235 protein-coding genes, 3 tRNA genes, 6 pseudogenes, 2 CRISPR repeat arrays and 1 other annotated feature (1 of these 247 only partly in view) are annotated in these 224,774 nt (G+C 58.5%); of the genes and pseudogenes, 110 read left to right on the top strand and 134 right to left on the bottom strand.

The genetic code is table 11. The features are described from left to right. Nucleotides 1-1,111: the 3' portion of a M48 family metalloprotease gene (locus H035_RS0101835; protein WP_040574313.1), read on the top strand. It extends 326 nt beyond the left edge of the window; the window shows 1,111 of its 1,437 coding nt (coding positions 327-1,437); the start codon falls outside the window, past its left edge; its stop codon occupies nt 1,109-1,111. Here H035_RS0101835 and H035_RS0101830 read toward each other — a convergent pair. The 3 genes from H035_RS0101830 to H035_RS0101820 form a co-directional block, all read right to left on the bottom strand. Beyond that, nucleotides 1,108-2,325 carry a UbiH/UbiF/VisC/COQ6 family ubiquinone biosynthesis hydroxylase gene (locus H035_RS0101830; RefSeq protein WP_022947307.1) on the bottom strand — a complete coding sequence of 406 codons (1,218 nt, stop codon included), beginning with the start codon at nt 2,323-2,325 and terminating at the stop codon, nt 1,108-1,110. The genes H035_RS0101835 and H035_RS0101830 overlap by 4 nt on opposite strands. A 151-nt stretch (nt 2,326-2,476) precedes the next feature. After that, nucleotides 2,477-2,752, bottom strand: a complete 276-nt coding sequence (locus H035_RS0101825) for an RNA recognition motif domain-containing protein (protein WP_022947306.1) — start codon at nt 2,750-2,752, stop codon at nt 2,477-2,479. A 389-nt stretch (nt 2,753-3,141) separates the two neighbouring features. Continuing rightward, nucleotides 3,142-3,624, bottom strand: a complete 483-nt coding sequence (locus H035_RS0101820) for a DnaJ domain-containing protein (RefSeq protein WP_022947305.1) — start codon at nt 3,622-3,624, stop codon at nt 3,142-3,144. A gap of 48 nt (nt 3,625-3,672) precedes the next feature. On the opposite strand from H035_RS0101820, the gene H035_RS0101815 reads away from it, so the two are divergent. Genes H035_RS0101815 through H035_RS17715 form a run of 5 tightly spaced genes read left to right on the top strand, consistent with a single transcriptional unit; the run spans nt 3,673 to nt 10,699 of the window. Further along, a complete protein-coding gene (locus H035_RS0101815) occupies nt 3,673-5,853 on the top strand; it encodes an ABC transporter substrate-binding protein (protein WP_022947304.1) in 2,181 nt (726 codons plus the stop codon). Then, nucleotides 5,850-6,827 carry an ABC transporter permease gene (locus tag H035_RS0101810; RefSeq protein WP_022947303.1) on the top strand — a complete coding sequence of 326 codons (978 nt, stop codon included), beginning with the start codon at nt 5,850-5,852 and terminating at the stop codon, nt 6,825-6,827. Before H035_RS0101815 ends, H035_RS0101810 begins: the two co-directional genes overlap by 4 nt. Beyond that, nucleotides 6,824-8,170, top strand: coding sequence for an ABC transporter permease (locus H035_RS0101805; protein WP_022947302.1), 1,347 nt, complete (start codon nt 6,824-6,826; stop codon nt 8,168-8,170). Before H035_RS0101810 ends, H035_RS0101805 begins: the two co-directional genes overlap by 4 nt. A gap of 25 nt (nt 8,171-8,195) precedes the next feature. Then, nucleotides 8,196-9,032 (top strand): phosphoserine phosphatase SerB, encoded by an 837-nt coding sequence (gene serB, locus H035_RS17720; RefSeq protein ID WP_022947301.1) that lies wholly within the window; start codon nt 8,196-8,198, stop codon nt 9,030-9,032. Then, nucleotides 9,029-10,699: an ABC transporter ATP-binding protein gene (locus H035_RS17715; RefSeq protein WP_022947300.1), complete on the top strand. Its 1,671-nt coding sequence runs from the start codon at nt 9,029-9,031 to the stop codon at nt 10,697-10,699. The genes serB and H035_RS17715 overlap by 4 nt, the downstream gene beginning before the upstream one ends. A gap of 79 nt (nt 10,700-10,778) precedes the next feature. On the opposite strand, the gene H035_RS0101790 is transcribed toward H035_RS17715, so the two are convergent. Next, nucleotides 10,779-12,332 (bottom strand): LysM peptidoglycan-binding domain-containing protein, encoded by a 1,554-nt coding sequence (locus H035_RS0101790; RefSeq protein WP_022947299.1) that lies wholly within the window; start codon nt 12,330-12,332, stop codon nt 10,779-10,781. Nucleotides 12,333-12,410: 78 nt separating this feature from the next. On the opposite strand from H035_RS0101790, the gene H035_RS17710 reads away from it, so the two are divergent. From H035_RS17710 to asd, 10 genes are all read left to right on the top strand, one after another. Then, nucleotides 12,411-13,166 carry a class I SAM-dependent methyltransferase gene (locus tag H035_RS17710; RefSeq protein ID WP_022947298.1) on the top strand — a complete coding sequence of 252 codons (756 nt, stop codon included), beginning with the start codon at nt 12,411-12,413 and terminating at the stop codon, nt 13,164-13,166. Further along, the gene (gene rnhA / locus H035_RS0101780; protein WP_022947297.1) at nt 13,141-13,590 is read left to right on the top strand and encodes a ribonuclease HI; all 450 of its coding nucleotides are present in this window, start codon (nt 13,141-13,143) and stop codon (nt 13,588-13,590) included. The genes H035_RS17710 and rnhA overlap by 26 nt, the downstream gene beginning before the upstream one ends. Before the next feature lie 16 nt (nt 13,591-13,606). Then, nucleotides 13,607-14,335, top strand: a complete 729-nt coding sequence (gene dnaQ, locus H035_RS0101775) for a DNA polymerase III subunit epsilon (protein ID WP_022947296.1) — start codon at nt 13,607-13,609, stop codon at nt 14,333-14,335. Between the two features lie 42 nt (nt 14,336-14,377). After that, nucleotides 14,378-14,465 (top strand) — tRNA-Ser (locus tag H035_RS0101770). Between the two features lie 29 nt (nt 14,466-14,494). Continuing rightward, a complete protein-coding gene (locus H035_RS0101765) occupies nt 14,495-15,136 on the top strand; it encodes a response regulator (RefSeq protein WP_022947295.1) in 642 nt (213 codons plus the stop codon). A 14-nt stretch (nt 15,137-15,150) separates the two neighbouring features. Next, a tRNA-Leu gene (locus tag H035_RS0101760) sits at nt 15,151-15,237 on the top strand. 183 nt (nt 15,238-15,420) lie between these two features. After that, nucleotides 15,421-16,608: an aminotransferase class V-fold PLP-dependent enzyme gene (locus H035_RS0101755; protein ID WP_022947294.1), complete on the top strand. Its 1,188-nt coding sequence runs from the start codon at nt 15,421-15,423 to the stop codon at nt 16,606-16,608. Nucleotides 16,609-16,680: 72 nt separating this feature from the next. Then, nucleotides 16,681-17,649 carry a 2-hydroxyacid dehydrogenase gene (locus H035_RS0101750; RefSeq protein ID WP_022947293.1) on the top strand — a complete coding sequence of 323 codons (969 nt, stop codon included), beginning with the start codon at nt 16,681-16,683 and terminating at the stop codon, nt 17,647-17,649. 2 nt (nt 17,650-17,651) lie between these two features. After that, nucleotides 17,652-18,608, top strand: coding sequence for a hypothetical protein (locus H035_RS17705; RefSeq protein ID WP_022947292.1), 957 nt, complete (start codon nt 17,652-17,654; stop codon nt 18,606-18,608). Nucleotides 18,609-18,610: 2 nt separating this feature from the next. Continuing rightward, a complete protein-coding gene (gene asd, locus H035_RS0101740) occupies nt 18,611-19,477 on the top strand; it encodes an archaetidylserine decarboxylase (protein WP_022947291.1) in 867 nt (288 codons plus the stop codon). A 29-nt stretch (nt 19,478-19,506) separates the two neighbouring features. Here the strand turns inward: asd and H035_RS0101735 are convergent, their stop codons facing one another. Both H035_RS0101735 and H035_RS0101730 read right to left on the bottom strand, forming a co-directional pair. Next, a complete protein-coding gene (locus H035_RS0101735; RefSeq protein ID WP_022947290.1) occupies nt 19,507-21,360 on the bottom strand; it encodes an amino acid permease in 1,854 nt (617 codons plus the stop codon). Between the two features lie 97 nt (nt 21,361-21,457). Beyond that, nucleotides 21,458-22,201 carry an FkbM family methyltransferase gene (locus H035_RS0101730; RefSeq protein WP_022947289.1) on the bottom strand — a complete coding sequence of 248 codons (744 nt, stop codon included), beginning with the start codon at nt 22,199-22,201 and terminating at the stop codon, nt 21,458-21,460. Nucleotides 22,202-22,313: 112 nt separating this feature from the next. Here H035_RS0101730 and H035_RS0101725 point away from each other — a divergent pair, with 112 nt between their 5' ends. From H035_RS0101725 to H035_RS0101715, 3 genes are all read left to right on the top strand, one after another. Then, nucleotides 22,314-24,272: an aconitate hydratase gene (locus H035_RS0101725; RefSeq protein ID WP_022947288.1), complete on the top strand. Its 1,959-nt coding sequence runs from the start codon at nt 22,314-22,316 to the stop codon at nt 24,270-24,272. Between the two features lie 66 nt (nt 24,273-24,338). Then, nucleotides 24,339-25,532 (top strand): NAD(P)/FAD-dependent oxidoreductase, encoded by a 1,194-nt coding sequence (locus H035_RS0101720; protein WP_022947287.1) that lies wholly within the window; start codon nt 24,339-24,341, stop codon nt 25,530-25,532. Nucleotides 25,533-25,564: 32 nt separating this feature from the next. Next, entirely contained in the window at nt 25,565-26,050 is a 486-nt protein-coding gene (locus H035_RS0101715) for a hypothetical protein (RefSeq protein ID WP_022947286.1), read from the top strand. A 58-nt stretch (nt 26,051-26,108) separates the two neighbouring features. Here the strand turns inward: H035_RS0101715 and H035_RS0101710 are convergent, their stop codons facing one another. Continuing rightward, nucleotides 26,109-26,777, bottom strand: coding sequence for a hypothetical protein (locus H035_RS0101710; protein WP_022947285.1), 669 nt, complete (start codon nt 26,775-26,777; stop codon nt 26,109-26,111). 314 nt (nt 26,778-27,091) lie between these two features. Between H035_RS0101710 and H035_RS17700 the strand changes: the two genes are divergently transcribed. Next, complete coding sequence (locus H035_RS17700; protein WP_022947284.1) at nt 27,092-28,261, top strand: transposase; 1,170 nt, start codon at nt 27,092-27,094, stop codon at nt 28,259-28,261. A 62-nt stretch (nt 28,262-28,323) separates the two neighbouring features. Here the strand turns inward: H035_RS17700 and H035_RS22350 are convergent. The 9 genes and pseudogenes from H035_RS22350 to pncC form a co-directional block, all read right to left on the bottom strand. Beyond that, nucleotides 28,324-29,313 (bottom strand): annotated as a pseudogene (locus H035_RS22350) (porin); the annotation flags it as partial. A 564-nt stretch (nt 29,314-29,877) separates the two neighbouring features. Further along, a tRNA-Ser gene (locus tag H035_RS0101695) sits at nt 29,878-29,968 on the bottom strand. Between the two features lie 23 nt (nt 29,969-29,991). Beyond that, nucleotides 29,992-30,231 (bottom strand): carbon storage regulator CsrA, encoded by a 240-nt coding sequence (csrA, locus tag H035_RS0101690; RefSeq protein ID WP_022947282.1) that lies wholly within the window; start codon nt 30,229-30,231, stop codon nt 29,992-29,994. A gap of 119 nt (nt 30,232-30,350) precedes the next feature. Further along, nucleotides 30,351-31,577 carry an aspartate kinase gene (locus H035_RS0101685; RefSeq protein ID WP_022947281.1) on the bottom strand — a complete coding sequence of 409 codons (1,227 nt, stop codon included), beginning with the start codon at nt 31,575-31,577 and terminating at the stop codon, nt 30,351-30,353. 41 nt (nt 31,578-31,618) lie between these two features. Next, nucleotides 31,619-34,222, bottom strand: a complete 2,604-nt coding sequence (gene alaS, locus H035_RS0101680) for an alanine--tRNA ligase (RefSeq protein ID WP_022947280.1) — start codon at nt 34,220-34,222, stop codon at nt 31,619-31,621. After that, nucleotides 34,222-34,629: a regulatory protein RecX gene (locus tag H035_RS0101675; RefSeq protein WP_407635332.1), complete on the bottom strand. Its 408-nt coding sequence runs from the start codon at nt 34,627-34,629 to the stop codon at nt 34,222-34,224. The genes alaS and H035_RS0101675 overlap by 1 nt, the downstream gene beginning before the upstream one ends. A gap of 48 nt (nt 34,630-34,677) precedes the next feature. Beyond that, entirely contained in the window at nt 34,678-35,718 is a 1,041-nt protein-coding gene (recA, locus tag H035_RS0101670; protein WP_022947278.1) for a recombinase RecA, read from the bottom strand. A gap of 115 nt (nt 35,719-35,833) precedes the next feature. Continuing rightward, nucleotides 35,834-36,367 (bottom strand): RNA 2',3'-cyclic phosphodiesterase, encoded by a 534-nt coding sequence (gene thpR, locus H035_RS0101665; RefSeq protein WP_022947277.1) that lies wholly within the window; start codon nt 36,365-36,367, stop codon nt 35,834-35,836. Further along, nucleotides 36,348-36,812, bottom strand: a complete 465-nt coding sequence (gene pncC / locus H035_RS0101660) for a nicotinamide-nucleotide amidase (protein WP_268741922.1) — start codon at nt 36,810-36,812, stop codon at nt 36,348-36,350. Before pncC ends, thpR begins: the two co-directional genes overlap by 20 nt. Here pncC and H035_RS17695 point away from each other — a divergent pair. Next, nucleotides 36,811-37,992, top strand: coding sequence for an alpha/beta fold hydrolase (locus H035_RS17695; RefSeq protein WP_022947275.1), 1,182 nt, complete (start codon nt 36,811-36,813; stop codon nt 37,990-37,992). The two genes, pncC and H035_RS17695, sit on opposite strands and share 2 nt — an antisense overlap. A gap of 210 nt (nt 37,993-38,202) precedes the next feature. Next, a complete protein-coding gene (locus H035_RS0101650) occupies nt 38,203-38,610 on the top strand; it encodes a hypothetical protein (RefSeq protein ID WP_022947274.1) in 408 nt (135 codons plus the stop codon). A gap of 41 nt (nt 38,611-38,651) precedes the next feature. Here the strand turns inward: H035_RS0101650 and H035_RS0101645 are convergent, their stop codons facing one another. Genes H035_RS0101645 through H035_RS0101635 form a run of 3 tightly spaced genes read right to left on the bottom strand, consistent with a single transcriptional unit; the run spans nt 38,652 to nt 41,416 of the window. Beyond that, nucleotides 38,652-39,719, bottom strand: a complete 1,068-nt coding sequence (locus H035_RS0101645; RefSeq protein WP_022947273.1) for a Wzz/FepE/Etk N-terminal domain-containing protein — start codon at nt 39,717-39,719, stop codon at nt 38,652-38,654. A 23-nt stretch (nt 39,720-39,742) separates the two neighbouring features. Beyond that, nucleotides 39,743-40,840 carry a glycosyltransferase gene (locus H035_RS0101640; protein ID WP_026596152.1) on the bottom strand — a complete coding sequence of 366 codons (1,098 nt, stop codon included), beginning with the start codon at nt 40,838-40,840 and terminating at the stop codon, nt 39,743-39,745. Between the two features lie 33 nt (nt 40,841-40,873). Continuing rightward, nucleotides 40,874-41,416 carry a hypothetical protein gene (locus H035_RS0101635; RefSeq protein ID WP_022947271.1) on the bottom strand — a complete coding sequence of 181 codons (543 nt, stop codon included), beginning with the start codon at nt 41,414-41,416 and terminating at the stop codon, nt 40,874-40,876. A gap of 293 nt (nt 41,417-41,709) precedes the next feature. Here H035_RS0101635 and H035_RS0101625 point away from each other — a divergent pair, with 293 nt between their 5' ends. From H035_RS0101625 to H035_RS0101610, 4 genes are all read left to right on the top strand, one after another. Then, complete coding sequence (locus H035_RS0101625) at nt 41,710-41,970, top strand: antitoxin (RefSeq protein ID WP_022947269.1); 261 nt, start codon at nt 41,710-41,712, stop codon at nt 41,968-41,970. Further along, nucleotides 41,967-42,368: a type II toxin-antitoxin system VapC family toxin gene (locus tag H035_RS0101620; protein WP_026596151.1), complete on the top strand. Its 402-nt coding sequence runs from the start codon at nt 41,967-41,969 to the stop codon at nt 42,366-42,368. Before H035_RS0101625 ends, H035_RS0101620 begins: the two co-directional genes overlap by 4 nt. Before the next feature lie 165 nt (nt 42,369-42,533). Continuing rightward, the gene (locus H035_RS0101615; RefSeq protein WP_022947268.1) at nt 42,534-42,800 is read left to right on the top strand and encodes a DUF2191 domain-containing protein; all 267 of its coding nucleotides are present in this window, start codon (nt 42,534-42,536) and stop codon (nt 42,798-42,800) included. After that, the gene (locus tag H035_RS0101610) at nt 42,797-43,225 is read left to right on the top strand and encodes a type II toxin-antitoxin system VapC family toxin (protein ID WP_022947267.1); all 429 of its coding nucleotides are present in this window, start codon (nt 42,797-42,799) and stop codon (nt 43,223-43,225) included. The genes H035_RS0101615 and H035_RS0101610 overlap by 4 nt, the downstream gene beginning before the upstream one ends. Before the next feature lie 52 nt (nt 43,226-43,277). On the opposite strand, the gene H035_RS0101605 is transcribed toward H035_RS0101610, so the two are convergent. From H035_RS0101605 to H035_RS0101585, 5 genes are all read right to left on the bottom strand, one after another. Continuing rightward, nucleotides 43,278-43,493, bottom strand: a complete 216-nt coding sequence (locus H035_RS0101605; protein ID WP_022947266.1) for a hypothetical protein — start codon at nt 43,491-43,493, stop codon at nt 43,278-43,280. Between the two features lie 71 nt (nt 43,494-43,564). Then, nucleotides 43,565-43,735: a hypothetical protein gene (locus H035_RS21905; protein WP_161623988.1), complete on the bottom strand. Its 171-nt coding sequence runs from the start codon at nt 43,733-43,735 to the stop codon at nt 43,565-43,567. 404 nt (nt 43,736-44,139) lie between these two features. Beyond that, on the bottom strand, nt 44,140-44,541 hold the full coding sequence (locus H035_RS0101595) for a CCDC90 family protein (RefSeq protein ID WP_026596150.1): 402 nt from the start codon (nt 44,539-44,541) through the stop codon (nt 44,140-44,142). A gap of 122 nt (nt 44,542-44,663) precedes the next feature. Next, nucleotides 44,664-44,978, bottom strand: coding sequence for a HigA family addiction module antitoxin (locus tag H035_RS0101590; protein WP_235044528.1), 315 nt, complete (start codon nt 44,976-44,978; stop codon nt 44,664-44,666). Further along, complete coding sequence (locus tag H035_RS0101585) at nt 44,962-45,240, bottom strand: type II toxin-antitoxin system RelE/ParE family toxin (protein WP_026596148.1); 279 nt, start codon at nt 45,238-45,240, stop codon at nt 44,962-44,964. The genes H035_RS0101590 and H035_RS0101585 overlap by 17 nt, the downstream gene beginning before the upstream one ends. 211 nt (nt 45,241-45,451) lie before the next feature. On the opposite strand from H035_RS0101585, the gene tnpA reads away from it, so the two are divergent. Then, the gene (tnpA, locus tag H035_RS22695) at nt 45,452-45,736 is read left to right on the top strand and encodes an IS66 family insertion sequence element accessory protein TnpA (protein WP_407635331.1); all 285 of its coding nucleotides are present in this window, start codon (nt 45,452-45,454) and stop codon (nt 45,734-45,736) included. Here tnpA and H035_RS22345 read toward each other — a convergent pair. From H035_RS22345 to H035_RS22340, 4 genes and pseudogenes are all read right to left on the bottom strand, one after another. Next, nucleotides 45,695-45,856, bottom strand: a pseudogene (locus H035_RS22345) (transposase domain-containing protein); the annotation flags it as partial. The gene tnpA and the pseudogene H035_RS22345 sit on opposite strands and share 42 nt — an antisense overlap. Before the next feature lie 507 nt (nt 45,857-46,363). Next, on the bottom strand, nt 46,364-46,768 hold the full coding sequence (vapC, locus tag H035_RS0101565) for a type II toxin-antitoxin system tRNA(fMet)-specific endonuclease VapC (RefSeq protein WP_022947261.1): 405 nt from the start codon (nt 46,766-46,768) through the stop codon (nt 46,364-46,366). After that, nucleotides 46,768-47,034 carry a type II toxin-antitoxin system VapB family antitoxin gene (vapB, locus tag H035_RS0101560; RefSeq protein ID WP_022947260.1) on the bottom strand — a complete coding sequence of 89 codons (267 nt, stop codon included), beginning with the start codon at nt 47,032-47,034 and terminating at the stop codon, nt 46,768-46,770. The genes vapC (H035_RS0101565) and vapB overlap by 1 nt, the downstream gene beginning before the upstream one ends. 156 nt (nt 47,035-47,190) lie before the next feature. Further along, nucleotides 47,191-47,322, bottom strand: coding sequence for a DUF4400 domain-containing protein (locus H035_RS22340; protein ID WP_235044527.1), 132 nt, complete (start codon nt 47,320-47,322; stop codon nt 47,191-47,193). Nucleotides 47,323-47,565: 243 nt separating this feature from the next. On the opposite strand from H035_RS22340, the gene H035_RS0101550 reads away from it, so the two are divergent. Both H035_RS0101550 and vapC (H035_RS0101545) read left to right on the top strand, forming a co-directional pair. After that, nucleotides 47,566-47,760 carry a type II toxin-antitoxin system VapB family antitoxin gene (locus tag H035_RS0101550; RefSeq protein ID WP_022947258.1) on the top strand — a complete coding sequence of 65 codons (195 nt, stop codon included), beginning with the start codon at nt 47,566-47,568 and terminating at the stop codon, nt 47,758-47,760. Further along, nucleotides 47,757-48,158: a type II toxin-antitoxin system VapC family toxin gene (gene vapC / locus H035_RS0101545; RefSeq protein ID WP_022947257.1), complete on the top strand. Its 402-nt coding sequence runs from the start codon at nt 47,757-47,759 to the stop codon at nt 48,156-48,158. The genes H035_RS0101550 and vapC (H035_RS0101545) overlap by 4 nt, the downstream gene beginning before the upstream one ends. 206 nt (nt 48,159-48,364) lie before the next feature. On the opposite strand, the gene H035_RS0101540 is transcribed toward vapC (H035_RS0101545), so the two are convergent. Then, the gene (locus tag H035_RS0101540) at nt 48,365-49,585 is read right to left on the bottom strand and encodes an IS110 family RNA-guided transposase (protein WP_022947256.1); all 1,221 of its coding nucleotides are present in this window, start codon (nt 49,583-49,585) and stop codon (nt 48,365-48,367) included. 363 nt (nt 49,586-49,948) lie between these two features. On the opposite strand from H035_RS0101540, the gene H035_RS0101535 reads away from it, so the two are divergent. Further along, on the top strand, nt 49,949-50,188 hold the full coding sequence (locus tag H035_RS0101535; RefSeq protein WP_022947255.1) for a DUF6364 family protein: 240 nt from the start codon (nt 49,949-49,951) through the stop codon (nt 50,186-50,188). Beyond that, nucleotides 50,185-50,589: a type II toxin-antitoxin system VapC family toxin gene (locus H035_RS0101530; RefSeq protein ID WP_022947254.1), complete on the top strand. Its 405-nt coding sequence runs from the start codon at nt 50,185-50,187 to the stop codon at nt 50,587-50,589. Before H035_RS0101535 ends, H035_RS0101530 begins: the two co-directional genes overlap by 4 nt. A 225-nt stretch (nt 50,590-50,814) precedes the next feature. Here H035_RS0101530 and H035_RS22335 read toward each other — a convergent pair. The 42 genes and pseudogenes from H035_RS22335 to H035_RS0101320 form a co-directional block, all read right to left on the bottom strand. Beyond that, nucleotides 50,815-51,458 (bottom strand): annotated as a pseudogene (locus tag H035_RS22335) (IS3 family transposase); the annotation flags it as partial. Beyond that, nucleotides 51,064-51,180 (bottom strand) — a sequence feature (AL1L pseudoknot). (Overlaps the previous pseudogene by 117 nt.) 12 nt (nt 51,459-51,470) lie before the next feature. Further along, on the bottom strand, nt 51,471-51,806 hold the full coding sequence (locus H035_RS0101520; RefSeq protein ID WP_022947252.1) for a CopG family antitoxin: 336 nt from the start codon (nt 51,804-51,806) through the stop codon (nt 51,471-51,473). After that, nucleotides 51,803-52,141: a toxin gene (locus tag H035_RS0101515; protein WP_022947251.1), complete on the bottom strand. Its 339-nt coding sequence runs from the start codon at nt 52,139-52,141 to the stop codon at nt 51,803-51,805. Before H035_RS0101515 ends, H035_RS0101520 begins: the two co-directional genes overlap by 4 nt. 249 nt (nt 52,142-52,390) lie before the next feature. Beyond that, on the bottom strand, nt 52,391-53,098 hold the full coding sequence (locus H035_RS0101510) for a transposase (protein ID WP_026596145.1): 708 nt from the start codon (nt 53,096-53,098) through the stop codon (nt 52,391-52,393). Between the two features lie 113 nt (nt 53,099-53,211). Beyond that, the gene (locus H035_RS0101505; RefSeq protein ID WP_022947249.1) at nt 53,212-53,547 is read right to left on the bottom strand and encodes a helix-turn-helix domain-containing protein; all 336 of its coding nucleotides are present in this window, start codon (nt 53,545-53,547) and stop codon (nt 53,212-53,214) included. Further along, nucleotides 53,522-53,803 carry a BrnT family toxin gene (locus H035_RS0101500; protein ID WP_022947248.1) on the bottom strand — a complete coding sequence of 94 codons (282 nt, stop codon included), beginning with the start codon at nt 53,801-53,803 and terminating at the stop codon, nt 53,522-53,524. The genes H035_RS0101505 and H035_RS0101500 overlap by 26 nt, the downstream gene beginning before the upstream one ends. Before the next feature lie 331 nt (nt 53,804-54,134). Beyond that, nucleotides 54,135-54,497, bottom strand: a complete 363-nt coding sequence (locus tag H035_RS0101495) for an HVO_A0114 family putative DNA-binding protein (RefSeq protein ID WP_022947247.1) — start codon at nt 54,495-54,497, stop codon at nt 54,135-54,137. Beyond that, nucleotides 54,494-54,787 carry a toxin-antitoxin system TumE family protein gene (locus tag H035_RS0101490; protein ID WP_022947246.1) on the bottom strand — a complete coding sequence of 98 codons (294 nt, stop codon included), beginning with the start codon at nt 54,785-54,787 and terminating at the stop codon, nt 54,494-54,496. Before H035_RS0101490 ends, H035_RS0101495 begins: the two co-directional genes overlap by 4 nt. A 175-nt stretch (nt 54,788-54,962) precedes the next feature. Continuing rightward, a complete protein-coding gene (locus tag H035_RS17680) occupies nt 54,963-55,694 on the bottom strand; it encodes a WecB/TagA/CpsF family glycosyltransferase (protein ID WP_022947245.1) in 732 nt (243 codons plus the stop codon). Beyond that, on the bottom strand, nt 55,691-56,908 hold the full coding sequence (locus H035_RS0101480; RefSeq protein WP_022947244.1) for a hypothetical protein: 1,218 nt from the start codon (nt 56,906-56,908) through the stop codon (nt 55,691-55,693). Before H035_RS0101480 ends, H035_RS17680 begins: the two co-directional genes overlap by 4 nt. Continuing rightward, nucleotides 56,901-57,953 (bottom strand): polysialyltransferase family glycosyltransferase, encoded by a 1,053-nt coding sequence (locus tag H035_RS21670; protein WP_152485944.1) that lies wholly within the window; start codon nt 57,951-57,953, stop codon nt 56,901-56,903. Before H035_RS21670 ends, H035_RS0101480 begins: the two co-directional genes overlap by 8 nt. A 22-nt stretch (nt 57,954-57,975) precedes the next feature. After that, a complete protein-coding gene (locus H035_RS0101465; protein ID WP_161623986.1) occupies nt 57,976-59,256 on the bottom strand; it encodes a lipopolysaccharide biosynthesis protein in 1,281 nt (426 codons plus the stop codon). Next, nucleotides 59,234-59,908, bottom strand: a complete 675-nt coding sequence (locus H035_RS22690; RefSeq protein ID WP_022947240.1) for a CatB-related O-acetyltransferase — start codon at nt 59,906-59,908, stop codon at nt 59,234-59,236. Before H035_RS22690 ends, H035_RS0101465 begins: the two co-directional genes overlap by 23 nt. Further along, a complete protein-coding gene (locus H035_RS0101455) occupies nt 59,905-61,053 on the bottom strand; it encodes a polysaccharide pyruvyl transferase family protein (protein WP_022947239.1) in 1,149 nt (382 codons plus the stop codon). Before H035_RS0101455 ends, H035_RS22690 begins: the two co-directional genes overlap by 4 nt. Continuing rightward, the gene (locus H035_RS0101450) at nt 61,050-62,141 is read right to left on the bottom strand and encodes an N-acetylneuraminate synthase family protein (protein WP_022947238.1); all 1,092 of its coding nucleotides are present in this window, start codon (nt 62,139-62,141) and stop codon (nt 61,050-61,052) included. The genes H035_RS0101455 and H035_RS0101450 overlap by 4 nt, the downstream gene beginning before the upstream one ends. Next, nucleotides 62,138-63,775, bottom strand: a complete 1,638-nt coding sequence (locus H035_RS0101445) for a cytidylyltransferase domain-containing protein (protein WP_022947237.1) — start codon at nt 63,773-63,775, stop codon at nt 62,138-62,140. Before H035_RS0101445 ends, H035_RS0101450 begins: the two co-directional genes overlap by 4 nt. A gap of 240 nt (nt 63,776-64,015) precedes the next feature. Then, nucleotides 64,016-64,189, bottom strand: coding sequence for a hypothetical protein (locus H035_RS21900; RefSeq protein WP_022947236.1), 174 nt, complete (start codon nt 64,187-64,189; stop codon nt 64,016-64,018). Beyond that, on the bottom strand, nt 64,186-64,512 hold the full coding sequence (locus H035_RS0101435) for a nucleotidyltransferase domain-containing protein (RefSeq protein ID WP_235044526.1): 327 nt from the start codon (nt 64,510-64,512) through the stop codon (nt 64,186-64,188). The genes H035_RS21900 and H035_RS0101435 overlap by 4 nt, the downstream gene beginning before the upstream one ends. Before the next feature lie 164 nt (nt 64,513-64,676). Then, the gene (locus tag H035_RS0101430; RefSeq protein WP_022947234.1) at nt 64,677-65,651 is read right to left on the bottom strand and encodes an RpnC/YadD family protein; all 975 of its coding nucleotides are present in this window, start codon (nt 65,649-65,651) and stop codon (nt 64,677-64,679) included. A 190-nt stretch (nt 65,652-65,841) separates the two neighbouring features. Further along, a complete protein-coding gene (locus H035_RS0101425) occupies nt 65,842-66,084 on the bottom strand; it encodes an RpnC/YadD family protein (RefSeq protein ID WP_152485943.1) in 243 nt (80 codons plus the stop codon). Between the two features lie 71 nt (nt 66,085-66,155). Next, complete coding sequence (locus H035_RS0101420) at nt 66,156-66,533, bottom strand: type II toxin-antitoxin system VapC family toxin (protein WP_022947232.1); 378 nt, start codon at nt 66,531-66,533, stop codon at nt 66,156-66,158. A gap of 1 nt (nt 66,534) precedes the next feature. After that, nucleotides 66,535-66,768: a type II toxin-antitoxin system Phd/YefM family antitoxin gene (locus H035_RS0101415; protein ID WP_022947231.1), complete on the bottom strand. Its 234-nt coding sequence runs from the start codon at nt 66,766-66,768 to the stop codon at nt 66,535-66,537. Between the two features lie 12 nt (nt 66,769-66,780). Next, on the bottom strand, nt 66,781-67,026 hold the full coding sequence (locus tag H035_RS21665; RefSeq protein WP_040574305.1) for a hypothetical protein: 246 nt from the start codon (nt 67,024-67,026) through the stop codon (nt 66,781-66,783). Between the two features lie 93 nt (nt 67,027-67,119). Further along, nucleotides 67,120-67,503, bottom strand: a complete 384-nt coding sequence (locus H035_RS22685) for a DUF5615 family PIN-like protein (protein ID WP_022947230.1) — start codon at nt 67,501-67,503, stop codon at nt 67,120-67,122. Beyond that, complete coding sequence (locus tag H035_RS0101400; RefSeq protein ID WP_026596141.1) at nt 67,500-67,724, bottom strand: DUF433 domain-containing protein; 225 nt, start codon at nt 67,722-67,724, stop codon at nt 67,500-67,502. The genes H035_RS22685 and H035_RS0101400 overlap by 4 nt, the downstream gene beginning before the upstream one ends. A gap of 59 nt (nt 67,725-67,783) precedes the next feature. Beyond that, complete coding sequence (locus tag H035_RS0101395) at nt 67,784-68,128, bottom strand: RpnC/YadD family protein (RefSeq protein ID WP_022947228.1); 345 nt, start codon at nt 68,126-68,128, stop codon at nt 67,784-67,786. Nucleotides 68,129-68,154: 26 nt separating this feature from the next. Beyond that, nucleotides 68,155-68,709, bottom strand: a complete 555-nt coding sequence (locus H035_RS0101390; protein ID WP_022947227.1) for a hypothetical protein — start codon at nt 68,707-68,709, stop codon at nt 68,155-68,157. Further along, complete coding sequence (locus tag H035_RS0101385) at nt 68,709-69,005, bottom strand: nucleotidyltransferase domain-containing protein (protein WP_022947226.1); 297 nt, start codon at nt 69,003-69,005, stop codon at nt 68,709-68,711. Before H035_RS0101385 ends, H035_RS0101390 begins: the two co-directional genes overlap by 1 nt. Nucleotides 69,006-69,135: 130 nt before the next feature. Next, nucleotides 69,136-70,380, bottom strand: a complete 1,245-nt coding sequence (locus H035_RS0101380; RefSeq protein WP_022947225.1) for an oligosaccharide flippase family protein — start codon at nt 70,378-70,380, stop codon at nt 69,136-69,138. Beyond that, complete coding sequence (locus tag H035_RS20615; protein WP_022947224.1) at nt 70,367-70,975, bottom strand: metal-dependent hydrolase; 609 nt, start codon at nt 70,973-70,975, stop codon at nt 70,367-70,369. The genes H035_RS0101380 and H035_RS20615 overlap by 14 nt, the downstream gene beginning before the upstream one ends. A gap of 2 nt (nt 70,976-70,977) precedes the next feature. Continuing rightward, the gene (locus H035_RS0101370) at nt 70,978-72,234 is read right to left on the bottom strand and encodes an O-antigen ligase family protein (protein ID WP_022947223.1); all 1,257 of its coding nucleotides are present in this window, start codon (nt 72,232-72,234) and stop codon (nt 70,978-70,980) included. Next, on the bottom strand, nt 72,234-73,613 hold the full coding sequence (locus H035_RS0101365) for a sugar transferase (protein ID WP_022947222.1): 1,380 nt from the start codon (nt 73,611-73,613) through the stop codon (nt 72,234-72,236). The genes H035_RS0101370 and H035_RS0101365 overlap by 1 nt, the downstream gene beginning before the upstream one ends. Further along, nucleotides 73,610-73,981, bottom strand: coding sequence for a DUF2304 domain-containing protein (locus tag H035_RS0101360; RefSeq protein WP_022947221.1), 372 nt, complete (start codon nt 73,979-73,981; stop codon nt 73,610-73,612). Before H035_RS0101360 ends, H035_RS0101365 begins: the two co-directional genes overlap by 4 nt. Further along, a complete protein-coding gene (locus H035_RS0101355) occupies nt 73,978-74,715 on the bottom strand; it encodes a glycosyltransferase family 2 protein (RefSeq protein WP_051149717.1) in 738 nt (245 codons plus the stop codon). The genes H035_RS0101360 and H035_RS0101355 overlap by 4 nt, the downstream gene beginning before the upstream one ends. Continuing rightward, nucleotides 74,712-75,194 (bottom strand): hypothetical protein, encoded by a 483-nt coding sequence (locus tag H035_RS0101350; RefSeq protein WP_026596137.1) that lies wholly within the window; start codon nt 75,192-75,194, stop codon nt 74,712-74,714. The genes H035_RS0101355 and H035_RS0101350 overlap by 4 nt, the downstream gene beginning before the upstream one ends. Further along, entirely contained in the window at nt 75,191-75,484 is a 294-nt protein-coding gene (locus H035_RS0101345) for a nucleotidyltransferase domain-containing protein (RefSeq protein WP_235044525.1), read from the bottom strand. The genes H035_RS0101350 and H035_RS0101345 overlap by 4 nt, the downstream gene beginning before the upstream one ends. A 292-nt stretch (nt 75,485-75,776) precedes the next feature. Continuing rightward, complete coding sequence (locus tag H035_RS0101340; RefSeq protein ID WP_022947217.1) at nt 75,777-76,025, bottom strand: hypothetical protein; 249 nt, start codon at nt 76,023-76,025, stop codon at nt 75,777-75,779. 316 nt (nt 76,026-76,341) lie between these two features. Further along, a complete protein-coding gene (locus H035_RS21660; RefSeq protein ID WP_022947216.1) occupies nt 76,342-76,545 on the bottom strand; it encodes a glycosyltransferase family protein in 204 nt (67 codons plus the stop codon). A gap of 6 nt (nt 76,546-76,551) precedes the next feature. Continuing rightward, nucleotides 76,552-76,856 (bottom strand): annotated as a pseudogene (locus H035_RS21650) (glycosyltransferase). A gap of 41 nt (nt 76,857-76,897) precedes the next feature. Further along, nucleotides 76,898-77,098, bottom strand: a complete 201-nt coding sequence (locus H035_RS17655; RefSeq protein ID WP_022947214.1) for a ribonuclease HepT family protein — start codon at nt 77,096-77,098, stop codon at nt 76,898-76,900. Nucleotides 77,099-77,195: 97 nt separating this feature from the next. Next, entirely contained in the window at nt 77,196-77,372 is a 177-nt protein-coding gene (locus tag H035_RS22680) for a type II toxin-antitoxin system VapC family toxin (protein WP_407635328.1), read from the bottom strand. Continuing rightward, complete coding sequence (locus H035_RS0101320; RefSeq protein WP_022947213.1) at nt 77,348-77,638, bottom strand: type II toxin-antitoxin system Phd/YefM family antitoxin; 291 nt, start codon at nt 77,636-77,638, stop codon at nt 77,348-77,350. Before H035_RS0101320 ends, H035_RS22680 begins: the two co-directional genes overlap by 25 nt. A 40-nt stretch (nt 77,639-77,678) precedes the next feature. On the opposite strand from H035_RS0101320, the pseudogene H035_RS22675 reads away from it, so the two are divergent. Further along, nucleotides 77,679-77,804, top strand: a pseudogene (locus tag H035_RS22675) (TA system antitoxin ParD family protein); the annotation flags it as partial. A 49-nt stretch (nt 77,805-77,853) separates the two neighbouring features. Here H035_RS22675 and H035_RS0101315 read toward each other — a convergent pair. Together H035_RS0101315 and H035_RS0101310 are read right to left on the bottom strand one after the other, a co-directional pair. Beyond that, complete coding sequence (locus H035_RS0101315) at nt 77,854-79,002, bottom strand: glycosyltransferase (protein WP_022947212.1); 1,149 nt, start codon at nt 79,000-79,002, stop codon at nt 77,854-77,856. Continuing rightward, nucleotides 78,980-80,791 carry a tetratricopeptide repeat protein gene (locus H035_RS0101310; RefSeq protein ID WP_022947211.1) on the bottom strand — a complete coding sequence of 604 codons (1,812 nt, stop codon included), beginning with the start codon at nt 80,789-80,791 and terminating at the stop codon, nt 78,980-78,982. The genes H035_RS0101315 and H035_RS0101310 overlap by 23 nt, the downstream gene beginning before the upstream one ends. A 103-nt stretch (nt 80,792-80,894) precedes the next feature. On the opposite strand from H035_RS0101310, the gene H035_RS0101305 reads away from it, so the two are divergent. Further along, nucleotides 80,895-81,251 carry a hypothetical protein gene (locus H035_RS0101305; RefSeq protein ID WP_022947210.1) on the top strand — a complete coding sequence of 119 codons (357 nt, stop codon included), beginning with the start codon at nt 80,895-80,897 and terminating at the stop codon, nt 81,249-81,251. Nucleotides 81,252-81,513: 262 nt separating this feature from the next. Here H035_RS0101305 and H035_RS0101300 read toward each other — a convergent pair whose 3' ends face one another. Further along, nucleotides 81,514-82,434, bottom strand: coding sequence for a nucleotidyl transferase AbiEii/AbiGii toxin family protein (locus H035_RS0101300; RefSeq protein ID WP_022947209.1), 921 nt, complete (start codon nt 82,432-82,434; stop codon nt 81,514-81,516). Beyond that, a complete protein-coding gene (locus H035_RS0101295) occupies nt 82,431-83,168 on the bottom strand; it encodes a type IV toxin-antitoxin system AbiEi family antitoxin domain-containing protein (protein ID WP_022947208.1) in 738 nt (245 codons plus the stop codon). Before H035_RS0101295 ends, H035_RS0101300 begins: the two co-directional genes overlap by 4 nt. Nucleotides 83,169-83,748: 580 nt before the next feature. Here H035_RS0101295 and mutS point away from each other — a divergent pair. Further along, on the top strand, nt 83,749-86,313 hold the full coding sequence (gene mutS / locus H035_RS0101285; protein WP_022947206.1) for a DNA mismatch repair protein MutS: 2,565 nt from the start codon (nt 83,749-83,751) through the stop codon (nt 86,311-86,313). A gap of 152 nt (nt 86,314-86,465) precedes the next feature. Here the strand turns inward: mutS and H035_RS20605 are convergent, their stop codons facing one another. The 11 genes from H035_RS20605 to rpsB all read right to left on the bottom strand — a co-directional run bounded on the left by H035_RS20605 (nt 86,466) and on the right by rpsB (nt 96,016). Continuing rightward, nucleotides 86,466-87,110 carry a hypothetical protein gene (locus tag H035_RS20605; protein WP_022947205.1) on the bottom strand — a complete coding sequence of 215 codons (645 nt, stop codon included), beginning with the start codon at nt 87,108-87,110 and terminating at the stop codon, nt 86,466-86,468. A 186-nt stretch (nt 87,111-87,296) separates the two neighbouring features. Then, nucleotides 87,297-87,836, bottom strand: coding sequence for a cob(I)yrinic acid a,c-diamide adenosyltransferase (cobO, locus tag H035_RS0101275; RefSeq protein WP_026596134.1), 540 nt, complete (start codon nt 87,834-87,836; stop codon nt 87,297-87,299). Between the two features lie 58 nt (nt 87,837-87,894). After that, nucleotides 87,895-88,596 carry a DsbC family protein gene (locus H035_RS0101270; RefSeq protein ID WP_022947203.1) on the bottom strand — a complete coding sequence of 234 codons (702 nt, stop codon included), beginning with the start codon at nt 88,594-88,596 and terminating at the stop codon, nt 87,895-87,897. 10 nt (nt 88,597-88,606) lie between these two features. After that, nucleotides 88,607-89,971 (bottom strand): RIP metalloprotease RseP, encoded by a 1,365-nt coding sequence (gene rseP, locus H035_RS0101265; RefSeq protein ID WP_022947202.1) that lies wholly within the window; start codon nt 89,969-89,971, stop codon nt 88,607-88,609. Between the two features lie 9 nt (nt 89,972-89,980). Further along, nucleotides 89,981-91,183, bottom strand: coding sequence for a 1-deoxy-D-xylulose-5-phosphate reductoisomerase (gene ispC / locus H035_RS0101260; protein WP_040574491.1), 1,203 nt, complete (start codon nt 91,181-91,183; stop codon nt 89,981-89,983). After that, a complete protein-coding gene (locus tag H035_RS0101255; RefSeq protein WP_022947200.1) occupies nt 91,180-92,112 on the bottom strand; it encodes a phosphatidate cytidylyltransferase in 933 nt (310 codons plus the stop codon). The genes ispC and H035_RS0101255 overlap by 4 nt, the downstream gene beginning before the upstream one ends. Nucleotides 92,113-92,165: 53 nt before the next feature. Continuing rightward, nucleotides 92,166-92,963: an isoprenyl transferase gene (locus H035_RS0101250; protein WP_022947199.1), complete on the bottom strand. Its 798-nt coding sequence runs from the start codon at nt 92,961-92,963 to the stop codon at nt 92,166-92,168. 16 nt (nt 92,964-92,979) lie between these two features. After that, nucleotides 92,980-93,537 carry a ribosome recycling factor gene (gene frr / locus H035_RS0101245; protein ID WP_022947198.1) on the bottom strand — a complete coding sequence of 186 codons (558 nt, stop codon included), beginning with the start codon at nt 93,535-93,537 and terminating at the stop codon, nt 92,980-92,982. Further along, a complete protein-coding gene (gene pyrH, locus H035_RS17645; RefSeq protein WP_022947197.1) occupies nt 93,530-94,282 on the bottom strand; it encodes a UMP kinase in 753 nt (250 codons plus the stop codon). The genes frr and pyrH overlap by 8 nt, the downstream gene beginning before the upstream one ends. Nucleotides 94,283-94,304: 22 nt before the next feature. Then, the gene (gene tsf, locus H035_RS0101235; protein WP_022947196.1) at nt 94,305-95,192 is read right to left on the bottom strand and encodes a translation elongation factor Ts; all 888 of its coding nucleotides are present in this window, start codon (nt 95,190-95,192) and stop codon (nt 94,305-94,307) included. Nucleotides 95,193-95,245: 53 nt separating this feature from the next. After that, nucleotides 95,246-96,016, bottom strand: a complete 771-nt coding sequence (gene rpsB / locus H035_RS0101230) for a 30S ribosomal protein S2 (protein WP_026596131.1) — start codon at nt 96,014-96,016, stop codon at nt 95,246-95,248. A 181-nt stretch (nt 96,017-96,197) separates the two neighbouring features. Here rpsB and map point away from each other — a divergent pair, with 181 nt between their 5' ends. Together map and glnD are read left to right on the top strand one after the other, a co-directional pair. Beyond that, on the top strand, nt 96,198-97,025 hold the full coding sequence (gene map, locus H035_RS0101225) for a type I methionyl aminopeptidase (RefSeq protein WP_268741925.1): 828 nt from the start codon (nt 96,198-96,200) through the stop codon (nt 97,023-97,025). Nucleotides 97,026-97,029: 4 nt separating this feature from the next. Then, nucleotides 97,030-99,609 (top strand): [protein-PII] uridylyltransferase, encoded by a 2,580-nt coding sequence (gene glnD, locus H035_RS17640; protein WP_022947193.1) that lies wholly within the window; start codon nt 97,030-97,032, stop codon nt 99,607-99,609. 310 nt (nt 99,610-99,919) lie between these two features. Here the strand turns inward: glnD and H035_RS0101215 are convergent, their stop codons facing one another. The 9 genes from H035_RS0101215 to H035_RS17630 form a co-directional block, all read right to left on the bottom strand. Next, nucleotides 99,920-100,279, bottom strand: coding sequence for a PilZ domain-containing protein (locus H035_RS0101215; protein WP_084684786.1), 360 nt, complete (start codon nt 100,277-100,279; stop codon nt 99,920-99,922). A gap of 3 nt (nt 100,280-100,282) precedes the next feature. Next, nucleotides 100,283-101,200, bottom strand: coding sequence for a LysR family transcriptional regulator (locus H035_RS0101210; RefSeq protein ID WP_022947191.1), 918 nt, complete (start codon nt 101,198-101,200; stop codon nt 100,283-100,285). 7 nt (nt 101,201-101,207) lie between these two features. Continuing rightward, complete coding sequence (locus H035_RS17635) at nt 101,208-101,906, bottom strand: uracil-DNA glycosylase (RefSeq protein WP_022947190.1); 699 nt, start codon at nt 101,904-101,906, stop codon at nt 101,208-101,210. Further along, nucleotides 101,899-103,443, bottom strand: a complete 1,545-nt coding sequence (locus H035_RS0101200) for a 2-isopropylmalate synthase (RefSeq protein ID WP_022947189.1) — start codon at nt 103,441-103,443, stop codon at nt 101,899-101,901. Before H035_RS0101200 ends, H035_RS17635 begins: the two co-directional genes overlap by 8 nt. Before the next feature lie 323 nt (nt 103,444-103,766). After that, nucleotides 103,767-104,510: a CDP-diacylglycerol--serine O-phosphatidyltransferase gene (gene pssA / locus H035_RS0101190; protein WP_022947187.1), complete on the bottom strand. Its 744-nt coding sequence runs from the start codon at nt 104,508-104,510 to the stop codon at nt 103,767-103,769. 15 nt (nt 104,511-104,525) lie between these two features. After that, nucleotides 104,526-105,542: a ketol-acid reductoisomerase gene (gene ilvC, locus H035_RS0101185; RefSeq protein WP_022947186.1), complete on the bottom strand. Its 1,017-nt coding sequence runs from the start codon at nt 105,540-105,542 to the stop codon at nt 104,526-104,528. Nucleotides 105,543-105,646: 104 nt separating this feature from the next. Further along, on the bottom strand, nt 105,647-106,138 hold the full coding sequence (ilvN, locus tag H035_RS0101180) for an acetolactate synthase small subunit (protein WP_022947185.1): 492 nt from the start codon (nt 106,136-106,138) through the stop codon (nt 105,647-105,649). Further along, nucleotides 106,138-107,868, bottom strand: a complete 1,731-nt coding sequence (locus tag H035_RS0101175) for an acetolactate synthase 3 large subunit (RefSeq protein WP_022947184.1) — start codon at nt 107,866-107,868, stop codon at nt 106,138-106,140. Before H035_RS0101175 ends, ilvN begins: the two co-directional genes overlap by 1 nt. 149 nt (nt 107,869-108,017) lie before the next feature. Next, complete coding sequence (locus H035_RS17630; RefSeq protein ID WP_161623985.1) at nt 108,018-109,226, bottom strand: YihY family inner membrane protein; 1,209 nt, start codon at nt 109,224-109,226, stop codon at nt 108,018-108,020. Between the two features lie 118 nt (nt 109,227-109,344). Here H035_RS17630 and H035_RS0101165 point away from each other — a divergent pair, with 118 nt between their 5' ends. The 3 genes from H035_RS0101165 (at nt 109,345) to infA (ending at nt 111,322) form a co-directional block, all read left to right on the top strand. After that, a complete protein-coding gene (locus H035_RS0101165; RefSeq protein ID WP_022947182.1) occupies nt 109,345-109,872 on the top strand; it encodes a phosphatase PAP2 family protein in 528 nt (175 codons plus the stop codon). Next, nucleotides 109,836-110,972 carry an MJ1255/VC2487 family glycosyltransferase gene (locus tag H035_RS0101160; RefSeq protein WP_022947181.1) on the top strand — a complete coding sequence of 379 codons (1,137 nt, stop codon included), beginning with the start codon at nt 109,836-109,838 and terminating at the stop codon, nt 110,970-110,972. Before H035_RS0101165 ends, H035_RS0101160 begins: the two co-directional genes overlap by 37 nt. A gap of 131 nt (nt 110,973-111,103) precedes the next feature. Continuing rightward, on the top strand, nt 111,104-111,322 hold the full coding sequence (infA, locus tag H035_RS0101155) for a translation initiation factor IF-1 (protein ID WP_022947180.1): 219 nt from the start codon (nt 111,104-111,106) through the stop codon (nt 111,320-111,322). 13 nt (nt 111,323-111,335) lie between these two features. On the opposite strand, the gene clpA is transcribed toward infA, so the two are convergent. Genes clpA through H035_RS17625 form a run of 3 tightly spaced genes read right to left on the bottom strand, consistent with a single transcriptional unit; the run spans nt 111,336 to nt 114,803 of the window. After that, nucleotides 111,336-113,609: an ATP-dependent Clp protease ATP-binding subunit ClpA gene (gene clpA, locus H035_RS0101150; RefSeq protein WP_022947179.1), complete on the bottom strand. Its 2,274-nt coding sequence runs from the start codon at nt 113,607-113,609 to the stop codon at nt 111,336-111,338. 22 nt (nt 113,610-113,631) lie between these two features. Continuing rightward, on the bottom strand, nt 113,632-113,991 hold the full coding sequence (clpS, locus tag H035_RS0101145) for an ATP-dependent Clp protease adapter ClpS (RefSeq protein ID WP_022947178.1): 360 nt from the start codon (nt 113,989-113,991) through the stop codon (nt 113,632-113,634). A gap of 41 nt (nt 113,992-114,032) precedes the next feature. Then, nucleotides 114,033-114,803, bottom strand: a complete 771-nt coding sequence (locus H035_RS17625) for a hypothetical protein (RefSeq protein ID WP_022947177.1) — start codon at nt 114,801-114,803, stop codon at nt 114,033-114,035. A gap of 129 nt (nt 114,804-114,932) precedes the next feature. Between H035_RS17625 and H035_RS0101135 the strand changes: the two genes are divergently transcribed. The 5 genes from H035_RS0101135 to mtaB all read left to right on the top strand — a co-directional run bounded on the left by H035_RS0101135 (nt 114,933) and on the right by mtaB (nt 120,593). Further along, on the top strand, nt 114,933-115,379 hold the full coding sequence (locus tag H035_RS0101135; RefSeq protein ID WP_022947176.1) for an NUDIX hydrolase: 447 nt from the start codon (nt 114,933-114,935) through the stop codon (nt 115,377-115,379). Further along, the gene (gene mnmA / locus H035_RS17620; RefSeq protein ID WP_022947175.1) at nt 115,376-116,527 is read left to right on the top strand and encodes a tRNA 2-thiouridine(34) synthase MnmA; all 1,152 of its coding nucleotides are present in this window, start codon (nt 115,376-115,378) and stop codon (nt 116,525-116,527) included. The genes H035_RS0101135 and mnmA overlap by 4 nt, the downstream gene beginning before the upstream one ends. Continuing rightward, nucleotides 116,515-117,876 (top strand): adenylosuccinate lyase, encoded by a 1,362-nt coding sequence (purB, locus tag H035_RS0101125; protein WP_022947174.1) that lies wholly within the window; start codon nt 116,515-116,517, stop codon nt 117,874-117,876. Before mnmA ends, purB begins: the two co-directional genes overlap by 13 nt. A 204-nt stretch (nt 117,877-118,080) precedes the next feature. After that, nucleotides 118,081-119,310, top strand: coding sequence for a nucleoside recognition domain-containing protein (locus H035_RS0101120; protein ID WP_022947173.1), 1,230 nt, complete (start codon nt 118,081-118,083; stop codon nt 119,308-119,310). Between the two features lie 2 nt (nt 119,311-119,312). Next, a complete protein-coding gene (gene mtaB, locus H035_RS0101115; protein ID WP_022947172.1) occupies nt 119,313-120,593 on the top strand; it encodes a tRNA (N(6)-L-threonylcarbamoyladenosine(37)-C(2))-methylthiotransferase MtaB in 1,281 nt (426 codons plus the stop codon). A gap of 27 nt (nt 120,594-120,620) precedes the next feature. On the opposite strand, the gene cysZ is transcribed toward mtaB, so the two are convergent. Both cysZ and H035_RS0101105 read right to left on the bottom strand, forming a co-directional pair. Continuing rightward, nucleotides 120,621-121,364, bottom strand: coding sequence for a sulfate transporter CysZ (gene cysZ, locus H035_RS0101110; RefSeq protein ID WP_022947171.1), 744 nt, complete (start codon nt 121,362-121,364; stop codon nt 120,621-120,623). 66 nt (nt 121,365-121,430) lie between these two features. Next, complete coding sequence (locus tag H035_RS0101105) at nt 121,431-122,108, bottom strand: PEP-CTERM/exosortase system-associated acyltransferase (RefSeq protein ID WP_022947170.1); 678 nt, start codon at nt 122,106-122,108, stop codon at nt 121,431-121,433. A 425-nt stretch (nt 122,109-122,533) separates the two neighbouring features. On the opposite strand from H035_RS0101105, the gene H035_RS0101100 reads away from it, so the two are divergent. From H035_RS0101100 to thyA, 6 genes are all read left to right on the top strand, one after another. Further along, nucleotides 122,534-123,619 (top strand): NAD(P)H-quinone oxidoreductase, encoded by a 1,086-nt coding sequence (locus H035_RS0101100; RefSeq protein ID WP_321162841.1) that lies wholly within the window; start codon nt 122,534-122,536, stop codon nt 123,617-123,619. Between the two features lie 93 nt (nt 123,620-123,712). Then, complete coding sequence (locus H035_RS0101095) at nt 123,713-125,143, top strand: hypothetical protein (RefSeq protein WP_022947168.1); 1,431 nt, start codon at nt 123,713-123,715, stop codon at nt 125,141-125,143. Between the two features lie 29 nt (nt 125,144-125,172). Beyond that, entirely contained in the window at nt 125,173-126,231 is a 1,059-nt protein-coding gene (gene recF, locus H035_RS0101090; protein WP_022947167.1) for a DNA replication/repair protein RecF, read from the top strand. A gap of 22 nt (nt 126,232-126,253) precedes the next feature. Continuing rightward, complete coding sequence (gene gyrB, locus H035_RS0101085) at nt 126,254-128,683, top strand: DNA topoisomerase (ATP-hydrolyzing) subunit B (RefSeq protein WP_022947166.1); 2,430 nt, start codon at nt 126,254-126,256, stop codon at nt 128,681-128,683. A gap of 2 nt (nt 128,684-128,685) precedes the next feature. Next, nucleotides 128,686-129,480 (top strand): prolipoprotein diacylglyceryl transferase, encoded by a 795-nt coding sequence (gene lgt, locus H035_RS0101080; protein WP_022947165.1) that lies wholly within the window; start codon nt 128,686-128,688, stop codon nt 129,478-129,480. 3 nt (nt 129,481-129,483) lie between these two features. Further along, nucleotides 129,484-130,278, top strand: coding sequence for a thymidylate synthase (gene thyA / locus H035_RS0101075; RefSeq protein WP_022947164.1), 795 nt, complete (start codon nt 129,484-129,486; stop codon nt 130,276-130,278). Nucleotides 130,279-130,525: 247 nt separating this feature from the next. Here thyA and H035_RS0101070 read toward each other — a convergent pair whose 3' ends face one another. Both H035_RS0101070 and H035_RS0101065 read right to left on the bottom strand, forming a co-directional pair. Beyond that, entirely contained in the window at nt 130,526-131,560 is a 1,035-nt protein-coding gene (locus H035_RS0101070; RefSeq protein WP_022947163.1) for a M48 family metallopeptidase, read from the bottom strand. Continuing rightward, nucleotides 131,560-132,549 carry a YjgN family protein gene (locus H035_RS0101065; protein ID WP_022947162.1) on the bottom strand — a complete coding sequence of 330 codons (990 nt, stop codon included), beginning with the start codon at nt 132,547-132,549 and terminating at the stop codon, nt 131,560-131,562. Before H035_RS0101065 ends, H035_RS0101070 begins: the two co-directional genes overlap by 1 nt. Nucleotides 132,550-132,725: 176 nt before the next feature. Here H035_RS0101065 and H035_RS0101060 point away from each other — a divergent pair, with 176 nt between their 5' ends. Continuing rightward, on the top strand, nt 132,726-133,232 hold the full coding sequence (locus H035_RS0101060; RefSeq protein WP_022947161.1) for a dihydrofolate reductase: 507 nt from the start codon (nt 132,726-132,728) through the stop codon (nt 133,230-133,232). 19 nt (nt 133,233-133,251) lie between these two features. Here the strand turns inward: H035_RS0101060 and H035_RS0101055 are convergent, their stop codons facing one another. After that, a complete protein-coding gene (locus H035_RS0101055) occupies nt 133,252-134,067 on the bottom strand; it encodes a symmetrical bis(5'-nucleosyl)-tetraphosphatase (RefSeq protein WP_022947160.1) in 816 nt (271 codons plus the stop codon). Nucleotides 134,068-134,249: 182 nt separating this feature from the next. Here H035_RS0101055 and H035_RS0101050 point away from each other — a divergent pair, with 182 nt between their 5' ends. The 3 genes from H035_RS0101050 (at nt 134,250) to H035_RS0101040 (ending at nt 137,904) form a co-directional block, all read left to right on the top strand. Beyond that, nucleotides 134,250-134,774, top strand: a complete 525-nt coding sequence (locus H035_RS0101050) for an ankyrin repeat domain-containing protein (RefSeq protein ID WP_051149716.1) — start codon at nt 134,250-134,252, stop codon at nt 134,772-134,774. A 24-nt stretch (nt 134,775-134,798) separates the two neighbouring features. Beyond that, nucleotides 134,799-136,160, top strand: a complete 1,362-nt coding sequence (mpl, locus tag H035_RS0101045) for a UDP-N-acetylmuramate:L-alanyl-gamma-D-glutamyl-meso-diaminopimelate ligase (protein ID WP_022947159.1) — start codon at nt 134,799-134,801, stop codon at nt 136,158-136,160. A gap of 391 nt (nt 136,161-136,551) precedes the next feature. After that, the gene (locus tag H035_RS0101040) at nt 136,552-137,904 is read left to right on the top strand and encodes an IS701 family transposase (protein WP_026596123.1); all 1,353 of its coding nucleotides are present in this window, start codon (nt 136,552-136,554) and stop codon (nt 137,902-137,904) included. 281 nt (nt 137,905-138,185) lie between these two features. Here the strand turns inward: H035_RS0101040 and H035_RS17615 are convergent, their stop codons facing one another. After that, a complete protein-coding gene (locus H035_RS17615; protein ID WP_022947157.1) occupies nt 138,186-138,959 on the bottom strand; it encodes a phosphocholine cytidylyltransferase family protein in 774 nt (257 codons plus the stop codon). A 301-nt stretch (nt 138,960-139,260) separates the two neighbouring features. On the opposite strand from H035_RS17615, the gene H035_RS0101030 reads away from it, so the two are divergent. After that, nucleotides 139,261-140,442 (top strand): CDP-alcohol phosphatidyltransferase family protein, encoded by a 1,182-nt coding sequence (locus H035_RS0101030; RefSeq protein WP_022947156.1) that lies wholly within the window; start codon nt 139,261-139,263, stop codon nt 140,440-140,442. A 33-nt stretch (nt 140,443-140,475) separates the two neighbouring features. Here the strand turns inward: H035_RS0101030 and nqrF are convergent, their stop codons facing one another. Together nqrF and H035_RS0101020 are read right to left on the bottom strand one after the other, a co-directional pair. Continuing rightward, nucleotides 140,476-141,768: an NADH:ubiquinone reductase (Na(+)-transporting) subunit F gene (gene nqrF, locus H035_RS0101025; RefSeq protein ID WP_022947155.1), complete on the bottom strand. Its 1,293-nt coding sequence runs from the start codon at nt 141,766-141,768 to the stop codon at nt 140,476-140,478. A 5-nt stretch (nt 141,769-141,773) separates the two neighbouring features. Continuing rightward, nucleotides 141,774-142,568, bottom strand: coding sequence for a Na(+)-translocating NADH-quinone reductase subunit C (locus H035_RS0101020; RefSeq protein WP_022947154.1), 795 nt, complete (start codon nt 142,566-142,568; stop codon nt 141,774-141,776). 198 nt (nt 142,569-142,766) lie between these two features. On the opposite strand from H035_RS0101020, the gene H035_RS0101015 reads away from it, so the two are divergent. Beyond that, complete coding sequence (locus tag H035_RS0101015; protein ID WP_022947153.1) at nt 142,767-143,081, top strand: four-helix bundle copper-binding protein; 315 nt, start codon at nt 142,767-142,769, stop codon at nt 143,079-143,081. Nucleotides 143,082-143,122: 41 nt separating this feature from the next. Here the strand turns inward: H035_RS0101015 and H035_RS0101010 are convergent, their stop codons facing one another. Further along, nucleotides 143,123-143,596: a DUF1499 domain-containing protein gene (locus H035_RS0101010; RefSeq protein WP_022947152.1), complete on the bottom strand. Its 474-nt coding sequence runs from the start codon at nt 143,594-143,596 to the stop codon at nt 143,123-143,125. Between the two features lie 132 nt (nt 143,597-143,728). Here H035_RS0101010 and cas6 point away from each other — a divergent pair, with 132 nt between their 5' ends. From cas6 to H035_RS0100865, 24 genes are all read left to right on the top strand, one after another. Continuing rightward, nucleotides 143,729-144,721 carry a CRISPR system precrRNA processing endoribonuclease RAMP protein Cas6 gene (gene cas6, locus H035_RS0101005; RefSeq protein ID WP_022947151.1) on the top strand — a complete coding sequence of 331 codons (993 nt, stop codon included), beginning with the start codon at nt 143,729-143,731 and terminating at the stop codon, nt 144,719-144,721. Nucleotides 144,722-144,830: 109 nt separating this feature from the next. Further along, nucleotides 144,831-146,063: a CRISPR direct-repeat array (repeat unit 36 nt; unit sequence CTCGAGAAATTGACCTGATGAAAAAGGGATTAAGAC). Nucleotides 146,064-146,288: 225 nt separating this feature from the next. Next, nucleotides 146,289-146,918, top strand: coding sequence for a CRISPR-associated ring nuclease Csm6 (gene csm6 / locus H035_RS17610; protein WP_022947150.1), 630 nt, complete (start codon nt 146,289-146,291; stop codon nt 146,916-146,918). A gap of 139 nt (nt 146,919-147,057) precedes the next feature. Further along, the gene (locus H035_RS0100990; RefSeq protein WP_022947149.1) at nt 147,058-148,383 is read left to right on the top strand and encodes a tyrosine-type recombinase/integrase; all 1,326 of its coding nucleotides are present in this window, start codon (nt 147,058-147,060) and stop codon (nt 148,381-148,383) included. 839 nt (nt 148,384-149,222) lie between these two features. Further along, complete coding sequence (locus H035_RS21640; RefSeq protein WP_152485940.1) at nt 149,223-149,477, top strand: hypothetical protein; 255 nt, start codon at nt 149,223-149,225, stop codon at nt 149,475-149,477. After that, the gene (locus tag H035_RS0100975) at nt 149,474-149,770 is read left to right on the top strand and encodes a hypothetical protein (RefSeq protein ID WP_022947146.1); all 297 of its coding nucleotides are present in this window, start codon (nt 149,474-149,476) and stop codon (nt 149,768-149,770) included. Before H035_RS21640 ends, H035_RS0100975 begins: the two co-directional genes overlap by 4 nt. A gap of 316 nt (nt 149,771-150,086) precedes the next feature. Next, nucleotides 150,087-150,542 carry a virulence-associated protein E gene (locus H035_RS0100970; protein WP_022947145.1) on the top strand — a complete coding sequence of 152 codons (456 nt, stop codon included), beginning with the start codon at nt 150,087-150,089 and terminating at the stop codon, nt 150,540-150,542. Continuing rightward, nucleotides 150,532-152,379 carry a DUF927 domain-containing protein gene (locus tag H035_RS0100965; protein ID WP_022947144.1) on the top strand — a complete coding sequence of 616 codons (1,848 nt, stop codon included), beginning with the start codon at nt 150,532-150,534 and terminating at the stop codon, nt 152,377-152,379. The genes H035_RS0100970 and H035_RS0100965 overlap by 11 nt, the downstream gene beginning before the upstream one ends. A 715-nt stretch (nt 152,380-153,094) precedes the next feature. Then, nucleotides 153,095-153,535 (top strand): hypothetical protein, encoded by a 441-nt coding sequence (locus H035_RS0100955; protein WP_022947141.1) that lies wholly within the window; start codon nt 153,095-153,097, stop codon nt 153,533-153,535. Continuing rightward, on the top strand, nt 153,532-153,924 hold the full coding sequence (locus H035_RS17605) for a single-stranded DNA-binding protein (RefSeq protein WP_022947140.1): 393 nt from the start codon (nt 153,532-153,534) through the stop codon (nt 153,922-153,924). Before H035_RS0100955 ends, H035_RS17605 begins: the two co-directional genes overlap by 4 nt. A gap of 878 nt (nt 153,925-154,802) precedes the next feature. Beyond that, nucleotides 154,803-155,015: a hypothetical protein gene (locus H035_RS0100935; protein WP_022947137.1), complete on the top strand. Its 213-nt coding sequence runs from the start codon at nt 154,803-154,805 to the stop codon at nt 155,013-155,015. A gap of 3 nt (nt 155,016-155,018) precedes the next feature. Beyond that, a complete protein-coding gene (locus H035_RS0100930; protein ID WP_026596120.1) occupies nt 155,019-155,387 on the top strand; it encodes a hypothetical protein in 369 nt (122 codons plus the stop codon). Further along, nucleotides 155,384-155,944: a hypothetical protein gene (locus H035_RS0100925; protein ID WP_022947135.1), complete on the top strand. Its 561-nt coding sequence runs from the start codon at nt 155,384-155,386 to the stop codon at nt 155,942-155,944. The genes H035_RS0100930 and H035_RS0100925 overlap by 4 nt, the downstream gene beginning before the upstream one ends. A 2-nt stretch (nt 155,945-155,946) precedes the next feature. Further along, nucleotides 155,947-156,429, top strand: coding sequence for a hypothetical protein (locus H035_RS0100920; RefSeq protein ID WP_040574300.1), 483 nt, complete (start codon nt 155,947-155,949; stop codon nt 156,427-156,429). Then, a complete protein-coding gene (locus H035_RS0100915; RefSeq protein ID WP_022947133.1) occupies nt 156,430-156,963 on the top strand; it encodes a hypothetical protein in 534 nt (177 codons plus the stop codon). A gap of 281 nt (nt 156,964-157,244) precedes the next feature. After that, nucleotides 157,245-157,580 carry a hypothetical protein gene (locus H035_RS0100910; RefSeq protein WP_022947132.1) on the top strand — a complete coding sequence of 112 codons (336 nt, stop codon included), beginning with the start codon at nt 157,245-157,247 and terminating at the stop codon, nt 157,578-157,580. A 922-nt stretch (nt 157,581-158,502) separates the two neighbouring features. Continuing rightward, nucleotides 158,503-158,841, top strand: a complete 339-nt coding sequence (locus H035_RS0100905; protein WP_022947131.1) for a hypothetical protein — start codon at nt 158,503-158,505, stop codon at nt 158,839-158,841. 327 nt (nt 158,842-159,168) lie between these two features. Then, a complete protein-coding gene (locus H035_RS17600; protein WP_022947130.1) occupies nt 159,169-159,699 on the top strand; it encodes a CRISPR-associated protein in 531 nt (176 codons plus the stop codon). 73 nt (nt 159,700-159,772) lie between these two features. After that, the gene (locus H035_RS21635; RefSeq protein ID WP_152485938.1) at nt 159,773-160,840 is read left to right on the top strand and encodes an RAMP superfamily CRISPR-associated protein; all 1,068 of its coding nucleotides are present in this window, start codon (nt 159,773-159,775) and stop codon (nt 160,838-160,840) included. Further along, nucleotides 160,837-163,716, top strand: coding sequence for a type III-B CRISPR-associated protein Cas10/Cmr2 (cas10, locus tag H035_RS0100890; RefSeq protein ID WP_022947128.1), 2,880 nt, complete (start codon nt 160,837-160,839; stop codon nt 163,714-163,716). Before H035_RS21635 ends, cas10 begins: the two co-directional genes overlap by 4 nt. Beyond that, nucleotides 163,713-164,828 (top strand): type III-B CRISPR module-associated protein Cmr3, encoded by a 1,116-nt coding sequence (gene cmr3 / locus H035_RS0100885; RefSeq protein WP_022947127.1) that lies wholly within the window; start codon nt 163,713-163,715, stop codon nt 164,826-164,828. The genes cas10 and cmr3 overlap by 4 nt, the downstream gene beginning before the upstream one ends. A 27-nt stretch (nt 164,829-164,855) precedes the next feature. After that, a complete protein-coding gene (gene cmr4 / locus H035_RS0100880) occupies nt 164,856-165,776 on the top strand; it encodes a type III-B CRISPR module RAMP protein Cmr4 (protein WP_022947126.1) in 921 nt (306 codons plus the stop codon). 2 nt (nt 165,777-165,778) lie between these two features. After that, a complete protein-coding gene (gene cmr5 / locus H035_RS0100875) occupies nt 165,779-166,144 on the top strand; it encodes a type III-B CRISPR module-associated protein Cmr5 (protein ID WP_022947125.1) in 366 nt (121 codons plus the stop codon). A 2-nt stretch (nt 166,145-166,146) separates the two neighbouring features. Further along, nucleotides 166,147-167,436 carry a type III-B CRISPR module RAMP protein Cmr6 gene (gene cmr6, locus H035_RS0100870; protein ID WP_022947124.1) on the top strand — a complete coding sequence of 430 codons (1,290 nt, stop codon included), beginning with the start codon at nt 166,147-166,149 and terminating at the stop codon, nt 167,434-167,436. A 30-nt stretch (nt 167,437-167,466) separates the two neighbouring features. Then, entirely contained in the window at nt 167,467-168,756 is a 1,290-nt protein-coding gene (locus H035_RS0100865) for a TIGR02710 family CRISPR-associated CARF protein (protein ID WP_022947123.1), read from the top strand. A gap of 9 nt (nt 168,757-168,765) precedes the next feature. Here the strand turns inward: H035_RS0100865 and H035_RS22625 are convergent, their stop codons facing one another. Both H035_RS22625 and H035_RS17595 read right to left on the bottom strand, forming a co-directional pair. Next, nucleotides 168,766-168,891 carry a hypothetical protein gene (locus tag H035_RS22625; RefSeq protein ID WP_321162840.1) on the bottom strand — a complete coding sequence of 42 codons (126 nt, stop codon included), beginning with the start codon at nt 168,889-168,891 and terminating at the stop codon, nt 168,766-168,768. Between the two features lie 18 nt (nt 168,892-168,909). After that, nucleotides 168,910-169,308, bottom strand: coding sequence for a Uma2 family endonuclease (locus H035_RS17595; protein WP_321162839.1), 399 nt, complete (start codon nt 169,306-169,308; stop codon nt 168,910-168,912). Between the two features lie 208 nt (nt 169,309-169,516). On the opposite strand from H035_RS17595, the gene H035_RS0100855 reads away from it, so the two are divergent. From H035_RS0100855 to cas2 (H035_RS21120), 11 genes are all read left to right on the top strand, one after another. Then, on the top strand, nt 169,517-170,686 hold the full coding sequence (locus H035_RS0100855; protein ID WP_022947122.1) for a Card1-like endonuclease domain-containing protein: 1,170 nt from the start codon (nt 169,517-169,519) through the stop codon (nt 170,684-170,686). 169 nt (nt 170,687-170,855) lie between these two features. Next, complete coding sequence (locus tag H035_RS0100850) at nt 170,856-171,293, top strand: nucleotidyltransferase substrate binding protein (protein WP_200861516.1); 438 nt, start codon at nt 170,856-170,858, stop codon at nt 171,291-171,293. Continuing rightward, nucleotides 171,290-171,643 carry a nucleotidyltransferase family protein gene (locus H035_RS0100845; RefSeq protein ID WP_051149715.1) on the top strand — a complete coding sequence of 118 codons (354 nt, stop codon included), beginning with the start codon at nt 171,290-171,292 and terminating at the stop codon, nt 171,641-171,643. The genes H035_RS0100850 and H035_RS0100845 overlap by 4 nt, the downstream gene beginning before the upstream one ends. A gap of 95 nt (nt 171,644-171,738) precedes the next feature. Continuing rightward, nucleotides 171,739-172,167, top strand: a complete 429-nt coding sequence (locus H035_RS17590; protein WP_022947121.1) for a hypothetical protein — start codon at nt 171,739-171,741, stop codon at nt 172,165-172,167. Nucleotides 172,168-172,274: 107 nt separating this feature from the next. Beyond that, entirely contained in the window at nt 172,275-172,454 is a 180-nt protein-coding gene (locus H035_RS0100835) for a PLDc N-terminal domain-containing protein (protein WP_022947120.1), read from the top strand. A gap of 11 nt (nt 172,455-172,465) precedes the next feature. Next, nucleotides 172,466-172,783, top strand: coding sequence for a CRISPR-associated protein Csx16 (gene csx16, locus H035_RS0100830; protein WP_022947119.1), 318 nt, complete (start codon nt 172,466-172,468; stop codon nt 172,781-172,783). Between the two features lie 90 nt (nt 172,784-172,873). Next, on the top strand, nt 172,874-173,401 hold the full coding sequence (locus tag H035_RS0100825; RefSeq protein WP_022947118.1) for an SAVED domain-containing protein: 528 nt from the start codon (nt 172,874-172,876) through the stop codon (nt 173,399-173,401). 60 nt (nt 173,402-173,461) lie between these two features. After that, nucleotides 173,462-173,749: a CRISPR-associated endonuclease Cas2 gene (gene cas2, locus H035_RS0100820; RefSeq protein ID WP_022947117.1), complete on the top strand. Its 288-nt coding sequence runs from the start codon at nt 173,462-173,464 to the stop codon at nt 173,747-173,749. 6 nt (nt 173,750-173,755) lie between these two features. Then, nucleotides 173,756-174,697 carry a CRISPR-associated endonuclease Cas1 gene (gene cas1, locus H035_RS0100815; protein ID WP_022947116.1) on the top strand — a complete coding sequence of 314 codons (942 nt, stop codon included), beginning with the start codon at nt 173,756-173,758 and terminating at the stop codon, nt 174,695-174,697. After that, nucleotides 174,697-175,461 carry a CRISPR-associated endonuclease Cas1 gene (locus H035_RS0100810; RefSeq protein WP_022947115.1) on the top strand — a complete coding sequence of 255 codons (765 nt, stop codon included), beginning with the start codon at nt 174,697-174,699 and terminating at the stop codon, nt 175,459-175,461. Before cas1 ends, H035_RS0100810 begins: the two co-directional genes overlap by 1 nt. Further along, complete coding sequence (gene cas2 / locus H035_RS21120; protein ID WP_022947114.1) at nt 175,461-175,799, top strand: CRISPR-associated endonuclease Cas2; 339 nt, start codon at nt 175,461-175,463, stop codon at nt 175,797-175,799. Before H035_RS0100810 ends, cas2 (H035_RS21120) begins: the two co-directional genes overlap by 1 nt. 93 nt (nt 175,800-175,892) lie before the next feature. Next, a CRISPR array of direct repeats spans nt 175,893-176,629; the repeat unit is 36 nt; unit sequence CTCGAGAAATTGACCTGATGAAAAAGGGATTAAGAC. A 65-nt stretch (nt 176,630-176,694) separates the two neighbouring features. Here the strand turns inward: cas2 (H035_RS21120) and H035_RS20595 are convergent. After that, a pseudogene (locus H035_RS20595) lies at nt 176,695-177,654 on the bottom strand (IS481 family transposase); the annotation flags it as partial. 147 nt (nt 177,655-177,801) lie between these two features. Between H035_RS20595 and H035_RS0100795 the strand changes: the two are divergent. The 4 genes from H035_RS0100795 (at nt 177,802) to H035_RS20590 (ending at nt 182,242) form a co-directional block, all read left to right on the top strand. After that, nucleotides 177,802-178,539 carry an SIMPL domain-containing protein gene (locus tag H035_RS0100795; protein ID WP_022947113.1) on the top strand — a complete coding sequence of 246 codons (738 nt, stop codon included), beginning with the start codon at nt 177,802-177,804 and terminating at the stop codon, nt 178,537-178,539. Nucleotides 178,540-178,671: 132 nt separating this feature from the next. Beyond that, complete coding sequence (locus H035_RS0100790; RefSeq protein ID WP_022947112.1) at nt 178,672-181,344, top strand: bifunctional acetate--CoA ligase family protein/GNAT family N-acetyltransferase; 2,673 nt, start codon at nt 178,672-178,674, stop codon at nt 181,342-181,344. A gap of 108 nt (nt 181,345-181,452) precedes the next feature. After that, entirely contained in the window at nt 181,453-181,833 is a 381-nt protein-coding gene (locus H035_RS0100785) for a hypothetical protein (protein ID WP_022947111.1), read from the top strand. A 13-nt stretch (nt 181,834-181,846) separates the two neighbouring features. Beyond that, nucleotides 181,847-182,242 (top strand): GYD domain-containing protein, encoded by a 396-nt coding sequence (locus tag H035_RS20590; protein WP_022947110.1) that lies wholly within the window; start codon nt 181,847-181,849, stop codon nt 182,240-182,242. A 19-nt stretch (nt 182,243-182,261) separates the two neighbouring features. Here the strand turns inward: H035_RS20590 and rloA3 are convergent, their stop codons facing one another. Beyond that, a complete protein-coding gene (gene rloA3 / locus H035_RS0100775) occupies nt 182,262-182,822 on the bottom strand; it encodes a retropepsin-like aspartic peptidase RloA3 (RefSeq protein WP_022947109.1) in 561 nt (186 codons plus the stop codon). A gap of 125 nt (nt 182,823-182,947) precedes the next feature. On the opposite strand from rloA3, the gene H035_RS17575 reads away from it, so the two are divergent. The 5 genes from H035_RS17575 to H035_RS0100750 all read left to right on the top strand — a co-directional run bounded on the left by H035_RS17575 (nt 182,948) and on the right by H035_RS0100750 (nt 189,642). Then, nucleotides 182,948-183,535, top strand: a complete 588-nt coding sequence (locus tag H035_RS17575; RefSeq protein ID WP_022947108.1) for an ATP-dependent zinc protease family protein — start codon at nt 182,948-182,950, stop codon at nt 183,533-183,535. Between the two features lie 9 nt (nt 183,536-183,544). After that, the gene (locus H035_RS0100765; RefSeq protein ID WP_022947107.1) at nt 183,545-185,101 is read left to right on the top strand and encodes an inactive transglutaminase family protein; all 1,557 of its coding nucleotides are present in this window, start codon (nt 183,545-183,547) and stop codon (nt 185,099-185,101) included. Beyond that, nucleotides 185,098-186,054: an alpha-L-glutamate ligase-like protein gene (locus H035_RS0100760; RefSeq protein ID WP_022947106.1), complete on the top strand. Its 957-nt coding sequence runs from the start codon at nt 185,098-185,100 to the stop codon at nt 186,052-186,054. The genes H035_RS0100765 and H035_RS0100760 overlap by 4 nt, the downstream gene beginning before the upstream one ends. 98 nt (nt 186,055-186,152) lie before the next feature. Continuing rightward, the gene (locus H035_RS0100755; protein ID WP_022947105.1) at nt 186,153-187,928 is read left to right on the top strand and encodes an assimilatory sulfite reductase (NADPH) flavoprotein subunit; all 1,776 of its coding nucleotides are present in this window, start codon (nt 186,153-186,155) and stop codon (nt 187,926-187,928) included. A gap of 1 nt (nt 187,929) precedes the next feature. After that, nucleotides 187,930-189,642 (top strand): NADPH-dependent assimilatory sulfite reductase hemoprotein subunit, encoded by a 1,713-nt coding sequence (locus tag H035_RS0100750; RefSeq protein ID WP_022947104.1) that lies wholly within the window; start codon nt 187,930-187,932, stop codon nt 189,640-189,642. A gap of 115 nt (nt 189,643-189,757) precedes the next feature. On the opposite strand, the gene H035_RS0100745 is transcribed toward H035_RS0100750, so the two are convergent. Genes H035_RS0100745 through coxB form a run of 3 tightly spaced genes read right to left on the bottom strand, consistent with a single transcriptional unit; the run spans nt 189,758 to nt 193,358 of the window. Continuing rightward, the gene (locus tag H035_RS0100745) at nt 189,758-190,093 is read right to left on the bottom strand and encodes a hypothetical protein (RefSeq protein ID WP_022947103.1); all 336 of its coding nucleotides are present in this window, start codon (nt 190,091-190,093) and stop codon (nt 189,758-189,760) included. Then, nucleotides 190,093-192,594, bottom strand: a complete 2,502-nt coding sequence (ctaD, locus tag H035_RS0100740) for a cytochrome c oxidase subunit I (RefSeq protein WP_022947102.1) — start codon at nt 192,592-192,594, stop codon at nt 190,093-190,095. The genes H035_RS0100745 and ctaD overlap by 1 nt, the downstream gene beginning before the upstream one ends. After that, a complete protein-coding gene (coxB, locus tag H035_RS17570) occupies nt 192,591-193,358 on the bottom strand; it encodes a cytochrome c oxidase subunit II (protein ID WP_022947101.1) in 768 nt (255 codons plus the stop codon). The genes ctaD and coxB overlap by 4 nt, the downstream gene beginning before the upstream one ends. 18 nt (nt 193,359-193,376) lie before the next feature. Between coxB and H035_RS0100730 the strand changes: the two genes are divergently transcribed. Beyond that, nucleotides 193,377-193,844 carry a DUF2231 domain-containing protein gene (locus H035_RS0100730; RefSeq protein WP_022947100.1) on the top strand — a complete coding sequence of 156 codons (468 nt, stop codon included), beginning with the start codon at nt 193,377-193,379 and terminating at the stop codon, nt 193,842-193,844. Nucleotides 193,845-193,883: 39 nt separating this feature from the next. Here the strand turns inward: H035_RS0100730 and H035_RS0100725 are convergent, their stop codons facing one another. Both H035_RS0100725 and H035_RS17565 read right to left on the bottom strand, forming a co-directional pair. Next, nucleotides 193,884-194,300: a CopD family protein gene (locus tag H035_RS0100725; RefSeq protein ID WP_026596109.1), complete on the bottom strand. Its 417-nt coding sequence runs from the start codon at nt 194,298-194,300 to the stop codon at nt 193,884-193,886. A 147-nt stretch (nt 194,301-194,447) separates the two neighbouring features. After that, a complete protein-coding gene (locus H035_RS17565; protein ID WP_022947098.1) occupies nt 194,448-197,183 on the bottom strand; it encodes a cation-transporting P-type ATPase in 2,736 nt (911 codons plus the stop codon). A 145-nt stretch (nt 197,184-197,328) separates the two neighbouring features. Here H035_RS17565 and H035_RS0100715 point away from each other — a divergent pair, with 145 nt between their 5' ends. Then, on the top strand, nt 197,329-197,706 hold the full coding sequence (locus H035_RS0100715) for a hypothetical protein (protein WP_022947097.1): 378 nt from the start codon (nt 197,329-197,331) through the stop codon (nt 197,704-197,706). Between the two features lie 115 nt (nt 197,707-197,821). On the opposite strand, the gene H035_RS0100710 is transcribed toward H035_RS0100715, so the two are convergent. Beyond that, nucleotides 197,822-198,811: a DUF6635 family protein gene (locus tag H035_RS0100710; RefSeq protein WP_022947096.1), complete on the bottom strand. Its 990-nt coding sequence runs from the start codon at nt 198,809-198,811 to the stop codon at nt 197,822-197,824. A 525-nt stretch (nt 198,812-199,336) separates the two neighbouring features. Between H035_RS0100710 and H035_RS0100705 the strand changes: the two genes are divergently transcribed. The 3 genes from H035_RS0100705 (at nt 199,337) to H035_RS21630 (ending at nt 200,472) form a co-directional block, all read left to right on the top strand. Then, nucleotides 199,337-199,960, top strand: a complete 624-nt coding sequence (locus H035_RS0100705; protein WP_022947095.1) for a DUF1264 domain-containing protein — start codon at nt 199,337-199,339, stop codon at nt 199,958-199,960. Nucleotides 199,961-200,021: 61 nt separating this feature from the next. Next, nucleotides 200,022-200,267 (top strand): hypothetical protein, encoded by a 246-nt coding sequence (locus tag H035_RS22325; protein ID WP_022947094.1) that lies wholly within the window; start codon nt 200,022-200,024, stop codon nt 200,265-200,267. Further along, entirely contained in the window at nt 200,260-200,472 is a 213-nt protein-coding gene (locus H035_RS21630; protein ID WP_022947093.1) for a hypothetical protein, read from the top strand. Before H035_RS22325 ends, H035_RS21630 begins: the two co-directional genes overlap by 8 nt. Nucleotides 200,473-200,952: 480 nt before the next feature. Here H035_RS21630 and H035_RS17560 read toward each other — a convergent pair whose 3' ends face one another. The 11 genes from H035_RS17560 to H035_RS21625 all read right to left on the bottom strand — a co-directional run bounded on the left by H035_RS17560 (nt 200,953) and on the right by H035_RS21625 (nt 216,459). Continuing rightward, a complete protein-coding gene (locus tag H035_RS17560) occupies nt 200,953-202,140 on the bottom strand; it encodes a cation diffusion facilitator family transporter (RefSeq protein ID WP_022947091.1) in 1,188 nt (395 codons plus the stop codon). Further along, on the bottom strand, nt 202,137-205,304 hold the full coding sequence (locus tag H035_RS17555) for an efflux RND transporter permease subunit (RefSeq protein WP_022947090.1): 3,168 nt from the start codon (nt 205,302-205,304) through the stop codon (nt 202,137-202,139). Before H035_RS17555 ends, H035_RS17560 begins: the two co-directional genes overlap by 4 nt. Nucleotides 205,305-205,313: 9 nt before the next feature. After that, a complete protein-coding gene (locus H035_RS0100675; RefSeq protein WP_022947089.1) occupies nt 205,314-206,816 on the bottom strand; it encodes an efflux RND transporter periplasmic adaptor subunit in 1,503 nt (500 codons plus the stop codon). After that, the gene (locus H035_RS0100670) at nt 206,813-208,165 is read right to left on the bottom strand and encodes a TolC family protein (protein WP_152485933.1); all 1,353 of its coding nucleotides are present in this window, start codon (nt 208,163-208,165) and stop codon (nt 206,813-206,815) included. The genes H035_RS0100675 and H035_RS0100670 overlap by 4 nt, the downstream gene beginning before the upstream one ends. A gap of 90 nt (nt 208,166-208,255) precedes the next feature. Continuing rightward, nucleotides 208,256-208,615, bottom strand: coding sequence for a hypothetical protein (locus tag H035_RS0100665; RefSeq protein WP_022947087.1), 360 nt, complete (start codon nt 208,613-208,615; stop codon nt 208,256-208,258). Nucleotides 208,616-208,795: 180 nt separating this feature from the next. After that, nucleotides 208,796-209,191 (bottom strand): type II toxin-antitoxin system VapC family toxin, encoded by a 396-nt coding sequence (locus H035_RS0100660; RefSeq protein ID WP_022947086.1) that lies wholly within the window; start codon nt 209,189-209,191, stop codon nt 208,796-208,798. Beyond that, complete coding sequence (locus H035_RS0100655; protein ID WP_022947085.1) at nt 209,179-209,406, bottom strand: type II toxin-antitoxin system Phd/YefM family antitoxin; 228 nt, start codon at nt 209,404-209,406, stop codon at nt 209,179-209,181. The genes H035_RS0100660 and H035_RS0100655 overlap by 13 nt, the downstream gene beginning before the upstream one ends. A 454-nt stretch (nt 209,407-209,860) precedes the next feature. Beyond that, a complete protein-coding gene (locus H035_RS0100650) occupies nt 209,861-213,082 on the bottom strand; it encodes an efflux RND transporter permease subunit (protein ID WP_022947084.1) in 3,222 nt (1,073 codons plus the stop codon). Next, nucleotides 213,076-214,572, bottom strand: coding sequence for an efflux RND transporter periplasmic adaptor subunit (locus H035_RS0100645; protein ID WP_022947083.1), 1,497 nt, complete (start codon nt 214,570-214,572; stop codon nt 213,076-213,078). Before H035_RS0100645 ends, H035_RS0100650 begins: the two co-directional genes overlap by 7 nt. Beyond that, entirely contained in the window at nt 214,569-215,882 is a 1,314-nt protein-coding gene (locus H035_RS17550; protein ID WP_022947082.1) for a TolC family protein, read from the bottom strand. Before H035_RS17550 ends, H035_RS0100645 begins: the two co-directional genes overlap by 4 nt. Before the next feature lie 151 nt (nt 215,883-216,033). Then, nucleotides 216,034-216,459: a hypothetical protein gene (locus H035_RS21625; RefSeq protein WP_152485932.1), complete on the bottom strand. Its 426-nt coding sequence runs from the start codon at nt 216,457-216,459 to the stop codon at nt 216,034-216,036. Nucleotides 216,460-216,662: 203 nt separating this feature from the next. Here H035_RS21625 and H035_RS17545 point away from each other — a divergent pair, with 203 nt between their 5' ends. Further along, entirely contained in the window at nt 216,663-216,935 is a 273-nt protein-coding gene (locus H035_RS17545) for a YnfA family protein (protein ID WP_022947079.1), read from the top strand. Here the strand turns inward: H035_RS17545 and H035_RS17540 are convergent. The 5 genes from H035_RS17540 to H035_RS17525 form a co-directional block, all read right to left on the bottom strand. After that, nucleotides 216,932-217,774 (bottom strand): multicopper oxidase domain-containing protein, encoded by an 843-nt coding sequence (locus H035_RS17540; protein ID WP_200861514.1) that lies wholly within the window; start codon nt 217,772-217,774, stop codon nt 216,932-216,934. The two genes, H035_RS17545 and H035_RS17540, sit on opposite strands and share 4 nt — an antisense overlap. Continuing rightward, nucleotides 217,732-218,058: a cupredoxin domain-containing protein gene (locus tag H035_RS22110; RefSeq protein WP_200861513.1), complete on the bottom strand. Its 327-nt coding sequence runs from the start codon at nt 218,056-218,058 to the stop codon at nt 217,732-217,734. Before H035_RS22110 ends, H035_RS17540 begins: the two co-directional genes overlap by 43 nt. Before the next feature lie 11 nt (nt 218,059-218,069). Further along, nucleotides 218,070-218,630, bottom strand: a complete 561-nt coding sequence (locus H035_RS17535) for a TlpA family protein disulfide reductase (RefSeq protein ID WP_051149712.1) — start codon at nt 218,628-218,630, stop codon at nt 218,070-218,072. Between the two features lie 4 nt (nt 218,631-218,634). Beyond that, on the bottom strand, nt 218,635-219,681 hold the full coding sequence (locus H035_RS17530; protein ID WP_152485931.1) for a sialidase family protein: 1,047 nt from the start codon (nt 219,679-219,681) through the stop codon (nt 218,635-218,637). 98 nt (nt 219,682-219,779) lie between these two features. Further along, nucleotides 219,780-220,799, bottom strand: a complete 1,020-nt coding sequence (locus H035_RS17525) for a transporter (RefSeq protein ID WP_022947077.1) — start codon at nt 220,797-220,799, stop codon at nt 219,780-219,782. A 379-nt stretch (nt 220,800-221,178) separates the two neighbouring features. Here H035_RS17525 and H035_RS17520 point away from each other — a divergent pair, with 379 nt between their 5' ends. From H035_RS17520 to H035_RS0100590, 3 genes are read left to right on the top strand one after another with little or no spacing between them, the layout of a single operon-like run. Beyond that, complete coding sequence (locus H035_RS17520) at nt 221,179-221,457, top strand: ferritin-like domain-containing protein (protein ID WP_235044523.1); 279 nt, start codon at nt 221,179-221,181, stop codon at nt 221,455-221,457. Between the two features lie 11 nt (nt 221,458-221,468). Continuing rightward, complete coding sequence (locus tag H035_RS0100595; RefSeq protein ID WP_022947076.1) at nt 221,469-221,789, top strand: cupredoxin domain-containing protein; 321 nt, start codon at nt 221,469-221,471, stop codon at nt 221,787-221,789. A gap of 21 nt (nt 221,790-221,810) precedes the next feature. Further along, nucleotides 221,811-222,635: an FTR1 family iron permease gene (locus H035_RS0100590; RefSeq protein WP_022947075.1), complete on the top strand. Its 825-nt coding sequence runs from the start codon at nt 221,811-221,813 to the stop codon at nt 222,633-222,635. A 254-nt stretch (nt 222,636-222,889) separates the two neighbouring features. On the opposite strand, the gene H035_RS0100585 is transcribed toward H035_RS0100590, so the two are convergent. Beyond that, nucleotides 222,890-223,912, bottom strand: a complete 1,023-nt coding sequence (locus tag H035_RS0100585) for a multicopper oxidase domain-containing protein (RefSeq protein WP_200861512.1) — start codon at nt 223,910-223,912, stop codon at nt 222,890-222,892. A 504-nt stretch (nt 223,913-224,416) separates the two neighbouring features. Here H035_RS0100585 and H035_RS0100575 point away from each other — a divergent pair. After that, nucleotides 224,417-224,710: a hypothetical protein gene (locus H035_RS0100575; protein ID WP_022947072.1), complete on the top strand. Its 294-nt coding sequence runs from the start codon at nt 224,417-224,419 to the stop codon at nt 224,708-224,710. Nucleotides 224,711-224,774: the final 64 nt, after the last annotated feature.

Genomic DNA, 224,774 nt, shown 5'->3' with positions numbered 1-224,774 from the left:
CAGCGGATTGATTCTGGCGAGCGAATCGGAGGGAGAATTGGCGTCGGTGCTGGCCCACGAAATCGCTCACGTCACCCAACGCCATCTGCAACGGGCGTTCGGGGTCGCCAAGCGAATGACCCTGCCCATGGCCGCGGCTTCCCTGGCCGCCATCCTCCTCGGGACCCAGGTGCCGGAATTGGGCCAGGCCGCCCTCGTCGCCCTGCAAGCCGGGAGCATGCAGCATCAAATCAACTTCACCCGCAAAAACGAGCAAGAAGCCGATCGCATCGGTCTTCGGATTCTGGCCGAGAGCGATTTCGATCCGCGCAGCATGCCCGCTTTTTTCGAACGACTGCAGCAATCGACCCGTTTTTTGGGACGGGACATCCCCGAATTCCTCCGCACCCACCCGGTCACCAGCTCGCGGATCGCCGACACCCGCGCCCGGGCAAACGACTTCCCCTATCACCAATACACCGATTCACTGGGGTATTTACTGACCAAAACCAAACTCAAAGTCCTCACCGCCACCGACCGGGAGGAGCTGGAGAGCGAATTTAAATCTCTGATGGCGCGCGGAACCGATCTGCAGCGCGCCGCGGCTCGCTACGGTCTCGCCTTGACCCGAAAAGCTCAAAATCAGCTCGAATCCAGCCGCCAACTTTTCCTGGAGCTGATGAAGGACTTTCCCGGCCAACCCCAGTTCATCCATGGAATGGCGGAAACCGAACTCGCCCTCAATCAAACCGACAAGGCACTCAGCCGTTACCGAATCGCCCTGGAGCGGTTTCCGGCGTCCTGGGTACTCAAATTGGAATACGCCGGCGCCCTCTTGGATACGGGGCATTTCCAAGACGCCCGGGCACTCCTGCAACCGTTGGTGATCGCACCGGAGAAAGTCCAGCCGATTTTGCTCAAATTATTGTCTCGAACCTACGCCGGGCTTGACAAACAAGCCGAAGCCCAGCGCTACTTGGCCGAATACCACTATGCTTTAGGCGACCTGGACAAGGCGATCGCACACGCCGAACTGGCCGCTAAAATGGCCCGGGAGGATCGCATTCTAAAGGCCGTCGCCGAGGAACGACTGCGTTATTTCCGGGCCGAAGACAAGGCCCGCAAGCGTTAAGCCGCCAGCGACTCCCCCCGCGCCAAGCGCGGCAAATTGCCTTCCAGGCCCATGGCGCGGCGCATCACCGCCAGCCGCGCCGGATACAACCGCTGGGCCAAGTTCAAGCCCAGATTGCGCAGCAGCTTCAAGGGCAGCGAAGCGTTGCCGAACACTCGATAAAACAGATCCATGGCGGTCATCATGGTCAAATTATCCCGCCGCCGCATCGCTTCGTATTCCTTTAATATATCTAGCGAACCGAAATCCTTGCCCTGCCGGTGGGCGGACACCAAAACTTGGGCCAGGGCGGCCGCGTCCAACAGACCGATATTGACCCCTTGACCGGCCAAGGGATGGATCATGTGGGCCGCATCCCCGATCAAGGCCACGCCGCCTTTGACATAGCGCTGAGCGTGTTGGCGCCGCAGGGGAAAACTGCCCCGATCCAGAATTTGCACCACATCTCCCAACTCCCGCGGGAACGCCTCGTACAGCGCATTCAGCAATTCTCCGCTGTCCAGCGCGTGCAGCCGGCGAACTTCCTCCGGACGCTGATACCACACCAAGGAAGCGTGGGGACCGGGGAGCGGCAAGAAGGCCTGGGGACCGTTCTCGGTAAATCGCTGCCAGGTGATATCCTGTTGGCCGTAGGCGGTTTGCACCGTCAAGACCATGGCCGATTGTTCGTAATCCCAGGCGGTCACGCCGATCCCGGCGGCCTGCCTGACTTGGGAGCGCCCCCCGTCGGCGGCGACCAACAGGCGGGCCGCCAGTCGGGTGCCGTCCTCCAATTCGATCTCCGACCCCTCGGCGGAATAATCGATGCGGCGGGGCCTTGCCGGGCACAGCAGATCGATATTGGGGAATTCCTCCAGCCGCTGGAGCAAGCCCAATTGGACCAGACGGTTTTCGATAATGTAGCCCAACTCCGGATATTGAACGTCGCGGCTGCGAAATTCGGTCCCGTCGGTCATTTCCCATACTTTCATGCGCCGAAAAGGACATAGGCGCATGGCGGCGATGGCATTCCACGCCCCCACCACGTCCAGGATTCGGCGGGAGGCGATACTGATGGCGGATACCCGCAAATCGAGCGGTTGTCCGTCCTCGAAAGGCGCCGGGCGACGGTTTTCGATCACCGCCACCTTAAGCGGCGTATCGCCCAGCGAACAGGCCAGAGCGGCCCCCACCATGCCTCCTCCGACGATAATTACATCATAGCGTCCAGTCATGAACTCTTCCTCATAGCGCTATTCGGCCAACGGCGGGCAGCGTACTGATAAGATCCGGGAAAAGCAATCGACATAAAAAACCCGAGAGCGAATGCCGCCCTCGGGTCGCTGCAATCCCCGGCCGCCGAGGCAGACGGTTGCGAAGCTTGATTTAAGCGAACTGCCGGCGCGGCCGGAAGTCGTCCCGAGGACGGGCCTCATTGACACGCAGCGCGCGTCCTTTGAGATCTTGACCGTCGAGATTCTTGATCGCGTCTTCCGCTTCCGAATCCACTGACATTTCGACGAAGCCGAAACCTTTGGAACGGTCGGTATAACGATCCTTGATGATACGTACCGAAGACACATCCCCAAATTGGGAAAACGCATCGCGCAGTTCATCCTCGCTCAACTGATACGGCAAGTTGCCCACATAGATGTTTTTCATTGCTACAACCCTATCGGAAAAGAAACACGCCATTTATCTGCACTGATCGCAAAATCGGCCAATGGCGCGAAAGCCGATGTTACGAGTCCCGGGCTGGCGCCCAAGTTTTTGAATTTGCGCGCACGCCTAGAGCACGACTCAGTCGCCCACGAGGATAGCTCTTGCCATAGACGGAAAAACATCGCGGAGATTGCGCGTAGCGCGTCGAACCTGGATAAGAAGGGAATCAAGGTAAAACGAAATAACGCCGCACCTTGGAAGTGCGGCCGCCCCGGGGAGGGCTTTGGGAACTCCGGTTTAGGTCGGAGTTCGGAGACAAGGAAATCCATAAATCATCAACTCGGTCAGATAAGAGCAAGATTATGAGAGTCGACCGATAAATGCAAGAATTATTTGTGGGAATTGAGCAAAATTTCCTTGGCCCGATTGATTTGGGCGGCGATATAGTCCGAACCGCCCCGATCGGGATGGACTTTTTGCATCAAACGGCGATGGGCGGCGACAATCTCGGCGCGGTTGGCGCCGGGTTTCAACCCCAGGATTTCATAGGCCTCCGCCACCGACCCGGGCATCGAGTCGCGCCCGGCGCGCGCGCTTTCCGACCGCGGCCGTTGCCGCCAGATCCGCTCCAAGGTCGGCCACCACTGAAACAGATGGGGCAGGCCGCGCAGAAGCACCACCCCTGCCGCCCCCAAAACCGGCAGAAGCCAACTGTGGGCCGCCACGGCGAACAACACCAAAAACCCGATCAACGCCATGCCGGCGGGGCCCCGCAATTTGGCGGCCACTTCCCGGGGCGGCGTCCGCATCAACCATCTAAAGCCCCAAATCACCCCGCCCAACACGATTAACAGCAATAATAAGCGAATCATTGTTTTGACCCACGCCATGATCGAAACGAAATGATATAGTACGCGTCCATGACAATCTCCCGTCAACTCACTTTCGGATGGCTGGTCGCACTGACTTTATTGGGCGGCTGCCAAGGTCCGCTGAACAACCCGTACCCGGCTTCGGAACGGAGCCGGGATATTTACTATTCTTCGTTCGCCGAGCGGCCCAAGCATTTGGATCCGGCGGTGTCGTACAGTGCCGACGAATACAGCCTGATCGCTCAGATCTACGAGCCGCCCTTGCAATACCACTACCTCAAGCGTCCCTACACCTTGATTCCCCTCACCGCGAGCAAGATGCCCGAAGTGACCTACTTCGACCCGCAGGGCCGCCCCCTCCCCCCGGACACCCCGGCCGAGGACATCGCCTACAGCGAATATCTGATCACCCTGAAACCGGGCATTCGCTTCCAGCCCCATCCGGCATTCGCCCGCAACGACCAAGGGGGCTTCCGCTACCACCGCCTCAGCGAAGCGGATTTGGAGGGCATCCGCAGCCCGCGGGATTTTCCCCATCAGGGCAGCCGCGAATTGACCGCCCAAGATTACGTCTATCAAATCAAACGCCTGGTTCATCCGCAAATCCATTCTCCCATCGCGGGCCTGATGCAAGAGCACATCGTGGGACTCGAAGCTTTTGCCAAGGAGGTCCAAAGTTACTACCGGGAAAGCCTGACCCAGGCGGAAGAAGCGCCCGGGGAATTCTTCGACGTGCGCCCCTTCCGGATCAGCGGCGTCCGGGTGCTGGGCCGCTATCGCTACGTGATCCGGCTGCACGGCAAATACCCCCAGTTCAAATACTGGCTGGCCATGCCTTTCTTCGCGCCCACACCTTGGGAGGCCGACCAGTTCTACCATCAACCCCCCTTGATCGAACGCAATATCACCATGGACTGGTATCCCGTGGGAACCGGCCCTTATCTGCTGACGGAAAACAACCCCAACCGGCGCATGGTGCTGACCCGAAACCCCAACTTCCACGGCGAAACCTATCCGCAAACGGGGGAAGGCGGCGATGCCGCCCAGGGATTGCTCGCCGACGCCGGCAAAGCGTTGCCCTTCATCGACGAAATCCACTATATTTTGGAACGGGAATCCATTCCCTCCTGGAATAAATTCCTGCAGGGTTATTACGAGGCCTCCGGTATCGGCTCCGACAGTTTCGACCAAGCGATCCGTTTCGGCGGCGGCGGACAGGCGGAACTGACCGACGCCCTCAAGGACAAAGGAATCCATCTGCAAACTTCAGTGGCCCCTTCCATCTATTACCTGGGATTCAACCTGCTCGATCCGGTTGTCGGCGGCTTGAAGGAATCCGGGCGCAAGCTGCGTCAAGCCCTCTCCATCGCCGTGGATTACGAGGAATACATTTCCATTTTCCTGAACGGCCGGGGCGTCCCCGCCCAGGGGGCGTTGCCGCCGGGGATTTTCGGCTATCTGAAAGGACCGGAAGGCATCAATCCTTATCTCTACCGCTGGCAAAACGGCCACCCGCGGCGCAAATCGATCCGGGAAGCCCGCCGACTCTTGGCCGAGGCGGGCTATCCGGGCGGCCGCGACCCCAAAACCGGGCAGCCCTTGCTGCTCTACCTCGATACGCCCGGCGGCGGACCCGACGACAAGGCACGCCTCAACTGGTACCGGAAGCAATTGGCCAAACTGGGCATCGAACTGGTGGTTCGGGCCACCGATTACAATCGATTCCGCCAAAAAATGCGTACCGGCAACGCCCAAATTTTCACCTGGGGATGGAACGCCGACTACCCCGATCCGGAAAACTTCTTTTTCCTGTTCTACGGTCCCAACGGAAAGGTCGAGCACGGCGGGGAGAACGCCGCCAACTATCACAACCCCGAATTCGACCGCCTGTTCGAACGGATGCGCTACATGGACGATACGCCGAAGCGACTCGAGCTGATCCAAAAACTCCAGGCGATCATCCGCCGTGACGCGCCGTGGATGTTCGGCTTCCATCCCAAAAACTTCACTCTGTATCATGGCTGGCTGCACAACGTGAAGCCCAATTTGATGGCCAACAACACCCTCAAATACTTGCGCCTGGAACCGGACCGCCGGGCGAAAGCACGCAGGCGCTGGAACCGGCCGATCTGGTGGCCGCTGGGACTGGTCCTGCTGGGTCTGGTGGCGGCCGGCCTGCCGGCGTGGCTCTGTTACCGCAAACGGATGCAGGCGGGTGCCCGGTCATGACCGCCTATTTGCTGCGCCGGATCTTGCACGCGTTTCCGATCCTGATCGGGATCAACGTGATTACCTTCGTGCTGTTCTTCGTGGTCAACCCCCCCGACGACATGGCGCGCATGCAATTGGGCCACAAACACGTCACCCAAGACGCCATCGACAAGTGGAAGCACGAACACGGTTACGATCTGCCGCTGTTCGTCAACGCTGGCGCGCAAGGCGTGGAGACCGTCACCCGGACGATCTTTTTCCAGAAGTCGGTCAATTTATTTCTGCTGCGTTTCGGGCGCTCCGACAGCGGCCGCGACATCGGCGCCGACATCAAGCAGCGAATGTGGCCTTCCCTGGCCATCGCCGTACCCAGCCTGGTTTTGGGGATGACGGTCAACATCACCTTCGCCTTGCTGCTGGTGTTCTTCCGCCGAACCTATCTGGAGTTTTCGGGACTGACCGCCTGCGTCATCCTGATGTCCATTTCCGCCTTGTTCTACATCATCGCCGGGCAGTATCTGTTCGGCAAAATCATGAAGCTGGTGCCCATCTCCGGCTACGCCGGCGGGCTCAACGCAATTTATTTCATCATCCTGCCGATCCTGGTGGGGGTGGTATCGGGCATCGGATCGGGCGTGCGCTGGTACCGCACGCTATTCCTGGAGGAGATCGAGCAGGATTACGTCCGCACCGCCCGCGCCAAGGGGTTATCGGAACCGGCGGTCTTGTTCCGCCACGTACTCCAGAACGCCTTGATTCCCATTCTCACCGGGGTGGTGGCCCTGCTGCCGCTGCTGTTCATGGGCAGCCTTTTGACCGAGTCCTTTTTCAGTATTCCGGGGCTGGGCAGCTACACCATCGACGCCATCAACCGGCAGGATTTCGCCATCGTCCGCTCCATGGTGTTTTTGGGATCGGCGTTGTATATTCTAGGCCTGGTTTTGACCGACATTTCCTATACACTCGTGGATCCGAGGGTGCGCCTGCAATGACCTGGGTGGTGCTGTGGACCGACGCGCTTTTGTTCGTACTCGCCGCCGCCATCGCCGCGCTGATCGTCTACGCCCGGCGTCAGGAGCACCTTCGCCGGCCGTGGCGCAAAATCGTCCACAACCGGACCGGGATGGCGGCCCTGACCGTATTATTGGCCTTCACCGGCATCGGCCTGCTGGATTCTCTGCATTTCCGCAACGCCGACAACGGCCAGATGCTGAGCCTCTTCGACCGGTGGGTCGAACCCCTTAGGGTCCGGACGGAAAAAACCTATTCCGCCCCATTCGCCACCCATCTTTATTCACGCGAATTCCAAATCGGGTCCGACGGACGCCAAATCTGGACCTATCCACCCCTGAAACACGGCGGCGCCCATCTCGCCAATCCCGAAGATAAATGGGCGGATATCGCTGGCACTGCGCTATTGGGCACCGTCAAGGGATCGGGAATCTGGTTGCTGGGCTGCCTGGCGGTGATATTCCTCCGCCGCCGGACAAGGCCGCCTTCCGACACCGCCCGAAACGGGCTTCCCTGGGTCACTTTGGGGGTCACCACGGCGGCGATCCTGATCGCCGGATTTAGCATCGCCGAATTGAGCCTCAAGTACCACGTCCTGGGAACCGACAAGGTGGGCGAGGACGTGCTCTATCAAAGCCTGAAGAGTATCCGCACCGGCCTGATCATCGGCACCTTGACCACCTTGGTCATGCTCCCCTTCGCCTTGAGTTTGGGGGTATTGGCCGGCTATTTCCGCGGCTGGGTGGACGACGTCATTCAATACCTCTACACCACCTTGAATTCCATCCCCGGCGTGCTCCTGATCGCCGCGGCCATCTTGATGCTCCAGGTCTATATCGCCGCCCATCCGGAACAGTTCGACAACCTTGCGGTACGCGCCGACATGCGCCTGTTCTTCCTCTGCCTGATCCTGGGAATCACCAATTGGACCGGTCTGTGCCGTCTGCTGAGGGCGGAAACCCTGAAACTGCGGGAAATGGATTACGTCCAGGCGGCTCAAGCCCTGGGGGTTTCCCATCCGAGGACGCTGATCCGTCATATTCTCCCCAACGTGTTCCACATCGTCCTGATCTCGGTGGTACTGGATTTCAGCGGCTTGGTACTGGCCGAGGCGGTATTGGCCTATGTCAACATCGGGGTCGATCCCACCACCCAGAGCTGGGGCAATATGATCAACAGCGCGCGCCTGGAGCTGGCCCGCGACCCCATCGTCTGGTGGACCCTGACCGCCGCTTTCATTTTCATGTTCTCCTTCGTGCTGGCGGCCAATCTGTTCGCCGACACGGTCCGCGATGCCTTCGACCCGAGGCGGGCCGAGGAATGAGATCGTCCATTCGCAAATAAACACCATGCCTACTTATCGAACCGTCATCCACCGCGCCCACCTCTCCCCCGACCTGAACGATCGGCTCGCCGCTTTGGGAGCCGTGCAGCGCCGTCCCGATCATCTGCTGCTACGGCATGCCGAGCCGTTGGACTTGGACGGGCTGCGGCGGGAACTGAGCTGCGACGTCAACACCCTGCCCTTGGCGTTCGAGCCGGCGCAAGTCAAACTGGTGGTCACCGACATGGACTCCACCCTGATCGCCATCGAAACCATCGACGAGATCGCCGCGACCCTGAATTTGCGCTATCAAGTGGCGGCGATCACGGAGAAAGCCATGGCGGGGGAATTGGATTTTGCCGCCGCGCTTAAAGAGCGGGTCGCGCTTTTGGAGGGATTGCCGGAAAGCGTTTTGGAAGAAGTTTTCCAGCAGCGCATGAAACCCGCCCTGCAGCCGGGCGCCGCCGCCACCCTGGCCTGGCTCAAGGAACGCGGGATCGCCACGGCGCTGGTATCGGGCGGCTTCACCTTCTTCACCGATCGCCTGCAAAAAATCCTCCCCATCGACCGGGCCCGTGCCTGCGTCCTGGAATCCCGCAGCGGTCGACTCACCGGCCGGCTCGGCGGTACGATCGTGGACGGACAGGGCAAAGCCGAATTCCTCCATGATTTGGTGCGCGAAATGGGCATTGCTCCAAACCAGACGATCGCCGTGGGGGATGGTGCCAACGACGTCTTGATGTTCCAACAGGCGGGAATGGGCGTGGCCTATCACGGCCACCCCATCGCCCGTCGTCACGCCGATGCCCTGATCGATCGGGGGGATTGGCACGATATTCGTTATCTTGTCGCGGCGTCATGAGCGAAACGCTGCTCCACGTCGAAGGTCTGTCCACGCAGTTCCGCCAGGCGGGCCGCACTTTCACCGCGGTGGACGGCGCGGGTTTCACCGTCCGCCGCGGTGAAACCTTCGCTCTGGTGGGGGAGTCCGGTTCCGGTAAATCGATCACCGCCTTGTCGGTGATGCGTCTACTGCCGCCGGACGCTCGCATCACCGCCGGACGGATCATGCTCGACGGCATCGATCTGTTGCAGGTCCCCGAACGGCAGATGAACCGCCTCCGCGGCAAGCGCATCGGAATGATCTTCCAGGACCCCATGACTTCTCTCAATCCGGTAAGAACGGTGGGCGAGCAAATCGCCGAAGTCTTGGTACGGCAATTGGGCGTCCGACGCAAGCGGGTCCGGCAACAGAGCCTGGAACTATTGCGCCAAGTGGGCATCCCCGCCCCGGAACAACGGATCGACACGTATCCCCACCAATTGTCGGGGGGGCAACGCCAACGGGTGATGATCGCCATCGCCCTGGCCGGGGAACCGGATCTGCTCATCGCCGACGAGCCCACCACCGCGCTGGACGTCACCATCCAGGCCCAGATCATGGACCTGCTCGCCAAGATCCAACGCCAACGCGACATGGCCTTGTGGTTGATTACCCACGATCTGGGCTTGGTCGCCGATCTGGCCGACTCGGCGGCGGTGATGCAAAACGGCGCCATCGTCGAAACCTTGGATAAACGGGAAGCCCCGCTCTTTAGCCGCCCCAAACATCCCTACACCCGCCAGCTTCTGGATACCTTGCCTCGCTTGGAAAGCTGCCTCGCCGCGGCGGCGCCTACCGAACAGGCGGCTTCCCCCTTGCTTCAAGTGCGCGATTTCAAGGTGTGGTATCCGGTTCGAAAAGGCCTCTTGAAACGGGTCAAGGACCACGTCCGCGCGGTGGACGGGGTCTCCTTTACCCTCCCCCAAGGGCAGACCCTGGCCCTGGTGGGCGAATCGGGCTGCGGCAAGACCACTTTAGGCAAAGCGCTGTTGCAATTGATACCGCCCACCGGGGGAAGGGTCTATTTCGACGGCCGGGAATTGGAGGGAGTGCCGGTCCGGCAGCGCTGCCGGGCGCTCCAGATCGTGTTTCAGGATCCGTTTTCGGCCATGAATCCGAGAATGCTGGTGGGCGACATCGTGGCCGAAGGGATCCGGTCCTTACGCACCGACCTTCCCGCCAAATCCCATGGGGAACGGATCGAACAACTGCTGAAGGACGTGGGTCTGCCGCCCCAAAGCCGGCTGCGCTATCCGCACGAATTTTCCGGCGGCCAACGTCAGCGCATTTGCATCGCCCGGGCGCTTGCGGTGGAACCCCGGCTGATCGTCTGCGACGAAATCACCAGCGCCTTGGACGTGTCGGTGCAAAAACAAATTATCGAATTGCTGAAGCAATTGCAGCAACGCACCGGGGTCAGCTATCTGTTCATCAGCCACGACCTGGCGGTGGTGGCGGAAATCGCCGATCAGGTGGCGGTCATGCAGGACGGCAAAATCGTGGAGTTGGGGGAAACCCGGCAAGTGCTCTTCTCCCCCCGCCACCCCTATACGGAAAAACTACTGTCGGCCCTGCCGGGCAAATCGCTGTCTCCAACCTCTCCCCACATGAACCAGTACGGTAGGCTGGAAGAGCAACCATCCTAATATCCGCCATCCCGCCCCCCCCAAGGAGGGAAGACACCCTGCTTGCCGGACTACCGCTAGGGTGGTATCAATCTCGGGATTAACTGGTCGAATTAACCAATGCCGCGGTTTGATTCAGATAGACCTTGAGATTTTGGCCCGGATACAGCACCGACTCCAAGCGGTCTCGATTCCAGTCGCGCAAATCCCGCAGGCGCACGCCGAAGCGAAGGGCGATGCGATAAAGGGAGTCGCCTTCGCGCACCGTATAATTCACCCATTGAGGTGCGTTCTCTCCCCCGGCACCGTCCACCCGCAAGCGTTGACCGACTCGCAAAGGGCTGTTCACGCTAAGATCGTTCAAGCGCGCCAATTGGCCGATCTCAACCCCGTAACGGCGGGCAATATCCCACAAGGTATCGCCCCGATGCACCACATGAACCTGGGATCGACGCGACCGGGCTTGAGCCATTTCCACCCGATCCCGGGGACCCATCGGTATCAACAACGCCTGCCCCGGATAAATCAGATCGCCGCGCAGGTGATTGATCTGACGAATCACGCTCACCGTCGCCTGATAATGCCGGGCGATCTCACTCAAGGTTTCTCCCCGGCGAACCTGATAGCGTTCCCAGCGCACCCGCTTGGATTCGGGCAGTTCGGCCAGGTGCTCTTCGAACAGCTCGACCTTCTCCAAGGGCAACACCAGCCGATGGGGCCCTTCGGGGGCGGTGGCCCAGCGCCGGAAACCGGGATTCAAGCGATACAATTCCTCCAAAGGCATCTGTGCCAATTCCGCCGCCAGATTGAGATCGATTTGCGAGCCGACGTTGACGATCCCGTAAAGGGGACGGTTGGGAATCGGATTGAGGGCCATGTCGTATTCTTCAATATGGGCGAACAAACGCGCCACCGCCAGCAATTTGGGCACATAGGCGCGCGTTTCCCGGGGCAAGCGCAGATGCCAGAAATCGGTCGGCTGATGGAGACGGCGATTCCGCCGGATCGCTCGCGCCACCCGCCCTTCGCCGGCATTATAGGCGGCCAGGGCCAAGAGCCAATCGCCGTGGAAGTCGGCATTGAGCTTTTTCAAATAGCGGATCGCCGCACGGGTGGAAGCGTGCACATCGCGGCGCAAATCCAGCCACCAATTTTGCTCCAAGCCGTAGAGCCGGCCGGTGGAGGGAATGAACTGCCACAATCCGGCGGCCCGGCGCCGGGAATAAGCATCCGGCTGGAATGCGCTCTCCACCACCGGAAGCAAGGCCAACTCACCCGGCAAGCCGTTGCGTTCGATCGCTTCCACGATGGTGTAGAGGTACGGCCGCGCCCGCGCTTGAACGCGATCGACATACTCCGGATGCTCGGCGTACCATTGCAATTGCTGGTCGATGCGGGGATGATCCGTCTCCGGCAATCGATAAAGCGAGAACAAGCGGGTCCACAAATTGTCTTTTGATGGAGACGGTTTTTCCGGTTGTTTTTTCGGAGCGCTGCGATCCGCTTCGCGCAGGTTGACCCGCAAAGTAACGGGCGACGCCTCCGCGGCCGGGGCGACCTGACGGCTCGGCTTGACCGGCTGTTGACCGCAACCGGTCAAGCCCCCCGCCGCAACCAATGAAAGCAGGATGACAAAACGCGCAAACCTTAGCATTATTTCCTCCCAAAATGCCCGGCGATCCTAATTGACCGGACTTTCCATTATTATAATTGCAAACTCCGATGCTTGCCGATGCCTAGCTATCGACCGTTCCATTCACCCCGCCGCGCACTTCGCCGTTGGTATCGAACCCCTCTGGGGCGTCGCTTGCGGCAACTGGAGGCGACCTATCTCAACCGCGCCATCAAAGTACCTTATTCATTCACTTTGGTGCAATTGGGTTTGCTGGGATGGGAGAAACGTTACCTGGACCCCGGTTACTTGCCCCAGTTTTGCATTGTCGACGAATCCCCCATCACCCCGAACCTTCCGGTGATCCGGGCGCAAATGGATTCCCTGCCTTTGGCGTCGGAAAGCATCGATGTCTTGATCTTGCCCCATACCCTCGAATATGCTTCCGACCAACACCAACTCTTGCGGGAAGCCGAAAGGATACTGAAGCCCGAAGGACAATTGCTGATTCTGGGATTCCACCCCTGGAGCTTCTACCGGCTATACCGTTGGCTTCCGGGCAATCGTCACGACGCTCCCTGGCGCGGCCGCGCGGTGAGTCGACTCACCCTCATGGACCGGTTGAATCTGCTCAATTTCGCCGCCGAGGTCGGCGCTCAATTCGACTTTAACGCGCTGCATTCGCCGTCTCGCTGGAATTGGCTGCATCTCCCCGGCGCGCCTCTGTGGACAGTGGGTTACGCGGTTCATGCCATCAAGCGCACCTACACCGTCATTCCCATCACCCCCACCGCGGAAAAATGCCCGGGCTGGGTCCCGGGAATCGCTTCCACCGCTCAAAGAAGGACCGATGACTCAAAACATCAATCTGGTTGAAATCTATACCGACGGCGCCTGTCGCGGCAACCCGGGACCGGGAGGCTGGGGCGCGCTGCTGCGCTACAGGAACCGGGAACGCGAACTGTACGGCGCCGAGCCTCATACCACCAATAATCGAATGGAGCTGATGGCGGCCATCTCGGCCTTGGAAAATTTAAAGCGCCCGTGCCAAGTTCTGTTGAGCACCGATTCGCGCTATCTGAAACAAGGCATCACCGAATGGTTGCCCAATTGGATCCGGCGGAATTGGAAAACCGCCGCCGGCAAACCGGTCAAGAATATCGACCTCTGGCAGCGCCTGGTCGAGGCCGCCGAACCGCATCAAATTCAATGGGAATGGGTCCGGGGCCACAGCGGCCATCCGGAAAACGAGCGCGCCGACCAATTGGCCAACCGCGCCATCGACGAAATGCTAAGCTGAAGTCAGGAGAATGCTTATGCGCCAAATTGTTCTGGACACCGAAACCACCGGCCTGGAACCCGAAGAGGGTCATCGCGTCATCGAAATCGGGTGCGTCGAACTGATCGACCGCCGCTTGACCGGCAACCGCTTCCACGAATATTTGGATCCCGAGCGGGAAATCGACCGAGAGGCGATCGAGGTGCACGGCATCGACAACGCCTTTCTCGCCGACAAGCCCCGGTTCACCGATATCGCCGAAAATTTTCTCCGCTTCATTCAAGGGAGCGAAGTGGTTATCCACAACGCCCCTTTCGACGTCGGCTTCATCAACGCGGAACTGAAACGTCTGGGACCGCAGCTGGGCCGCATGGAAGACCACGCTTCGATTCTCGACACCCTGGTCCTGGCCAAGCGCATGCATCCGGGGCAGCGCAACAGTCTCGATGCCTTGTGCAAGCGCTATCAAATCGATAATCGCCATCGCGATCTTCACGGCGCGCTCCTGGACGCGGAGATTCTGGCCTCGGTGTATCTGGCCATGACCGGCGGCCAAACCACCCTCGGCCTGGAAGGGGATTCGGCATCGCAATTCAGCGAAGCGGGAGCAGGTAAACCTCAACTCGCCCCCCGAAAAATCGACCGCCGAAACCATGCGGCATTGAAAGTGGTGAGCTGCCCGCCGGAGGATTTGGCCGCCCACCGAGAACGGCTCGAAGCCATCGACAAAGCCAGCGGCGGCAATTGTTTATGGCATAAGCCCTAGCTAATCCACCCCTTTTTAAGCTATCCTACTTTCGCTCCTTGAGGAGAGGTGGCTGAGCGGTTGAAAGCACCGGTCTTGAAAACCGGCGAGGGGCGACCCTCCGTGGGTTCGAATCCCACCCTCTCCGCCAAGTAACGAACAATAAGACGACGATAGGAAATGATCCGGGTATTGATTGCGGACGATCACGAACTTGTTCGCAGCGGCATTCAATATATTCTCGATGCCGATCCGAGGATCGCCGTGGTTGGCTTGGCCGGCAGCGGTGAAGAAGCTCTGAGCCGGGTCGATGAACTTCGTCCCGAGATCGTCCTGATGGATATCCACATGCCGGGAATCGGCGGATTGCAAGCCAGCCAAAGGCTCAGACAACAGCATCCGGATATCAAGATCATCGGGCTCAGCGTCTGCGACGACGGGCCCCTTCCCCGCAGCCTTTTGAAAGCCGGCATCCACGGTTACATCTCCAAAAACTGTCCTCCCGATGAGATGATCACCGCCATCATGACCGTATACGAAGGGCAAAGCTATCTCAGCTCGGACGTGGCCGAACATCTAAGCGCCAGTGATTGCAAGAAAACCGGCTCCCCGTTCGACCAATTGTCCTGCCGGGAAATGGAAGTGGTGGTCATGACGCTGCAGGGCAAGCCCATCCAATCGATCGCCGCGGCCCTGAAAGTCAGCCCCAAAACCGTATGCACCTATCGTTACCGAGTCTTCGACAAACTGGGAGTCGGCAACGATGTGGAATTGACGCGTCTGGCGACCAAATACAACTTGCTAAACGGCATTCTCAGCTAAATAATAAATACATTGCCTCGGTGGTGGAATTGGTAGACACACGGGACTTAAAATCCCGAGGAGGAAACTCCGTGCCGGTTCGAGTCCGGCCCGAGGCACCATTTCAGCTGAAGACCGCCGCGATCCTTTCCTCTCCTTTAGCATAAACGCCAACTACCCACTAAATATCGTTTCCTTGAACCCCCCATTCCACCTATGGCATGATCAAAAAGTTTTTTCGGGTCCATCCGCCTGAGGACTGGACATTTCGACAATCTTTATAAAAAATCAAAGGTAACCTACGAATGGCAGGTCGCAATCATCTCTATGTCCCCGGCCCCACCAACGCGCCGGACTCCGTACTCAGCGCCATGCATGTGCCGATGGAGGACCATCGGGCACCGGATTTCTCGGAATTGGTCAAGCCGCTGCTGGAAGATCTGAAAAAAGTCTTCCGCACCGAAAAAGGCCAAGTTTTTCTCTTCCCCGCCACCGGCACCGCCGGGTGGGAAGTCGCCATGACCAACACTTTATCGCCGGGCGATAAAGTGTTGTCCTACCGCTTCGGTCAATTCAGTCATCTGTGGATCCAGTCGGCCCAACGCATGGGGCTCGACGTGGAATATCACGAAGTGCCCTGGGGCGAAGGCGTGCCTTTGGAGCATCTGGAACAGCGCCTCCAAGAGGATACCAACCATGAAATCAAGGGGCTGTTGATTTGCCACAACGAAACCGCCACCGGGGTCACCAATGACCTGGCGGCCATTCGTCGTATCCTCGATGCCACCGGTCACCCAGCCCTATTCATGATCGACGGGGTCAGCTCCATCGGCAGCATCGAGTTCCGCATGGACGACTGGGGCGTGGACGTGGCCCTGACCGGTTCCCAGAAAGGCTTCATGCTGCCGGCCGGCAACGCCTACGTCTGCTTCAGCCCCAAGGCCCTGGAAAAACGCCATACCGCCAAGTGCCCGCGCAGCTTCTTGAATATCGAGGACCAGATTCAGGCCAACCAAACCGGCTACTTCCCCTACACCCCTAACACCTCTATGCTCCACGGCCTCCGCCAGGTACTGAATCTGCTGTTGGCCGAAGGCATGGACAACGTCTACGCCCGCCACCACCGGCTGGCCGAGGGCGCGCGGCGCGCGGTGCTGGACGGCTGGGGATTGACCCTCTGCGCCCGGGATCCCAAGTGGTATTCGGATTCGGTTTCCGCCATCGTGGTGCCGGAAGGTTTCGACGCCCGGGACGTGATGCACGTCGCCTACAACCGTTACAACCTGTCCCTGGGGGGCGGTCTTTCGGAAGTGGCCGGCAAGGTGTTCCGGATCGGCCATATGGGCGACCTCAACGAATTGATGCTGGCCGGCGCCATCGTCGGCGCCGAGATGGCGATGCGCGACGCGGGCATCGATCTCAAACCCGGCAGCGGCATTACCGCGGCGATGGAATACTGGCGCGACACCGCGCCGCCGGTGCCGGGCAAATAAACCGTTCCGCCCGACTCGAGCCGCAAGGAGATGGCTCGAGTCGGTTCCAGCCGCCCATTTCGCGAGGCGCCCATGACCCGACCCAGCATATTCCTTACCCGCCGCTGGCCGGCTTCGGTGGAAACCGAATTGCGGCAGCGTTACCACGTGACCTTGAACGAGGACGACCATCCTTTGTCGGCACGGGAACTCAAGGCCGCCTTGCAAGCCTACGATGCGGTCTGCCCCACCGTCAGCGATCGGATCGACGCGGAAGTGCTGGGGGTGGAATCTCCGCGCTGCCGGATTCTCGCCAACTACGGCGTGGGGGTCAACCATATCGATCTGGACGCCGCTAAGCGGCGCGGCATCCCCGTCACCAACACCCCCGACGTGCTCACCGGCTGCACCGCCGATCTGACCCTCACCCTCCTGCTGATGACGGCGCGCCGTGCCGGAGAAGGTGAGCGGGAGGTGCGCGGCGGCGTCTGGACCGGCTGGCGCCCCACCCACCTGCTGGGCAGCCGGGTGTCGGGAAAAACCCTGGGAATCATCGGCATGGGCCGGATCGGCCAAGCCGTGGCCCGGCGCGCTTACCACGGCTTCGGCATGCGGATTTTCTACTACCATACCCATCCTCTGCCTGCCGAGACGGTCGTCGAACTGGCGGCCACCCCCTGCGCCAGCATCGACGAACTCCTGCCCCGCTGCGATTTCGTCTCGCTGCACTGCCCGGGCGGAGAGAAAAATTTTCACTTGATCGACACCGAACGGCTTCAGCGGATGCGACCGGGGGCTTTTTTGATCAATACCGCCCGCGGCGAAGTGGTGGATACGGAGGCGCTGATCGTCGCTGTAAAACAAGGCCCCTTAGGAGGCGCCGGTTTGGACGTCTACGAAAACGAGCCCCAAGTGCATCCTGAGCTGCTGAAATTGGACCAAGTGGTGCTTTTACCCCATTTGGGCAGCGCTACCGTCGAAACCCGGGAAGCCATGGGCCGGCGCGTGATGGCCAACCTGGATGCGTTCTTCGCCGATCAATCCCTGCCCGACCCGGTATAGGCATGACGTCCCTCCATCCGGGGGAAATAGACGCGCTGGCGGAAAAGGTCCGTCCCGCTTTTCGAGCCCGTTGCCGAACCCTGGGCGTGGAAACCGACCTCACCCCGTGGTTGACTCCCGTTTATCTACCGCTTGCCGCTTGGGTCGCCGCGCAGACCGGCAAGGTTAATGCGAAGACTCCTCAACCTTTGATTCTCGGAATCAATGGCGCCCAAGGGTCGGGCAAATCCACCGTGGCGGCATTGCTGGCAACCCTGCTCAAAGAGGGTTTCGGTCTCAAAGCGGCCGGATTGTCCATCGACGACTTGTATCTAACCCGGGCCGAACGGGAAAAGCTGGCCCAAACCGTCCATCCGCTACTGATCACCCGCGGCGTGCCCGGAACGCATGATGTGGCGCTTGGAATCGCTACCCTGAATACCCTCAAAAACGCCCGATCCGGCGATCGAGTTCCCATCCCCGCCTTCGACAAGGCCGTGGACGACCGAAAACCGAAAACCGAATGGCCCGTCTGGCAAGGCCCGGTGGACGTGATTTTATTCGAGGGCTGGTGCGTGGGCACCCGCCCCCAACCCGAAGATGCCCTCCGCAAACCGGTCAACGATTTGGAAAGATGCGAAGATCCGGACGGCCGCTGGCGCCGCCATGTCAACGACCAGCTCAAGGGGCCTTATCGGTGCTTGTTCGCTCTGCTGGATCGACTTCTATTCCTTCAAGTGCCGGATCTGGATTGCGTTTTCCGCTGGCGCCTGCAACAGGAACGCGAACTGGCGCAGCGCACCTGCACCCCCTCCAGCCGCCTTTCGCGGCTCATGGATGAAAATCAGCTCAGACGTTTTCTCCAACATTACGAACGCTTGACCCGCTGGGCGTTGGTGGACCTGCCGAAGCACGCCCACGCGATCATGCCTTTGGACCGAGACCATCAACCCACTCCTCTGCAAATCAACCCGTTTTAAAGATGCCCACATTCAAACAAATCCTATTCGCCCTGATCCAATATCCGCTACCTCACCATCTCTTGTCCCGGCTGATGGGAAAACTCACCCACTGCCGGCGGCACTGGTTGAAAAACCTTTTGATCCGCGGATTCGTCCGCTTGTACAACGTTGATATGACCGAGGCCGCCAGCGCCGACCCGGATGATTACGCTTGTTTCAACGAATTTTTCATCCGCGCCCTCCAAGCCGATGTCCGATCGTTCCCCGAAGATTCCAAGCGGGTGGTCAGCCCCGCCGACGGCACCCTTAGCCAAGTCGGTTCCCTCACCTCCGAGTGGCTGATTCAGGCCAAAGGCAAGGACTACTCGGTGACGGCATTGCTGGGAGGCGATGCCGAGCTGGCCAAACCCTTCGAGAATGGCGAATTCGCCACCATTTATCTTTCCCCGAGCGATTACCACCGATTTCACATGCCGCTGGATGGCACTTTGAAGGAAATGCGCCACATTCCGGGCCGCCTGTTCAGCGTCAACGAGTCCACCGCCGCGGCGGTGGACAACCTGTTCGGGCGCAACGAACGGGTGGTCTGCCTGTTCGATACCGAAGCCGGCCCCATGGCGGTGGTGTTGGTGGGAGCGCTCTTGGTGGCGAGCATCGAGACCGTCTGGCACGGCGTGGTCACCCCGCCGACGGCCCGGGAAATCCGCCGCTGGACATATCAGGAGTCCCCCATCCATTTGGAAAGAGGGGCGGAGTTGGGACGCTTCCACATGGGTTCGACGGTCATCCTCTTGTTCGGACAGAATGCGGTCCGCTGGTTGGACGCCCAACCGGGTCAATCCATCCGGATGGGTGAATCTTTGGCGAAACCCGTATTTGATTCCTAGGCTCGCAGGGGGGGGGGTCCGGTTACAGTCTAGACGGGTTCGAGCCGCTTGCGCGCGGCAAGTAAAATGATGTCTCGCAGGGCCTGCTCGTCGTTTGCCGCCAACCAACGCTCCTCGAATTGCTCTTCCTGGACTACTTGCGCGATCGCGGACAAGGCTTTCAAATGGAAGTTACGTTCGTCGGCTGTACCGGCCAGGATAAAGACAGCATGTATTTCTCGGGCGTCAGAGGAAAAATCAATCCCCTTGCGTGCCCGCGCGATGAGCAGATCGAAATTCTGCTCACCGGGCACAACCATATGGGGCACTGCTAAAAATGCGCTGAGTACGGTGCTGGTTTCTTCTTCTCTTCGCCGCAACACGCTTGCCAACCGGTCCGCGGTCACGTTCAACCGTGGAGCCAAACGCTCCGCAGCCGCCTCGAAGAATTGCTCTTTCGTCAGCGGTTCGGAAACGTCCAGGATCACGGCGTTCTCTACGAGCTTGTCAAAACGGTCGACTACAATCTCGTCGCGTTCCCGAATGATCTGTTTCAGTTCCGCCTCCAACACACCGTGGACCAATTGGCGATCCGTCAGCCTGGCGATCAGATGCAGCAGCGCGGACTCTCGCGCCGACTGTTTTCGACCGTAGAACCAGAATGTCAAAAACGCGGTCAGAATCAGTCCCGCGCTGATGATGAATGCCTCCATTCCCAGTTCAAACAGGACGAAAGCGAGTCCCAGGATACCGCCGATCTGCAGCCAGGGGTATAAGGGCGACTTGAATGCGGGCCGATAGTTTTGGAGACCGCTTTCGCGCAAAACAATCACCGCGAGACAAGACAGGGTGTAAGTCAGTATCAGCACGCAGGAAGCCGCCTCCACCAGGATGTTCAGCTTGAGCAAGAGGCTGAGTAGGATCGCCGTTCCGGTAATCAGTATGGCGATATGCGGCGTATGGAATCTGGCGTTGACTTTTGCCAGAGCCGAGGGGAGAAGCCTGTCGCGGCTCAAGGCGAGAAGGTAGCGTGAGGCCGCCATGATTCCGGCATTTGCGGTGCTGATAAATGCCAGAATCGCGCCAATGCTCATGGCCACGAAACCGGGCTCGCCCATAATCATCCGCCCCCCGTCGGAGAGCGGCGTGAGCGACCCGTCGAGGGCCGAACTTTCCACGACTCCGCTGGTTACCGTCACCGCCAATGCGTAAAGCAAAGTCACCGACACCAGCGCCAAGGTAAGCCCGATGGGCAAAACCCGGCCCGGATTCTGAATTTCTTCGGCGACGCTTGCCATCTTCAGCAGACCTCCGTATGAAACGAAGACAAAACCTGCGGTGGAGAATATGCTTCCGACGCCGTAGGGGGCGAAGGGAATCAATAACTCGGCGCGTGTCTGAGGAAGACCGGCTATCACGTAAAGGATCAACAGAGAGAAGAGCCCGAACACCAGGATTGCCTGCGCGCGGGCCGCTGCGCGTACACCCAGGATGTTCAGCCCAATGAAAAGGACGGTGAGCGCAGCGCCGCTGAGCAGTCCTGGGAGATCCAGAATCAAGTGGACGAAGGTCGACATGCCCACGATCGCGAACGCGCTCTTCAGCGACAACGCAAACCAACTCAACATGCCGGCAATCGACCCCATACCGGCGCCGAAACCGCGCATAACAAAAAAATAATCCCCACCCGCCTTGGGCATGGCCGTTGCCAGTTCGGCCATGCTCAACGCACCTGTTGTGGCGAGCAAACCGGCAAGGACATAGGACCAGATTACGCCGGGCCCGGCCATAGCATGCGCCATGCCGGGCAGGATAAACAATCCGGAACTGATCATCGCACCGGAGGCAATCGTAAATACGTGGACCAGCCCCAGGCCCTTGCGCAGTTTAACTGAACCGCCCATGTGGTCACCTCAACGTCTCGAAACGGCAGCGATGACACGCAATATAACACTAGCCATTTCGACCGCCTGCCAAAAACTTCTTTATTAACCTCAGCGGCTATCCGCCAAGGCGGGCGTATACATCCCCGCTTGCCGAATGGAAGGGAAGACTTTCCAGCACGGCTTTCATTTCTTCCGCCCTCATCCAGCGCGAACTCCGCCAACACATGGACTCGGCCTCCGAATACTGATAAACATAAGCGCCCAAACCGGACAAAAGATCGATGCAAGCCAAAGCGCGGGAAATCGCCACCGGAATATACTCGAAGGAAAGCGCCGGCAGCGGCCGGGAAAGACCCGACAGCACATCGGTTTCCAGCCCTTCCACATCGATTTTGCAAAAGGACGGCTCGCCGTATCGGACGATCAATCGATCCAAGGTAACCATTTCCACGTCGATGGTCCGATCCCAGTTCACCCTGGAAAAACGGGGATCTTTTCGCACCTCGTCGATCCACTCGGGCGACAGGCTGGAAACCGTCGGCGTCCGGGAGCTGATCAGCATCCGGACGCGCTTGTCCCGCCGTCCGACGGCGCGCGGGTCGATCGTGACGGCGGAATCTCCGCCGTAGGCCCAACGTAGAAAACGCACACAATCGGGCTGGGGCTCCACCGCCACCACCCGGGCACCCAAGCGCCGCCAGCAGCCGATCCGATTGCCCACATGACTGCCGATGTCGAAACAAAGCGCTCCCCGCCGGACGAACTGGGCGTAAAACCGGTCCATTTGCCTCCGTTTCCCGAGGCTTCCATAGTAGAGCCTGAAGGAGCGGATCAGGCCCAAAAACCGATTCAATCCCATGCCTACTCCGGAAAAGTATCGATCAATTGAACCGGCGAAGCGGTGCGGCTGTCAAATATAATAGGCATCGGCAAAACCCATCCATACCCCTTCATCTTGGAGGTAGCCAGCCATGGGAAAAAGCGTCGCGCAGAAATTGATCGAAAGCCACCTGGTGGAAGGCCGCATGGAGGCGGGTGAGGAAATCGGGCTGAAGATCGATCAAACCTTGACCCAGGACGCCACCGGCACCCTGGTGATGCTGGAGTTCGAAGCGCTGGGGGTACCGCGCGTCCGGACCGAACTCTCCGCCCAATACGTGGATCACAATCTGCTCCAGGAAGATTTCAAAAACCCGGACGACCATCTGTTTCTCCGCAGTGCCTGCAAGAAATTCGGCCTCTGGTTCAGCCGCCCCGGCAACGGCGTCAGCCACCCTGTCCACATGGAGCGCTTCGGCATACCGGGCAAGACCCTATTGGGCTCCGACAGCCATACCTGCGCCGCGGGCTCCCTGGGCATGCTCGCCATCGGCGCGGGCGGACTGGAGGTGACCATGGCCATGGCGGGCGAGCCGTTCCATCTACGGATGCCGAAAATATGGGGCGTCCGCCTGACGGGACGCCTTCCCGACTGGGTCAGCGCCAAGGACGTGATTTTGGAAATGCTGCGCCGCCACGGCGTGGACGGCGGACTGGGCAAGATCGTCGAGTATTACGGCCCCGGCCTGGACCACCTGACCGCCATGGACCGCCACGTGATCGCCAACATGGGGGCGGAACTGGGCGCTACCACGACGGTTTTCCCCGCCGACGACGCGGTGAGGACTTTTCTGACCACCCAAGGCCGGGGCGATGCCTGGCGGGAAATGCTCGCCGATCCCGACGCCCGCTACGACGAACACGATGAAATCGATCTCTCCCAGCTGGAACCGCTCATCGCCCTCCCCAGCAGCCCGGGCCATGTGGTGCCGGTCAGCGAGGTGGCGGGGAGGGAGATCTATCAGTCCTACATCGGCTCTTCGGCCAATCCCGGTCTGCGCGATTTCGCCGTCGCCGCCGCTATCGTGGACGGCAAGCAGGTACACGACCGGGTTTCTTTCGACGTCAATCCCACCTCCCGCCAGATTCTGGAAAACATGGTGGAATTGGGAATCCTGAAAAAGCTCATCCATGCCGGGGCGCGCCTGCACCAGGCAGGCTGCGGCGGCTGTATCGGCATGGGCCAGGCGCCGGCCAGCGGACGCATCAGCCTGCGCACCGTGCCCCGGAATTTTCCCGGCCGCTCCGGCACCAAGGAAGACCAGGTCTATTTGTGCAGCCCGGAAACCGCCGCCGCCTCGGCCCTCACCGGCGTGATCACCGATCCCCGCACCCTGGACATGCCCTATCCTCGCTTCCGGGAACCGCGCACCCTGCTGATCAATACCGAAATGCTGGTTCCTCCCGCCCCCCAAGACGCTGGCGTGGAACTGGAGATGGGGCCCAACATCCAGCCGCTGCCAGCACTCGACCCCCTGCCGGAAAAGCTGGAAGGACCGGTGTTGCTGAAGGTGGCGGACAACATCTCCACGGATGAAATTCTGCCCGCCGGCGCCAAGGTATTGCCTTTCCGCAGCAACATTCCGGAAATCAGCAAATTCGTGTTCAACCCCGTCGACGAAAGTTATTACGAGCGGGCTATGGCCAGCCGACAACAGGGCTCGTTCATCGTCGGCGGCGTCAATTACGGCCAAGGCTCCAGCCGCGAACACGCCGCCCTGGCGCCCCGCTATTTGGGCCTCAGAGCGGTGATCGCCAAAAGCTTCGCCCGCATCCACCGGCAAAATCTGAGCAATTTCGGCATTCTGCCCCTCACCTTGGTCGATGCGGAGGATTGGGAAAAAATCGCTCAAGGGGATGTGATTTCCATACCCGATGTACGCCAAGTCCTCAGGCAGGGGGACAGGGTCGAAGTGATCAACCGGACTCGCGACGAACGCTACGTCACTGAACACCGCTTATCTCGCCGACAAGTGGAGATGGTGTTGGCGGGCAGTCTGATCAATCTGGTTCGAGAACGGGTAACGGCAACGACCGGGGAGGGTTTTTAACGCAACCAGCATTGAGCCATTCCCGGAGGTTTATCGCAATAAAAACATAACCCGAAGGAGGAAGAAATGCCCACTTATCAATATCTCATCATCGGCGGCGGCATGACGGCGGACGCCGCCATCCAAGGCATACGCGCCATCGATCCCCGGGGCTCCATCGGCTTGATCGGCACGGAACCCCATCCCCCCTATAAACGGCCGCCTCTCTCCAAGGGGTTGTGGCAGGGAAAGCCGCTGGAAAAAATCTGGTACGCCACCGAGGAACGGGATGTCACCCTGCATCTGGGGACCACCGTCCAAACCCTGGACCTGGCGGCCAAACACGTGGTCGACGACCAGGGAACCACCCATCAATTCGACAAGCTTCTGTTGGCCACGGGTGGAAGTCCGGTGCGCCTACCCTTCGGCAGCGCCGATATCATTTATTTCCGAAACCTCGACGATTATTTGAAACTGCGCGCGCTCACCGAGGAAAAACAGCGCTTCGCCGTGATCGGGGGCGGGTTTATCGGCTCGGAAATCGCCGCCGCCTTGGCGCTGCACGATAAAGAAGTGACCATGCTTTTTCCCGAGGAGGGCATTGGCGCGCGGCTGTTTCCTCACGATCTGAATCAATTCCTGAACGAATATTATCATCTCAAGGGGGTCGAGCTCTGGTCCGGCCAGGTGATAACGGGACTCACCCGACAGGGAGACCGGCTGAATTTGACCGCCTGCAGCGCCCAAGGCTCCAGCGAACGTACCCTGGAAGTGGACGCGGTGATCGCCGGAATCGGCATCCGCCCCATTACCCATCTCGCCGAGCAGGCCGGACTTTCGGTGGACAACGGCATCATCGTGGATGAACTGCTGCGTGCCGGCCACCCCGATGTGTTTGCCGCAGGCGACGTGGCCAATTTCTACAATCCCCATTTGGATACCCGCCTGCGGGTGGAACACGAAGACAATGCCCTGACCATGGGAATGCATGCCGGCAGGAACATGGCGGGCGAGGAGACCCCTTATCATCATCTCCCCTACTTTTACTCCGACCTGTTCGAGCTGGGATACGAGGCGGTGGGCTGGACGGACGCCCGACTGGAAACGGTGGAGGACTGGATCGAGCCGTTTAAGAAAGGCGTCGTCTATTATCTGGAAGGCAAGCGGGTGCGGGGCGTACTATTGTGGAACGTCTGGGACCGCGTGGAAGACGCCCGCACTCTCATCGCCGAGCCCGGCCCTTTCAAGCCGGGGGATTTGAAAGGAAGAATCACAGACTGAATCGTCAGATACGGAGAAGGAGAAGAATCGAGATGTGGACCGAATTGGTGGAAATATTCGAAAAGCGTTGCCGAGATACTCGGCAACCTCACCAAGTCCAAGCCAGGGCGGCGGTTCTTCTGTACGGAGGACTGACCAATTGTCAGGAAGCGTTTCTCAACTACAAAGGAAGCCCTTCGCCTTACCATCTGGCCAATGCGACGTTTGCGATGGACGCCTTCATCTCCGTCCTGCAAAACGTAGATTCGATACTTTCCTTGCTGGAACCGGACATGGCGGACAAGCTGAGACATTACGCCTTGGAGGAGAACCGCCTGGCTTACGCCTCCCAGCCGAAGGAATTGCTCAAATTCCAAGTGGAACTGCTGAGAGATACGTTCAATATGGAAGCCCGCACGATGAACCTTCTGAACGACGATCCATCGGCCTTCACCGGCGCCAAAGCCATGTTGGCGGAATTCATTCATCAGAATTTCTCCATCGACGAGCTTCTCGAAAGAGACGTTGTAAGATCTTAAAGTTAAGAGTTTCAGGGAAACGGACAATCAGCAGAGCTTCAATCCGGTTTAATCACAATCAGAGCTTCGTGTAAAAGACCGCAATATGCCAAGGGGATAACCAAAGAACTTTATGAAAATCCTCGGCTATCGGCTCTGCTGGGGCCAATGCGGCTTGTGGGCGAAATACCAAACCGGAAGGAACCTTTTCCACCGGCTCCAGGGGAAGCAGTTCGATGGGGGGGTCATATTGCTCCAGGTCCTGCTTCAACGCCTGCTTGACCTGAAAATTCCCCAAGAGGAAATGTATTTTCTTTCCTTCGACTAACACACCACCCGAAGTAAGTTTTTCCTGCCAAGAAGAGACCGGCTGAACTCGAACAAATGTGACCACATCAAATTTCCCCGCCTCGCGCAAACCTTGCAACAATAAGGGTGCCAGACGTTTACGTTCATAGTCGGTAAATACCGGTGCGAGAGCTTTCTCGGGGTTGGCGCTTCCTGTCCGGATCAGAACACCTGCGAGCATTTTTTCCAAAGTACCCACTTCCAGATCGGCAGGATGGGTATAACCCTGGCCTTGATTGGCCCCTGGAACCCGCTGCAAACGGATGATCCAAGTCGGATCCTCGTGAATCGTAGCCGTTATGTGGCGACCTGTTCCACAACCTGCCAGCATCAAAATCAATCCCAGCCAGATGAGTCCCCGTCGACGTATAACCAGCTTGATGGTGTCCAAATTCTGCAAGGCACTTCCCCGCTCAATGGCTTCCCAAGGAAAAAATCTCGGTAATTGTAAACAACGCGGCTTAAATTTCCTAATTGCTCAAAAGAGAGCGCGCCCGATGATTAATCGGGCGCTTAATTCTTTTAAATCAAAATGACCCTTTTCAGCCGGGATGATTAGAAAGAAACGTCCCACTGAACTCGGACACGATTATCCTGAGTATCCCGATTGTCGCTGTCTTCGAGGGCTGGCTGCCTGACAAAACTCGCGGAGGGCGCGGAAGGATTGTAGGGTAGATCGTCCGAGATGATGATTGATAAAGGACGAAATTGCCCATGAACAACCCTTCCACACGGATGTACGTTACGGTAACCCAGGTTTTGAAACAAGCGCCGTGGCGAGATATGCGACATCTTTCGACGGTCGCTTGGATGATCGCAGGATTGTTGTTGAGTGGGGGCATCGGTTTGAGCCGGTGGGTGGTGTATGTGGACAGCCGCGCCCGCTATGCCCAAAGCATTGAGCGGCGATTCCGGCGTTGGTTGAGTAACGGACGGATCGATGTGAATGAGGTGTATGCGGGGCTGTTGAAAGGGTGGTTACCGACGGGCGAGGAACGCCGCGTATACGTGGCCTTGGATACGACGATGCTATGGAATAGTTTCTGTGTGATTCAAGTGGCGTTGGTGTATCGGGGTCGGGCGATTCCGGTGGCCTGGAAGGTGAAACGGCAACCCAGTGCCAGCGTGGCCTTTCAGGTCTACCGCTCGGTTCTGGCGCAAAGTGTCTCCCGCCTGAAAGGTTTTGAGGTGATTTTGCTGGCCGATCGTGGATTTTGTCATCTGCAGTTGGTGCGCTGGATCAAACGGACACCGGATTGGCACTGCCGGATTCGGATGAAGCGCAATACGCCGGCTTGGCGATGGAGCGGCGCTGGTTACCGCCCGCTGAAGTGGTGCGTGGATGCCGGCCAGGTGCGTTATTACCACACTGTTTATCTCTGGAAGGTGCATGAAGCGGTGAACGTGGCCGTGGGTTGGGAAAAAGGCGCCAAGGAACCCTGGCTGATCCTGAGCGATGAATGGACCGATGAAACGACCCTCGCCGATTACGGCAAGCGTTTTGCCATCGAGGAAGGGTTTCTGGACCATAAATCCAATGGGTTTCAATGGGCGTCTTCCCGGCTTCGGCAAGCCGAGGTCTTGGATCGGCTGTGCTTTGTGATGGCGGTGGCCACCTGGATCGTGACCTGTCAGGGGACGGCAGTGGTAGCCGAGGGGCAGCGTAGAACCGTCGATCCGCATTGGTGTCGGGGCTTGAGCTATGCCCGTATCGGCTGGAACTGGATCCACCATGCCCTGGCTTGCGGGAAGGCGCTTATCGATCGGTTGTGGTTGCCTTCCGCCGACGACCCCGCTCCCGTGCCTACGGCCTCGGATCGTTCGCGCTGGATGGAGGAATTACCTTGGCAATATACCTTTTGTATCCCTGACTCCACTACATGACTGATTTTGCATGGAAAAATGAGTTTTGTCAGGCAGTCAGCTTCGAGGGTTAGATAAGAGTAGTCCACCGTAACCTTGTTGTTATGACCGGCAAAGAAATAATTGACCGCACCGGTATACTCCTGACGCAATTGATCCCTGAATAGGCGATTTCGCTCAGGCTCTTCCACAAAAGCATACCGGAATGCCAATTCCAATCCCTTGGGCACCATCGGAATGAGATCATGGAAGAAATAACCTGCCTGAGCATAACTACCCCACATGCTGGCAGTCTCATTGTTGATTCGATCTTCCACCCGCTTCCAGTGATATTCGTGCTGGAAGGAGAAGCCTCGCCATTTAAAGGCTGTTTCTTCCATCATTTGGGAGACCCTGAACTGGCCGTTCTCAGCATTAGATGGACTGTCGAAACCATCCAGATTGCCACAACCACTGGAAGACCAGCGAGTACAACGCCCCCTAACCGTAGCTGCTGCAAACGCGATGCTACCGGCCGGCTGCTCGTGGTATTCCACATCGGTTTGCCGCCATTTGAGATCGCGTCCCAGGAAGTTCCATTGCAAGCGGCCCATATACATCATATGATCGTCATCGTTGCGGACTCCACGGCCTTCCCCCGTCCAGACACCAACATAATAACGGGAATCCGCCAAGGTTCCAGGCATTAGATGCCCATACAGCATCGCACCCATTTGTCGATCGACGGTAAAGATTCGGTTGACGATGGAGCGCTCCACGAACTGCTGCCTGCCGGAGGAATCCACACGCTCACGGTTGTAGTTGATTTTCCATTGACCCAACTGCAGAGATGCCCATTTATATTTCTCTAACATGATGCGCCAGTCGATCACCCGGCTGCCCGCCGCTTCCGAGTCGTCGTCATGATCCCGGGTCGGCTGCAGATCCACTTCGAAATAATATTTCAACCACGGCCGGTAACCATGGCCGCCGATTTTCATCCGTACCCGACGCAGCTCGAATGTGCTTTGCTCATCATCAGAAAAAGCACTGAAGGATCGAGGATCCGAACGCTCCGGATAGGTATAGCGCATCTGAGCACGCCATTGCAGATTTGTGGCCCAGTTGCCATCCCGGGTTTCAAATTTGAACCCCTTTTTGCCCCAACCCATTTTGACCGGAAACTCGTTTTCCACTTGCCGCGTCACTTCCTCTGCCACCATCTGCTTCACGGCCGGCTCTTTCACGGTTGGTTCCGCCGTACTTTCTGTTGGAATTAAATCCTTTTTGGTCAGCGGCTCCTTTTTCCTCATCAGCCGGTCATACTGTTCCTGAGTAATGACGCCGTTGGTAAGCAGAATCTCCAACAACTCTGGGTCGGCGGCATGCGCCGCACCGGCTTGACTTAGCAGCATCGCCAAGCCGATTCCAGCCCGGATGCCAAAATTGTGCAATTTCATAAAACGATCCCCCTGCAAAATCGCTTTGAATTTAAAGCGACACAGAATATGACAATTGAATGACATCTTTATGACAACGCCAAGGATGAGGGGATCGTTGTAAATTTGTCGAACCCCGGTCGAGGGTTCTCACCCTCCCTCTCGAGGCATTAAAAAAGCACTGAAGCCTTATCAAGCGCCAGTGCTTTTCTTTTAATTTGGCGGAGAGGGAGGGATTCGAACCCTCGATGGGCTTTTGACCCATACTCCCTTAGCAGGGGAGCGCCTTCAGCCACTCGGCCACCTCTCCAAATTTTTACCTAATCGCTGTTATCAACCGTCAGGTTCACCGCCGGATGATTCGTTGTCAGACATGGATTCGGACTCCGGTTGCTGGAACCCCACTTCTTTTTCACGCTTGATCCGCTCGTAGATTTCCTCCCGATGGACCGAAACGTCTTTGGGGGCGTTCACACCGATGCGCACTTGATTGCCCTTGACACCAAGCACGGTGACGGTGACATCGTCACCGATGATCAGTGTTTCCCCCACTCTCCGAGTCAGAATAAGCATAAGATCATCCTTTCCGTTTTAGGAACTGAAAACCGGCCCCGCCGCGATCGAGTCGGGCACCGAAATCAGTTCAAGGTGGATTATATCACTTCACTTTATCAGGGGAAAACCCGGATGCATCAAGCCGCCGGCGCTTGATCCAATTCGAAGGCCTCGTGCAGGGTATGCACCGCCGCTTGCAGGTAATCTTCATCCAGCACCACCGAAATCTTGATCTCGGAAGTGGAAATCATTTGGATATTGATGCCCGCCTCCGCCAGCACCCGGAACATCTTACTGGCGATGCCGGCATGAGAACGCATCCCCACCCCCACCAGGGAGATCTTGACGATTCGATCGTCGCCGGTCACCTTGCGCGCCCCCAAATCGTCCCGCGCCCGATCGAGAATATCCCGAGCCCGGGGATAATCGTTGCGATGCACGGTAAAAGTAAAGTCGGTGCTCTCGTCCTCGGCGACGTTTTGGACGATCATATCCACTTCAATATTGGCATCGGCGATCGGTCCGAGAATGGCCGCGGCGATACCGGGACGGTCGGGAACCCCTTCCACCGTCAGCTTGGCTTCATCTCGATTGAAGGCGATACCGGAAATCAGCGCCTCTTCCATTGTCTCGTCCTCATAGGTAATGAGCGTTCCTTCCCCCTCGGTGAAGGTGGACAGTACCCTAAGGGGGACATTGTACTTGCCGGCGAATTCCACCGCCCGAATCTGCAGCACCTTGGAACCCAGGCTGGCCAATTCCAGCATTTCCTCGAAGGTAATCCGTTCCAGGCGACGGGCCTTGGATTCAATCCTGGGATCGGTGGTATACACCCCGTCCACGTCGGTGTAGATGCGGCATTCGTCCGCCTGCAAGGTCGCCGCCAGGGCGACGGCGGTGGTGTCGGAACCGCCCCGGCCGAGGGTGGTGATGTGACCTTCCTCGTTCACCCCCTGGAAACCGGCCACCACCACCACCTTGTCTTGGCTCAGATCCCGACGGATGCGCGAGGTGTCGATATCCAGAATGCGGGCCTTGGTATGGGCCGCGTCGGTGAGTATTCGGGCCTGGGCGCCGGTATAGGAGCTGGCCGCACATCCCTTCACTTCCAGCGCCATGCACAAAAGCGCGATGGTGACCTGCTCGCCGGTCGCCAGAAGCACATCCAGCTCACGCGGCTCGGGTCGCTCCTGAACTTGATGCGCCAATCCCAACAGCCGGTCGGTCTCGCCGCTCATGGCGGAAACCACCACTACCAAATCGTCGCCGGCGCGCTTGGCCTGGATGATTTTTTCGGCCACGTCCTGAATCCGCTCCACCGTGCCGACCGAAGTGCCGCCGTATTTGTGAACGTAGAGTGCCATATCCTTATCGATGCTTAAACGAACATCATTATGTCACGATCTCACAGACGCGATCGAATCCAATCATCCACACCCGCCAAGGCCTCGGACAAGTTTTCCGGTTGGGAACCGCCGGCCTGGGCGAAATCCGGCCGCCCGCCGCCGCGGCCGCCCACCTGCTGGGCGACGGCGTTGACCAACTCCCCGGCCTTGATCCGATCGGTCAAATCCTTGGAAACCCCGGCCACCAGGGTAACTTTGGCGTTTTTGACCGTCGCCAGCACGATCGCCGCGCTGCCGAGCTTGTTTTTCAGTTGATCGAGGGTGGTGCGAAGCGCCTTGGGGTCGCCATCCTCCAGCTGGACCGCCAGCACCTTCACTCCCTCGACGTCCACCGCCTGGGAAGCCAAGTCACTGCCGGCCTGCGACGCCAGCTTGGCCTTCAGGCGTTCCAGCTCTTTTTCCAACTGACGGTTTTTTTCCAGAGCCTGGCGGGATTTGATTTCCACCTCTTCCGGTTGGCATTTGAACGCCCCCGCCAAAGCGGTCAGTTGCGCATCCGCCCCCTGGGCCCAACGCACCGCCCGCTCGCCGGTCAACGCCTCGATCCGGCGCACCCCGGCGGCGATGCCGGTTTCGGTGATGATTTTGAAAAAGCCGATATCGCCGGATCGTCGTACATGCGTGCCGCCGCACAACTCCACCGAGAAATCGCCGATTTTCAACACCCGCACCCGATCGCCGTATTTTTCCCCGAACAAAGCGACGGCCCCGGCCGCGAGGGCATCGTCCTTGGCCATCACTTCGGCGGTCACCGGCTGGTTCCGGCGGATTTCGCCGTTTACCAGGCGCTCGATCTCCTCGACCTGATCTCGGGTCAAGGGTTCGAAGTGGGCGAAGTCGAAACGCAGGCGTTCGGCATCCACCAGCGAGCCCTTCTGCTGCACGTGTTCGCCCAAGAGATTTCTCAACGCCGCATGCAGGAGATGCGTGGCGGAATGATTGAGCGCGGTGGCATCGCGCAATTCCTCGTCCACCCGGGCGGTGCTGGCGGCGGCGCGCTCCAGCTGTCCCTGCACCACCTTCCCCCAGTGGAGCCAGGTATCCCCTTGTTTTTGGGTATCTTCCACGCGCAAGCGGCCGGCATCGGTTCGGATTTCGCCGCGATCCCCCACCTGACCGCCGCCTTCGGCATAGAAGGGGGTCCGGTCCAGCACCACCACGCCGGACTCGCCGGCGGGCAAAGATTCGACCGGTTCACCATTCTGCAAGACGGCGAGGATTTTGGCCTCGGCCTCCAAGCGATCGTAGCCCAGAAATTCGGTCTTGGCGTGAATCGGAATCACCTTGTGGTAATCGGCGCTGAAACCGCTCGCCGCGCGCGCCCTTTCACGCTGCTCGGCCATGGCGCGCTCGAACCCCTCCAGATCCAGGGACAGCCCGTGCTCGAGGGCGAAATCCCGGGTCAGATCCACCGGAAAGCCGTAAGTGTCGTAGAGGAGGAAAATCAAATCGCCGGGAATGCGTTTGCCCTCCAGCTTCTTCAAGCCGTCCTCGAGCACCCGCATGCCCTGTTCCAGAGTTTCGGCGAAACGCGCCTCCTCTCGCTTCAGCACCTGTTCGATCTGGGCCTGGTGGGAAACGATTTCGGGATAGGCGTCGCCCATCACCTCGGCCAAAGGGGCGACCAAGCGATGGAAGAAAATCTCGCGGATGCCCAGCCGGTAGCCGTGGCGAATCGCCCGCCGGATGATCCGGCGAAGCACATAGCCACGCCCTTCGTTGGAGGGCAATACCCCGTCGGCGATCAAGAAAGCGGCGGCGCGGGTATGATCGGCGATCACCTTGAGGGAGTTGCCGCTCAAGTCGTCGGTGCCGGCCAAATCGGCGGCGGCGCGGATCAGATGGCGGAACAGGTCGATGTCGTAGTTGCTGTGCACCCCCTGCAACACGGCGGCGATCCGCTCCACCCCCATGCCGGTATCCACCGAAGGCTTGGGGAGCGGCGTCAAAGTCCCGTCGGGGGCGCGGTCGTACTGCATGAACACCAGATTCCAGATTTCCACGTAACGATCCCCCTCGGCGTCGGGCGAACCCGGCGGCCCGCCGGCCACTTCCGGGCCGTGGTCGTAGAAAATCTCGGTGCAGGGGCCGCACGGCCCCACCTCGCCCATGGACCAGAAATTATCGTGGGCGCCGATCCGGGCGAAGCGCTCGGGAGAAACTTTCATCTCCTTGAGCCAGATGTCGGCCGCCTCGTCGTCTTCCTCGTAGACCGTCACCCAGAGTTTTTCCTCGGGAATCGCCAGGACGCCGGTGAGAAATTCCCAGGCGTATTGGATCGCCTCGCGCTTGAAATAATCGCCGAAGCTGAAATTGCCCAGCATTTCGAAGAAAGTGTGATGGCGAGCGGTATAACCCACGTTTTCCAAATCGTTGTGCTTGCCGCCGGCGCGCAGGCACTTTTGACTGGAGGCCGCCCGGGTGTAATCGCGATGCTCGCGGCCGAGGAAAATATCCTTGAACGGCACCATTCCGGCGTTGGTGAACAGCAAGGTGGGATCCCGCTGGGGAATAAGGGGAGCGGACGGCACAATGGTGTGGCCGCGCTCGCGGAAATAGTCCAGAAATTGTTCTCGGATGGCCGAAGTCGTCAATCGTTTCATCAATCCCTCAACAGGCTGCGAATCTGCTCCGTCTCGAATCCTCGCTGCGCCAGGAAACGGTAGCGTTTGCCGTATTCATTGCGGCTTTGGACCGGCCGCTCCCCGAACTTGCGCCGGTACACCGTCTCCAAAACCTGCTCCCAATCGATCGCCAATTCCGCCAGGACCTGCTCGATCAATCCATCCTCGATCCCTTTTTGCCTGAGTTCGAAGCGGATTTTGACCGGCCCGTGGCCGCGCTCGCTGCGGGCGCGGATAAAACTTTCCACGAACCGGCGCTCGTCCTGCCAACCGGCGGCCTGAAGCTCCTCGATCACCGCCTGCGCCAGATTTTCGGGAAAACCCCGTCCGCGCAGTTTCCACAGCAATTCCCGCGCGCTGTGCTCGCGCCGGGCCAAGAGCTTCAGGCAAAGTTCCTTTATTTTAACGCGTTCTTCGCCCCCGCTCAGCTTTCCTTACTCCTCCACGGGGGCTTCGGCGTCGGAAGGTTCCTCGGCGGAGACGCTGCCGAAGACTTTCTCGCGGATTTTCCGTTCCAATTCCTGCACGAGTTCAGGATGCGCCTTCAAATGCTGGCGAACGTTGTCCTTGCCCTGACCGATGCGGTCCTTGTCGATACTGTACCAGGCGCCGGACTTTTGCACGAAACCGTGCTCCACCCCCAAATCGATCAGTTCCCCCTCCTTGGAGATGCCTTCATTGTAGAGAATCTCGAAACCCGCGGTCTTGAAAGGCGGCGCCACCTTGTTCTTGACCACCTTCACCTTGGTGTCGTTGCCGAGGACTTCGTCCCCCTTCTTGATCGCGCCGATCCGCCGGATATCGAGACGCACCGAGGAATAGAACTTGAGCGCGTTGCCACCGGTAGTGGTCTCGGGATTGCCGAACATCACCCCGATTTTCATCCGGATCTGGTTGATGAAAATCACCAAGGCGTTGGAGCGCTTGATGTTGGCGGTCAATTTGCGTAGCGCCTGGGACATCAAACGCGCCTGCAGGCCCACGTGGGCGTCGCCCATCTCGCCCTCGATCTCGGCCTTGGGCGTCAAAGCCGCCACCGAGTCCACCACGATGATGTCCACCGCCCCGGAGCGAACCAGCATGTCGACGATTTCCAACGCCTGTTCGCCGGTATCGGGCTGGGAAATCAAAAGATCATCCAGATTGACTCCGAGGCGCTTGGCGTAGGCCGGATCCAACGCGTGCTCGGCGTCCACGAACGCCGCCACGCCGTCTCGCTTCTGAGCCTGAGCGATGGTGGACAAGGCCAGGGTGGTCTTGCCCGAGGATTCGGGGCCGTAGATCTCCACGACCCGCCCCTTGGGTAGACCGCCGATTCCCAGCGCCAAATCCAGGGTCAAGGAGCCGGTGGGAATCGCCTCCACGTCGCGCGCCGGTCCGGCATCGCCGAGCCGCATCACCGATCCTTTTCCGTACTGCTTCTCGATCTGCATCAGCGCGGCGCCCAGCGCCTTGCGCTTGTTCTCGTCTAACATAATCCGCTACTCGTTTGCTCGCTGTAATCACAAAATTATGGCACAACTTGGGACCTGTCCGCTTAGAACAACTCCATTACGTATCATCCTCGACCGCACGACTCAGTATAGCGCTTCACTGCGCCACCGCGGGCCAACGATCGATCACCTGGTAACGGGCCCCCTCCGGGCTCAGCTCCGAGGCCACCAACACAAAATCCCGCACCGGCCAACGAATCGGCTCGATCTCCCGGCTCACCTGCCGTTTTCTGACTTTTCGCGCCAAGGTCAAGTGAGGGCGAAACGGGCGTTTTTCGGGTTTGAACCCCAGTTTGCGCACGCCCCGCTTCAAACTTTCGATCAGTTCGGACAAAGACTGAGGAACGGTTTCGGCGGTCAAACATAAGACGGCCGGACGCACCCAATGTTCCAACCGGCCGAAGCTCAATTCGCAAGGCACGACGGGGACCTTCTCCGCCAGCGCTTTAAGGTCCGCCACCTGGTCGCCGGGCACTTCGCCCAAAAACAGCAAGGTGATGTGAATCTTCTCCGGGTCGACCGGTTTCCCCCGGTCCAAACCCAATTGGTCGCGCACCCGGACCAACTCGGCCCGCAGCGACTCGTCCGGCCAAAGCGCGAAAAACAAGCGTTTAGAATCGGTGGCAGACATCCAAAACCCCTTCCAGCGCCCGAGCAACCGCTTGCCGGCGCACGTTTTCCCGATCCCCCGACAACTGAAGCCGTTCGGTGCGGTACGGGCGGTCTTTGACCTGCCACGCCAACCACACCCGTCCCACCGGCTTGTCCGGGGTTCCCCCGCCGGGACCGGCGATTCCGCTCACCGCCACCGCCACTTGCGCCCGACTGTGGGCGAGCGCGCCCGCGGCCATCTCCGCCACCACCGCCTCGCTCACCGCGCCATACCGATTCAGGGTCTCGGCCTTGACGCCGAGCATTTCCATCTTGGCTTGGTTACTATAAGTGACGAATCCGCGCTCGAACCATTCGGAACTTCCCGCCACATCGGTCAGGCACTTGGCGATCCAACCGCCGGTGCACGATTCGGCGGTGGCCAAGCATAAACTTTTGCCGCGCAGACATTGTCCGACTTCCATGGCTAGAGATTCCAGCATCGCCCGCCTCACTTGGCTTTTCCTCACCACCCTTTCGGTCCTGGGCGGCTGCGCCCATCGACAAACCATTTCCTCCCCCTATCCATTCTGGGGTGAGAAAATCTCCTTGCCCGGAACCGCCGAATCCCCCTCCCTCGAGGGGCAGTTCAAACCGTCCTACTCGGCCGATCCCGCCGCGTGCCTGCTTTTGGTTCACGGCATGAACGAATACATCGGCCGCTACGGGGAAATCGCAGCGCATTTCGCGCCAAACTATCACGTCGCCGGCATCGACCTCTACGCCCACGGCCTGTCCAATCCCATCATCGCCGCCGCGGAGGCGCGCCTGCGCCAAGGCACTGCGGCCGCCGACGTCAGTCGAGCCTACCAAGCCCAGGCGTCTTTGCGCAATCTGGACCTTCTGCGCGACAATTTCGCCCGCGCCCTCCGCTACCTGGCGCGGCGCTGCCCGGAAAAGCCCGTTTTCATTCTCGCCCACAGCCTGGGAGGACTGGTCGCCGCTTCCCATTTTATGCAATCCGGGGCGAATAAAACATCGCCCTGTCCAATCGGCGGCATCGTCCTGTTGGGGCCGGCTTTTTCCGTCCCGGATATTCCCGGCTGGCGCGGCTGGCTGCAAAACCCCTTGATTCAGTTTTCCTTTTTCGCCGAATCGAATTTTTTATACCGGGGAGACGACCCACTGCCGTGGTTTCTGGCCAAGCAAATCGTCGCCGTCCCCGCCACCCTCCTCCTCCGCGGCACGTTCGAAGCGGCCTCCTGGCCAGGCATTCGCGCCCTGACCACACCGGTCACCCCGCCCTGGGTTCCCTTCTATCTCAGCGATTGGGAAGTGGAACAGGCCCGCCATCTCGCCGACGGCTACATCATCCGCCGCACCCTCCCCCGCTTCGCCAAGGGGGTGGAACGGGAAATCGTCCGTTTTCGCCGCCACATGGAGAAGTTCGACCTGCCCTATTTACTGGTCTATTCCGGCCACGACCCGATCACCGCCGCCCGGGGCAACGAGGAATTCATACAAGCCACCCGGACCAATCATCCCGACAACCAAGTCATGGCCTTGGAGGCGCATTCCCATCACGAACACCTGTTCTCGTCGCCTCCCTTGCGCCGGGAAATTCTCCGGCGGATCGATGGGTGGATCGAAAAGCGATTGGAATAAATTGCTGAATAGGCCCGAGAAGCGGGCACAGACCTCGCCCAAGAGCGTCAGCCATTCCTACCGGTCCTGATCGTCACGGAAAACCGCCTCCCGGCGATCCCCGCGTGAAGTGTCGGATTACCAGACCCGACCCTGCAGTCGCCCCGACCCTCGTTGTCGTTCACCCCGGGACATGTTATCTTTCAATAAGATTCTGAATATACACACTTCATGACGCTAACCCAAGAAGACATCGACTTCATCAAAAAACATCTGAGCGAGTGGCTGACCGAGCAGAGTCTCGGCAAACCGCCGGTGGTGTATGAAATCGAACTGCGCGAGCGGATGGTGCGAGTGGAAGAAGAGCTCAGGCACCAGCGCGAACTCATGCAGCAGGGCTTCGTGCACATGGAAAGGCGCTTCGAGCTGATGGAGCAGCGTCAGCAGGAATTGCGCGAGGATATGATAGCCCGCTTCGAGCAAGTGGATAAACGCTTCGAGCAAGTGGATAAACGCTTCGAGCAAGTGGATAAACGCTTCGACGAGATGCTCAAACGCCACGATCGCCATTTTCTGTGGCTGATCGGTTTCATCGCGACGGTGGGCGGGCTGATCATCGCGGCCGGAAAATGGATGTGAGGAAAAGAAGGGCAAAAACCATGTGATTGCCCTTGATTCGTTCAACTCTCCGCTGCTTCCGCCTCACCTGCTTTGGACAAAAATTCGGCGAAGAAAACCGCCATCACCCCGACAAAAAGCCCCAACACCAACCCCAAAGCCACGATCATTTTCCGAGAGATCCCCACCGGTGCGGGAGATCGCATCGGCGGAACGATGGCCCGGGTCATGCGCATGTTTTCCAAGTTGGTCTCGGCTTGGGTCACCTTCAATTTCTGCACCTGAATCGACCGTTCGGTATCGGCGATCTGCTTCTTCAATTCCTCGCGGCGATTCTTCTGGCCGATCAATAGCCGCTCTTGCAGCGCCTGAAGCCGCTGATTATCCTCTTGAATCTGATTGTCCACCAAAAGCATCGTCATGGCGGCGGAAGCATCCTTCACCGTGGCGATTCGGGCATACCGCGCGCGGGACGCCTCCAAGCGCTCCCGAAGCTGCTGGATCTCGTCCTTCAACAAAGCATCCAGATCGTCCAAGCGTTCCAGTTCCGCGGCAAGCACCGTCTTCTGATCCTCGAGCTGCTGCACCCGACTCTTCTCCGCCTGCAGACGCGCTTCGAACTCGGTGCGGGCGATATCGAGCATGCGCTGGTGGTCCTTGAACAACAGATCGAGCGCCTCGTTGATCACTCCCAAGTAAACCGACTGATCCTTCTTGGGCCCCTTCCCCTCTATTACCAGCATTTGACTTCCCTTCGGAAGCCGGGCTTCAACTTCAAGGCCTTCATATTCCGGCTGGCGGGCGATCAGATCCGAACGAGCCTTGACGACATACCCTTCCTTGACCTTGGCCAGCACCGTATTCGGATCCTCGACCAATTGCAGATCGCCGTTGACGGGCACGGTACCGATTTCCACATTGGCCCGATAGAAGTATTTTTTCGGTAACAGTAGCGCCGCCGCCACACTGGCGGTCACCGCCAGCAACAAGACCACCCAAAGCACCCATTGGCGACGCACCAGCACCCGCCAAAGATCCACCAGATTGATTTCATCCTCGGGCGGATAATACATGATCGGCATTTGCCCTTGTCCGGGCGGCACTTCTTGCATCGCTTTTTTGTCATCCATTATTTAGGCCAACCTCAAGCTTATCAAAGGTTATTCGACACATCCCCAACCAAGCGTCGCATTCTATCCAGAAACACCTGGCGATCAAAGCGCCGGGCGCGGATTTCACACGCCTTGCGCATCGCCCTCGCCCGCACCGGGGTCAATTGCTCCACCGCCTCGCAAATCGCCTCCGGAGAGGGATCCGGAGGCAGCAAAATTCCGGTTTTCCCGTCCACGACGGTCTCCAGCACCCCCCCTTCGGCCACCCCGATCACCGGCTTGCCCGCCGCCATGGATTCCACCGGGGACATGCCGAAATCCTCCTCGCGCGGAAGATAAATCGTCGCCACCGCCTGTCCGATCAACCGTCGAAGCCTCTCATCGTCCACCCAACCGACAAACTGGATGTTCGACGCCCCCTCGGCCAGCTCCCTAAGCCACCCACCCTCCTCGCCGCCGGACACCACGATCAGTTTCCGCTCGGGCATTCGCCGGAACGCCGCAACGATCCGGTCCACTCGCTTCAAAGGATCCAAGCGAGCCAGGGAAAGATAGTACCCTTCCTGCCCCAACCAACGGAATCGCCCAGTCTCCACCGGGGGATAGACCACCTCCCCTTCCACCTCCAAATAACGCCGAAGCCGCCCACGCACGTTCTCGGAATTGCATACCACCCGGTCCATCCGCCGAATCGCGTCCTCGTACCCGCGCCGAAAATAGGCACAGAGCGCCAGAAACCCGGGCCGCTGCCAGACAGGCAGGCGCTGCAGGAAGAACGCACGCTGATCGTACAAAAACCGGGGAGGCGAATGACAATAATAAATCGTCCGGACATGATCCATGCCGGCCGCGGCCAAGGGCGCATAGGAGCCGCTGAACAAGGCGACTTCGGTCCTCCCGGGCAATCGACATCGCCGCCATGCCCGGATCAAGGCCAGGGTTCGCGAGAGAGGATGGCTCGCGCCGACACCGAGAGAGCGAATATTCCCCCCGGGCCACCCCTCGTGTTGCAAGGGGTCGGCGACGAAGCCGGTCACCAAAGGCCACTCCAACCCTTGGGCCAAGGTCATGGCCAATCGCTCTCCGCCCCCGCGGATAGCGAAGTAGTCGTGCAAGACCGCACCGGCAGGGAATGTCACTGAAATATCCGTTTCAAAAGCGGCACACAAGCATTATTTTCCCGCGATCGCAAACAACGCCGCGATGATCAGTGCGGTTTGCCCCGTCATCAGGCTCACCAGCCAGCGCAAGGTCGAGGCCCGCACCTGCTCGATCTCCCTGGTCAAACGGCCCTCGGCTTCGACCACTTCCTTGCGGACGGTTTCGATTTCTTTGGCAAGTCGGGCCTCGACCTCGACGACTTCCTTGCGGACGGTTTCGATTTCCTTGGCAAGACGGCCCTCGGCCTCGACGATTTCCTTGCGGACGGTTTCGATTTCCTTGGCAAGACGGCCCTCGGCCTCGACGATTTCCTTGCGGACGACTTCGATCTCCTTGGCAAGACGGCCCTCGGCCTCGGCGATTTCCTTACGGACGATTTCGATTTCTTTTTGAAGACGCAGCTCGGTTTCATTTAAACCGGACTGGGTGGCCAGATCCCTAACCTCGGGATAACGCTCTTCCATCCGCTCGAAGGCCTCGGCGATCAGCCTGGCCCGCGTCTTGTCGTCAGGCGCGGATGAAAGTTGCTCGTAAAATTGGATAACGGATGTCATGGGGATCACGGGGTCAAGTTTTGCAATCAAGCAGTCTTTCGTTCTATCGCTTCGAGCCAGTGCACCGCCCGGCTGACAGTAGCAGTTGAAGCGGACGCAGACCTCGCCCAACAGCGTCAGCCATTCCCGCCGGTCCTGATCGTCGCGGAAAACTGCTTCCTGGCGCTCCCGGCGCGAAGTGACATGATAAAGCCTGCAAGACCCTTTTTGTGCCTTTTGTGTTTAAAAAAATGCATTGATACCCACCTCCTTGAAATATATTATGGTATATACCATTTCAAGAGGAGGCAGCGATGGGCCAAACAGCCAAACTTTTTTCCAACGGTCGCAGCCAGGCGGTGCGTTTGCCGGCCGCGTTTCGATTCGAAGGCACGGAAGTCTACATCCGCCGGGACCCGGAAACGGGCGACGTGATTTTGTCCCGCAAACCGACGGATTGGGATGCCTTTTTCGACGCACTCAAAGGCGCCGAAATACCGGCCGACTTCCTGGATGAAACCGAGCGCAACCAGGAGGCTCAGGAACGCGACCCCTTTGAAGGATGGTGCGAATGAAGCGATATATGCTCAACACCAATACAGTGAGTCATCTGATCAAGGGGCATCCAACGGTCAGCCGGCACGTGGTGACCGTACCGATGTCCTCGCTTTGTATATCGGCCATCACCGAAGGTGAATTGTGTTTTGGGTTAGCAAAACGGCCGAATGCAAAACGCCTTCATACCGTGGTGAAGGAGTTTTTGCTACGCGTTGATGTCCTACCTTGGGATAGCGCCATTGCAAGGCGCTATGGCTCCGTGCGAGCTGCGATGGAGCATCGAGGCAAGATACTGGCTTCACTGGATCTGTTGATTGCCGCACATGCGCTGGACGCAAAAGCGGTTTTAGTGACAAACGACCAAGCTTTCAGTCAAGTAGACGACCTGCGTCTCGAAGACTGGACGAAGGCTTAAGAGTCACCGGGGTCTCAAGTCTTGCAATCACGCATAGAATGTTGGAATGCAAGACCTGTCTCGTGACCCCAGCGCTCGTTCTTCAGCGCTTCTCTTTTTTGCCTTGATCTAGATGCATTTGAAAGAATATATTGATGATTTGATGATAAATGAATAGGAATCAATATGCGAACTACCTTAACGATCGAAGATCAACTCGCCGCAGAGCTCAAGGAACTCGCCCACCACAGCGGTAAGTCGTTCAAGCAAATCGTCAATGAGGCACTGGACGCGGGATTACAGGGATTGAAACACCCCAAAGGGCGACCGTATCATCTGCAGCCCGCGACGATGGGCCCGGCCCGACCCGGAATCGACCTGGACAAAGCCCTCCAATTGGCCACGGAGATGGAAGATGCGGCCATCGCTCACGAGCTCGAGCAGCGCAAATGATCCTCGTGGACGCCAACTTGCTGCTCTATGCAGTCAATCGGGATCTCCCGCCACACCCCACCGCGCGCATCTGGTTCGAAGATATCCTGTCGGGCAATGAAAGGGTGGGATTTCCCTGGGTGGTTCTGCTGGCATTTCTGCGCATTGCGACTTCCAAACGGATTTTCGAGCGCCCCCTTCCAGTGGAAAAGGCCAATGCTTACGTAGACGAGTGGTTGAGTCAGCCGGTGGCAACAACTTTGGTACCCGGCGCCGCCCATTGGGCGATTCTGCGAAACCTCCTGAATCAAACCGGAACCGGCGGCAACTTGACCACCGATGCGCATATCGCTGCTTTGGCTTTGGAGCATGGCTGCACGGTATGCTCCATCGATAACGACTTCAAACGTTTTCCTGGACTAAGGCATATCGATCCCCTGAAATAAGGGGGTCAAATTCGTATCATTGGTATCGACGAACAGCGCGTCGGCGGACTGCTCAGCGGCCGTTATCGCCATACATATCATCGCGCCGCAAGCTCAAATCCTCGGGCCATTGGCCGACCTGGTCGACCGGCGCGCGCGGGCCGGCGGCGGTGCGTTCGGCCGGGCCGCGGCTGCTCAGAAAATCAATGAAATCCTCCACTTTCGCCACCCGCTCGGGCGGCAGTTCCTTGAGCTTGTTGACCAGGGGCTGGATGTCGTGGGCGTGCATGGTTGTGTTACTCCTTCCTTAGCCACTTCAGGCCGCCGACCAGCGTTTGGCCTGATGCTGAATGATCAACTCTAGGCCTCAAAAGTCAACTTCAAGTCCTCGTCCGGTCTGCGTTCGTTCCGGTCGAAGACCAGCATATCCGCGCTGACCGATAGTGCCACGACCAGGCGCCGCAGCACGTCCAAGGCGGGTTGAATCGAACCATTCTCATGGCGCTGAATCTGGATTACGCAAGGTAGCATAAACGCTTTTATAAATACAGTTAGGGTCACTTCTTTACCCAACGCGCCGTAAAACCCCGTCATTCATGGCGAGGCTATAAGGCGCGGCCTCTATGCTATGTAGAGTGGAACGGGGCGAGAACAGGGAGCGGTTCGAGTGGATATTGGCGAATCATGGATTGAACAAGTAATTTCCGTTCGTATGCGAAGGGAGGCAGGGAATACTATAATGTAAAGAACTGCCCCCCTTGAGCCGCCAGCCATTCCCGCCGGTCCTGATCGTCGCGGAAAACCGCCTCCCGGCGATCCCCGCGCGAAGTCACGTGATAAAGCCCGTCCGCTCAATACGAAGGGGGCTTGCCATAAGGGCAGTTTAGTACGAATCCGCTGGATTGCAAGACCTGATCCTTTTACTCTCTTTTGCTTTATTTCCCCGCGATCGCGAACAACGCCGCGATGATCAAAGCCGTTTGCCCCGTCATCAAACCGACCAGCCAACGCAGCGTCGACGACCGGACCTGCTCGATTTCCTTGCGCACAGACTCGATTTCCTTGACCAGCCGGCCTTCGGCCTCGACGATCTCCCTGCGGACAGCCTCGATTTCCTTGGCCAGCCGGCCTTCGGCCTCGACGATTTCCTTGCGGACGGTTTCAATCTCCTTCTGGAGACGCAGTTCGGTTTCATTCAAGCCGGATTGGGTGGCCAACTCCTTGACCTCGGGATAGCGCTCTTCCATCCGCTCGAAAGCCTCGGCGATCAACCGGGCCCGGGTCTTATCGTCGGGCGCGGAGGAAAGTTGCTCGTAGAATTGAATGACGGAAGTCATGAAGAAAAAATAGCATCCCGCGCCTATCGCGGCAACCCTCATGAGTCATGCCGGGGTCAAGTCTTGCAATCACTCATGGAATATTGGAATGTGAGAACTGGCACCGGTGCCCCTGTGTTGCTCTAGGCGGCAACAAGCTTCTTGACCTTGAGCTCTTTACGATGCTGCTCAGCATGCCAAAGTTCATATTGGGACTGCTGGTTCAGCCAGCTCTCTGCCGATGTATCAAACGCGATAGAAAGCCGGATGGCCATTTCGGGACTAATACCAGCCTTTCCGTTCAACACAGCGCTCAGGGTTTTGCGACTTACTCCTAATGCTTCTGCCGCGGCCGTTACAGAGAGACCAAGAGGCTCAAGACAAAGCTCACGCAATACTTCACCTGGATGGGGGGGGTTGTGCATCAACATCGGTACTACCTTAGTGGTAATCTTCATAGTTCACTATCTCGGCGTCTCCGTCCTCGAACCGGAACGTCACTCGCCAGTTACCACTGACCGTCACTGACCAAATTCCGGCACGACTCCCCGAGAGCTCGTGCAGCCGAAGGCCTGGTAAGTCCATATCTTTGGCGTCTGAAGCTGCATTGAGTCTACCGAGAATAAGCCGAAGCCTATTTGCATGAGCGGCCTGAATCCCTGCGGTGTTGCCGGGTTTGAAGAATTTGGCCAAGCCCTTGTGCTTGAAGCTTCGAATCATTGCTTGACTGTACCTTGTAACGTATCAGGTGTCAACGCACATAGCGTTCCGATCAACCGGCGCGGCGGTTAGCCGCGTCTGAGTTGAACCGGTTGTGAATATTCGGGGTCAGAGAGCTAGAGGGGTCTACCCTCGGATTTGCAGGTTAGCGGAACCCCCGCATAGACGGTAAGATGGTCCTTGGGTAAGCGATCAGCAAACCCCATCTAAAATTTACCCTCCGTTTGCGCTACGCTCTCGTTTTTTCCAATCAAGAGGTAGCCATGCCCCCACCGAGAAAGAGCAATTCTGGCAAGAACACTTTGACGCCTGGCGGGTGAGCGGCCTGTCGCAGGCGGAGTATTGCAAGCAGCACGGCCTCAAGTTCAGCCATTTCGCCTACTGGCGCACCCGCAACAACAAGCAGCGGCGCAAGCTCGTGCCCCTGTGGGTGCCGCCGGCATCTGGTAAGCGGTCAGTTAACCACTCCCTGTTCAAGCTCGATGTTCCATGGTAGCAAGGCCCGGATTTGCTCTGGTGCGGTTGCTTCGGGCAGTTTGGTGAACACTGTTTTGAGGTAGGCGTAAGGCTCCAGCCCATTAGCCTTGGCCGTTTCAATCAGGCTATACGGTGCCGCACAGCACAAAAGGGTCAGGTCTTGCAATCCAGCATATTCAGCACAAAAGGGTCAGGTCTGGTGGGCATCGGTGTCAGTTCTCGTATTCATGCATGATTGCAAGACCTAAGCCTTTGACCTTAAGCATTGGCCTTTTCCACTGGAAGGGGGCGTATTCCACGCCCAGCCGGGAAGCCGGGGCGGGGTCGAGCGGCATATCCGCCGGGGCGAACAATTGGGAAATCTCATCGAGTCACGTTACGGCGTAACGCATCCTCGGCAATGGCGGGCCAAGCATCTGCGATGGGCGCTCGAGCATGGCTTGGCGGATTTATCCCCCGGCACCCGTTATCATTATTGGCGCAGTGCCCGGGCCTGCGTGGCGGCCTTGGGGAAATGGCCCGAATGGGAACCGCATCTTAAGGGATCCTGGAACCGGCCGGACGGCAAGAAAAAAAATTCTCGGACTGGCGGTCGTCCGCCAAGAATGGCGTATCGGGCTTCGTCTGGATAATCCATACCGTATCTTTAGTCTTTGACCCAGTTGGCTATGCGAATTCCTGGCGCATTTTCAAATTGCTTTATGTTGTTGGTGATGACCACCAAGCCTTGCGACCTAGCGTGACCTGCAATCATTTCGTCGTAAGGGCCAATCGGACGGCCTATTTTCTTCAATTCCGCCCTGAGCTGCCCCGTATGCGCTGCGGCGTCGTTGTCGTAGGGCAATACCTCCAAACGGGCAGCGAACCCCTCGATTTCCCGAAGATTCCGGTCTACTGCGGCGGAAGCCTCCGCGCCATAAATCAACTCCATGAGCGTTATCGTTGAAATACACATTTGGCCATCGTGAGCCTTGAACGCCTCTCGAACTTCACTGGGTTTGTTCTTGATGGTGTAAATAGCGATATTGGTGTCGAGCATGTACTTCAACATCAAAGATCCTCGCGCTCTTGGTGTGTTGGCTGCTCGCGGCTCGGCATGAAATCATCGGAAACACCCTCCCCGTCAAACCATGTATCCCAAGATTCTCCAGCAGGCGTGATGATCCGGGCTCGCCCCTGAATAACGATGTCTACCTGTTTTACGGTATCCGGGTAGGCTACCGGCTTGGGAAGCCGTAAAGCCTGACTCTTGTTGCTCTTGAAAATACTGGCTCGTTCCATTTTAAATTCACCTTTCAATTCAATATTCTGATACATTCCGCATGTATATCCCAGCTTAGTGATGATGATGGGGTATGTCAACGGTATATCCCAGCCCGGTGCGATCATCGGTACGCGAACCGGGTGGGCCGCGCGGTTGTCGTCGAAGATCTCGATCTGCTGGATTTCCGCTGAAAACAGTTGGTTGCAGTTTTACAAATACTTCTTGAACATCGACGCGGCCACCGCCACGGAAATCCCGAACAGGGCCGCGAACGGCAATACCACGAAGTTCGGATGGACCGACACCGGCAAAGCCAAATAGACAATCCAGGGCAGGATCAACGAGGGGCCGATCAGGCGTTTGGTGTGATGATAGACGAAGCGATTCCCGTCCGCCCCCGTATTTTCTCAGATCCCTCTGGACCAATCCGCAAAAGGGTCACGCAAAAGCGCAAAAGGGTCAGGTCTTGTATTCCAACATTTCATGCGTGATTGCAAGACTTGACCCCGGCATTTCTATTTTAGTATTGAATACAGACCGAAATGTGTATATATTTCGAAATATATACACATAGGAGTTTTTATATGAGAACCAACATTGTCATTGACGAGGAACTGATGACCGATGCGCTCGAACTCACCGGCCTCAAGACCAAAAGAGAAGCCGTCGAGCTTGCACTTAAGACGCTGATCAAATTAAAAAAACAAGAAAATATTAAGGCATACAAAGGAAAGCTCAAGTGGGAAGGCGACCTTGAGGAATCGAGAAAGACGCGATGATTCTTGTGGACTCCAGCGTTTGGATCGACTACTTCAACGGCCTGGATACACCCCATACCGACAAGCTGGACAGCTTGCTGGGCATAGAACCGGTGGGCGTCGGCGATCTTATTTTGACTGAAGTGCTGCAGGGATTCCGTTCCGATAGGGACTATCGAACGGCAAAACAATTGTTCGCCTCGCTGGAACTATTCGAAATGCTCGGCCGGGAGATTGCTATCAAATCCGCTGAAAACTTTAGATCGTTGCGAAAACGGGGCATTACGGTTAGAAAAACGGTCGATACGATCATTGCCACTTTCTGCATTGAGGCCAGGCATGCCCTCCTTTTTTCAGACAAGGACTTCCTTCCATTTGTCGAATATCTCGGTTTACGTGCGGTTCTGAGCGACACCTAGCTTGGGGTCCGGGGTCAGTTCTTTACTTTTATAGCCCGCCCTGTCTCCTTTGGCATCCGAACGGGGATCACTTCTTCAATCCATGATTCGAGCAAAAGGCAAAAGGGTCAGGTCTTGCAATCCAGCATATTGGGGTGGACGCCGGTGTCAGTTCTCATATTCCATGCATGATTGTAAGACCTGAACATCCCGCTGGTATTTTCAAGCTATTTCGAGCTAGTTTTCTCTGGTGAAGCTATCCTGAGCTCATACGCCCTTCCCTGTTTGAGCATTCGAAATAGCACGCGGCACAGATGGCGCCCCAACGCACGGATAGCCTGATTATGGCTCTTACCCTGGGCGCGCTTTTTCTCATAGAAGCGCTGTGATTCAGGAACCTGCTTTCGGTGCCGATCGACACCCACCAGCATCGCCGCTTTTGCGCGCGTATTCACATGCTTTGGGTTCTTCGAGCCGCGCTGATTTCCTGAGCTGTTGTCGAGGTTCGCCATGCCCACGTAGACCGCAAGACTACCTTCTTTGGCGAAGCGCTCGATGGTACCGAGTTCACCGGCCAGCTCCGACGCACATACGGTCGCAAAGCCGGGTATGGTATCGACCAGCTGTGCAATCTCTGACTGGCCCATGAGTTCTTCACAGCGGACTTCAAGCGCCTTTATCTTCTGTCTCAGGTCCAGTATTCGACGGGCATCTTCAACAATCATCGGGCCGACCCACTCAACATCGTGGCTGAAGCTCGCAGCCTTCTGCCAACCGCCTATCACCTCGACGTATGTGCGTCCGATGCCTTTGATCGAAAGCACCGTCTTCCGACGGATACGGGCAAGCTTACGAAGGTCGTCACTATAGGTGATAAAGTTCAAAAACCAGAGGTTTTCCGCATCCTTGGTGATTGCCAGCAATCCGGGGCAAACCGCCTGCAAATCAGCCTGCATGCGGCTCAGAAGGCGACTTTTCTCATTAACCAGCGAACGGCGCCGGCGGGTCAGACGCTTCAGTTTTTCGTTCTCAACCGGCGTTGCTGAGACCTCCTGGAGCACCCCTTTGGCCGATGGGAGATAGTCCCGCAGCTGGAACAGCTCGAGGCCTTTCCGTGCATCGATTCGGTCTGTTTTAGCCGCCGCCGGGAAAATCTCCTTGAAGCGGGCAAGCTTCAGATTATTGATATTGAAAAGGCGATAACCATGGGAGCGCACGAGGGTGTCCAACGGGCGAGCCCAGCCGTTATACCCTTCCATGGCCACCGAGACCTCACCCCCATAGCGATGGTGGTGGTGTTCGATTCGCTCGAAGAAAAGCTCGAAGCCTTCCGGCCGGTGGGGCAGGTCGAATTCGTCCAGCACTTCTCCACAGGGCAGGCCGATCGCTACACTGTGACTGTGACAGCCCACATCAATGCTGACGCGAATGTCGGAGGTTGTTGTCATTGTTGGTGTCTCCGTAAGTCAGAACCAGTAGAAGAAAATCATCCGCCGGTCTCGTCTACTTACAGAGCCACATCAGAGAGCTGATCGGCACCATCCCGTTCGACCCACCGGATGATGCAGGGTGGCGGGGGCGGCATTTCAGGTTCGAGTGAGCCGAAACCGGCCACCGACCCCAGGAGCCACACCCCCGCCGAAGTCAATCTTACCTATTATGCGGGGGCTCCGCTAACCTGCAAATCCGATGGTAGACCCCAGGCTCCCCCGCTTTTGCGCTGACCCCCTTTTGTTGTGATTGGCTCGCTTGATAGCAAACTCTGACAGCCGTATAGTGAAACAGAGTTAGCCGTATTATGTGGGGGATCGATGGAGGATATTAAATTGACTATTCGCCTGCCGAAACAGGACGTGGCGTTTGCCAAAACCTATGCACAGGCTCACGGCATCACGGTCACGGAGTTCATAGACCGATACCTAAGGCGTATGCGATCATTGGAAAAGCATACGCCCACCCCTGAGTTAGACACCATGATAGGCTTGATTCCCGCCGATATCGATGCCGAATCGGAATATCAGCGTCATCTGCTGGACAAGCACCGGCCATGATATTGGTGGACTTGAACGTGGTGCTCGACGTGTTACAACGTCGTGAACCGCACTTTCACGCTTCGGCGAGGGTGATGGAAAAATCGGTTCGCGGCGAGATTCGAGCGTATCTGCCGGCACACGCTTTTACCACCATCCATTATCTCGTGCAGCGCTACCAGAATCGAAGCAAAGCAGACGAAGCCATTGATTGGTTGCTTAAGTACTTCGAGGTGGCGAAAGTGGGGCGTGAAGAGCTGATAAGAGCACGCGGGATCAAGTTAACCGATTTTGAGGACAGCGTGGTAACCGCCGCTGCTCTGGATGCAGACTGCCGATGCGTGATTACACGAAACATCAAAGATTTTAAAGAAGCTCCGATAGACGCTCTCACGCCTGAAGAATTCTTGCTCACGCTTTAGCTGACCCCCTCTGTCATCAGCATCAACACCGACACGATGACACGAATGCGGGGCTCTCTGCCCCATTCGCTGGAACATTTCTCTGTAAGAGCGGCTCTTTAGCCGCGACCGCCGCACCTATCGCGCCCAAAGGCGCTCCTCCAACCGAACCCCTCCAGCGGGCTCTCGGGCTCTGATGCGAAGGAAGGCAGGGAGGGCTATAAAGTAAAGAACTGACCCCGGACCCGTCGTCCAGGTGCGCGCGCCGCGTCTAACGCCTTGAAGGCCCAGCTTTTTCATGAGTCGGGCTACCGTGCAGCGGGCCACCATGGTCTCTTCGCGCAAGAGTTGCCGCCAGACCTTGCGAACACCGTAAACACCGAAGTGCTCGTGCCAGACCCGGAGAATCTCAACTTCCAGTGCCCGATCCCGCTTGGCGCGAGCCGGTAGCCGCTCGGGATCTCGTTCTCGGGCTTTCTACTCATAATACGTGGACGGGGCAATCTGAAGCGCTTTGCAGATTGGCTCGACCCCGTGCGTCGCCCGGTGCTCGTCGATAAAATCCACCCTTATTTCTGTCGGCGGTCGAGCTCCGCCTGGGCAAAATAAGCGGATGCCTTGCGTAATATCTCGTTGGCCCGCTTCAACTCCCTGTTCTCACGTTCCAGCTGCTTGAGGCGTTCTCGCTCCGACGTGGCCATCCCACCACGAATCCCTTGATCCGTTTCCGTTTGCCGTACCCATTTGCGCAGTGTCTCCGGTGTGCAACCAATCTTTGACGCCACCGATTGGATCGCTGCCCACTGAGAACCATGCTCCGCTTGGTGATCCAATACCAGCCGAACCGCCCGTTCCCGGACTTCCGGCGCATATCTTATTCGCTTGTTCATGACTCCATCCTCTCAAGAAATGGAGTCTCCGGCAAAACCGGGGCGGTTCAGGTCCGAGTTGAGCGACTTGTTAGCCGTGGCATCGTATAAGCTGCCCGATACATACTTGTGAAGAATGCTTGATACAAGTGTTTGATAAGGGATACCTTCCTCTAGCGCCCGCCTTTGTAGAGCCTCTAGATCACGTGATGATATGCGAATATTTATGCGTTTATCTTTTTTAAATGTCTCTTCAGCGGCTTTCGCAAGTTGCTTCTTTCGCTGCGGAGTTAAGACAGACTTAAACTCCCCTGCTTCGAAATCACGCAGAATCTCTTTCTCTTCCTCATCAAGTTTCACTTTGCTCATGACTTGCCTCCAAGGTATTGCTTCGTAGCCTTTCTGCTTGGAATGATCGTTTTTAAGAAGATTTCATTATCACTTTCCACATATGGGACCAAACAGGCATATTCATCAACCTCTACAACGAATACCCGTTGATTCGGGTATTTAGCCTTGTTGGGGTGTTCAATATCGTCCAGCAATTGACCCTTTTGTATGTAGAACAAGATATCTTCAAAAGATATCTGGCGGTCTTCTATAAGTTGCTGATTTTTGAGATGATTCCAGCTGAAAGGCTTCATGTGGCCAATTTTAGCACATATATGTGTGCTTATTGGCATCATTCCTTTCGGCGTCGCCATAGGGGGGCAAGCCCATCGGCACTCGCCAAATATTTTTCGGGGCTCTATACCTTCAGGGGCGGCCTCACCCGTTACCTTTGCACCTCGCCTGCTTTCGTGCCTACGCATCAACCAGCCCGTCGCCGGAGCCACTGCAAGGCTCGATACCGGGCACGTGGCTTCCGCTTACCCGGGCGGGACTCTCAGCCGCTAGAATGGGCGGCATTGCCAAGCCGCTGCTGACCCCGAATATTTCCGCGACAAATGGGGTCAGACACGATTTTTATCTTTCCTCGGCCGCCCCACCCCTTTCGAGACAGCCCGTCGCCGGGCCAGTGCCTCGATTTGTTTTTTGAATCGATCGCCACCCAAGGCCCAGCCTTTGTGCGTGCAATCGCGGATCTCCGCCAGATCCTCGTCGGAAAGTTCGGTCTGGAATAATTGTCGGTAAGCCTGTTGCCTGGCCGCTTCATTGCGACCCAATCGCAGATATTCCTCGTGCGCCGTCAGCCAGTCGGCATTCAGTCCCGATGCCCCCTCTGCATTCCGGCGATAACTCGACCAAAGGTAGTCCCCGGGATGCGTCACCATCCCCGCCCTGACCGGATTGAGCTCGATGTAGCGCATCAGGGTCAGCAGATACCGCTCACTGTCCACCACCGTTGCCCGATAGCGTCCTTCCCAAAGCGTCCCGCTGCGCCGGTAGGTGGTATTGAAGTATTGGACATATCGTCGGCCCGCTGATTGAAAGACTTGACTGATGCTCTGGTCAAACTCAGGCGTCGCTAGCAGGTGGATATGGTTGGTCATCCAGACATAGGCATGAATCGACAGACCCTGCTTGGTGGCCGCTTCCACCAAGATATCGCGAAAAAACCGATAATCTTCGTCACCGGCAAAGATGACTTGCCGGTTGTTGCCACGCTGGATGATGTGCTGTGGCTGACCGGGAATGACATAACGGGGAAGACGGGCCATGGCATCCTCTTTCAATCTTTCAATAAAGCATAAAAACACCATAACACAATTATCGTGTCTGACCCCATTATTCCCTGTATTCCCTGCGCAACCCCCCCTTTTTTCCTCGGCTTTCAATTCAGTGCCGCCAGCGCCGCCTCGGGAGCCTTGTCGAGCACCTTGAGCAGGGCCAGGGCGGCGCCCGTTGGGCAACGCTTTCCCTGCTCCCAATTGCGGATGGTGTCGAGCGGCACATTAATTCGCTCAGAAAATTCCGCTTGACTTAAGCCCAGACGCTTACGAACCCGACGGATAAAACGGGCGGAGTCCAGCATGGCTTCGGCGTCATCTGAGGCTTTATGGGCGGCAATATCAGCTTCGGTGGTGGCGTCTACTCGAGCAGCGTCAATGCGTCCGGTTGTCAAAAAATCCGGAGCGGCGGGATCAATCTTCACGCGTACAGTTTTCATAATAACGAACCTCTCGCTGGTTGGCTTTGCGGGCTGAAATGATGCGCAGAGCACCGTGACGCGGGGTGTACACTACCACGAACAGGCGGTGTTCGATTTTGCCCATGAGTTGGTACCGATCCTCGCCGTAGCTATGGCGGGTGTCGGCCTGAACCAACCGATTCGGATCAAAAAATGCCCGTGCAGCATACGCAAAGTCAAAACCGCGCTCACGGAAGCATGCCTCGCTTTTATCTTCGTCCCATTCAAACTCCATCTTCCAAGTCTAGCCCATTGACCTACTACCAGACAAAGCTTTTCGCAGCACAATACGTTGACACTATGACGCCCTATAGCGCCAAGAACCAGCTAATAGGTAACCCTTTTTCCTCCTAAAAAGTGTAATGGAATGGTCCGTTCCACTCCCCAAACGGCCTCAAGTGGGCCAAAATGGGTAAGCTCTTGAATCAGGGCATCCATTAACCAACTGAATGGAGTGAAGAAAGAAAAAGGTGTCGGCGGTTGAAAAGGTGTCTGACCCCGTTTTCCTCATGACCCCGTTTTCCTGCATTATTCCTTTCGCCATTATTCCTTCCTTTTTTGGGCCTTCAAGCGGCCAGATCCAATCGGGCGTCAATCTCGTCCCAGGGTACCAAAATCTGACCCGCCTCGTTCTTCTCGATCATTCCCAGCCGCAGTAGCTTGATGACGTCACGGTGGACGTTCTTATAGTCCCGCCCCAAGGCCTTGGCTAGGGCGCGAATGCTGGTCGGACCCGACCGGCGCAGTTGCCGCAACAATCTGAACCGCTGCAGCGTCAGGGTCTTAAGCAGGGTTTCCAGATCAGTAAACAGGATTTCCGCCCGAGATTCTGGAGCTTTTTTGCCATGCTCGGCCCGATGCCAGGCGTCGATGACTTCGCGGGCAGCCTGGTTCACGGAACCAATAGTGATGGCCAGGGATTTTTTCATAATTTGCCTCCACGCGCTTTGGCCACATCGGCAAGAAAATCGGCGACCAGGGTTTCGATGTCAGCGAAGGCGTACGGATCTTCCCTATCGCCCAGATGGCGGTGGTCACCCTTGCCGCGTTCGTTGTCGTAACGCACCACGCATCGGCCATCAGCCAGGCCGTAATAGAAGCGGTATTTCAGCCCGTGCGGGCGCTCTTGGTCTGGATTGGGTAACCGCCAGACCACCATTTGCAAAATCGCGCCGTCCGGGAACACGACCTTGCGGTCGATGACCAGGGTGGCTTTCATAGAACTTTATCATACCATATAGCGTTTCATGCCATATGGCTATAGACAATCCGAATCCTGGTTCCCAATGACAGCGATGCATCACAAAGTCCGTGAATGCTAGGAGTGGAAAGGTGTCTGACCCCGTTTTCCCTCTGACCCCGTTTTCCCGTGACCCCATACGCGCTTACAAGTCTCAGCCGCCAGTTTTCTGGACTCCGTACTGCGTGATTCCATCGAACAAGAAAAGGATCAATCCAATCGGGTAACTAATGAAGTACCGACTGAGGAGGCGTGGTTCATCAACGATCCTATACAACCATCTTAGAGAAAACCGGTTCACCCAATCAGGGTAATACCTAGTTCCACTGGCGGTCTGGTGTAGGAATCCACCGCACGTAAATCCACTACCCGCCCAGCCTGCATCCACTAATTGCATCAGAAACCGCTCCTGCCGTGGGGTCCCCATTCCGACAACGACAACATCTGGATTTAACACAACGAGACGATTGATAAAACTCGCCTTCTCCGAATTGTCTTTGAAATATCCATCTCGGAATCCAACTATATTCAGCTTTGGGAAAGCACCCTGCAAAATCCTACTTGTCTTCTCAATCTCTTTCTTTTTCGCACCGATCAAGAAAATCGATCGGTCCATTCTAGAACACGCCTCGAATACATCTTTTGCGATGGACGTCATATCGAAACTCGTTCGTTGTACATCCCGCCCACTGAGAATCCTGCCGAAAGGGACAAGCGAAAATCCATCGATTCCAACGTAACGAAAATACCGAGCGACGTCCTTTTCCCTTCTCACTAAGCGATACGAATGGGGGTTCACGAAAGTCGTCAGAGTGCCACGCTCCAGGGCACATTCCGGTGATACCGTCCCCAATCGCTCAAACAAGGTACTCACGGTAGATTTCATAATAACACTGGCCTCAGCCGGCGAGGTTGCCTGTGAACGACTGAGAGCCACCATCCTACTAGAAGTGCGTGTGGTATAAAAAATTGGTAAAAGTAAAACGGATTAGCGAATTGAAGAAAAACCTGATGACTAAATACAGCTACGATCAAAAGCAACAAAATCCAAGCTATTCTCTCTCTTTGTTTGTACGTGGTTAATCGAGCCGCGAATCTTATCAAAACGGCCGCATATACCAGCGCGACCAACACTCCGAACTCGGCTAGGATCCAAAGGCCCTCAAAATGCGGAGCCACCCCAGATATCCCTGTCTTCTTCTCGAACCAAACTGGAAAAACCCCTAACCCAAGCCCGAAGACAAGTTCCGAAATGGAAACGTTCTCTGCATATTCAGAAATAATCTTCACGCGGAACGAAGTCGAACTATCTAGCCCGTATTCATTCGATGTTTCAGTAAGCCTGGACAAAACCGGTTCAAACAGCGGCAGTGACACAAGCAGCAATCCCGCGATTAATGGTACGAAAACCAAGACGCCCAACTTTCTAATGCCTGTCTCGCGGAGGTAAAAAGCAGCGAAGAACAAGAGAAGTGAAGCCGCCATTATAGATCGCGTGACTGTAAAACTGATCAGCAAGGACGCGACCAGCGCTGATATCAAAAAAAAGCCCCGCTTTCTCTTGAGCCAATAGACCAACAGCCCCGATTGTATTACCAAGAGAGCCGACGCGAAACCTATCGGACTGCCCACACTGGCCGGATACCGGTAGGCGCCGTTCATGTAGACGTATCTTTCACCGGCAAAATCTAGAAAAACCTGAAACCCATAGAGCGCTGTCCAAAGTACCATAATCCGAGCGAGCACCTTCTCCCAATACTCTGGCTCTCTCAAATGGAGATTGTAGAAAGCTTGTATGAGAAAAGCGTAGCTTGCGATCCGAAGAAGGGAGGACCCCGCCTCAAGGGCGAGACCCTTCGCTCCGGCTATCAAAAAGCCGTAGACTGCAAACGCCAGTAGCAGTAGGGGTACCTTATGGACCCGCAATCCGGGACGGCTGAGGAATAGAAAAACCAACGATAGTACCAGCACTACACCTACTGTAAGGCCGCGTTCCAGGGCATACTGTTGACCGTTCCCGCCCGTGTGCAAATATCCGACGAAGGACATTAGACAGGCCATTGTGACTATGAAAGCCGTCGCAGTTGCTCTGCTACTCATCGTTGAGTCCAATGAAGTCGACCGCTCCTTCGAAAATCTCCTTCAGCTCTCCGCGCACCTTGAGTTGTTCGCGAGCCGTTTCGGTAAGCCATGCTAGGAATGACCGAGCTTGTAACTTAAACAGTGCATTTGCTGTTATGAGTGCACCGGAACTCAGCCCTGCCACGGAATCTGGCTGAGCCTCGGAAATCAGCATTTCAACCGGGCGTGGATCATCAATCACCTCTATTCCCGCTCCTCTCAGAGTCTCCGAACACGACTCCATCGGATGCAACTTTAAAACCAATCCCTTACCCTTACTTGCATAAAAGGCTTCGACCCGCTTTATGAAATCGATGTACTGCGGCATCGACATCAGGTTCAGATCATAGAGCGGGCTTGAAAAGAAAAGCACAGCCCCCTTCAGGTCTACCCTAGCCGACGCCGGAAATAGTAGTGCGCCTGACTCATATCGAGCCGCCAACAGCGTCGATATAGCAGTTCGGTACTGGTCTCTCTCTAAATCACTACGCGTTTTTAAAAATGTCCTTGACGAATCCAGCCAAAAATCATGCGACAGGCCCTTGCGAAGTAAGTATTTCGTCCGCGCGAATTGGCGGCCTTCCCGTCTTGCCGCATGAACATGATGCTTCATCCCTCCATAAGTACCGATTCCCTCTTCGAATGAAAATGTAGAAATGTCAGTCATCCGAGAAGTCGGAGAATATGCAAGGGAAGCCGGTTTGAAATACGTGTGATGCCCGATAATAACTCGGAAATCCCTGGTCCGTCGAAAGCGCACTGGATAAATTGCTCGTTTCATTCGAACAAAAGAAAACTTCACAAATCGTACAACCCACTCGGAAGCGCGACGGGAAACTTGGTGGCTGACTTTAAATTCCAAGTGGCCAATTCTTCCACGTCCTTCCGGAAGGAGGTAACTACCTTTTATTCCGGGAAGCAAATGAATGTCGAGAAAGCTACAATCATCTAAAACCTGAATATGACTAATCGCGCTTATGAGGTGAAATCCCGAAACGACATCACAAATGACAACTATTCTCATGCCGTAACCTTCTGACAACTCCTCAACCTTTAGAAGGCGCTCTGCCTACTGTACTGCCCCCAAACCTCCATGGCATTGGGCAATAGCGTTGTGAAACCACAATAACCAGTAATGCACTGAACGTGTACGCTACCAAGGTCGCATAAACGGCCCCATTCATTCCGTATACGGATATCCATAAGATGTTTAGTATGATATTTGTACCCGCCGCAAGGGACGTAGTCACCATCAGTACTTGAGTTTTCCCTATGTAGACAAGGTACGGCATGAAAATCTGGTAGAGCCCGAAAGCCACGTAAGACATCGCAATTGGTAACACAAGGCCGATTGAGTCCCGATAAGCGCTATCAATCGCGAAGTCGATAACCCACTCGGCAACCTTTGAGTAAGCTAGAGCACCCAAGATAAGCAGCACGAGGTACAGGTAGGTAGCCCGCACGATCCCCCGGGCGGCTTCTATGCCGGGCTTAGCCATCTCTCGGAAGAACCACGGTTGCCAAGCTTTTATGAATGCATCCGTAATAACCATCACCACCATTCCGAACTGATACCCCACCGTATATATCCCCACGGCGGCGTTTCCGAGATAGTGACTGATGAAAATCCGATCGCTGACGGCAATTACAATTGAAGCAAGAGCATGCGGTATAAGGGGCAGCGAAATGCCAACTACTTCCTTAAGGTAATCCCGGCGCGCGAACCGATCTAAAAACCCACGTCGCCGAAGTGAGAAGACGCTGAAGCCCCCATAGAGTGCCAGCGGAACCGATATTCCCCATAGCCTGCTTTCCCCAGAGGATTCCACACCAACAAAAAGGATAAGAGTTAGTGAAAGGTTAGCGAGCGCGTGTCCCACTTCCCATCTAAGATATTTCCAGCTCTCCCCCTCAGTACGTAGAAGTGTAAGATTTATCAGATTCGCCACACCAAGAGCGCTGAGTATCGGAAGAGCCCCAAACCAATACGCCGGAACACCGAAAGTAGCTCCATCAAAGAGCAGATAAAGAAGTATCCCGCTGGTCAGCACTGAAAAGATAATGGTAAGCGCAAGGAATACGGCCCCCATCACTTCCCGAAATTCTTCGTTTGACCGATTGAAATACGTCCGGGCTACGTTAACGTTAAGTCCTCCATAAAAAGCCTGGAAGGCTGTAAGCGAAACTTGGAAGATTGCGATTAACCCGAACTCAGCGGGGGGAAGATAGCTAGTCAACAGCGGAAGGAGAAGGAAAGGTACGGCCTTGTTGACAAGACTACTAAACAGATAAACAAGAGAGTCTTTAATCACGAATGCTTTTGCCAACCCGCTTAAGCTTATCGACAACACTTCTGGATATAGGCTCTTGGAAGAGCGCAACATGCATCTTCAAAGCGCGCACCGGCCAATCCCACCACCTGATCTCAAGCAATTCATCCACGATTTCGGGTTCAAATCGATCTCGCAATCGCCGAGCCGGGTTCCCGGCGACAATCTGATAAGGGCCCACGTCTCTTGTTACAATGGAGCCGGCCCCTACGACAGCGCCATCCCCTATGGTTATGCCCGGCATGATGATCGCATTAGCGCCCAGCCAAACGTCATTCCCGAGCCTGACCACCCGGTGCTCCTGCTTCCTGCTACTAACGAAACCGCCCATTTCGGGAGCATACGGAAACGCATTTACACTCGCGTGGTCTAGCGGATGAAAGACAGCATTCACAGTGCAATCCCATGAGATCGCGCAGAAGTTGCCTATCTCACAATGGGAAACTTTTGAGCCTCTTCCAACAGATGAAAACCGCCCCACTTTCGCACCGGTGAGGCTAGCGCCGCCCGCTACTCTCACGCCCTCCTCAAACCGGCTGTTATCGATCTTCGCCGAAACCGATATCCCTTCAAAATTCGAAATGAAATTCCCTTTCCCGGCGAGCCTCATGCGGTTAATGACCGATTTAACAATAGTCTTGGCAGTCACGGTAGTCTTTCCATGAAGGTTTTCATCACGGGGAAATGCCGGTCAATACGATCTCTCGGCTCCTGTAACCTGACCCCCAGCTCTTTCTCGTACCGGATTAGCCGACGCAGATCATTGAGAAACCCCCGTGCCGGGCGCATAGTATCTATTGGAATACCGACCCTGTTAGCAATGATTATTACCTTGTTGTGCTGAACCATTTCATACGCATCCAGGGACGTCCCCCCAAGAACTTTGCCCAGCGCCTTCCCTCGCCCATCTTCGTTTAGCAGAATCGATGGCTTGGATATGCTGCTCATAAAAATGTGTGCATGAACCCTGTATCCGATATGAAAATCCATACCGCTGTAGTGCTCGATCAAAGCCTCCGCTGAACCTGACACATCGATATAAGCTATGTTCTCGCTGTCCAGCCAAGCTGCCATGCGCTTGTTAGCTTTGTACAGCTCTTTCGTTACGCCGGGAGAGCTGAGGTAATTGTCGGACAGACCGTGGTGGAAGACGACGCTCAAATCGGCCCCGGAAAACTCCTCCGCGGTACAGAGTATGGCGGACCGCATCTGGCGTTCCATACGTCGGGACGATTTCATCCCCACACCCAAGGAAAAGGCGACTCTATTTACATCACCGAGCTGTACCGGTTTACCCAAGTTCTCCCAGCTATACAATGCCGGGCAGCCGGTCATCGCATAATTAGAATATCCGAGCGAATGCAGCGTGTTTAGGGTGTGGTAATCCCGAACACTCGATAGAAAAGCATCGCCCGCAATTCGATCGAGCAATTCATGAGTCTGCTGATTAAGCGCATAGTCGTGTGTGTCTTTCCATTCACCATTTGGGGAGTACCATCCGATGCCCGCCGTTACAATCGGTACTCGAATTTTAGAAAGGTCGTCCACGAGCCCGTATACTTTCGGTCGCATTTTCTTCTGAAGAGCCGGCCCGCCGAGCAGAATCAAAGCCTTGGCCCGGTTAACGACGTCCAGACTGCTATCGTCAAACGGCATCCATCCATTTAGGTCAACCAACTCTCGGTCAGAGCGAAGCTTCTGAAGTAATTGCTTTGCTCTATGCTTAATCAGGAAATCGCCGGCATTATTCTTAGATCCCGTCAAGAGAACATAATAAGGTTTATCTGTCATCATGCTGACCTGCGCTGACCTAGCATCTCCCACCCTACGAGTACATCCTCGCCTATATCGGTTGTGACCTCTCGGCCGATCACATCGTCCCAATGGATGGGACTTATCCCATGCGCCGGTCGTTTAGCAATAAGGTCCTCTTCTCTAATGACATGGCCCTTTTGCAGGGTTCTTGCTGCGACGATACTTCGGCGCGCATGTTTTCGTGCCGCACTCTCCTTGGCCACGGACTTACCGGAGTTTGCAACGAGAGTCTCGTATTTTTTCGCTTTGCTCACGAACCTCTGCAGATCTTCCTTGTTCATTGCATGGTAGTGGTCATTGCCTGGAAGCTTCTTATCGTGTGTAAAGTGCTTTTCCAAAATAGAAGCACCAAGCAGCATCGCCACTTCCAGAGAACTTATCGTTTCATCAGGAACCACGTGATCGGAATAGCCGATGACCAACTCTGGGAAGCTCCTGAGGAGCGTCCGAATTACGCCGAGTTGTGCATTGTCTTCTGGAGTGGGATAGTTCAAAACACAATGCAGGAGGGCCAGTTCACGGGCCCCTGCCCCCTTTGCAGTCTGAACCGCGAATTCAATTTCCGGCAAAGTTGCTGCTCCGGTGGACATAATGAGAGGCTTGCCCGTTCTTGCGCATGCTCTCAACAACGGAACATTCGTTATATCGGCCGAAGCTATTTTGAAGGCCGGAACGAGAGGTGACAAGAACTCGACCGCATCCAGGTCGAATGGCGTCGACATGAAATGTATCCCAATTTTCCGACAATGCTCTGCCAGCTTTTCATATTCCTCTGGTCCGAAGGAGTCGTACTTCCTGAAAAGCTCATATTGGCTCTTCGTCGGTTCCTCGCTTTGGTCCCAATAGGCTGGACTGTTTTTCGAAGCAATTTTGTCTGCTTTATACGACTGAAACTTCGCAGCGTGCGCACCGGCGTCGGCCGCTTCTTCAATCAACCGCTTTGCCAGGTTAATGTCACCTTCGTGATTAACACCAATCTCCGCAATAATATATGGACTTAGAGGGTCACCAACTATTTTACCACCAATCATAAACCTCGGCTTCATAACCCCACCTTTAGTGTTCATTGATTGTCCATTAGAGACAGGATCTTTCTAACGACTCGGCGTTTTCCCTTGCTAAGGTCAAGAGCCCTTGCTTTCTTTCTCATTCTTTCCCGGAGCGCCGAGTCTTCCACCACTTTTATCACTGCCGCCTTAATTTCTTCATCTGATACGAGATCACGGTACCCTAAGTTAATAACCCCGTTTTCACTTGATGCAAAAGCATGAGTCGTCTCACGCTGGTTTTGACATATAACAATTGTTGGTACTTCTAGAGCTGCTAATTCCAGAACCGTTCTACCGCCCGACGTTACTGCTATGTCAGCCCTCGCCATATAGTCCGAAATCCGCGTCGTACTGTCTACTAAGGTCACGAAATTTGCTCCACCAACAGCACTCTCCAGGGACTCTTTGTGCCTGTATCCGGGCCCTATGACTATATCGATTTCAATTTTCTTTGACTCACAAAAGTCCAACAATATATCTAACACACGCTGCGTTAAATTACCTTCATCGACACCACCGAACGTTATCAACATCCGCTCTACGCCAGCATTCAAAACATTATGGGGCGTAAATAAAAACTCATCCCTAATACAAAAGTATTTTGGCCCAACTAGAATGTTATCCGATGGCATTTGTTTCGGATACAAAGCATTAATCACGAGATCTGCTTTGTTAGCTCCAGATCCCATATCCTCGAAATTAACAACGACGGCTCCGGAACTTTTGAGCTCCTCAACATAACCGACGCTTGTGTCGAGAACATCGTTTATCACCAAATCCGGTTCCAACGTGATAATTATTTCACCAGGCATTCCGTCAGGACAAATCTTCACATTGTAGTTATGGCTTCTTATATGGTTTGCAGCGAGTTCACTTTGTTCTTCGCAAACAAAGATAAGTTCATGCGGAATGAATTCATGCGCCAACGTTACCGCTCTATAGGCGTGCCCAAGCCCGACCTCAGCATACCCAACGACCGCGAAGACGATTCTTTTTCGCTTTAACAACCCATCACACAGATACCAATCTGAAAAGGTATCTATGTCCACGCTTCGCTCGACCGGCATTTCAACCAATCCAACGGAGGTTCCAATTCTCGTACCGGTCTTAATCTGCTTTCGCGTGCAGCCCACGATCGCGCCGGTTTCCTTGAAAAGAGGCGGTAATTGCTGCCGATTTAGCCTTTCACTGTAATTAGGCACAGGAACACCATCCTGCATGCCCCAAGTTAGATGGCGATCATCAACCACGGTGATAGCAGTATCGTAACGTCCCTGAGCTAAACATTCACATACTCGCTCAATGTCATCGGCGGTCACAAGCGGTGATGTTGGTTGAACAGTAAGAATGCGATCATATATCTCATCCCACTTTTCTTCTGCAGCACTTACCGCGTGCTCAATAACGGGATCGAGCGTAGTGCTATCGGCAGAAAGAAAACCCGGGCGTTTTAACACCGTAGCGCCAAATCGCTGCGCAAAAAGCGCGATTTCGTCATCTTCCGTTGATACAACTACCCGGTTGATATTCGCTGCTAAATTAGCGGCTCGTATCGAATAGTAGATGAGGGGCTTCCCTGCAAGCGGTCGAAGATTTTTTCTTGGAATACCTTTCGAGCCGCCACGGGCTGGAATTATTACAATAGTCTTCATCCGTTATTCCCAAACAATCTATGATGGCTTTTCGTCATTGACGATGACTCAGCAAAACCCTTCCGGATTCATACGTTGCCAAGGAGGGTCAGGAGGGGTCACCATTTAGCCAGCCCATGTCAATAGCATGAAAATATCTGTTGGGAAAAACCCCAATCTCTCAAATACACTGCAAGGCTCCAGATCCCAACCCATTGCGAAGGAAAAAAAGAGGAAAAAAAGGGTCAGACACGATTTTCCCTATGGTTTCTCGAGCAGCAGAGATGGCCAATTCGGCATCGAGCGACCAAAGCGCGCCCAGGCGGCATCGATCGTTTCGGAAAACAATCGGTTGGTCGTCCCCACCAAATGACGTCCTTCCTTCTCTACTGTCTCCAAAAGGAACATCAAACGCCCATGATTTCCCGTCTTCATAAGGCTACCCCCTGCCGCCGCGCAATCTCATGCACGGGTTGCGGCTGGGTGCCGGGATCGACGAGCACGACATCGATTGACTGATCACCCAAGACACACTGCAATTCAGCGATCAAACGACTGGCCGCGGCGGCACGATTTGGAAGCAGGTAGCCCACTTCCACGTAGAGATCAATGTCTCCGCCTCGCGCCGCATCGTCCAATCGCGAACCGAATAAAAAGATGCGTGCACCACGGCCAAACGCGGATTTTACTTTTTTTCGTATCGTATCTCTTTGCCCAGGGCTTAAGCGCATCGCTGATGATTGACCTTTATTTTCCATTTAGAAAAAAGGGGGCAGATACTTGCAGCCGGCGAAACCTGACCCGGTTCTGCTCGATAACCGTGTAGGAGGAAAAATGGGTTCAGACACGATTTCTCCCATCTTCAGCTACACGAAAAAAACAAAAGGAAAAAGGTCAGACACTTGCAGCCTCCCGTTCCTTCTCAACGGAATACCTCGTCGAGGGTGTCGGCGCTCAGAATCCGCTCGGACCAGACCAGCAAGGTCTCGGCATCCGCCTGCAATACCCGCTCCCGGCAGGCCGCCGCCGCTTCCGCGCCGTATTTGCGTTCGATCAAACGCAGAAGAATCGCCGCTTCCCCCTGCTGCAGTCCCTGCTGTAGCCCTTGCTGCTTTCCCTGCTGTAGCCCTTGCTGCTTTCCCTTTTCGATTCCAAACCGTTCGGCACTGGTTACATAAGGCATCTTCTTCGCCTCCTCAAGTCGATACACCGATTCCAGAAACTGTCGTTCCAACCCGTCGGGTAACCGGATCATCCAGTCGATCAGCCGGAACAATTCCAGGATGAGCGCCCGTTCGTACCCCCGCTCATACAAAAGCCGCACCAGCCGGAATTTCCAATCGCCGCGCTCGTCGGCATCCCGGCTCGTCTTCGCCCGAAGCTGGGCCATCACCACCACGGCAAATACATTGTCGCTGGTCTCCAGCTCCAACCAGCGTCCCTCCCAGTCCAGCAGTTTCACCACGGGAAACCGAAAGGTGAGCTCGCATCCCCACCGCTGCCACCGGTAGCCGTCGGGACGAAAAGTCATCGTGGTGTCGGCCAAAACACCCAAACTCACCACGTCCACGCGATACCGGTCAAAAAGCCGGTAATGGTAGACATACATCCTTTCGGCAAACGCTTTCTCCGCCTCGCCCTGGACTTCCACGTGAATGAGTACCCAGGCTTCGGTCCCGTCCCGGGCCCACACCTTCACCAGTTTATCCGCGTAACGCCGGCCCAACTGGGCATCTTGAACCACCTGTTGCAGTTCCTTGTCCAAAAAGACTTGACCCCGGCGCCAGTCCACCTCCGCATAAATGGACGGGAACAGGAGAGCGAGAAATTCCGGAAACCGCTTCTCCAGCGCTTCCTTCCATGGACTGTCGTAGTCATTGCGTGATTCTTCCATCATAAGGGATCGGGGGTTCATTAAGGTGAGGGGTCAGGTCTTAAGGTGAGGGGTCAGGTCTTGCAATCCAGCAACTGTCCCTTCGAGCCAATGCACTGCCCGGATAACAGTGGAGTAGTGTACCTGAAAATAATCCGCGATTTCCTGTATGGTGTATACGCCAAAAAAGGAATCAAACACCTTTTGCTAAAACTTAAAATTCCTCCAACCGGCGCAGGAATGTCCCCTCGTCCTCGGCATCCAGAATCCATTCGCCGATCTCGGCCAGACGATCGGGATCGGTGACGGCCTCCAGCAACGGCGCGGCCCGCCGGGCACAAGGCTCTCCAAAGCGTTTTTGCACCAAACGCAACAGCAGGTCACGCTCGGCAGCGATGCCCTGCTGAACTCCTTTCTGAATCCCTTCCTGCGTGAATCGTTCGGCAAAGGTCGCCATGGTTTTGGCCTCCTGTGGATAATCGCGTTGGGTAAAGGGCCTGTTTATTTGCATCCAGGTGAGCCCTTCGCTCACGGTCGAAAGATTTCGATCTCCAGTTGTTCGATAACACGATAGTGCTTATCGTTTGCGGTAAGCAATTTGGCGCCGTACTCAAGCGCGGTGGCGGCAATCAATGCATCTGCCACTCTTATCGCATTGGACAGGTAGAATTCCTCAACCAAAAACGCGGCCCGAGCGGAAATGCCTTCGGTGACGTGCGCGATTTGGACTTGCCATCCCTTCAGCGCAGCGCGCAGGGCTCGCAGTTCACGCTTGTTGCGCATTCCTTGGACCAGTTCCATGTAGGTGACCGATGAGACCGTGAAGTTCTCAAGGGAATCAAGCAAATCCGCCGCCTTTTCGTTGCCCCGAAAGTTCCAAATGATGACATCTGTATCTATCAGCACGCTAAACCTCACGAGGCGCCCGCAAGCGATCCACCTGCGCTTGGACATCCTCCGACCGATCTCGCCAGATGCCGAAAGCGGCGTTTCGTCGACGGGGTCGCGGCAGCGTTTCCTTCAAGCCTATGATTTTTGCGTAAGGCTTGCCATGCCAGGTAACGATGATTTCTTCACCCCGATCGGCAGCCGCCAGAATCTCCTTAGTGTGAAAGCGTAAATATTTCGTTGTGGTTTCCATGGTTTCGAACCCTCATAAATGGGCAAAGCCATGGTAGCGCTTTTTTGAGCAACCTGCACAGCTGATTAGTCGGGCGCTCAGAACCCGCTCGGACCAGACCAGCAAGGTCTCGGCATCCGCCTGCAATACCTGTTCCCGGCAGGCCGCCGCCGCTTCCGCGCGTTCGGTCAAACGCAGAAGAACCGCCGCATCTCCCTGCCGCCCCCCCCTACTGTAACCCTTGCAGCTTTCCCTTTGCGATTCAAAACCATTCGGCACTGGTTACATAAGGCATCTTCTTCGCCTCCTCAAGTCGATACACCGATTCCAGAAACTGTCGCTCCAACCCTTCCGGCAATTGGATCAACCACGTTAAAGTTCTCCGTTTCCAGCGGTGGGCAAAGGGCGAAACCTAACCCGTTTCTGCTCGATAACCGTGTAGCATCCGCTAAACTTGTCGGCGTAACGTTCTAACACCGACAAGACATATGACCGGTATATCTCCACGGGGGCTATCGGAAGACGCAACATGATCACGCCAGGTAGGTCCCGCTTCATGCGGAAGACCAATTCACCAAAGTCCTTATCCTCCGTCAACAGTAATCGACCTTCGCGCCTTGCTTTCTCCAATACCTCATCGTCCGTTATTCCACTGGCGATTTCAGCAACATAGATAACGTCGATGTTGGCCCTGCGAAGCACGTGTACCAACGGTGCCGCGATATTTTCGTCGGCCAGGAGCCGCAACCCCGTCATCCGAAGGCTATTTCTTCATCGGCTAAGTAGTCCGCCGCGAAGGCTTCAGCCGCCCGGATATCGTCAATAGTCAGCCTCGGGTGATCCGCCACGATCTGCTCCGATGTCTTCCCCGCAGCCAGCTTTCTGAGAATCTGCTCCACCGTGATTCGGGTTCCCTTGATGACGGGCTTACCGAACATGATGTTCGGATTTACCTCGATTCGTTGATGTCGTGTCATGAATACTTCCCGCATTTTTTCTCAATGAAAAAGAGGCGCTTACAGCCTCCCGTTCCTTCTCAACGAAATACCTCGTCGAGGGTGTCGGCGCTCAGAACCCGCTCGGACCAGACCAGTAAGGTCTCGGCATCCGCCTGCAATACCTGTTCCCGGCAGGCCGCCGCCTCGGCGCCGTATTTGCGTTCGATCAAACGCAGAAGAATCGCCGCTTCACCTTGCTGCAATCCCTGTTGCTTTCCCTTTTCGATTCCAAACCGTTCGGCACTGGTCACATAAGGCATCTTTTTGGTCTCCTCAAGTCGATACACCGATTCCAGAAACTGTCGCTCCAACCCTTCCGGCAACCGCTTCTCCAGCGCTTCCTTCCACGGGCTATCATAATCGTCGCGGAGCGTCTCTGTCATAGCGGGTTCCGGTCAGCCGATCAGTATTATTCTGCTGTTCTTTCAGCAGCGCGCACGATGTTCAAAAATTCCTCGGAGAAATCGCCTTGACTTGGCGCAACCGCCAGTTCCATTCGGCAATAGTCGACAAAACGCCAAGCATCGCGATACAAGGCGGGTTCAAGCTCATATAGGGCATTAAAGTGTTCGGCGATTGCCGCATAATCGATTTCATAATCGTGGGCGGCAAGATTTCGGGTGGTACGGTATAGCTGCCACGACTCAATGGAGTTGATTACACCCATCTTTTCAAAGAAGGCAAGCACCTTCAGAAAGGTGCTGCCCGACTCCCCGCTCAGAAGATAGGCGTGCCGCATGGCGGCCCCAAGCGTGTCCTGAAGCTTGGCAAATCGTTCATTGATGGCGGCCAGGGATTCAAACAGTGCCGGGTCCTTTTTATGCGCCTGCAGAAATTCGGCGGTCAAAGGCCAGGCGAGTTTGCCGGCAGATGCGTCGAGGAAATAAACACAGCGCTGGATCGCCTCCAAAAGACTTGCCAAATGTTCGCGCTCGGCCTCGAGCGGGGCTTTTCCGGTTTCCATCAATTCTCCAGTCGTGCCGCGCCGGATCGGGCGATGGCCTGGAAAGGCGTGGGCGCCCGGTCGCGCTCTTTCCATACGATGTCCACCGGCAGGCCCAGGCGGGATTCCAATTCCATCTGGACCCGGGCACGGTCGATGAATGCCGGCAGTACATCGGTTTCGATGAGCAGGTCCACGTCCCCCCCTCTAGCCTGGTCATCAAGACGCGAGCCGAATAGGTAAACTTGAGCGCTCTCACCGGCCAAGCGGGAGATCGTTTGGATAATCCTTTGTCTTTGCTCCCGGGTAAGGCGCATTGATTCGCTCACAGTTTCCGTAGATGGGGGATTTATAGATTAGACAGTAATCCGTATCCCAAACCCAACGCAATACCCAAAGCGAAAACCTTTTTCATCTCTCTTTTTAACGCCTCATTCGAGAAATTTGTTATCGAGACGCATGGACGGCCAATACGGCGGTAAGGACCGCCGCCAGGAGGACTTCCCGCACCCAGTAGCCGTAGACCGCTCCCATCGCCCCGAAGCGGGGGATCGCATACCAGGCCACCGCCGCGGTCGCGGCCAGCCCCAGGCCGAGCGCCAGCATATAGCGACCCTGCCAGGCCTTGGCCATCATCCCCTGCCCCAATAGATCGGCCAGGAAAATTACCGCCATCAAAAGCATCATGCCTTCCAGCACGGGAACCGTTTCTTGATAGGCGTCTCCGTAGAGTAATGCCACCAAGGGTTCGGCCCCGACGAAGCCCAAAACGCCGATGACCAGCCCCGCCAGCCCGAGAAACAAGGCCGAGCGCCGGAGGATGGATCCGAAGCCCCCTTGGCCCAGGCCGTTCACCAAGCGGGGAAAAACCGCCGCCATATAGGCGCTGCCGACCACGGTAATGCCTTCGATGAGACGGGAAGCGGCCGAAAAGATCCCCACCGCCCGCTCGTTCATCAGGGTTTCCAGAAAAAATACGTCCGCCCGCCTGGCGAGCAAGGACAACAGCGCCACCCCCCACAAAGGCCACGCCTCGCGAAGAAGCGGCTTGAAAGCGGCCATCGGCACCGCGGTTCCCCAACGCAGACGGCGCAACCGCCAAACGGTCAGCGCCAGAGCCAGCAGGTGGGAGATGAGATAGCATTGACCGACCCAAACAATCTGACGCTGCCAGAGCACCACCCCCAGAATCGTGCCGCCGGCGAAAACCAATTTCTGGCCCAGGCCGATTCGGCCCTCCAGATCGAGGCGGTCCATGCCGCGCAGGACGCTGTTGAGCAAAGCGGTCAGGGAAAGGACCAACACCCCGGGCAGGAAAAGTCCCAATTCCTGCCAGGGAATCCCGGCCCATTTCCCGATGACCGCAAAGAGGGGAAAAAATACCGCCACCGCCGAAGCTTTCACCACCAACAGCGCGGCGGGAATCTCCGCCCGCCCCGAGCCCGCCACCAAGCGAGTTAGGAGGACGTCGAGACCGAAATCGAAAAAAATGCCGCTGACCGAGATGAACGCGAACAGGAAATTGAAATGACCGAAGGTCTCCACCGGCCAAAAGCGCGCCAGCACCAGCCAGAGGACCAGATACAATCCGCCTCCGCCGGCCAAGTGGAGGGTCTGCCAGAATACGCCGCGCCAATGGACCAGATCGCCGGCGTAAGCGCGCAGGATGGATGCGGCCTTAGCCAATGCCATAGCGCTCCCAGGTCCACAAGAATGGTCCCAGATCGAATTCGATCACGATATACAGCCAGCAGGTCAAGCCCAGAACCAACCACCAGCGGTGGGTGGAAAGCGGGAACCAGGACAAACCGGAGGCAAGCACGCTGCCCAAAAACAGCGTCTCCACGAGCAATCGCCGGCTTTCCCACACCGCCGCGGCTACCGGACTCAACTCCCGCCCGAGAAAAAGATCCACGGCGGTCATGGCCACGCCCTCGGCGATATTGCGCGATTCGTGCGGCCACAGATAATCGAACCAGGGCCAAAGCCAGGGATTGAAGACGAAGTCCCCGACCAAATGCCCCAAGTGGCCGATGACCCAGGACAGACCCACCGCCGCACTCCGGCTCGCCCCACCCAAGGCAAGCCCGCACAGCGCCACGGCGGTGAGATTGTGGGTCCAGTTTCTGCCGTAGGGCGCCCAGTGAAGAAAGTCCGCCACCACTTTGTCCACCACGTCCGGGAACAGCGCTGCGATCAATGCGGGCCAGAGGGGCAAGGGACCGAGAAAACGGGTGGCGGCGCGAACGCCCAGGTAGTTGATTGCAAGGTGACCGGGAGGATACATGATTACGATTCACTCAAGCGGGAAATATCGTAAGCGAGCCAGGTCGTCGCCAGCACCCAGGCCATGGAGTAATCGAGAAAATTGTCGAAGCTCAGCGCCCCCATGACCCCGATGACCAGGGGAAAGGCCGGTCGACCGAAGGTTTTGCCACATAAATAAAGCCAGAACCCCACAAAACACAGCATTCCGATCGCACCGGCGTCCACCAATACCTGAAGAAAGGCGTTGTGGGTGTTGTAGCGTTGTCCCAATCCGGATTTCAAATTGAATACCCCCGGGCCGACTCCCAGCCATGGCCCTCCGCGCCACATCTCGACAGCCTTGGACCAAATCCTGACTCGGTTGGACAAAGAATGATTATTGATTCGCGGGACAAAATCCGCTCCGGTGATGGCGGAAGGGGTGTGCAGTTTTTTCAGATACGGCAAGGCGGTGGCGTAGCGACCGGCCACCTTCGGATTCAACCAGACCACCGCATGGAACAACCCCAGACAGAGGATCAGCACCCCGAGACCCGCCAATATTCTTTGCCGGGAAGAAAACAACCAGGCGACCAGCCCCACCAGCAGAACGAAAAGAAAGTTGCGCGAACGGGACAAGGCCCCGCCCGTCAGCGAAACCAGGGCCAGGAGGCCGTAACCCGTGCGGGCCGCGGGGCCGGATCGGGCGTGGAACAGACGAACCATGCCGTACAACGCGATCAATGCCGACAAAGTACCCAAGATGGTGTGCCAGCGATATAGGGAAGTGACTTGATACAGCGCGTCGGCGGCCACGGTGTGGCGGCGCAGCTCGTTCACCCACTCGGGATAGAATGGCTGAACGGCGCCCAGGGCTTCGATGACGAACAAACTCCCCAGTACCGCCACTCGGGTGGCCGCTTGCCGGGTTTCCAGAATGATCCACAGCATGGGAAACAGGGACATGACCGCCAGGGGAGAAAGGGCGCGGAATACAAAAGTGGAAAGATTCGGATAACTGGCCAGATGCACCAAGGCCGAGACGCCATAGGCGGCAAACAAGCCGGCGATGAAAATCAGCGGTATTTTGTACCTGCCCAACCAAAAGCCGGGCCGATGCCCCGCCACCGCCAATTTGGCCAAAAACACCCCGAAAACCACCAGCCAGGCTAGGATACCCAGATAACGATTAATGTTGGGGCCGGTCGCCGGCTTGATCAACACCAGCGCCAGAAAGATTAGAAACCAAATGTTGCCGTCCAGAATCCAACGCCGGATCCCTGCCGAAAGCGCCGCCATCACACGCCCCCGCTCTTATCCGGAAACAGCACCACGCCGACGGTTTTCAGGATCAGCCATAAATCCAGTCCCAAGGACCAATTTTTGATGTATTCGATATCCTTCTGCACAATTTGGTCGAATTCCTTGACCCGGTTGCGCCCGCTCACTTGCCATAAGCCAGTCAAGCCGGGCTTGATGCTGATCCGGCGATAGTGCCAGTCGGCGTACTGGTCCACTTCATCCACGGTCGGGGGACGCGTCCCCACGAGGGACATATCCCCCTTGAGGACATTCCAGAACTGGGGCAGTTCATCGAGGCTGTATTTCCTCAAAAAGCGCCCCAAGCGGGTGATGCGAGGATCGTTCTCCAACTTGAAAATCGGCCCCTCATGGATATTCTCCTGCAAGAGCCGGGCTTTGACCGTTTCGGCGTCTTGCCGCATGCTCCGGAATTTATACAAGCGGAAGCGCCGTCCGCCCTTGCCAACCCGGGTCTGGCTGAAAATCACCGGCCCTCGGGAATCGAGCTTGATCGCCAGGGCGATCCAGGGAAACAGCAAAGCGGTGATCAGCAGCCCCACCAAAGCCCCCGCGATATCCAGCAGACGCTTGAGAATCCTCTGGTCCGGGTCCAGATTGTAAGGTGCCAGCAAAATGCCATCATGACGCGACATTTTGCAGGGGTGCTGGCCGTAATATTCGTAGATTTCGTCGAAATTGAGGGCTATCTTGATGGGCAAGCCGTATTGTTCCAGCTTCCTCAGCAAGGCGTCGATCTGGCGGTGATACAGTTCGTCCCGGGGATAAGCGATGTAGATTTCATCCACCACCGAGTTTTTGATCTGCTCGAACATCCGATCCACACTCAGCCGACGCGGATCAAGTTCGCCCACGATCCGTATCCCCCAATTAGGATGGGAAGTCAGATCGGTTCGGATTTCCTCCAACCGCTCGCCGTATCCCAGGAGAATCACGGCGATCCCCATGCCGCCGCGGCGCAGATAAGCATCGTAGGCCGATTTGACCGCGATTTTCTCGGCCACCACGAACGCCACCCCCAGGGCGAAATAGGCCCCGAAGAAAAGGCGGCTGTACCAACCCGATTTGGTCAGGAACAACACCGCGGCGCAAATGACCCCGGCCCACACGAAGGCGCGGAAAGTATTGAACAAAATATGCGGCAAGGTACGGTAGCGGTAGCCGGTCAAGACACCGTAGCGCAGCATGAACAACAACCCCACCGGCGCGGAAACATACAACAACCAAATATAAGGCTGCATCGCCGCCCAATCCAGTTTGCCGAAACGCCACTGAAAGGCGGTGAGGAACGCCGCAACTAGCAAGGCCAAATCAAGCATGGCGATGGCCAGCTTGATAAAGTCGGAGTATTGTTTCATTTCGGTTCTTGTCGATCGTTTCCTTTGCGAGTCGTTTCCTTGAGTTCCGCCTCCAGGATCGCGATGCGTTGGATAAGTCGCCGCAGCGCACGCTCCTGGCGCGAATGCTCCAGATCCTGGGCGAGCATTTTCACCAGCATCACACCGATGGCGGCGATAATCCCCAGAACGGGTGGATAGGCGACTCCGAGCCGGCGAGCCATCCAGTCCACCAATTGCGGAAACACGCCCAACACCATCACCGCCAGGGCGACACCGCCCCACCAAAACGCATGCCGGGCATGCAAGCGGTCCTGGTAGATCAGCCACAACATGGTGCCGGCAATGGCCAATCCCAACACGGCGGAGGTCAATTGATAGGAAATCATCGTTTGAAGCGGGGATTCGCCAGACAGAGGATGAGTGTTTGAAACAGATAGACACCCACTCGCCACCAACTGCTGAATACTCGGGATTTTCCCTCCAGGCGCGGCTGCATGGAGACCTCCGTTTCGGCGATTTTGAGTCCTTGGGCGCGGAGCAACAGCAATACTCCGACATCCTGGTATTCGAGCAGGCTCGCCCGTGGGGAGGCCAGCAGCGACAGAGCGCGGCGGCGGTATACGCGAAAACCCGAGGTCAAATCGGCGAATTCGAAGCCGGTCAAGGCGCGGAAAAAACGCCAAGCGATTTGGCGGGCAGGACTGCCTCGTTCGGGAAAAGCACCGATAACCACCTCGGCTTGTTCTCGTTCCAAGGCTTCCATCAGCTTGGGGATTTCCTCGGCCAGGTGCTGGCCGTCGGCGTCCATGGTCACCGCGGTCTCGCAGCCCAACCGCAAGGCATAGCGCATGCCGGTCTGGATCGCCCCCCAGGCACCCAGGGACACCGGCAAGCGGAGCACGGTGGCGCCGGCCTCGGCGGCTTCGGCGGCCGTCTCGTCGCCGCTGCCGTCATCGATCACGATCAGATGCGCATGCGAAAAATGCCGGCGTACGGAGGCGACCACCTGGCCCACCAGCAATGCTTCGTCCTTGGCCGGGATGAGAATGGCGAAAGAGGATGGTTTGGCGGTTTGGTCGATTATGTCCGCCGATATCACCCAGGACGCCGCGGCATTCATGCCGTCCAGCCTCGTTGCTTGAGCTCTGCGGTCATTCGGTCAGTCGTTTCGGTCAAAACCGACACATAACGGCGCGCTGCCTCCAAGGCATTGGCTAAAACGACCGGATCTTCCACATATTCGTGAATCATCTGGTTGCGCAAACGGCGGATTTCCAGCCACTCATCGGCCGATGCAATCCATCCCAAGCGTTCGGCTCGGTCCAGATTATCGACGACGGTCCTGGTTTTTTCTCCCAATGCCTTTAACAGTATGGGTAAAAGCTTGTCTCCCAACGTATCCTGCAGCCGCCCGAAGCGACTGACGAATGCATCGATGCGCTCGGCCAGATCGGGATCGTTTTCCAGTTCGGCAATCTGATCGGGCGTGAATTCCACTGGCGTCAATCGATGAAAAGTAACTAAAAGATGGCGCCTCTCTTTGTTCACCACCCGAACGAGGAATTGTAGCCGTTGTCGAATCTCCAGCGGTAAAGTCACAATGGATGCCCTTCTTTCAAGGCCACTTCATGAATAGGAAGGTATTTCAGATTCGGCGCTTTAAGAACGATATCCACCTGACGCCCATCCAAAGCCCGCGAAATCCGGGCCGAAAGACGCGCCGCTAGTACCGCCGGTTGATCGATTGACCCGCGCAACTCGATCAGCAGGTCCACATCGCCTCCTTTTTTTTCATCTATAAGCCTGGACCCAAATAGGTATACCCGCGCTTCCTGACCGGCCAGTTCGTGGACGATTTTTCGAATGGATCGAATTTGTTTTTTGTTCAATCGCATGTCCCGAGCCACGCCCGTTTCCGTTCGATAAGGATTCGCCGATAGTACAGCATGGAATCCGCATCTTCGATAAACGCGATTACGGACTTTAAAATCCGCGCTTGATCCATTTTTAACACCCTCGTCAGATCACCATGGGCCTAATTATACCGATCACACGGGAGATTTTAGGGCTCAATGACCCGATAAATCGCGGCCAATCGCTCCAAATATTCGGGGTCAGAATATTTTGGGGATAAAATATCTATTCTCAGTTTGTCCTTATACGCCGTCCGCTCTCGTTCCCTTACCGGGGTTGGTCTTCCCGGATCAAGGTGTAAAGTCGGTTGAGCTCGGCGTCCAGGGTGTTGTCGGGCATGGTATCGCCGGCCCGGCGATACCAATAGCGGGCGTTGGACAGATCTCCCTCCACCCGGTGAAGGTAGCCGTGTATGAGGCAGGACTGTTTGTCGGAATGGGGTTGTACCATCTTGTGGGCGGTATCCCAATCCCCCGCTTTTGCCAGGTCCAGTGCTTTTCTGTGGTTGCAAGGCATCTTATTTCTCCAAAATTAACCACTTCAGAGTCATTCGAGGTCCAATCTTGCGATCAAGCATCTTTACTACTATGCCTTCGGCCGCTCCGGTTTGGCCAAGTTTCCCGGATCAATGGTGGAAACGTAAGCTTCCCCTTCCAATCGTACGGCCATGCTTCCGTGCCACGGCTGACACGGGTTTGAGGGGCGCATGGCGATCTTGAATCACCAGATCGACCGGACAATCGAACAATTACCCCCACTCGCCACCAACTGCTGAATACCCGGGATTTTCCCTCCAGGCGCGGACGCATGGAGACATCCGTTTCGGCGATTTTCAGGCCTTGAGCGCGAACACCCCCATATCCTGGTATTCGAGCAGACTCGCCCGGGGGGAAGCAAGCAGCCAAAGGGCGGGACGGCGGTAGACGCGAAACCCCGAGGTCAAATCGGCGAATTCGAAGCCGCTCAAGGCGCGAAAAAACCGCCAGGCCAGGCGGCGCGCTCGGCTGCCCCGCTGCGGATAGGCGCCGATCACCACCTCGGCCTATTCCCGCGCCAAGGTTTCCATCAGCTTGCGGATTTCCTCGGCCAGGTGCTGGCCGTCGGCATCCATGGTCACCGCGGTATCGTAGCCCAACTGCAAGGCATAGCGCATGCCGGTCTGTATCGCCCCCCAGACGCCCAGGGGAACCGGCAACCGGAGCACGGTGGCCCCGGGGCCTCGGTGGCCACTTGGGCGATCTCGTCGCCGCTACCGTCGTCGATCACGATCAGCCGGGCCCGGGGAAAATACCGCCGCACGGAGGCACTCACCCGACCGATCAATAAGGCTTCGTTCCTGGCCGGCATGAGAATGGCGAAAGGCAAAATCACAATTGACATCCTTTTTCCTAAGCCTGGATTTTCTCGACGACGGCCCGGGCAAAATCATGGAAATCGCTCAGATGAGGCTGGACAATCGCATGCACGATGAACCAATCGATTTCTTCGTAATTGTGCACGGCGGCCAGGGAACCGAACAGCAAAACCATTCGCAGTTCGGGATGACGGCGCAGCACCGAACGGATCGGTTCCAGAAGATTTGGATTCATGCGGTTCCGGCGGATTGAAATATTTTTCTAAAGGAAAGCGTATTTTTGCACAAGTCCAAGCCGGTGCGCCATGCAGAGTCGCTGCCCGCCGATATAATTACCAAATCGTTTTAACGTGTTTATAATTTCTGATCCGACTATCCGCGGTCACAAGCGGCACTGAATAATAGCGGGCAAGGGCAGTAATCAGCCGATCAGCCGGATCGGCATGAAACTCTCCTGGGAGCCGTACCGAATGAACGGCCAACTCTACATCGATCGGATCGAACCGCACTCCCCAACAGGTTTCAGAGGATCGAGATACTCTTTGACCGAACCTTTCAATATGTCCAAAGGTGGACGTTCTTTGAGGCGATAACGCCTTACTTCAATCGTGGGCTTACCATGGTCGGTCACGATTAAAGATTCACCCCGAGCCTCGACCTGACGAAGCAATTCCAGCGCTTTGGCTTTGAATTCAGACTTTGAAATCCGCGTTTGCTCCATTTTTAGCACCATAGTCAGATTACCATGCGCATAATTATACTGAATTATCACCATATGACCGACTTATCGGCCAACACCGAACTCCGTCCCGAAGCAAATCGAATATTGGACAAAAAACGGGAAGATTGCCGAGGAAAATCCAGATCTGCCGTTTAGCATGATCCGGGATATCCTGGTCAGCGATCAAGAAGAGGGCATCGGCGAGTACGAGTTCAACTGATGCGACTGCTGGTTACGCCTTCATTTGCAAAAGCCGCGAAGAAACTTCATCAACCCCATAAAGCGGCCCGATAAATCGCGGCCAATTGCCGCGCGCACGCTTGGATATGAAACCGCTCGCACAAGCGTTGCCGTCCCGTCAATCCCGCTCGATGCCTCGCAGCCGAATGGGTTCGCGTAAATTCGATCCGGCGCGCCAGGGTCGCCGCATCGCCGGGCGGCACCAGCCAGCCGGTCCGATCGTCCTCCACCACCCAGCCCATCCCCGAACCCGACACGTCGCTGGCGATGACCGGCTTGCCGTAGGCCATCGCCTCCAGCAGCACCAAACCGAACGCTTCGGTGCGCTCCAGGGAAGGCAGCACGAGCACATCACAGGTGGCCAGCAACCCGTTGCGGCGGGCGTCGCTCACCTCGCCCAATAGTTTCGCCCGCCCGGTCAAATCGGATTGGCGAATCTGAGCGGCGAGCTTTGCCGCCAGCTCGCCGCCGCCGGCGCAGAGAAGTCGCACCCCTTCCAGCCGGGTCAGGGCCTCCAATAGCACCCGGTGGCCCTTGTAATAGGTCAAGCGCCCGATGCAGAGCAGCCGCAGCCGGTCCTCCTCGCCCCAGGTCCGCTCGGCCCAGCGGCGGATTTCCGGGTCCGGCGGGGGCAAGCGCTCCGGGTCCAGGCCCAGGGGGACCACTTCCACCTTTTCCCGCCACGGCTTCAAGGCGGGGCTGGCGCTCCGGTACGGCGGCGAGGTGGCGATGATTTTTCGGCTTCGCTTGAGGAGCGCCTGCTCCAAAGGGCGGTAGACCCGGTACACCCACGCCAGGCGAGCGTCGATGCGCGACGGCACCACGTCGGCGTGCCAGTGGACGATCCACGGAAGCTCGCGCGCCGCGGGGACCGCCAACGCCCAGAAGGCGGACAGATTGGGGAGATGCAGATGGAGCAGATGGGGGCGAACATCCCGAATCATCCGGTTCAGCCAGAAGGGAAAGGCGGGACTGAGAGGCGCATAGAGAAACTGTCCATGGGTGGGCACCCGCCACAAGGGGAAAGGGGTCCAGCGTCTTTCCCCTTCGGCGTGGGCGTGCACCAGAGCCGCGGGGGCGATTCCCTCGCTCGGCAGAACCGGCAACAGGTTTTCCAGGAAATGCTCGATCCCGCCCCGCGCCGGGGGATAATACTTACCGAGATGCAGGACGCGCACGGGATTGTCGATTCATGAGATATTCGGCCAGGGCCAATTTCTTGCGCCCCACCGGATGGTCGGGCCAACGCTGGAGAAGCTTTTGATACACCTGACGGGCGTCGGCGTAGCGCTGCTGCACCCCCAGGGTTTCCCCCAACGACAGCCAGGCGCTGGGATTGGCGGGATAAAGATCCACCGCCTTACGGTAATGGGTCTCGGCGCGGGGGTATTCCTTGCGCACGAAGGCGGCATCCCCCAGCACCAATTGGAGATTGGCCCGGGTCTCCCGGGAGCGGACCCGGCGCGCGTAATGACGGGCCACCTTTTCCGCATCGTCGTAACGCTGCACCATGGTATAGGCCAAGGCCAGGTTGGCCACCACCGTATCGGGCAGGTCCTTCTCTCCCGGCCGCCATCCGTGACGATCCAGCAGGGCGACCAATTCCTCCGCCGTCCGCCGGGCGTCGGCGCTGCGGCCGGCGTCGAAATAGCTGTTGGCCAGTTCCAGCCGCGGCCGGTAGGCCTCCGGCGAGAGGGCGACGTTGCTTTGCCAGAAAGCGATGGGGTCGCGCCAAAGTTGATTGCGCTGCCAAGTCGCGACGGCCAGCGCCGCGAGCCCCAGGCAGGCGAGCCCGTAGCCCCAGGCTTGCCCACGGGGCAACCGGGCCGGAAGCCGGAGGGTCAACCCGCCGGCCACGGCCAAGGCCAAGCCGGCGTTGGGAAGATAGGTGCGGTGCTCGAACAGCAAATCGCGGATCGGGAGCACCGACGACTCCACCAAATGGGCGGTGTAGTAGAACAGCACCCCGAAGGCGGCCAAAGGATAGCGGCGCAATCCCCAAAGCGCGGCGACGATCAACGAGGCGTGCGCAACCGCGGCGATCAGCACAGCGGGATCGGCCCACGTGGGCGGCTCGTGGACGGCGTAATCGAAACGCAGCCCCACCGGATAGAAAAACAGGCGGATATACCACCACAGCGCCTTCATCTGCGCCGCCAGATAATCGGGACGGCTGAACCAGCGGGTTTCCCGGCTCATCGCGTCCAGGCGGCGCCACAAAGCGCCGTCCAGATGGCTCATGGCCCAGAGGGTGAACAAACCGCCCACCACCAACAGGCCCCATCCGCCCCAAACCAGCGGATTGCGCCGGGATCGAGGAAAGAAAGCGATCTCCGCAAGCAGACACGCCAGCGGCAAGGTGACCGTATTCTGCTTGGTGAGGAAGGCCGCCGCAGCGGCGAGGACGCATCCCGTCAGCCAAGCGATGCGGATGCCCGAGGCGGTCGCCAGGCGCATTCGGAAATAACAGAGCAGAGCCGCCAAATACCAGAGGGCGGCCAGCGAAGCCAGACGCTGGGTGATATAGGTGACCGCCTGGGTCTGCAGCGGGTGGAGGGCGAAAATCAGCGCCGCCAGCAGCGGCAGCCAATGTGCCGCCCGAGGCAAACCCGCCTGCCCCAGGGCGGGGGTTTGCAGGATCGCCCGCCCCAGCCCCCAAACCAGCCACGCCGTCAAGAGGTGGATGACGATATTGCCCAGATGATAGCCAGGAAGCGCCAGTTGATGGAGGGCATAATTCAAGGCGAAGGTGAAGTAGCCCACCACCCGCTGAGGGCTGTAGCGCCAGAGATTATCGCCGTCCAGGGTACGAATGGCCGGATTTCTCTGGAGGGAAAGGTAATCGTCGAGATAGAAAGGCACGTCCAGGGTATGGCCGTAGACGGCGGCTACCGCCAGGGCGATCAAGCCCAGTTGGAAAAGCGGGTGGCCGAGAAGGCGTTTAAGGGTTAGCCAGTCACGAGTCATGAGGTGCAAGCCTTTCGATCGAGGACAATCCACCGACTGTCTGCCGAAAAGGTTAAAATGATACGCTAATTACTCCGGGATGGAAAAACAGAGGAGGCATCTCATGAACACCACTTCGACAGTTGCGCGCCACCGCTGGTTGGCCCTACTTCTGGCAGGCTGGATATTTTGGCTTCCGGCCGGGGTGCAAGCTCAGGAACGTTACCAAACTTCATCCTCCAGCGCCACCGGCGATTTGATCACCGGGTTCGCCAGTTTCCTGGTCACCCCGGTCTACGGAGCATTCAAGCTCACTTTCGCCGGCCTGGGCGCGATTACCGGCGGCCTGACCTGGCTTTTCACCGGCGGCGACACGGCAACGGCGCAGAAGATCTGGAACCCCAGCATGCGCGGCACCTATATCATCACGCCCGATCACCTGGCCGGGCGGGAACCGATCCGATTCATCGGAGATCCGTGACCCGCGTAAATATGACCCGAAATCCACCTTTGGCACGCCACACCTCAATCCAGGTGGTATTCAAGTATTGTGCTATCTAGCTGATACGCTGTGTGATCTTCGGTATCTGAATAATATTCAGGACGACGCTGGCGCATGAACTCTGAAGGAGATACACGATTTTCTCTCAACGATTTCTCAGCCATTCCTCATCTCTCTTATTTGTCAAAATGAGCGTTTTTACCTCTTTAGCTAACCGATGCCCATTTATTGGAGTTCACGATCAAGTAACGGTGGCCAGCCGGGAGGCCAGCATATCAGCCTGCTCGGCAAACTTTTCCGCATTGGCTTTTTGCAATTTTTCCAGGTTGTGTAACTTCCAACGAATACCCGGCAGGTGTTCAAGGTGAGCGATACCCATCAAATCCCAATCGGGATCACCGACCACCAGAGATAACAAAAATCGCTGCTCGTTGTCGTCCAGCCCTGTCTGAAGTTCATGCATCATCCGATCACGGGCCACCAGTAATGCATCGAGCGGCACCGGCTCGACCGTCATCCCCTCGAAGTTGTATTTGTAATCGTGGCTAATATCCTTCAAATGCGGAAATAGCACCTCATGCACCGGGCGGTTATGACTGGCCAGATATACAACGAAAGCACGGCGAATGCTGGAGGTAATACCTTCACGCTCAAAAAGTTGCATCACGTCGAAAAGGTCGCGAGGATGCTGACGGTCCAGCGCTGCGATCAGCTTACCGCCATACAAGTCTTCCAGTGAAGCGACCGGAATATCCAGATCGGCCATTAGTACATCGCTGGCGACAGGAGTAAGAGAAAGCCGGCGTACCGGCCTCACCGTTCCGCGCAGTACAAAATTGGCTTCGATTTTGACTTCAGTTCTCCCACGGCGCACCAACAGCTTGGATTCACCTGCTTCAGCGGCCGGTATGTGCGTCTGAAACCCATGCCTGTTCAAGCGCTCGGCGGCCTCCCGAATGGCGTCGTTAATCCGCGCCAGCGCCTGATCACGCGGTAGCGTGTAATCCGGGAATACCAGATCGAGATCCACCGACAGTCGAGGCATGTCGCGCACAAAGAGATTAATGGCCGTCCCCCCTTTCAGGGCGAAGGTGTCATCCACGAATATAAGTGGCGCAACCTGTGTCAGTAGCCGTGCCGTTTCGAGATACGCCCGGTTCATGGTTTGAGCACCAACAGACCGTCGGCTGACTTGGATACCCAGGGCCGGTCACTGCCGGTCGGCAATGCGTCTGGGTCCAGTTTGTCAGCCCAGGGCAACCCGCCCTCGCGACCCAATTGCAGACAAAGCCGTACCGTCTTAACGCTGGTACAGTGTTGCAACAGTTCGTTCAGCACATTGGCGCGCAGGCTATAAGTACTCTCAACCAGTTCGCGGGCCTCCTGCAAAGGCTGGCGTACGCCGACTTCACTCAACAACTCCAGCAGCGCCCTTTCCGGCGACGACACCTGAGGCGCCCCTTTCCTCCTCTCAAAAGGCGTGACATGCCGCAAGGCCTCGGGAGGTTCGTCGAACAGGCGCTTGCGGTGGTACTGGGCCGGGAAGCGTTCCGTGAACCACTCCGGCAAGCGACCATTCGCCCAGCCGTAAAGCTCTAGCATCGGCTGTTGCGAGACGTACTGGCGCACGCCATACCAGTCGAGCGCCGACTTACCGCCGACGTGCAGCCCGGTGAACTTGCCCTGCAACAGGAGAAGACTGGGATACAATTTGAGTTCGTCATTTGGGCGACAGAAAACACCTCGCGCCAAACGCATCAGCCAACCAGCTCGCACATAGTGAACGGCGAGATCTGCCGAGATGCCCAGAGTCGCCAGGTCGTCTGAAGTCAGGGGCGAACCTGGCGCCAAGCTGGTGTAAAGAAGGTTTAATTTACCTGGGTTTTTCGTAGCCATACTACGACTTATACATTTTTTTTAAAAACGAGTCAATTTATATTAGTTCAATAAATCGTAACTAAACTACGACGATTTATATTTTTATAAAAATTCCTCCAATATCCCTATTCTTGCCATATCCATGGACATCATGGCCTGACGCGCTCTGCATCAGGCACCACAATCTCTTCAGTATATGAGGTATCAACGCCTTGGCGGATTAACAAAAATCTCTAAAAAACACAATTTATCTTTATAAATCGTATATTAGTCGAGCCACCTGCTCTGTCAGGTTTTCATTCTGAGGTTTTACTGCCTGCAACTCCTGGAAATATATACTGACGGCGCGCAAAAATCCGCCCACGTCCTCCCTACCAGACCCGATACACCTATCCTGACAGCGCAAGGTAACCTCGCTTTCATCGCCAACCAAATGGGGCACAAAGACTATTCCATGCTTGTGCAGGTCTATGGCCGCTGGATAGATACAGAGTCCCAGGGAGTTGGATCGTATCTGGGAGAGCATGCAAAATATGACGAAAAGTGACCCAAATTTGCCCCAAAGAGTCGCGGTATAAATTATAAGTGATTGTTTTATATGAGTAATATTGATAATTCTTCGCACACCCCCATGATACAGCAGTATCTCCGCCTCAAGGCGGAGTATCCCGATATTCTGCTGTTTTACCGGATGGGGGATTTTTACGAATTGTTCTTCGACGATGCGGTCAGGGCGGCCGGCCTGCTCGATCTGACCCTGACCTCGCGGGGCGAATCCGCGGGCCGATCGGTGCCCATGGCGGGTATTCCCTACCACGCGGTGGAAAACTATCTGGTCAAACTGCTGAAGGCGGGCGAGTCGGTGGCCATTTGCGAGCAGATCGGCGATCCGGCCAAGGCCAAGGGGCCGGTGGAACGCCAGGTGGTCCGGGTGGTCACGCCGGGCACCGCCACCGACGAAGCCCTGCTGGAAGAACGGCGTGACACCCTGCTGCTCGCCTTGGCCCCACTCAAGGATCGCATCGGGCTCGCCTGCCTGGAACTCAGCTGCGGCCGCTTCACGGTTCAGGAGGTGGCCGAGGAAACCGCCCTGACGGCCGAACTGGAGCGCCTGGACCCGGCCGAAATCCTGCTTCCCGAGGATTGGCCCCTCCCCGGCTGCCTCCGGCAACGTCCCGGCGTCACCCTGCGGCCGGCCTGGCATTTCGAACCCGCCGCGGCGCGCCGCGCCCTGCAGGAACAGTTCCGGGTCCAGGACTTGTCCGGGTTCGGCTGCGAAGGGCTGGACGCCGCGGTGGCCGCCGCCGGCGGCCTGCTCGACTATGTCCGCGAGACGCAAAAACGCGCCCTGCCCCACCTGACCTCGATTCGAGTGGAGACCGGCGCCGACACCATCGGCCTGGACGCCGCCACTCGCCGCAACCTGGAACTGGACCGCCATCCCTCCGGACGGCTCGAATTCACCCTGCTGGGGGTGCTGGATACCACCGGCACCGCCGCCGGCGGGCGCCTGCTCAAGCGCTGGCTGCAGCGTCCCCTGCGCGAGCGCGAAGCGATCGGACAAAGACTGGACGCGGTGGAGGAACTGCTCCTGGGCCGCCAATTCCATCCCCTGCGCGAGCGCTTGCGGGAGACCGGCGACATCGGCCGGGCCGCCACCCGCATCGCCCTCAAATCGGCGCGGCCGCGCGATCTGACCCTGGTGCGAAAGACCTTGGCCCTTCTGCCCGAGCTTCGGGCGCTACCGGCCGAGTGCGCCAGTCCCCGCTTGCGGGCGCTGGGAGAACAGCTGGCCGATTTGCCCGCCACCCTGGACCTGTTGGAACGGGCCATCATCGATCAGCCTCCCCTGCTGATCCGCGACGGCGGCGTCATCGCGCCCGGCTATCACCCCGATTTGGATGAACTCAGACGGCTGAGCCGGCACGGCGAGGACTATCTGCTGGAATTGGAACAGCGCGAGCGGGAGCGCTCCGGCATCGCCAACCTGAAAGTCCGTTACAACAAAGTCCACGGCTACTACCTGGAAATTCCCCGCAGCCAAAGCGAGACAGTGCCCGCCGATTACATCCGCCGGCAAACCTTGAAAAACGTGGAGCGCTTTCTCACTCCGGAGTTGAAGGCCTTTGAAGAAAAAGTCCTCACCGCCCGGGAAAAAGCCCTGGCGCTGGAAAAATCCCTCTACGAGGATTTATTGGAAACGCTGACCCATGCGGTTCCCGATATCCACGCCCGCGCCGAAGCGCTGGCGGAATTGGACGTTTTGGCCGCTTTCGCCGAACGCGCCCATACCCTGGACTGGCGAAGGCCCAAGCTGAGCACGGCCCCGGGTATTGAAATTCGGGGCGGGCGCCACCCGGTGGTGGAAAGCCGGACGGAGACCTTCATTCCCAACGATCTGAACCTTGCTCCCGAACAGCGCATGTTGATCGTGACCGGCCCCAACATGGGCGGCAAATCCACCTACATGCGCCAGGCGGCTCTGATCGTGCTGCTCGCCCACCTGGGCAGCTTCGTCCCCGCCGATGGCGCCGAAATCGGGCCGGTGGATCGAATCTTCACCCGTATCGGCGCTTCCGACGACCTGGCCTCGGGGCGCTCCACCTTCATGGTGGAAATGACCGAGACCGCCACCATCCTCCACAACGCCACCGAGCACAGCCTGGTTCTGATGGACGAAGTCGGCCGCGGCACCAGCACCTTCGACGGGCTCTCCCTGGCCTGGGCGGTGGCCGAGTTTCTGGCGCGCCAAAAACGTTCGCTCACCCTGTTCGCCACCCATTATTTCGAACTCACCGCGCTGGCCGAGGAAATACCCCAGGTGGCCAACGTCCATCTGGAAGCGGCCGAATACGGCGACCAAATCGTGTTTTTGCACGCAGTGCGGGAGGGTCCCGCCAATCAGAGTTACGGCTTGCAGGTGGCGGGTCTGGCGGGGGTACCGCAGGCGGTGATCGAACGCGCCCGCGGCAAGCTGGAAGCACTCGAAACTCGAAATCGCCCCGCGGACGCGGCGGCGCAATCCCAACTGGATCTTTTCGCACCGCCGGGGGAAGCTTCTCCCCTCATCGATCGAATGAACGCCATCGATCCGGACGACCTCACGCCCCGCCAGGCTTTGGCTGTGCTGTACGAACTGAAAACCTTGCTGGACGAAGAATAAGCCACGTTTTATCTCTGTGGCATGACCCCGTCAGGATGGGTGGATAAGCGCAACGCATCCACCCAAAACGCCCATGTCAGCCGCTGGATGGGCTGCTGATGAAGACAGGGGGCGGACCCAGATGTCCGCCCTTCCTAATATTAGGAATCCATTCACCGCCGCCGGCTACGCTTGGTTTTATGAGCGCGCTGCCGGTTACTGGTCGCCAAGGTTTCCTCGGCTTCGGCGGCCAATTCATCCAAGGCTTCCTCCGCTTCTTCCGATGCTTCGGTTGCCTCCTCCAGTTCCGCCTCCATCGCCGCGGCCTCGGAGGTCGCTTTGATCTCAGCTTCGGGCGCTATGCCTAAGTTTTTTTTTTGGCGGGAAGACCACCAGAACGCCACGCCGATCACCGCGATCGCCACACCCATCACGCCGTAGGGAGGCGTTGCGTCGGAAATCGTTCCGGTGCTTTCAGCGGCGCGGGAAACCCTCGTCGGCGTCATCTTTTCAGACCTTTCGGAGGTGGACTGTAGCATGGCGGCAGTGGACGGTCCGGTCGTCTCGATCAAATCCGGATCTTGGAAAACCACCTCGGGGTGAAAATACGCGGCGGGATAATCGGGATCGCTTGCCGGCGCCTCGTCGGCGATCATCGGATTGTCGGATGCGGCCACTGCCACCATCCCTTCATCCTGATACACCACTTCGGGCTCGAAGTCGGACGCCGGATAGCGGGGATCGTTGGCGGCCCGGGCTTGAATCGAAACCATGGCGAGAAAGATCAACCCAATCTGAAGCAAAGTATGGTAACGCATCTAACCAGTTCTCCCGTTGTTGTCGTCTTTATATTTTTCTCGGAAATGAGAATGTCCGCCCCATCTGGCGAGGCGTCAATGCCATTTTACCTTCCATTCCTGGAATCCGTTAACATTCGCTTGCGTCATTTTCCGCTCCGCCGCACCCGGGAAACCAAAGCGGAAGGGTCCCCATCGAGCCGGTTTTTAAAATTCGATGCCCTGCTCGGCTCGGATGCCCTGCTCGAAACCGTGCTTGATCAGACGCATTTCGGTCACCGTATCGGCCGTTTCGATCAATTCGGCGGGCGCCCCCCGACCGGTCAAAATCAAATGCATCCAGGACGGCCTATGAAGGCGAATGAAATCGGCCACTTCCTCGCCTTTGATCCAGCCGTAGTCGATACAGTAGTTGATCTCGTCCAGCAGCACCAGATCGTAACGCCCGTTCAAAATCTTCTCCCGGCTGAACGCCCAGATCTTGCGGCTGGTCTTTCGATCCTGCTCCGGGTTTTGGGTATCCCAGGTAAACCCGTCCCCCATCGCATGCCATTCGATCTCCTCGAACCGGGCGGCGGCCCGTTGCTCGCCGGTCTGCCATTTTCCCTTGATATATTGAATCACGCAGACCCGCATCCCCCAACCGGCGGCCCGGAACACCATCCCCAGGGCGCTGGAGGACTTCCCTTTTCCCTCACCGGTGAGCGCCAGCACCCGACCGTGGCGTTTGTGTCGGGGAATCGTCACCACGCCTTTTCCCGGCCGTCAATCGCTCGCATAGCAAGAAATAGGGCGCCGCCACGGGTCATTGGGCGCCCAAATGTTGCGCCAACGCGTCGGGAGGCACAAAACCGGGCAGGACTTCGCCGCTGTCGGTGACAATCATCGGGGTCCCCCGAACCCCGAATTCTTCCGCCAAGGCCATGTGCTGATCCACCGGATGGTCGCAGGATTTCATCTCCGGCGTCTCCCCCTGCTTGGCCGCGGTCAAAGAAGCGTTGCGGTCCTTGGAACACCAGACGGCGATCGCCTTGTGATAGGAATTGGAGCCCTTCCCGGCGCGGGGATAAAACAGATAACGCACCTTGATGCCCTTTTCCAGATAGGCGTCGATCTGGGAATGAAACTTGCGGCAATAACCGCAATCGATGTCGGTGAAGACGGACACGGTATGCTTCGGCTCGTCCGGCGCAAAGATAATCATCGACTCTTCGCCGATTTCGTCCAACGAAGCCAGCCGCGCCTTGGACAACTTGGCTTCGGTCAGGTCGGTCCGATTGGATAAGTCGATCAAATGCCCGTTGAGCAGGTAACGGCCGTCTTCGGATACGTAATACAAATGGGGACCGACGGCCACTTCATACAGGCCGGGAATTTCGGATTTTTGAATCGAATCGATCGTCGCTCCGGGCAAATGCTGCTCGAGGGCTTGACGGAGCTGATCCGGCTCTGCCGCCTGCACATTCAAACCCACGCCGAGCAGAAGGGGAAATAGAAATTTGGTCATGCGAAAACCTCTATTGGAACAAGCGCTGAAAATCGAGAAACAAGGCCAGCGCCATCAGCGCCAACAGAAACGCCAATCCGATCTGTTGGGCCCTGGCCATGACTTCGTCCGACACGGGCCGCCCTTGAATCGCTTCGACTAAGTAAAACATCAAGTGGCCGCCGTCGAGCATCGGTATGGGCAACAGATTCAATACCCCCAAACTGATGCTGACGATCGCCAAAAACTTGAGAAAATAATTCATTCCCAGGGCGGCCGATTGACCCGCATACTGGGCGATGCTGATGGGTCCGGACAGGTTTTTCACGCTCGCCTCGCCCACCGCCATCTTACCCAGCATTCTCAAGGTGAGCCAGGAATATTCGCCGGTCTTGACCAGCGCCTCGGGCACCGCTTCCAGCGGCCCCAGGCGGTAAGTGACCTTCAGTTGGTCGTACATGTCGGGGGGAACCTTGACCCCCGCGCCGATTCTGCCTTGAGTCTCCCCCTGCGGGCCCGGCTCCGACTCGGGGATCAAGCTCACCGTCCGTTCGCTTCCCTGGCGTTCGAGAATGATTTCCAACATTTCCCCGGGATGGCTCCGCACGATTTCCACCAAACGGTGCCATTCCCGGATCGGCTCGCCGTCCACCGCCACCACCCGGTCGCCGGGCTGCAAGCCCGCCGTAGCGGCCGGGCTGTCCGGCTCGACCTGATCGATCACCGGCGGAAGCTGCGGTTCGGGCGGCTTCAAGCCCAGTTTCTGTCCCAATAGATTGGGGTTTTCGGATAATTCCGGCGGGATTTCCAGAATTCTGGTCAATTCGTTTCCCGCCGGCGTGCGAACCGTCACCCGAACCTGGCGATTCTGGATCACTTCCGCGAACAAACGGCCGAGCACCTGGGTCCAGGTGGGCGTCTTTTCTCCTTCCACCGAGACGATTTCCTCCCCGCTCTGGAAACCGGCTTGAGCCGCCAAGGTATTCGGCTCCACCGGTCCGATCACCGATTTGAGACCGGTTTCTCCGCTGACCAGAATCACCCAGTACAGCAACACCGCCAATATCAGATTGAAAACGGGGCCGGCGGCGACGATGGCGAACCGCTTGGCCAGCGATTGGCGGTTGAACGCATAAGGCAGATCTTGAGGGGCGACTTCGCCTTCCCGCTCGTCCACCATTTTGACGTAACCGCCGAGCGGCAACGCGCTGATGACGAATTCGGTGTCTTTAGGGGATTTTCGGTAGCGCCACAGCGGCGTACCGAAGCCCACCGAGAAGCGTAACACCTTGACCCCCGCCCGCCTGGCCACCCAGAAATGGCCGAATTCGTGAAAGGTGATCAGAACCCCGATGGCCAGGATGAAAAAAAACAGGTTGTGGGTTAAGGCTCCCATGATCGTCACCTAAAGTGGATGATCTCCAATCAGCGTCGTCGCAATCCGGCGCGCTTCGGCATCGGCCGCCAGGACGCCGTCCAAGTCTTGGACGGTGGAAACCGGAATAGTTTCCAAAGTGCGTTCGATGATGGCGGCAATCCCGGTGAAGGGAATCCGGCGCTCGAGAAACGCGGCCACCGCCACTTCGTTGGCGGCGTTGAGCAGGGCGGGGGCGGTACCGCCGCTGCGGGCGGCCTCGAAGGCAAGCCGCAAACAGGGGAAACGATCCCAATCGGGGGTTCGGAAATCCAACCGCGCCACTTCGTATAGGTCCAGCGGCTCGACACCCGACTCGATCCGCTGCGGCCAGGCGAGACCGTAGGCGATGGGAATGCGCATGTCGGGATTGCCCAATTCGGCCAACACCGAGCCGTCGGCATAGTCCACCATGGAATGGATGACGCTCTGGGGATGGATGACCACCTGGATCCGCTTCGGCGGCAGGGCAAACAAAAGGCTCGCTTCGATGACTTCCAGTCCCTTGTTCATCATGGTCGCCGAATCCACCGAAATTTTCTTCCCCATATCCCACTTGGGATGGGCCACCGCCTGTTCCGGAGTCATTTGCGGCAACGCCTCCAAAGGCGTGTCCAGAAACGGACCGCCGGAGGCGGTGAGCAGGATTTTTCGCACCGCCAGCGGATCGGCGCCGGCCCGGTAACCGGCGGGCATGCATTGGAATATGGCGTTATGCTCGCTGTCGATGGGAAGCAGTTCCGCCCCCGATTCCCGGACGGCGTCCATGAAAATCGGCCCGGAAACCACCAGCGCTTCCTTGTTGGCCAAGAGAATCCGCTTCCCGGCCCGGGCCGCGGCCAGGGTGGGCAAAAGCCCCGCCGCCCCGACGATCGCCGCCATCACGTAATCCACTTCGGGCAGGGTCGCCACCTCCGCCAGGGCCTCGGCGCCCACCAGGACGCGGGTGTCGAGACCGGCCGAGTCGAGTCGCCGACTCAAATCGCCGGCGGCCTCCGGCGCCGCCACCACTGCGTAGCGCGGCCGGTGGCGAAGGCATTGGCGATATAAATCCTCGGTGCGCCGATTGCCGGTCAGGGCAATGATGCGATATCGGTCCGGATAACGCGCCGCCACGTCCAGGGTGCTGACCCCGATGGAGCCGGTCGACCCCAGAATGCACAGGCCCTTGGCTCGGGTTGCTTCCTGCCTCACCAAAACAACCTCCTTCCCAGGAATCCGGCATAAAGCACCACGCTGGAAGCCAGCAGGCTATCGATCCGATCCAACAACCCGCCGTGACCGGGGAGCAATTTACCCGAGTCTTTCACGCCCGCCCAGCGCTTGTAGAGGCTAATCAATAGATCACCGCAGATGGATACCAGGACCGCAATCACCGATAGCATCACGAAGTCCACGACCAGCTTGGCCTTTAATTCAACCATATACCCGATCACGCCGGCGAAAACCGCACAGACCAGCAAGGCACCGTAAACGCCCGCCATGGTCTTGCCCGGACTGATGGCGGGCACCAGCGGCGTGCGCCCCCATTTTTTGCCGATGAAATAGGCGCTGGTATCGGCGATCCAGATCAAAAACAGCAAATAGAGAATGGAAGCATTGCCGAAATTGGCCCGCAATCTCGCCATCATCAACCAGGCGGTAAACAGCACGAACCAGGCGACGAATATCTGCGCGCCCTGCGGCCACGGCCGCCCGACCAGTTTGTCCGGCCAGGTGCGCAGGAAAAATCCCAGCACCAGCCAAGCCGCGACGGTCGGAAAGGCGATGTAGTCCAGCGCCAGCACCAGACTCAACACACCCTGCCAATCGGTCAAATCCGCCACCCAGTTCAACAACTCGGGCCAATACCAGGCCAAAACCTGAGCCGCCAACACCAAGCCTACGAACACACCACGTCCGATCCGGTTGCGAATGCCGGCCAGAGCCCCCCACTCCCAGGCGGCGGCCAGAATAATCGCTCCCCAGACGATGAGGAAGCTCCTGACCGACAGGGCGTAAGCCGCCCATACCACGAGGGGAATCAATACCGCCGCGGTGAGAATCCGTAAACCCAGGGTTCGGTTCCAAAGCGGGCCGTTGGTGGAAAGAGGCTTTCCTTGGACGTTTCTCGAATCAGCCATAATGCATTCCGGTTCTTGTTGTTGTCATGGTTCTACCGCCCGGTCCGGGGAGGTCATGTGGATGAAACCGCTCGGGATCGATGCCTCAATTGCTCGCTGGTGTGACCGAAACGCCGCTCGCGGCGGGCATATTCGACCAAGGCCCGATTCAATTCGGTTTCATCGAAATCGGGCCACAGCACGTCGCTGAAGAAAAGCTCGGTATAGGCCAACTGCCAAACCAAGAAATTGCTGATGCGCAACTCTCCCCCGGTTCGGATAAACAAATCCGGGTCCGGCAAGTCGGCGAAGGAGAGCTGGGCGGCAAGCCGGGATTCATCGATGGCATCGCCGCTCAATTCGCCGCATTCGACTTGACGCGCCAAGCGCTGGGCCGCTTGGACGATATCCCAACGCCCTCCGTAATTGGCGGCGATGATCAAGGTCATCTTCCGGTTGTCCCGGGTCAAGCGCTCCGATTCGTCGATCCGTCGTCGCAGGTCCGGGGAAAAAGCGGCCCGATCGCCGATCACCCGCAAGCGAATCCCGTGCTCGTGCAAGCGCCGGGACTCGCGCTCCAAAGTCAGCTGGAACAGGCGCATCAACACCGACACTTCCTCCGCCGGCCGGCGCCAGTTTTCGCTGCTGAATGCGAACAAGGTCAACACTTCGACGCCGCATTGGGCGCAGTGCTCGACGGTTTTGCGGACGGCGGTGACGCCGGCCTGATGACCGGCGGTGCGGGGCAGATGACGCTGCTTGGCCCAGCGACCGTTACCGTCCATGATGACGGCGACATGGCGGGGAATTCGTCCCTGAAGCTCTTCTGAAACGGCGGAGGTGGAATCTTCTGCGCTGCGTGATTGGCTCATAACTTGGGTCAGGCGTTCAGAGGGACAAGAGATCCCGCTCTTTTTCCTCCAACATTTGATCGATTTTCTTGACGTATTGATCGGTCAATTGTTGGATACGCTCTTCCGCCTTGCGTTCCTCATCCTCGCCAATCAGTTTTTCCTTCAACGCCTCTTTCAGCTCGGTATTGGCCTCGCGGCGAAGGTTGCGAATGGCGATCCGCCCCTGTTCCGCCTCGTGCCTGGCCACCTTGATCAATTCCCGGCGACGTTCTTCGGTCAGGGAAGGCAGCGGCACCCGAATCACGGTGCCGGCGGTCTGCGGATTGATGCCCAGGTCCGACTCCATGATCGCCTTCTCGATCACCGGAATCATGTTTCTCTCCCACGGCGTGATGGCCAGGGTGCGGGCGTCTTCCACGATGATGTTGGCCGCTTGGCTCATGGGCACCTCGCTGCCGTAATAAGACACTTTGAGATGGTCCAGAAGGCTGGGATGGGCGCGACCGGTGCGGATTTTGGCCAACTCCTGCTTGATCGCGGCAATGGTCTTGTCCATTTTGCCCCGGGATTCCTGATAGATGTCTTCAATCACGTTTTTCCTCCGCAGCTTTTCGAGTCTTGCCCGTTTCAATGAGTGAACCGATCGCCTCTCCCTGAACCAGCCGCACGATGGCGCCCGGTTCGAATACGTTCATTACCCGCAAGGGCAAATGATGATCGCGGCACAACACCAAAGCGGTGGTGTCCATGACGCCGATCCGGCGTTTCAAGGCCTCGTCGTAAGTCAGATAGGCGAGGCGCTCGGCGCGAGGATCCTTGAGCGGGTCGGCGGTGTAGACCCCGTCCACCTTGGTGGCCTTGATCAAAAGGTCGGCTTCGATTTCGATCGCCCTCAGGCTGGCCGCCGAATCGGTAGTGAAAAAGGGATTCCCCAAGCCCGCCGCGAAAATCACCACCCGCCCCTTTTCCAGGTGGCGGATCGCCCGCCGGCGGATGTAATCCTCGCAGACCTGATTGATCTTCAACGCCGACATCACCCGCACCGGCGCCCCCAGATGCTCGATCGCGTCCTGCATCGCCAGAGCGTTGATCACCGTGGCGAGCATGCCCATGTGGTCGCTGGTGACCCGGTCCAGGCCTTCGGCGGCCTTCTCCGCCCCGCGGATGATGTTTCCCCCGCCGATCACCAGGCCCACTTCCACGCCGATTCGGCACAAATCCACGATTTCCGCGGCCAACCGCTTGACGGGCTCGGAATCCAGGCCGCATTCGCGCTCGCCCATCAGCGCTTCGCCGCTGAGCTTGAGCAGGATTCTGCGATAGCGGGAAGTGGTCATCCTGATCGCTCTGCCTCGCCCATCAATCGCCGCGCACCTGGGCCATCACCTCCTCGGCGAAGTCGGCCTCGGCTTTTTCGATGCCCTCGCCCACTTCGAAACGGACGAACCGGACCACTTTGGCGCCTTCCTGGCGCAACAACTCGCCGACGCTCTGATCGGGATCCTTGACGAAGGGTTGTCCCAGCAGGGTGATTTCCTGAAGGAATTTGCGCAGGCGGCCTTCGACCATCTTTTCGATGATGTTGGCGGGCTTGCCGCTGTCCTCGGCCTGGGCGGTGAAAATGGCCCTTTCCTTTTCCAGGGCGTCGGCGGAGACGTCTTCCTCGCTCACGCAGTGGGGCTTGCTGGCGGCGACGTGCATGGCCAGATCCTTGCCCAATTCGTCGCTGCCGTCTTCCACTTCCACCACCACGCCGATCCGGTTGCCGTGCAGGTAGTGAGACACCTTGCCGGTTTCGGTTTCGAACCGCATCAAGCGGCGAATATTGATGTTCTCTCCGAGCTTGGCCACCAATTCGCGGCGGGCTTCTTCGATGCTCGGCCCGCCCGCTTCGATCGGCGCGGCCAAAAGCGCCTCCACGGTTTGCGCGCCGCTCGCCAACGCTTGCTTGGCCACTTTGCCGACGAAGCCTTGGAAATCTTCGTTTTTAGCCACGAAGTCGGTTTCGCTGTTGACTTCGACGATCACGGCCCGCTTACCGTCGTCGCTTCTCTCGATGGCGATCTGCCCCTCGGCCGCGGTGCGATCGGATTTCTTGTCGGCCTTGGCGAGGCCGGACTTGCGCATCTGCTCGATCGCGGCTTCGATGTCGCCGCCGGTTTCCACCAGGGCTTTCTTGCATTCCATCATGCCGGAGCCGGTCCGTTCACGCAGCTCTTTGACCAATGCCGCGGTTATCTTCGTCATCTAATGCTTACCTCGTTTACGTCTCGTGCAAATAATTTCCGCTCAATGTGCCTTTATTCCGACTCGGATTCCGCCGCCGGCGCTTCGGCGGTTTCTTCCGGGGCTTCCACGAATTCGTCTTCCGCCGCCACCAACTCCGCCTGGCTGGCTTTGCCTTCCAGAATGGACGTGGCTGCGGCGCGGCAATACAGCTGAATGGCGCGAATGGAGTCGTCGTTACCGGGAATGATGTAATCGACCCCGGCGGGATTATTGTTGGTGTCCACCACGCCGACGATGGGGATGCCCAGTCTCCGCGCCTCCTTGACCGCGATGTGCTCCTGGCCCACGTCGAGCACGAACATTACGTCCGGCAGGCTGTCCATGTCCTTGATCCCGCCCAAGCTGCGTTCCAGCTTTTCCAGTTCGCGCATCAACTGCAGGGCTTCCTTCTTGCTGAAGCGCTGCAGGGTGCCGTCGTCGCGCATCGCCTCCAGGTCCTTGAGACGCTTGACCGAATGCCGGATCGTCTTGAAATTGGTCAGGGTACCGCCCAGCCAGCGATAATTGACGTAGGGCATGCCGCAGCGCGCGGCTTCTTCTCGCACCGCGTTGCGCGCGGTTCGTTTGGTCCCCACGAACAAGACGGTCCCCCGGTTGGCGGCGGTCTGTTCCAGAAAATGCAACCCCTCCCGCAACAGGGGCAGGGTTTCTTCCAGATTCACGATGTGGATTTTGCTGCGCACCCCGAAGATGTAGGGGGCCATTTTGGGATTCCAGTAACGGGTCTGATGCCCGAAGTGTACGCCGGCTTCCAACAGCTCGCGCATGCTAACATTCGCCATGGTGTATTGCTCCTTAAAAGGTAGGGTTGGGCCTCCACCTATCCCATCCGGACACCCGCACCAAGGGAACGGGCACCCTACCGGATGTGTCGATAGGTGTGTGGATTGCTGCTAAAATAGCAATGCTTTATACCATAATTGGCCGTTGTCAGACAATGGCCTGAACCGTCGAGAACAAGTTATCCGAATGAGACAGGAATACCAACGTCGCACGCGTCAGGGCATTCCCCTGAAAACCCCCGCGGAGGTGGAAGCCATGCGCACGGCCGGGCGCTTGGCCGCGGAAGTATTGGACATGATCGAGCCCCACGTCCAGGCCGGCGTCACCACCGAAAAACTGGACCGGCTCTGCCACGACTACATCGTCGAGATTCAACAAGCGATTCCCGCCCCCTTGAACTACAAGGGGTTTCCCAAATCCATTTGCACTTCCGTCAACCATCAGGTCTGTCACGGCATCCCCGCAAACAAGCGGCTCAAAAACGGCGATATCGTCAATATCGACATCACCGTCATCAAGGACGGCTTTCACGGGGACACCAGCAAGATGTTCCTGGTGGGAGAGCCCTCCATCAAGGCCAAACGTTTGGTCAAAACGGCCCAGGAAGCCATGTACCGGGCCATCCGAGAGGTTCGACCGGGGGTGGACCTGGGGCAGATCGGCCACGTCATTCAAAAATACGCCGAAGCTCAAGGCTATTCGGTGGTGCGCGAGTTCTGCGGCCACGGCATCGGCCTCGGCTTCCACGAGGAACCCCAGGTGCTTCATTACGGCAAACCCGAAACCGGGATCATCCTGGAGTCGGGAATGACCTTCACCATCGAGCCCATGATCAACGCGGGCAAACGCCAAGTGAAGATGCTGCCCGACGGTTGGACCGTGGTCACCAAGGACCGCAGCTTGTCGGCTCAGTGGGAGCATACCCTCCTGGTCACGGACGATGGCTTCGAAGTTTTGACCCTGCGGGAGGAAGAGGACTTCCCCCGCACTTCGGCCGAACCGGACTGATCCCTTGCTTTCCCACGTTCGCCCCTACAAGGCCTCCCTGCAAGCCTTTCACGCCGAACTGGAACGCCGCTTCCACGCCGGCGCGCCGGTCGTCGATCTGCTGCGGGCGCGGGCCCATTTCATCGACGCCCTGCTTAGGGAATGCTGGCAGCAGCATCTGGGCAATGCGTCGGAACAAGCGGCGTTGGCGGCGGTGGGCGGCTACGGTCGGCGGGAACTGCATCCTCACTCCGACATCGACCTTTTGGTGCTGGTGCCGAACGCCATGCCGCCGGCCCTGGAAACCGGTCTTTCGGGGTTGTTCACCTTCCTTTGGGACATCGGTCTCAAGCCGGGGCACAGCGTACGCACCGTGACTCAGTGCGAAGAAGAGGCGGCCAAGGACCAAACCGTGGTCACCAATCTCATGGATGCGCGCCGAGTCGCCGGCAATTCGGCCTTGTTCGGCGCCATGGAGGCACGCATCGGCCCGGATCGGATCTGGCCATCCGGCGCCTTTTTTCAAGCCAAACTCGACGAACAGGCGGCGCGCTACGCCAAATACCACGACACCGCCTACAACCTCGAACCCAACCTCAAGGAAGGGCCCGGCGGCATCCGCGACATCCAGACCATCGCCTGGGTGGTCAAGCGCCACTTCAGCGCCACCACCCTGCACGAACTGGTGGACCAAGGCTACCTGACCGAAGACGAATACGCCGAGCTGGAGCACGACCTCAATATGCTCTGGCGGATACGCTTCGCGCTCCACCTGACCGCGGAGCGTTGCGAGGACCGGATTCTGTTCGACTATCAGCGCACCCTGGCCGAATGGTGCGGCTATCGGGGGGAAGGCAACGCCCCGGTGGAAACCTTCATGCAATCCTATTTCCGCACCGCCCAAAGCGTTCAACGGCTGGGGGAAATGCTACTTCAACTGCTCGAGGAAATCCTGTGCCCGGACTTCCGCAGCGAACCCCGCACTTTGGACGAGCATTTTCAAGTGGTCAACGGCCACCTGGAAATCCGCCACCCGCAAGTATTCGCCGAATATCCCCTCGGGCTGCTGGAGATTTTTCTGCGCCTGCAGCAACACGCCGAGCTCAAAGGCGTCCGCGCCCACACCATCCGCGCCATTCGCCAGAACCTTCACCGCATCGACCAAGACTTTCGCGGCGATCCCCGCGCCTGCCGCCTGTTTCTGGAGATTCTACGCCAGCCCAGCGGGATCACCCACCAATTCCGCCGCATGAATCGGTACGGCATCCTCGCCGCCTATTTGCCCGAATTCGCGCGCATCGTGGGGAGAATGCAGTACGACCTGTTCCATGCCTACACCGTGGACGAGCACATCCTGTTCGTGGTCCGCAATCTGCGTCGCCTCGCCCTCCCCCAATATCGCCAGGAACTGCCCCTGGCCACCGATATTTTCCCCTTGGTCGCCAAACCGGAACTGCTGTATCTCGCCGGTCTTTACCACGACATGGGCAAGGGCCAGGGCGGCGATCACTCAATCATCGGGGAACGCCTGGTGCGCGACTTCTGCCGCCGCCACGGCCTTCCCGAGCACGACATCCGCCTGGTGGCCTGGCTGGTGCGTAATCACCTGGTCATGTCGCTCACCGCCCAACGCAAGGATATCAGCGATCCGGGGGTGATCCGCGAATTCGCCCTCAAGGTGGGCGGCGAGGAACGGCTCAATCATCTCTATCTCTTGACCGTCGCCGATATCCGCGGCACCAATCCCAGCCTCTGGAACGCCTGGCGCGACTCCCTGCTGCGAGAACTCTACCTGGCCACCCGCGATCAGCTCCGCTACGGCCTGGAAAGCCCCGATACCGAGGAACGCATCGCCGAAGCCCAACGCGACGCCCGCGACCTGCTGTTGCGTCTGGGGATGAACGATACCGACGTGGAACGGGTATGGCGCCATTTCAGCGGCAGCTATTTCCTTCGCTGCCAACCGGAGGAATGCGCTTGGCAAACTCTGGCCATCGCCGAGACGCCCGACGAAGACCTGCCGCTGGTGCTCCTTCGGCCCAAAACCCAGCATGGCAGTGCCGAAGTGTTCGTGTACATGCACGACCGCGACGGGATTTTCGCCCAAACCGCCGCGTTGTTGGATCAATTGGAATTGACGGTGCTGGCGGCGCGATTGGAAATCACCGGGGACGGCTATGTGATCAACAGCTTTCTGGTACTGGAAGGAGACGGCCAGCCGATCCGGGACCTGGCGCGGGAACAGCAGATATCCTCCCGCATCCGGCACTGCCTGAAAGATCCCCAGCCCCCTCATTTCACCATTGACAGACGCCCCAACCGGCGCCTAAAGCATTTCTCCATTCCGACCCAGGTGCACTTTCTTCGCGACCCCAAGCACCGCCACACGGTGGTCGAACTGATCGCCGCCGACCGCCCCGGCCTTCTGGCCCGGGTGGGGGAAGTTTTCGAACAGCAGCAACTCGGTCTCCACGAAGCGCGAATCGCCACCCTCGGCAATCGCGCCGAAGACATTTTCTTTCTCACCGATCACGCCGGCCGGCCGCTGATCAGCGAGGAGCGTCGGGAGGCATTGGCGCAAGCCTTGAAGGAGGCCATCCGCTAGGTTCTGGTTGACATTTACAGCCGGTTCAAAACTTCGATATACCATACAAGCGACGAGGCATGACATCAGCTTCACCCCCTCTCCGTCCGGGAATGTCTCAAATAGAGTCCCTTCTCCCGCTGGCGGGAGAAGGCTAGGATGAGGGTGGTTCGAAATAAAGGCATTTTCCTAATGAATTCCACCCTCACCCCGACCCCGCCAGCGGGAGAGGGAGATAATGGCATTCGCGCGATTACCTTGCCCCCCACACGCACTTTATACGCTCTTTGGGAACCGGAGAGAACGTTTTGGGACCGTTCGCGGGAAGGGGTTAATAATGACTGCGGATGAATTGCTTCAGTGCCAACAGATCCGCTTGCAGCGGATCGGCATAGCGCAAACCGATCCGGTACTCGTCACGGGCGATCCGACGCACAAAAACCACTCGACATCGTATATTCAAGGAAGTTTGATCGGGACAACAAATCAACTCCAATTCCAAGAGCCTGCCCGAGTCGTTTAGGCAGTTGGCGCCCGGCGCCAGGCATTCGCTTCCCCGGGCCGTACATTGGATCTGGGCGCCGCCCTCGGACAGATCCCGAACCCGAACCGGCACGGCGTCTCCTCCGCCGGCCGGCAACGCCTCACCCGGCAAATCCACAACAACCCGAATGCCACCTCTCCGCTCCATGCCTCATACCCCGCGCCATCCTTCCCAATAGGGGATAGGATGCAGGCGTTCCACGAGAAAATCCAGGAAAGTTCGCACCTTGGCGGAGAGATGACGGCGGTGGGGATAAACCGCGTAAATATCCATGGCGGGCAGCTCATGATCCTGGAGTACCGCTTCCAAGCGGCCCTTGCTTAAATCCTGGCCGACGATGTAAGTCGGCAGCACCACCAAACCGGCGCCATGAATGGCCGCCAGGCGCAGTGGGTCGGCGGTGTTGGCCTGCAGGGTGCCGGAGACGCGGATCGTGCTCACCTCGCCGTCCGGGCCGGTGAACCGCCATTGGTCGTGGGGCTCGAATCCCCAGTTGACCAGACAATTATGGGAACGCAGATCCTGCGGCTCCCGGGGCCGCCCGTGTTTTTCGAAATAGTCGGGAGCGCCGCATACCACCCGCGGCGAACTGGCCAGCTTACGCGCGATGAGACTGGAGTCGGGCAATTCCCCGAGACGAATCGCCAAATCCAGTCCTTCGGCCACCACATCCACCACGCCCCCGCGGATGTCTATATCCACCCGCACTTTGGGGTATTGCTGCATATAGGCGGCGACGGTGGGGGCGAGGTGGAACGTGCCGAAAAACGGGGGCGTGGAGATCCGGAGCAGGCCTTGCGGTTCGGTATGGAGCTGGGCGACCGACAACTCGGTCTCCTCGATATCCTCGAGAATCTGCAAACAACGCTCCAGGTAGGCCACCCCGGCTTCGGTCAGGCTGATCCGGCGAGTGGTCCGATTCAGCAGGCGCACCCCCAGGGAGTTTTCCAAATACATCACGTGTTTGGTCGCCATCGCGCGGGAAACTCCCAATTCCTTGGCCGCGGCGGCAAAACTGCCGCTCTGGGCCACCCGGGCGAAGACCCTCATGCTCGTCAGTTTATCCATGAATTTCCTATTGGCGTTCCGGCTCGGAGCCCTGCGGGGCGGCATACACCTGCAGGGCGAGTTTCAAATCCTCCCATGCCTGGCGCTTGGCTCCCGGGTTGCGGAGCAAGTAGGCGGGATGGTAGATCACCGCCAAGGGGATCGCTTCATAGCGGTGGACTTTACCCCGCAGCCTGGAGAGCGACGCCCCGGTCCGCAGCAGACTCTGGGCCGAGATCCTGCCCACCGCCAGAATGATTTTCGGCTTCACCAGGGCGATCTGGCGTTTCAGAAAGGGCTCGCAAGCCGCCACCTCCTCCGGCTTGGGGTCGCGGTTGCCGGGCGGGCGGCTCTTGAGGATATTGGTGATATACACTTGCTCGCGGCTCAGTTGCATGGCTCTGAGCATTTCATTCAACAGCTGACCGGCACGGCCCACGAAAGGCTCGCCCTTGAGGTCTTCCTGCTCCCCCGGCGCCTCTCCGATCAGCATCCAATCGGCCCGTCGATCGCCTACCCCCAATACCGCTTGGGTACGGGTCCGATAGAGGGGGCAGGCGGTACACGCGGACACTTCCCGTTCCAGCTGTTCCCATTCCTCCTCCGAAGAGGTCTCCACGGCCTTTTCGGCCGGCGCCGCCGAGATCTGCGGACGGCGCAGAGCCCACGGCTGAACCCCCATCGCCAGCAGGTAGTGCAACCGGATCGGATCCACCGCCTCAGACATCCGCCACTTGCGGATGCTTGCGCCCGGCGCTACTGAGCAGTTTATCGACCGCATTGAGATAGGCTTTGGCCGAGGCGATCACGATATCGGTGTCCGCCCCCAGACCGTTGACGATACGCCCGCCGCGCTCCAAGCGCACGGTCACCTCGCCCTGGGCATCGGTGCCGGTGGTGATGCTGTTGACCGAATACAGAAGCAAGGAAGCGCCGGTGGCGAGCAAGGACTCGATCGCCTTCAAGGTGGCGTCCACCACCCCGCTTCCTTCCGACTCGCTGGTCTTTTCCTCGCCATCCACCTTCAACACCACTTGCGCCCGGGGCGTCTCGCCGGTGTCGGAACACACATGCAACGCGATCAATTTGACCCGTTCCGCCTCGGATTCGTAGATCTGCTCGGAAATCAGCGCCTGGAGATCCTCTTCGAAAATCTCGTGCTTCTTGTCCGCCAAGTCCTTGAACCGGGCGAACGCCTCGTTGAGCGCTTCCTCGGCCTCGAATTCGATCCCCAACTCCCGCATCCGCGTCCGAAACGCGTTGCGTCCCGAATGCTTCCCAAGGACCATTCGGTTGGCGCTCCAGCCGACGTCTTCGGCGCGCATGATTTCATAGGTTTCGCGGCTTTTCAGCACGCCGTCCTGATGAATGCCCGACTCGTGGGCGAAGGCATTGGCGCCGACGATGGCCTTGTTGGGCTGCACCGGAAAACCGGTAATACTGGAAACCAATTTCGAACAAGGCACGATTTCCTGCGTGTTGATCCCGGTATCGCAAGGGAAGGCGTCCTGGCGCGTTTTGACCGCCATCACCACTTCCTCCAGCGCGGCGTTGCCGGCCCGCTCGCCCAAGCCGTTGATGGTACACTCCACCTGGCGCGCGCCGCTCATCACCGCGGCCAGGGAATTGGCCACCGCCAACCCCAAATCGTTGTGGCAATGCACCGAAAACACCGCCTTGTCGGCATTGGGGATGCGCTCGCGCAGGCGGCCGATCATTGCGCCGAAAGCCGGGGGAAGGCTGTAACCCACGGTGTCGGGAATATTGATGGTGGTGGCCCCGGCGGCGATCACCGCCTCGATGATCCGACACAGGAAATCCTCTTCGCTGCGACCGGCGTCCTCGGGCGAGAACTCCACGTCGTCGGTATACCGGCGCGCCCGTTGCACCGCCGCCACCGCCCGCTCCACCACCTGGTCGGGCGTCATGCGCAACTTGTGCTCCATATGAATGGGCGAAGTGGCGATGAAGGTATGGATGCGGGAACGCCGGGCCACTGCCAGGGCCTCGCCGGCACGGTCGATATCGGTATCCAGGGCGCGGGCCAAACCGCATACGGCGCTCTCGCCAACCGCCTGGGAGACGGCTTTGACCGCGTCGAAATCTCCGCCGCTGGCGGCGGGGAACCCGGCCTCGATCACATCCACCCGGAGGCGCTCCAGCGCCTTGGCAATACGGATTTTCTCTTCCCGGTTCATGGAAGCGCCGGGACTTTGCTCGCCGTCGCGGAGGGTGGTATCGAAAATGATGAGCTTGTCTTGCATGGTTGATGCTCCTTTCAGGTGTCGCGCATATTTCGGGGAAAATAAAAAAGAGATTTCCGATATTGCCCCTAGCGGGGCAGTCGCACCCGAAGGAAAGCGCGGCTCAGGGCCGGTCCCCAAACCTGATACTCATCGACCGAACGCGCTCCCGCAGCCGCGCTGCCGGAGGATTCCGGCCGCAAAGCATGCATTAAGACGGACATCACCCTAGACCTGGCGAAGCGATTATTCATCCAGTCAAATCAATCTGTTTAAAATTGTTGAATATACACCGACCCGCGCCAATATACCAAGCCGCCAATCCGCATATCATCCCGACGCGGCTACCGGTGACGTTTCTTCATCCGGCGCTGGCGCAGCCAGATCAATGTCAACAGGGGGCCGGAAACGGCATAGCCGGAGAAAATCAAAACCAACATCAGCTGCGGATTGGTGAACACCACGGCAAAACCCAGCATGATCAAAATAATGACCACAAAGGGCACGCGTCCGCGGATGTCGATATCCTTAAAGCTGTAATAGCGGAAATTACTCACCATCAACAAGGCGGCGACGGTAGTCATCACCACCGCCACATAGCGCATGGCCTCTCCTTGCAGACCGTAGTTCTCCCCCAACCAAATCATACCGGCGACCATCGCCGCCGCCGATGGACTGGGCAATCCCTGGAAATAGCGCTTGTCCTCGACCCCGATCTGGGTGTTGAATCGGGCCAGCCGCAAAGCGGCCGCGGCGGCATAGACGAAGGAGGCAAACCAGCCCAGTTTGGCTAGAAAGGAAAGCGACCATAAGTACATGATCAAGGCCGGCGCCAAACCGAACGAGACCATGTCGGACAAGCTGTCGTATTCCCCCCCGAAAGCGGTTTGGGTATGGGTCAAGCGCGCCACCCGGCCGTCCAAGCCGTCCAACACCATGGCGGCGAAAATGGAAAAGGCGGCCCTGTCGAACTGACCGTTCATCGATGCGGTCACCGCATAGAAACCGCAAAACAGGCAGCCGGTGGTGAACAGGTTGGGCAGCAGATAAATGCCGCGCGGACGCTTTCGGGGCGGAGTAGTAACCATGGCCGACGAGGAATCTTAGTTCTTTTCCTGATCCACCAATTTATTGGCCTTGATCCACGGCATCATTTCCCGCAGTCGCCCCCCCACTTCTTCAATGGCATGCTCACGGCTCAGGCGACGCTTGGCCTTGAGCGTCGGGCAATTGGCCTGGTTTTCCAGGATAAATTCGCGCGCGAATTCGCCCGATTGAATTTCCTTGAGAATTTTGCGCATCTCCGTCTTGGAAGACTCGTCGACCACTCGCGGTCCCCGGGTCAAGTCGCCGTATTCGGCGGTGTTGGAAATGGAGTAGCGCATGTTGGCGATCCCGCCTTCGTACATCAGATCCACGATCAGCTTGAGTTCGTGGAGACACTCGAAATACGCCATTTCAGGCGCGTAACCGGCTTCCACCAGGGTTTCGAAACCCGCCTGCACCAAGGCGGTGGCGCCGCCGCACAGCACCGCCTGCTCGCCGAACAAATCGGTTTCGGTCTCTTCCCGGAAGGTGGTTTCGATGATCCCGGCGCGGCCGCCGCCGTTGGCGGAGGCGTAGGACAGGGCGATGGACTTGGCCTGCCCGGATGCGTCCCGGTCGATCGCGATCAGCGACGGCACCCCGCCGTTCTGGGTATAGGTGGAACGCACCAGGTGGCCGGGCCCCTTGGGCGCGATCATGATGACGTCCAGATCGGCGCGGGGCTCGATTTGCTGGAAATGGATATTGAAGCCGTGGGCGAAAGCCAGCGCGGCCCCTTGCTTGATATTCGGCTCGATCTCATTTTGATAGAGCGCCGGTTGATGCTCGTCCGGCGCCAGCACCATCACCACATCCGCGCCTTGAACCGCTTCCGCCACCGGCTTGACGCTCAGGCCGGCTTTTTCCGCCTTGCCCCAGGAACTCGACCCGGGACGCAAGCCGACGGTCACGTCCACGCCGGAATCCTTCAGGTTGTTGGCATGGGCGTGCCCCTGGGAACCGTAACCGATGATGGTCACTTGGCGGGAACGAATGATGGAAAGGTCAGCGTCTTTGTCGTAATAAACCTGCATGGATTCCCTCTTTACAAAAGATGAATAACAGTCACAAGATGATTGTCGGCGTTGTTGGCATCCAACTCGTCCGGCGCGTCGCCAAAATCGAACGCCCCGTCATTTCAAAGGTGTAAACCGCGTTCGCCGCGCAATATGCCGGTCGGCCCCGAGCGGACCACCTCGAGGATCTGGCCCGGGGCCAGGTTGGTCAGGAAGGCGTCCAGCTTGGCGCCGTCGCCGGTCATTTCGATCACATAGGCGGAAGCGGCCACATCGATGATGCGGCCCCGGAAAATATCCACCAAGCGCTTGACCTCCTCCCGGTCCGGGCCTTTCGCGCGAACCTTGATCATCATCAATTCGCGCTCGATGTGGTTGGCCTCGGAAATATCCATCAGCTTGATCACGTCGATCAGCTTGTTGAGCTGCTTGGTGATCTGTTCGATGATCCGCTCGTCGCCGCGGGTGACGATGGTCATGCGCGACACGGACGGCTCCTCGGTGGGGGCCACCGTAAGGGCTTCGATATTGTATCCGCGGGCCGAGAACAAACCGGACACCCGCGACAAGGCGCCGGCTTCGTTTTCCAGCAAAATCGAAATGATATGACGCATCAAGCCAGCTCCCTGTCGGTCGTGATCCAAGGCGGCAAGCGCATTTGATGCTGCGCCTTGCCCGCTTCCACCATCGGATAGACGTTTTCGGTCCGGTCGGTGATGCAATCCAGAAACACCAATCGATCTTTCATTTGGAAGGCCTCTTCCAGGGCCGGGCGCACGTCTTCCGGTTTTTCGATGCGCATTCCCACGTGGCCGTAGGCCTCGGCCAGCTTGACGAAATCCGGCAAGGTGTCCATATAGGAATGGGAGTAGCGGCTTTCGTAGCTGAACTCCTGCCACTGGCGCACCATCCCCATGTAGCGGTTGTTGAGATTGACGATCTTGATCGGCGCCTTGTACTGCAGCGCGGTGGACAGCTCCTGGATGCACATCTGGATACTGGCCTCGCCGGTCACGCAGACCACATCCTCCTCCGGAAATCCCAACTTGACACCGATCGCCGCCGGCATGCCGAAGCCCATGGTTCCCAAGCCACCGGAATTGATCCAATGCCGAGGCCGGTCGAACTTGTAGTATTGGGCCACCCACATCTGATGCTGACCCACGTCCGAAGTGACATAAGCCTTGCCGCGCGTGGCCTCCCACAACTGCTCGATCACGTATTGCGGCTTGATCAAGGGACTGTCCTGCTCGTAGCGCAGGCAATCGATGGCGCGCCAGTTCTCGATCTGCTCCCACCAAGCCGCCAGGGCGTCCGGATTCGGACGCTTTCCTGTGGACTTGAGCCGTTCGATCAACGCGGCCAGGACCGGTTTAACCTGTCCCACGATGGGAATGTCCACCGGTACGGTCTTGGCGATCGAGGCCGGGTCCACGTCGATGTGGATGATCTTGGCATAGGGACAGAATTCGTCCAGCTTGCCGGTCACCCGATCGTCGAAGCGGGCGCCGACGGCGATCAGCACGTCGCATTCGTGCATCGCCATGTTGGCCTCGAAGGTGCCGTGCATCCCCAGCATGCCCAAAAACTGGCGGTCGGCGCCCGGATAAGCGCCCAGCCCCATCAGGGTATTGGTGATGGGAAATCCGAGCCAGCGGGTGAGTTCGGTCAGTTCCGCCGCGGCCTCCCCCAAGATCACGCCGCCGCCGGTGTAGAGCATCGGCCGGCGGGCCTCCAGAATCAATTCGGCGGCTTTGCGGATCTGGCGCGGATTCCCTTGAATCTTGGGCCGATACGAACGCAGCGAGACATTGTCGGGATAATGATAGGGGATTTTGACGTTGGGATCGGTGACGTCCTTGGGAATATCCACCACCACCGGACCCGGACGCCCGGTGGTGGCGATATAAAAGGCTTTCTTGATGGTTTCGGCCAGTTGCCGGCGATCCTTGACCAAAAAATTGTGCTTCACGCACGGCAAAGTAATCCCTACCGTGTCGCACTCCTGGAAGGCATCGCTGCCGATCACCGGGGTTGCCACCTGGCCGGTGAGCACCACCAGCGGTATGGAGTCCATGTGGGCGGTGGCGATGCCGGTGATCAAATTGGTGGCGCCCGGCCCGGAAGTGGCCAGCACCACGCCGGGCTTGCCGGTGGCGCGGGCGTAGCCGTCGGCCATGTGGGCGGCGCCCTGCTCGTGACGTACCAGGACGTGCTTGACGTCTTCCTGACCGAACAGGGCGTCGTAAATATGCAATACCGCCCCGCCGGGATAGCCGAAAATGAATTCGACCCCTTCGTCCTTCAACGCCTGAATGACGATTTCCGCACCGCTCAACTCCACCTTATACCCCTAAAAACAATACCGTTTTTGCAGAGAAATAGTAGATTAAGTTAACGCAAATATCGTTTTACCGTCAAGGTGTTATGCGTCCATGCATCGTTCGCACGGAGGCATACCGCCCCGGCCTCATGAGCGGTCAAAGCCAAGATTCAAGGATCTTGCGCGGCGAATAATTTCGCCAAGGGCACATTCAGGACTTGTCTCAACGCGCCTTCCGCCTCCTCGAAAAGGGATCTCAGGGGCGATTGCATCTTCGCGGCGGACGGGAGAATATAGGCATCGCTGAGATAAAGATCCAACAAGGTGACCAAGTGCGGGTCGCAACGCAGCAACCACCCTCCCGCCTCGGCGCGCGCGACCCATCCGTTGCCCCGCAAAACGGCCAACACCTTGTCCAACTCCACCGGGCTGATCTCGGGCAAACGGTGCGCCAAGGCGGCCTCGTTCAACAGATCGGAATTCCGCTGGCCTTGCCAGAGACTCGCGAGCACCGTATAGGCCAACCCCAGATCACGCTCGGGGGTCACCGCTTCGGTGAGATGCCTGCCTCGACGAAAGGCATGGAGACAATAAACGAACTGGGCGCCGATCAAGGTCACCATCCACGACAAATAGATCCATACCAGAAAAATCGGCACCGCCGCCAGGGCACCGTAAATCGCCTCGTAAGTGGGAAACCGGGCGATATAAAAAGCAAATCCGGCCTTGGCGATTTCGAACATGGCCGCGCTCAGAAGCCCGCCCCACACCGCCAATTTGAGGATGACTTTGGTGTTGGGAACCAATTGATAAAGCAAGGTAAAGGCCACCGCTTCCAACAGAAACGGCAAAAGGTTCAGCAGACCGAATCCTTCGGCTTCCCCTTCTCCGGCGAAGTCGGCGACCCACTGGGAAGTGGCCGCGATGCCGGTGCCGATCAGAAGCGGCCCCAAAGTCAACACCGCCCAGTACACCAATAGACGGCGAGGCAGGGCGCGATAAGGCGGCGCGCGCCAGATTTCGTTGAGGGATTTTTCGATGGTGACCATCAGCATCAAGGCGGTGATGATCAGAAACACGACGCCGGGACCGGTCAGCTTTTTGGCCTTCTCGGCGAAGGTACGCATGTACTCCTCGATGGTCTCCTGGGCCGCCGGCACCAGGTTCTCGAACACCACGTTCAGGAGCTTGTCACTGACCTCGTTGAAAGCCGGAAAAGCGGCGAAAATCGCCAGCGACACCGCCAACAAGGGAACCAGCGCCAGCAGGGTAGTATAGGAAAGCGCCGCCGCGCTGTGGGTGCAGTGACTCTCCTCGAAGCGGCGCCAGAAATATTCCCAGAAAGCGCGCCCCCCTTCCCACCAGTCACGCAGTTTCATGGCATCCATACGATCTCCCCGGATTGGCCTGTCAACAAATCTTAACCGAACGGTCACGACGGCGTCATCTGAGCAAATTAGGGTACTCGTCTCGATCACGAGACAGACGGTGACCCTTATGCGCCTGATTCACTCCATACTGTATTATGATCAGCATCTGTTTGCCTGGTTCTTGCACCGCAAGCATTACGCCCGGCTCGTCGCCCTGAGCCGCTGGCTGTCCAAAACCGGCGACGGAATCTGGTACGTTGTCCTCGGTTTGGCGCTGTTCCGCTTGGAGCCGACCTACGGTCCGCTGTTTCTGGCCACGGGCGCGGCGGCCTTCGCCCTGGAGCGGCCGCTTTACTTCCTTCTCAAAAACAGCCTCAAGCGGGGGCGGCCGCAGACTCGGATCCCGGATTTCCGCAGCCACATCGTTCCTTCCGACGAATTCAGCTTTCCGTCCGGCCATACCTCGGCCGCTTTTCTCACCGCCTTGCTATGCGCTTATTTTTACCCGCCGACCGCGCCCTGGGTATTTCTGTGGGCGCCGGCGGTGGGCGTATCGCGGATTTTCCTCGGCGTCCACTATCCCGCCGACGTGGCGATCGGCGCCTTGATGGGCTGCGCATGCGCGCTTTTCGGAATCTGGGCGGTGGCGCTGTGAGGTTATTGTACGGCGTCCAAGGAACCGGCAACGGCCATTTGACCCGCGCCCGCGTCATGGCGCCGGCGCTGAAGTCCGCCGGGATAGAAGTCCAATATCTTTTCTCCAGCCGGCCGCGAGAACGCTTTTTCGATATGCAGGGCTTCGGGGATTGGTGGTGGCGCAAGGGGCTGACCTTCGTGACCCGCAACGGCCGGGTCAGTCTCCCCCGCACCTTGACCAAAGCGCCCGACTTGGCGCCCTTCATCCGCGATGTCGCCGACCTCGATCTGGAATCGTTCGACTTGGTGCTGACCGACTTCGAGCCGATCACCGCTTGGGCGGCCCGGCTTCGAGGCAAACCCCTCATCGGAATGGGACATCAATACGCTTTCCATTTCCCGATTCCCAAATCCCGCGGCGGCTTAATCGCACGGATGCTGATGCGCGGCTATGCGCCCGCACCCACGACGCTGGGGCTGCACTGGCATTCCTTCGGCCAGCCGATTCTTCCTCCCTTGGTGGAAAAGCCGCTGGCGGCACTCCCTGAACCGCGTACCATCCTGGTTTACCTGCCGTTCGAATCCCTAGCGACCGTCCGCGCCCTATTGCGCCGTTTTCCGGAATACCGGTTCCAGGTCTACTGCAGCGCCGTTAAGATGCCGAATCAATCCGGTCACATTCATTACCACCCTCTGTCGCGCCGGGGTTTCCTCAAGTCCCTGGCCACCTGCAACGGGGTTTTATGCAACGCCGGTTTCGAGTTGATCTCGGAAGCTTTGCAGGCGGGCAAAAAGATTCTGGTAAAGCCCCTCGCCGGCCAATGGGAGCAGCGCAGCAACGCCAAGGCATTAGCCGAGCTGGGTTGGGGAGAGTCGATGACCACCCTGGACGCCGACCGGGTGGCGGCCTGGCTGGACAAACCGGTGGCGATCAAAGTCGACTATCCCGATGTGGCCGGAGAAATCGCCGCTTGGCTCAAAAAGGGAGATTGGGCGGTCCGCCCGGAATGGACTCAATCCACCTGGGACCAAACGCATTGGGCGAAAGCCGAGGTACCGGAAGAAGGGGAAAACCGGTTTTCCGAGAACTGTTCGGGACTCAAGGCTGCCCGACACTAGAAAATCGCTCGCCAGGCGTTTGGCGAATGCGCTGCGCTTATCCACCCTGTCTTGGTTGGCTACCGCAAAAGTCTTTATGGTAGAATCTCAGCGTTTTTCCCTAAATTCCAAGAAGCGAGCAAAACGCCCATATGGCCAAAGAAGACGTCATCGAAATGGAAGGCACGGTGATCGAAACCCTGCCCAATACCATGTTCCGGGTCAAACTGGAAAACGGACATATCATTACCGCACATATTTCCGGCAAGATGCGCAAGCACTATATCCGCATTCTGACCGGAGATCGGGTCAAGGTGGAGATGACCCCCTATGACCTCAGCAAAGGCCGGATCACCTTCCGTCTCAAGTGATCCGGCGGCCCTTTCACGCCGGCGCCAGCGGCTTTCTTTCATCCACCGCGAATTTCAGTTCTCCATTCTGAACGTAGAACTTCACATGACCGCCTTCGGTCAAGCGACCGAATAGGAGATCCTCCGCCAGCGGCTTTTTAACATGCTCTTGAATCACGCGCGCCATGGGCCGCGCACCCATTTGCGGGTCGTAGCCGCGCTCGGCGAGCCATTCCCGCGCCTGCGGGGTCAGCTGCAAAGTGACGCCACGCTCCGCCAGCTGGGATTCCAACTCGAAAATAAACTTGTCCACCACTTGGCCGATGGTTTTGCGATCCAGGGAGCGAAACTGGACAATCGCGTCGAGCCGGTTTCGAAATTCGGGAGAGAACGTCTTTTCGATCGCCTTCATGCTGTCGGTCGTGTGGTCCTGGGGGGTGAAACCGATCGAGGCTCGGCTCGACTCCATAGCCCCGGCGTTGGTGGTCATCACCAGAATGATGTTGCGGAAATCCGCCTTGCGTCCGTTGTTATCGGTCAAAGTACCGTGGTCCATCACCTGCAATAGCAGATTGAACACGTCCGGATGGGCTTTCTCGATCTCGTCCAGCAACAGAACCGCATGGGGATGCTTGTTGACCTCCTCGGTCATCAACCCGCCCTGATCGTAACCCACGTAACCGGGGGGCGCGCCGATCAAGCGCGAGACGGTATGGCGCTCCATGTATTCGGACATATCGAAGCGGATCAATTCCACCCCCAGCAGTTTGGCCAGTTGCCGGGTGACCTCGGTTTTCCCCACCCCGGTGGGACCGGCCAGCAGAAAGGCGCCGATGGGCCTGTGCTCCGTGCGCAATCCCGCCCGGGCCAGCTTGATCGCCGAGGAAAGCGCCCCGATCGCCTCCGACTGTCCGTATACCAGCATCTGCAGATTTTTTTCCAAATCGCGCAGCTTCTCCTTGTCGCTGGCCGAAACCGTCTTGGGCGGGATGCGGGCGATCTTGGCGACGATGTACTCGATCTCCTCGGTATCCACCACGTCCTTGCGCTGATCCTCGGGCAACAGCCGCTGGCGCGCGCCGGCTTCGTCGATCACGTCAATGGCCTTGTCCGGCAAATGGCGGTCGGTGATGTAGCGTGCGGAAAGCTGCGACGCCGTTTGCAACGCCTGTTCACTGTATTTGACCGCGTGATGCTCTTCGAAGCGGGTCTTCAACCCCTTCAGAATTTCGAAAGTCTCGGCCACGCTCGGTTCATGCACGTCGATCTTCTGGAAACGGCGCGCCAAGGCCCGATCCTTCTCGAAAATGCCCCGGTATTCCTGGTAAGTGGTCGAGCCGATGCAGCGCAGTTCTCCGGAAGCCAGCACCGGCTTGATCAAGTTGGAAGCATCCATCACCCCGCCGGAAGCCGAGCCGGCGCCGATAATGGTATGAATTTCATCGATAAACAAGATCGACTCCGGTTGCCGCTTGAGCTGCGCCAAAAGCATTTTGAGGCGCTTCTCGAAGTCGCCGCGGTATTTGGTACCCGCCACCAGCGCTCCGAGATCGAGGGCATAAATCACCGCATCCTTGAGGACTTCGGGCACCTCCTCTTCGACCACCTTCTTGGCCAAGCCTTCGGCGATGGCGGTCTTGCCTACCCCGGCCTCGCCCACCAACAGCGGGTTGTTCTTGCGCCGCCGGCACAAGACTTGAACGGTTCGTTCGATCTCTCCTTCCCGGCCGATCAGCGGATCGATGCGGCCCGCCCGGGCGGCCTCGTTGAGATTGGTGGCGTACTTTTCCAGCGGGTCGACCGCATTGCCGGCGGGGGCCTCGTCACCGGGTTCGCCCATTTCCTGGGACGGGGCCTCCGGTTCGCTGTCTTCTTTGGTCTTGGAGATCCCGTGGGAGATGAAATTCACCACGTCGAGGCGGGTGATGTCTTGCCGATGAAGCAGATAAACCGCGTGCGAATCCTGCTCGCTGAAAATGGCCACCAGAATATTGGCGCCGCTGACTTCTTTTTTGCCCGAAGACTGAACCTGAAACACCGCCCGCTGCAAAACCCGTTGGAAGCCGAGGGTGGGCTGAGTTTCGCGATTCACCCCGGGCGCGAGCAGGGGCGTGGTCTCGTCCAGGAACTGGACCAACTCCCGGCGCAGTTGATCGAGGTTGCCGCCGCACGCCTTGAGCACCTCGACGGCGGAAGGGTTATCCAACATCGCCAACAAGAGGTGTTCCACGGTGATGTATTCGTGGCGCTTTTCGTGGGCGTATTTAAATGCCGCGTTGAGAGAGTGTTCCAGTTCTTTGCTCAGCATGACAAAACTCTTTATTGTTCAGTTAGGCTTCTTCCATCGTACATAACAACGGGTGCTGGTGGCGCCTCGCATATTCGTTAACCTGTTGCACCTTGGTTTCGGCCACGTCCCTGGAAAACAATCCGCATACGCCCACTCCCCGGGTATGCACATGCATCATGATGCGGGTGGCTTGCTCTTCGTTCATCACGAAAAACCGCATCAACACTTCGACGACGAAATCCATCGGCGTGAAATCGTCGTTGAGTAGAATTACTTTGTACAGCGGCGGCTTTTTGAGCTTGGGCCGGGTTTCCTGAACCGCCGTGCCGGACCCGCCTTCGTCGGTTTTTTCGTCATTATATTGCGACAAGACAGGCTCGCGAAATTTATTGAACGCCATGATTCACCTTACTCCATTTGACCGGATTCTTCCTTTCGGGTTCAGCTTTTGTTGGGACGCAAATAATTCAAATAGGATTCGGTCCGAAGGCCGGCACGTTTTTGCTGCATCGGCAAAATCCACATTTCATAAAGGGAAAAGATCCACATGAACACGAACGACATCGCCATCCCCGCCCCGCCGGCGATCACCAGCCAGGCAAAATGGGGCGACAATTTGGTCAGCCACCAGGAGGCGATGTCGGTCAACTGGAAAATGAACGGCATCGCCACCGCCAACCCTTTCAAATATTCGGACACCCCGGCCGCGAAACAAAAAATAATACCTACGAACATGAAAATGAAGGCGATGCCGAACAAGTGAATGTGCGACACGCGCACCAGTGACTGGATGGTGGCGCCGGTATCGGTCGCGGCGCGCTTCTTCACCGCCTCGAAGCGAGTAAAATCCGGCTGGGGAGAATCGGCGTTATGGCACATCACGCAGCGATTTTGAATAATGGGCCGGATGTTTTTTGCATAGGCGGCTTGGGAAGCCCCGTCGCGAACCCATTGGATAATTCGAAAACGCTCCTCGGGCGGGGCATAGGGCTCCATGGAGCCGTTGAGCATGGTTTCCAGCTTGGAGCCGGAACGATTGCCGTAGTAACTGTAAACGATATCCTGAATCGACAATCCGAACTTGCTGTCGGCCAGTCCATGGGTGAACAGAATCTGCAGCATGGCGATAAAGTACCCCATGGCGATGATGATCAGATAGGAGGTAAATAAGACTTTGACCGAAAACGGCAGATTCTTCAAATCGTAGGACATCGTACAATCTCGCTGGCGGTGAATTTACGGACGACTGAAAATCATTATTTTCCCCCGGCATCCGGTTTGGCAAGTACGAACGGAGGAAATCAAGTAAAATTAGCTATTGATTTTAGCGACAGAGATACAATGGTCTGGAAACCCAACGTAACCGTGGCCGCCGTGGTCGAACGGGACGGCCGTTATTTATTGGTCGAAGAGGAAATCGAAGGCCGCCGCGTCTGGAACCAACCCGCCGGTCATTTGGAGGAAGGCGAATCCTTGCTCCAGGCGGCGGCGCGGGAAGTCTTGGAGGAAACCGGCTGGCGGTTCGAACCGCGCACCCTGGTGGCGGTCCAATTGTATCGAGTACCCGACGCCGCATTGACCTTCCTGCGCTTTACCTTCACCGGCAAGCTTTACGCGCACGATCCGGACCGGCCGCTGGACGAGGGCATCATCGCCGCTCGCTGGCTGAGCCGGGCGGAAATCGAACACTGCCGGGATGAATTGCGCAGCCCCTTGGTCATGGAAGCCATCGCCGCCTACGAACAAGGCCAACGATTTCCCTTGGCAGCGCTACAGACATACCTATGAAAAAGCCGATTCACAACATCATCGTCGGAATGTCCGGGGGCGTGGACTCCTCGGTGACCGCCCTCAAGCTTCTGGAAGCCGGTTACCACGTCACCGGGCTGTTCATGAAAAACTGGGACGAGGACGACGGCACCGAATACTGCACCGCCCTGCGCGACCTGGAAGACGCCCAGAAGGTTTGCGACCGGCTCGGCATCGAGCTGTACACGGTGAATTTCGCCGCCGAATACTGGGACGCGGTGTTCAGTCACTTTCTCTCCGAATACCGCGCCGGCCGCACGCCGAATCCGGACATCCTGTGCAACAAGCACATCAAATTCAAGGCTTTCCTGGACTACGCCCTGGACCTGGGCTGTGATGCCATCGCCACCGGCCACTACACCCGGGTCCGGCAGCGTGACGACCGCTTCGAGCTTTTGCGCGGCCTCGACGCCAACAAGGACCAGAGTTATTTCCTCTACGCCATGGGCCAGGAAGCCCTGTCGCGCACCCTGTTCCCCATCGGTCATCTCGAGAAATCCGAGGTCCGCGCCATCGCCACCGCAGCCGGTTTCGCCAACCACGCCAAGAAGGACAGCACCGGCATCTGCTTCATCGGAGAGCGTAAATTCCGCGATTTCCTCCAACGCTACCTGCCGGCGCAACCCGGCCCCATCGAAACCCCAACCGGGGACGTCATCGGCGAACACGCCGGCTTGATGTACTACACCCTCGGCCAACGCCAGGGGCTCGGCATCGGCGGTCGCGCCGGCACGTCGGGTCGGCCTTGGTATGTGGTCGACAAGGATCTCAAGCGCAACGTGCTCATCGTCGGCCAAGGTCACGATCATCCCCGGCTGTTTCATGCGACGCTGGAGGCCGCGCAAATGGAATGGCTGGCCGGCGCCCCGCCGGCCGACGCCTTCCGCTGCACCGCCAAGATCCGCTACCGCCAGCCCGATCAGCCTTGCCGGGTGGAACGCATCGGCACCGACCGCTTCCGGGTCACCTTCGACCGTCCCCAACGTGCCATGACGCCGGGCCAGTCGGTGGTGTTCTACGCCGCCGAGGCGACCTTGGGCGGCGGCATTATCGAAACCATCGGCACGCCGGCTCCGACCGCATTTAAAACATCATCAACTCAAGAAGCTGTCCCATGCACGGAATAACCGCCATTTCTCCCATCGACGGTCGTTACGCCGACAAAAACGATCTGCTCCGTTCCATTTTTAGCGAATACGGCCTGATCCGCTATCGGGTCCAGGTGGAAGTGCGCTGGCTGGAGGCGCTGGCCGAAGAACCGGCAATTACCGAAGTCCCCGCCTTATCCCCCGATGCCAAGCGTTTTCTGGAAGAAATCAGCGCCAATTTCAACGAAACCGACGCCACCCGGATTAAAACCATCGAACGCACCACCAATCACGATGTCAAGGCGGTGGAATACTTCCTCAAGGAAAAGATCGCCGATCACCCCGAATTGGCCGCCGTGTCGGAATTCATCCACTTCGCCTGCACGTCCGAGGACATCAACAACCTGGCCTACGGGTTGATGCTCCGGGAAGGGCGCGAGCAAGCGCTTTTGCCCTTGCTCGACGAGGTGCTGGCGGAAATGACGGCGCTCGCCCATCGTACCGCGCCCCTGGCCATGCTGTCCCGCACCCACGGCCAGTCGGCCACGCCCACCACCCTGGGCAAGGAAATCGCCAACAGCGTGTATCGTCTCAAACGTCAACGCCGTCAATTGGCGGAAATCGAGCTCTTGGGCAAAATCAACGGCGCAGTGGGCAATTACAACGCCCACTGCCTCACTTATCCCGAAGTGGATTGGGAAGCCCTTTCCAGGCGCTTCGTGGAAGGATTGGGGCTCGCCTGGAATCCTTATACCACCCAGATCGAGCCCCACGATTATCTGGCCGAGCTATTCGACTGCCTGAGCCGAATAAGCACCGTTCTGATCGATTTCGATCGCGACGTGTGGGGATATATTTCCCTGGGCTACTTCCGGCAAAGAAGCGTTGCCGGGGAAGTGGGTTCCTCCACCATGCCCCACAAGATCAATCCCATCGATTTTGAAAACGCCGAGGGCAATCTCGGGATCGCCTGCGCGCTCGCCCGGCATTTCGCGGAAAAACTGCCCATCTCCCGCTGGCAACGGGACCTGACCGATTCCACCGTGCTGCGCAATATCGGAGCCGCGGTCGCCCATATCCGCATCGCCCTGCACAGCACCCTCAAGGGGATCGCCAAACTGGAGGTGGACGAGGCCCGCCTGACCGAGGACCTGGATGCCAATTGGGAAGTTTTGGCCGAGGCGATTCAAACGGTGATGCGCCGTTACGGCATCGAACAGCCCTACGAGAAGCTCAAGGAGCTGACTCGCGGCCACCGCATCGACGAGCAAGCGTTACAAGCTTTCATTGACGGCCTGGCCCTGCCGGACGAAGTCAAAACCCGACTCAAAACCCTGCGACCTTCGGGTTATCTCGGCCTGGCGCAAAAACTGGCGGAAAGCATTTAACCGTTTAATTATGTGACCCAGTTCACATAATAATTTACTCCATGTGCCACACTTCAAACCGGGGTTGCCCGGCAGGACGGCGGTGAATCTGCCCTCTATCCCCTCCTCCCTCCGCCCTCTCCGGCAGCCCTGCCCCGTCACGCGCCCGCAAGGCCGCGTCCGGGGCTTTTTCGTTCGTACCGTCGTCACGATACGGTGGCCGCCATGTTGAATCGCGTTTGGACCGGACTGTTTCTGATCGCTTTCGCCACTGGCGCTTTCCGTTTTCTGATCCAGGACGACCCAAAGGTGCTGGGGCGAATGATGGAAGCCCTGTTCGACATGGCCGAAACCGGCTTCGAAATTTCCCTGGGGCTGACCGGCGTACTGGCCTTGTGGCTGGGCATCCTGAGAATCGGGGAGCAGGCCGGCGCGGTAAGTCTGCTCACCCGCCTTTTGACCCCCCTGTTCCGCCGCCTCATGCCTCAGGTTCCCTCCGATCATCCGGCGCTGGGGACAATCACCATGAACCTGGCCGCCAACGCCTTGGGGCTCGACAACGCCGCCACGCCCTTGGGGATTCAAGCCATGCGGGAGCTCCAAGCGCTCAACCCGAAGCCGGATACCTTGAGCGACGCCCAGATCCTGTTTCTGGTCATCAACACCTCGGCCGTCACATTGGTGCCGGTGGCGGTGTTCACCTACCGCGCCCAACTGGGTGCCGCCAACCCCACCGATGTGTTCCTGCCCATTCTGCTGGCCACCTATTGCTCGACCCTGGTGGGCTTGCTGGCGGTGGCGACGGTCCAGAAGTTGAAACTCTTCGATCCGGCAGTCCTGGCCTACCTTCTCGGACTGGGCGGCTTGATCGCCGGCATCGCCATCTGGCTCAGCGGAATGGATCAAGATACATTGCAACAACGCTCGGCCCAACTCAGTCACTTCCTGCTGTTGGGAATCATCGCAGCCTTTCTGATCGCCGCGCTGGTGCGCGGCGTCAACGCTTTTGATGCCTTCGTGGAAGGCGCCAAGGAGGGGTTCCAGACCGCCGTCACGATCATCCCCTATTTGGTGGCGATGCTGGCCGCGGTGGGCCTGTTGCGCGCCAGCGGTGCGCTGGACTTGGCTCTGGATGGACTGCGTGGTATTCTAAAAAGTTATTCCGTCGACAGCCGGTTCCTGGACGCACTCCCCACCGCCTTGATGAAGCCCTTCAGCGGCAGCGGCGCGCGGGCCATGATGATCGACGCCATGCACACCCACGGCCCCGACTCGCTCGCCGGCCGAATGACCGCCATCATGCAGGGCAGCACCGAAACCACTTTCTACGTCCTCGCCGTCTATTGCGGGGCGGTGGGCATCCGGAACGTGCGCCACGCCCTCGGCTGCGGTCTTCTGGCGGACGGCGCCGGCCTGACGGCGGCCATACTTATCGCTTATTGGTTTTTCGGTTGACCATGTTACACGTTGCCTTCGAAACCCTGGGATGCCGCCTCAACGAGGCGGAATCGGAAGCCTGGGCACGCCGCTTCCGCACCGTCGGCGCGGAAATCGTTCCGGCGAAACAAGCGGACGTGGTGGTGCTCAATACTTGCGCCGTCACCCAAGAGGCGGTCCGTAAATCGCGCCAAATGATCCGGCGCCTGCAGCGGGCCAATCCCGGCGCCCGCCTGGTGGTGAGCGGCTGCTACGCCACTTTGCAGCCCGCCGAGGCCGCCGACGCGCTGGGGGTCGACCTGGTGGTGGTCAACCGCGACAAGGACCGATTGGTGGAACTGACCCGAAACCTGGTAGGCGCCCATCACGATTCGCCTTCCCCGGACGATGCCGCCGCCCTATTCACCCGCGGTCGGCAGCGGGCTTTCGTTAAAGTCCAGGACGGCTGTCGTCACCGCTGCACCTTCTGTATCGTCACCGTGGCCCGGGGAGAAGAACGCAGCCGTCCGGTGGCCGACATCGTGACGGAGATCCAAGCCCTTCGCGCCGCGGGGATTCAAGAAGCGGTTCTCACCGGCGTGCATCTGGGCGGCTACGGCAGCGACTTGGGGCTCGAACTGGCGGATTTGATTCGAACCATTCTGGAAGAAACCGATCTGCCGCGCCTCCGCCTCGGTTCGCTGGAACCGTGGCAACTCACGCCGGGTTTCTTCCAGCTGTTTCCAAACCGCCGCCTGATGCCGCATCTTCATTTGCCTTTGCAAAGCGGTTCCGACGCGATCCTCAAGCGCATGGCGCGGCGCTGCCGTCGGGACGATTTTCGCCGTCTGGCGGACGATCTTCGCCGGCATTGCCCGGACCTATCCTTGACCTCCGACATCATCGTCGGATTTCCCGGCGAAACCGAGGCAGACTTTCAGCAAACGCTGGCGTTGGTGGAAAAAATCGGCTTCGCCCATCTCCATATCTTCACCTATTCCCCGCGCTCGGGCACCGCCGCCGCCGCATTTCCCGATCAAATCCCGGAAGCGACGAAAAAAGACCGCAGCCGCAGATTGCACGCCCTGGCTGCCGATTTACGCCGGGACGCTCTCCAGCGGCATTTGGGCCACGTCGAACCGATATTGTGGGAGAAAGCCCGGGAAATCGAAGGCCGGCGGATCTTTTCCGGCTATACCCCCCATTACCTCCGGGTGCAAATGGCGGTTCCGGACGCAATCGATCTGACCAACGCCATCCGCCCGGCCCGTCTGAATGCGCTTACTGCGGAGGGCGATCAACTGGTGGCGGAACCGGCCTGAAGTGCCCCCATGAATCTGAATCGCAAACTAATCCCGCCGGGCATTGACGAAATAGACCGTCGCCGCGATGACCGCCGCCGGCGGCATCACGATGTTGAGCAAGGGAACCCCCACGCCGAACATCACCACGCCGCCCACGGTCAAATTGCCCAATCGCACCTTGGCCAGCAATGCACGCTGCTCGGGAAACAGAATATCGTGGTTGGCGAGCGGATATGCGGTATACTCCAATCCCATGAACCAAGCGTTGAACAGGAGCCACAGGAACGGCGCGATCAAATTCACGCCCGGGATCAGCGTCAGAATCGCCAAGGGAATGGCCCGCAACACAAAATAAGCCAGCCGCCTCGACTCCGCGCCCATCTCCCGAATCACCGCCTTGGCAAAACTTTTCTCCGGCGGTTGCGGCGGTATGCCGGTGAGCAGTTCTTCGGTCCGCTCGGCCAACTTGTCGTAGAACGGCGAGGCCAGCAAGTTGGCCACCAGGGTGAAGCTGAAAAAGGTGATCAGGATGAATGCCAGGCCGAACAGTGGCCATAGCAGCCAGCGCAAGAAATCCAACCAACCGGGTATCAACCAGTCCAGGAAATCGGCGAAAAAATACCCCGCCAATGTGAAAGCGCCGGCGAATAGAATCAAATTGATGAACAAAGGGATCAGCACGAACTTGCGCAGCTGGGGACGTCCCAACAAAGCCATTCCTTGGCCGAGACAGCGCAAGGCGTAAACCGGATTATTCAGTTTTTTGGTATCGTAAGCGAATGTTTCCATGGTTGTACTTTTTCTGCAAAAAAGCCATTGTACAACCCCGGTCAAATGGAAAAGTATCCGTTTGATTCAAGCGCAAGCCGCCAGCGTCGCCGATCTGGCCAAATAGGAATAAGGCACCAAGGTATTTTTGCGGGAAAACATGGCGTGGACCGGCGCCGAACGGTGCGCGATACCATTGAACGCGCTGGCCAATGTGGCCAGATACGGCATCCGGATGCCTCGATGTTCGCACGGTTCGCCGATCACATCCATTTGCATCCCCAAATTGCCCACCACTCGCATGATCGATCGTCGGCATAGAAAGAGCCAGTAATCAATGTCGGTTTGCTCGCTGTAATCCTTGACCGCGCGAATCAACCCCAACAGCACCTCAGGTTCACTAACCACCTGCTGCTGGCTCCCACGACGAAACGATTTAAGAATGGATAGGCGCGACAATTCGGCAAAACTTCGCCCATGTACGTCATAATCTTGGAGGGAAAAATCGGCGATTCGAGTCATCGGCAATCGATCCGGTTCATCGATCACCAAACGGGCGGTGCCCACCCATCGTCCGGTGGCTTTGTGCTGAATCAAGAAATGCACGGAATGGCCATCAAAAGCGTCGATTTCCATGCGATCGACGAAACGGCCGACCGGCTCGAAGCGTTTTTCCAAACAGTAAACCTGATAACGTAACTGATAATGAATGGAACGACTCTCATCGGTGTCGGCAAGAATGGCCCGATAACGACCGTCGAACATATACATCCCTCCCTATTATTTCTTTCGCTTAGAACGTTGTCGACATTCACCATGAGAACCAGTGAGAACGTTCCTGAAGTATTCTCACCGGCACACTTTCGTTGCTTAATGCCAACTCAAACGAGTCCGATCGCTTATCCCAACCCCCGGGCACAATTAATACACGAACCGTGCCAACGATGCTCACAACGCAAAAAAAATAGAATTTGTATGACAATTCGCGCATTTTTTGATACCAAAAGGCGACACTTTTTTCGATTTTTTTAGTAACTATTTGTTAAATAACGAATTATGCATGTCGCCATACAGCGACATGCATAATAGTTTTTTGTAACTTGTTGTTTTTTTATCATCAGGAACCGAATTAGATTCGAATTCTCCCTATTCAGTACAATTCTCCGAATACTTCCATCGATCCGCACTCCATGAATCGTCGCCCAAAAAACCGATTGCAACAGCCGGAAGCCGCCCCCCGAGGACACGCGCCCGAGAAGACGGATCGCAAACCGCCCGTAACGCCCCAGTCAGCCATGCGCGCCGTCGAAATCCGGGCGCCGGGCGGCCCCGAGATGCTGCAAATCACCCGTCGCCCCGTCCCGGCACCGGGGCCGACCGAAGTACTTATCCAAGTGGCCGCCGCCGGCGTCAACCGTCCGGACATTCTCCAGCGCAAGGGCTTTTATCCCCCGCCTCCCGGGGCTTCCGACCTTCCCGGCCTGGAAGTCGCCGGGACCGTCGTTGCGGTGGGGGGCGATGTTCGGGCATGGCGCCCGGGTGACCGGGTGTGCGCCCTGGTTACCGGAGGCGGCTACGCGGAATACTGCACGGCGCCGGCGCTGACCTGCCTGCCGATTCCGGCGGGTTTGGATTGGGTGCAAGCGGCCGCGCTGCCGGAGACTTTTTTCACCGTTTGGGCCAATGTTTTCCAGCGCGGACGCCTCCGAGACGGTGAGCGGCTGCTGGTTCACGGCGGCGCCGGCGGAATCGGCACCACCGCCATCCAACTTGCCGCGGCCCTGCGCGGGGCGGAGGTCTATACCACTTGCGGCAGCGAGGCCAAACGCCGATTCTGCGAAAAGCTGGGCGCCCGCCGCGCCATCCATTACCGCCGGGAAGATTTCGCCGAGTGCATCGCTCGATTCACCCACGGAAAAGGGGTGGACATTATTTTGGATATCATTGGCGGTCCCTATCTTCACGCCAATCTGAAATCGCTGGCCACGGAGGGGCGCTTGGTGATCATCGCCGCCCAGGGCGGCGCCAAGGGGGAAATTTCGCTTCCCGACGTTTTTCTCAAGCGGCTTACGCTCACCGGGTCCACCCTGCGCGCCCGCGATCCGGAGTTCAAGGCCGCCATCGCCCGTCAATTGTCGACTCGGGTTTGGCCGCTTCTCGAGCGCGGGGAAGTACGGCCCATCCTCCATAAAACGCTTTTCCTGGAGCAGGCCGCCGACGCCCATCGGATTCTGGAAAACTGCGAGCACATCGGCAAAATCGTTTTGATTCCCTAAGCCTTGGCGTCGCTTGGACTAAACTTAAATATAGCGAAGGAATCCCGCAGAAATCACTCCCCGCCGAAAGACGACGAGGCATGACTGAAATTTATGGCCAATTTGCCTTTTGAATTACGGCCGGAAGCCGCCGCCCAATGGCTCGCCCAAATGGACTCGGCGCCTCCCAAGACGCGCAGCCGGCATTTGTACACCGTGCTTCAGGCGATGACCGACATTGCCCCGGCCGAGGCTCGAATCGCCCTTTTGGAAACCCTGCGACCCAGCGTGTACACCGCTTCCGAAATCCTGGCTCGGGACTTCACCCGCCTCGCCGCGCCGTTGTCGGAAACCGCCCGCAACACCGCCAAGCTGAGTGTCTTCCTCCATCATCAATTGGCCGCCGGCTACGAAAGCCTCACGGAAGAATCGGCACCTCTCGCGGGTCACCGAGCTTTGGTATCGCTGGGCTGGATGTTGGTGCGCATTCTGCAACTGGGCGAGCCGATCGGTTCCAGTGTGTGGCAGCGCCTATATCGCCTGTATCGACAAGGACAAACCCGGGGCTGGCTGACCCGGCCGGTGGCGGATCCGACGCGAGGAAACGCCGAAGAAACGCCCCTGGAAGCGTTCAAGCACGCCGTCATGTTCGTCGCCTTGGCGCCCATGCGATTCGCCCCCGAACGCCTGGGTGATCTATTCCTGCTCCTCTCCCGGCATCGACACGCCATCGAGCTGAACAACACCCCTTCCACGGACGGCTGGTATCTCGATTTATCCCAACCCCACGGTCCCCGGCGAGCCGCTCCCGAGTTCAAGCAAGCAACGGATTTATGCCTCTACTTGAACATGGCGCCGCCGCCCGCGGAGGAGGGCGCCCCGCCATTGCTGCGGCGCCTGCGCCATCATCTCGGTCAACCGCAAGGGGGAGAGGAATACACCTCCGACCGCCGGGTCGACGAATTGTGGTGCCGGCGGGAAAGCGCGATGGCGGAACTCAAACGCCGCCACTCCCGTTCCCCGGCGTCCGGCGAATGGTTGACGGTTCCCGAGTTCGAACTCACGCCGCTGGATCATGCGCCCTTCGCCGCCGCCGAACCCGCCGCCCCGTCGGAAAGGGTCAGCCGCGTCCATCGGCGACTCGACGGTCGGCTCAGGCAGCGGCGGGACGATCCGGTCGCGGTATTGGAAATTGAACACATCGAAGTTCGCCCGGGTGATTTGGTGATCCTGACACTGCTCGACGAAACCCGGATCGCGGCGGTGGTCCGTTGGCTTCAAACCAGCTTCCAGGACAGTAAGGTTCGCTTCGGCCTGGATCTGTTCGCCGGCAAAGTGGAGCACGTTCAGGCCATCATCCCCGGCCAAGGCCCCACGCCCGCGATCGGAATCATCCAAGCCCGGCAGCGGGAAGCGGCCCTGATTCTCCCGCCGACACGCATCAAACCCGGCGTCCAGATATGGATCGGCGACCGGGAGGCCCAAATCCTCCGTCTCCTGGAATGGACGGATGATTTCTGCGCCTATCGCTTGTTCTACGGGTAAGCCGCTACAGAGTCGGGTATCATGAGGGAATGTCGCTGCTACGCCTCGATATTCACCAACTGCGCAACCTCCAAGCGAGCTCCCTCCGGCCCGACCCCCACATTAATTTGATCGTCGGCCCCAACGCCAGCGGCAAAACCTCCCTGCTGGAGGCGATCTATCTGCTCGGCCGGGGACGCTCCTTCCGCACGCCACGGAGCGCGGACCTGATCGCTCATGGAACCGATCGCTTCAGTGTCGCCGGCAGGATTTTTAGGGAGGAACGGGAAATTTCCCTGGGGGTAGGATTTGCCGAAGGAGAGCGCCGCTTGAAGTTGGACGGTCGAATTGTCGACGCACGCGCTGAGCTGCTTCACGCCTTGCCGGTTCAATTCATCGATCCCACGCTGCATACCCTCCTGGGAGACGCGCCCAAAGCGAGGCGCCAATTTCTGGACTGGGGGACGTTCTATGCCGAAACGGATTATTTACCCGCTTGGCGGCGCTATCGGCGCGCCTTGGAGCAACGCAACGCGGTCCTCAAATCCGGCCGGCGCGAAGCCGCTATCCTATGGGGACGGGAACTGGTGAAATACGGTAAAATAATCGAGATTTGCCGACGTCGTTATGTGGAGGCCCTGCAAATCCGATTCAAGGAAGTCGCCGAGCAAGCGGAGCTGGGGACGGAGCTGGAGCTCCGCTATCTTCCCGGCTGGGCGGGCGGTAAAAGCCTGGAAGCGGCCTTGCACGACGACCTGGATCGGGACATCCGCCACGGCTGCACCCATAGCGGTCCACACCGGGACGATTTTACCCTGTACGATGCGGGACGACCGGTTCGTCGCCGTCTCTCCCGTGGACAGATGAAGCTGTTGACTTGCGTCCTCGCCTTGGTGCAGACCTGCTTGCCGGCGCGTCCCGTCTGTCTCCTGATCGACGACTTGGCATCCGAATTAGACCTTGAGAATCAGGCACTTTTGACCGATTTGATCGTCCATTTCAATATCCAGATTTTTATCACCGCCACCCATCCGGAGGCGCTCCCCCGTCTTGGCCCCCGCGCGGGCCGAACCTTCCGGCTGGAACGGGGAGTCATCACACCGAATTGATTCGGCAACCTTTTGGAAAATTATGAGCAAAACAGCAACCCAAGCCTATGACAGTTCCACGATCCAAGTCCTGAAGGGACTGGAAGCGGTACGCAAACGTCCCGGCATGTACATCGGCGACACCGACGACGGCACCGGCCTCCATCACATGGTGTTCGAGGTAGTGGACAACGCCATCGACGAATCCCTGGCCGGCCATTGCCGGAATATCCACGTCACCCTGCACGCCGACGGATCGGTTTCGGTGGAGGACGACGGGCGCGGCATCCCGGTGGACGTCATGGAAGAGGAAGGCAGACCCGCCGCCGAAGTCATCATGACCGTCCTCCATGCCGGCGGCAAGTTCGACGACAACGCCTACAAAGTCTCCGGCGGCCTGCACGGCGTGGGGGTATCGGTGGTCAACGCCCTCTCGGAAGAACTGGTGCTGGAAATCAAGCGCGGCGGCAAGCACTACCGTCAGACCTACCGCATGGGAGAACCGGTCACGCCGCTGGAGGAAGTCGGCCCGGCCAAGAAGCACACCGGCACCAAGGTGCGCTTTCAGCCCAGTCCGGAAGTCTTTACCAATATCGAATTCCATTACGACATTCTCGCCAAACGCCTGCGCGAGCTGTCCTTCCTCAACTCCGGGGTACGCATCGTGTTGCACGACGAGCGCAACGACCGCGAGGACGTCTTCCAGTTCGACGGCGGCATCCGGGCCTTCGTCGGTCACCTGGCCAAGAACAAGACCCCCTTGTTCGACAAGGTGTTTTATTGCCAGGCGGAAAAGGACGGCATGGGGGTGGAAGTGGCCATGGTATGGAACGACTCCTACCAGGAAAACACCCTTTGCTACACCAACAATATTCCGCAAAAGGACGGCGGATCGCACTTGGCCGGCTTCCGCGCGGCCCTGACCCGGACCGTCAATCAGCACATCGACGCCCAGGGCCTGGCCAAGAAGCACAAAGTCCATCCGGAAGGCGCCGACATCCGCGAAGGACTGACCGCGGTCTTGTCGGTCAAGGTGCCGGACCCCAAGTTCTCCTCCCAAACCAAGGAAAAACTGGTTTCCTCGGAGGTCAAGCCGGTGGTGGAAGCGGTCGTGACGGATAAGTTCCAGGAATTTCTGTGGGAAAATCCGTCCGCCGCCAAGGCCATTGCGGGGAAGGTGATCGAAGCGGCCCGCGCCCGGGAGGCGGCGCGTCGGGCGCGCGAAATGACCCGCCGCAAGACCGCCTTGGACATGGGCGGTTTGCCCGGCAAGCTGGCCGACTGCCAGGAGAAGGACCCCGCCCATTCCGAATTGTTCATCGTGGAGGGCGATTCCGCCGGCGGTTCGGCCAAGCAGGGTCGCGATCGGCGGACCCAGGCGATCCTCCCCCTCAAGGGGAAAATCCTCAATGTGGAGCGGGCGCGATTCGACAAAATGCTCTCCTCCGACGAAATCGCCACCTTGATCACCGCCCTGGGCTGCGGCATCGGCAAGGAGGATTACGATCCGGACAAGCTGCGCTATCACTGGATCATCATCATGACCGACGCCGACGTGGACGGCTCCCACATTCGGACTTTGCTGTTGACCTTTTTCTATCGCCAGATGCCCGAACTGATCGAACGCGGCCACGTGTACATCGCCCAACCGCCCTTGTACAAAGTCAAGAAGGGCAAACAGGAGCACTACGTCAAGGACGACGACGAGTTGGCCGAATACCTCCTCCAGATGGCGCTCGATCAAGCGGCCTTGCTGCCCGATCCGGACGCGCCGCCGATCAAGGGCGCCGGGCTGGAGAAACTGGTGCGCGCGTATCTGACGGTGCGCGACGTCATTCACCGTCACAGCCTGCATTACGACGAAGCATTCCTGGAAGCGCTGATCCATCTGCCCTCCTTCGAAGAATCCTTCCTGCATGACCAAAAGGCCTGCCGGGAATGGTTCGAGGCTCTGGAGGCCTACCTCAACCGGGATCCCAGCCGTCCCACCCGATACACGGTCGAATTGGCGTTTTTCGAAGACAACGGCAACGCGTTTCTAGCGACGATCCACAAACGTCTCTACGGCGTGACCAAAAGCTTCGAAGTCGCCCCCGGCTTTTTCCATTCGGCGGACTATCTCAAACTGGCCCGATACGGCCAGGAAACGGCCAGTTTGTGCGGGGAGACGAGCGTGCTCCAGGTCGGCGAACGCAAACACCGGGTGAGCGAGTTCAAGGAGGCGTTCGCGGCCTTGATGACCGAAGCCCGCAAGGGCCAGCAAGTTCAACGCTACAAAGGCTTGGGGGAAATGAATCCCGATCAATTGTGGGAAACCACCATGCACCCGGAAAGTCGCCGCTTGCTGAAGGTCACCATCGAGGATGCGGTGGCCGCCGACGAGGTCTTTTCCACCTTGATGGGCGACCAAGTGGAACCGCGTCGCCGCTTCATCGAAGACAATGCCCTGGCGGTCGAGAACCTGGACATCTAACCATGCTGCCATACCCTCAGATCGATCCGGTCGCCGTTCAAATCGGTCCCCTCAAGGTCCACTGGTACGGCCTGATGTACGTCATCGGCTTCCTGGGCGCCTGGTTCCTGGCACGCCGGCGGGCCCAGCGGCACGATTGGCGGAACGAGGCCATCGACGACCTGATTTTCTACGGCGCCTTGGGCGTGGTGCTGGGAGGCCGGATCGGCTACATGCTGTTCTACAATTTTCCGGTGCTCCTTCATGACCCGTGGAGCTTCTTTCGGGTCTGGGAAGGCGGCATGTCGTTCCACGGCGGACTGTTGGGGGTACTGGCGGCGATGGGGTGGTTCGCCCACAAGCACCGGCGCTCGTTTTTCGAGGTCACCGACTTCCTCGCCCCCTTGGTGCCCATCGGTCTCTTCTTCGGCCGGCTGGGCAATTTCATCAACGGCGAACTCTGGGGCAAGGTAACCGATCTGCCCTGGGGGATGGTGTTCCCCACCGGCGGCCCCCTGCCGCGCCATCCGTCCCAACTCTACGAGGCGATTCTGGAGGGCCTGGTCTTATTTACGGTGCTTTGGATCTATTCGGCCAAACCCCGCCCCCAAATGGCGGTCTCGGGCCTTTTCCTGCTGCTCTACGGCGCATTCCGCTTTCTGGTGGAATTCATCCGCGAGCCCGACGCCCACATCGGCTACTTGGCGTTCGGCTGGCTGACCATGGGCCAATTGCTGTCCACCCCCATGATCCTCGCCGGTTTGCTTTTGCTTGCCTTCGCCTACCGACGCCCATCGCCGGCCACCGCCAGGGAATGAATCATGCGCGTTTATCTCGACCTACTCCGGGACATTCTCGATCACGGCGCCCCCAAAGACGACCGCACCGGCACCGGTACCCTGAGCGTCTTCGGCCGCCAGTTGCGCGTCGACCTTTCCGCGGGCTTCCCCCTCCTCACCACCAAAAAGCTGCACTGGCGCTCCATCGCCCACGAACTGCTGTGGTTTTTGTCCGGCAGCACCAACATCCGTTACCTCGCCGAACACGGGGTCCGCATCTGGAATGAATGGGCCGACGAGGCGGGCAATTTGGGGCCGGTCTACGGCCAGCAATGGCGTGCCTGGAAGGGGGCAAGCGGAGAAACCATCGACCAATTGAGCCAGGTCATGGAAACGCTTGAGCGCGATCCCGATTCCCGCCGCTTGCTGGTGAATGCCTGGAACGTGGGCGAACTGGCCCAAATGCGCCTTCCGCCGTGTCACTACGCGTTCCAGTTCTACGTCGCCGGCGGCCGCTTGTCGTGCCTGTTCAACATGCGTTCGGTGGACGTGTTTCTCGGGCTGCCCTTCAATCTCGCCAGCTATGCGCTATTGACCCATCTGGTGGCCGATCAATGCCGGCTGAAGGTGGGGGAATTGATTTGGACCGGCGGCGACGTCCATCTGTATTCGAACCACCTGGACCAGGCCCGCCTGCAACTGGAACGAGAACCCTATCCCTTGCCGCGTCTGGAAATCCTGCGCCGATCGCCGTCGCTGTTCGATTACCGATTCGAGGATTTCCAACTCCACGACTATCGAGCCCATCCCCACATCAAGGCGCCGGTGGCGGTCTAATCAGGGACGACCCGCCCCTACCTATGAAAATAAGCTAATCGCTCATATTACTCTCTCTCCCCTTTTCGAGGGCGGGAAGTATCGCAAAAGTAAAGATCCCTTCTCCCTCTTGGAGGAAGAGGGTGGATCTAATTGAAATGAAAAATATTTTTATTTTAAATCACCCTCACTCCAACCCCATCCGCCATCGGGAGAGGGCGATAACGGTAATCGCGATGACGAGCCTCACACAAGTTTTGAGGCAGCGTCAGAAAGTAAAACGCATCGCCGGACAAGCATCACGCACCTTAGCGATCCGTTCCGCGGTGGACGGATGGGTGGCCAGATAGCCCATTTCTCCACCACCGAATGCTTCCTCCAATCGTTCCAGGAGCGCGGCGAAATGGGCCGGATCGAGGCCTTCTTTACAGAAATACGCCGCCGAGAAACGGTCCGCTTCGGTTTCGAAAGCGCGCGAATATTGCCGCTCCACCAGCAGAGTCGGCAGCGCCGCTCCCAGGGAGCTGGACGCGGATAGGTCGCCGGTCACCCAAATAATCAGCATCGCCACCAGGGAATCCTGAATCAACCGCCGCAGTCCGTGGCGGTGAATCACGTGCCCGACTTCGTGAGCCATCACGCCCAGCAGTTCCTCGTCGCGCCGGGCCAGCTTCACCAGTTCGTCGGTCATGACGATGGTACCCGAAGGCAGGGCGAAGGCATTGGCGCCGATTTTCTCCCCGCGCCGGAACACCAATCGATAGGCGTAGTCCGGTGGCTGGGCGGCCACCAGCCGGCTAAACACTTGCTGCAAGTTTCGCCGGCGCTCGGGCGGCAAACGGCTGGGTCGGAACAGGGTCCGATCCATGATCGCCAAAGCCCCCTGCCCCACCTCGGCGCTGGTTTCGGCGGGCAGGGCGAACGCCGCCCCTTGGGCGAGCATGGGCACGCCGTAACGGACGAAGCCCCAACTGAAAAGCCCCACCGCCGCGGCAAACAGCACCACCCATCCCAGGCGGGACTCCAAACGATGCAGCCAACGCTGACCCGCGTGCAAGCCCAGCGCATCCAATGCCCGATCCACGTCGTCGTTGGCCAGAGTTTCGAATTTGCCGCCATCGGGCAGATAAAAATGCCGCGGCGTCCCGCCCAGACGGGAACTGATCCGGACTTGCCGCAGCGGCCAACTCGTGGTCTGCCCGGCCCGGGTCAGCGACAATCGGCCGTCGCGCCCGAGAATCGCCTCGGCGGGATGGCCGCGGGCACTTCGCCCATCGTAATAATAGCCCTCCAATCTCGTCATCACAGGCCGATGTCCATGTCGAAAGCCTCGCTCATTTCCTCGCCCAAACTGCCGACACGCTCCACCTGGTCGGCGACGAACGCGTCCAGATCCCTTTCGCCGGCCAGAGCCAGTCTTTCCGCCCGGTAGCGCGCCAACCGCACTTGGGCCCATGGCGCATACAAACCCAGGGTCAGCGCCATCCCCAGCGCGTTGGTCAGATAGATCCAAAACAGGGGGCCCGCCTCCAAGCGGCTCTGAAAGCCATGCGCCCCCAAGCGCGTGTGATTGAACAGCACGTTCTGCACGCGACTTTGAAAATAGGCATACAAAAAGAACGCCAGGGGAACGGAAACCACCGCCGCGCCCACCGCGGGAATCGCCAGTCCCAGCAGCAAGGCCAGCACGCCGCCCCCGATTGCGATCACCAGGAATCTACCCGAAACCCGGTAAAAATCCCCTGGCCGGGCGTGAAAGGAAAACGGCGTGGCCCCGTAACGGCTATTCGCCACCCGAAGCCGTTTTTGCCGATAAATCACATAAGGCAACAGCAATCCCAAGGTGAACGGCATCCAAAACGGCCACCACAAATACGCTTTTGCGGCCTCCCAAACCGTCCCGTCGAAGTTGAAACGAATATTCCTGAATGCCGATTTCCGCATCCGAAATTGCAACGCCTTGACCACCACCCACGGAGTCGCAACCAAAACCAGCAAGCCCAACACCGACTCGGCCAGCGGATAATAATGGGCGATCGCCGCACTCGCCAATAAAACGGCAAAGACGATCGCCCGCCCCTTGAGAATCTCCGTGGGGCTGGCCAGATATTCGAAGGCATGGTCCCCCAGCCAGGTATTGCCGTAGAAGTAACGCTCGCGCCTAACTTTCGCCCACGCGGAATACACACCCAGGGTCAATATCGTCAGCGCCACATTCACAATCCAGATTTTGAAGTATTCCCCGCCTTCGCCGGTAAAACGAAAGGGCGTCAATGAATCTCGGTCCTCCATCCTAAGCATCCTACTCCAATGAACCATTCTTGGAGGCAGTGTTGTGACGCCTCCAAGGCTTCCCATACAATTATGGTATAAATTTCAGCAACGAGCAGGGACGCCGCTCTCGTTCCCTTTCCGAAGATGCTCGAATCCTTGCCTTGAACGACTCATTCACACAGAGAGGTGATCGCTTGCAAATCAACCTGATCGTCGCCATGGCGCGCAACCGGGTGATCGGTTGCCATGGTCGAATGCCCTGGCATCTGTCGGAAGACCTGCGCCGTTTTAAAAAAATCACCTGGGGCAAACCCCTTTTGATGGGGCGGCGCACTTTCGAGTCCATCGGGCGCCCCCTGCCGGGACGGCACAATATCGTCGTCAGCCGTTCGGCGGCTTTTCATCCCTCCGGCTGCTCAGTGGTGCATTCCCTGGAAGAGGGATTGGCCCGGGCACAGGAAATCGGTTCCAACCATAGCGAAACGGAATTGATGGTGATCGGCGGGGCGACGCTTTACGCCGCGCTGATGCCCCGGGCCCAAAGGATCTATTTAACCTTGATCCACGCCGATTATTCCGGCGATACCTATTTCCCCGAATGGTCGATTCACTCGTGGCGGGAAGTGGCGCGGGAAGATCGGCCGGCGAACCCGGATTTTCCCCATCCCTACAGTTTCATCCTCCTGGAAAGGACGGCCTGATATCGATTCAATCCGCTTTTCAACCCGGCTGGCAATGGCGGGGGCAATCGATGCTTACCCGATACATATCCCCGTCCAACCGGAGCGCGGTCAGTTGACCGCCCCACAGGCAACCGGTGTCGATCCCGTAACAGCCGTTTTCCGCCACAAACCCGAGCGTGGACCAATGTCCGAATACGATTTCGCGGTCCTCGCTCTTGCGCCCCGGAAAACGTAGCCAGGGAATCAATTGCGGTTGATCCTCGGGGGGACCGGAAGGCTCCAAGGCCAGCCGCCCCTCCGAGTCGCAATAACGCAAGCGGGTAAGGCAATTGACGATGTAACGTAAGCGATCCCAGCCCGCCAAGTCTTCCGACCAAAGGTTGGGCTCGTTGCCGTACATCTGCCCCATGAAGACTTCCACCTCGTCCCCTTGCAGCACCGCTTCCACCTCGCGGGCACAATGGATGGCGGTATCGATATCCCACTGGGGCGGCAACCCGGCGTGTACCAGGCAAAACCGTTCGTTGTGGTGAAACAGGGGGCGGTGGCGCAGCCAGTCGATCAAATCATCCCGGTCCGGAGCCTCCAGCACGTCGGCCAAACCCCGCCGCCCCTTAGACGACTGACCGTAAGCCAGCGCCAATAGGTGCAAATCGTGGTTCCCCAGCACGCTGACGGCCCGATCGCCCAATGCCTTCACGAAGCGGAGGGTCTCCAAGGAATGAGGCCCCCGGTTGACCAGATCCCCGGCGAACCAAAGTTGATCCGTCGCCGGATCGAAGTTGATCTTATCCAGCAGTTGCTGCAACTCGAAGAAACACCCCTGGATATCTCCGATGGCATAATGCGCCATAGATGGTACTCCTTTCACTTTGAGAGAGCCTCCGCCCTGGTGGCGACGCCCCCTCTTTAAAAAGCCTGATCTTGTACCGCATCGCCCACCTCAAAGCAAGTTTGGAGTCGGTTTTTTATTTTCCTTTAAGCGCTCACCCGCCGCTATACTGTTTGACAAGTTTCACTTCTACGACGATCCAGATGGCTCGGGTGTTCTATTTTCCCAATCGCGGCGCGACCGCACTTTTCCTATGCCTGCTCGCCCCCCCGCCCCACGCCGCCGAACCGGCCGACGATCTGTTCGCCGCCGCCAGTCAGGGCAGAACCGCCCTAGTCCAAGCGGTTTTGAGCCAGGGGGTGCCGGTGGACACCGAACTTGCCGGCGGGCGGACCGCCCTGATGGGCGCGGCCTTCTTCGGCAACGAACATACCGTGCGGCTGCTTTTGGGCTACGGTGCCGACGTCAATGCGGCGGACAATCGCGGCATCACCCCCTTGATGGATGCGGTCGCCGGCGGCTGGCCACGGGTGGTGGAATTGCTGTTGGCGGCCGGTGCCGACGTCAATGCCCGAGACTCCAGCGGACAATCGGTTTTGAGCAAAGCCGAGCAGTCGGGCAACCGGGTCATCATTCGCTTGCTTAAAGCGGCCGGCGCCCAAAAAAACCCGGCTCCGCCAGCGAAGGAGCCGGACGCGCAAAAGCCGGCCCCTCAAGAGGAAAAATAAACCGCCTTCCGGTACCATAGCGCCATGCATATCCACATACTCGGCATCTGCGGCACCTTCATGGGCGGGCTGGCCTTGCTCGCCCGTGAAATGGGCTTTCATGTCAGCGGCTCCGACCGCAACGTCTACCCGCCCATGAGCACGCAACTGGAAGCCCAGGCCATCCAGCTTCATCATTACGACCCGACCAATCTCGACACCAACCCCGATCTGGTTATCGTCGGCAACGCCTTGTCTCGCGGCAATCTTGAACTGGAAGCGGTGCTCGATCGGGGAATGCCCTACACTTCCGGCCCCCAGTGGTTGGCCGAGACCATCCTGCGGGATCGCTGGGTGCTGGGCGTCGCCGGCACCCACGGCAAGACCACCACCGCCTCCATGCTCGCCTGGATTCTGGAAGCAACGGGGAAATCCCCGGGCTATCTCATCGGGGGCATTCCTCAGAACTTCGGACGCTCCGCATGCCTGGGAAATGCGCCCTTCTTCGTGGTGGAGGCGGACGAATACGACACCGCCTTTTTCGACAAACGCTCCAAATTCATCCATTACCGCCCCCGCACCGCCATTCTCAACAATCTGGAATTCGATCACGCCGACATCTTCCCCGATCTGGCCGCCATTCAAACCCAGTTCCACCACCTGATCCGGACCGTGCCGGGCAATGGCCGAATCATCGCCGCGGCAGGCGACGCCAATCTGGCACAAGTGCTCGATCGGGGTTGTTGGACGCCGGTGGAACATTTCGGCCTGGTTGAAAACAGCGGCTGGCACGCTCGCCTGCTCGCCGAGGACGGCAGCCGCTTCCAGGTTTATCGCGGCAAGGAATCGATCGCTCCGGTGGACTGGCCTCTCAGCGGCCGCCACAACGTCAGCAACGCCCTGGCGGCGGTCGCCGCCGCCCATCACGCAGGCATCGATCCGAGCACGGCCGCCGCCGCCCTGAATCGTTTCGAAAGTGTGAAACGGCGTCTGGAGCTGCGCGGCGAAGTCGCCGGCGTTTCGGTTTATGATGACTTCGCCCACCATCCCACCGCCATCGCCACCACACTCCAGGGACTCCGCGCCCGCATTCGCAATCAACGCTTGTTCGCCATTCTAGAGCCCCGCTCCAACACCATGCGCCTGGGCGTTCATTCCCATACCCTGGCTTCCTCGTTTTCCACGGCCGACATGGCCTTCGTCTACGCGCCGCCCGATCTGGGTTGGAACGCCGAAACCCTCACCGCCGAGCACCCCGCCCTAAAGGTCTTTCACAACCTGGACGACCTGCTGGATGCCCTACTTAAACTCGCCCGGCCGGGCGATCATTGGTTGTTTATGAGTAACGGCGGTTTCGGAGACATTCACTCTCGCGCGCTACGGGCACTGGAAAACCTTCCCGATTAAAGAAGGGTTTAGCAAGCCCTCTTTTTACGCTTCCTCCCGCACTCCCGTAGGCGTTCTCTGCGGCGCTTGAATCGCTTCCTAGCATGATTATGGTCCGACGAATGTTTCACGTGAAACATTCGAGGAGACGTGAAACCGTCTGGACGATTATGTTTCACGTGAAACATTTCCACGGCGGCTCTATAAAGACAGACCAGGTTAAGATCAATTGAGTAATGTGCCCAAGCATGGCCAGCCAATAAATTAGGCACCTGTTGACACCCACTCACTCCCAAAAATCATACCAATATCAACAAAGCTAAGCTCGACTTTCCCCATTTGAGGGGTTGTATAAGGGCCGGGAGATAACCACCTATGAAGAATCATCTTCGACCAAAAAGAGGTTCTTCAGATGGGCGGATTACCTCCCGACGTCTTGTCGATTATAAAGGTGTTTGCACCGCTGTTCAGCAAAAGGGTATGGCAACGGGCGCAAGTGTTACTGATAGGTGCGATCCTCACGCCTGGTCGACGCACGGTGGCGGCAGTGCTTCGGGTGATGGGGCTCGGCGAGGAGCGACGGTTCAAGAACTACCATCGGGTGCTCAGCCGGGCGCGGTGGTCTGGGCTGGCCAGCAGTCGCCTGTTGTTGGGGCTGTTAATCCAGGCGTTTGCCTGGCAGGGACCCTTGGTGATGGGATTGGATGACACGATTGAGCGACGGTGGGGGCGCAAGATTGGTGCTCGGGGGATCTACCGGGACCCGGTCCGCTCCAGCCGGGGGCATTTTGTGAAAGCCAGCGGCCTGCGCTGGTTGAGCCTGATGCTGTTGGTGCCGATCCCTTGGGCCCATCGGGTTTGGGCGCTTCCTTTTCTGACCTCGCTATGCCCCTCGGAGCGCTACTATCGGCGCTATCGGCGTGCGCATCGATCCTTGACCGAGCGGGCCCGGCAGCTCTTGCGGATGGTCCGGCGCTGGTTGCCCACCCGCTCGATCGTGGTGGTCGCCGATCAGAGCTTTGCGGCCTTGGATCTATTGGCGGCTGTGACCGGGGACCGGTTCAGTGTCGTGACCCGGCTGCGGTTGGATGCGGCGTTGTACGAACCGGCCCCGCCGCCGCGACCGGGCCGCTCTGGTCGACCGCGCAAAAAAGGGAAACGGCTCCCCACGCTGGCGCAAGTGGCCGCCGACCCGGCGACCCGTTGGCAACGCTTGACCGTTGCGCGGTGGTATGGCGAATCCGACCGCCCGGTGGAAATCGCCTCGGGCACGGCGGTGTGGTACCACGCGGGCAAACCGCCCGTACCGCTCCGTTGGGTGCTGATCCGCGATCCGCTCCAGCGCTTCCAGGCCCAAGCGCTGTTGTGCACGGATCCGAAGGCCGCGCCGACAGAGATCGTCCAGTGGTTTATCCGCCGTTGGCAGGTCGAGGTCACCTTCGAAGAAACCCGTGCCCACTTGGGACTGGAAACGCAGCGCCAATGGTCAAGGCGGGCGATCGCCCGGACCACGCCCATCCTGCTCGGCTTGTTCTCCCTGGTCACCCTCATGGCCGATCGGCTGGTCGCCAACCAGGCGATGCCGGTGCGTACCGCTGCCTGGTATCGCAAAACTCACCCGACCTTTATCGATGCGTTGGCCTTGGTACGCCGTCACCTGTGGAGTGCACACCTTTTTTCCAGGTCGCCGCCAGCCACCGACGTGGAAAAAAATCCCAACCCATTACTGACCCGCTGTATCGAGATAATGTGCTATGCCGCATAATGGGGAAAGTCGAGCTAAGAGCTTGTTTACAATTGCTGTGGGATATCGGCCATTCGTCCTCAGGGTCGCTGCAAGTCCGTCCCTGGACGCTCGGGACTCGGCCATCCCGACCGAGTACGCCCTTCGGACGAACGCCCGATACCCGCCTTTTCGGATTTGTAAACAAGCTCTAAGGCAAAGCGGTGTGCTTTCGAGATCGAAGTATTTAAATGGAGCTTGCCGAAAGCGGGAAACGCTTTCGGCAAGCTCCGGGCAGGCTGGAAATTTGGAAGGAAAGGAGACTAACCGGCGGACAAGGTGGACTCTTTTTGACTCGCTTGCGCGGGATCCGACCATTCTCGAACCAATTCGCCCGCATGTTTGTAATCCAGGGGATAATCCACTTCCGCCCACTGGAGCCCGTGAATCGATTGCGTCCAGACACATCCATGCTCGGCAGCCAATTGGCCGATCACGGAGAGGTACCAGCGGTTCAACGACTCGGCGGAATACATGCATTGCTCGATGGCGCCGCGAAACAAACGCGCACCTGCCGGTAGAAAACGAATCATACCGATGGATTCCCCGTTAACCGATTCCAAGGAAAGCTTCTTGCCGATGGCGCGCAAACGACCCTCTTCCTGAACGATCTTCATATCATCGGTATCGTAATGCGATTTGTGGTCCTTCGCCAGGACGATCGGTTCCGCCGGCGCCTCTAATAACTGATGCATAACAGCGGTTTCGAAGAGGGTGTCGCCGTTCAACAAGATAAATTCCCCTTTCATCTCGTCGCGCGCAATCCAACAACTGGCCAGGTTGTCGGCGACATCGTAAAAAGGGTTGAAGACCGTACGAACCTGCTGCGGGGAATAGCGGCGAGACACCAGCTTCTCCACTTTGTCCGCCCGGTAGCCGGTGACCACTACCACTTCTTCGATACCGCCCGCTTGCAATGTATCGATCTGCCACTCTAGGATAGACTTTCCATGCAGGCGCAAGGTGCATTTCGGAGTATCGGCGGTCAGGGGCAACAAACGACTCCCCTGCCCAGCACTCAGAATGATCGCTTTCATATAACCGTTATCCTTTTAAAGGTATTTTTAAAAAATCGGAATGGCTTCCAAAATTTAGCTGGCGTTTGCCGATCCGGATACCAAGATCCGGGAAAGGCCCACCTGCTCTCGGCTTGCCCTAAAACACCCGCTTCGCGCTAGCAAATAATTCTTACGGATTGATTAAGATTATCTCGAAAAGGGCGCAAACCGGCAATAAAATCAGCCAAAAAATTACATATTTGTTGCGGCTCGGCAATTTTTAAGCTTTGTTTTGATCTGATAACTGAAATCCAACTCTAAAACAAAATAAATCACCCACATGAGCAGTCATTATTTTTACTTGATTGGCGAGGAGGTCGCTTCCATTTGGGGGTTGACCACCCGGGAACGGCTCGAACGCATTCTGACTCGGCAGGAAGACTGGCAAGCCGTCACCGATCTATCACGAATCGAGCGGAACGACCGGGTTTTATTGCTCCGTGCCGACTACTTGCTGGACGAAAGGATCATCCAAGGATTGATAAAAAGCGGCCGGGCGGTGCTGAAAGCTGACGGCAGGCCCGTTGCCGCCATGACAAACGGCGCCGAAGTCTCAGAGTTAATACCCATCCTGACGGGTGAAACCCCACTCCCTGCCGATATTCGAACGCTCACGCCGGCGCAGGCCGCTTCATCTTTCCACAATAAACTGCGAAAAGCCAGCCCGCCTTTCGCGCTCGAAATCACCCCCGCAAACGTCCGCCCATTGGAACACCATCTTTTCAATGAAGCCTATAAGGGCGTTACCGACTTGATCACCAAATGGGTCTGGCCGCGTCCGGCGGAGCAAGTCGTGCGCGGCTGCGTCAAACTCGGCATCCGTCCCAACCACGTGACCGCCTTCAGTTGGGTTTTGGTGATCGCGGCCACCGGGCTGTTTTTTGCCGGCCAATTGGGATGGGGACTGCTCGCCGGCTGGCTCATGACCTTCCTGGATACCGTGGACGGCAAGCTAGCCCGAGTGACCTTGGATTCCAGCAAATTGGGCCATTATCTCGATCATATCCTGGATATCGTCCATCCGCCCTTCTGGTATCTGGCATGGGGGTTGGGCCTGGCGTTCTACGAACCGGCCTTGCTGAAAACATCGGTTCCGGGAGGTTTTTATATCCTGCTGGCGGGCTACGTGGGAGGACGCGCCGTCGAAGGCTTGTTCAAGCGTTTCCTGGGCCGTTTCGGGATTTTCAGCTGGCGACCCGTGGATTCCATCTCCCGCCTGATCACCGCCCGCCGCAATCCGTGCTTGATCCTGCTCTCCCTGGGATTTGTCGCCGGAAGGCCGGATCTGGGGCTGGAAGCGGTCATCCTCTGGACCCTGCTATCCACCGCGTTTTTGCTGATCCGGCTGACCATGGGCATTCAGGCCCGCTTTACGGGCGAATCTCTGGAATCGTGGCTGCAAAAGCCCGAAGAGGAGAACCCGGACCATCCCGCCGTTCGCTGGTTCGCGCCTCGCAACTGAGAGCCTCGGGGCGGACACTCAGGTCCGCCCCTATTAACCGCCGAAATCGTCGAAAAAGATATTTTCCCCATCCACTCCGAGTTCATCGAGCATTTTCAACAACACCTTGAGCATCGGGGGCGGACCGCAGAGATAGTAGTCGCAATCCTCCGGGGCCGGGTGATCCTTCAGATAGCGATCGAACAACACCTGATGGATAAACCCGGTCGGGCCGTCCCAATGGTCCTCCGGACGGGGCTCCGAGAGCGCCACATGCCAAGAAAAATTGTCGTGCTGCTCGGCCAATTCCTCGAACAGATCCGCGTAGAACAGCTCCCGCAATCCTCGCGCCCCGTACCAATAGGAGATTTCGCGCCGCGTCTGCACGCGTTCGAGCTGATCCAGAATCATCGATCTAAGCGGCGCCATCCCCGCCCCGCCGCCGACGAAGATCATTTCGCCGTCGCCTTCGCGCACGTTGAAATCCCCGTAAGGGCCGGAAACCTTGATTTTCTGCTCCGGCTTGAGGGAAAACACATAGGAGGACACCTTGCCCGGCGAAATCCCCGGCGGGTCCTTCGGCGGCAGGGCGAGGCGCACGTTGAGGATGGCGATATTGCCTTCCTCCGGATAGTTGGCCATGGAATAGGAGCGGGTGGTGGCTTGTTTCAGCCGGGACTCGTAGCGCCACCAATCGAATCCGTCCCATTCCTCGTGAAACGCCTCGTCGATGTCGAAATCCCGGAAAGCGAGACGGTGCGGCGGCACCTCCAACAACAGGTATTGCCCGGCCATGAAACGCATGGCGGGCTCGGGCAAGTCCAACACCGGCTCCTTGATCAGCGGCGTCAGATTGCGATTGCTGCGGACGGTGGCCTTCCAGGTATGGGTCCCCAGAATCTCCGGCGGAATCACCATCTCGATGTCGTCCTTGACCTTCACCTGACAGGTCAAGCGATAGCCCTGTCGAATCATCGCCCGCCCCAGGTTGTCCCGTTCGGTCGGTAGCGGCGGTCCGGCGCCCTCCTCGATGATCGCCCTACACTCGCCGCACATCCCCTTGCCGCCGCAGGCCGACGGCAACTGAATCCCCTGCGCCGCCAGCGCCTGCAGCAGCTTATTGCCCATCGGCACTTCCAGTTCCCGGTCGTCGTTGATGAGGATCTTGGCTTCTCCCTTGGGCACCAGGAATGCCTGCGCGATGGAAATCAGCGTGGTCAATGCCACCACGATGGCGATGAAGACCCCCACCCCCAAGCCGATCAAGAAACCGTGCTCCGACCACAACGCGGCCAGGAAATCCGTCCACTGCTGCAACTGAGTCGTCAACACTTCGCTGGCTTCCATAAAGCTCAAGACTCCGTATTCATCCGCGAACGCATCCATTCCAGGAACGGCCGGTAACCGTGCGGGCCGAGCCAGTAGCGGACCAAATCGTTGACCCCCCGGGTGGTCAAGGTGGCCCCGCTCAGGCCGTCCACGCGATACTCGGCCCGGGGGCCGCCCTCGTCCACCGTTCCTTTGATCACTTGAATCGCCAATCGGCCCTGCTCGTCATAAATCGCTTTACCCCGCCACTGAGCCTTCCAGGCGGGATTATCCACCTGCCCGCCCAAGCCCGGCGTTTCCTGGTGCTGATAAAAGGTAATGCCGGCGACGGTGACCAAATCCTGCTCCAACGCCAAGTACCCATACAAGGTGGACCACAGGCCACGGCCGTAAATGGGCAGGATCAGCCAGTCGCCTCCCTGCTTCCGCCGGACTTTATAGACGGGCATGTAGCGGGGCCGCCGCTTGATGCCGGCGATGTCCCGATCGGCCGGAATTGGCTCGCCGTAGCGAGGATCGTGCGCCATGATGGGGATGTCGTAGGACACCAATTCGGTGATCCCCACCGCCTCCGGATCCACCGGACGGCCGGTATCCAAATCCACCAGCATCGCTTCCACATGGCTTCGATAGAGTTCCAAGGCATCCTCACCGATCCCGGAAACACCCGCCACATCCATGAGATGATCGATCTGATTGACGCGCGCATTGTGTGCTTGACGCTCGGCGAGCAGCACCGCGGCGCTGGTGACCATCAGTGAACACACCAGGCTGACCCCCACCACCACGGTAAACATTTTCAAAATCTGACGAAACATGGAGAATAAACACTCTTAGCCCATTGCCTCGAACCAAATAATGCGGGCTGCCACCAAACAATACAAGCCATTTCAATCCGTTCCCATTCTCTCGGACCCTCCCATCTCACATTCAATTCCACGATATTCGGTTTACCCCATACAGAGAACGGGTATACACTGCAAGCGTCGCAAAACGACCATCACGAGGAGGTTATTATGAACCGCGACGAATGTATCCGTCTCTGCCTCGAATGCGCCATCGCTTGCGAAGTCTGCCTGTACAAAATGTCCGGACTCAAAAGCCATAACGACTGTCCCGTCTGCTGCCGCGAATGTTTGGAACTGTGTCTTTTGTGCGCCCAAGCCATGGCGCGCGAAAGCAAATGGGAGAAGGAATACTGCCGCTTATGTGCCGAAGTTTGTGAATGGTGCGCCGAGCAGTGCGCCGAGCACACCCACCACGACCATTGCCTCAAATGCGCCGAAAGCTGCCGGAAATGCGCCGACGCCTGCCGGCAGATGGCCGCCTGAACGAACCCCAATCTCGGCGGTCGGCAACGACCGCCGGGCGCTCAATCCTGCTTCAACAGATCGCGAATCCGTTCCATCCGGGATCGATTCACCCCCAGATCGCTGTAGCCCACCCGGGAAGCAGAACGAAAATGCATCAGCCCCGCCTCCGGATCGATCCAGAATTCCACATCGTCGACGAAACCGAACCACCGGGACCGGAACTCGGCGTAGAGATAGTCGGACTCGTCGCGCAATACGGTCACCCGCGGCCGACTTTCCAATACTTGACGCAAACGTTCCCGGACCCGAGCGGGATCGCCGGAAAATGCGATCGGCGGCAAATAATGCGCTGAATCGGAAGAATCGGCCTGGCTGGAAACGCAATTGGGACTGTCCGGACACGGCGCCAGCTTGCCGTCGCGCACCCCCAGACCCGACGGGGGCGCGGCGGTCCGAGCCAACACCCAGCCGCCCAGGGACACCAACAGGACCAACCCGAGCGCCCCAAAAAAGACGATCTTGAACAAAAACATCGTGCAATCCTCGCAATCGGTCGCCGAAAGGCTATCCTAGCATCCTTCCTCCGAGACCAGTGCGGCAAGCTTGCCCGGCGATCGACTAACCTATTAAAAAAGTAGACTGACCGCATCCAAAAGGAGAATTGCATGTTACCGCTGCCTCTTGCCCACTACCGTTTCCACTGCCGCGCCCTGACGCCACTGAGCTTTCCCCGCTATGCCGGCTCCACCTGGCGCGGCGCTTTCGGCCACGCGCTGAAAAAGTCGGTCTGCGTCACCCGTCAACCCGACTGCCGCGACTGCCTGTTGTGGCGGAGCTGCGCCTACAGCTACATCTTCGAAACCCCGCCGCCGGAGAACGCCGACATCCTGCGCAAATACCCCGCCGCCCCCCACCCCTTCATCATCCATCCCGAGGCCACCAACAGCGGGCGTTATCAAGCGGGCGAACCGTTTTCCGTGGATCTGACCCTCATCGGCCACGCCAACGCCCGTCTGCCCTACCTCGTTCATGCCTGGCAAAAGATCGGCGACTTGGGCATCGGCGGCGGCAAGGGGCGTTTCGAGTTGGAAAGCGTCGAACAGCAAGCAACACCGAACGCGGAATGGCAAGAAATCCACCGCCGCGGCAACCCCCTGACCGCCCTGTCCCCGCAAACGCCGCCGCCAACGCCCGCGCCCAACGGACAATGCGTGCTGACCTTCCATACCCCGCTCCGAGTCCGCTATCGGGATCGGCTCATGGGGGTCGAAAACTTCAGCTTCCGCGGCCTGCTCGCCGCCCTGCTTCGGCGCCTGTCACTCCTCTGTTATTTTCACGGCGATACGCCCTTGGAAATCGATTTTCGTACATTAATCGACCAAGCAAAATCCGTCACCCCGCTTCGCACCGAACTCCGCTGGTTCGATTGGAAACGCTACTCCAACCGCCAAAAAACCGAAATGCACATGGGGGGACTGCTCGGACAAGTGATTCTGGAGGGACAAGCCCTGGCTCCATTCTGGCCCTGGCTAAGCGCCGGCCAATGGTTACACGTGGGCAAGGGTACGGTGATGGGGTTGGGAAAATACCAAGTGGAACCGCTGTCCGAGCACAAATACTCCCGAAACCCGCTTGTAGAAACAGACATCGGATGCTAGATTTTAAGCCGATGGAGGCAATTGATGAGCGTCAACTTTTTGGCGTCAAAAAATTTCTTCAAGGGTCCTTGTAAGGCGTTGATCTTTAAAAAGAAAATTAGGGGGTGCTCTCGAGAAATTGACCTGATGAAAAAGGGATTAAGACTTGGCGCACGTCCGCCGACGATAACCAACGCCCCTCTCGAGAAATTGACCTGATGAAAAAGGGATTAAGACTTGCTTCATCTCTCTCTCCTCTTGGTTTATGCCGCTCGAGAAATTGACCTGATGAAAAAGGGATTAAGACATTGGAGCCGAAAGCCGTCATCGATATGTGCAACACTCGAGAAATTGACCTGATGAAAAAGGGATTAAGACAGAGTTGAATGGACTGTTTCCGCAGAGATGTTTCTCGAGAAATTGACCTGATGAAAAAGGGATTAAGACTCGTAATCTAAAAACGCCCCAAAGGCGTCTTCTTTCTCGAGAAATTGACCTGATGAAAAAGGGATTAAGACAAAGATCTGCTAGCGGCCCAATGGCCGCTGTCTCCTCGAGAAATTGACCTGATGAAAAAGGGATTAAGACCTTGGTTTGGAGATTTATCTAGGCGCACGAGATCCCTCGAGAAATTGACCTGATGAAAAAGGGATTAAGACCTTGTTCAGGTCGCTCACGGTTGATTCTTTCTCCTCTCGAGAAATTGACCTGATGAAAAAGGGATTAAGACCTAAACGTGCCGACCGCTTTCTTAAGCTCGCTGCCTCGAGAAATTGACCTGATGAAAAAGGGATTAAGACGTCCAATCCGGACGCATGGAGGTGCTTTACCAGCCTCGAGAAATTGACCTGATGAAAAAGGGATTAAGACGACGACGCTATCCCAATTGTTAAAGATCTGCTAGCTCGAGAAATTGACCTGATGAAAAAGGGATTAAGACTATTTCTGCACGCCACTCACTGTGGCCAAGTTTCCTCGAGAAATTGACCTGATGAAAAAGGGATTAAGACCCCATGTAACAGCGCATACTTAACCATCATTGTCACTCGAGAAATTGACCTGATGAAAAAGGGATTAAGACGCATAGGTCAGATTGGCACCGGACAGGTCGGCATGCTCGAGAAATTGACCTGATGAAAAAGGGATTAAGACTTCTCCTACTCTGGTAATTGACAATAACAGTCAGCTCGAGAAATTGACCTGATGAAAAAGGGATTAAGACACGTCCGCCGACGATAACCAACGCCCCTTTCTGGCTCGAGAAATTGACCTGATGAAAAAGGGATTAAGACGTTCGCGTAGGTATTTCTTCCGTGCTTTATTGGCTCTCGAGAAATTGACCTGATGAAAAAGGGATTAAGACCAATTACCGGCTCAGCCGATCTAACGTATAACCTATTCCGACAACCCAAAATAACCGCCACATATCCCCTTCCAGCAGGGTAGCTCCCGTGGGACCACATCCAACCCTGGGCAACGATCCGCGTCAGCCAATCAGCAAGATTACTCCCGTTCTGCAAGCTTGCCGGATTGGAAAAATCGACTGAATGCATCTAACCTTAGGGCAGAGCGTCCCAATGGAAGTGGCATGAAGGAATTGCAGAATAATAAGCCAACAATCAATTTTGACCCGGAACAACCGTACACCTACCCACGCCGAATCCTGCTAGCGGTCACCGGCTTGTCGCCCCAAGTAGTGACCGAAACCCTGTACGCGCTCGCTGTGCTAGGCGAACCGGCTTTCATTCCCACCGAGATCATCCTGATCACCACCCGCACCGGCGCCGAGCATGCACGGCTTCATCTCCTATCCGATGAGCCGGGTTGGTTTCATCGCCTATGCCGCGAATACGACCTGCCGCACATCGCCTTCGATTCGGACCGGATTCTGACCATTCCCGACGCGGAAGGTCAGCCGGCCGCCGACATTCGCACCCCCAAGGACAACGAACAAACGGCCGATTTCGTCGTCGACACCGTCCGCCGACTGACCGAAGACAAGCAAGCCGCGCTGCATATTTCCCTCGCCGGCGGACGCAAGACCATGGGCTACTATCTGGGCTACGCCCTGTCCCTTTACGGACGCCGGCAGGATCGCCTGTCGCACGTGCTGGTCTCGCCGCCGTTCGAATCCCATCCCCAATTTTTTTATCCCACCCCCGATCAACGAATCATTTATTCATTCCAAGCAATCCTCCACACCCCCCGGTTTTACTGAATTTCTCCTTGTAAAGTCAGTCATTTAGGCCATATATCAGAATATCCTGATAATATGTTTGAATGCTAAAAAACACCTAAAAATTTGCGTTTTGCCGTACCATAGCCGGACCAAGAAAACTGGTACGGATGACGGATTCATGCCTAACGGTCGAAAAAACACCAATCGAGTCAAATTCACCGCCGGTCGAGTGGCCGAATTTAAATGTCCGCCGGGGAAGTCTGAGGCTACCCTATGGGATGCCGAAGTGTCCGGGCTTGGGCTTCGCGTCACGAAAAATGACAAGCGTGCCTACGTCTTCAAATTCTCGCTTCGCGGCAAATCAGGACGCTACAGGATAGGCCGCCAGGACGCTTTCGACATTGCCCAGGCACGCGCCGAGGCACGGCGATTACGGACACTGGTGGATGCAGGCATTCACCCCGGCGAAGAGAAGAGACGGCGCGAACTGGAAGCCGAGGTCCAGCGCCAGGAGGAGGAGAGGGCGGAAGTTACGCTAGGCGAGGCTTGGGACGCCTACATCGAGGCCCGCCGAAAGGACTGGAGCGCGCGAACCCTCAGAGATCACGAGAAGATGATGCAGCCCCCCGGACAACCCAGGGAGCGCACCAGCCAGAAAACGAAAGCCGGGCCATTGTGGGCGCTGAGGGGCGAGGCGCTAGCAGACCTGACGCCGGAGGGGTTGATGCAATGGCTGAACCAAGAGAAACGGACTAGGCCGACTTCCACCGCTGGGGCATTTCGGCTTTTACGGGCATTTCTGAACTGGACGACCGCCCACCCGGACTATCGCGGTCTTGTGGACGTGGCCGCCTTGCTTAATGGGAATGTTCGCCGAGCCGTACCGAAGCCCCGCACAAAAGATGATTGCCTTCAGCGCGAACAGCTTAGGACATGGTTCGATGCCGTTCGGCAAATTCCCCATCCGTCCGTTAGCGCCTACTTGCAAGCGCTGCTGCTGACCGGGGCGCGGCGGGAGGAAATGGCGAGCTTGCGTTGGGCGGACGTGGATTTCCAATGGCGATCGATGACGCTGAAGGACAAAATCGATGGCGAGCGGATCGTCCCATTGACGCCTTACTTGGCGCAAGTCCTGGATGCTTTGCCGCGTCGTAACGAGTTTGTTTTCTATTCCGGCACGTCATCGAGCGGCAAGCTTGCCACCCCGAACCACCCTCATTCCAAGGCGCTTGCAAGGGCGGGGCTTCCACATCTGACGCTGCACGGACTTAGGCGGAGCTTTGGGACGCTGGCGGAATGGACCGAAGCACCCGTGGGCGTGGTGGCGCAAATCATGGGACACAAACCGTCGGCCTTGGCCGAAAAACATTACCGCCGCCGACCGCTGGACCTGCTACGACTTTGGCATTCTAGAATCGAGGGATGGATTTTAGAGCAGGCCGGAATTGAGCACCCTCAGGACGGGGGAACCGGCTTGCGAGTTGTCGGTAAAGACGACAATTAACTTATAGGAAACAATTTTTTTCTTAATAGGAAACGAAAGATAATCACCCCCGGCTGCAATAAAAAACAACGTAAAACAAGGTATCGCAATACCTGCTTTTGATGATTTCAACTTATCGCAACACAAACCAAGACATCACAACATATAACTAACCAAAAAGTTATCCACAGATTATTCACACCACAAAAGATAATTATGCAAAGTTATCCACATTTTTAGTGGATAAGTCTGTGGACAAAACGCTGGAGGCCGCATTTATTCAGGCTTTCGGCGTTTTTATGTCCGGTTTTTGATGGTATCCATGTATGGTGTCAGGCAGAAAAGTCTTGTGATTTAATAATTCGCGTATCGAATTAAAACGTGTTTATGGAGTTTGCTTTGGATATTAACGAAATAACTACTGACGAATTGGCGAAACTTTTCCACGTCAAGCCCACAAGTGTTCGAGGGCGGCTTTGTACTGAGGGCAGCTATTATGGTTTGCGCCCCGTCAAACTGCCGACGGGGCGTCTGTTGTGGCCAAAGGACCAGGCTTTAAAGCTTAAGGAGGATATGCTGGCCGGGCGTGGTGTGGCTGCTTGATGCCCTTGACCTTCGACGGCGCGCGGGGTTATTCTGAATACACTCTCAAAATGCATGGCGGATACCCCGCCCCGTCAGGCGGTTTTTTCTTGCCTACCGGAAATTTTACCGGCCAGTTTTTATGGTCGGGTGGACAGCCAGGAATACAAGACCGTTTCGGCGGGAATAATGGCGGCGGCTCCATGCAGCCGAGAGTGACACCCGGCCACCCTATTGATGGTGGCCGACCGAAAAACTCTGAATGTATGGAGGCAATCATGCCCACCAAAACCACATCCACAATCGAACGCGCCTTTTCAGGCGAATCCACCCCCGTCTATTCGGATACATACCTGCAGCGCCTTGATTGCTTGAAGCGATGCATTCTTGCCGTCCAAGCGGCAGAGGACGATCTACGCGACCATGCGTTTGATCGTGGCGCTGCCCGTGCTGCATGCGGTTTGCTTTTGCTTGCCCGGCGGGCGCTTTGCGAGCACTTGCAGGGCGAGTTACAGCAGGGAGGTGCCCGATGAACCGTGCATACGATGAAGACTTGGAAAACCTGCGAAACCGCGTCAAGCGAGACCGCGCGCGGGAATTGCTGCGAGCGCTAATCGGAACGCATGACATCGACGGAGACGTCGGGCGGATGGACGCCGTCGAGACGATCTTACGGCGACTGGAGACCATCGGCAGGCTTGCCACTGCTGCCGGGATTGCCGCCGACGAAACCGAACTGGTGGATGGTCGGACGATTACCGGATTGGGCGAACTCGTGGGCGCAAATGTCGATGCTCTGAAGGTCGTGCTGAACGCAGATAGCTGAACGCCAGAAGCGCGAATGCCCCGGCTCATTGGCCGGGGCAATCTTAATCGCAACGCCACTCTTCGCCAAGACTCGCGTTGCATAGCATGCATAGGAGCTAGCGAATGCTAGACACTATTCTACACAACGGCGACCACCGCCGCAAGGTTTTTCTGCGTAAATCGCAAGAAAAAAACCCTTCTAAATCAGCCACTTACGAAAAAGTTCTTCCAGCCTGCTCGTGTTTTCAGGACGGCGCGCCTTGTCGGACGTGTCGCGCATACGAGCACCTTCGGGCGTCGATTCGGGCATCGTTGCGGATGCTGGAGGTGGGCGTATGAGCATCACCACATCCCCCGCCGAAACGATCCTACCGCGACTCGAAAAAGTGAAGCGGACCGGCCAAGGCCGATGGACCGCAAAATGCCCAGCCCATGATGACAAATCGCCGTCACTTTCGATCCGCGAAGGCGACGATGGGCGGATTTTATTGAAGTGCTTCGCAGAATGCAGCATCCACGAGATCACCCAAGCGCTTGGGTTGGAACTCCGGGATTTGTTCCCGCCACGACCACCCGAGCCGGGAAAACCGGCCAAGCGAATCAAACCGGCGTTCTACGCATCCGATGTGCTACGTGCGCTGCATTACGAATCGCTGGTGCTGATGGCCGCCGGGGAAACGCTCTTGCAAGGCGCTGAGTTCAGCGACCACGACCTAGATCGTATCGAGGTGGCTGTATCACGAATCGAGAACGCGATGAAAATTTCAGGAGTCCGCCAAAATGACAAATGATTTGGACGAAAAGGAAAGATTAGACGAATTGGCCAGAAAGCGGCTAGAGAAAGCGCAAGGCCGAAAAAAATCCGCCATGCGGAAAACCAAGTACCCATCCCCTGACGGATGGCAATGCACGGATCGAGGCGTGGCTTACTCGGTTGAAGGGAAGGACGATAAAACCGAATGGGTAAAAATCGCACACAAGCCTGTTTGGGTAGATGCCTTATCCCGAGACGGTAAGAAAGAATCGTGGGGGCGGCTTGTTGTTTGGTTGGATCACGACAATCATCGTCACGAAATGGCGATGTCGGCAAATCTGCTGCATTCAAGCGGCAACGAGATGGCGCAACTACTGTCAGTCGGCGGGCTTCCAATTGTACCCGGAAAGGAACGTAAGCTTCTCCAATATCTGGCGTCATTCGCCACCAAAAAGAGACTCACATCAGCAACCGTCACAGGCTGGAATGGCCGAGCGTTTGTTTTGCCTTCTGGGACCATCAACAACCCGGTTGGCGAAAAAATTATCTATCAGCCGCCGGACATCCAGACGGCCGCCGATGCCTTCGGATCGAAAGGGTCGATTGATGAATGGCAAGCCGCCCTGAAAAATGCTTCGGCGCTCATCGTTTTTTCCGTCTCCGCTTCGCTAGCCGCGCCGATGAGGTTTATCACCGGGATTGAGGCGGGCGGTTTTCACTTCCATGGGCAGACTTCGCACGGCAAGACCACCCTGCTGCAAGCTGCAGCAAGTGTTTGGGGCGATGGCTCGGATCCGCAGATGGCCGGGGGGAGCACGGCTTACATCCAGCGATGGAATGCCACCGATAACGCGCTAGAGGCAACCGCCGAATGCTTCAACGATTTGCCGCTTTGCGTCGATGAAATCGGCGAAAGCGATACCAAAGATTTCGGACGGACGATCTACCGCATCATGGCGGGGACCGGGCGGAAGCGCTCCACCACTAGTGGCGGGCTGAGAAAATCGAAATCATGGCGCGTCATGGTGCTGAGTGCTGGCGAGCTGGCAGCGTCAGAGTACGCCGAGGAAGGCGGCAAAAAAGTACGTGGCGGGCAACGCGTCAGGTTGGCGGATATACCGATAGATCAAGTTACGCTTTTTCGTGACGCCGATGAAGCCGACACGATCAAGCATATTTGCGCGAGTCATTTTGGCCACGTTGGGCCGCTTTTCATTGAGCATGGGACGCAAATGATGCTCAACCACTGGAAGGCATTTGAGGAAAGCATGGTCGGCGAAGCCAGGACACCGGAAGCAGGCCGCGTCCGAAAGCGGTTTGCGCTGGCTGCCTGCGCTGGCGAATTGGCAATCCGAATTGGGCTATTGCCCTGGAATGAGGGCGATGCACTCAATGCTGCACGTTTTGCTTACGAGGTTTGGCGTGGTAGTCAGTCATCCAGCACCGACGCCGAGCGGGGCATCGTCGCCATACAGGATTTCATCCTTAAAAATGATTCCAGATTTGAGCGTCTTGATGGCGATATACCGCGAGACAGGGCCGGATGGGTTCGGGATGGTTTTTATCACTTTACGCCGGAGTCATTCAAGGAGGCGCTTAACGGGGCCAATCAAAATGCAGCGCTCAAGGAGCTGATGGAAATGCGGCTGCTGCATCGTCAGGGGCGCGAATATAAGAGCCGAATCAGAGTTAACGGCGAGCGAATCCCCGTTTTCAGTATCAAATCTTCTATTTTAAGTCCGGACAGTCCGGACGGCACGGACAGGCAAGAGTACATGCGGGGTTCAGGCCGTCCGGACAACGAAACCGCTAGTCCGGACAGTCCGGACAGCGATGCAGGAGAAATCAACCGTCCGGACATGTCCGGACTTTAAAATCAGGTGTCCGGACGACGGGAAGGCAGAGTTTATGCGGTCTGTCCAACCCGTCCGGACTGTCCGGACAGTTTTTTAATTGATTCTAATGAGGCGAATAGAGTGAACAACGAGCGCATCCCCGTTTTCAGTATCAAGGCGTCAGTTTTAAGTGTGGACAGTGTGGACGGTGTGGACAGGCAAGAGTCCATGCGGGATAGAGGCCGTCCACACAACGAAACCGAGAGTGTGGACAGTGTGGACAGTGGGGAGGTGATCCATTGAGCCGTCCACACTGTCCACACTATGGTTTTCTAACTGTGGACAGTGGGAGTCAAGGAATCATGCGGGATGTCCACACCGTCCACACTGTCCACACCATTAAACGATGAATTGAAAATGAAATGAGGTGAAAAATGAGTATCTCAAAAGGAATAACTCTTGACCTGAGCGACAAGCTGACCGAGCGCGAGAAGAAATCTCTGATTAAGTTCGTTGCAAGAGTTTCTGAGACATCGTACCGCCGCGGGTTTCAGCAAGGGTGCGTTTTGCATGACCGCATCCAAATCGACCCAGTTGTGCTTCGGTACGAGAGAAACATAGACCAAGCACCGTGGGGAGAGACTGCCAAGCGAAGTGGCTTTACAGCGATTGACCGGCTAGATATGGAGCATTGGGAAGCACTACGAGACATTGGATTGTGGCTTTGAATTAACGCATTAGTGAGGAGATATACATGGATATTTGGAAGTACAGCCGAGGCGAATGGGCGGAATCCGTTTTTGACTGGCCGGACCTAATGGATTTTGAGGACGCGCTACAACGTAATGGCTATTCGAGAGGGGCAGCGATTAACTTTCCAGAGGATGGAGACTTTATCGAGGTTTACCCGAAGTTAGGAACGGAAGGAATCGCGCCTTGCATGGTGGCCGTGTGCCTTGATGCAAGTTCAAACGATTTCATCCAAACCGATGATCTCCCGAGCCTGATTATGCTCCTCAAGGATTTAGCGCCTATCGTCAGCGCATACGAGACCGGCGTTATGAGCGAACTCGCACAAAAGTCATTTCGGATATGGCACGGGCATAGCCACCGTTTGATATGCCAAGAGTGCGACCCTATCGGTTATGAGCAACTTCAAAAAGCACGGTCAGCAAGAAAGCGGGGTAAACAATGATTCACATATCCGCATACGGCCGATTGGGCCGCGACCCCGAGACCCGGACCACCAAATCAGGCAAATCGATGACCACCGCCCGGATGGCCTGTGACGCCACCCCCGGTAATTCCGACGAGCAGGAGACGGTGTGGATTCAGGTATTGGCATTCGGCAAGCAGGCCGAGACGCTGGCAAAGCACCAGAAGGGCGAGACGTTGGCCGTCACCGGCAGGCTTACACAAAGCCGCTGGACCGGGAAGGATGGTGAGGAGCGCATCGGCTTTAGCGTCATCGTCGACAGCATGGTGAGTAGCCGAACCGTCCGCCCTGGTGGAAAAAGGAAGTCGGCGAAGCCTGCACCACCGGACACCGCCCCGCCTGATTTCGACGACGAGATTCCGTTTTGATTCGCACGAAGGAGAAAACCATGCTAACCATTCAATTTATTGACGGTAGATCATGCCCGAGATTCATTTGCGACCATTGCGGGGAGCCGATAGAACGACCCAACCAGGGGAACGCGCAGTGGCTAGAAGCATCTGTAGAAAGACAGGACGGCGAATATGTGGACCGCGTATTTCACACGCACAAGCATTGCTGTCACGACTTCGAACGAGATAACCGCGTGGAAGGAAAAAGGTGGATGGCTCAAGGACTCGGAGTTCATATCGTCTACCTGCTTAGCAACATAGGATTCACTTCCAAGGATTGGACCCGATACATGGAATCAGCAAAACGCCTAGCAAGTATTTGAACGACTTGATACCCCACCCCGGCCAAGGACGGCAAAAATTCCTGTATAATCAATGACTTACGACTTTTTTGAGGTGAACCGATGGCCAATCGTGGCCGACCACGAAAATCCGAAATCCGCCACCCGAAAAACCTGAAGCGACCGGACCTTGCGACCCGCGTCATGCTTGAGGATTGTCCCTGCGACGATTGCAGTTTGCGCGAATTTTGCGCAACGTCTGGATGGGAATGCAGAGCATTTAACGCGTTCGTTCATCACGGCGACCGTTGGCGGAAAAAAGCCGGACCATCCGCGCGCGGGGATTTCAGCCGCCCCAAGGAGAGACGCGGCCGGAAGCCGAAGGACCGCCGCGACGCAGCCTAAATTGCCGATTTTGGCCGCACCACAGGCCATGTTTTCGGATTTCGACGCTCTCCGGCGATCTCGTGGCGTCGCCTTAAAACCGTGTTACAATAATCGCAACAATTCGTATTATCAGCCCCGCCTTAAGGCCGCGCTGGAAAAAACCTAACCTTAATTGGAGGTATCCGCGTGGCTTTCACTCAATCCCAAGTCAACTCGCTCTCGGAAAACATCCGCGCCGCCAAGTCTCGCATGAAGCATCTGGAGGCCGTCATGCAAACTGCGCGTGATGCCGGAGACGATGAGGCATTCGATGCCGCCATAAACGAATGGCACCTGATCCGAGACGGGCTATCTCGCGCCGGCGTCTCCGCGCCTGATTTGGGCCGCACCGAAATCTGATCCATGAGATCCGGCGAATTTTGGTACTCGATGAATCTTTGGAGCGATTACACCGCCGCCCAATTTCAGGCGATCCAAGAATCAAATACCCCGATGGGGACGCTCTGCGCTGGCGAAGTCTTGGCCGATACCGGATTTCACGCACGACTCCCGCCGGGTATCCAGATGACCGACCCCGAGACCCGCGAACGTATCCGTTTGGCTCAATCAGCTTTGAATGAACTGCGCGAGTTCGACGAGGATTGCTGGCTGAACGTCTGTTTTTATTTGCTGCGAAGCAATGCCGGACTGGCCGATTCTGAACCCGACCGAGACCTTGTATCCAGAGGTCTGCATTTTTTGAAATCAACTATTGGGGTGCAAACACCATGAACGCTGAAGCATTTGCAAAAAACCTAGTTTCTCAAGGACTCACGAAAGATCAGGCCGTACCGCTGGCGAAGGTTTTCGACGCCTTCCAGCAAAATTTGGTCAATGCTCTGGCAGCAGCAAAAGACGACGTGGATTACACGGCGCTGGCCGAGAAATTCGGCGACCCGGAAGCCTTGGCCGACGCCATGGTGCATCTTGCGCCACGACCGATTGAAGCCAAAGCCGCAATTGCGCGATGCAGGGAGGCCGGATTTCCCAGCATGGCAGCCGATTCAATCGAGGCCGGGCTTCCGGCTTCGCGCCTTGAAGCGCGGCTTAAGATGGCCGCCACCGTGAGAGGATTGGCGGAAGCCTCCGACTTGCCGGAGCCGGAAGTGTACGCTGCATCATTCGCCGCCGACCCGGTAAATGGGCTTCGCGGCATCATCATGGACCTGCAAGCCCAGGCAGACGATGAGACGGTCGGCAGCATAAACGGCCACGTGGGACCGGAAGCCATGAGCGGCGGCCAGAAAATGCCGAATGCTAATAGCGTTTATGAAAAAAGAAAGGTGTGACCATGTTTGATACGCAAAAAGCACTGGACCGCCTTCGCGGCCTAGTCCGGCAAAGAGACCGCCTACACGCCGAGAATTTGCAACTATGGGAACGCAAGCGCGCGCTCATGCCGGAGGTTCAGAAATTCCGGGCCGCCCTGGAGCGCCTGAAAACCCCCGATAGCCGGGTTCCAACTCCCAAGCCTGAAATCGAGCGATCAGAGCGCCGCATCCAGGCTTATCAAGCCGAGTTGGCCGAAATCGAGGCGCAAACTCAGCAATTGGGCACCGAGCTTGCCGCGCTGCGCGACCTGATCGACCGCTGTGCAAATTGGATTGTGGCCAACGGCGACGACCCCGAAGGCGTCTCAATCAGCCTCGAAGTGATGGGAATTTCGGTTGACCAGCTACAAGGATTCGGCCCAACGGTCTCCGCCGCACGGGGTTATTCTGGCGAGAAGGCTGAATTCGAATCAAACGGCGCGTTTCAACGGAGGGCCGGTTAAATGAAAAAGCTGAATCGAATCAGAAAAGACATTTCCGAAACTCAGAGCGAAATCCGCCGGATTGAACAGGCACCCGCAAGCCTGGATGAAGCCAAGGACCGCCTGGAGCGGCTTTTGGACCGACCGGCACCACAGACCATCGAGTCTTTATTCCGGGAACAACCGAGCGACGTTCTGAGATTGCTGGACGTGGCCGCGATCGAGCACACAATACCGATCGGCGATCAAGGCCAGGCGCTGATCGTGGAAATAGACCGGCGGACATTGGCGGTCGCGCTGTCGTGGCTGCTTGGCGACCAGATACGGCAAAAGGTGACGGGCGAGCTTGAGCGGATGGCGGAAGGGCACGATTTGAGCCTGGAGCCTGAACAACGCGAGAAATCCATCAAAACGCTTCGGACCAAATTGCGTAGGCTAGAAGTTTCGGAAGAAAAGGAAATCCGAGCGCTGGAAGCCGCTGGACGACCTGTTACCCGCCGGGCCGATGCCGACCCGAGCATTGTCCTGAGTGAGGATTCGGACTTGGCAGCATGACATAAAAAGCCGCGCGGTATGGCGGCACTCCGACCCGCGTGGGGGGGGCAAATACCACGACGCGCACGACCCGGCAAGCGTGGACAAATCGAGCCGGGAACCCGCTTCCCGTTGAGCGGCCAACAAATCCATCGGCGCGGTTTCGCTGGTCCATTGCCGCGTAAAACCCAAAGCCAGCCGCCAGCGTCCCCCCTCGCGTGTTGCTCACCAAAAATGGGGCGCTGGATACCACTTCATCTTGAGCGGTCCTAGCGGCCGCTTTTTTTTGCCCGGAGGTAAAGATGCTAGGACACCAACGGAAGATGGACCGCGCGCGGACCCGGGGGCGACTGAGATCGATATTCAGGGAGATTGGGGACGACGCTTTGCTGCTGGCTGAGGCCGCGCAAGTCATCCGAGTAATCCGCCACTATGGAATCGAAGCGACCGCCGCCGCGCTCACGACTTGGTTACGTGGACCGGACGAATGGGAAGTCACCCAGGTTAGGCTTCCGGTGAGGTACCATGACGACCCGATAGCCGGGCTGATTTGGCTTTCGTTGAAGGAGCAGCACCGCGACTCATGCGCGCCGAGGGGCGGTTGGGCCGTAAACGACTGGGGCAAATTCGACCTGTGATTATTGCCTGTCACGAAACAACTGCTGCTGACCCAGGAGGCCCGAAAAACTTCCGAAAACCGCGCTGGTAGCGCGCCGCGCGGCCTTCCCCACCCCACAGGGACCCTGATAACCCCAATAAAATCAACGACTTACGCCATCCCACCCCGGACATGAAGCCGGACATCCAGCCTGGAATGACCCCGACGACACCATCCCATCCCATCCTGATTGTTTCCTGACAGTTGATAATAGGGCGGTAGGGGGCGATGCACCCGAGCAGCCGTAACCGTGACCGTCACGTTATCCCAATGGCGTTACGGCGTAACACACCCGCCCCCTTGGCCGAAAACATATCGGCTGACAGATGCCTTTGGGGACGACCCGCTACTATCTTGGGCGGAAGTATGAGCGGGAGCGGAAGGGCGACGGGAAGCATGGGAAGCTGGGTCAAAATGACCCAGTTCGAACGTCCCAACGCCTAGCTGCCCAGCACACCTTGCCGGAGCGACCACCCCATCGGCGGCATGTTGCCTACCACGAAAATATCCACGACGCATCAACAATCGACCGGAAGCCGCCGGGCATCGATGGCGCTGTAGCTGGAGCGATAGGGAGATAGCGCGGCAGTGTAATGTTGCTCAATCAATGGTGAGCAAATACAGGGCCTCACTGAACTCCGAGTTCAGTGACAAAAAACCGTCACCCGTACCTACGCCACAGCCACGATGACTTCGTAAGCCGCCTTCGCCGCGACTCACTTTCATCGGATGAATGTGATAAAAAACCGACGCTATGTAAGCCGATATAAGCCGCGAAACGAAGGTACCCAGGGGGTAGGGCTACCCATTCTGAATACCTTGTTCGCTCACTTCGATTAAATCGAAGTGACAAAAAACCGCCACCCCGCACCTACGTTGACCGCTGGGGCAACGAAACCGTCATGAACATCGGCAGGCGGAAGGAGCCTGATGCACCAACCAAAGAACAAAAATCCCAGCTAGACGAAGTGCTCTATCAGCTTGGCGAGGGGAACATCACACGCGACGAGGCGAACAAACGCCGAGCGGTCATGACGCTGCTGGATGATGAGGCGTGGGCGCAGTGGAGTAACGTACAGGTCGCCAAGCAGTGCGGCGTATCTGAATACCTTGTTCGCTCACTTCGATTTAATAGAAGTGAGGATGATGCGCAGCCCCGCAACTACACCACCAAGCACGGCACCGAGGCCACCATGAACACCGCCAACATCGGCAGACGGAAGGAGCCTGATACGGCCTGATACGGCAGGCTTGCCGCCGCTGATGGCGGATAACGTCATCACCGTGACACTATCGCGCTCACCATCACAAACGTGGCTTGTGGCGCTGGCTGGAGCCTGACCACAAAATCGACTACCCCAATACCCCTTCCAGCTTCGGCGGGAGGGGTTTTTTGTTTGTCCGTACCAAATCAGTACCAACCGCTTTTTTTGTTATGAGAACCTATATCGTTTGCGTTTTATCCTGCTGGTTTTTAACGCTTTTTTTATGGCGTTTTTATAGCCCATATACGAATCATTTATTCGCTCGATAAGCAGCAGTCCCCGCTCGATTGCAACCAAGCGCGGGTGGAACTGGCGGATATCCCCTTCGTGCGGATGCGGGAAGAATTGCCCCAAACCCTCCTGAACGGCCGCGCCAAATTTTCCGAAGTGGTGGCCGAGGCGCAAAAGGCTCTGCCGCCTCTGGCCTTGTGCCTCCACCCCGTTACCCATACCGTCACCGCCGGCGGAGAGACTTTTTCCCTGAAACCGGCCGAATTCGCCTTCTACTGGCTCCTGGCCGAACGTTGCCGCCAACATGGCCCCGGCATTCACTGGAGCGAGACGGATATCGAGAAAGAACTTCTGGATTATTACCGGCGCTTGGTGGGCGAATACAGCGCCCAATACGAAAAAGCCGAGGAAACGCTGAAGCAAGGCGTCACCAAGGAATACTTCGAGCCGCGTAAAACCAAGGTAAACGATGCCATCAAGAAAGCCCTGGGGGAACGCCGCGCCAAGCCCTACCTGGTGGTGAAACTGGAAAAAATTCCCCACACCAAATATCACCGCTACGGACTGGCGTTGGCGTCGGATGTGGTGCGCGTGGAGGGATAGAGACAAGCTTGCCAGCTGCATTGGCGCTTACGCCGGAAGCCAAGAATATTCATCCCACTAGGAGTTGAGCTTGATGATGAAGACAGTCACATACCAGGTTTCATTTGTCACCCCCGCCTTTCTCGGCAACGCCGAACAATCCGGGCAGTGGCGTACTCCGCCGTTCAAGTCCCTGCTCAGGCAGTGGTGGCGGGTGGTGTGGTGGAATACTTGCAATAACCCAACGCTGACTGAACTGCGGCGAACAGAGGGAAATTTATTCGGGGTGGCAGCGGACAATCAACGGAATTTATCTTCAAAAAGCAAGGTCCGGATCAGACTGAGCCGATGGGATAAAGGGGCACTCAAAAGCTGGAATGGGATGGAGCAAGGAACAGTAAAACACCCTGAAGTACAAAAAACGGGATATAAGGTTGGACCTCACGCCTATCTCGGCTATGGCCCCCTAGATGGTCGAGGGGGAACAAAGCTCGGTAAAAATGTGGATTCTGTCATTCAAGACGGTGAACACGCTGATCTTCGGCTTGCATTTCCAGAGAAATACAGTACGCAATTGTATGCTGCCCTGGGGCTATTGCATTTCTACGGTACCATCGGCGGACGCAGCCGCAACGGGTGGGGTTCCTTCAATCTGCAACCGCTGGAAGGGGCGCCCGAGCTTTCTCCTTCATTGGCGGAAACATTCCTCCAGGATTGGCAAACCGCCTTGGAACTCGATTGGCCCCACGCCATCGGTCGCGATGGACGGGGCCCGCTCATTTGGCGAACCGAGGCTTTTGATAATTGGAAGCAGATGATGAGACAGTTGGCCGAAATCAAGATCCAACTGCGAACCCACCAATTTAGATTTCGAAATGAAAATCCGCCCCATTCCTCCCCGTTACCGAGGCATTGGTTGTCCTATCCCGTCACTAGACACGGAACGCGTGCCTGGCCTCGCAACGCCCGGCTGCCCAACAGCCTACGATTCAAGGTGCGGCAAAACGCAAGCGGCCAATGCTACGGTGTCATTTTTCATGTGCCTTGTTCTCCACCAAGAGAATTCAATCCAGCCCCATACAAAGCCGACATTCAGCAGGTTTGGCAGCGAGTTTACGGTTTTCTCGACGATAGAAACGAACTACGAAGGAGCGCGGTATGAGCGATCGAACCCTGTTCTGGCAAACCAAACTCGCCGCCCGTCTCCACGACCCGGCGGAGAAGGCCCTGGTGCTGCTGCGCGATCCCTCCGGACACGAAGGCGGAACGGTCAAGCAATTACGCAAATACTTGAAACTCGACGACATCTTCGCAAAACAAAAAAAGATTTTAAAAAAATCCGATTGGTGGGCTTCCGCCGCCGACCGCCCCCAGTGGCCCAAGGACAGTTGGAGTCAAGTTCGGTGGACGAAGTCACCTGTCCTGATCCATCCTCTGAGCAACGAAACCATAGATCTCCGTCAAGTCGGCGGATTGAACGATACAACAATCGAATCGATTAAACAGCGGAGCTTCAACCATTTCAAACAGCTGGCCGACTGCGTCGAAGGGGATCCCAAAAAAACACTCCTCGCCTTCTGGCGTTTCGGCCCGGAACTGCTGGCCGAGGAAAAGGACCATCAATCCCTGGGGGCACTCTGGGGTCTGCTGCCCGCCGATACCCGGGTGCCCGACCACACCATCTGGGATCACTTGGATTTGAGCAGTGCCTTCACCGGCGCCTTTCACGCCGATGAACAAGGCGAGGCGGCCCTGCTTTCGCTTTCCATCGGACCGGTCCAGCCCTTCATCGCCGCCGCGCGTTCGACCTCGGATCTCTGGGCCGGCTCGCACCTTCTCTCCACACTGGCTTGGGAAACGATGAAACCCATCGTCAAGAACCTCGGACCCGACGCGATTCTGTTCCCCCGGCTTCGGGGCATTCCCCAGGTGGATCTGTGGCTGCGCGAGCAAGGCTTGCCCGATACTCTGTTCGAACACTGCGAATGGCAGAAGGGAACCACCGACGCAAACCCGCTCTTTTCCGCGGCCCTGCCCAACCGCTTCGTGGCGGTGGTCCCGGCCGACAGGGTTGAGGAACTGGCGGAGCGCTGCCGGGAAAGAGTGCGCCACTGGCTGCAAGCGCTGGGCAAAGACGTGGTGAATCGATTGCTGGATGCCGTGGGAGAAGAAAAACACGAATCCCTTCCCTGCTACCGTCAGATGCGCGAACAACTCGAAGACTTTCCCGAAGTCCACTGGTCGGCGGTGCCTTTCTCACTGATCCGCCCACGCAACGAGGAACGGCAAACGGACCTGGAGATAACCCATTTGTCCGAGTCCATGGCTCCTTTTTTCGGCACAGAGCCCGGCAAGCCCTGTGGCTTTCTTAAAAGTCCCGCCTGGCAGGTGCTGCAAAAAGCAATCCAATGGGAAGACGGCACCGAATTTTTCGCTCCCAACCCCGGCGTGCTTTATCCGGCGGTGTACGATCTGTCCGAGCGGGTGCTAGCGGCGGCCAAATCGGTCCGCGCGTTCGAACAGCTTGAACAGAAAGGATGGCGCTGCTCACTCACCGGCGAGACCGAATGGCTCACTACTGACGAGAAACAGTTGAAAACCTCCTACCGCCGACAGAAGGACACCCTGTGGAGCAATCTCGCCGAAAAAAAACCCGCCTGGGCCAAGCAAGGCGAACATCTGGGCGCACTCCCGGCTATCAAACGCCTTTGGCCGACGATATTCGCCGAGAAAATCGGCAAGGCGCTGGACAAACGTTTCGGCCGATTCGTGGTTTCCACCCATACCCTGGCCCTGGCCCATCAGATCGACCAATGGCTGAAACATGGCGGACTCACCACGGATGACTTCTCCAAATGGGTCAAAGACCTTCGGCCCGACCGCGTGGCCCTGCCTCGAAAAATGATGCGCCAATCAGACACACAAAAAGCAGCCCTGGACGACGCGCGCAAACTGCTCGGACTGCTGGAGCGGGCCGGCGAGCTCGATGACGGAGAAAAGGCGGGTCAAATCAAACAAGCGGTCCGAAAAACGCTGAAACAAGGACAGGACGATAAGGGTGATTTCTCCCTCGAGACCTACTACGGCCTGCTGCTGATGGACGGAGACCGGATGGGCCGCATCCTATCCGGCGACGATGCGCATGCCATCACTTATGCGCAAAGCTTTCATCCTGAGGTGCGCGAGCCCTTCGAGGAAAGGATGCGAAACAATCCCCGGTTAAACGATTATGGCAGGCAGAAGCGTGCCGTCTCGCCCAACCGGCATTTGGCCATCTCGGGCGCGCTGAACGATTTTTCCCAATCCATCGTGCCCCATGTGGTGGAAAAGGAATATCTGGGCAAAGTGCTCTACGCCGGCGGTGACGACGTGCTGGCCATGCTGCCGGTGGCCGATCTGCTGAATGCGGCGCAACGGCTGCGCTATGCCTGGTCGGGCCAGGATCCCGACCATGAAGGCGGCGTTCAAAAGGGACTGACTCTGCAAAATGGATTCGCCGGGCTAAACGGACGGCTCATGCGCATGATGGGGAAAAACGCCACCGCCAGCGCCGGTTTGGTGGTGGCTCACCACCAGGCGCCGCTGGGACGGATTCTGCGCGAACTGCGCGCGGCGGAAAGCACCGCCAAAAACGAAGGAAGGCGAGACGCGCTGTGCATCAAGGTGATCAAACGATCCGGCGGCGCGCTGACCTTGACCCTCGACTGGGGGAAACAACTGCGGGTGTTACTCAGGTTACGGGGTTTTCTGGCCGATCCCGCCGTCTCCCGGCGGGCGGTCTATCACACGGTGTTGTGGCTCAAAGACCTGCCCGAACCCGAGGGCGAGGCCGGCATGCTCGGCGATCTACTGTCCTATCAGTTCAAACGGCAAACGGAACAAGAAGCGGCATGGAAACATCACGATGTACCCACCCTGACAGCGGAATTGGCTAAGCTGGCTGCCAACCAGAAAAACGATCCCCTCGTTTGGCTAAGCAATTTTCTTTCGGTGGCCGAATTTTTGGCCCGCCAAACCCGCACCGGAGGTGAGGCATGAACACCTGGCATTTCATCGAACCGCTGGATGTGCTTTATTTGCGCGGTAACAAGCTGTTCGGCGATCCCGGCAGCTACGGCGAGGCCCTGATTCCCCCGTGGCCCTCGATCGCCGCCGGGGCGCTGCGCTCGCTTCTATTGGCGCGCAGCGGCACGGATCTGGCCGCCTTTGCCGATGGTAAAAAGAAACACCCCGAGCTGGGTACGCCGAACCAGCCGGGACCGTTTCGGGTGACCGATTTCCTATTGGCCAGACGATATGCCGACACCAAGGAAAGCCTGCACCCTATTCCCGCCGACCTGATGGTTTCGAAGGACGATGAGGACGAGATTCACATTCATCCTCTGTCTCCTCATGAGCTAGGTCACGGCATTCAGTGTTCCGCGGCCCTGCCCAAGGTGGCGGTGCTGGCGGAAAACCAGCGCAGCAAGCCGGCATCGGGGTTTTGGCTCAAGCAGGCAGGCTATGAACGCTATCTGGCCGGGGAGCTGCCGGCAGCCCAAGATCTTGTGGCCACCCGTGAACTCTGGCAAATGGACGAGCGGATCGGAATCGGCCTCGATTCAGCCCGGCGCCGCGCCGATGACGGTAAATTGTTCAGCGTGCAGGCGGTCGCCTTCCGAAACGGTGTGGGGTTTCTCGCGGGCACCCAGGGCGCGGAATTGCCGCGACGCGACATGCTGCGTCTGGGCGGAGACGGCCGCGCCGCCGCCTTCCGTCAAACCGATTACCGCCCACCCCGGGTAGCGGCGGACACTTTGCTGTCCGCGGGACGCTGCCGCATCGTCCTCACCACGCCGGGCCTGTTCGCCGACGGATGGCGCCTGCCAGGCATGACCGCCGACGGACAGTTCGAACTCGCCGGCGTACGCGGGCAAGTGGTGGCCGCCGCCGTGCCGCGCGCCGAAACCATCTCGGGCTGGGATCTCGCCCGCTGGCAGCCAAAACCCGCCTTGCGCGCCGCGCCCGCCGGCAGCGTTTACTGGATCGACAACTTAAGCGCCACTTCCGAATCCCTCACCCGGCTTGCCGATCGCGGCCTGTGGCCGGAAAACGAGGCGGAGGGCAGCCGCCGGGTGGAAGGTTTCAACCGGTTCGCATGGGCAGTTTGATTATGAAAAGATCAGGGAGCTTTACTGATGTTTGAAAAACAAGCCGCATTATTTCTGTACGCCGTCAGTCCCGTCCACATGGGCGCGGGCACAGCGACGGGCATCATCGACAACCCCATCCAAAGAGAGCGCCATACGCAGCACCCCACCTTCGCCGGTTCCGGCATCAAAGGGGCGGTGCGGCATGGATTCGAGGCCATCGGCGGCGATCCGTCCCTGATGGACGCCCTGTTCGGGCCTGAATCCGACGCCAACGGCAACCTTCACGCCGGCGCGGTCAGTTTCGGAGACGCCCAGCTCGTCGCCTTTCCCGTACGCAGCCTAAAGAATGGTTACGTTTATGCGACCTGCCCCCAAGCGCTGGCGCGGGCACGGCGGTTGATGCAATTGATCGGCGTCTCCTGGAATCGGGAAATTCCGCAACCGGAAGAAGGCCGCTGTGTGTTGGCGAATCCTGAACTGCTTGCCGGTCCCGGCAAGGACAAATTGCATCTGGAGGCTTTCGAATATTCGGTTCAAGTCTCGCCGGACCTCCCGAAATTGTCGGAAAAAATCGCAAATGATGCTCTGCCTGATTCAAATGGCTACGCTTTTTTCCGGGAAAAGCTCAAAAAGGATCTGGTGGTGCTCCACGACTCGGATTTCGCCTATTTTGCCGAACACGCCACCCTGGTCGAACCCCATGTGCGCATCGACCCCATAACCGGTACTGCCAAGAAAGGCGGCCTGTTCTACACCGAAAACCTGCCTCCGGAATCCCTGCTCGTCGCCCCGCTTCTGGCCAGTCAAACCCGCACCGGAAGGAAACAGGAAGACAAAGGAGATTGGGAAGATGCTGCCGGCGTTCTGATGAAGATCAAGACCGTCATCAACGGCAAAACTCTGCAAATCGGCGGCGATGCAACCACCGGCCGGGGGTTGGTCATCGCTAAAGTGGTGGAGGGTTGAAAATGAGCAAGTTGACCTTGGAGCAGCAGCGCGCCAAAGATGCTTGGCAATGTGCGCAAGAAGGAATCATCAAGCACGACAAGGACTATGTGAATGATGCCAAGGGGCTGCCTGCACTGATCATGAATAGCGGTTTGATGCAAGTGATGGCATTCCTTCATCAGAAAGGGGGACGGCACGAAACCCTGGGGAGCCAACTGCGTGCATGGTTGCATGGCCGTTATGGAGTTCCCAAGGATTTCGAGGAATTCATGCAAACACTGATGGAGCAGGATGCACCGACCTTCCAAGCCATCACCGCCGAGTCCTTCGCCTGGCTGCGCTGGTTGCGTCAGCTCGCCAGCGCTCGAATGGGAGAGGAGACCTGATTATGCCGGTTGCCGCCGTACCGAATTATCTGGGAAAAGATTTCAGCACTGCCTCGCCGGGGATGCGGTTTGGCATCTTTTTGCCCATATGGACGGACCGTCAGGATCAAGAGCGAGAAGTCAAAAACCGAGCCGATAAAAAAAGCCGGGAAGGGCGAGAGATTCAGCAATATCTCGATGCTAACGGTATGGACGCAACCATCGATTGGTTGCGCCAGCGTGATCGCAATCCGTTACCCGGCCGGTGGAAAAAAAACGAGTACGCGGCCTCAAAGGCATGGCGGAATATTTGTGAACTCACACCCACAGATCAACAAACCCAAGCCGCTTTGATTGACCGTCAAATGGCGATGGCTATGACTTTTGAGTCATCGGACCTGTTGACTGTTGCAGCGAAATCCATCGCCCCTTTCAGCACGGGTCTGGGAAACGAACATCCCCTGGAGAACGGTTTTGCTTTTCTCTGGCCCTACGGCCTGCCCTATCTTCCTGGCAGTGGAGTCAAGGGGGTACTGCGCCAGGCGGCACGCGAGCTCGCGGGACTCGTTGAAGATGTGTCATGGGATGATAACTATGGTTGGAACGAGAACGCCATTGAAGCCTTGTTTGGCCGAGAGAACGAAGAAGGGGAACAAGATCATTGCCGCGGTGTGCTTTCTTTTTGGGATGTGATTCCCAAGATAAAGGGTGGCCAGCTCACGGTGGAAATCATGACCCCGCATCAAAAGCATTATTATCAAGACGGGCAATCTCCGCACGACTCTGGCCAACCCACTCCTATCACTTTCCTCACAGTGCCGCCGAAATCGAATTTCTCCTTCCACGTTCATTGCGACCGCAATCGGCTGCAACAACTAGCCCCGGATCTGGCCAGGAACGATCGCTGGAAGAATCTGCTTGAATCGGCCTTCCAGCACGCTTTCGATTGGCTCGGATTCGGCGCCAAAACGGCGGTAGGCTATGGCGCGATGGAAATCGATGCGATGGCGGAACTGCGGGCCAAACAAGCGGCAAAAGCCGCCGAAGAAGAAAAAATGTTACCCGAAGCGCGACAAATCCACGAATTGCGCGAAACCCTGGAGAGAGAAAAGGCTGCCGGCAAGCTCTCTCCAAACGGTGAAGTCGCCAATCAAAGAGTGAATCTTCTCCGATTCGCCCTGGAATGGGAAGATTCTGAATTGAGACAGGAGGCAGCCAATCTGATCCAAGAAACGCTCAAGTACTTGAAATGGAGCAAGAAAAGCAAAAAAGAACGCCAAGAAGATCTAGCCAAGCTTCAAGGGAACAAATAAGACAAAGGCTCGAAAACCGAGGATTCATCCATGCCACCCACAACAACCACCCTAATCTGCACCGTCGGCGGTTCGCACCAACCCATCGTACGAGCCGTCAATGAACTGCAACCGGATTACGTCTGCTTCGTTTGTTCTGAAGACGATCCGGCCACCGGCAACAAGGGCTCCTATGTTCAAATCACCGGCAAGGGCAACATCATCAAGGCACGCCGCGAGGACGACAAGCCCAGCCTTCCAAACATTCCGGCGCAAACCGGGTTGGCGGAAGATCAATTCGAAGCATTGCGCGTCCAGGCGGATGATTTCGACGATGTCTACCGGCAGGTGAGCCATTGGCTGACAACACATAATCACGATCAAGAACGTATCGTGGCCGACTACACCGGCGGTACCAAGACCATGACCGCCGCCCTGGTCGCCGCGGCCCTGGACGACGAGGGCGTGGAACTGCAGTTGGTAACCGGCAGCCGAGCCAATCTGATCAGCGTGGAATCGGGCAGCGAGCAGGCGATCCCGGCCAGCGTTGAGGCGACGCGGTTCCGCCGCCGCCTCCGCGAAGCCACGGAGGCGTGGTCGCGGTTCGCCTACGACGAGACGGAAGCGATGCTGGCGCGGATACGACCGCCTCGGGAGAGCGGCTTGCGCGGGGAATATCAACGCGCCAGGGATCTCAGCCGGGCGTTCACCGCCTGGGACCGTTTCGACCACGCCGCCGCCAAGCGGATCGTCGATCGCTATCGGCGCCTTTTGGGTCCTACCCTCGGTCCGCTGCTCAACCATCTGGATTTGCTCAACCGGGATGTGCCGGCCCGGGAACCGCTTCGGCTGTTCGATTTATGGCGTAACGCCCAGCGCCGCGCGGATCAAGGCCGCCATGACGATGCCGTGGCCCGCCTCTACCGCCTGGCTGAGTGGAGCGCCCAATGGCTGCTTCGGGAGCAGGCGGATATTCATACCGCCGATGTGCCCAAGGACAAAATCCCGTCGGATATCACCCTTTCCTTCAACCACCGGACCGGCCAATATCAAGCGGGACTGTTCAATGCCTGGGATTTGGCGGCCCACCATATCGGTGGGGGGTTGCCCGAATGGTGGGAAAGGAACCGGGAAACCTTGCTCAATCAACTCATGGCGCGCAATCAATCCATTCTGGCCCACGGATTCGAACCCCTGGATGAAGGCGCCTGGCGACGATTCTCCCAATGGATCGAACAAGAGCTGATCGAGAATTTGCTGCTCAAATTCACCGGCGATGACCGTTATCGTCTTAAACGACTGCCGGAGCAATTACCTCGGTGCTATCCATTTGGCGGGTAAGGGAGGGATTCAAACCCACAGATTTCCCAGGGAAAATTCGACGGCCTCGAACGGCGGCTGGCGGACCGGATCGTCGTCTTTGAGGGCGGAAAGCGACTGCCAATGACTGCCTTCCAGGGTAACTATTTTCAGCATTTTAGGTCGGGCGACCAATCAGAGAAAAGGGATCTGATGCAGGGCATAGATCGGCATCTTGATCACCCGGTCGGTGCGAGCGGTGGCAGGAGAAAGGACCTCGCAAACCCAGTCGGGCGCCAACTCGAACCAGGCGGTCTCGGGCAGGGTCGGCATCCTTTGCCGGCGCCAGCCGGCCAGGCCCGTCACCAGGATGTCGGAACCGAGGTGAAGCTCCGGTTCCACCAGAATCCAACAGCCGCCGGGGTCTCCGTCACCATGATCGAAAGGGTTCCATAAAGTACCATCGATGGCCGATTCGACCCGTGCATGTTTCGGCGCCGGTCGCGGATGAGTGTGGAACTCACCACTCGGGATTTCACCGACCAGGTTCTCCGGCAGCCCGAGGAGATCTTCGCAGGTGACTTTGCGGTGCACGCTTTGGATGATCCACCCTCATCCTAACCTTCTCCCGCCAGCGGGAGAAGGAACGCTTCTTGAGTCATTTCCGGACGGAGAGGGAATTAAGGGGTCGTCATGCCCTCTAGGCTTGTACGGTATATCGAGTTTTGAAACAGGCTGTAAGACAATAGAATGCAAATACCATGGCTGGAAGAAGAATCAATCCTCGAGAATGGTAAAATCCATGAATAGCACGTCCGAAGCGCCGCTATTCCCCCATCATGTCTATCTGGTGTCGGAACAGGCCACGCCCAATATCACCCCCGCGCTCGACCCCGCGGTCCGACCGGAAAAAGTGACCCTGGTGGTCAGCGGCCACATGCAAACCCAAGCCCACCGTCTCACGCGGGTATTGAAGGAAGGGGCCGGCGTGGCGGTCGAGGAATGGCCGGTGGCCGATGCCTGGGACGTGAAACATTTGCTCGATCGGTTCTTGGAATTGCTCGAGCATGCCGAGCAGGCCCCGGTCCTCAACGCCACCGGCGGCACCAAGCCGATGAGCATCGCCGCCGTCGAGGTTTTCCGGGCGTACGAGCGGCCCATTTTCTACGTCCACCCCCATACCGACGAACTGTTCTGGCTTTACCCCCACGATTTCCCCAAGCACCAATTGGCCGACCGGATCAAGTTGCCCCATTTCCTCCTGGCCTACGGCGCCGAGATCGAGGCGCGGGGCGGGGTTCAGGTGCCGCCGGCCCGGCGTGCGCTGGCCGACCATCTCATCCGGAATATCGAACACTATGGACAAGCCATCCGGACGCTCAATTGGTACGCCGCCTCGGCCGGAGACACCCTGGTCTCGCCCATATTGACGCCCGGCCATCGCAGGTGGCCGGCCCTGCAAGAGTTATTGGAAGGCTTTGAACAGGTGGATGCACTCCGCCTGGAGAAAGAGCGCATCGTTTTTCCCGACGAAGAGGCCCGCGCGTTCGTCAACGGCGGCTGGCTGGAATGGCACGTTTTCCATCAGGTCCAGATGCTCCGCAAAGACCTGCCGTTGATTCAGGACGTGGCCCAGGGGGTCCGGGTCGTCCGGAGCACGCGAGGCGGCGAGGTGGAAAACGAGCTGGACGTGGCTTTTCTCGCCAACAACCGCTTCTACTTGATGGAGTGCAAAACGCGCCATTTCCGGGTGGCGGGTAATCATCGCGCCGCCGGCGCCGAAGCCCTCTACAAGCTGGACACCTTGAAGGACTTGCTGGGCGGATTGCACGGCCAAGGGATGTTGGTCAGTTATCTGCCGTTGAAGGCGGCGGACCACCATCGCGCCGCCGAACTGGGAATCCGCGTCTGCCAAGGGCGGCAGCTTCAGAATCTACCGCATATACTCCGCGAGTGGATTGACGGCCGTTAAGCCATTCCCACTTAACGGTAGCCCACAGCTTCCAAGGACAATCCCACCGCGTCGAACGGCGGCTGGCAAACCCCCGTCGTCCTCCTTCACCAGATTTTCCGGCAAATCGAGAATGTCCCGCGTCGAGTAGTCTGGACCATGGCCGCTAAACGTGGGGATAATAAGCTTGTTGTCTGCTTCCATCGCTACCGGCAAAATTTTAAGGATGCTCAATATTCAACCCTTTGAAAAAACCATCGACCGGCTCACCGAGGGACTGGCACGCTACCACCGGGATACCGAGGATGCCCAAATTCGGGACGGACTGATCCAGCGTTTCGAATTCACCTACGAGCTGGCATGGAAAACGCTGAAACGTTATCTTGAACAAGCTGCGGCGAATCCGGCCGAGATCGACGCCATGCCTTTCGCCGATCTGATCCGCACCGCCAACGAACAAGGACTGCTACGTAGCGAGTGGCCAAAATGGCGTACTTATCGAGAGATGCGCAACAAGACGAGTCATGCCTACGACGAAGGGATCGCCCTGGAAGTAGTCGAAGGCATTCCCGACTTTATAGATGAAGCGGTCCATTTGCGTAATCAACTACGCCGGCGCCTGGAATGACGACGATCCCAGCCAGCCGATCGACATCCGCGGAGCCTCGCTCCTCCATCGACCTACACCCGGAGCATCGGCACATCGTGGATGCGATTTTACGTCGGCATATTCCGCAATACGAAGTATGGGCATTCGGCTCCCGCGTCAGCGGCCAAGCCAAACCCTATTCGGACCTGGATCTAGTGGTAGTGGGCGACCGTCCCCTGCCGCTTGCCGTCCGCGCGGCACTCTCCGAAGCTTTTTCCGACTCCGATTTGCCTTTCAAAATAGACATCGTGGACTGGGCGACGACCAGCGAATCCTTTCGACGAATCATCGAACGCGAAAAGCAGGTCATCCAGCGACCGCAACAATAAACCGCCCGCAAGCTTGCCGCCCGGACAGGAAAAACCCGCTTCCCCTACGCTGCTCGCCTTTGGTTATATCAATTCAATTGTGAGGAGCCTTACACATGGACTGGAAAGCAAAAATCATCGTTTCAATAGGGATCGTCGGGCAACTGACCGGCTGCGCCTCGATCGTCAGCGACAACCGTTATCCGGTGACTTTTTCCACGAATCCGTCGGGCGCCGAGGTGACGATTCGGGATGAAAATCATCGCACCGTCCATCGCGGGGTCACGCCGTTCACCGTGACTCTCGCGGCCAGCGACGGCTATTTCGATGGCATGGACTACACCGCATCGTTTCAAAAGCCTTGCTATCAACCCACCGAAGTCCCGCACAATTCGCGCTTGGACGGCTGGTATGTGGGCAATTTGATCTTCGGCGGCCTGCTCGGCTTGATCATCGTCGATCCGGCCACGGGCAGCATGTGGCGGTTGCAGGACAGCGCGCACGCGGACTTGATCGACTCGCTGGGAGACTGCGAACCGTCCTGATCGCTTGACACCCATCCGGCGATCAGGCGAAATGCGAATCGACAACTCCAATCAATAATCTCTCCCGATTCTCCGCAAAGGGGGAGCGCAACCATCGAGGTGCCATCATGGAAATCGAAGTCGGCGGCTTTTTGGGGCTCGTACTACTGATCTTGGACGTTTGGGCCATCGTCCGCACCGTGCGCAGCGGCGCGGGGACGGGAAGCGTCGTCCTCTGGGTGGTGATCATCCTCCTGCTCCCGGTCGTGGGGCTCATTCTGTGGTTCCTCTTCGGACCCAAGGATTGAAGTAAGGGGGCATGGCCAAAACCTGGTTTGTCACCCGCCACCCCGGTGCGCTGGCGTGGGCCGAACGACGGAAAATTCAAGTGGATGAACGGGTCGACCACCTGGACGTGACCGCCGTTCGGCCCGGCGACACGGTCATCGGCACCCTGCCGGTGCATTTGGCCGGGGAAGTCTGCGCCCGGGGCGGGCGTTATCTCCATTTATCCCTGGACATTCCCGCCGAATTGCGCGGCCGGGAACTGTCCGCCGACGACCTGGAGCGCTGCAACGCGCGATTGGAAGCGTTTCGGGTGCTTCGCGAGGAGCATCGGAAACCCGCCACCGAATAAGCGGCAAGCCTGCCGCGCCGCCCGCCTCCTTCCCCTTGGACTAAACTGAATTGGATCGGATACCAACGGGGATGAGGCGCGCGAAAAAGCATGTGGCAACCGATTTCCGATTTCATCATGAATTGGCTCGATCCCATCGGGGTGGTGTGGGGCTTGATCGTCACCCTGCCGGTGATTTGGACCTGGTACGAGGTGGTATTCGGCGAAAGTCGCCGAAGGCGGCGCTGGTTCGAGCAGATCCGGCGCACGCCGGGCGAACGGCCGGCGCTGTTGATCGTGGATCTTTTGGAAGACAAGGACATCCGCCCTTCCGTGGAAAGATTTCGCGCCGGACGGGAAGGACTGCGAGACATTCCCGACGACCGGATTTTCACCCTCCGGCGCGACCGCTCCCTGACGCCCGAGGACATGAAAGACCTCCACGGCGAACTGCGCAAAATGGTCGCCAACATTCTGGCCGCCGGCGCCGACCGGGTGCATTATTTCCACGCCGGCCCGGCGGTGGTCGCCGCCTTGGTGGGGGCGGAATTCGCCAACGCCGCTCAATTGATTCTCTATCAGCACCGTCCCGGAAATAGCGACTACGAGAACTTCGGTCCCCTGCGCTGGCGTTCCTGAGAACTTGGGTAAGCTTGCCGGTCCGGCCCGCCGCGTCGAAAAGGGGTTAAATCCTCACCCATGAAAATTCGACGCAAACTCTACCTGGTCGCCTACGACGTGCGCGAGCCGCGCCGACTCAAGGCGGCCCTCCACATCACGCGCCGCTACGCCACCGGCGGGCAGAAATCGGTCCACGAATGCTGGCTGACGGCGGCGGAGAGAGGCCGCATGATCGCCGATCTGTGCCAGGTGCTCGAGGAAGACGCCGACGCCCTGCTGGTGATCCGTCTCGATCCGCGCCAGAGAGTCACCGCGCTGGGACGGGCGGTGACCCCCACCGATCCGGACTGGTTCTACGTGGGCTGAACCGCCATGAGCACCTTTTATCTCGATCGCAGCGGCAGCGAAATCACCCTGGAAAGCGACGTCCTGGTGGTGCGTCACCGCGAAGGTCGTCAGGCGGTGCCTCTGGCGCTGCTGGAACGCCTGGTGATCAGCGCCAAAACCGGCCTCGACACCCTGCTGCTCGGCCGCCTCGCCGAACGGGGCGTGACCGTGCTGCTGCTCGATCCGCGCCGTCTGGATCGGCGGGCTCAGGTGCTGGGGACCGGCCACAACGATGTCACCGTTCGCCTGGCGCAATATCGTACCGCCGATGACGAAGCGATACGGTTGGCCCGGGCGAAGGGATGGATTCAGGCCAAAGTCCGTCGCCATCGGCGCCTACTGGCCGAGACCGCCGGGAACCGCCCCGACCTGTGTCCGGCCCTAATGACCGCCGTCCAGCGGTTGGAATCTTCGGAGGGACAAATAAATACCGCGGCAAGCCTAACTGCCCTACGCGGTTTTGAAGGCAGCGCTTCGCAGGTATTTTTCGGCGCCTACCGGACGCTGTTCGCCCCATCCCTGGGTTTTTCCGGACGCAAGCGCCGACCGCCGCCCGACCCGGTCAACGCCACCTTGTCCCTCGCCTATACCCTCCTCCACGCCCGCGCGGTGCAAGCCGCCTGGGCGGCCGGGCTCGATCCCCAAGTGGGGTTCTACCATCACCCCGCCTGGGGCCGGGAATCGCTGGCGTGCGATTTGATCGAACCATGGCGGCCGGCGGTGGACGGCTGGGTGTACGAATGGTTCCGGGATCGCCGACTGCGCTCGGATCATTTCAAGTATCGCGGCGGCGGCTGCTTTCTCGACAAAGCCGGGCGGAACCGATTTTTCGCCGCTTTCGAACAAAACATCGCCCCGCTTCAACGCGCCCTGCGCCGTCAGTGCCGGGAATTGGTGCGCTACCTGAACGCTTTGGAGGAATCCTGATGCAACCGCTCTACCTCAACGCCCCCGAAGTTCGGCGCGTGAGCCTGGACGGACCGGCCCTGAAAGTCGTGACCCGCCGCCAGGCCGATCGCCATTTCCCGCTGCCGCGCCTGAGCCGGGTCGTCAGCCGCGGCCCGATCGCCTGGACCAGCCCGGCGATGCTGGAATGCCTGCGCCGCGGCGTCCCCGTCACCTTCCTGAACCGCGAAGGACAACTCCTGGGCATGAGCTTCGGCGCCTATCCCCAAGATTCCGGATTCAACCGCTTGCTCGATGCCTACTTTTCGCTGGAAGACGGTCCCCAGCGTTTGGTGGACTGGTTCCGCAGCCACAGCCGCTCGCGCTTGCTCGCCCTGCTTCGACGGCAAAAACTGCACCTGCCCGATCTACGCATCCGCGCGGTTCGACAGGCGCTCGGCGCGGAACTCAAGCACCGGCGCCGGCGGATGCATCCAAGCCTGCTGCATCGGTTGCGCCCCCTGACCGCCGCCCAAGTGGGCGAAACCCTGACCGCCTACCGCATCCAGCCGGCCATCCTCGAACCGATTCACGACTGGCGCGGCCTGGTGTGTTATCTCACCGGCCTGCTGGAATGGGAATGGTGGGAATGGGCGCTGGGCGGACGCCTACGCCTGGCGGGCCCCGCGGATCAACACGCCATTACCGCCTGCTACGAAACCCACGCCGCCGCCATCGGCGACCGTACCCGCAACTGGATCGGCCGTCTGTGGCGCTGGCTCGAACAAAGCGAGGCCTACACCTGATGACATTACGCACCAAACGCCCGCACTTGGCCTGTTACGACATCAGCGATCCGAAACGATTGAGCCGCGTCCATCGGTATCTCAAAAAAATCGGCATTCCGCTGCAGTATTCGGTGTTTCTGTTGCATATCGAGCCGATAAAACTGGGCCGGATCATCGCCGGACTCGATCGGTTGATCGATCCACGCGAGGACGACGTCCGCATCTATCCACTCCCGCAACGTCCCGACTGGCAGTGGTGGGGCAAACCGAACTGGATGGACGGCATCGTGTTGAGCGGCGTGACATTGCCAGAAGGCTTGACCGGTGCTAGATTTAAGGACGAGGAAAGCCATTGAGGCCCGAAATGAGCGTCAACTTTTTGGCGTCAAAAAATTTCTTCAAGGGTTCTTGTAAGGTGTTGATCTTTAAAAAGAAAATTAGGGGGTGCTCTCGAGAAATTGACCTGATGAAAAAGGGATTAAGACGGCGGCGCGGTGCCGGTTTCTTGGGGGGGGGCTACTCGAGAAATTGACCTGATGAAAAAGGGATTAAGACTCTTTAGCCAGGTCGCAAGTTTTGGGAATGAATTCTCGAGAAATTGACCTGATGAAAAAGGGATTAAGACTCAATTCCTGATAACAGGATGTCATCCCATTTCCCTCGAGAAATTGACCTGATGAAAAAGGGATTAAGACGTCTAGCAAACGCTAGACAAAATACAATGGTTTCTCGAGAAATTGACCTGATGAAAAAGGGATTAAGACGTGGTTACTTTCGCTTTCATTGTCTATCTCCTCTTCTCGAGAAATTGACCTGATGAAAAAGGGATTAAGACTACCGGATCTTGACCGATCCGTATCGTTACCGTTACTCGAGAAATTGACCTGATGAAAAAGGGATTAAGACCATAGTCCGAGACCGACTTTGTCAATGACCAAGCTCGAGAAATTGACCTGATGAAAAAGGGATTAAGACGGGGGAATCCCCTCTATCCTTTTTAGCGCTTGGAACTCGAGAAATTGACCTGATGAAAAAGGGATTAAGACGAGCCGGTAGATTTTTATTGCTTGCGACCCGTTGGCTCGAGAAATTGACCTGATGAAAAAGGGATTAAGACTGAAAAACTTTCGCTGTTTCTTCGATTTGAATGCTCGAGAAATTGACCTGATGAAAAAGGGATTAAGAGACTCCATAATCCAAAAAGAACGCCTCAAAAACTGGTTGGAGCCCGTATCCGTAAAGTCGATAATTGTCGTGTCCCGGATGATTGACGACACGTTTATGAAACAAGTGTGGGTGTGACCTTTGCCAATTTTTCAGGGCTTGCACTGGATGAATATGCCCCAAGGCTTTCTGAGGCACTTGATGATTGTACAACCAGACGTATCGTCGAAGGGTGGTTTCCAGTTCCTCTCCGGAGCGGAAATGATACGTACGCAGGATATCGGCAATACGCCCGTTGAATCGCTCCACCATGCCGTTGGTTTGAGGCCTTTTGGGGCGGATGAGTCGATGCTCGATGCCCAGTTCCGTGCACAGTTGATCGAAGACGTGCTGTCCGGTCGGGGTCCGTTCACCCCGGGTGACAAAGCGATCGGTGAATTCTTTTCCGTTATCGGTAAGAATCTTTTCGATCTTAAACGGCGCGGTCTTGGCCAGCGCCGCCAGAAAATGCCGCGCATGGCGGGCGCTTTTGCTGTGATAGAGACGCACAAAGACCCAACGCGTGGCCCGATCGATGGCCACAAACAGGTACCGCCGCCGGGTTTCATCGGCCATTTGGGGCAAATATTTGACGTCGATGTGCACAAAGCCGGGGACATAAGCTTTGAAGGCTTTCGCCTTGGGTGGGCTTTTATCCGCCGGCGGTCTGCGAGACACCCCGTGTCGCTTGAGCATCCGATGCAACGAAGCGCGGGTCAGGGTGGGATGAATGAATTCCCGCACCACCGCCAGCAAGTCGTCCAGGGACAAGTCCAACTGCTGGCGCAGCACCAACACCACCTGCTCTTGAGCCGGCGTCAGGGTCGTGGGCAGCCGGTGCGGGGTATGCGGCAAGTCTTCCACCGAATCGCGTCCCTTCCAGCGCGCGATGGTTTCCACCGTGACGCCAAAGCGCTTGGCCAACACCGTATTCGGTTCCGTACTCGCCTGGATCAAAGCGCGGATTCGGGGCGTGGTCGTCGCGTTTTTGTGCAGTCTTACTTGCATCCTGTCACCTCTCGCATGATGTCTCTGGCCATCAGTAAACCACACCGACGGCCTATTAGGGAATCATCCGTGACACGACAGATAATTGCACTATGAGGTCGGGATATGGCTACTGAGCGCTCTTCAAACTCAATAGGACCGTGGCTCTTGGCAGCAGCGGTTCTATTGGCGGGCGGCATGATAACGGCCGGCTACTTTATCGGAGACGGCTTTTATCAAGGCCGTCGGGCGGAACGCTACGTGACGGTCAAGGGATTGGCCGAACGTGATGTCCAGGCGGATCTCGCAGTGTGGCCCTTGCATTTCACGGTTACCGACAACGACCTGGCCGCGGCGCAAGCCAAAATCGAAAAGGACGCCGTACGGGTACGCGATTTTCTGAGCGGTGGCGGCATCGCTGCCGAGGAGATCCAAGGAGGGCGAATGGAAGTGGTGGACCGAATGGCACAACGGTACCAGCCCACGGGGAAAATGGGCAGCCGCTATATTGTCACCCAAACCCTGGTCGTGCGCAGTCCTCAAGTGGACCGGATCGCTCGATTGAGCAGCGAGCTCGGCGCGCTTGTGCGGCAAGGCGTGGTCCTGATGCAGGAAAGCCCGGAGGCAGGGCCGCAATACTTGTTCACCCGCCTGAATGAAATTAAGCCGTCGATGCTGGCGGAAGCGACGCGATCCGCGCGGGCCGCGGCGGCGCAGTTCGCGGCGGACAGCGGCAGCCGATTGGCGGGGCTGCGCCGCGCCAATCAAGGGGTATTCGTGATCCAGCCACGGGACGCGATCGCATTCGCGCCGGAAAAAACGCAGATCGATAAAACGGTCCGAATTGTCTCCACCCTGCAATATTATCTCGTTGATCTATCCGAGCCACGACAGGAAGGCGAATAGCTTCCGGGCTTATTTCTCCTTTACCAGGCAACTCAAATACTGAAACAATGAGCGCTGTACTTTGCTAAATTGACCCGATGGAATAGAAATTAATAGTCTATTGCAGACGCGGTTAATCGAACGGGGTGATACATGGGCGCCCATTATCTCGACCATATGTTCCATCCGCGCAGCGTCGCGGTGTTCGGCGCCAGCGAACGCCCCGATTCGGTGGGCGCGCGGGTGTTCGCCAATCTTTTGGCCGGCGGTTTCTCCGGTTCGGTCTATCCGGTCAATCCCAAGCACGAAAAAGTCCAAGGCCAGCGCTGTTACCGGGATATTTCCCAAATCGGGGCGGCGGTTGATCTGGCCGTGATCGCCACCCCGGCGCGCACCGTTCCCGGAATTTTGCAGAGCTGCGGCACCTCGGGCGTGTGCGCGGCGATCGTGCTTTCGGCCGGGTTCGAGGGCGCCGAAGGGGAGGGCTTGCGCGCGCGGTTGCAGGAGGCGGCGCGGCCCTACGGGATGCGGGTGCTGGGACCCAATTGCCTGGGGCTGATTCGTCCCGGCCTGGGCCTGAACGCCACCTTCAGCCAGGGTTCCGCTCTGCCGGGTGATTTGGCTTTGGTGTCCCAGTCGGGCGCACTGTGCACCGCGATCCTGGATTGGGCGGCGGCGCGCGAGATCGGCTTTTCCACCGTGGTTTCCCTGGGCGATGCCGTGGACACGGATTTCGGCGATCTCCTCGATTACCTGGCCCTGGATACCGAGACTCGAGGCATCCTGCTGTACGTGGAAGGCGTCAACCATGCGCGGGATTTCATGAGCGGCCTGCGCGCGGCGGCGCGGGTGAAGCCGGTGATCGTGGTGAAAGCGGGGCGCCAGGGGGCCGGCAGCCGCGCCGCCCAGTCGCATACCGGCGCCTTGGTCGGCGCCGACGACGTGTTCGACGCGGCCCTGCGCCGCGCCGGGGTGGTCCGCGCCCACACCATCGAACAACTGTTCGCCGCGGCCCAGCTGCTCGCCAGTCATCACCGCATCCACGGCCAGCGCCTGGCGATCGTGACCAACGGCGGCGGTCCCGCGGTGATGGCGGTGGACCGGGCCGCCGATGTGGGCCTCCAGTTGGCGGAGCTGTCACCGGATACCTTGGCGGCACTGGATCAATTGCTGCCGGCCCACTGGCCGCGCGCCAATCCGGTGGATATTCTCGGCGACGCCGGAGCGGATCGATACCGCGAGGCGGTGCGGCTGTGCCTGGCCGATCCCGGCATCGACGGATTGCTGGTGATGCTCACCCCCCAGGCCATGACCGATCCGCCGGCGTGCGCGGAGGCGGTGGCCGAGGCGACCGCCGATCAGAAAAAACCGGTGCTGGCGTGCTGGATGGGGGAGGCGCACATGAAAACCGCGCGCGAACGCTTGACCGACCGACACATCCCCAATTTCACCTTTCCCGAAGCCGCCGTGGAGGCGTTCGCCTATCTGGCCAGCTATCAGCAAAATCAACAACTGCTGAAACAGGTGCCCGCGCCGCTGGTGGCCCGCAGCACGCCGGATATCTCGGGGGCCCGGCTGATTATCGAAAGCGCCTTGGCGGAACGCCGTTCGGAGCTGTCCGGCAACGAAGCCAAGGCGATTTTGCGCGCTTTCGACATCCCCACCAATCTGGCGGTGGCGGCCCATTCGCCGGGCGAAGCACTGGTGGTGGCCGAATCCATCGGCTTTCCGGTGGCGATGAAGATCGATTCTCCCGACATCAGCCACAAATCCGACGTCAACGGCGTCCGCCTGCATATCGACAGCGCCGAGGCGGTGCGCCGCACCTATCAGGAATTGGTCGGTTCGGTGGCGCGCCAACGACCGGGCATCCGTATCCACGGCGTGACCATCGAGGCGATGTACGACAAACCCCACGGCCGCGAACTGCTGGTGGGGGTGCTGCGCGACCCGGCTTTCGGTCCGATCGTCACCTTCGGCGCCGGCGGGACCGCGGTGGAAGTACTGCGCGACCGGGCCGTGGCCTTGCCGCCGCTCAACCGCTTCGTCGCCCGCGATCTGATCCGCCAAACCCGGATTTACACCCTGCTGCAAGCGTTCCGTCACCTGCCGGCCGCGAATCTGGACGCCCTAGAGCAAGTGCTGCTGCGCGTCTCGGAGATCGTATGCGAATTGCCGGAAATCCGGGAAATGGACATCAATCCGCTGATCGTCGACGAGCACGGCGCCCTGGCGGTGGATGCCCGGATGGCCGTGGCCTACCACGCTCCCGGTCCGAATCGCTACGGCCACATGGCCGTCCATCCGTACCCCGCGCACTTGGTCAAACAGGTGCAACTGTCCGACGGCACCGACATCACCCTCCGCCCGATCCGCCCCGAGGACGCCGAAATAGAACAGGCGTTCGTGCGCGGCCTGTCGGCCCAGACCAAATACTTCCGCTTCATGCAGAGCATCAAGGAACTCAGCCACGAGGAATTGATCCGCCTGACCCAGCTCGACTACCACCGCGGGCTGGCCTTGATCGCGACCGTGCGCGAGGCCGGCGCCGAGGTGGAAATCGGCGTGGCGCGCTACGCCATGAATCCGGACGGCGAAAGCTGCGAGTTCGCCCTGGTGGTGGGAGACGCCTGGCAGCGCCGCGGCATCGGTTCCAGGCTCATGCAGGCGCTGATGGAAGCGGCGCGGGCGCAAGGCTTCCGCCGCATGGAAGGGGAGGTTCTGGCGAGCAATCAGCCCATGCTGGAGCTGGTGCGCAAGCTCGGCTTCCGGGTCCGCGGCAGTCCCGACGATCCCACGGTGATGCAGGTCAACCGGCTGTTATGACATGTGCGCAGCAGGATCGGGAGAGAACGGTTCCGGAGCGTTCACCCGCGATCCCGATCAGTGGGAGTGACTAACAGTCAACACATCCTGGACGAGGAGGGTAGTGCAATGCAAACCAAACGGATCAACCCAATAATCATTCTCGCGACCAGCGTTATTCTGACCGGCCCCCTTTGGGCCGCCGGAGGCGCCGGAAGCGGTGGCGGAGATTCCATGCGCGGCAGGGATCAAGGCACGGGCACGGAACGAATGCGGGAACCGTCCCGCCAACCCCGGAAAAACTACGAACGCCGCTTCGAGGAAAGCACGCAGATGCGCCAGGGAGAAGGGGAGGGCATGGCGAAGGAAAAGGCCAAGCAGAAAGCCCCGGGCGGCGACGGCGGAACCCCCATGCGCGATCGAGATCAAGACCGGGAACGCGTCCAGCAACCCGACGGCGGCGGTGAAAAGAAGGCGCGCAAACGTTGGTGGTGGCCGTTCGGCGACTGACAGGAGACGGAAAATGGCGAAATATTTCTTGGCTTGCCGGATCGGATCGCAGGCGCTACGGTCCCCGCCGTCCTTGGCCGAGGTCGGTCCCCGAATCGTGGATAAGCTGCAAACCCTGGCCGCGGGGGTGACGGTCGAGCACTGGTATGCGCTGCTGGGCCCCTACGACCTGCTCTATCTTTTGGATGCACCCGACAACGCCACGGCCATGAAGGCGGCGCTGACGGTGCGCTCCTTCGGCTACGACCATACCGAAATTTGGCCCGCCATGGAGATGGGTCAATTCGGTGCTTTGGTGGAAAAATTCGCGGCCGAGAGCGCCGAATACGACCGTCAGGTCGACGAAGCCTCGGAAGAAAGTTTCCCGGCCAGCGATCCCCCGGCGTGGACGGGAACCACGATCACTTGAAGCGAGGCCCCCGAGGCATTCAATCCAAGCCGATGTCTGCATCGTCTTCAAGTTCGTAGGCCTTCACCACGGGCGAATCGTCGTCGCAGGCGGGTTCATGCAAAAACGTGCGGGTCACGTCGACCTTTCCCAGATGTTGAATCGTTCGCCGGCCCAGAAGCACCGGATAAAGCATGTCGTCACGATCTCTCAGGCTGAATTGGTCCTGAAACAACCGTTCGCCGATGCAAACTTTCATCAGCACCACCGGCCTGCGCACCCTGCCGCCGGCGCCCTTGGCGATAAACTTTCGGTAGAGGGGGCGCTCGATGCGCTCCGACACCCGCTTGCCGCTGTCTTCGTCCCTCAGGTTGACGGTAAAGCGCACCCATTTTTCGCCCTCCCGCTCGAAACGTTGGATATCCTTCGCGTCCAGGGACGATGTCAGCGCCCCGGTATCCAGCTTGGCTTTCACTTCGACCCCCCAGGGTTCGATTTGAATTTTCTCGATCCAGCCGAGGGTGTCCGCGCCCCCGGCGATTTCGCTCCACAGGAAAACGGCGATGCTCGTCATCAGGCTCCGATTGAGTAAACTACCCATGATTGTCTCCGGAATGCGGTTCGTTCAAACAGATTGAATGGTTGATTCAACCCAAATCAAGGATAATAGAACGTTTTAGGAAAATCCGGGTCCTATTCAGCTATTTCACCTAGGGAGGTCCCCGCTTGAACGCTGTCATCCGTTCTTTTTTTAAATCGATTTTGCTTTTGGTGGCCCTGTCTCTCGCCACCCCGGCTTGGACGGCCGAATCAGCGCCCATCGTTTCGGGCTGGGTGGAATGGGTGGTGCTCGAACCCTGGGGCATCCCGTTGAAGGGCAAACTGGACACCGGCGCCAAGACCTCTTCCCTCCACGCGGTGGACATCGAGTATTTCGAACGGGAAGGAGAGGAATGGGTGCGGTTCAAAACCGTCGAGTCGCCCCAAGATTCCAAGCCTTTGACCGTCGAGCGCCCCCTGGTGCGGGACGTTCGAATCAAGCGCCACAAAAGCGCTTATCAAAAACGGCCGGTGGTGACGCTGGGGGTGTGTCTGGGCGATCGCTACACCACGGCCGAATTCAGCTTGATCGACCGAAGCCGATTCAACTACCCGGTTCTGCTGGGACGCCGCGCCTTGAAGAAAAAGGACGTTTTGGTCGACGCTTCGCGGACCTTCACCCTCGGTTCCGAGGCCCGGCGGTGCCAACAATTGTCTCAATCCGCCCGACCATACAATACCTTGGCGGCGCGCGCGCGCCTCGTTCAACCGTAGGGGGAGGCGTTGAGAAATCTGCATCTGAAACTGTTGGCGCTCGCCTTGGTTGTTTTCGCCGTCACCCTGGCAAGTTACAAAGTGTTCCAACTGGGGCTTCCGCTTTTTCCCTCGGAAGGGGTGGAAATCTGGAGCGTCGAGGCGCGCTTTTCTTTCCGAGGCAAAGGCGGGCCGATCAAAGCCCGATTGCGCCTGCCGAACAATCCGCCCGGTTTGTTGATCGTCGACGAAAACTTCGTCTCCGGTCGCTACGGTCTGACCATTCAGGAAGAAAAAGCCAATCGGGTGGCGGAATGGGTGGTCCGGCGGGCCAAGGGCGAAGAGGTGCTTTACTATCACTTGCAGTTGGCTCATGAGACAACAATGGAGCGAGCCGCGGACGGCACGGCATCGCGCCACCCCTCACCCAGTCACCCGCTCCCGCCGCCGGTGCCGGATTACGCGCCCGATGTCGCCCCGGCGGTCACCGCCTTGTTGGAAGAGGTCCGGCAAAAATCCGCCGATGTGGCCACCTTCACTCGGGAGTTGCTGCTGCGCGTGAACGCCGAATCGAAAAGCGAAAACGTCCAGATGCTCATGCAGAACGTGAGCACTCCGACGGAAAAGGTGGCCAAAATTCGCTGGATCCTGGCCGGGGCCCGCATTCCCACCCGACCGATCCAAGTATTGACACTGCACGAAGGGGAACGCCACGGCAAGCTGATCCCCTGGTTCCAGGCCCACAACGGCCAGCGTTGGGTGACCTTCAATCCCGACACTTCCGAAAGCGGGATTCCCGCCAATATTTTGGTATGGGCGGCGGGGGAAGTCCCCTTGCTGGAGGTCGAGGGAGGTAGGCATCCGAAGGTCGAATTCGCCGCCACCCGCTATACCCAGGAAGCGATCACGCTCGCCGAGCGCCGGGCCCGCAAGGTCGGCTCCCGGGTGATGGAATTTTCCCTGTTCAGCCTCCCCATCCAAACGCAAAACGTATACCGGATCATCTTGATGATCCCCATCGGCGCGCTGTTGATCGCCATCCTGCGCAACGTGGTGGGCATCAAGACCTTCGGCACCTTCATGCCCATCCTCATTGCCCTGGCGTTCCGGGAGACCGAATTGGTGTGGGGCGTGGTGCTCTTCACCCTGGTGGTGACTCTGGGCTTGGCTTTCCGGTTCTACCTGGAATATCTGCAATTGCTGCTCGTCCCCCGGTTGGCCTCGGTGCTCATCATCGTCATCCTTCTGATGGCGGTGATCACCATGCTCAGCCATAAACTGGGATTGGAGCGCGGTCTCTCGGTGGCGCTGTTTCCCATGGTCATTCTCACCATGACCGTGGAGAGAATGGCCTTGATCTGGGAGGAACACGGCCCCGGCGAGGCGCTTCAGCAAGGCGTGGGCAGCATGATCGTCGCCATCCTCGCTTTTTTGCTGATGAGCAATGGCACACTCAAGCACATGATCTTCGTATTTCCGGAACTGCTCTTGGTGGTCCTGGCGGCGACCCTGCTGCTGGGACGTTACGCCGGTTACCGCCTCACCGAGTTGTGGCGTTTCCGGGCATTTCTCAGGGACTCGAAATGAGGGTCTGGGAACGCTGGTTTCCCGAACGCCGTCTTCTGGGCTTGGGCATTCTGGGCATGAACCGGCGCAACGCCGAATACATCATGCGCTACAATCCGCGGCGCTTCTATCCCCTGGTGGACGACAAGCTACAGACCAAGCGCCTGGCGATGGAAGCCGGCGTGGCGGTGCCCGAGCTCTACGGGGTGGTGGAAATCCAAAGGCAGATCAAGGCGCTCCACGGCAAGCTGCGCGGCTATTCCGAAGGATTCGTGGTCAAGCCGGCGCACGGCAGCGGGGGCGAGGGCATTCTGGTCATTACCGGCCGCAGCCGGGGCGGCTACCGCAAGAGCAGCGGGGTATTGATCAGCGAGGAAGAGTTCGAATTCTACGTTTCCAACATTCTGAGCGGCCTGTACAGCCTCGGCGGCTTGCCCGATTGCGCCTTGATCGAGCGGCGCATCGATTTCGACCCGATCTTCGCCAACGTGAGCTATCAGGGGGTGCCCGATATTCGCACCATCGTCTTCCGCGGGGTGCCGGTGATGGCGATGATCCGCCTGCCGACGCGGGCCTCGGACGGCAAGGCCAATCTCCATCAAGGCGCGGTGGGGGTGGGCATCGATCTGGTGGATGGCCGGACCTTCATGGGCACCTGGCATGAAAGCCTGGTCGAGGAGCATCCGGATACCGGCGGGAATATCGCGGGACTTCAGATCCCTCATTGGGAGACCATTCTGCGTTTGAGCGCCGCCTGCGCCGGTCTGGTGGGTTTGGGATACATCGGCGTGGACATCGTCTTGGATCGCAAGCTGGGCCCCCTGATGCTGGAAATGAACGCCCGCCCGGGTCTGGCGATTCAAATCGCCAATCGCGCAGGACTTTTCCAACGCCTGCGTCAAATCGACGCCATGGCTTCGATTCCGGCCACGGTGGAAGAGCGGATCGCCCTGGCCAAATCCATCGCCCGATAAGCTCAGCGCTTGACGACCCGGGAAAGGCTTGAAAAAATTGTCCTCTTGAGTCGCGCGCCTTCGATCTTTCTTGTGATAAATCGGGTATCCTATTTGCTATGAGCCAGTTTCCCCCTTCCCCTTTGAATCCCGAGCAGACCGAGCTTTTGGAGCGTCTGCTTGCCACCCTGTCCCGCGACCAGCGCATGTGGCTGAGCGGCTATCTCGCCGCCCCGGCGCAGGAAACCGCCGCCCAAGCCCCGGCCCGGACGCCGCTGGTCACCGTGCTTTACGGGACCGAAACCGGGCATTCCGAAGAGCTTGCCGAAACTATCCGCAAGATGCTCATCGACCGCGGCGTGCGCGCCCAGGCGGCGGACATGGCCGATTACGAACCGCGCAAACTCAAGCAGGAAAAATTCCTGCTGGCGATCACCAGCACCCACGGCGAAGGGGACCCGCCCGCGCCGGCGGAAGGCTTTTTCGAATTTCTCCACTCCATCAAGGCGCCCAAACTGGACGGGGTCCGATTCTCGGTCCTGTCCCTGGGGGATTCCAGCTACGAATTTTTCTGCGAGGCCGGCAAGGTCATCGACGCCCGTCTGGAAGCATTGGGCGCCGAGCGCTTCCAGGACCGCGTCGATTGCGACGTGGACTACGAGCAAGCGGCGCAGGAATGGATGACGGCGGCGGCGGAAAAATTGGCGGAACTGCTCGCCGCGGTGGCCCCGCCCCGGGAAGTCGGCTCTCCCTTGACCTCGGCCCCGGCCGCCCGCTACGACCGTCACCACCCCTTTCAGAGCCTGGTGTTCGAAAACGTCAATCTCAACGGCCACGGCTCCGACAAGAAAACCCACCATCTGGAACTGTCCATCGAGGACTCGGGCCTGGTCTACGAGCCGGGCGACGCGGTGGGCATCATTCCCCGCAACGCCCCGGAATGGGCCGACGAATTGATCGAGGCCCTGGGGCTTCCCGCCGGCGAGCCGGTGGAAACCCCCCGGGGAACGCGCGCGCTCCGGGAAGCCCTCGAATCCGACTACGAGATGACCCAGCTGGCGCCGGCGTTCGTGGAACGCTACGCCGAGTTGAGCCAGAATCCCACCTTGAAGCGCTTGAGCCAAAAGGAAAACCGCCGCGAGCTGATGGAATTCGTCCAGGGCCGCTGGATCGTCGATCTGGTCCGCGAATATCCCTTGCCGGGCATTCAAGCCCAGCAGTTGCTGGGCTGCCTGCGGACGATGCAGCCGCGCCTGTATTCCATCGCCTCCAGCCAGGCGGCCTATCCCGACGAGCTGCATCTCCTGGTGGCGGTGGTGGAATACCGGATCGACGGCAAGCTGCGCCAGGGGCTCGCTTCCAGTTTTCTCTCCGAGCGGGTCAAGGTGGGCGACCGGATTCCGGTTTACATCGAAACCAACAAGCATTTCCGCCTGCCCAAGGATCCCGCCGCCCCCGTCATCATGATCGGGCCGGGCACCGGGGTGGCGCCCTTCCGGGCTTTCCTGCAGGAACGCGAAGCCCGCTCGGCGCCGGGGAAGAACTGGCTGCTGTTCGGCGAGCGCCGCTTCCGCACCGATTTCCTCTACCAGGTGGAATGGCAGAAATGGTTGAAATCGGGCTTCCTGAGCCGCATGGACGTGGCCTTCTCCCGCGACGGCGACCAGAAGGTCTACGTCCAGCACCGCCTGCTCGAAAAAAGCCGCGAGCTTTACGCTTGGCTGGAGGAGGGTGCCTATTTCTACGTCTGCGGCGACGCCAACCGCATGGCTCCCGACGTCCACGCCGCCCTGATCGAAGTGGTGCGTAAGGAGCGCGGCTGCGATCGGGAACAGGCCGAGGAATACGTCAAGACGCTGCAACAGCAAAAACGCTATCTGAAAGATGTGTACTGAGATGACCAAACGCGACGCCGATCTCTCCCAGCCGTTGGAAAAGCTCCATCCCAACGAAACCTTCAAGCACGACAGTAGCCACTTGCGCGGCACCATCGCCGAGGGCCTGGAGGACCGGATCACCGCCGGTCTGCCCAGCGAGGGCGACCAGCAGTTGCTGAAATTCCACGGCACCTATCAGGAAGAAGACCGGGATCTCCGCCAGGAGCGCCGCCAGAAGCGCCTGGAGCCGGCCTACGAATTCATGCTCCGCCTGCGCCTTCCCGGCGGCGTCTGCACCCCCGAGCAATGGCTGCAGCTGGACGAACTGGCCCATCGCTACGGCAACGGCACGATGCGCCTCACCACCCGCCAGACCTTTCAATTCCACGGGGTGCTGAAATGGCATCTCAAGCCCCTGCTCCAAGGCGTCGATCAGGTCCGGCTCGACAGCATCGCCGCCTGCGGCGACGTCAACCGCAACGTGATCGCCAACGCCAACCCGTTCCGCTCGGAAGTCCACCGGCGCACCTGGGAGCTAGCCCAACAACTCAGCGACCATCTGCTGCCCAAAACCCGCGCCTACTACGAAATTTGGCTCGACGACCAGCGCCTCGCCGAAGGGCCTTCCGAGCCGGAGGAAGAACCCCTCTACGGAAAGACCTATCTGCCGCGCAAATTCAAGATCGCCCTCGCGGTCCCGCCGGACAACGACGTGGACCTGTTCGCCCACGATCTGGGGCTGATCGCCATTGAGGAAGCCGGCCGATTGTTGGGGTTCAACGTATCGGTGGGCGGCGGCATGGGGAATACCGACGGGGATTCGGAAACCTATCCCCGGCTGGGGGAAGTCATCGGCTTCTGCCTGCCCGAACAGGTGCTGAAGGTGGCGGAAACCATCGTGGCGATCCAGCGCGACTATGGCAACCGCAAGAACCGCGCCCGCGCCCGTCTCAAATACACCCTCGATACCCACGGCACCGACTGGTTCGTCACCGAACTGGAAAAGCGCCTGGGCTTCCGCCTGGAGCCCCGGCGCCCGTTCCGCTTCACCCGCCGCACCGACCCCGTGGGCTGGTTGCAAGGCGAAGACGGCCGCTGGCACTACGGGCTCTACATCGATTGCGGCCGGATCAAGGGGGCATTGATGGAAGCCCTGCGCACCATCGCCCAAGAGCATAGCGGCCATATCAGCCTCACCTGCAACCAAAATCTGATCCTGACCGGGATCGAGGAACAAGACCGGCCCCGCATCGAGCGCCTCTTGGGCGAACACGACCTGGAGGAACAGAACCGGATCACCCCCGCCCGACAGGCTTCGTTCGCCTGCGTCGCCATGCCCACCTGCAACCTGGCGATGGCGGAAGCGGAACGCTATTTTCCCCGCTTCATGGAGCGCTTCGAGGAACTGCTCGCCTCCGTGGGCCTTAAGGACGACGAGATTATCGTCCGCATCAGCGGCTGCCCCAACGGCTGCGCCCGCCCCTATCTGGCCGAAATCGGCCTGACCGGCCGCGCGCCCGGCAAGTACAACCTGTACCTGGGCGCCAGTCGCGCGGGCGAGCGCCTGTCTTCCCTGTATCTGGAAAACATCGACGAAGGGCGCATCTTCGCCGCGCTCACCCCGTTGCTGCAGCGCTATGCGGGCGAACGCGAACCGGGAGAGGCATTCGGCGATTTCCTGGCCCGGATCGGTTGGGACGGGACCCCCCCGGCGGAGGCAAGTACCGAGTAGGAAGGTTATGAATCGACTCCCTTCTCCCGCTGGCGGGAGAAGGCCAGGATGAGGGTGGATCTAATTGAAATGTTCGCGATTACCCTACCCCTTACCCGAGAATTAAAACAGGCTCTTACAGACACGGTGGCAACAGCAACAGCTTGACGCCCATCCCCAGGGTGGCCAAGGCGGCGACGAGGTGGAGGACGGCGGCCAATCGGGCGATGAAGCGGCGGGAAGGGTCGCGGTCATCCGACCGCCGGCAGAGATTCGCCCAAACCAGCAACAAAGCGGCGGTGGCCACCGTCAGCAGGAACAAAACCAGATTGATCCAGGTGCGCGCCCCTTGTTCCGCCGGCTGGGGCGCGAATTCGCAGGCGACCGCCAACAAGCCGTAAGTCACGCTCAACCACGCGAACCAGACGCTCAACCCGAGCACCAGTTGGATGGGATGATGGGGGGCCGGCATCAGGCACCTCCTCGGGTCAGGGAAACGAGCGCCAGGATGGCGAAACCAACCCAGAACACGCCCGCCGTGTACAGCCACCAAAGCGCGACCACCCGGGGTTCGTAGGGAATCGCCGGGGTGACGTAACCGACGCCCGCCCGCCAGGCTTGCAGTCCGGTCATCAGAGTGGCCAAGCCGCTGTGGCACAAAAGGTAGGCCCAAAATACCGTCAAAATGGCGCCGTGCACGTTCCCGGTCGCATTCGGACCCGCCCCGTCCCAAATCCAGAACAGACTCAAGCAATGAACCGCTCCGACGCAAGCGATGCCCCACAAGTGGCGCGGCAGGTGCTTTTCCGTTTTGGTTCGCAGCCACCGCACCACCCGCTGGAACCAGAACGCCGCGCCCGTCAACAAGCCACCGCTGAGCGCCAGGACGGACCAGGCGACGGGGGTGTCCCCCGAACCCCATTCACCCGGCGCGACGGTCCAGGTATACAACCAGCCGAACAGGAAGGAAACGAACAAAGAAGCGTCGGCGAGCAGGGTGATCGCCATCCCGTACAGGCCGGGACCGTCGAAGGTCCTGGAATGCAACGGCGGTTCGCCCGGCAGGGTTCGCGCGTCGGGCGCCGCCGCGGGATGGGCGCCGTTCTCCCAGCTCCAACGCAGCAAAAAACCCAGGCTGACCAAAGCGGCGATTCCGGCCCAGGCATAAGCCCTGAGCAACAGGCAGACGCACAGCACCGCCAGGGCCGACGCCGCCCAGAAGGGCAGCAGGGAATTGCCGGGCAAATGGATGATCTCCCGCACCTTGCCGGTGACCGGGTCCGAACCCCAGGTTTCGCGGCGGCCGTGACCGATGGTGGTGAGGGCATGGCGGCCTTCGGAAATGGTGGTTTGAAGGTCGGGCCGCTCCCACAAGGGATGGCGCGTCGGACACGCCGGCAGACTGATGAAATTATAGGGACTGGGGGGCGTGCCCGTGGCCCATTCCAGGGTGTCGGCGTCCCAGGGATTGGATTTCGCCGGCCGGCCGAAGCGCCAGTGCAAGGCCAGATCCACCAGGATCATGGCGATTCCCATGGCCAGGATGAATCCGCTCAGGGAAGTAATCAGATTGGGCAGATCCCAGCCCAGTTCCGCCCGATAGGTATAGACGCGCCGGGGCATCCCCAGCAAGCCGGTCAAGTGCATAATCAAAAAGCCGGCGTTGAAGCCGATGAAGGTCAGCCAGAATCCCCAGCGCCCCAAAATATCCGAGGGCATGCGGCCGGAGAAATGGGGAAGCCAGTAATACAGCCCCGCAATCAACGGGAAGAGCATGCCCCCCACCAGGACGTAGTGGAAATGGGCGACCACGAAATGAGTATCGTGTACCTGCCAATTGAAGGGAATCAGGGCCAGCATCACGCCGGTCAGGCCGCCGGCCAGAAAAATCACCAGAAATCCGGTGACCCACAGCATCGGCAGTCGGAAAACCGGCCGCCCGACCCACAGGGTCGCCAGCCAGGCGAAGACTTGAACCCCGGTGGGAATCGCCACCAGCATGCTGGCCACCGAGAAAAAGCCCTGCGCCAAGTGGGGAATCCCGGTGGCGAACATGTGATGCACCCACAAGCCGAAGCTGAGAAATCCGGTGGTGATGACCGCCAGCACCACCCAACGATAGCCCACCATGGGGCGGCGCGCGAAGACCGGAACCAAGGTCGACACGATGCCGGCCCCCGGAAGAAAAATGATATAAACCTCGGGATGCCCGAACAGCCAGAACAGATGCTGCCAGAGAATCGGATCGCCGCCGCGGGCGACGTCGAAGAAAGGCATGTTCAGCGCCCGCTCCAATTCCAGCAGGATGCTGGCCAGAATCAGGGGCGGAAATCCGACCACGATCATCAGCGACATCACCAGGATGTACCAGCAGAACAGCGGCATGTGGCGCAGGGCCATGCCGGCGGTACGGCTGCGCAGGATGGAGGCCGCCAGTTCGATGCCGCCCCCCAGGGTGGAAACTTCCACGAAGGTGATGCCGAGCAGCCAGAAATCGGGATTGGGCCCCGGCGAATAGACCGGACCGCTCAAGGGGGTGTACAGAAACCAGCCCACATTGGGAGCGATCCCCAAACACAGGCTGGAAAGCAGGATCAGGCCGCCGAACAGATAGCACCAATAACCGAAAGCGCTCAAGCGGGGAAAAACCAGGTCGCGCGCGCCGATCATCTTGGGCACCAAATACATGGCCAGCCCTTCGAGTATCGGGATCGCGAACAGGAACATCATCACCGTGCCGTGCATGGTGAACAATTGGTCGTAGGTATCGGGCGCGAGCCAATCCCGTCCCGGGCGCGCCAATTGAATCCGCATCAACATCGCCAGCATCCCGCCGATCAGGAAAAACGCGCCGCCGGTGAGCATGAAGCGAAGCCCGATGGTGGTGTGGTTGACGATGGTCAGGGCGCGCCATCCGCGCGGATTGCCCCAGACCTCGTTGAATTGCCCATGAATGCTTGTCGATTCGTTCATGGCGCTTCCAGCCTGCGAGAGGCGGTTTCGTTTTCAGGCACGGCCGGCGATCGCTGGCGGGATCGCAGCCAGACATCGAAATCCGAGGGAGAATGCACCTTTGCCTCGAGTCTCATACGGGCATGTCCGGCGCCGCAAAATTCCGAGCACTGTCCCGGGTAGCTACCAGTGACGTCGGCCACGAGCCGCAAGACGTTGGTGTGCCCGGGGATCGCATCGATCTTGCCTCCCAGCCGCGGGAGCCAGAAGGAATGGATCACATCGGCACTGGTCACCCGAATATCCACCGGTACGCCGGCCGGCAGGTGCAGTTCGTTTCGCAAGGCCACCCGCGCCTCGGGATAGACGACCTCCCACCACCATCGGTGTCCGGTGACCTCGATCCGAAGCGGCGATCCCGCTTCCAGGGGCAGCGGCAGCAAGCGGTGTCCGATCGGAATGCCGAAAGCCAACAGCATTCCCAAACTGACCACCGGCAACACCACACCCCCGCCGACGATCCAGCGGATAGCATGGCGGCTGGTCGATTTCCGGTCCGGCGCCGGTTCACGCCGCATGGCATGGAGCCATAAGCCCACGATAACGATCAGCACCAAGCTCGCATAGATAAACATCCCCCACCACAGCCACGCAATGGCACGCGCGGACGGTCCCGCCGGGTCCAGCACGGACTGGGGCCCGGCGCATCCGCCCAGAAAAAAAAGGGTGCCCGCCGCCCAGAGCGAAGTTAAACTGGAAGAGACCGTGAACCGCTGCCTTCTCAACCGGAACGGAAGATCGCTATGGAACCACGCCCGATTCGCAGTCGCATGGCCATCGCCGGACACCCGATTCACCCCATGTTGATTCATTTCCCGGTGGCCGCATTGCTGGGCCTGGTGGTGGTCGATTTGGCCTATCTCTACACCCAGGATGCCTTTTGGATGCGGGCCGGCCTCTGGCTGGCGGGGATCGGCGCCTTGGCGGGCTGGCTGGCGGCGGCGGTCGGCCTGATCGATCTGCTCACCGTGCCCGCCATCCGCCGCTTGATCACCGCCTGGTGCCATGCGCTCATGGCGGTCATGATGCTGTCGCTGGCTTCGCTCAACTGGCTGCTGCGCTTCAAGGAGGCGCTTCCCCTGCAGCCCTGGGGCATTTATCTCTCCTTGCTCACCGCCGCCCTGATCGCGGCGGCCAGCGTGCTGGGCGGACAACTGGTCTACGGCTACGCGGTGGGTGTCCAGGTAGGCGAAAGGGAGACCGAATCTTGAGGGTCGATGCGGGAACCGGGCATTTGCCATATCCTATTCCTAAAACGGTTTGGTCAACACCAACCCGAGCACCGCCAGAATCAAGCCCGTCATAACGGCGCCCAGCAGCAGGCAAGGCAGCATCGGGTTGCGGTGCGGATGGTGCCAGGCGTAGACGAGCAGCAGGCCGGTCAGCACATGACAAAACACCAGGCCGGCGACCAAGGTGAGTTTCAAGATGAGCCACAAGGCCACGATACCGCCGGTAACGAACACCAGGGTGCCCGACGCGACGGCGACCAGGGCCGCCGGGGTGGCAAAGAGGGTGAAAAGGAGACGGGAACTGGCGAGATGGCCGTTTCCTTCGTCTTTCACCAGCGGGAGGAGCGGCGCCCCGGCTAGCAAGGCCGGCATATAAAGCAGGGACCCGCACCAGCACACCACGGCCGAAATATGTAAGAGTACAAGCCAAGGCATCGTGCTCAACTCCCCATCCAGCATGGACCGCCCAAAGAAAGGGACCGCCTCCTTTATAACACAAGCCGATCAACTTACAAGTAGGGGCGACCGACCACTCCTACCGCAAAACGGGTCAAACCGCGGACCGTTCCGCCACGCTTCCGCTCACCGGCCTTGTCGGACGCGCCGCCGCTGCACCCATAGACGGAGGCCCTTTTCCGCCTCCAGGATCAAAAACAGCATGACACCGATGCCGACGATTTCCGCCCCGTGGATGAAATCCACCGGACGCGTGTCGAAAAAGGTCTCCATGAAAGGCGCATAGGTGAAAGTCAGTTGTAGCACAATCACCACCACTACGGCGATCAGTGCCGCCCGGTTGCCGAACATTCGTTTCGGATGCAGAGCCGTTGTACCGAGATGACGTGCATTAAACAGATAAAAAATTTCCAGGGTTACCAGGGTGTTCACCGCATAGGTACGGGCTTCCTCCAGGGTTGAACCGTCAGTTTGGGCAAGGAGGAAAATGCCGAACACTCCCACCACGAACAGGAACGAAACGAAGGCAATACGCCATAAGAGCAATGCGGACAGAATCGGTTCAGCGGGTGGACGCGGCGGGCGCCGCATCACATTAGGTTCGGGGGGCTCAAAGGCCAGCGCCATGGCCAGCGCTACGGAACTGACCATGTTCACCCAGAGGATCTGGAGGGGAGTGATCGGCATGACCAATCCGGCGAACAAGGCCACCACTATGGTCATGGACTCACCTCCGTTGACCGGCAGAAGGAATAAAATCGCCTTTTTCAGATTGTCGTAGACAGTACGCCCTTCCCGGACCGCTTGGGCAATGGAAGCAAAATTATCGTCAGCGAGCACCATCTCCGCCGCTTCCTTGGCCGCCTCGGTACCGTTGCGGCCCATTGCGACCCCCACATCGGCCCGCTTCAAGGCGGGGGCATCATTGACCCCGTCACCGGTCATGGCCAACACATGACCGGATTTTTGGAGCGCTTCCACCAGCTTGAGCTTGTGTTCCGGGGTGGTACGGGCGAACACGTCCACCCGTTCGCTGACCTCTACCCAGTCCTGCTCAGGCAGCCGATCGAGATCCTGACCGGTGAGCGCTTCCCCGCAATTCTCCAGCCGGAGTTGGCGGGCGATGGCCAGCGCGGTGGAGGCGTGATCGCCGGTGATCATCTTGACCCGAATGCCGGCGGAACGGCACTCGGAGATGGCGGCGATGGCCTCCTCGCGGGGCGGGTCCATCAGTCCCAGCAATCCCAGCAGAATCAAGTCATGGTCCACCTCGTCGAACATCAGCTCGACGTGATCGGCATGAGTCGGACGCATCGCCACCGCCAACACCCGCTGGCCCTCGGCGGCGATGGCGTCGATCCGCTCCTGCCAGTATTCCCACTCTATGGGCGCGCTGCGACCGTCGCCGGATCGCTGCCACGAACACATCTCCAGCAGGCGCTCGGGGGCTCCCTTGACCCAAATGAAGCCGTTACCATCGTGGTCGTGGTTCAAGGTGGCCATGAAGCGATGATCGGAATCAAAGGGGATGGCGTCGGTGCGCGGCACGCGTTTACCCTCGCGCCGATAATCCAGGCCGGCTTTAAAAGCGGCAGTGAGCAGGGCGCCTTCCATCGGATCGCCCGACACGATCCACTGACCCTGATGTGGGCGCAAGGCGGAATCGTTGCACAAGGCGGCGGCGCGCATTAATTCGATAAGGTGAGGATATTTGGCCGCCTCGATTTCCCCATCATCCAAGGTAAATCCGCCGTGCAGATCGTAGCCCACGCCGCTGGTTTTGAAGGTGTGCTCGGCCGTGGCGACGGTGCGCACGGTCATTTCATTGCGGGTGAGGGTGCCGGTTTTATCGGAACAGATCACCGTCACCGACCCCAGGGTTTCCACCGCCGGCAGGCGCCGGAGAATGGCGTGGCGAGCCGCCATCCGCTGTACGCCCAGGGCGAGGGTGACGGTGAGGATGGCGGGCAACCCTTCCGGAATCGCCGCCACCGCCAAACCGACGACGGTCATGAACATAGTGTTCATATCCTGGCCCTGAAGCCAAACCCCCACTCCGAAGATGGCCACCACCGAGACCACGATCGCCACGCTGAGCCAGCGCGAGAAGCGGTCCATTTTTCGTAACAGCGGGGTGGTCACTCGCTCCACTTCGGCCAACATGCCGCTGATTCGCCCGATTTCGGTGGCGGGGCCGGTAGCCACCACGACGCCAACTCCTTGGCCAGCACTCACCAGGGTTCCGGAAAAAGCGACGGACCGGCGGTCGCCGATAGCCGCTCGCTCATCGACGGAGGTGGGAGATTTTTCCACCGGCAACGACTCACCAGTAAGAATGGCCTCTTGAATCTGTAGATTCTTGGATTTGATCAGACGCAGATCGGCCGGCACCTTGTCCCCGGGCTCCAGCAAAACCACATCGCCCGGCACCAATGCTTCGGCGGATAAATTCTGCCGCGTACCGTCCCGGACCACCGACGCGCGAGGAGCAAGCATGTTGCGGATAGCGTCCAAGGCTTTTTCCGCTTTTCCCTCCTGCACAAAGCCGATAACGGCGTTGATCAGCACCACGCCAAAAATCACGCCGGTATCCACCCAATGGCCGAGCAATCCGGCGATCGCCGCGGCGGCGACCAAAATATAAATCAGCAGATTGTGGAAGTGGCTTAAGAAACGCAGCAGCAGACTGCGCTTTTTGGGCTCCGGCAGGCGGTTCGGTCCGTAGCGCTGAATGCGGCGATCCGCTTCTTCCTCGGAAATTCCCTCCTGTTCGTCGCTACGCAATTCGGCGATCACCTTTTCCGCGGTTAGGTGATGCCAAGGTCGGTTTTGCGCGCTATCCTCGGGTTTCAGGTCGGCCATGGCAACACTCCTGTCCTATAGGGGGCGTTAAAATGGGTTGTTCTCCAATCGGTTTAAGCGCTGTCCCGGATCCCTGTCAACCCCATTCCGCTCCCTTCAAGTGGTAATAATTGACGTCCTGCCGGTCCTCGAGTACATTCCCCCTATGAATAAGAGCGTTTATTTACTTTACCTTCGCATCGCCGTGCTGTTGATATTCGCTTACGGCTCTTATCTCGCCGCGATTCGGGCCGGGATGGATCCGGCGACCTTCGTCTTCGGGGCGGTCACCGGGCTGGTCATCGGCTTCGTCTGGTACTATCTGGACCGACTTCGCTGGAGACAGCGCGAAACCGCCTATCACGATTACGCGGACTATGTCGCCAATACCGTGAGCCTGGTCTACCTGAAGCATGGTCCTTGTCCGGCTTGCGGCCGCTCGGTGGAGGACGACAAGTTGGCCGACGGTTTCAGCGCCCACAGTCCCTCGTGCCCGATTCTCGCCGAGATCACCGGCTTCGGAGAAAGATCCGGACCTTACTGAAGCAGGGCAACCACAGGGGGGTTGCCCCCCTACCCATTACGTCAGTAGGGGCAGAGGCCCCCGTGCCTGCCCTGGTTGAATGCCTGCCTCGGTTCTAAGGGGCAATCTGAACCACCTATCGCGCCGCCAGGGCCGCCGTTTTGAGCAGGTCGAGGATATCGAACACTCGGGCGAGGTACTGATCGTGAATCTTGAGCCGGCTTTCCCCCCGGCCTCTCAATTCGTTGCCCAGCCGATCGACGAATTTTTCCAGCCTTTTTCGATGGATGCCGGTCACGGCCAATAAGGGATCGACCACCACCCCGGCCAGGGTGGAAACCACCGCCAGAGCGGCCATGAGCGTCCCGGTGGAGGCGACCACCAGGCCGGTGGAGGCGGCGACCGGAAAGATCGAGTAATACCAGGCGCCGAGGGTCGGACCCAACCAGAAACTGGACACCGCCATTTGGTGGGCGATGGCGCCGGCCAGGGCGCTTCCGCCGGCGATCGCGCCGGGCGTGGCTTTTTGGAAAGCCGCGTAGCCCGCGGCCAGACTCACGATGCCGGCGGCCAACTCGGAGGCCGCGGTGCGGGCCACCGCGAGCTGGGTCAAATTGTGCTCCAAGGCCTCCTTGAAGCCGGGGTCGTCCACTTTGCGGCGGATGATTTCCAGATACGCCTCGCATTGACGGGCCAGGGCGGGTTCCGCCAGAATCTCAGCCAGCAAGGCGTCGCGATGAGATTCCCGTTCTCCCTCCCGATAGGGCAACTCCAGCAGCTCCGTGTAAATCAGCCATTTGACCTCCCGCTGGACATCGGTTTCCAGCCCCTTGGGGAGCCTGTCCAAGCGGCGGGCCACGCCGTCGGCGCCCACTTTTCGGAAGATACCGCCGAGCGCTTGCACCCCCACCGAGGGAACCGCCCAGACCACATTCAACGGCGTGCGGTACAAGTCCCGCCCCAGCGCCTTGCGGTGAACTTTCCAGGCGGTGCGCACGGAAAAATAGTCGGCCACGAATTGCGGCACCCGCGCCTTGCGGGATTGGATATAACGTTCGATCCCCCGCTCAACGGCCTGATTCACCACTTCGGAATCGATGGGCGGCGGGTTGTGAAAATCGTTCATCGTCATAGTCAATCAGATACGGCTATCCAGTCCAAGGTTTCATGACAACGACGGCTATGGTCGCCGCTTTTCCCTCAATAGTATCGTGAAGCCCGGATGAAACGTAGCCGAACCATCACCCCAAGGCGGTGGGTTTTGGCGAACACCGCTATCCCTTACAATCACGAAATATATGATTTCCCATATATAACGCCACCCGCGGCATTTACGAAAGGCGGGAAGGGGTGATGCCCCACGTAAATGCTGCCCGGTGGATGTGCATGTCCACGCCAAGCGCTAAGGGACGCCGACATTCGAAGATCAAGCGAAATTGCTCGGGAACGACTCATCGGCTGTGTTTCCAGAGAGATGAAACTCTCGAAAGCATAACCGCCTTCAGTTTTATATCATTTTGGAATTTCTTTATGTCTGTTTATGAATAACCAATCTTTTAAGTCAAGAATAATTTTATAGAATATGCATATCTCGTTAATTCATAAACGAGATGAAAGCCACAACCAATAAATCCTGACCGGAGGTTATGTCATGAACACACCATTGAAATTCATTTCATCCGCGGCCTTGGCGGGGCTGACCAGCATCGCTTATTCCGCCAGTCAAGATACCCATGGAGACATGGCCGCAGAGGCAGTCAAATTGCTGCAGGCCGAGGGCAGCACTTCCCAACCGATGCGCCCCTACAACCAAACCTACAATCCGAGGCAAAAGGAATATCCCAACCACCTCGGATTCAACGATTTGCACATTCAGGCACTGCGCCATTTGCCCGATGGGGACATCGACCCGCGCAAGTTGCGCCACCCGGTGCATCATCACTGCAAGGCCTACGACGACGGAACATTCGTTTGCCTCATGTTCCATAGCGGTATGAAGGATCAGGACAAGCCCATCGGCTTCGAGTACATCATCCCCACTTCCCTGTTCCAACAGCTACCTGCCGAGGAAAAGCAATACTGGCATTATCACAAGGAGGAAATCCCGATGGCGAAAGCCACCTTCCCCGATCTCACGCCGGAAGAAACGGCCGAAGTGCTGCCGAAGGTCAATGAGACCTACGGCAAGGTCATCTACTTCCACCACCCGGATGACGAGCTACCTCTCGGCCAACCTTATATTTTGGATGTGCACAGCATGCCTCGTGTCGATTGATTGACGCCTTTCCCCGGCTGCCTCCCGCGGACAGCCGGGGCTTTTTTGGAGGAGATGGATCATGACGAAATACTTCTCACGCTGGCTGATGGTTTGGCTATGTGTTTTAACCCTGCCCAGCCTGGCCGAAACACCTTTGGGCTTGCTGGAAGTATCGCCGCCGGCGGACAATCCACAAAATTCAGCCAAAATCAAACTGGGCAAGCAGTTGTTTTTTGACCGCCGCGGGCGCGCATTCACCGACGGGCACCCCACGGCGCACCCCCACCCTCCACAATATTGGATTAACCGGCCCCTATATGCATGATGGGAGTCAGAAAACCTTGGAAGGGGTCGTCGACTACTACGATCAAGGAGGGAGGCGGAATCCGTTTCTGGACCCGGCCATTTATCCACTTCATTTGACCGATCAAGAAAAATCGGATCTGGTGGCGTTTCTCAAATCCCTCGACAATCCAGACTGTCTCTTCAGTCCCGGTCGATTCCCTCGCGTGGAGGCGTCCGGACCATAATTATCTTTGCGCCACGAATTCGCCGCCTCTACCCTTGCATTCGGCGGCCTGCAATCTCACCGTACGCCGGGGAGCGATGAAGGCGATGTGTCCGCTCAGTTTCTTGATCCGCGACGGAAGCAGGCAATCCCCGACCGCGCTCGACCGGGGAGGGGTTTGCACCGCCGCCGAAACAGATTGGGAACGACTGTTCGGAAGGGTATTGCACCCAGCGAGCGCCCAACTAATGAACAACAGACCCGCAAAAGAAATAAGCGGCGTTTTTTGACGACACGAAAAGAAAAGGGCGGTCATATTGAAACCTCCAAAGCGGTCCCGGAGGGAGGGAATGGTCTTAAATATCGGGGCGACCACGCATCGAGGCCACCACGGTCATCACAGGAAAACGCCTGTATGGGAGAAGATTATAGGCAGGTGTGGATAAGTAACCGTGAGGCGGCCCGCAAAAACGGAAATCAGACGAAATAAGGACTCGCCTCTTTAACGACGCCTATCCACCAAGACAGCGATTAGAAAGCAAATCAAAACGGCGCCATAAGCCGCCCACTCGCCCCAATGCCATTGCGCCGGCATTTGCAGCGAGGCCAGCCAGAGGGGAAAATCCCCGCCGACGCGGTAAAGGCGCAAGCCCAATCCCGTCAGGAGAGACAGTCCCGTCAAAGTCCCCCACAAGGCGCGCCAAGGGAATGTCCGAGCACTGGCAAAAGATGGGATTTCATTGCCGGGGTGTAGCCCGCAGACCGGCTCCGGTTCATGGGCTTCGACCAGGCAAGCCAGCCCTCCTTCCGAAGTTTGGAATTCGAATTCCAGCGTCGAATGGCGGATGTCGTAGAGTTGGGCGAGGCGGCGCTTGAGACGCTGCTTGATCGTCTCGATCTCGCCGGCATCGTCGGAGTCGATGACCACGTGAGCCTCCAGGGAACGGCGGTGCTCGTCGATCTCCCATACGTGGACGTGGTGCAAACCCCTCACGCCTTCCTCGCCTTCCAAAGCGTGGACCAATTCGGCCAAATCCACGTCGCGGGGCGTGCTCTGCATCAGAATGCGGATGGTCTGCTGAATCTCGGTCCAGCCGTGGTAGAGCACATAGGCGGCGATCAACCCCGTGCAGATCAGATCGGCGATGTTCCAACCGTACAATAGGATCAAACTGCCGGCGATGATCACCGCCACCGACCCCAAGGCGTCGGCCACGTTGTGGAGGAAGGCGGCGCGGATGTTGAGGCTTTGTCTGGCACCGGCGAAGGTCAGCATGGCCGTGACCACGTCCACCACCAGCGCGAACCCGCCCACATAAATCACCAGCCAACCTTCCACCGGATGGGGATTGAAATAGCGCACCACGGCCTCGTAGATCAGATACAGGCCGAGCAAAATCAAGGTGGTGAGGTTGATCAAGGCACCGATCAATTCGGCGCGCTGGTAGCCGAAGGTGCGCAGCTCGTCGGCGGGGCGCCGGGAGATCCGGCGGGCGATCAGGGCCACCCCCAGCGAACCGGCGTCGCTGAGGTTATGGAGCGCGTCGGCCACCAGGGCCAAACTGCCGGAGATCGCGCCGCCGATGATCTGGGCGACGGTCAGCAGCACATTGATCAAAAGGGCCCAGATTAGACGGGCTTCGCCCATCTCGGCGTGGTGATGATGGTGGTGATGGTCGGAGTGGCTCATTGAAAGGATTTTCCACCAGGAGGATTCCAGAATGCAAACAGCCGATAAAGCACCGGCAATACCAACAAGGTGAGACCGGTGCTGGAAAGGATGCCTCCGATTACCACCGTGGCGATGGGGCGCTGCACCTCCGCGCCGGCGCTGGTGGCCAGGGCCATGGGGAGGAAGCCCGAGGAGGCCACCAATGCGGTCATCAATACCGGACGCAGGCGGGTCATGGCGCCCTCCCGGATCGCCTTATCCAAGGGTAGCCCGTCTTGGCGCAATTGGCGAATGAAGGACACCATCACCAGACCGTTGAGCACCGCCACACCGGACAGGGCGATAAACCCCACCCCGGCGGAAATGGAAAGGGGCATGCCCCGCAACCACAGGCTCAACACCCCTCCGGTCAGGGCGAAGGGTACGCCGGTAAATACCAGCAGGCCGTCCATGAAGTTGCCGAATGTGCTGTAGAGTAGGATGAAAATTACCACCAAGGCGAGGGGCACGGCGAACGCCAGGCGCCGGGCGGCTTCGGCCATCAACTCGAAGCGGCCGCCCCAGTCGATCCAATAACCGGGAGGGATATCCACGCGGTTTTGAATTTTGGTCTTGGCTTCGGCCACCACCGAACCCAAATCGCGCCCGCGCACGTTGAAGGTGACCGCGATCCGCCGCTTGCTGTTTTCGCGGGAGATTTGATTGGGACCGGGACGCACTTGCACTTTCGCCACCGTGCTCAAGGGGATATAGGCCGCCCTCGAATTCCCGATGCCACCGGTCCCTTGGGCGGCCCCGTCGGGGAGGAGAATGGGCAGGCGTCTCAAGGCTGCCACGTCCACCCGATAGGTTTCGGGAAGACGCACCATCAGATCGAAGCGGCGGTCGCCCTGATAAATCTTGCTGGTGGATTTGCCGCCCATGGCGATCTGGACCACCCGCTGAACGTCGGCCGTATCGAGGCCGTAACGGGCCAATTGATCGCGATCGAGATGAACAGTCAGAACGGGCAGTCCCGATACCTGCTCCACCCGCACATCGGCGGCACCCGGCACGCTGCGAAGGACGGAAGCGATCTGCCGGGCGCTTGCCAGCAAGACGTCCATCTCGTCCCCGAAAACTTTTACAGCCACGTCGGCCCGCACGCCCGAAAGGAGTTCGTTGAAGCGCAGCTCGATGGGCTGGGTGAACTCGTAGTTGGCGCCGGGAAAGCGGGCGATTCGCTCCGATAGGGCGGCAACCAAATCGGCCTTGGGGCGATCCGGATCGGGCCACTCGCTTCTCGGCTTGAGCATGATATAACTATCGGCGATATTGGGCCCCATCACGTCGGTGGCCACCTCGGCGGTGCCGATGCGAGCCGCCACGGTTTTGACCTCGGGAAAGGATTTCAGCGCCTGCTCCAGATTTTCCTGCATGGCGACCGACTGATCGAGACCGGTGCCGGGCGTGCGAAGCACTTGCAACGCGATGTCGCCTTCGTCGAGGGTGGGGATGAACTCGGTGCCCATGCGGGCGGCGATCAAGGCGCACAAGGCAACCGCCACCGCCGCTCCGATGACCGTCAGTGCCCGATTGCCCAGGGTCCAATCGAGAGCGGGCAAGTAAACCCGGCGAGCCAGGCGCATGAACCAATTGTCTTTTTCCGAGACATTGCCCTTGAGAAAGATCGCGATTGCCGCCGGGACGAAGGTGACCGACAGAATCAGCGCCCCCACCAGGGCCATCACCACGGTTTGGGCCATGGGATGGAACATCTTGCCTTCCACGCCGGAGAGGGCGAAGACGGGGAAATAGACCGCCATGATGATGAGCTGACCGAACAAAATCGCCCGCCGCGCCTGTTCGGAGGCGTCAAATACCGCCTTGAGGCGCTCGGCCAGGGTCAGGGGGCGTCCCAGTCGCTGTTGCTCCTCCGCCAGATGGCGCACGCTGTTTTCCACCATCACCACCGCCCCGTCCACGATGATGCCGAAATCGATGGCCCCCAGACTCATCAGATTGGCGCTGACGTCGCCGGCCACCATGCCGGTCACCGCGAACAACATGGACAAGGGAATCACCAAGGCGGTAATCAGGGCCGCGCGGATATTGCCCAGCAGGAGAAATAGCACGGCGATCACCAAGGCCGCTCCTTCCATGAGATTGGTTTTGACCGTCTCGATGGTCTTGTTCACCAGCACGGTGCGATCGTAGAAAGGCTCGGCGGTCACCCCTTCGGGCAAGGATCGGTTGGCCTGCTCGAGCTTGTTTCGGACCGCCCGAGCGACCGCGCGGCTGTTCTCGCCCCACAGCATGAAGGCGGTGCCGATCACGGTCTCTCGACCGTCGCGGGTGGCGGCGCCGGTGCGCAGCTCCTTGCCCAAGAGCACCTCGGCCACGTCCTTGATATAAATGGGCGTGCCCTGATGGGTGCCCACCCGGATGTTGCGAATCTCGTTTAAAGTGTACACCCGGCCGGGGACGCGAATCAGAAACTGCTCGCCGTGATGTTCGATGTAACCGGCCCCCGCCATCCGGTTGTTTTCGGCCAGGGCGCGCATGATGTCGCGAAAACCGAGACCGTAGGCGATGAGCTGTTGGGGATGGGGGGTGACGTGGTATTGCTTCCGGTAACCCCCGATGCTGTTGACCTCGGTCACCCCGGGCAGGGTGAGCAGCTGCGGTTTGACGACCCAATCCTGCAGGGTGCGCAGATAAGTATCGGTGACCGGGGTACCGTCCGGCTGCCGGGCGCCGGGTGCGGCTTGCATGGTCCACAAGAAAATCTCTCCCAAGCCCGTTGCCACGGGACCCATTCGGGGATCGACGCCGGCTGGCAAGTCCCCCTTGATCTGCTGAATGCGCTCGGCGACCTGCTGGCGGGCAAAGTAAAGATCGGTGCCTTCCTCGAAGATCACGGTGACCTGGGACAACCCGTATTTGGAGATGGAGCGGGTTTCCTGGAGCCTGGGGGCGCCCAACATGGCCAACTCCACCGGGAAGGTGATGAGCTGTTCGGTCTCCAGGGGCGAGTAACCCGGCGCGGCGGTGTTGACCTGGACCTGGACGTTGGTGATGTCGGGTACCGCATCGATGGACAGACGCTGTAGGTTGTAAATGCCGATTCCCATCAAGCCCAAAACGAGCAACATGACCAGCCAGCGCTGCTCGACGGAAAACCGTAAGAGTCGTTCAAACATGGCTTCTCCTTAGTGGTGGTGCGCAGCGCTGGATTTACCCAGTTCGGATTTGAGCACGAAACTGCCCCGGGCGGCGTAGCGCTCGCCCGCCTTCAGGCCTTCTCGAATCTCCACCCAGCGGGATTGTTCGCCCCGTCGTCCCGTCACCACCGGCCGAGGCTCGAAAAGGTCACCGTGACGGACGAACACCACCGACCGATCCCGCCAGGTCTGGATGGCTTCGGCGGCCACCGCCACCGGAACGTCTACCTTCTCCTGCAGCACCTCGACCGTGACGAAGAGCCCCGAACGCCAGCGTTCTTCCGGATTGGGGATTGCCACATAGGCCTTGGCCGAACGCGTCCGCTCACCCACCAGGGGCCCGACATAGAACACCGTGCCTTTAGTCGTTTGGGCGAGGTCTTCGGCGCGTACCGTCACCGTCTGCCCCTCCCGGACGGCATTCAAATCCTTGCTGTAGACGGTGATTTCTCCCCACACCGTGGCTAGATCGGCGATGGTATAGACTTGGGTGTCGGCTTTGACGCCCTCGCCCAAAGCCAGATGCTTTTCCACCACTTCGCCGGCGAAGGGTGCTCTCAGTTCATAGCGGTTGAAGGCCATATCCCTGCCCGCGGTGATGGCTTCGAGCTCGGCGGGAGAAAGATCCAATGCAATCAATTTCTGCGCGCTCGCCTCGGCCGTTGCCTTGGCCTCGGCCCACCGGGTTTTGGCTTGCAAATAATCCAGTTCGGCGGAGATTTTTTCCTGCCACAGTTGTTTTTCCCGCTCGAAGGTCACGCGGGCCAACTCGAGGCGCCGCCGCGCGGTCAAATAATCGCTTTTGAGGCCGGCCAGTTCGCGGCTTTCCAGCACGGCGAGAATTTCATTTGGCTTCACCGTGTCGCCCAGATACTTGCGCACCTCGGTGACCACCCCGGCCACCCGCGGGACCACGTGCGCTACCCGGCGGGGATCGAGCCTGATCTGGCCGGGCAGGGTCAGTACCGTCTCGATGGAGGCGGGGCCGGCGGCTTGGAGAACGATGCCGTTTTCTGCCAGTGCGGCCGCCTCCAGCTCGATCCCGTTATTCACCTGCCAATACGCCCAAACGTACGTTTTATCCCGATAGCTCGCGGTCACTTGAAGCTTGAACACATGGGGCTCGGGCACCGGTTGGAGGCTTTCCAAGCGATCTCCTTTCGCCTCGAAGGTCAAAGGCTCGGGTTTCTCATGGGGCCGCTCGAGCCTCGCCGTCAACTTCACCGCCTCGGGATCAAGGGGCTTTTCTTGCCAGAAAGCCTCGGCCCGGAGGCGGGGCGGGCCTTGAGTCGACTCCGCAAGGCCGATGTGAAGTTCAAACGCCCCCCGGCGCAAATGCTTCGTTTCGCCGCCTTCATCGTGGTCGGCATGGGTTTGATGGCCGTGAAGGTCGGCTTGATTCGGGGAGTGGTTGCTTCGGAGGCCCATCCACGCCAACAGAAATCCCCCCGAGAAAACCGCTACCAATACGATCGCTTGCTTGGCTGTCATTTCGATTCCTCTAAACCGTGGGCTGCGTCCAGCGGCTCGCCGATCAGCCGCTCCACTTCGGCGACCGCCTGGTGATAATCGGCCAAAGCGGCCAGATAACGCTGCCGGGCGTCGAACCAGGTGCGCTGGGTATCCAGCACATCCATCAGGCCGAATTTGCCCCGGCGATAGCCTTTCTGAATGGCCTCGAAGGCGCTCCGGGCGCCCGGAATGACTTGCTCCTTGAGGGTGGTGACTTCGGCGTGGGCCGCGGCAAGCCGGCGATAGGCGGTATTCAATGCGGTGGTGACCGTCACCTCCGCATTGACGCGCCCTTCCTCGGCTTGGACCAGACGCTGACGGGTCTCTTCAATTTGGCCCTGGTTGCGGTTGAAGATCGCCAGCGGCAAGGAAAGCCCCGCCATCACGGCGGTCTCGCCGGCATCGTGAAATTGGGTCGCCCCCACACTCACCTTGAGATCCGGAATGGCGCGGCTTTCGGCCAACTCCAGGGCCGCCCGTCGACGGGCGATCTCGCTGGCCCAGCGGGCCAGATCGGGGTTTTGCTGCAAACGTTGAATCAGTACCTTACGAGCGGGGATGGGGGCGACATGATCTAGCTTGCCCAAGACCCTCTCAAAACCGGGTTCGGTGCTGCCCCAGGCAGCCGCCAAGCGCTTGCGGGCCGCCTCCAGCGCTTGCCGAATTCGCCGCCGATCGATCTTCACCGACGCCAGATTGACCCGGGCGCGGGTTGCTTGCACCGGCGAAACCTTTCCCGCCCGCACCTGGGCACCCACCACTTCCAGCACCCGCTCGGCCAGGCCCACGAGCTGATCGGCCAGCGCCAAGCGGGATTGGTCCTTGAGCACCTCGATAAACGCTTGAACGGTGGTGGTCGCCACATTCATATAGGCGGCGCGATAATCCCACCCCGCCAATTCTTGATCCAGTTCGGCCAGGCGAACGCCCTTGGACAGCTTGCCCCCCAGGAGAATCAGTTGGCTCAATTTGAGCGTGGTATTGGGCCCGTCGAAACGCTTGAGGGCAGGGTTGCCCAAGTTGCTCGACTGGACATTAAGCACCGGATTGGGCGGTAGCCCCGCTTGGCGCACGGCGCCTTTTCGAGCGTGGATTTCCCGTGCCACGGCGGCCAGCCGCGGATTCCGCACCAAAGCCAGGGACAGGGCATCGCGCGGGGTGAGCTGCGCCGGAATGGACTCGAGGGGCGCGGCCAACGGTTGCTGCAAACGATCCCCGCCGCCGGCTGCAGCCGGCGGCGGGGATAAGGACAGGACGATGGCACACGCCATCTCACCGCCCATCGCACCCAAGCGGCGCAACCCCGTCCTTCTATGACAGAGGATCATGACGAACTCCTGAATTTTTGATAATTGGAGAAGCGCTCCGAACCTATCGGCCGACAGCGGGCCGATATTCCAGATGGCAAGGAGTACGTCTTAGACGATGGGAGGGCGTTGGCGAGGAGGGGCGGTTAAATCGAACCAGGAAAATAGGTAAGCGAAGGATGCCGCTTCGGAAACGCCAAGAAGCATCGGATTGGCGCTCTCGAGCATGACGAGGGCGCCCACGTGCCCGCCATGGTCGTAACTACAAAAGTGACAATGGGACGACGAGTCTTTTCCGTCTTCCTGCTGTCCCTTGGCAAGGTCGGCGTCTTTTTCAACCGCCGCCTGCTGAATCAAAAGGGGATGAGCGTGGGAGCGGGCGCCGACATAAACCCCATGAATGTCGGTCACCAGCCAGGTGGACATCCAGAGGATCGATACCGAGAGCAGCCAGGAAAGAGTGCGCTTCATATTTTAAATGTAGCATCCCGCGGAATCATTATTCAAACCCAGGACAATCACATGAATGCCATTATCTCCCGCCGGGAAGGTGTCGGGAAAGCCCCCTCTCCCGCTGGCGGGAGAGGGGTGGGATGCACCACCATTCCAGCACACACCGGGTTCATTCCGATAGGGTCGATACGATCCATGTCAACGCTGACCCCAAATTGCTCGCCCATAATTGGCGTGAATGGTCGCGTCCTTCGTCACCAAGAGCGCATTAAATAGATTTGCCTGAGCCACAATGAGCCGGTCGAAAGGATCTCTAGTCCAGGTTTGTGATTCCGCCTCGCGCACGATCGCGGGAAAAGCGGCTTTGCAAACCACCAGCCCCAAAGCCGATGCCAAGGCATCGAGGACCGGAAGCGGAGGTTTTCCCACCCGTCCGATCTCAAATAGATACTGGAGTTCGAGCCGTACCATCGGCGAAATACGAATATCATCGTTTTGCTCGAGCAGATGACCCACCCGCTGCGGTACCGCATCCCGCCCATAGGCATACAACCAAGCCACGACATGAGTATCCAAATAAATCAGGGATGCCATTCCTGTGACCAATCCATGTGCACGATGTCCTCGGGCGAAACTTTGAGATAGTCGGCATGGGGTTTGAGCAAATCCAGTTTTCCTTCCCGCTCGACCGTAATACGCAGACGCTGCCCCTTGCGCTCAATTTCAACCGGATTCCCCGATTCAATGACTCGATCAAGAATTCGATACAGATTGGCCCGCAGCCGCGACGGAGAAAGACATTCGATCATAAGGATTGCCCCTGTAATCTCAGTCGTTATAATCGTACGCAATTGTATCAATGCTGTACGACTTTGTCCTGGAAAACAGGCAAAAAAGACTGGGGCAACGGTGTCCAGTCTTATATGGCACCGGAAACTCCCGCTGGCGGCCGACGCTCTTCATCGGTGATATCCGTCATGGTCGCGCTACCGACTCGGAGAATTAAGAATTCAATGGATGCTGAAAACCATGCAGGCGCTGATACGCACTTCTCTGTACTATGGCTCGCTATTGGGCAAAACATTCCAGGTCACTGCTTCGCTTAATCTTGAACCGGTGCTCAAATCAAGATTTCTCTCCCGTTTCCGGTTGCGCCATGCAACCGAGCTAGGTCCGCGCCGAGGGGCGGAGTGGCGGGCAGGGAAAGAAGATCGTCCCGTTCGAGGATTTCCGGCGTGAGTGATCCGGGGCAGCGGCCTACCCCTACGGTTCGGCCTTCACCCCACCGCCGAACCCTACTTTCATCTTCCAAATCGCAAATATTGCCGGAAAAACGATCAACACCATCACCAGTGCGGACACCACGCCGCCGATCATGGGGGCGGCGATGCGTTGCATCACGTCGGCGCCGCTGCCGGTGCTCCACAGGATGGGCACCAGTCCCAGAAAGGTGGACAGGCCGGTCATGAGAATCGGCCGGATACGCTGGCCGGCCCCGATTTGGATCGCCTCGTTCAGATCCGCGCGGGTGGCGAGCCGCTGCTCGGCCAAGCGGTCACGGTAGGCCAGGTCCAGATACACCATCATCAGCAGGCCGAGTTCCACGGCCAGTCCGGCGACCGCAATCATGCCCACCCAGACGGCGACGCTCAGCTTGTAGTCGAGTAGCCAAAGCAGCCATACCGCGCCGATGAGCGAAAACGGCACGCTCAGCATGATGATCAGGGTTTCGGTGATTGACCCACGGTGCAGCAGCAGCATGAAGAAGATTAAGAATCCCGTCAGGGGAACCAGGAGCTTGAGCTTCGCCTTGGCCCGTTCGAAATACTGGAACTGCCCGGCCCAGGCCAGGCGGTAGCCGGCGGGGATGTCCACCCGGTCGGCCACTACCTGCTTGGCGAGCGCCACGTAGTCCGCGATCCCGATCGTGGGTTTGACGTCCACGAAAACGAAACCGGTGAGCTGCCCGTCCTCGCTGCGGATCGCCGGCGGGCCGGTGCGAAACTCGATGTCGGCCACCTGGGTGATGGGAATCTGGGCGCCCGTGGGCGTCGGTACCAGTACCCGCTTCAGGGCCTCGACGTTGTCGCGGTAGTCGCGGGCGTAGCGCACCAGGATATTGAACCGCTGCCGGCCTTCCACGGTTTCCGATACCACCATACCGCCCATGGCGGCCATGATCACCCGCTCCACGTCGCCCACGTTAAGCCCGAACCGGGCCGCCGCCACACGATCGACGGTGAAGTCGAGAAAGTAGCCGCCGGTGGTGCGTTCGGCGAAGGCGCTGCCGGTATGGGGCCGGGTCCGGGAATCGGCCTGCAACGCCTCTTCTATGGCCACGCCGGTTTCCTCGATGGTCTTGAGATCCGGACCGAACACTTTGATGCCCAGCGCCGAACGGATGCCGGTGGCGAGCATCTCGGTGCGCGTCTGGATAGGCATCCAGAAGATGTTGGGCATCCCCGGAAAGCGCAGCTTCCGATCCATCTCCCGGATCAGCCCGTCCCAGGTCAGTCCCTCGCGCCACTGTTCTTTGGGCTTGAGCGTCACCACCGTTTCCACCATGGACAGGGGGGCGGGATCGGTGGCGCTGGTGGAGCGGCCCACCTTCCCGAACACCCGTTCCACTTCCGGGATGCCGGCGATGATCCGGTCCATGGTCTGCAGAGTCGAGGTCGCCTCGGTGATGGACATGCCCGGCAGCGCTGTGGGCATGTAGAGGATGGATCCTTCGTTGAGCGGCGGCATGAACTCGCTTTCGAGCGAATGCAGCGGGATCACGGTCACCACCAGGGCGGCGACGGCGACGCCCACCAACACCCAGCGCAGCTTGACCGCCAGGCGCACGATGGGCCGGTAACCGGCCACCAGCCATTGATTGAGCCTGCTGCGGTCGGCGGGGATCTTGCCCCGAATCAGCCACACCACCAGCGCCGGCACCAGGGTGATGGATAGCAGGGCCGCAAATGCCATGGAGTAGGTCTTGGTGAAAGCCAGGGGTTTGAACAAACGGCCTTCCGTGCCCTCCAGGGCGAACACCGGCAGGAAGGAGACGGTGATGATCAGCAGCGAGAAGAAGATGCTGGGACCCACCTGCTGCATCGCCTCGATGATCACCTGCGTGCGCGACTTGGCCTTCTCCTCCGGATCGGCATCCTCCGCCTGCCGGCGGTTCAAGCGCTTGTGTACATTCTCGATGATGACGATGGCCGCATCCACCATGGCGCCGATGGCCACCGCGATGCCGCCCAGCGACATGATGTTGGCGGTCAGTCCCTGATAGTACATGGGAATGAACGCCATCAGCACCGCCACCGGCAGGGTGATCACCGCGACCGGGATCGAGCGCAGGTGCAACAGGAACACGGCGATCACCAGCGAGACGATGACCATCTCCTCGATGAGGGTCTCCTTGAGGGTGGCGATGGCTTGCTTGATCAAGGTCGAGCGGTCGTAGACCGGTACGATGGCCACCCCTTCGGGCAGTCCTGGACGGATATCGGCCAGGCGCTGCTTGACCCGATTGATCACCGCCAGGGCGTTCTCGCCGTAGCGCATCACCACGATCCCGCCCACCGTCACCCCCTCGCCGTCGAGCTCGGCTTGGCCGCGCTGCATGGCCGGGCCCAGCGCCACATGGCCCACATCCTTGACCGTGACCGGCACGCCGCCGGGCGTGGTCTTGAGCACCACCTTCTCCAAGTCGGCCACCGAATGCACGTAGCCGCGACCGCGGATGAACTGCTCGTGGCCGGCCACCTCCAGAATCCGCCCGCCCACGTCGTTGTTGGAATCACGCACCGCCGCGATCACGCGCTGAAGGGGAATGTCGTAGGAGGCCAGCTGGTTGGGATCGACACTGATCTGGTACTCGCGCTCGAATCCACCTACCGATGCCACTTCAGCAACGCCTTCGACAGACTCCAAGGCATAGCGCAGGTTGAAGTCCTGCAGCGCGCGCAGTTCGTCGAGGCCGCGCTTGCCGCCGGTGTCCTTGAGCGCGTATTGATAAACCCAACCCACACCGGTGGCGTCGGGACCGAGGGTGGGATTGACGCCTTCGGGCAGGTCGGCGGTGGCGCTGTCCAGATACTCCAACACCCGCGAGCGCGCCCAGTACATGTCCACGCCGTCGTCGAAGATCACATAGACGAAGCTCAGACCGAAGAAGCTCTGGCCGCGCACGTAGTTCACGCCGGGGGCGGCCAGCAGGGTGGTGGTGAGAGGATAGGTGATCTGGTCTTCCACCAGATCCGAGCTGCGCCCGGGCCATTCGGTAAACACGATCACCTGGACGTCGGACAGGTCGGGGATGGCGTCAAGCGGCGCCCGCATCAATGCCAGATAACCCCAGACGGCGAGCGCGCCGACGGTCACCATCGTCAGGAGCGGGTTGCGCGCGCAGTAGCCGATCAGCCGCTTAAGCCAGCCGGCGTTGTCGGCTTCCTGCGGCGGGAGATGGGGTCCGTGGGCGTGATTTACCATTGTTCGATCCCCGCCTTGAGCCGGCTTTCCGAGGCGATCAGGAAATTGCCGGAGGTCACCACCCGGTCACCGGGATCGAGTCCGCTCAGAATCTCGATGCGCCCCCCGGCACGCTGGCCGGTTTCGACCCGACGCGGGGAAAGCCGACCGCCGCCGAGATCCTCGAACACCACCCGGGTATCGCCGGCGATGATCACCGCCTCCTCGGGCACGGTCAGCCGCTTGCCGAGGTCGGCCTCGAGCTTGACCTCGGCGTACATGTCCGGCTTGAGCACGCCGTCGGGGTTGGCGAGCACGATCCGGATTCGCCCGGTGCGGCTTTGGCCTTCGAGGTAGGGATAGACGTAATCCACCGCCCCTTCAAAGCTTTGCCCGGGAAGATAAGGCAAGCGCACCGTGGCCGACATGCCCGGTTGCACCAGCGGCAACTCGGACTCGTACACGTTGGCCTCCACCCACACCCGCGACAGATCGGCGATGCGCATCAGAGTCGTGCCGGCCTTTTGGGCGGTGCCTTCGACGATGTGCCTGGTCACCACGGTACCGCTTCTGGGCGCGTGGATGGGTACATAGTCGTAGGGCACTCCGCGGCGTTCCAGGGCCGCGATCTCCCTCGCCTGCATGTCCCACAGCGACAGCCGCTTGCGCGCCGCCGCCAACAGAGCGCCGGCCGCATCGCTGCGCCGGGCGCGGCGCTTGAGCTCCAGGTATTCCTGCTGGGCGGCGAGCAGCTCCGGACCGTAGACGGTGAACAGGGGCCGGCCCTTTTTCACCGTCGCGCCCACGTAGTCGACGTACAGCTCGCCGATCCAGGCGTCGAACTTGAGGGTGACGTCGGCAAGCAAGGTCTCATCATAGGTCACCCGGCCCACGGCGCGGATGACGCGCCGCATGTCCGTCACCCGGGCCTCGCCGATCTTTACTCCGATGAGCTGGCGGCGGCTCGGGTCCAGGGTCACCGTGCCGGGCGGGGCTGGTTCCGGAGCGGTGGCGGTTTCCGGCTGCAGGGGCGTCGCCCCCGACGAAAGCTGCAGACCCCGGCGACCGGTCGCCATGTCCAGGGTCAGGCGGGTCCCGCCCAGTCCGGATTTCTTTATGCGCAGGGTGAGAGGCCAACTGCCTTCCATGGAAAGATCGAACGTGCCTTCGTACAACCCCGACCGGATTTCCCGCATCTCCGCCGGCGCCTGCATCGCCGGCATCGCGCCCATGGCGGGCATCTCGGCGACGGCTTCTAAGGCGGCGCCGCCGACGGGATCGCCGGCCTCGTCCTTAAGGACGATCCACAGCCGGTTGGCACCCACCCGAGGCGTGGCGGGGATCCCCTCGATGCCGATCCTGAAAGGACCCGAGCGGTATTGCGGTCGCAAGCCGGTCGTTTCCGGAGGCTTGACGGGAGGTGCGCCGGGCGACTGATAATGCAAACCGATCAAGATGCCGAGCGCCAGCAGCGCCATCCCTGCAAGACCCCATACGAATGAGCGGATCATGGCTTGGCCTCGAAGTTGGATGCCTCAAAGGCATCCGCCATCGGGGCGCCCACCCGGCGTTCAAGTTCCGCCAAGCGGCGCAGATAATCGGCGCGTACCCGCGCCAAGCCGTCCTCGGTACGCAATCGTTCGCGCTCGGCGTCGATCACGTTGATGAAGGGGCCCGCCCCGGCGCGGTAATCGGCGCGGGCGGCGGCCAGGCTGTCGCGGGCGAGTGGCAGCAATCGGCGCCGGTATGCGCCGATGATCGCTTCGGTTTCCTGGACCCCCGACCGAGCCGCCTCGATCTCGCCCAAAAGCTGCGCCTCGCGCTCGGTAAGTTGCCAGCGCCGCTGCTGCAGTTCGGCGCGCGCGGCATCGAGCGCGGCGGAGCGTTTGCCGCCGTAGTTAAGCGGCAGGTTGATCCCGAACCCCACCGTCCAGCGTTTGTCGGTATCCTCCCAAAGATTGTTGTAAGCGGCCTTCACGCGGAAATCGGGATAGAAATCCTTCCGCGCCAGGTCCTTTTGCGCCTCGGCCTCGGCTACCTGCGCGCGCAGCCGAGCGAGGGCGGGATGCGTCTGGACGGCGATCCGTTGCAGCGCGGCCAGCCGGGGCGGGGAGACCGGTCCGGGCAGAGGCGCCGGCGGCGGTACCTTGGCCTGTGACGGTCGGTTCAAGAGGGCATTGATGCGCGCCCGGGTTTCCTTGCGGCGGCGCTCCAGGGTTAACGCAGCGGTCGCCAGGCGGGTCCGCGCCACCTCGGCCTGGAGAGCGTCCTGCTGGCCGGCGAGACCCGCGGCGTAGCGGGTCTCGGCGATGTGGCGAAGATCCTCCAACAGGCGGCGGTGCACCCTATTAATCGCCAGCGCCCGGTGCACGTAGGCCCATTCGCTGAACAGGGATTTCGCCGCCGCGCCCACCTCGAGGCGCCACTCGCCGGTGTCCTGAATCGCCGCCGCCGCCCGCCGGCGCGCCGCCACTTGCCGCAACCCGAGTTTGCCCGGCCACGGCAGAGGCTGGCTGAGCTCGACCACCTGCTGAAACTTGCGGCGGCTGTCGGCGGTCGCGGGGGCGAAGGCATAGTTTAGGGTCGGGTCGTCCAGTGCTCCGGCGGGGGCGACCCGAAATTGCGCCGCTTGGGCTGCCGCCTCCCGCGCCTTGACCCCTGGATTGCGGGTCAAGGCCAGGCGACTGAGCGCCTCGGCGGTGACGGAATTTCGGCCGTCAAAAAGCTTGTCACTTGTCCCCCGCGCAGGCAACGCCAGCACATGCCATAGAATCAGAATCGAAACCGCCTGCCTTAGCAGGTTGCGAGTGAGGGAAACCATGTCACGCCTCCGTTATCGACACAGACCACCGTAGATGATGCGTCGCATATAACAATCTATCCCAAAATTGGAAAGTTTCCTGGAGGTGAGGGGGATGGCGTTCCCCGAACACCATCCCCTCACCAAAGCGATATGCCTTTTGGAATAGGCTTTAAATGCGAAAGCGTTGGGTAACGAGATAGGTGCGGGATCCGGCGCACCACGCCGGTGGATCGGCTCGCCATCGAGGGTTGGGGAGCGGAGGGGGCTGCAGAAGAGCGATCGAAGGGGTGGGCGCTGCCGGCGGCGGCCGGGGCGCTTCCAGAAGCAGCACCTGAAAAACATGGTCAGCCGGCGCCGAGGCCAGGCCATCGTCCGCGATCTCATGGGCAACATCGCAGCAACCGGTTGGGCCCTCGGGCTTTCGATGGGGACAGCCGCCTCCGTGCTTGCAATGCCCCTCCTCATGGCAGCAGCATACATATTGTTTTCTGCCATCCATGAGCTGACAGGCGAACACCGTGCGCAGCGGCGCTCCCAACCCCGCCAGGACCAGGAGGACGATGACAATGCGGCGAAAGGATGAATGATCAAGCATTAGGCAAATGCTAGCATAGTGGAATACTTAAAGGGGATCAATCGCCGGCGGTTCCAAAACCTATGGTGCAGAAAGTCTCCGGTTAACCGGGTTATCGCGGTTGCCTTCGACGGCGACCACGCATTCGCCATCAGTAGTGATGCGGCTGCCGCCACGCTCTCCTTGAGGAACTCGCGGCGCGAGACGCCTGACTGGCCCATCCTTTGAGCTCGGCGTCGATTTTCGACCGCGCTCCCGGATCGAGCTGGCTGCTCGTGCCGGCGGCGATCAGTCTTGGCCTGTTCGCTTGGCTGCTAACCCTGCATCCAACCGCGGCCGGCAGGACGTATGCGGCCTATGGCGGTGTCTACGTCGCCACCGCCACGCTGTGGCTATGGCTGGTGGACGATCAACCGCTATGCACAACCGATATCGTGGGCGCCGCGATGGCAATCACCGGGATGGGCGTCATCTTTCTTGGAGCTCGGGCTGACTAGCGTCCAGATGGAGGAGTTCGGATTAACTGAATTCCGCCTGAAGCCCGTTTCTTTTCCAGCACTTCACTCGAAGTCGACCGACCGGAATAGATGTTCTTCTTGGCGGAACCCGTCACTTTCAGCGACCCCCATGCGCCCCGATCCATCCGCGCCAGGGCGTGATCGACCAGGGTATAGCTTCCGGGGACTTCCACCTTGAATTCGATCATCGCCGCGCCGCCCGCCGGGATGAGGGTGGTCTGTATATTCTCGAGAGGCCGGGTGGTGGAGGCTTCCGGCCAGACACGGTCGAAAATTTCCCCGATGAGATGGAGGGAGGAAACCTTGGTTACGCCGGCATTGCCCACGAACAGGCGGATCGTCTCGCCTACCTCGGCGGTTAAAGGATGATCGACCAGCGCTCCCGTCCTGCCGTTGAAGACGACGTAATCGGGTTTTTCTTCCAGCATCTTGATTCTAGAGAAAGACTGAAACCCCTTTGCCCCCATCGGCCCTTGCGTATAAAGCTCTCCCTGGACCAAATAAAATTCACGATCCACTTCAGGCAGCCCTCCTTTGCGTTCCACCAGAATCAGGCCGTACATTCCGTTGGCGATATGCACCGGCGGGTCACCCGCCGCGCAATGGTAAATATACAAACCGGGCTTTAACGCCTTGAACTTGAAGCGCTTGGTCTCCCCCGGTTTGGCTCGGGTAAGTGGCGCCCCACCGCCGGGACCGGTCACTGCATGGAGATCGATGTCATGTTCGTGGGTGCTGGTGGAGTCGTTGAACAGGCTCAGCTCGACGGTGTCGCCTACCCGGACCCGCAACAGGGGACGCGGTCGTTGAAGGTCCAATAGGGATAGCGGATGCCGGGAGCGATTTCGGCGATCACCTCCCTGGCGGTAAGCTTTATCTGAATGGTCTTTGGTTCAGGGCGCTTGACCGGCGGTGGAACATCTCCCGGTTTGCGGCTGATATCGGCGACTTGTTTGAAGTTTTCAGGATGGAGAACTTCATGTCCATGGGCTTGGCCCGACGGGCCGAAGCCGATGGTTTCCAAGGGATGCGAGGAAGCAGCCGGATCATGTTCCACCTCGGGTGCGGCAACCGCCGTCGCTCCAGAAAAAATGCCCCCCATGATCGACCCAACTATCGGTTTCCTAAGCATTTTGCTTGTTTTTGCTCGACTCGAACAGCTTTAGCATACACAAGACGCGGCACTGAAATCCATTCTGAACTTTGCGACAAAGTTCTCAGCCAGGCCTCGATCTGTTTCGGCTTGAGCGGCCCGCTGTATCCGACCCTTTTTCCGTCGGGCAGGTAAAAATAACTTCGGGGAAGCTCCCCGTACCAACCGGGATCGATCTCATAGCGCAGTCGCATGTCATTGGCCGTTCTGAAAATCCAGCTTTCGGTCTGGTCCAAGTCGTAACGGGCAAGGAGTTGTTCCGCCTCCTCGGCCCTCGTCTCGCCATCGGTGGCGATCAGCACCAAATCGAGTTTGGGATTCGCCTGGAGGGTTTCCCCCAATAACTTGAGCTCTCTCCGGCAGGGCGGGCAGTCCAGCGACCATAATATCAGCAGAAACGGCGCTCTATGCCGGTCGCGGATTTCTTCCATGCTCCCGGCTGAAAACAAGCGGGGGGCGTTTGCGCAAACCGGCGGCAACCCGGTCAGAAGCAGGACAACAACAAAAAGACGCAGCAACATGAGATCACTCGGAAATCGGAATTAGCCGATAATCGGCCTCTGTATTCCAGGATAGATAGATTTTATCTTTCCAGGCCAGTAAAAACGGATAATCGGCAGCTTCTTGACTGGCGGTCAGAACCCGGGCAGTCGACCAGGTCCGTCCCCGGTCCCGGGAACGGATCATTTTCACCCGGGTCCGGCGACCGTCGAATTCCTGCCAGACCAGCACCACTTGTCGCCCCCGGGCGAGGAGGTCGGGGTGACCGGCCAGCGCCCCGGGATTTCCGATCGGCAGGGGATCGGAAACCGCTTTGCCACGATCGTCGCTCCGGGTGTAAAACAAACCCTGCCGATTGCGGCCCTGGGTGAACCAAACCATGTGCACGCGATCTCGGGGACCGATGGCGAGCGCCGGGCCGTGTTCGGGACAGGCCTCCAGGTGCCACTCGTCGAAGCTGACCCGACGGATAACGGGGCTTTCGGGCTCTGAGGGAAAAATCAAACCATGGTCGCGGATCACGCCCGGATAGACGAATCGGGTCATGAGCACCGGACGCCGGGCGGAATCGAACGCCAGGGCGATGCGGCAACATTCGCACTGGCGGTCGGCGACAATGCGACCTTGGGGCGGGGATGAGAGATCGGATAACACCGCCCCGTGCAAGGAAGAACCGGTTTGGGAAGCGGCTTTTCCCTGGTGCCAAAAAAGGTAGAAGGTATTCTCGGCCGCCCCCAGCTTGGCCTGGTACGTCTTAACGCGGGCGTGGGGGACGATACGCTGCGGAGGTGAAAAATGCCGACCGCCGTCACGGGAGGTGCTGTAATACACGATCCACGGAATTGAAGAGCCGGCGACGGCATAGATCACCATGATCCGTCCGGATTCATCGATAGCGATGGCCGGCCGGTCTTCCGAAGTGGCGCGGATCGCCCGAGGTTCCGGGTTGATGGGGACGGGGTTGCTGAAGTTTTGGCCTTTGTCCTCGGAATGATCCACATAAACGTGGTTATGTCCGGCGATCACCCGCCATAGCCGCCCATCGGGGGCAAAAGCGGTTGAGACCACCAATCCCTGTTCCGCGGCGATTGGCTTCGAGTCAAAACGCGGCGCGCAAGAGGCGAGACATAGCGCGAGTAATCCTCCGATCAACCAATGGTTCCACATGGCTAAAAGAAAAAGTTGAGCGTTCCCACCAATCGATAATCGAGGTTGTCTTGGGTTCCGTTGAGGTCATCCACGACCGGAATTCCGAAGGAGACGCCTACGTTGGTATGCCGGCCCAACAGAAGGCGGGCGCCGGGCGACAGGTAGCCTTGGAGACCGCCCGAGCTGTCTTTGTTGCGACCGCTGATGCGGGTATTATCCAACCACCGGCCGTTGAATTCCAAGATTAAATCCATGCCCACCCCGCCGGTACCGCGAAAGAAATACTCTTCCCTTCTATCAAGCCCGCCTAGGGGCAACCGATAGGATAGAGAAGCATTATAGCTGAAGTTATCGCCCAAATCCGTCTCCTGACTGCCTTCGGTGACCACGGTATAGACCGCGCTGGCGTTGAAGGTAAAGTCCTCTAAGCGTTGGTCGAAAGCGGCGAAGTTTTGGGTGTAGGAGAGACCAAAAATGCCGTCCCACGAACCGGAACCCGGTTGCAGCTCGGCCTCGAGTCTCTCCCCTTCCCGGCTACGCCGGTCGGTCATTCCGCTGGGGGTTTTAAGCCCTAGGATCAGACCGGCGTGGACATTGTACCGAGGGAGGTGCAGGAAACGGTACTGGCTAAAAGCGATTAAATCTCCGATGCCGTCCGAGTCCCCCAAATTGACGACGCCTTCCTCTTCCCCTTCGCGGATATTTTCAAATCGCCTGTAGAAAGGAAGGCGAACTCCCAGGGTGAGATTTTCGGTCAAGCCATAGGCAAAAAGCAGGGAATTGTCCAAGAGCGAATCCACGCTTTCATCCGCCTCTTCTTCCAGCAATTGACTTGCCGAGAGGGTGTTAAATTTAACGAATTCTGTCCGCACTCCGCCGGCGAAGTGGCCTTGAGGAATGGGAATCGCAGTCTCGGTATTGATCGGTGCGGACAAAGTGCCGGCACCCAGCGCCAAGGCGCTGGTATGGGTGGCGAAAACGGGCAGGGATATAGCCCCGGCGGCGGCACCAATGAAGATGGAAAACGATTTTACGGACATGATTTCTCCATTTTTTAAAATCATTAAGCAAAAATCTAGGCCACATTGGCAAGTTTTAACCCCCCCCCTTTCAAGGCTTTTGATATCTTCCCACAAAGAGCGAAGGCATGGCGCCAACGGAGGGAAATTCGGTTGGTTGGTGCGGATTTTGGGTGTTTTCGACTTTGTCAAATGTATGTCATACAATCAGTATGGAAATATGAGCAGCGAGGACCGAATCGAAATCGGTCGGCATGGCCAGGAAAGGCAATCAACGCTTCGCGGTCCAAATTTGAAACAGGGAGGCACATGATGAAGGGGAATGACAAGGTTATTGAGCGTCTGAATGAATTATTGGCGGGTGAACTGACGGCGATGGATCAGTTTCATCCATTCACGCATGTATCGCGATTGGGGCTTCCACAGGCTGTATGAGCGGGTCGATCATGAGATGACCGATGAAACGCGGCACGCCGATCGCTTGATTCGGCGCATCTTGTTCCTGGAAGGCGCACCCGACCTTTCCCGGCGAGCACCGCTGAAGGTTGGAAAAGAGGTTGCGGAGATGCTGGAGAACGATCTGGAGCTGGAATTGAAGGTGGTGACGTCGCTGAAACAAAATTTGTATCTTATTTTAGGGAAAATTACAATAATGAAATTGAAAACGAATATCATTTAAAAAGGTGAGCGATGGGTAAAATGTTTGCAGCGGTGACATTGGGGATTGCCATTCCTTTTTTGGCCATGGCTTCCACCTATGAGGTGAATATCAAAGATCATCGATTTGACCCTACCACATTGACCATCCCCGCCGGAGAAAGAGTAAAGCTTATGGTCAATAATCTCGATCCGACTGTCGAGGAGTTTGAAGGAGAGAACTTTGACGTGGAGAAGATAATCCCCGGCAAGAGCAAGGCGGCGGTGTTTGTCGGCCCGCTCGAACCGGGAGAGTATGAATTTATCGGTGAGTTTCACCGAGACACTGCGAAAGGCAAGCTGATCGTCGAGTAATAGCCAAGAGGTCCTATATCCATGCTGGGTACCGCTGTCATCGTCTTTCGAGAAGTCCTGGAGGCGGCCCTGATTGTCTCCATTCTCATGGCCGCCACCGCTGGCGTGCGTAGCCGAAATGTTTGGGTCGGCACCGGCGTCCTATTGGGCTTGGGTGCCGCTTTCGGGGTGGCCTTGTTTGCCGGGGAGATCGCAGGGGCATTCCAGGGGGTAGGTCAGGAATTGTTTAACGCCACCGTTCTCCTGACGGCGGTAACGATGCTGGCATGGCATAACATCTGGATGTCCCAGCATTCCAAAAAGATTGTTGCTCACCTCAAAGAGGTGGGGGCGCAAATCAGTGGCGGATCGTTGCCCCTCGGCTATCTGACGATTACCGCCGGGCTGGCCGTCATGCGAGAAGGTTCCGAAGTCGTCTTGTTCATGTACGGCGTCGCCGCGGGAGACAGCTCGCCGGTGGAGATGTTGAGCGGCGGTCTACTGGGCGCAGCCGGCGGAGTGGCAGTGGGGAGCTTGCTCTACTTGGGGCTGGTGCGTATCCCGGTCAAGTGGCTGTTCCGAGTGACCGGGTGGATCATTCTTTTACTAGCCGCCGGTCTTGCCGCATCTGCCGCAGGCTACCTGAGTCAGGCGGGTCTACTGCCCAGTCAAGCCCCCTTGTGGAATACCGGCGATATCCTTTCCGAAAAATCCGTGATCGGTCAACTGTTGCATATTCTGATCGGTTATCAGGCCCGGCCCACCGCTATTCAAGTGGCTTTTTATCTGGCCACAATGGCGCTGATCGGGGCGGGAATGAAGTGGATCGGCCGCGAACCGGGACGCCGTCTCCAGCAAGTCTCTTAAAGTCCGTTTCAAAACTCGTGGTTTGCGGTTCAGGGTAATCGCGCATGCCTTGATCTCCCGCTGGCGGGAGGGATGGGGTGAGGGTGGTTTAAATCAATAATACCCTTCACTTCAATTAGATCCACCCTCTTCCTAACCTTCTCCATCCTGGAGGGAGAAGGGACTCTACTTGAGTCATTCCCAGACGGAGAGGAAATTAAGGTGATGTCGTGCCTCGCAGGCTTATACGGTATATCGGGTTTTGAAACAGACTGTCAGGGGATCACCCGGTAAACGGCGGCCATTCCCGCCTCAAAATGATCGTTGACGTGGCAGTGGAACATCCACGTGCCGGGGTTGTCGGCGGGCATCTCCACGTTGAGCTGGGTGGCGGGGAGGAGGTTGACCACATCCAATCGTCTGCCGGCGCCGTCGATTACCGTATGGCCGTGCCAGTGGGGGGTATGCAGATCGACTTCATTGCCCAAACCTAATAAATGCCAGCGCACCTTGTCGCCAACTCGCATGGTCAGCCCCGGCAGATCGCCGTAAAGATAACCGTTGATGGTGTGCATCAGATTGCTTTCCTGAAAATCTTCTTTCGCCGGGTCGGCTTGAGGCGCGTAAGTGCGGATATTTTTCCCGGCCAGAAAGCTGGCGTTCTCGTCGAATACCTTGAACAGCGCCACGAACTCCCTATCTATCCCAAGGGCTTTGCCGTCGGGTCCTAATGTGCCGCGGCGGTAAATCAGGATGGGGCCGATCAACCCGGCATTGGTCTCCGCCGTCGTCTGGTTGTGGGAGTGATACAGCCAGGCGATGCTGTCGGGATCGCCCGGCCCGGGACCCGCCCTCTGAGGTACTTGCCATGTGTATACCCACCTCGCTCCCGACGGCACTCGATCGTCGCCCTTGGCCTGACCTTGGGTGCCATCCGCATAAGGGGTGCCCTCGTTTTCCTTAGTATAGAGCACCCCGTGGGGATGGAGGGAGACGGGATGATCGGTCTTGTTTTTAAATACGACTCGGATGGTTTCCCCCACTTCGGCCTGAATCGGCGGCCCAAGGATGCCCAGATGGGTCCATGCCTCCGCTCTTTTCGCGCGCCGGGAAAAGGTGGCGTCGGCATAAGCCACATAGCGCGCCTTGAGATAGCGTCGCCCGATAAATTGCTTGCCGTCTCCGGCCACAAAAATCTTTTGCTCCTCGGTGAACGGCTTGCCGGTAAGCCGGTTACGAGGATAAGAAGGGGCATAGTCCCATGCCGCTTCTTCGGCGGCGATGTAATAAGTTCGCACCGCCGACGCCGGAGTCCTTCCTCCTTGGAGGGCACATCCGGCCAGCAAAGATAAACAAATTACGATCAAGCGTTTTCCGACCCGATCGAGCCACCTTGTGATCACCCCGCAAACCTCTCTTAAATACGAACGTTTCTCATTATACTTATTGGTATTTGATTAGTCTAGACACAGCCTTTTCCTATAATCACGAATGTCGGACCCGGTATTTCCAATATACGGCCCCGACTTGTTAAGTTGAAGGATAATGATTATCATTTATCTTCAAAGATTAAGAAGAGGTATTCCAATGACTGAATCCCCCAGGCGGGTGGCGCCGACAACCACAAACCGGAAGTTTTTCCCTCCGAAGCGGCAAACCGTTTCAGCTGCTTCCCAAAACAAGCCTGGCCGCCTTCGTCGGCGGAGTATTTAGATTGGTTACCAATGAAGCAGAACGGCAAGGATACAAGGAAACTAACCGGAATCTGATGCCGGCATTTTAATAAACCTAGGGAGGCGAGCATGAGTGACTATCAAGACAATTCCCATCAAAACCAACCGGATTTTCTTACCCTGGTTTCAGTCATCAGCCATCTGATGACCTGTTACAGCCTCAGGCCCTGTCCGATTCTGGCCAGGAAGGTGGAACAACACCTGAGGATGCTGCTGGAATCGGAGTGCGGCGAAGAGCTACGTGATTGGCGGAGGGTGTTCGAACAGCTGCACTTTCAATGGATACGCCTGTCTTCCGGATCGTCGATCAAGTGGGGAGAAAAGTTTGCCGAGACCACCGCAGCGGATGTGAGGAAACATTGAATGTCGCCGACTCCGGCCTTGAGCAGACGGCGAGCGAGCCCCCTTCCCCATCAGCGCGAAGTGG

This window comes from Methylohalobius crimeensis 10Ki (genome assembly GCF_000421465.1).
Lineage (GTDB): Bacteria > Pseudomonadota > Gammaproteobacteria > Methylococcales > Methylothermaceae > Methylohalobius > Methylohalobius crimeensis.
Note: the sequence above shows the minus strand (reverse complement) of the source record. Positions and strands in the feature narration are given on the sequence as shown.

Excerpts from the sequence above, each read along its gene's own strand:
- H035_RS0101830 (WP_022947307.1), bottom strand. The coding sequence starts at position 2,325 with ATGACTGGACGCTATGATGTAATTATCGTCGGAGGAGGCATGGTGGGG.
- H035_RS0101825 (WP_022947306.1), bottom strand. The coding sequence starts at position 2,752 with ATGAAAAACATCTATGTGGGCAACTTGCCGTATCAGTTGAGCGAGGAT.
- H035_RS0101820 (WP_022947305.1), bottom strand. The coding sequence starts at position 3,624 with ATGATTCGCTTATTATTGCTGTTAATCGTGTTGGGCGGGGTGATTTGG.
- H035_RS0101815 (WP_022947304.1), top strand. The coding sequence starts at position 3,673 with ATGACAATCTCCCGTCAACTCACTTTCGGATGGCTGGTCGCACTGACT.
- H035_RS0101810 (WP_022947303.1), top strand. The coding sequence starts at position 5,850 with ATGACCGCCTATTTGCTGCGCCGGATCTTGCACGCGTTTCCGATCCTG.
- H035_RS0101805 (WP_022947302.1), top strand. The coding sequence starts at position 6,824 with ATGACCTGGGTGGTGCTGTGGACCGACGCGCTTTTGTTCGTACTCGCC.
- serB (WP_022947301.1), top strand. The coding sequence starts at position 8,196 with ATGCCTACTTATCGAACCGTCATCCACCGCGCCCACCTCTCCCCCGAC.
- H035_RS17715 (WP_022947300.1), top strand. The coding sequence starts at position 9,029 with ATGAGCGAAACGCTGCTCCACGTCGAAGGTCTGTCCACGCAGTTCCGC.
- H035_RS0101790 (WP_022947299.1), bottom strand. The coding sequence starts at position 12,332 with ATGCTAAGGTTTGCGCGTTTTGTCATCCTGCTTTCATTGGTTGCGGCG.
- H035_RS17710 (WP_022947298.1), top strand. The coding sequence starts at position 12,411 with ATGCCTAGCTATCGACCGTTCCATTCACCCCGCCGCGCACTTCGCCGT.
- rnhA (WP_022947297.1), top strand. The coding sequence starts at position 13,141 with ATGACTCAAAACATCAATCTGGTTGAAATCTATACCGACGGCGCCTGT.
- dnaQ (WP_022947296.1), top strand. The coding sequence starts at position 13,607 with ATGCGCCAAATTGTTCTGGACACCGAAACCACCGGCCTGGAACCCGAA.
- H035_RS0101765 (WP_022947295.1), top strand. The coding sequence starts at position 14,495 with ATGATCCGGGTATTGATTGCGGACGATCACGAACTTGTTCGCAGCGGC.
- H035_RS0101755 (WP_022947294.1), top strand. The coding sequence starts at position 15,421 with ATGGCAGGTCGCAATCATCTCTATGTCCCCGGCCCCACCAACGCGCCG.
- H035_RS0101750 (WP_022947293.1), top strand. The coding sequence starts at position 16,681 with ATGACCCGACCCAGCATATTCCTTACCCGCCGCTGGCCGGCTTCGGTG.
- H035_RS17705 (WP_022947292.1), top strand. The coding sequence starts at position 17,652 with ATGACGTCCCTCCATCCGGGGGAAATAGACGCGCTGGCGGAAAAGGTC.
- asd (WP_022947291.1), top strand. The coding sequence starts at position 18,611 with ATGCCCACATTCAAACAAATCCTATTCGCCCTGATCCAATATCCGCTA.
- H035_RS0101735 (WP_022947290.1), bottom strand. The coding sequence starts at position 21,360 with ATGGGCGGTTCAGTTAAACTGCGCAAGGGCCTGGGGCTGGTCCACGTA.
- H035_RS0101730 (WP_022947289.1), bottom strand. The coding sequence starts at position 22,201 with ATGGGATTGAATCGGTTTTTGGGCCTGATCCGCTCCTTCAGGCTCTAC.
- H035_RS0101725 (WP_022947288.1), top strand. The coding sequence starts at position 22,314 with ATGGGAAAAAGCGTCGCGCAGAAATTGATCGAAAGCCACCTGGTGGAA.
- H035_RS0101720 (WP_022947287.1), top strand. The coding sequence starts at position 24,339 with ATGCCCACTTATCAATATCTCATCATCGGCGGCGGCATGACGGCGGAC.
- H035_RS0101715 (WP_022947286.1), top strand. The coding sequence starts at position 25,565 with ATGTGGACCGAATTGGTGGAAATATTCGAAAAGCGTTGCCGAGATACT.
- H035_RS17700 (WP_022947284.1), top strand. The coding sequence starts at position 27,092 with ATGAACAACCCTTCCACACGGATGTACGTTACGGTAACCCAGGTTTTG.
- csrA (WP_022947282.1), bottom strand. The coding sequence starts at position 30,231 with ATGCTTATTCTGACTCGGAGAGTGGGGGAAACACTGATCATCGGTGAC.
- H035_RS0101685 (WP_022947281.1), bottom strand. The coding sequence starts at position 31,577 with ATGGCACTCTACGTTCACAAATACGGCGGCACTTCGGTCGGCACGGTG.
- alaS (WP_022947280.1), bottom strand. The coding sequence starts at position 34,222 with ATGAAACGATTGACGACTTCGGCCATCCGAGAACAATTTCTGGACTAT.
- recA (WP_022947278.1), bottom strand. The coding sequence starts at position 35,718 with ATGTTAGACGAGAACAAGCGCAAGGCGCTGGGCGCCGCGCTGATGCAG.
- thpR (WP_022947277.1), bottom strand. The coding sequence starts at position 36,367 with ATGTCTGCCACCGATTCTAAACGCTTGTTTTTCGCGCTTTGGCCGGAC.
- H035_RS17695 (WP_022947275.1), top strand. The coding sequence starts at position 36,811 with ATGGCTAGAGATTCCAGCATCGCCCGCCTCACTTGGCTTTTCCTCACC.
- pncC (WP_268741922.1), bottom strand. The coding sequence starts at position 36,812 with ATGGAAGTCGGACAATGTCTGCGCGGCAAAAGTTTATGCTTGGCCACC.
- H035_RS0101650 (WP_022947274.1), top strand. The coding sequence starts at position 38,203 with ATGACGCTAACCCAAGAAGACATCGACTTCATCAAAAAACATCTGAGC.
- H035_RS0101645 (WP_022947273.1), bottom strand. The coding sequence starts at position 39,719 with ATGGATGACAAAAAAGCGATGCAAGAAGTGCCGCCCGGACAAGGGCAA.
- H035_RS0101635 (WP_022947271.1), bottom strand. The coding sequence starts at position 41,416 with ATGACATCCGTTATCCAATTTTACGAGCAACTTTCATCCGCGCCTGAC.
- H035_RS0101625 (WP_022947269.1), top strand. The coding sequence starts at position 41,710 with ATGGGCCAAACAGCCAAACTTTTTTCCAACGGTCGCAGCCAGGCGGTG.
- H035_RS0101620 (WP_026596151.1), top strand. The coding sequence starts at position 41,967 with ATGAAGCGATATATGCTCAACACCAATACAGTGAGTCATCTGATCAAG.
- H035_RS0101615 (WP_022947268.1), top strand. The coding sequence starts at position 42,534 with ATGCGAACTACCTTAACGATCGAAGATCAACTCGCCGCAGAGCTCAAG.
- H035_RS0101610 (WP_022947267.1), top strand. The coding sequence starts at position 42,797 with ATGATCCTCGTGGACGCCAACTTGCTGCTCTATGCAGTCAATCGGGAT.
- H035_RS0101605 (WP_022947266.1), bottom strand. The coding sequence starts at position 43,493 with ATGCACGCCCACGACATCCAGCCCCTGGTCAACAAGCTCAAGGAACTG.
- H035_RS21905 (WP_161623988.1), bottom strand. The coding sequence starts at position 43,735 with ATGCTACCTTGCGTAATCCAGATTCAGCGCCATGAGAATGGTTCGATT.
- H035_RS0101595 (WP_026596150.1), bottom strand. The coding sequence starts at position 44,541 with ATGACTTCCGTCATTCAATTCTACGAGCAACTTTCCTCCGCGCCCGAC.
- H035_RS0101590 (WP_235044528.1), bottom strand. The coding sequence starts at position 44,978 with ATGAAGATTACCACTAAGGTAGTACCGATGTTGATGCACAACCCCCCC.
- H035_RS0101585 (WP_026596148.1), bottom strand. The coding sequence starts at position 45,240 with ATGATTCGAAGCTTCAAGCACAAGGGCTTGGCCAAATTCTTCAAACCC.
- vapC (WP_022947261.1), bottom strand. The coding sequence starts at position 46,768 with ATGTTGAAGTACATGCTCGACACCAATATCGCTATTTACACCATCAAG.
- vapB (WP_022947260.1), bottom strand. The coding sequence starts at position 47,034 with ATGTATCAGAATATTGAATTGAAAGGTGAATTTAAAATGGAACGAGCC.
- H035_RS0101550 (WP_022947258.1), top strand. The coding sequence starts at position 47,566 with ATGAGAACCAACATTGTCATTGACGAGGAACTGATGACCGATGCGCTC.
- vapC (WP_022947257.1), top strand. The coding sequence starts at position 47,757 with ATGATTCTTGTGGACTCCAGCGTTTGGATCGACTACTTCAACGGCCTG.
- H035_RS0101540 (WP_022947256.1), bottom strand. The coding sequence starts at position 49,585 with ATGACAACAACCTCCGACATTCGCGTCAGCATTGATGTGGGCTGTCAC.
- H035_RS0101535 (WP_022947255.1), top strand. The coding sequence starts at position 49,949 with ATGGAGGATATTAAATTGACTATTCGCCTGCCGAAACAGGACGTGGCG.
- H035_RS0101530 (WP_022947254.1), top strand. The coding sequence starts at position 50,185 with ATGATATTGGTGGACTTGAACGTGGTGCTCGACGTGTTACAACGTCGT.
- H035_RS0101520 (WP_022947252.1), bottom strand. The coding sequence starts at position 51,806 with ATGAGCAAAGTGAAACTTGATGAGGAAGAGAAAGAGATTCTGCGTGAT.
- H035_RS0101515 (WP_022947251.1), bottom strand. The coding sequence starts at position 52,141 with ATGGCGACGCCGAAAGGAATGATGCCAATAAGCACACATATATGTGCT.
- H035_RS0101510 (WP_026596145.1), bottom strand. The coding sequence starts at position 53,098 with ATGGCCCGTCTTCCCCGTTATGTCATTCCCGGTCAGCCACAGCACATC.
- H035_RS0101505 (WP_022947249.1), bottom strand. The coding sequence starts at position 53,547 with ATGAAAACTGTACGCGTGAAGATTGATCCCGCCGCTCCGGATTTTTTG.
- H035_RS0101500 (WP_022947248.1), bottom strand. The coding sequence starts at position 53,803 with ATGGAGTTTGAATGGGACGAAGATAAAAGCGAGGCATGCTTCCGTGAG.
- H035_RS0101495 (WP_022947247.1), bottom strand. The coding sequence starts at position 54,497 with ATGAAAAAATCCCTGGCCATCACTATTGGTTCCGTGAACCAGGCTGCC.
- H035_RS0101490 (WP_022947246.1), bottom strand. The coding sequence starts at position 54,787 with ATGAAAGCCACCCTGGTCATCGACCGCAAGGTCGTGTTCCCGGACGGC.
- H035_RS17680 (WP_022947245.1), bottom strand. The coding sequence starts at position 55,694 with ATGAAATCTACCGTGAGTACCTTGTTTGAGCGATTGGGGACGGTATCA.
- H035_RS0101480 (WP_022947244.1), bottom strand. The coding sequence starts at position 56,908 with ATGAGTAGCAGAGCAACTGCGACGGCTTTCATAGTCACAATGGCCTGT.
- H035_RS21670 (WP_152485944.1), bottom strand. The coding sequence starts at position 57,953 with ATGAGAATAGTTGTCATTTGTGATGTCGTTTCGGGATTTCACCTCATA.
- H035_RS0101455 (WP_022947239.1), bottom strand. The coding sequence starts at position 61,053 with ATGATGACAGATAAACCTTATTATGTTCTCTTGACGGGATCTAAGAAT.
- H035_RS0101450 (WP_022947238.1), bottom strand. The coding sequence starts at position 62,141 with ATGAACACTAAAGGTGGGGTTATGAAGCCGAGGTTTATGATTGGTGGT.
- H035_RS0101445 (WP_022947237.1), bottom strand. The coding sequence starts at position 63,775 with ATGAAGACTATTGTAATAATTCCAGCCCGTGGCGGCTCGAAAGGTATT.
- H035_RS21900 (WP_022947236.1), bottom strand. The coding sequence starts at position 64,189 with ATGAAGACGGGAAATCATGGGCGTTTGATGTTCCTTTTGGAGACAGTA.
- H035_RS0101435 (WP_235044526.1), bottom strand. The coding sequence starts at position 64,512 with ATGGAAAATAAAGGTCAATCATCAGCGATGCGCTTAAGCCCTGGGCAA.
- H035_RS0101430 (WP_022947234.1), bottom strand. The coding sequence starts at position 65,651 with ATGATGGAAGAATCACGCAATGACTACGACAGTCCATGGAAGGAAGCG.
- H035_RS0101425 (WP_152485943.1), bottom strand. The coding sequence starts at position 66,084 with ATGGCGACCTTTGCCGAACGATTCACGCAGGAAGGGATTCAGAAAGGA.
- H035_RS0101415 (WP_022947231.1), bottom strand. The coding sequence starts at position 66,768 with ATGGAAACCACAACGAAATATTTACGCTTTCACACTAAGGAGATTCTG.
- H035_RS22685 (WP_022947230.1), bottom strand. The coding sequence starts at position 67,503 with ATGACGGGGTTGCGGCTCCTGGCCGACGAAAATATCGCGGCACCGTTG.
- H035_RS0101400 (WP_026596141.1), bottom strand. The coding sequence starts at position 67,724 with ATGACACGACATCAACGAATCGAGGTAAATCCGAACATCATGTTCGGT.
- H035_RS0101395 (WP_022947228.1), bottom strand. The coding sequence starts at position 68,128 with ATGACAGAGACGCTCCGCGACGATTATGATAGCCCGTGGAAGGAAGCG.
- H035_RS0101390 (WP_022947227.1), bottom strand. The coding sequence starts at position 68,709 with ATGGAAACCGGAAAAGCCCCGCTCGAGGCCGAGCGCGAACATTTGGCA.
- H035_RS0101385 (WP_022947226.1), bottom strand. The coding sequence starts at position 69,005 with ATGCGCCTTACCCGGGAGCAAAGACAAAGGATTATCCAAACGATCTCC.
- H035_RS0101380 (WP_022947225.1), bottom strand. The coding sequence starts at position 70,380 with ATGGCATTGGCTAAGGCCGCATCCATCCTGCGCGCTTACGCCGGCGAT.
- H035_RS20615 (WP_022947224.1), bottom strand. The coding sequence starts at position 70,975 with ATGTATCCTCCCGGTCACCTTGCAATCAACTACCTGGGCGTTCGCGCC.
- H035_RS0101370 (WP_022947223.1), bottom strand. The coding sequence starts at position 72,234 with ATGGCGGCGCTTTCGGCAGGGATCCGGCGTTGGATTCTGGACGGCAAC.
- H035_RS0101365 (WP_022947222.1), bottom strand. The coding sequence starts at position 73,613 with ATGAAACAATACTCCGACTTTATCAAGCTGGCCATCGCCATGCTTGAT.
- H035_RS0101360 (WP_022947221.1), bottom strand. The coding sequence starts at position 73,981 with ATGATTTCCTATCAATTGACCTCCGCCGTGTTGGGATTGGCCATTGCC.
- H035_RS0101355 (WP_051149717.1), bottom strand. The coding sequence starts at position 74,715 with ATGAATGCCGCGGCGTCCTGGGTGATATCGGCGGACATAATCGACCAA.
- H035_RS0101340 (WP_022947217.1), bottom strand. The coding sequence starts at position 76,025 with ATGCCTTGCAACCACAGAAAAGCACTGGACCTGGCAAAAGCGGGGGAT.
- H035_RS17655 (WP_022947214.1), bottom strand. The coding sequence starts at position 77,098 with ATGAATCCAAATCTTCTGGAACCGATCCGTTCGGTGCTGCGCCGTCAT.
- H035_RS0101320 (WP_022947213.1), bottom strand. The coding sequence starts at position 77,638 with ATGGTGATAATTCAGTATAATTATGCGCATGGTAATCTGACTATGGTG.
- H035_RS0101310 (WP_022947211.1), bottom strand. The coding sequence starts at position 80,791 with ATGACTCGTGACTGGCTAACCCTTAAACGCCTTCTCGGCCACCCGCTT.
- H035_RS0101305 (WP_022947210.1), top strand. The coding sequence starts at position 80,895 with ATGAACACCACTTCGACAGTTGCGCGCCACCGCTGGTTGGCCCTACTT.
- H035_RS0101300 (WP_022947209.1), bottom strand. The coding sequence starts at position 82,434 with ATGAACCGGGCGTATCTCGAAACGGCACGGCTACTGACACAGGTTGCG.
- H035_RS0101295 (WP_022947208.1), bottom strand. The coding sequence starts at position 83,168 with ATGGCTACGAAAAACCCAGGTAAATTAAACCTTCTTTACACCAGCTTG.
- mutS (WP_022947206.1), top strand. The coding sequence starts at position 83,749 with ATGAGTAATATTGATAATTCTTCGCACACCCCCATGATACAGCAGTAT.
- H035_RS20605 (WP_022947205.1), bottom strand. The coding sequence starts at position 87,110 with ATGCGTTACCATACTTTGCTTCAGATTGGGTTGATCTTTCTCGCCATG.
- H035_RS0101270 (WP_022947203.1), bottom strand. The coding sequence starts at position 88,596 with ATGACCAAATTTCTATTTCCCCTTCTGCTCGGCGTGGGTTTGAATGTG.
- rseP (WP_022947202.1), bottom strand. The coding sequence starts at position 89,971 with ATGGGAGCCTTAACCCACAACCTGTTTTTTTTCATCCTGGCCATCGGG.
- H035_RS0101255 (WP_022947200.1), bottom strand. The coding sequence starts at position 92,112 with ATGGCTGATTCGAGAAACGTCCAAGGAAAGCCTCTTTCCACCAACGGC.
- H035_RS0101250 (WP_022947199.1), bottom strand. The coding sequence starts at position 92,963 with ATGAGCCAATCACGCAGCGCAGAAGATTCCACCTCCGCCGTTTCAGAA.
- pyrH (WP_022947197.1), bottom strand. The coding sequence starts at position 94,282 with ATGACCACTTCCCGCTATCGCAGAATCCTGCTCAAGCTCAGCGGCGAA.
- tsf (WP_022947196.1), bottom strand. The coding sequence starts at position 95,192 with ATGACGAAGATAACCGCGGCATTGGTCAAAGAGCTGCGTGAACGGACC.
- rpsB (WP_026596131.1), bottom strand. The coding sequence starts at position 96,016 with ATGGCGAATGTTAGCATGCGCGAGCTGTTGGAAGCCGGCGTACACTTC.
- H035_RS0101215 (WP_084684786.1), bottom strand. The coding sequence starts at position 100,279 with ATGGAGCGGAGAGGTGGCATTCGGGTTGTTGTGGATTTGCCGGGTGAG.
- H035_RS0101210 (WP_022947191.1), bottom strand. The coding sequence starts at position 101,200 with ATGGATAAACTGACGAGCATGAGGGTCTTCGCCCGGGTGGCCCAGAGC.
- H035_RS17635 (WP_022947190.1), bottom strand. The coding sequence starts at position 101,906 with ATGTCTGAGGCGGTGGATCCGATCCGGTTGCACTACCTGCTGGCGATG.
- H035_RS0101200 (WP_022947189.1), bottom strand. The coding sequence starts at position 103,443 with ATGCAAGACAAGCTCATCATTTTCGATACCACCCTCCGCGACGGCGAG.
- pssA (WP_022947187.1), bottom strand. The coding sequence starts at position 104,510 with ATGGTTACTACTCCGCCCCGAAAGCGTCCGCGCGGCATTTATCTGCTG.
- ilvC (WP_022947186.1), bottom strand. The coding sequence starts at position 105,542 with ATGCAGGTTTATTACGACAAAGACGCTGACCTTTCCATCATTCGTTCC.
- ilvN (WP_022947185.1), bottom strand. The coding sequence starts at position 106,138 with ATGCGTCATATCATTTCGATTTTGCTGGAAAACGAAGCCGGCGCCTTG.
- H035_RS17630 (WP_161623985.1), bottom strand. The coding sequence starts at position 109,226 with ATGAAACTGCGTGACTGGTGGGAAGGGGGGCGCGCTTTCTGGGAATAT.
- H035_RS0101165 (WP_022947182.1), top strand. The coding sequence starts at position 109,345 with ATGCGCCTGATTCACTCCATACTGTATTATGATCAGCATCTGTTTGCC.
- H035_RS0101160 (WP_022947181.1), top strand. The coding sequence starts at position 109,836 with ATGCGCGCTTTTCGGAATCTGGGCGGTGGCGCTGTGAGGTTATTGTAC.
- infA (WP_022947180.1), top strand. The coding sequence starts at position 111,104 with ATGGCCAAAGAAGACGTCATCGAAATGGAAGGCACGGTGATCGAAACC.
- clpA (WP_022947179.1), bottom strand. The coding sequence starts at position 113,609 with ATGCTGAGCAAAGAACTGGAACACTCTCTCAACGCGGCATTTAAATAC.
- clpS (WP_022947178.1), bottom strand. The coding sequence starts at position 113,991 with ATGGCGTTCAATAAATTTCGCGAGCCTGTCTTGTCGCAATATAATGAC.
- H035_RS17625 (WP_022947177.1), bottom strand. The coding sequence starts at position 114,803 with ATGTCCTACGATTTGAAGAATCTGCCGTTTTCGGTCAAAGTCTTATTT.
- H035_RS0101135 (WP_022947176.1), top strand. The coding sequence starts at position 114,933 with ATGGTCTGGAAACCCAACGTAACCGTGGCCGCCGTGGTCGAACGGGAC.
- mnmA (WP_022947175.1), top strand. The coding sequence starts at position 115,376 with ATGAAAAAGCCGATTCACAACATCATCGTCGGAATGTCCGGGGGCGTG.
- purB (WP_022947174.1), top strand. The coding sequence starts at position 116,515 with ATGCACGGAATAACCGCCATTTCTCCCATCGACGGTCGTTACGCCGAC.
- H035_RS0101120 (WP_022947173.1), top strand. The coding sequence starts at position 118,081 with ATGTTGAATCGCGTTTGGACCGGACTGTTTCTGATCGCTTTCGCCACT.
- mtaB (WP_022947172.1), top strand. The coding sequence starts at position 119,313 with ATGTTACACGTTGCCTTCGAAACCCTGGGATGCCGCCTCAACGAGGCG.
- cysZ (WP_022947171.1), bottom strand. The coding sequence starts at position 121,364 with ATGGAAACATTCGCTTACGATACCAAAAAACTGAATAATCCGGTTTAC.
- H035_RS0101105 (WP_022947170.1), bottom strand. The coding sequence starts at position 122,108 with ATGTTCGACGGTCGTTATCGGGCCATTCTTGCCGACACCGATGAGAGT.
- H035_RS0101100 (WP_321162841.1), top strand. The coding sequence starts at position 122,534 with ATGAATCGTCGCCCAAAAAACCGATTGCAACAGCCGGAAGCCGCCCCC.
- H035_RS0101095 (WP_022947168.1), top strand. The coding sequence starts at position 123,713 with ATGGCCAATTTGCCTTTTGAATTACGGCCGGAAGCCGCCGCCCAATGG.
- recF (WP_022947167.1), top strand. The coding sequence starts at position 125,173 with ATGTCGCTGCTACGCCTCGATATTCACCAACTGCGCAACCTCCAAGCG.
- gyrB (WP_022947166.1), top strand. The coding sequence starts at position 126,254 with ATGAGCAAAACAGCAACCCAAGCCTATGACAGTTCCACGATCCAAGTC.
- lgt (WP_022947165.1), top strand. The coding sequence starts at position 128,686 with ATGCTGCCATACCCTCAGATCGATCCGGTCGCCGTTCAAATCGGTCCC.
- thyA (WP_022947164.1), top strand. The coding sequence starts at position 129,484 with ATGCGCGTTTATCTCGACCTACTCCGGGACATTCTCGATCACGGCGCC.
- H035_RS0101070 (WP_022947163.1), bottom strand. The coding sequence starts at position 131,560 with ATGACGAGATTGGAGGGCTATTATTACGATGGGCGAAGTGCCCGCGGC.
- H035_RS0101065 (WP_022947162.1), bottom strand. The coding sequence starts at position 132,549 with ATGGAGGACCGAGATTCATTGACGCCCTTTCGTTTTACCGGCGAAGGC.
- H035_RS0101055 (WP_022947160.1), bottom strand. The coding sequence starts at position 134,067 with ATGGCGCATTATGCCATCGGAGATATCCAGGGGTGTTTCTTCGAGTTG.
- H035_RS0101050 (WP_051149716.1), top strand. The coding sequence starts at position 134,250 with ATGGCTCGGGTGTTCTATTTTCCCAATCGCGGCGCGACCGCACTTTTC.
- mpl (WP_022947159.1), top strand. The coding sequence starts at position 134,799 with ATGCATATCCACATACTCGGCATCTGCGGCACCTTCATGGGCGGGCTG.
- H035_RS0101040 (WP_026596123.1), top strand. The coding sequence starts at position 136,552 with ATGGGCGGATTACCTCCCGACGTCTTGTCGATTATAAAGGTGTTTGCA.
- H035_RS17615 (WP_022947157.1), bottom strand. The coding sequence starts at position 138,959 with ATGAAAGCGATCATTCTGAGTGCTGGGCAGGGGAGTCGTTTGTTGCCC.
- H035_RS0101030 (WP_022947156.1), top strand. The coding sequence starts at position 139,261 with ATGAGCAGTCATTATTTTTACTTGATTGGCGAGGAGGTCGCTTCCATT.
- nqrF (WP_022947155.1), bottom strand. The coding sequence starts at position 141,768 with ATGGAAGCCAGCGAAGTGTTGACGACTCAGTTGCAGCAGTGGACGGAT.
- H035_RS0101020 (WP_022947154.1), bottom strand. The coding sequence starts at position 142,568 with ATGTTTCGTCAGATTTTGAAAATGTTTACCGTGGTGGTGGGGGTCAGC.
- H035_RS0101015 (WP_022947153.1), top strand. The coding sequence starts at position 142,767 with ATGAACCGCGACGAATGTATCCGTCTCTGCCTCGAATGCGCCATCGCT.
- H035_RS0101010 (WP_022947152.1), bottom strand. The coding sequence starts at position 143,596 with ATGTTTTTGTTCAAGATCGTCTTTTTTGGGGCGCTCGGGTTGGTCCTG.
- cas6 (WP_022947151.1), top strand. The coding sequence starts at position 143,729 with ATGTTACCGCTGCCTCTTGCCCACTACCGTTTCCACTGCCGCGCCCTG.
- csm6 (WP_022947150.1), top strand. The coding sequence starts at position 146,289 with ATGAAGGAATTGCAGAATAATAAGCCAACAATCAATTTTGACCCGGAA.
- H035_RS0100990 (WP_022947149.1), top strand. The coding sequence starts at position 147,058 with ATGCCTAACGGTCGAAAAAACACCAATCGAGTCAAATTCACCGCCGGT.
- H035_RS21640 (WP_152485940.1), top strand. The coding sequence starts at position 149,223 with ATGCCCACCAAAACCACATCCACAATCGAACGCGCCTTTTCAGGCGAA.
- H035_RS0100975 (WP_022947146.1), top strand. The coding sequence starts at position 149,474 with ATGAACCGTGCATACGATGAAGACTTGGAAAACCTGCGAAACCGCGTC.
- H035_RS0100970 (WP_022947145.1), top strand. The coding sequence starts at position 150,087 with ATGAGCATCACCACATCCCCCGCCGAAACGATCCTACCGCGACTCGAA.
- H035_RS0100965 (WP_022947144.1), top strand. The coding sequence starts at position 150,532 with ATGACAAATGATTTGGACGAAAAGGAAAGATTAGACGAATTGGCCAGA.
- H035_RS0100955 (WP_022947141.1), top strand. The coding sequence starts at position 153,095 with ATGGATATTTGGAAGTACAGCCGAGGCGAATGGGCGGAATCCGTTTTT.
- H035_RS17605 (WP_022947140.1), top strand. The coding sequence starts at position 153,532 with ATGATTCACATATCCGCATACGGCCGATTGGGCCGCGACCCCGAGACC.
- H035_RS0100930 (WP_026596120.1), top strand. The coding sequence starts at position 155,019 with ATGAGATCCGGCGAATTTTGGTACTCGATGAATCTTTGGAGCGATTAC.
- H035_RS0100925 (WP_022947135.1), top strand. The coding sequence starts at position 155,384 with ATGAACGCTGAAGCATTTGCAAAAAACCTAGTTTCTCAAGGACTCACG.
- H035_RS0100920 (WP_040574300.1), top strand. The coding sequence starts at position 155,947 with ATGTTTGATACGCAAAAAGCACTGGACCGCCTTCGCGGCCTAGTCCGG.
- H035_RS0100915 (WP_022947133.1), top strand. The coding sequence starts at position 156,430 with ATGAAAAAGCTGAATCGAATCAGAAAAGACATTTCCGAAACTCAGAGC.
- H035_RS0100910 (WP_022947132.1), top strand. The coding sequence starts at position 157,245 with ATGCTAGGACACCAACGGAAGATGGACCGCGCGCGGACCCGGGGGCGA.
- H035_RS0100905 (WP_022947131.1), top strand. The coding sequence starts at position 158,503 with ATGAACATCGGCAGGCGGAAGGAGCCTGATGCACCAACCAAAGAACAA.
- H035_RS21635 (WP_152485938.1), top strand. The coding sequence starts at position 159,773 with ATGATGAAGACAGTCACATACCAGGTTTCATTTGTCACCCCCGCCTTT.
- cas10 (WP_022947128.1), top strand. The coding sequence starts at position 160,837 with ATGAGCGATCGAACCCTGTTCTGGCAAACCAAACTCGCCGCCCGTCTC.
- cmr3 (WP_022947127.1), top strand. The coding sequence starts at position 163,713 with ATGAACACCTGGCATTTCATCGAACCGCTGGATGTGCTTTATTTGCGC.
- cmr4 (WP_022947126.1), top strand. The coding sequence starts at position 164,856 with ATGTTTGAAAAACAAGCCGCATTATTTCTGTACGCCGTCAGTCCCGTC.
- cmr5 (WP_022947125.1), top strand. The coding sequence starts at position 165,779 with ATGAGCAAGTTGACCTTGGAGCAGCAGCGCGCCAAAGATGCTTGGCAA.
- cmr6 (WP_022947124.1), top strand. The coding sequence starts at position 166,147 with ATGCCGGTTGCCGCCGTACCGAATTATCTGGGAAAAGATTTCAGCACT.
- H035_RS0100865 (WP_022947123.1), top strand. The coding sequence starts at position 167,467 with ATGCCACCCACAACAACCACCCTAATCTGCACCGTCGGCGGTTCGCAC.
- H035_RS22625 (WP_321162840.1), bottom strand. The coding sequence starts at position 168,891 with ATGCTGAAAATAGTTACCCTGGAAGGCAGTCATTGGCAGTCGCTTTCC.
- H035_RS0100855 (WP_022947122.1), top strand. The coding sequence starts at position 169,517 with ATGAATAGCACGTCCGAAGCGCCGCTATTCCCCCATCATGTCTATCTG.
- H035_RS0100845 (WP_051149715.1), top strand. The coding sequence starts at position 171,290 with ATGACGACGATCCCAGCCAGCCGATCGACATCCGCGGAGCCTCGCTCC.
- H035_RS17590 (WP_022947121.1), top strand. The coding sequence starts at position 171,739 with ATGGACTGGAAAGCAAAAATCATCGTTTCAATAGGGATCGTCGGGCAA.
- H035_RS0100835 (WP_022947120.1), top strand. The coding sequence starts at position 172,275 with ATGGAAATCGAAGTCGGCGGCTTTTTGGGGCTCGTACTACTGATCTTG.
- csx16 (WP_022947119.1), top strand. The coding sequence starts at position 172,466 with ATGGCCAAAACCTGGTTTGTCACCCGCCACCCCGGTGCGCTGGCGTGG.
- H035_RS0100825 (WP_022947118.1), top strand. The coding sequence starts at position 172,874 with ATGTGGCAACCGATTTCCGATTTCATCATGAATTGGCTCGATCCCATC.
- cas2 (WP_022947117.1), top strand. The coding sequence starts at position 173,462 with ATGAAAATTCGACGCAAACTCTACCTGGTCGCCTACGACGTGCGCGAG.
- cas1 (WP_022947116.1), top strand. The coding sequence starts at position 173,756 with ATGAGCACCTTTTATCTCGATCGCAGCGGCAGCGAAATCACCCTGGAA.
- H035_RS0100810 (WP_022947115.1), top strand. The coding sequence starts at position 174,697 with ATGCAACCGCTCTACCTCAACGCCCCCGAAGTTCGGCGCGTGAGCCTG.
- cas2 (WP_022947114.1), top strand. The coding sequence starts at position 175,461 with ATGACATTACGCACCAAACGCCCGCACTTGGCCTGTTACGACATCAGC.
- H035_RS0100790 (WP_022947112.1), top strand. The coding sequence starts at position 178,672 with ATGGGCGCCCATTATCTCGACCATATGTTCCATCCGCGCAGCGTCGCG.
- H035_RS0100785 (WP_022947111.1), top strand. The coding sequence starts at position 181,453 with ATGCAAACCAAACGGATCAACCCAATAATCATTCTCGCGACCAGCGTT.
- H035_RS20590 (WP_022947110.1), top strand. The coding sequence starts at position 181,847 with ATGGCGAAATATTTCTTGGCTTGCCGGATCGGATCGCAGGCGCTACGG.
- rloA3 (WP_022947109.1), bottom strand. The coding sequence starts at position 182,822 with ATGGGTAGTTTACTCAATCGGAGCCTGATGACGAGCATCGCCGTTTTC.
- H035_RS0100760 (WP_022947106.1), top strand. The coding sequence starts at position 185,098 with ATGAGGGTCTGGGAACGCTGGTTTCCCGAACGCCGTCTTCTGGGCTTG.
- H035_RS0100755 (WP_022947105.1), top strand. The coding sequence starts at position 186,153 with ATGAGCCAGTTTCCCCCTTCCCCTTTGAATCCCGAGCAGACCGAGCTT.
- H035_RS0100750 (WP_022947104.1), top strand. The coding sequence starts at position 187,930 with ATGACCAAACGCGACGCCGATCTCTCCCAGCCGTTGGAAAAGCTCCAT.
- H035_RS0100745 (WP_022947103.1), bottom strand. The coding sequence starts at position 190,093 with ATGCCGGCCCCCCATCATCCCATCCAACTGGTGCTCGGGTTGAGCGTC.
- ctaD (WP_022947102.1), bottom strand. The coding sequence starts at position 192,594 with ATGAACGAATCGACAAGCATTCATGGGCAATTCAACGAGGTCTGGGGC.
- H035_RS0100730 (WP_022947100.1), top strand. The coding sequence starts at position 193,377 with ATGGAACCACGCCCGATTCGCAGTCGCATGGCCATCGCCGGACACCCG.
- H035_RS0100725 (WP_026596109.1), bottom strand. The coding sequence starts at position 194,300 with ATGCCTTGGCTTGTACTCTTACATATTTCGGCCGTGGTGTGCTGGTGC.
- H035_RS17565 (WP_022947098.1), bottom strand. The coding sequence starts at position 197,183 with ATGGCCGACCTGAAACCCGAGGATAGCGCGCAAAACCGACCTTGGCAT.
- H035_RS0100715 (WP_022947097.1), top strand. The coding sequence starts at position 197,329 with ATGAATAAGAGCGTTTATTTACTTTACCTTCGCATCGCCGTGCTGTTG.
- H035_RS0100710 (WP_022947096.1), bottom strand. The coding sequence starts at position 198,811 with ATGAACGATTTTCACAACCCGCCGCCCATCGATTCCGAAGTGGTGAAT.
- H035_RS0100705 (WP_022947095.1), top strand. The coding sequence starts at position 199,337 with ATGAACACACCATTGAAATTCATTTCATCCGCGGCCTTGGCGGGGCTG.
- H035_RS22325 (WP_022947094.1), top strand. The coding sequence starts at position 200,022 with ATGACGAAATACTTCTCACGCTGGCTGATGGTTTGGCTATGTGTTTTA.
- H035_RS21630 (WP_022947093.1), top strand. The coding sequence starts at position 200,260 with ATGCATGATGGGAGTCAGAAAACCTTGGAAGGGGTCGTCGACTACTAC.
- H035_RS17560 (WP_022947091.1), bottom strand. The coding sequence starts at position 202,140 with ATGAGCCACTCCGACCATCACCACCATCATCACCACGCCGAGATGGGC.
- H035_RS17555 (WP_022947090.1), bottom strand. The coding sequence starts at position 205,304 with ATGTTTGAACGACTCTTACGGTTTTCCGTCGAGCAGCGCTGGCTGGTC.
- H035_RS0100675 (WP_022947089.1), bottom strand. The coding sequence starts at position 206,816 with ATGACAGCCAAGCAAGCGATCGTATTGGTAGCGGTTTTCTCGGGGGGA.
- H035_RS0100670 (WP_152485933.1), bottom strand. The coding sequence starts at position 208,165 with ATGATCCTCTGTCATAGAAGGACGGGGTTGCGCCGCTTGGGTGCGATG.
- H035_RS0100665 (WP_022947087.1), bottom strand. The coding sequence starts at position 208,615 with ATGAAGCGCACTCTTTCCTGGCTGCTCTCGGTATCGATCCTCTGGATG.
- H035_RS0100660 (WP_022947086.1), bottom strand. The coding sequence starts at position 209,191 with ATGGCATCCCTGATTTATTTGGATACTCATGTCGTGGCTTGGTTGTAT.
- H035_RS0100655 (WP_022947085.1), bottom strand. The coding sequence starts at position 209,406 with ATGATCGAATGTCTTTCTCCGTCGCGGCTGCGGGCCAATCTGTATCGA.
- H035_RS0100650 (WP_022947084.1), bottom strand. The coding sequence starts at position 213,082 with ATGGTAAATCACGCCCACGGACCCCATCTCCCGCCGCAGGAAGCCGAC.
- H035_RS0100645 (WP_022947083.1), bottom strand. The coding sequence starts at position 214,572 with ATGATCCGCTCATTCGTATGGGGTCTTGCAGGGATGGCGCTGCTGGCG.
- H035_RS17550 (WP_022947082.1), bottom strand. The coding sequence starts at position 215,882 with ATGGTTTCCCTCACTCGCAACCTGCTAAGGCAGGCGGTTTCGATTCTG.
- H035_RS21625 (WP_152485932.1), bottom strand. The coding sequence starts at position 216,459 with ATGCTTGATCATTCATCCTTTCGCCGCATTGTCATCGTCCTCCTGGTC.
- H035_RS22110 (WP_200861513.1), bottom strand. The coding sequence starts at position 218,058 with ATGGGGGGCATTTTTTCTGGAGCGACGGCGGTTGCCGCACCCGAGGTG.
- H035_RS17535 (WP_051149712.1), bottom strand. The coding sequence starts at position 218,630 with ATGTTGCTGCGTCTTTTTGTTGTTGTCCTGCTTCTGACCGGGTTGCCG.
- H035_RS17525 (WP_022947077.1), bottom strand. The coding sequence starts at position 220,799 with ATGTCCGTAAAATCGTTTTCCATCTTCATTGGTGCCGCCGCCGGGGCT.
- H035_RS17520 (WP_235044523.1), top strand. The coding sequence starts at position 221,179 with ATGTATCGCGATTGGGGCTTCCACAGGCTGTATGAGCGGGTCGATCAT.
- H035_RS0100595 (WP_022947076.1), top strand. The coding sequence starts at position 221,469 with ATGGGTAAAATGTTTGCAGCGGTGACATTGGGGATTGCCATTCCTTTT.
- H035_RS0100590 (WP_022947075.1), top strand. The coding sequence starts at position 221,811 with ATGCTGGGTACCGCTGTCATCGTCTTTCGAGAAGTCCTGGAGGCGGCC.
- H035_RS0100575 (WP_022947072.1), top strand. The coding sequence starts at position 224,417 with ATGAGTGACTATCAAGACAATTCCCATCAAAACCAACCGGATTTTCTT.